This is a genomic window from Amycolatopsis sp. NPDC051045, assembly GCF_040682955.1.
Classification (GTDB): Bacteria; Actinomycetota; Actinomycetes; order Mycobacteriales; family Pseudonocardiaceae; genus Amycolatopsis.
The window spans coordinates 1-186,563 of the sequence record NZ_JBFBCC010000017.1 but is presented as its reverse complement, the minus strand read 5'-3'; the positions used below and the strand labels follow the sequence as shown (position 1 = coordinate 186,563).

Genomic DNA, 186,563 nt, shown 5'->3' with positions numbered 1-186,563 from the left:
CGCCCGGTCCCATTCCGAACCCGGAAGCTAAGCCTGACAGCGCCGATGGTACTGCAACCGAAGGGTTGTGGGAGAGTAGGACACCGCCGAACTTAACCAATGGAAAGGCCCCGGTCGAGAACCCCACAGGTTCTCCCGGGGCCTTTCCCCATGCCCGAAAAACCGGCTTACGGCGCCGGACGGCGAAGCAGGTACGTGTCCATGATCCAGCCGTGGCGTTCCCGGGCCTCCGCGCGGGTCTTGCGGATTTGCGCCGCCAAGGCCGGCGTCAGCGGGCCCGAGATCAGGATCTCGTCGGGCGTACCCACGTAGGCGCCCCAGTAGATCGTCAGGCCGAGGGAAGTGAATCGGTCGAACGTCGCGTGGGCGTCCAGGAGCACGAACACGTCGTCCACCCCGTCGGGCCAGCCCTCGGCGAGCCGGCGGCCCGTCGTCAGCTGGACTGCGCGGCCGATCTGGTTCATCGTCGTCCGGTGGCGGGCCACCAGGGCCGAGATGCTGCTGATCCCCGGCACCACCTCGTATTCGAACTTGACGTTCCCCCGCGCCAGCACCGCCTCGATCAACGCGATCGTGCTGTCGTACAGCGACGGGTCGCCCCACACCAGGAAGGCACCCACCGAGTCCGGAGAGAGCTCGGAAAGGATCAGCTCCTCGTACACCGCGGCCCGCGCCGCGTGCCAGTCGGCCACCGCCGCCCGGTAGTCCGCCGGCGTGCGCGCCCGGTAGTCCGCCGGCGTGCGGTCGCGTGGCGGGTCCGCCGCCAGGACCACCCGGTAGTCCCGCGTGACGAACCGGTCGAGGATCTCCTGCCGCAACCGGACCAGGTCGGCCTTCGTGTCGCCCTTGTCGAGCACGAAGAAGACGTCGACGCGGTTGAGGCGGTCGATCGCCTGCACCGTGAGGTGTTCCGGGTCGCCGGCGCCGATCCCGATCGCGTAGAGCTTCCGCATGCCGCGAGTCTGACGTCCCCCGGTGGGTAACCCCTACCCCCGATGGGTATAAAGGGAGACGACGAAAGGAACGGGAAATGGCCGAAACGACCTACACCGTCGAGGGCATGACCTGCGGGCACTGCGCCACCTCGGTCCGCGAGGAGGTCTCCGAGCTCGACGGCGTCCGGCAGGTGGACGTCGACGTCGAAAGCGGCCGCGTGACCGTGACCAGCGACACCCCGCTCACCACCGATGCGGTCGCCGCCGCTGTCACCGAGGCCGGCTACCGCCTGGTCGCGTGAGCCGGGCCGAGGTGCCCACCGCGGCCCGGGTCGAGCTCGCCATCGGCGGGATGACGTGCGCGTCCTGCGCCGCGCGCGTCGAGCGCAAGCTCAACAAGGTCGACGGTGTCACCGCGACGGTCAACTACGCCACCGAAAAAGCCCAGGTCAGCTACCCGAGTGCGCTGTCGGTCGACGACCTCGCGGCCGTCGTCGAAGCCGCCGGCTACTCCGCGCGGCTCCCCGAGCCCGAAACGCCCGACGAGACGCCGACGCTGCGCAAACGGTTGCTGGTCTCCGCCGGGCTCACCGTCCCGCTGATCGTCGTCGCGATGGTCCCCGCTGGGCAGTTCGCCGCCTGGCCGTGGGTCTCGCTCGCCCTCGCCGCCCCGGTCGTGACCTGGGGTGCGTGGCCGTTCCACCGCGCCGCCGCGGTCAACCTGCGCCACGCGACCGCCACCATGGACACGCTGATCTCGCTCGGCGTCGTCGCTTCCGTGGCCTGGTCGCTGTACGCGCTGCTCTTCGGCATGGCCGGGCAGCGCCACCTGTACTTCGAGGTGGCCGCCGCGGTCACCACGTTCATCCTGGCCGGCCGCTACTTCGAGACGCGGTCGAAGCGCCGCGCCGGTGCCGCCCTCCGCGCGCTCATGGACCTCGGCGCGAAGGAGGTCACCGTGCTCCGCGACGGCGACGAGCATCTCGTCGCGGTCGAAAACCTGCAGGTCGGCGCCGTTTTCGTGGTCCGGCCCGGCGAGAAGATCGCCACCGACGGCGTGGTCACCGAAGGCGGCTCCGCGGTCGACACCAGCATGCTCACCGGAGAATCCGTGCCGGTCGAGGTCGGGCCCGGGGACGCGGTCACCGGGGCGACCGTCAACGTCGGCGGGCGGCTGCTCGTGCGCGCGACCCGCGTCGGCGCGCACACCCGGCTGGCGCAGATGGCGCGGCTCGTCGAAGCCGCGCAGAACGGCAAGGCCGAGGTCCAGCGGCTGGCCGACCGCGTCTCCGCAGTGTTCGTCCCGGCGGTCGTCCTCGCGGCTTTGGCGACCCTGGTCGGCTGGCTCGCGACCGGCGGCACAGCGGACGCCGCGTTCACCGCGGCCGTCGCCGTCCTGATCATCGCCTGCCCGTGCGCGCTCGGCCTCGCGACGCCGACGGCGCTGCTGGTCGGCACCGGCCGCGGCGCGCAGCTGGGCATCCTCATCAAGGGACCCGAGGTGCTCGAGTCCACTCGCCGGGTCGACACCGTGGTCCTGGACAAGACGGGCACGGTCACCACCGGCCGGATGGCGCTCGTCGAGGGTGACGGCGAGGTGCTCCGGCTCGCGGGCGCCGTGGAGGCCGCCTCCGAGCACCCGATCGCCCGCGCCATCGCGGACGCGGCCCGGGAGCGTTTCGGCGCCCTGCCCGCCGTCACGGAGTTCCGCAGCACCGCGGGCCTCGGCGTGACCGGGGTGGTGGAAGGGCGCGAGGTCGCCGTCGGGCGGGCGGCGTTCGTCGGCGGCGAACTGGCCCGGACGGAAGGTGCCACCACGGTCGGCGTGGCCTGGGACGGCGAGGTCCGTGGACGGCTGGTCGTCGCCGACACGATCAAGCCGACGTCCGCGCGGGCGGTCGCCGAGCTGCGCGAACTCGGCCTGATGCCGGTCCTGCTGACCGGTGACAACGCCGGCGCGGCGCGGGCGATCGCCGCTCAGGCGGGGATCGCCGAGGTCATCGCCGAGGTGCTGCCCGAGGAGAAGGTCGCCGTCGTCAAGCGGCTGCAGGCCGAGGGCCGCGTGGTCGCGATGGTCGGCGACGGTGTCAACGACGCGGCCGCGCTCGCGCAGGCCGACCTGGGCCTGGCGATGGGCACCGGCACCGACGCGGCGATCGAGGCGAGCGACCTGACGTTGGTGCGCGGCGACCTGCGGGTGGCGGCCGACGCGATCCGGCTGGCCCGGCGGACCCTGTCGACGATCAAGGGCAACTTGTTCTGGGCGTTCGCGTACAACGTGGCGGCGCTGCCGCTGGCCGCGGTCGGCCTGCTCGATCCGATGATCGCGGGGGCGGCGATGGCGTGCTCGTCGGCGTTCGTGGTGAGCAACAGCCTCCGCTTGCGCCGGTTCCGCTGACACCCCGGGAGGGTATAGTCGCGGTGAGGGATGCCGACGATGGGGACAGGTGGGCGATGACGGGTTACGGCACTGAGCGGGACGCCTATCTCAAGCGGCTGCGCCGGATCGAGGGGCAGATCCGCGGCTTGCAGCGCATGGTCGAGCAGGACAAGTACTGCATCGACATCCTGACCCAGGTCTCGGCGGCGACGAAGGCCCTGCAGTCGTTCTCGCTGGAGCTGCTGGACGAGCACCTGGCGACGTGTGTGGTCCAGGCGGCCGCCGCGGGCGGCGAGGAGGCGGATTTGAAGGTCCGGGAAGCCTCGGACGCGATCGCGCGGCTGGTTCGCTCGTAGGTCGGCAGCAGCGGGCGCACGTCGTCGACCGCCGTCAGCGGACCAGCACAGCCAGGGTGAGGCCGCCCGCGTTGGTCGTGAAGTGCACGATCACCGACGCCAGCACGCCCCGGCCTGTGTGGCGCCACCAGTGCAGGAAGATCCCCGCGATGGCCGCCGCCGCCATGGCCAGAACCTGCAGCACCACCGCCGGCGTCGAGCCGAACACCGCGTGCACCGCGGCGTTCCGGCCGATCGCCAGCGCCGGGAGCGCGTGCCACAGCCCGAACAACGCCGCCGCGGCCAGGATCGGCCGCCAGCGCCACTGCTCGTCCCCTGCCCCGAACAAGGCCGGGAGGACTCCGCGGAACGCCACCTCCTCGATCAGCACCGTCCCGAACAGGATGCGGCCGCACGTCAGCCACAGCAGCTGGCCGAAGTCCGGGTCGCCGACCCGGCCGTCCTGGTACACCGTGCGCAACGCGGGCACCGCCAGCGCGATGCCGAACACCGCTGCCACCAGACCCGCTCCGGCCAGGCCGACCAGCGCCGGACGGCGGACCGTGCGCAAGCCCAGGTCGTGCCACGAGCAGCCGGCCGCGCGCCCCAGCAGGACCAGGACCGCCGTCGCCACCAGGCCGCACAGCGGGTACGCCCAGCCGGGCAGCACGCGGTTGGCCAGCGTGGTCGACGCCGCCAGCGTCAGCACCGCCGCGACCACGGCCGGCACTCGCCGGGTGAGGGCCGGCGCGGCTTCCGTCAACGCGTGCTCAACCGACCGCGTCGGTGAGGTCGTCCGCGGGTGAACGGCGCTGGATCGGCACTCTCTTCGACATCGGGAGCGTGGCCTCGGGGTCGAACGGCGCCGGGCGGTCGTCGAGGGCGATCGCCGCGTCCGCCAGGAGGGTGCGGCAGCCCGTCAGGCTCGCGTGGAGCTTGTCGCGGACTTCGGCCAGCGCCGCGACTTCGCGTTCGGCCGCCTCGATCAGCGTTTCGCCGTGGCGGGTCGCGTCGGTGACCAGCTGCGCCGCCTGCTTCCGGGCCGCGATCAGCTCGCCTTCGGCCGTCGTGACCAGCTGATCCGCCTTCGCCCGGGCGGCCGCTTCCTGCTCGGCCAGTTCGCGCATCGCGTCGGCGCGCCGGACCGTCATGGCCCGCGTGTGGTCCTCTTCCAGCTGGGCCCGGCGGTGCGCCGCGGCCTCGTCGAGATCACGGCGACGCTGCTCGGCCGCGCGCACGAATTCCTCGTGCTCGGCGCGCTGCCGCTCGCGCTCGGCCTCGGCTTCGGCGACCAGCCGGCGTTCCTTCTCGGTGAGCCGGACGGCCTCCGCCTCGGCCTCGCGGCGGATCCGCTCCGCCGTTTCCGTTGCCTGCGTGGTGATTTCCGCCGCTTCTTCGCGGGTCAGCTCGATCATCCGGCGGGAGCGCTCCTGCAGCGCGTCCGCGGGGATCGGAGTCAGGCTGATCCGATCGATCTTCACGCGGAGCTCACGGTTCTCCTCGGCGAGCGCGGTTCCGCGCCGCTGTGCCGCGTCGCGTTCGGCGGTGAGCCTGCGGATCTCGGCCTCGGCCCACGCGACGTACTCGGTGACCTGTGCGCGCTGGAAACCGCGCCACGCCAGGTCGAATTCGGGCAACGCGAGTGCCACGTCCTCGCCACCGCCGGGGGCCATGCCTCACCTCCGAATTGGATGGTTTCTCCCCGGCCGCGTGATTTCGTTGCGGTACCGGGGAATTTCACGTGCACCCCAGTGTGCCGCAAACTCACCGCCGCGCGCTCCCCGGGCGGCCGATCATTCGTCGAACGGTTCCCCGCGGCCGGTGGACGTGCTCCGCACACCGGGCAGTTCGGCCAGTTCCCCGGCGAGGTCGTAGAGATCACCACGCCCGTCGAGGCGCAGGGTGACGACCGCGATCCGTTGGCCCTCTTCGGAAAGGGGCTCGTGGTCGACGTCGACGTGGTGCACGGACCAGCCGCGTCCGGTGCAGACGGCGAGGGCCGCACGCAGGACGCCGTGACCGTCGAGATAGCTCAACCGGATCACCGGTGGCTCACGCCGGTGCCGCGCGACGAACCGCTGCAGCGGCGGCAAGCCGCGGGTCACCACGAAGTGACCGATCGTCGTGCCCGCCGCGAGCACCGGCAGTCCGGCGCCGCACGCGGTGCCGACGGCGGCGGTGAGCCAGATCGTCGCCGCCGTCGTCAGCCCGCGCACCGCGTCGCGGCGGACGAAGATCAGGCCGCCGCCGATGAAGCCGATCCCGGACACGATCTGCGCGGCGATCCGCGACGGGTCGAGCGAGACCTGGGCGAGGCCGAGCAGGTCGGCGAAGCCGTACTTCGACACCAGCATGAACACGGCCGAGCCGACGCCGACCAGGCTGTGCGTGCGCAGCCCGGCGGCCTTCATGCCGGCCTCGCGCTCGAGCCCGATGGCGACGCTCAGCACGAGCGCCAGCAGGACCGGCGGCAGCAGCTCCCACTGCGCCGAGGTGGACCACAGTGTGGGCAAGGACACGACCTCCAAGGGATTCGGGTGGCGGCACGCGAGAAGAACTGCCGACGCCGTCACCAGGGCATACTGGGCCCCGAGCACCGATCGTGCCAGGGTGAGGTGGAACGCGTTGACAGCGACTCGGCCGGTCCCGGCACCGGACTTCGTGGGCTACCCGGAAGTGCGGCGCAGCGTCCGCGCCCTGCTCGATGGGCGCCCCGGCACCGGCGGCCACCCGGTCCCGGCGTGTCCGGAGTGGACCGTCGCCGACCTGCTCGGTCACCTCACCGGCATCGCCGAGCGCGTGCTCGCCCGCCACGGCGGCACCCCGCCGCCCGTCCCGGACGAGCCGCTCGGCGTCCCCGCCCTGCTCGACCGCTGGGACGACGTCGGCGCCGAGGTCGACCGGCGGCTCGCGGCCGCGGGCGGGCACAGCGGCGAGATCATGGTCATGGACGCCTACACCCACGAACTCGACCTGTGCGCCGCGCTCGGCGTCCCGCCGGCCGTCGAGCACGCGGCCTGGGCGCCGAGCTTCGACGTGCTGGTCCGCGGCTTTTCCGGCTCGCTCGCCGGGCGCGGGCTCCGGCCGCTGCGCCTGCGCACGACCGGCGGATCGGCGTGGACGGCGGGTACGGGACGGCCGAAGGCAGCGATGACGGCCCCGGCCCACGACCTCTACCGCGCACTCGCCGGGCGGCGCTCGCACGTCCAGCTGGCGGCGCTGGACTGGAGCGAGGCGCCGGGACCGTGGCTGCCCGCGTTCAGCTGGGGGCCGTTCGTTCCGCCGCGGCAGCCGGGGCTGTGAGCTCGGCTCCCGGCCCGTGAATGCCGCCTTCACGGACCTGAAGGCCGGCTGCCGCTCAGCCGGCAGGCGGGGTGACCGTGAGCACTGCGGCGAGCGCCAGCACCACGGTGCTGAGCAGGACTTCCACGGCCACCGCCTGCCGCAACCGGCGTAGGTCCGCCGTGATGGTCGTCGTGCCGGGGCCCGGCCCGGACAGGCTTCGCTGCACCGCCCGGCGCGAGCGGCTCGCCACCGCCAGCAGCAGCGCGAAGCCGGCGATCTTCAGCAGCACCAGCAACCCGAACTCGGTGGTCCACAGGGTGGACAGGGACGGCATGATGCGCAGGGCCAGCACCGCGCCGCTGAGCGCGATGGCCCCCACGCACCCCGACGCGATGCGGGAGAACCGCGCCGCGACCGGGACCAGGTCCTCGCCGTCGGCCGGGCGGTACAGGGCCGGCGCCAGCTGGGTCAGGCCGCCCGCCCAGAGGGCGATGGCGCCGAAGTGCACCAGGTCGGCCGTGACCGACACGAACATGATCGGGTCGGTGACCGGGTGGCCGGTGGCCGAGAACGTCAGCAGCACGACGAAGCCGCTCACGATGGCCAGGTTCTCGTAGCGGGAGCGCAGCCGGTCCGGGAGCCGGGGTCGCAGCAGGCCGGGCAGGAGCACGGCCAGCGCCCCCACCCCCGCCAGCCGCAGGAGCAGGAGTTTCCCGTAGGCGACGCGCCAGGTGTCCGCGAGCAGGCCGGTGTCGAACACCGCTTCGAGGTTCCGGCCGGCCGCGTACGGGCCCTGCAGCACGAAAGTGGCGACGGTGGTCGCCGCGACCAGCCCGGCGCCCCAGTTCAGGAGCCGCCGGGCGCGGGGGTCGGTGCGGGCCGCCGGGCGGCACAGCACCACGAACGCCAGCCCGCCGAGCAGCACCACCCCCAGGTAGGCGAGCCAGCGCACCACCGTCGACAGCGTGCCGACGGCCGCGTCGGTCCCGGTGGCCGCGGACACCGCGCCCGCCGACGTCACCAGCGGCCCGGTGCCGACCACGAAGGCGAAGGTGCCGCGCACGGGGTGCGAGTCGGCCGAGACGAAGGCGTATTCGGCGAGGTAGCTGCCGTCCGGCAGGCCGGGCCGCAGCCGCACCGCGACCTGCTCGGCGACGTCGCCGGGCTGGAACACCGGCCCGGAGTCCACCTGCCGGCCTTCGAGGTCGACGACCTTGATCGACCCGGGCTGGATCCCGACGTTCTCCGACAGGGTGACCGACACCTCCGGCGGCGCCGCGCTCAGGCGGGCGCCGTCCCCGGGGGTCGACGAGATGATCTCGACGTGGGCCGAAGCCGGTGTGGCGCTGAACAGCAGCCAGCCGGCGAGGAGCGCCAGCAGCGCCAGCGCCCGCTTCACGAGGCGGCGAGCACAGGCCGCCTGGGCACACCGCAGGAGCAGCCGGTCAGCTTGCGCTCGGCGGCCGAGGCCCGCCGGTGCAGGACCACCGCGACGATCATCGGGATGGTGACGATCGTGTTGTAGAACAGGTGCAGCTCCACGCGGGGCACGAGCAGCTGGATGATGCTGGTGGGCACCTTCTGCCCGGCCAGCCGCCAGCCGGACTGCGCCTGGATGAACAGCAGCAGGTGCTCGATGTGGTGCCAGAACTGGATGCCCAGCGCGAGGTTCCACCACTGCCGCGACCGGCCCGCGAAGCCGTGGCGCAGGACCCACAGGAAGACCAGCATCACCAGCGCGTAGCCGTAGTGCAGCCACTCCTGCGAGATCAGCCACGGGAACGGCATCCCGAGCACGCCGCGCGCCCGCGAGGTGGGCCAGCCGAAGCCGTAGATCTGGACGGCCTGGACGATGTGCTCGGCCCAGTGCGCGACCACGATGACCATGAACACGGTGAGTGCGCGGTGGTGGTGGCGGCTGTTGAGCTCGCCGAGGAACCCGCCCGGCCGGACGACTTCGGACGTCGACATGTTCACCCCAGGGTTCGCGAATGCGGCATTTCGATGGTGTCGACGATATCGGTCCGCGGACGGCCGCCGATTACTCCAGAGTGCTGATTCCGGAACGGAAATTGCGGCACCCGGCGGATTGCGCCGGGAACCGCGGCGCCGGAGCTCCGGACAGGCGGCGGGTCAGTGGAGCGAGAGGCCGGTCGAGCGCTCCGGTGCCGGCGGGATGTGGAACAGCCGGGTGAACACGTCGAGGTGGGCGGGGTCGCCCTCCAGCCGGACCTTGCCGCCGTCGATGGCCTCCTGCGCCGACAGGCTGCCGGTGAGCAGGTCGAACAGCGCCGGTCCCTGCGGTTCGATCACCAGGTCGGCGTCGGGCAGCGCGCCGGCGGACGCCTTGAGCGCGCCGTCGTCGACCATCGCGTGCACGATCATCTCGCCGCCGAGGTGGTGCAGCTCGTAGTTGAGGTGGACGCCCGCGGCGGCCTCCTCCTGGAAGGTCGCGTACAGCGAGATGATCGCCGTGTCCAGCGTGAACGCGTCGTCCGGCTTCGGGTAGCTCAGCGAGCGCGCGCCCCACAGGCCGAGGTCGAGCACGATCTGGTCGAGCTCGGCGCCGTACTCGGTGAGTTCGTAGACGACGCCGGCGTCCAGCTGCGACAGGACGCGGCGGCGGAGGACACCCGCCTCCTCGAGCTCGTTGAGGCGCGAGGTCAGGATGCTCACCGGGATGCGCGGGAGCGTGCGCTGCAGGTCGTTGAACCGCTTCGGGCCGAGCACGAGGTCACGCACGACGAGCAGCGACCACCGTTCTCCGACGATTTCGAGTGCCCGGGCGAGGCCGCAGAACTGTCCGTAGGTGCGAGCAGAGGTAGGCATACTCGGGTCCTCACTTGTCTCGGAGTGCCGGCCCGGGAGCGGTCCGATTCGCGCAGGGCCGCGACTTCGGTTACGGTGCGCCGTGCCGCTATGGGCGTCGCTGTCTACGGTGACGGTTGCCTACCCCGCGCGGCCAGTGAGCCGTGCACTCCCACCCCATGCGTTTCCCATGTTCAAACGTGGAAAACGCACGTCTTCGCCCGTGCTCGCGGCACTGGCCGCGCGGTCACCAGGTGGAGCAGGATTCTGATTCCTCGTCCCGCCCACCCGACGACCGGCAGGAGAGCGCATGCGCAACGCAGCGGTGGACGCGCGGGTTCCGGCAGGCGACGGCGAGCCCGCGCCCGCGCCGGCCGCCACCCCGGCTCCCGCGTTCCGACGGCACCTGCGGGCGGAAGTGCGGGCAGGCAAAGGGGCCTACCTGTTCTCCGAACAGGGCGTCATCGCGATGCGCGGCGCCAAGATCGAGTCGCTGGCCGCACTGCTGGACGGCACGCACGACCTCGAACGGCTGCTGCGCGGCCGTCCCGGAGGGATGGCGCCGGAGGAGGTCGCCGCGGTGCTGACGCAGCTGGTCGACGCCGGCCTGGTGACGTTGCGCAGCAGGCCCGCCGAACCCCGCCCCGGCGACGAAGGCGTGCTGGCCTACTGGGACGCGTGCGGCGTCGACGCCGACCTCGCGGCCGCGCGGCAGGGCACCGTGCGGCTGACCGCGGTGGGCGACGACGCCGACGGCGTCGACCCGGGCGCGGTCGAGCGGGCCCTGGCCGGCGCCGGGCTCGGCGTGCGCACCGACAGCGGCCCCGCCGACCTGTCGGTCGTGCTGTGCGCCGACTACCTCGACCCCCGGCTGGCCCGGATCGACGCGGAGCACCGGCGGGCCGGGCGGCCGTGGCTGCTGGCGCGCCCGTGGGGCGCCCACGTGTGGATCGGTCCCGTGCTGCAGCCGGGCGGCGCGTGCTGGCACTGCCTGACCCACCGGCTGTGGGGCCACCGGCACGCCGAGGCGTGCGTGCAGGAGGAACTCGGCCACGACGGCCCGGCGCGCCATCCGGTGGCCGCCCTGCCGCCGCTGACCGCGGCCGCGGCGCACCTCGTCGCGCTGGAGGCGGCCAAGTGGATGGCGGGGTACCGGTACCCGGGCCAGCAGTGCGTGTGGACGCTCGACACGCTCGACCTGCAGGGCCGGCTGCACCAGCTGCGCCGCCGCCCGCAGTGCCCCCGCTGCGGCGACCCGTGGCTGGTGGCCTGGCGCTCGGCCCGCCCGGTTGTGCTGCAGCCGGCCAAGAAGGCGACCACCGGGGGCGGCGGGCACCGCACGGCGACGCCGGCGCAGATGCTCGACCGGCACCGGCACCTGGTCAGCCCGATCACCGGGATCGTCAAGGAGATCCAGCCCGACCCGGCCGCGCCGTGGTTCGCCAACGCCTACCGCTCCGGGCCCAACATCGCCCGGGGCGTCACCGGCATGGCGGCGCTGCGGGCCGGGCTGCGCTGCGAGAACGGCGGCAAGGGCGTCAGCCCGCTCGACGCCGAGGTCAGCGCGCTCTGCGAGGCCGCCGAACGGTTCTCCGGCAACTTCCAGGGTGACGAACTGCGGATCCACGGGTCCTGCGACGAGCTGGGCGAGCAGGCCGTCCACCCCAACGAGTGCATGCTGTTCGCGGACCGGCAGTACGCCGAGCGCGCGGCCTGGAACCCCGAGCACGCGGACTTCCAGCGCGTCGGCGAGCCGTTCGACACCACCGCCCGGATCGACTGGACGCCGGTGTGGTCGATCTCCGGGCGCCGCCGCCTGCTGCCGACGTCCTACCTGTACTACGGCACCCCGCGGGAGAGCGCGGCGCGCGGGGTGCGTGCCGACTCGAACGGCGCCGCGGCGGGCAGCAGCCTGGAGGACGCGATCCTGCAGGGCGCCCTGGAGCTAGTCGAGCGCGACGCCGTCGCGCTGTGGTGGTACAACCGCACGCCGGTGCCGGGCGTCGACCTCGCGTCCTTCGCCGACCCGTGGCTGGCGGAGATGTCCGCGAACTACGCGGCGATCGGCCGCGAGCTGTGGGTCCTCGACGTGACCGCGGACCTGGGGATCCCGGTGACCGTCGCGCTGTCCCGGCGGACCGACGGCCCGCACGAAGACATCATGCTCGGCTTCGGTGCGCACCTCGACCCGCGGATCGCGGTGCGCCGCGCGGTGACCGAGCTCAACCAGATGCTGCCCATCGTGCGGGCCGCCGGCGAGGGTCTCGACGACCCGGACGCGCGGCGCTGGCTCGCCCACGCCACCGTCGCGAACCAGCCGTACCTGCGGCCCGCGGCGGGCCGGCGGATGCGGACCGCCGCGGACTTCCCGTTCGTCAACCGGACCGACGTCCGCGACGACGTCGAGGCGCTGGACCGGTTGTTCGGCCGCGCCGGGCTGGAGCTGCTGGTGCTCGACCAGACCCGGCCCGACGTCGGGATCCCGGTGGTCAAGGTGGTCGTGCCGGGGCTCCGCCCGTTCTGGGCCCGGTTCGCGCCCGGCCGGCTCTTCGACGTCCCGGTCCGGCTGGGCCGGCTCGACGCGCCGACCCCGTACGAGCGGCTCAACCCGTTCCCGATGTTCCTGTGAGGGCGGCTCCCGGCCGTCCGTGTTCGTTGGCTCGCCTGAGGAGTTGGCCTTGCCTGCTGACCGCCCGGAGGGGATCCCGGAGACCGTCCGGCTCTGGTCCCTCACCGAAGACACCTTGCTGGAGGCGGGGGACGACGACACGGTCGTCGCGATCACCTGGTGGGGCGAGTACGAGCTGCCGGGCATACCCGGGCCGGTCCGCGAGTCGCTGAGCCGGATGGTGCTCGGGCCGGTGTCGATGGGCAACCTCGCGTCGTCGGTGAGCGGCGGCGCGGAAGCCTGGGCGGGTCCGCTGCGCAAGGTCCTCAACCGGCTGTCCGGCTCGGTCGTGCACTCGCTGGCGCTCAACGACGGCCGCGGGCCGGTCCTGTCGGCGATCCCGGTGACCCAGTCCCCGGTCTTCCCGGCCGATCCGGTGCCACCCGGACGGCTGATCAAGCTGTCGCGGTTCTCGGCGATGCGCCCGGACGACGGCGGCCTGCTGCTCGAGTCGCCCCGCGCCCGGTACCGGGTCGCGCTGCTGCGGCCACCCGCGGTGACCGTGGCGTCGTCGCTGGCCGGCCCGGTCACCGTCGCGCAGGTCGCCGAGTCCACCGGGCTGGCCGAGCCGCTGGTGGCGGACGTCGTGGGGTTCCTGGTGGCCGCGGGCGTGGTGCTGGTGGCCGACGACTGGGCGGCGTTCGCCGAAGACACCGACGCCGAACTGGCCGTCTGGTCGCCCGACGACCTGATGTTCCACGCCCGCAGCAGGACGTGGCAGAAGGGCAGGCCGCCGGACCCCGAGGCGCACCGGGCGGGTGCCGAACCGCCGGTGGTCAAGCAGCTCACCGCCGGCCCGACCGTCCCGCTGCACCGGCCCGACCCGGCGGTGATCGAGGCGACCGATCCGGCGTTGACCACGCTGCTCGAACACGACCACACGTGCCCCGAGGTCACCGAGCGCGCGTTGTCCGCCGAGCAGCTCGGCGAGCTGCTCTACCGCGCGGCGCGGGTGCGGTCGGTCGGGCCGGCCCACCTGCCCGGCGGCCCCGGCCACGAGGCGTCGCAGCGGCCGTACTTCAGCGTCGCCTGCCTGTACGAGCTCGAAATCTACGTCGGGATCAACCGCTGCGCGGGCCTGGCGCGGGGGATCTACCACTACGACCCGCTGTGGCACACGCTGACGCTGATCAACGACGACATGGGGGTGCTGGACGGCATGCTCGACGTGGCGATGATCGGCGCCGGCAGCCGCCGCAGGCCCTCGGTGCTGCTGACGATGACGGCGCGGATGTCGCGGATCGCCTGGGTGCTCGGCAGTGCCGCGTACGCGACGACGCTGGTGCACGTGGGGGCCCTGCAGCAGGTCCTCTACCTCGCGGCGAAGGCGATGGGCCTGACCGCGCACGCCGTCCCGGTCGACGCCGGCGACCGCGTCGACCGCTCGCTGAAACTGGAGTGGCCGACGGAGGTGAGCGTCGGCGAGTGCGTCCTGGACTTCCCGTTCTCCCGGTAGCCGATGATCGATCGGCACCGTCCGGCCCTGTTACCTTGGTAGCACTGGGGCACGGGGGGTATGCGGGAGGGGGCCGTCGTTCGGCCGGTGCGCATTCGCGGTAAGGGAGCCCGGCGACGGGCCGCCGGGCAGCCTTCTCCTTCGTGGCGGGAGGAGCGGCCCGGGGTCCGGGCGCTCGTGTTCGGCGTGCAGCCGGTCGCGGTCGCCCTGCTCGCGTTCCTGCTCGTGCTGACCGGCCGGACGTCCTGGCCGGACCGGCTGGCCGCGCTGGCCTGTGCGGCGGCCCTCGCGGCCGGGCACCTGATCTGGTTCGCGCCCGGCCGGGCCGGCCGCCGGATCGTGGTCCTCGCCGTCCAGGCCGCGCTGGGCTTCGTGCCGTTGCTGCAGTTCGGCGTCCAGTGGAGCCCGGCGAGCGGGTTCTTGGCCGGCGGGCTGCTGCTGGCGCTCCCGCCGGCCAAGGCGGTGCCCGCTGCGCTGCTGGCGTGCGTCGTGGCCGGGCTCGGCTCGGTGTGGCCCGGTGCCTCGGTGCACGCGGGCGTGGCCGGTGCGGTGGTCGCCGGGGTCGCCGCCCTGACGCTGTTCGGGCTCGGCACGTCCGCGCGGCTGGTGGCCGAGCGGGACGTGGAGGTGCGCGAGCTGAAGCGCCAGGCCATCGCCGAAGAACGCAAGCGGTTCTCCCGGGACCTCCACGACCTGCTGGGTCTCAGCCTCTCGGCGATCACCCTCAAGGGTGAACTTGTCACCCGCCTGGTGCCCACCCGGCCCGCGCAGGCGACGGAGGAGCTGGCCGAGCTGCTGGTGATGTCGCGGCGCGCGCTGGCCGACGTCCGGACGATCTCGGCGGGCTACCGCGAACTGTCGCTCGAGGAGGAGTGCCGGGCCGCGGCCGACGTGCTGAGCGCGGCCGGGACCCGCGTGACGGTGGCCCGTTCCGGGCTCGACGACCTGCCCCCGCGGGTGGCCACCGCGCTCGGGACGGCGCTGCGCGAAGGCGTGACGAACGTGGTGCGCCACAGCACGGCCAGCTGGTGCGCGTTGTCGGTGAGCACCGAGGACGGGACGGCCTGGCTGGAGATCGTCAACGACGGAGCGGCCGGCGCGGCCGACGGCGGCGTGGACGCCGGGGCGGGCCTGCGCAACCTCCGCGACCGCATCGACGTCCTGAACGGCACGTTGACGGCCGAAGCGGGGCCCGACGGCACCCACCGGCTGCTGGTGGCGATCCCCTTGGGACGCGCCACGCCCTAGCCGGCGGCGGATCTCGGTAAGCGTTTTCCGCGGAGCTTTCTCTGCCGGTGCCCGAGTGTTCGCGGGCGCGGCGGGACGGGAATCAGAGCCACTCGGCTTCGATGGCGATGCGGATGGCGTGGACCCTGTTGCGGGCGTTCAGCTTCGTCACGACGGAGGCCAGGTAGTTGCGGACCGTGCCGGCCGAAAGGAACAGCTCGGAGGCGATGTCGGAGACCGTGCGCCCCTTCGCGGCCAGGCCCAGGATTTCGACCTCGCGCGGGGTCAGCGGGCAGTCGTCGGTCTCCCAGGCGGCCAGGGCCAGTTCGCTGTCGATGACCCGGCGGCCGATGGCTACCGACCGCACGGCGTTCGCCAGCTTGTCCGACGGCGCGTCCTTCAGCAGGAAGCCGTTCACCTTGGCGTCCAGCGCCCGGCGCACCGTGCCCGGGCGGCCGAGGCTGGTGAGGATGAGCGTGTGGCAGTCGGGCAGGCTTTCGTGGATCTCGATCGCCGCGGACAGCCCGTCCTTGCCCGGCAGGTCGATGTCGATGACCGCGACGTCGGGGTGGGACGCCTTCGCGGCGGGGAGGATCTGGTCGCCCGAGGACACCTCGGCCACCACTTCGATGTCGGATTCCAGGTTCAGCAGGGCGACCAGGGCGCCGCGGACCATGTGCATGTCCTCGGCCAGCAACACCTTGATCACGTCGGTACCTCGCACCCCAGTCCGGCGACTCCGAACCGCAATTGTACGCCATTGCGCGGCTCCGCCGGTGTTTCTCGCGATGGGACCGGCGGAAAACCGAATTCGTCCGTCACCTACCCGATCCCGGCCGGTGCGGGCAATCCGGCTGCCGATGCCGGCTGCTGGGCCGAATGGCTGTGCATCCCCCGAACAGGTGAGTCCGCCGCCCGCGGATTAACGGACGGCGGATTCGGTGTCCCGCAATTGCACGCTCAGCTCGCGAGCGGGCGGGAGACCGCCGCCTGGCGCAGGTCCGGCAGGGCCAGCAGGACGGGCGGGTCGAAACCGTGCCGCGGGCGCAGCCGGACGTCGGCGAGGCTCGCCGTGACGCCGCGGTGGATGGTCACCGGCCCGGTCAGGCCGGTGAACGGCCGCAGCCCGTGGTTGTCGAGCGGGGTGGTCCCGTAGGCGTGCGTCAGGACGTACCAGGACCCCAGCGGGACGTCGGTCAGCGCGTACGGCCCCGGTCCGGGCAGGATCGCGTACCGGGCGGGCGCGCCTTCGGCGATCCGGGCGGCGAAGAGCCCGACGAACACCGGCCCGACCTCGGCGGCGGCGACGCGCAGCTGACCGCGCACGGTCGCCCCGGAACCCGGCTGGGCCTGCCGGTCGGCGATCCGCGGCGCCATGCCGTGCAGCTGGCGGTAGCCGGACGGCGAAACGCCGACGCTGCCGCTGAACCGCGCGCTGAACGTGCCGACGCTGTTGTACCCGACCTGGTGGCTGATGTCGGCCACCGAGATCACGGTCGTGGCCAGCAGGCGCTTGGCCTCCGCCAGCCGCAGGGCCGACAGGAACCGGCCCGGCGACAGCCCGGTGACCCGCAGGAACACCCGGGTGAAGTGGAACTTGCTGAACATGGCCGCGCGGGCGAGGTCGTCGATCGTGAGCCGCTCACCCAGGTTGTCTCGCATGGTCACGATGGCACGTGCCACGGCTTGCCGGACGATCTCATCCATGGTGGGCCGTCCCCTCCGGTCGACGGTGCCGCGTCCGGGCCTTCCGGCGAAGGCGTCCGGGTGCGGGAAAAACGATTCCGACCAAAACTGTAGGACGGCGGCCGTCTACTTCTTAAGTGCTCTGTGCACCGGTGCGGATGGATTTCACCGATGGTCGACATGCGTTTTGCACATGCCGGGTTTGGTGCCGCCGAAGCGGGGTATCCCCGCCATGACGGATGCACATCGGAACCTGTCGATGACAGCACCGCGCATCCGGTCGATCGCGCATGGTGACGAAATCAGCGTGATTCGACCTTCATTCGGCGGCTGGTTACGCCGTTCGGCCTCCTTTCCGAAACCGCACGGACCATGTGTAAGCCACGGCGGCCCGATGACGCGGGCACTGGCTGTGGCCGCACCACTGGGCGACGATTTATGTCACGTGAAGCATTCATCTTCGCCACTGGGAGCACACAATGTCCGCACAGGTTTCTGTCAACGTCCGCGCACTTTTCGCCGATCTGGGCATTGAGGTCGAGAAGACCGTCACCGACCTGTCGATCGACCGGTTCGAGCAGTGGAGCGACGGCACCGCCGACGTCCGGCCGATCCTGGGTAGCATCTGCCGGCTCGACGTCCTCGAAGCGGCCTGAGTGTAATTTCCGCTGCTCTCGTGTCTGCCGAGCCGGTCACACCGGGCGCGCACCGCGCGCCGGCGGTGGCCGGCTCGTCGCATGTGGAGCGCGGCAGCGTCCACAAACGACGTGACGGGAAAATTTCCAACAGTCGTCCGATCATGGCGAAAACCGTTACGGGTGGTAGTCGCGCGATCGCGCCAAGGCATTTCCGGCCGGGCATTTGCCTGTGCCCGTGCATTTCGCGGCAGTGACCTCGGAGGATGCCCGAACGGTGCAACCGATTCGTCGAGCAGAATGGTTGACTTGTCTTCTGGGGAATCGTGAGTGCGGAGGCACCCGTGATCAGAGTGCTGGTTGCCGAGGACATGCACATCGTGCGGGGCGCGCTGGTCGCCCTGCTGCGGCTGGAACCCGACATCGACGTGGTCGCGGAGGTCGCGTCCGGCCTGGAGATCCTGCCCGCGGCCCGCGCCAACCGGGCGCAGGTGGCGGTCATCGACATCGACCTGCCGGGCAAGGACGGCCTCACCGCCGCCGGTGAGCTGCACGAACAGCTGCCCGGCTGCCGGACCCTCATCCTGACCAGCCTGGGCCGGCCGGGGACGCTGCGGCGGGCGCTGGACGCCAAGGTCAGCGGGTTCCTGCTGAAGGACGCACCGCCCGACAAGCTGGCCAACGCCGTCCGCGGGGTCCTCGCCGGTCGCCGGATGGTGGACGGCGACCTCGCTTTGGCCGCGTGGGACAGCGTCGACTGCCCGCTCACCGGCCGCGAACTGGACGTGCTCCGGATGACCGCGCAGGGCTACGGGACGGTGGAGGTCGCCGCGCGGCTCTACCTGTCCGCCGGCACGGTCCGGAACTATCTGACGACGGTGGTCGCGAAGCTCAACGCGCGCAACCGGGTCGACGCCATCCGCATCGCCGAGGAGTCCGGCTGGCTCTGAGCTCCGAACAGGTATAGACCAGTAAGGATCAGACCGGGACCACGGCCCGCAGCCGGAACCGGCCGTCCGGCTCGACCCCCGCGGTCAGTTCGCCGCCGAGGTCGGCGACCCGGTGCGAGAGGTTGCCGATCCCGCTGCCGGGAGACGAATCGCGGGGCACGGCGCGTGGCGCGGGCACCACCGGCTCCGCCGGCTCCCCCGGGTCTCCGGGGTTCCCGGGGTCTTCGGACCGCGCGTCCCCGACGCCGTCCCCGACGCCGTCGTTGACGATGTCGAGGCTGATCCCGCCGTCCGTACGGTGCATGGCGATCTCGCAGCTCTCCACCTTGCTGTGCCGCAACACGTTCGTGACGCCTTCGCGCAGCACCACGGCCAGCACCGTGCGCACCGGCGTGGGCAGCTCGTCTTCGAGCATCTCCATGCGCACCCGGACGTCGGCGGAGGTCAGCACCGACTTCGCGGTGCGCGACTCGCTGTCCAGTGACAGTTCGCGGTAGCCGCTGGCCACCGACCGCACGTCGGACAGGGCCTGCCGGGTCAGGCCGAGGACCTCGGCGAGCTCGTCGGCGGCGCGGTGGCGGTCCAGCGGCAGGATCCGGGCCGTCAGCTCGCTCTTGAGCGCGATCGCCGACAGGCTCATGCCGAGCAGGTCGTGCAGGTCGCGGGCGAAGCGCAGCCGCTCCTCGGCGAGGGCCATCTCGGCCAGCCGCCGCCGCGTGTTGTCGAGCTCGGTGACCAGCCGGACCAGCCACAACAGCCCGAACACGGCCAGCCCGGTCATCACCGTCGCGGCGGTGTAGAAGACCGTCGACGTGATGTCCGCGCCCGAGATCCGCTGGATCTCCGCGTAGGCGGCGATGTTGAGCGCGAAGAACACCCAGCCCGCGACCGGCGGCAGGACCAGCAGCGCGCTGCCGATCAGCAGCCCGGGCAGGCTGACCCAGTTCGGGCCCAGCGGGAGCAGCGGGAGGTAGATCAGGCAGGCCTGCACGAACAACATGCCGTAGCTCTGCGCCGTGCGCAGGTGGGTGGCCGGCCGGTTGAAGTAGGAGAACTGCAGCGCCAGCAACGCCACGATCGAGCCGATGACCAGGATCACCTGCCACGGCCGGGTGGTCAGCTCGAGCACGTGCAGCGTGGCGCCGCACGCCATCAGGGACATCACCACCGGCAGCAGCCGGCGGATCCGCTTGGACTCGGTCTCGGCCTGCCGCTCGGCCTCGTGCGCGCCCCCGCCGGCCAAGGGTTCCGGGACCGGGAGCTCGACCCGCAGCCGGAAGCGGCCGTCCGCATCGGACTTCGAGGTCGCCGTGCCGCCGAGCGCGGCGACCTCGCCGGGCAGGGCCGCCAGCGTGGTCGCCGGGTCCTCCGCCGTCACGCCGTCGTTGACGATCTCCAGGGTGACCTTGCCGTCGTGGTGCCGGACGTCGATCTCGCAGTGTTCGACGTCGCTGTAGCGCAGGACGTTCGTGACCCCTTCGCGCAGCACCTTGGCCAGCAGTGTGCGCGCCTGGACCGGCAGGTCGCCCTGGTCGAGGTGGACCTGGACGGCGATCTCGGACGCCGACAGCAGCGTTTCGGCCGTCCGCGACTCCTTCTCCAGCGAAAGCTCGCGGTAGCCGTGCGAGACCGCGCGGACGTCGGACAGGGCGCGCTGGGCGGTCGCGGTGATCTCGCCGAGTTCGGCCTTGGCCGCGTCGACGGACTTCCGCATCAGCCGCTGCGCGAGCTCGCCCTTGAGCGCGATCGCGGACAGGCTCAGCCCGAGCAGGTCGTGCAGGTCGCGGGCGAAGGCGAGCCGCTGCTCGGAGACCGCGCGCTGGGCGAGTTCGGTGCGGGCCCGGTGGAGCTCGTGGACCATCCGCGCGAGCCGGGCCAGCAGGTAGTACAGGATGCTGTAGAAGCAGGCCGAAAAGCCGATGTAGATCGTGTCCAGCGGCGATGCGCCGAATATGTGGTAGACCCACACCTCGCTGAGGGCGACCACGCCCAGCGTCGGCCACGCGTACCGCGGCGGCAGCACCAGCAGCGCCGCGCCGCCGACGAAGTCCGGCATGTCCGCCCACAGGATGCCGAAGGTCGGCAACGGGACGTAGGCCAGCACGACCACCACGGCGAGCAGCACCCGGCTGGTGACCGAGTCGAGCCGGGCGGACGGGCGGCTGAACCACAGCAGCTGGATCCCGAGCAGGCCGACGAGGGTGGCGACGGCGTACAGGGCGTGGAGGCCGTCGACCGAAGCCGGCAGGAGGCCGACGACGCCGATCACGCTGAACCCGGCGATGACCACGACGATGATGGCCGAGGCCAGGTAGGTGGCCAGCCGCGGGCGCCGGTCCGCCGCGGTGGTGCCGCGGGGTTCGGCGGTCGCCGAGCGCCCGGTGGAGGGTTCGAGTGCGGAGACCGGAGACATCAATGCGGACCCTCCGGGATCTGCGCGGCGACCGGGCCGCCCAGGAGGCCGGGTCTGGGCGCTGTGTGTGCGTGCTGACGGCTGAGCATAACTCAAGGGAGCGCCCCGGAAGCGGTGCGAAAAACGCGTGATCGGGCAGGGGACAGCGGACGATCGGGCAGGGGACAGTGGGAACGCGGTCCGGTCGCGTCCGATCGGGTCAGGGCCGGTCCGGTGTGGGCGGGAGCCCGCCGGTGTTCGCGAGCAGGCCCAGGAAGTCCAGGTGCGGCACCGCGACCGAGCCGGTGTGCAGCACGGAACCGTCCACCAGCCGGAAGAAGCTGAGCCCGGACTCGTCGTCGTCCCAGGAGTCGCCGCCCGCGGCGCCGGGCACGTGCCGGGTCGCCCGGAAGTCGTCGGTGAACGCCGTGCCCGCGGCCGAGTACGCGGCCACGTCCCAGCCGAGGTGGCGCCGGTACTGCTCGAGCTTGGCGTAGGGCGCGCGGGAGACGAGCACCAGCCGCAGGCCGGGGTCGCGCAGCGCGGCGGTGACCTCGGCGATCGGGATGACGTCCGCGGGTCCGCTGTGGTCGGCCATCGGGTGGTGCACGGCGAGCCGCCGGTGCCCCCGGAACAGCTCGGTCAGCGAAACCCGGCCACCCGGGCCTTCGAGCAGGTACCTTGCCCCGGCGACGACACGGGGACGGTCGAGTTCCGGCACGGTCAGCTCCGTCATGACTCGCCCTCCCTGGCTGTGGTCCACTGCGGATTGTGGGCCGCAGCCCACGGGCGGGCCCAGCGTTCGGCCCGGGTACCGCAACGTGGGAGACGCGCGGGGCCCGCCGTGCCGCGGCCGGCCGCCGACCCTAGGCTCTGCCCATGGCACGCTATTTCGACCTCCACCCGGAGAACCCCCAGAAGCGGGCGCTCGGCCAGGTCGTCGAGATCCTCCGGAACGACGGGCTGATCGCCTACCCGACCGACTCGTGCTTCGCCCTCGGGTGCCGTCCGGGCAACCGCGACGGGCTCGACCGGATCCGCTCCATCCGCAAGCTGGACCACCGGCACCACTTCACCCTGGTCTGCCAGAACTTCGCCCAGCTCGGCCAGTTCGTGCACATCGACAACGCGGTGTTCCGCGCGATCAAGGCGGCGACCCCGGGCAGCTACACGTTCATCCTGCCCGCCACCAGGGAGGTGCCGCGGCGGCTGATGCACGAGAAGAAGAAGACCGTCGGTGTGCGCATCCCCGACCACCGCGTCACCCAGGCGTTGCTGGCCGAGCTCGGCGAACCGCTGCTGTCGAGCACGCTGCTGCTGCCCGGCGAGGGCGAGCCGATGACGCAGGGCTGGGAGATCAAGGAAGAGCTGGACAACGCGCTGGAAGCGGTCCTCGACTCCGGCGACTGCGGGGTCGAACCGACGACCGTCGTCGACTTCTCCTCCGGCGAGGCGGAAATCCTGCGCGTCGGCGCGGGCGACCCGGCGCCGTTCGAGTAGGGCTCGGCGGTGGCGTCCGTGGTGCCGGCCGGCGGGTTCGAGAACGGTGGCGCGCGTCCGCCACAAGGGCGCAGCCGGCCGTGCGGCGGGTTGCCGGTCCCGGCGGCGTGGCGGGCCCGATCGGCCGTTTGCCGTCCGGAGCGCGAACCCGCCGACGCCGCCAGGAACCGCACGGACCGCCGCAGCTGCGGCGCCGATCGGCAGAAAACCCCGTAGGGCTCAGCGCTCCAGCAGTTCCAGCCAGTCGGCGGTGTGCCCGCCGGTGAAGGCCAGCGAGAGGTCCTCGGCGAAGCGGCGGCCGGTCACCAGCAGGCAGAAGTCCTCGGCGGGGCCGGTGATGCGGTCGCGGGCGTCCTCCGGTCCGAAGAGCCAGAGCTCGCCCGACGGGGCGCCCAGCTCGAACCGGAACGGGCCGGGCGGCGTTTCCTGGTGCCGGTGGTAGAGGCGGTCGCGCGTCCGGACGCCGTAGTAGGCGACGTGCCCGATGGCGTCGGTGCGCCGCGGGCGGATCCCGAACGCGTCGGCGATGTCCTGGCCGCAGGCGAACAGCTCGGTCAGCACGGCCGCGGCCAGCACCGACGGGCGCAGCGGGCCGTCGCTCCACGGCAGCTCCGGCGACGGCGGGGCCGAGGCGAGCAGGGCCGTGGCCTTCCGCTGCTCGATCAGCCAGCTCACGATCGCCTCGTCGAGCGAGTCGTAGGAGATCTGCGGGGTGACCCCGAACGCGGCCGGGTGCTCGACGCTGAGCCGGACCAGCCGCGCGGTCGACGTCAGCCGGGCGAAGTACCCGGTGAGGTCCGGGCCGGGGCCGTACCCGTGCCGCTCGGCCAGCGCGGCCAGGGCCTCGGTCTCGGTCTGCAGGTCCGTGAACACGTCGGCCATCGGCGCCAACCTCCTGGTCCGGGTAGCCGGGGCTGCCCGGATCAAGCCTGGCAGGCGGCCGCGCGGCGGCTCCACTCCGCGCTTGCGGCGTGGTCGGCTATGTTCGGCCACGGACGCGGCGAGGGTGGCTGAAGGGAGCCCGGACGTGAAGTACCTGCTGGCGATGTACCTGAACCCCGACGTGATGGCGAAGCTGTCCGAGGAGGACATGAACGCCATCATGACCGGGCACCAGGAGTTCATCCGCACCATCCGGGAAACCGGCGAGATGATCAGCACCCAGGCGCTCGGCGCGGTCGCCGACAGCAGCGTCGTGCGGGTGCGCGGGGGCCTGCCGGCCGTCACCGACGGCCCGTTCCTGGAGTCGAAGGAGTTCCTGGCCGGCTACTACCTCGTGGAGTGCGCGAGCAAGGAACGCGCCGTCGAGCTCGCGGGGATGATCCCGGACGCCGCCGTCGAAGGGCTCGGCATCGAGGTCCGCGAGGTGGTCTTCTTCGCCGACGCCGAATCCGAAGTGCCCATGGCGTGACCGCAGTCGCGGAAGTGCTGCGGCCGCTCGTGCCGCAGGTGCTGGGCGTGCTGGTCCGCCGGTACGGCCAGTTCGACGCGTGCGAGGACGCGGTCCAGGAGGCGCTGCTGGCGGCCAGCGAGCAGTGGCCGGCCGACGGCGTCCCGGACAACCCGCGCAGCTGGCTGATCACGGTCGCGACCCGGCGGCTCACCGACCACTGGCGCAGCGAGAGCGCGCGACGGCGGCGTGAGGAGTCGGTCGCCGTGCGGGAGCCGGTGACGGTCGTCGCCGGGCCGGGCGAGGAGCAGCCCGCCGCCGAAGACGACACGCTGTCGCTGCTGTTCCTGTGCTGCCACCCGGCGGTTTCGCCGCCGTCGCAGGTCGCACTGACGCTGCGCGCGGTCGGCGGCCTGACCACGGCCCAGATCGCGAGCGCCTTCCTGGTGCCCGAGGCGACCATGACGCGGCGCATCACGCGCGCGAAGGAGAGCATCGCCGCCGCGGGGTCGGCCTTCAGCGAGCCGTCGCCGGACGACTTCCCGGCGCGGCTGCGGGTGGTGCTCCAGGTGCTGTACCTGATCTTCAACGAGGGGTACACGGCGACGTCGGGGGAGAACCTGCTGCGCGTCGAGCTGGCCACGGAGGCGATCCGGCTGACCCGCGCGGTGCACGCGCTGATCCCCGGCGAGGGCGAGGTCGCGGGCCTGCTGGCGCTGATGCTCCTGACCGACGCCCGCCGGGAGGCCCGCACCGGCCCGGACGGCGAGCTGGTGCCGCTCCCGGAGCAGGACCGCGGCCGCTGGGACGCGGCGATGATCGAGGAGGGCGTCTCGCTGGTGCGCTCGACGCTGGGCCGGGGCCCGGTGGGGCCGTACCAGGTCCAGGCGGCGATCGCGGCCCTGCACGACGAGGCACCCGGCACCGACGAGACCGACTGGCCGCAGATCGTCGAGCTGTACGGCGTGCTCGGCGAGCTCATGCCGGGTCCGGTGGTGACGGTGAACCTGGCCGTGGCTCTCGCCCAGGTGGCGGGCCCCGACGCCGGGCTGGCGGTGCTGGACGGGATCGACGCCAAGCTGGACGTCGGCCGCCGGGCGGACGCGGTCCGGGCGCACCTGCTGGAGCGCGCGGGCCGCCCGGCGGACGCGCGCGAGCACTACCTGCGGGCGGCGAAGCGGACGGAGAGCGGCCCCGAACGGCGGTATCTCGAGGCGCGGGCGGCGCGGGTCGGGGTGGCGCAGGCGGAGTCCTGACCGGGCCGGACCTGCCGGAGGGGCAGGCCCGGCACCGGTTCAGTGGACCGCGATGCCGCTCGCCGGCTCCGGGGCCGCCGGGACGTGGAACAGCTGCGCGAACAGCTCCAGGTCCGCCGCTTCGCCTTCGATGGCGAGCTTGCCCGAGCGGATCGCCGCCGCCGCGCTGAGCTGGCCGCTCATCAGGTCCAGCAGCGCGGCGTTGTGGCCGGTCCGGATCACCAGCTCCGCCCCGGGGAACCGACCTTCGCCGACCTTGACCGCGCCGTCCTCGACGAGGGCGTGCACCGTCATGCGGTCGTCGTAGCGGATCTCGAAGTTGATCTGCACGCCTTCGGCGCTCTCGGGGCGGAACGTCGTGTACAGGGACAGGATGGCCGCGTCGAGGGTGACCACGTCGTCGGCCGCCGGCTTGTTCAGCGAGCGGGCGCCCCACAGGCCGAGGTCGAGCACGATGTGGTCGAGCTCGCTGCCGTACTGGGTCAGCTCGTAGACCAGGCCCGCGTCGAGCTCGGCGCGGACGCGGCGGCGGATCACGCCGGTGGCCTCCAGGTCGTTGAGCCGGGCGGACAGGATGGACGGCGGGATCTTCGGCAGGCCGGCCTGCAGCTCGTCGTACCGCTTGGCGCCGAGCACCAGGTCACGGATGATCAGCAGCGACCAGCGCTCACCGATGAGCTCGAGCGCGCGGGCGACGCCGCAGAACTGGCCGTAGGCACGGGTGTGCGGAGTGGGCATCGAACGTTCCTCACTTCTTCTCGGGCGATGCGACGGCCCGGCGGGAGCCGGGGACGTGGTCGGGGCGGCTCACCGGTGGTCGCCTTCGGAAATCAGCTCTCGGTGCAGGGACTGCAGGTCGTCACAGGGTTCGACACCCAGCTCGCCGGCCAGCCGCGTGCGGAGCTTGCGGTAGACGGCCATCGCGTCGGACCGCCTGCCGCTGCGGCCGAGCGCCCGCATCAGCTGTCCGTGCAGGGTTTCGTCCAGGGGACTGCCGGTGGTCAGCGAACGCAGCTCGCCGATCAGCTCGCGGTGCCGCCCGCTGACGATCTCCGCTTCGATCCGCAGGTGCAGGACGCTGCGCCGCAGTTCGAGCAGCTCGGTCCGGTACGCGGACAGCACCGGTCCACAGTGGATGTTCGCCAGCGGCGGCCCGGACCAGAGGTCGAGCGCGGCGCGGCAGGCGTCGGCGGCCCCGGCGTGGTCGCCGGCTCCCTGGCGCTCGTGGCTCAGCTGCTGCAGCCGGACGAACCGGTGGATGTCCACTTGGGACGGATCGATGTTGAAGGTGTAGCCGGACTGCCTGGTGACCAGCAGTTTCTCGGCGTCTTCCGCGAGGTCGTTCTGCATGATGCAGCGACGCAGGTGGTAGACGTAGGTGTGCAAAGTGGTCCGCACCGTGCGGGGTGGGTTGTCGGACCACAGCTCCCGGATCAGGGTGTCGATGTGTACCATCTTGCCCGGACGCATCACGAGCACGGCGAGCAGCGCCAGCACCTTCGGCGCGCTCGGGGCGTAGTCGACGCCGTCGCGCAGCACTTCCAGCGGCCCCAGCACGCTGAAGTGGACGCCGCCGTCGGCCGGCTCGTCGGTTCGCTGCTGTTCGGAGTACATGGCTGGCCTCCAGCATCGTCAAGGCGTCCTCGCGCTCCCCAGGTCGTGCCGCGCGGGTCGGTGGACGGCCGAACTCCGGGCTTCTATCCGAATGTGACAGAGCGTCGTCCCGGCGGCCAGTGAACGGCCCACCGGACCCGGCGTGCGTTCGTCCTGCCCCCGCATGCGTTTCGCAGGTCTCGGGGGTGCGCGGCGCACCCGCCGCCGTCGAGTGGAACCCGTCGCCCACCGGGCGGCGGTCTCCCCGGATCGGACCAAACGCGCGTCCCGCGGGACCGCTGCCGATCATGGTGGCGGGCGTCCGGCACACCGAACCCGGGCGTTCCGCACGCGGCGGTCCGGGTGGACCACCCGCCCACGACCGGGTGTCCCGCGGACGGGTGAACCGGGCCGCCGGTGTCCTCCATCGCTCGTCAATCGATCTCCGAGACACGGCGTCTTCCCTGGCACGAGGAGAAGGAGAACTTCCACCAGGGGATTTGAGGTTGGACTGATGATGTTGCGATCGATTGCGGCTGTCGGACACGGCAGCGAGTTCGACGCTCCAGCCCGCGAGCCGGCGCTCGAGAGAGTGGACAAGTCGGTCCGGCCCGCGGTGCTGCAGGCCATTTCGTCGATCCGGGAGCGGTACTTCGAACCGATCACGCTCGCCGACCTGGCGTCCGAGGTGTTCGTCAGCCGGTTCCACTTCTCCCGGATGTTCGCCGACGCCACCGGGGTGACGCCTGGCCGCTTCCTCACCGCCGTGCGGCTCTTCGAGGCGAAGCGGCTGCTGCTGACGACGTCGCTGAACGTCTCCGACATCGTGTGCAGCGTCGGCTACAGCAGTGTCGGCACGTTCACCAGCCGGTTCTCGCGGGCGGTCGGGATGACGCCGACGCAGTACCGGGAACCGCAGGTCGCCGAGTTGCTCGTGGCGATCTCCCCGACGCTGCGGCGGCTTCCGCCGTTGCGGACGCTGCGCGCGGCCGGCCGCAACTGCGCGTCGCTGCAGGTGGGTACCGGCGAGCTGGCGATCCAGCTGGACCTGCCCGGTGGCGCGGCCCCCGCGGACACGCTGGTCGGGCTGTTCGCCGACCCGGTGCCCCAGTGTGGCCCGGTCGCCTTCACCGGCATGGCGAACATGAACTCGGGCGAGCTGACCATCCACGGCGCGCCGTCCGGCCAGTGGACGGCGATCGCGGTCGCGCAGCACCAGCCGGGCGCCGCCGGGCCGCAGTTCTCGATCGCCTATTCGACCGTGCACGTGGCGCCGCACGGCCGGTCCGCCACCCGGATCGGGCTGCGCGCGCCGGCACCGACCGACGCACCGATCGCGATCACGCTCGCGTCGAAGCAGTCGCCGTTCACCCAGCGCATGCTCGCCGCGGCGCGGCCGCACCTGCGCGCTGTCGCCTGATCCGCCGCCGAACAAGGGACCAAGACACGATGTCCACCGTAATCGGAGTTCTGCGCAAGCGGCTTCTCGCTCCTTCGCTCGCTTCGGTCGGCTTCGCCGAACGCGGCTTCCCGGTCACCCACACCGACGCGACGGCCCGGCTGGAGGCGGTGCCGCAGGCGGTCATCTGCGGGTTCGAATGGGCCATCGAAGGCGCGTCGCTGTGGGAGGTCGAGCGCCGGCTCGCCCTGATCGAGCCGGAGCAGCGCGGGTTCGCCTACGAGGGCGCGACGATGGGCTACACCATCCTCGACGCGATGCCCGGCGGCGGCCGCGACCGCACGCGGGAACTGCTGGAGGGGCCGGCGCGCCCGTACATCTTCCTGACCTACATCGGGATCGGCTTCGCGATGGCGCGGCTGCCGCGGCCGCTGTGGAAGAACATCCTGCCGGAGCTGACCGACGTGGCCTACCACCCGACGATGAGCTGGCTCGCCGTCGACGGCTACGGCTTCGACCGGGCCTACTTCGACACGGAGAAGTGGGTCGGTGAGCAGGCCGAGCCGGTGCCCTACCCGTGGGCCGGCCGCCCGGAGTACTTCGCCCGCGCCTTCGACCAGGGGGTCGGCCGGGCGCTCTGGTTCATCCACGGCGGGAACCCCACCGCGGCGGCCGCCGCGGTGGGGCGGTTCGCCGAACACCGCCGGGCGGACCTGTGGAGCGGGGTCGGGCTCGCCTCGACCTTCGCCGGTGGAGCCGACCAGCGCGGGCTGGGGATCCTGCGCCGCGCGGCGGGTGAGTACTACGACGAACTGGCCCTGGGCGTGGTCTTCGCGGTCAAGGCGCGGACCTACGCCGCCTACGTACCCACGCACACCCACCTCGCGGCCGAGGTCCTCACCGGCCTGTCCGTGCAGGCGCTGCGGGAGATCTCCGACCGGACCGAAGCCGCCGGTGGCGACGACGGATCGCTGCCGCTGTACGAGGTCTGGCGCGAGCGGATCCGGGCGGAATTCCGGCCCGAAGCGCGCCGGGCAGCGAGCTGAACCGCCAGGTCCGCCGGCTCGCCGGCAAACGTGGAGTAGAGCTTCCGGTGCGGAATCTGTGACCGTGGAACCATTCGGCAAAGAAATATGCTACCCGTAAGGGGGAAGTGCGTTGGGCGACGGCTGGCGCGCGCTGAGGCGCCGCATCCTGACACCGGACGTCTCCGAGACGTCGCTGGACAAGCGTGGTTTCCACAAGAAGAGCCCGCAGGCTCAGGAATTGCTGGAGACGGTGGGGGAGAAGTTCCTGCTCGGCTACGCACACGCCGTCGAAGCGCGAACCCCCGCCCAGTGCGAGGAATGGCTCGGTCGCATTCCGGAACAGTTCCGCGGATTCGCCTACGAAGGCGCGGGAATGGGCTACGCGATGCTCGACGGGCTGCCGTTCGGCGGCCGCCGGCACATCGAGGACTTCGTCGCGGGCCCGGGCGGCACGCAGCAGCACTACATCATCCTGGTCGGCGTCGGCTGGGCGATGGCGCGGCTGCCGCGGTTCGCCTGGCCGAAGGCGGAGCGGTTCGACCCGCTGCTGCGCTGGCTGGTGCTCGACGGCTACGGCTTCCACCAGGCGTACTTCAAGACCGAGAAGTACGTGCGGCAGCAGTACCAGGAGCGGGACTTCCCGTGGCCGTCCCGGCAGTACAGGGGCTACTCGCTGCGGGCCATGGACCAGGGCATCGGCCGCGCGCTGTGGTTCATCTGCGGCACGGACGTCGACCTGGTGACGAAGACCATCGCCGGGTTCGACCCGTCCCGTCACGGTGACCTGTACGCCGGCGTCGGCCTGGCGTCGACGTACGCGTGCGGTGTCGACGAAGCCGAGCTGACCGAGCTCGCCCGCCGCGCGGGCAAGCACCGCGGGCAGCTCGCGCAGGGCAGCGCCTTCGCGGCCGACGCCCGGGTGCGTGCCGGCTTGCTGATCCCCCAGACCGAGGTCGCCACGCGGGCGATCTGCGGGCTGCCCGCCGAGCGCGCGGCGGCGATCACCCAGGAAGTGCGCCCGGCGGAGGTCGTCGACGGCGAGCTCCCGGCATTCGAGGCCTGGCGGCAGCGGATCGCCGGTGAAGTGCTGACCCACGGAGGAGTGAACAAATGACCGCGACCACACGCTGGCTGCGTCGGCAGCTCGCGGGCCTCGTGGCGATCGCGCTGGTGCTGACGTTGTTCTTCGTCGCGCGCCTGCCGAGCGTCTCGGCCGCCGAGCAGGACCAGCTGGCAGGCAAGTTCCAGTTCACCCCGATGACCATCGCGTTGCCGGCGGCGGCGAAGTCGCAGTACGTCCGGACGCTGAACAAGCAGTACGAGCACATCTCGGCGTGGATGTCCTCGACCGGCGCCGCCATCGCGATGAACGACCTCGACGGCGACGGCCTGGCCAACGACCTCTGCCTCGTCGACCCGCGCAGCGACCAGGTCGTCGTCACGCCGGCGCCGGGGAAGGGCCAGGAGCGCTACGCCCCGTTCGCCCTCGACCCGGCGCCGCTGCCGACGTGGCAGTACATGGCCCCGATGGGCTGCATCCCCGGTGACTTCAACGAAGACGGCCGGATGGACATCCTGGCCTACTACTGGGGCCGCACCCCGGTGGTGTTCCTGCAGAAGGCCGGCGCCACCAAGCTCGCCCCCGCCGCCTACGAGCCGGCCGAACTCGTGCCGGGCAGCAAGCGCGGCCCGGACGGGAAGTACAACGGCCCGCTGTGGAACAGCAACGCGGCCACCATCGGCGACTTCGACGGCGACGGGCACGTGGACGTCTTCGTCGGCAACTACTTCCCGGACAGCAAGGTCCTCGACCCGAACGCCGACGGCGGCATCACGATGAACCAGTCGATGTCGCACGCGAAGAACGGCGGCGGGAAGTACATCTTCCGCTGGACCGGGGCCACCGCGGGCACCCACCCGACGGCGTCGTTCGTGGACGCGTCGACGGGCATCCCCGAGGCCGCGCGCAGCGGGTGGACGCTGGGCGCGAGCGCCACCGACATCGACGCCGACGGCCTGCCCGAGCTCTACATCGCCAACGACTTCGGGCACGACCACCTGCTCTACAACAAGTCGCGGCCGGGGAGCGTGGAGTTCGGCGAGGTCACCGGGATCCGCGGGGTCACCGAACCGAAGTCGAAGGTGCTCGGCAACGACTCGTTCAAGGGCATGGGCGTCGACTTCGGCGACTTCAACCACGACGGGCTCTACGACATCTTCGTCAGCAACATCACGACCTCGTGGGGTGTCGAAGAATCGAACCTCCAGTTCGTCAACACCGCCAAGGACCTGACGGACCTGCGCAACCAGCTGAAGGACGGCGTGGCCCCCTTCCACGACGAAAGCGGCGACACGCGGACGGCGTGGTCGGGCTGGGGCTGGGACCCCAAGATCGAGGACTTCAACAACAGTGGTGACGTCCAGATCGCCCAGGCGACCGGGTTCATCAAGGGCCAGGTCAACCGCTGGCCGCAGCTGCAGGAGCTGGCGGTGGCCAACGACGGCATGACGTCCAACCCGTTCTGGTGGCCGAACGCCCGCCCGGGCGACGACCTCGCCGGCGACCAGACCCTGCACTTCTTCGTGAAGCGCTCGGACGGCACCTACGTCGATCTCGCGCCGAAGCTCGGCCTGGCCGTTCCGGTGCCCACCCGCGGCATCGGGGTCGGCGACGCGGACGGTGACGGCCTGCCGGAGTTCGCCGTCGCGCGGCAGTGGGAGCAGCCCGTCTTCTACCACAACGACAGCCCCAAGACCGGCAAGTTCCTGCAGCTGAAGCTGAGCACCGATGCCCCCGTGGCGCCGGGCCCCCTGCCGTCGGCCGGTTCGCCGGCGATCGGCGCCGAGGTCACGGTGACCACCGCGGACGGCAAGAAGTACGTGGGTCGCGTCGACGGCAGCAGCGGGCACGCCGGCCGCCGCAGCTTCGACGTCCAGATCGGGCTGGGCGAGCACGTCTCCGGCCCGCTGGCGGTGCACCTGCAGTGGCGGGACCGCACCGGGCAGCTGCGCACTCAGGACCTGAAGCTCGCACCGGGCTGCCACATGTACCAGCTCGGTACCCAGGCGAAGGAAGAGATGTGACGTCATGGCGACGCCCATAACGACCAAATTGGACACTGCACCGCCGAAGCGGACCAACAAGGTCATCACGGCCCTGCGCCGCTTCGCCATCTCGATCACGATCTTCAACATCCTCGGCTACACCGTGCTCGGCTTCGAGCAGCCGTGGCTGTACCCCTTCATCGCTGTGGGCACCGCGTACACCACGGAGATCCTGCTGGAGATCATCAACGCCAAGGTCACCAAGCGGGAGGTCCGCTTCCGCGGCAACGGGTTCCGGGGCCTGGTGGAGTTCCTGTTCCCCGCGCACATCAGCGGCCTGGCGCTGAACATGCTGACCTACGTCAACGACCACGTCTGGGCGATGATCTTCGGGGTCGTCGTCGCGGTCGGCGCCAAGTGGGTGCTGCAGGCGCCGGTGTACGGCCGGCTGCGGCACTACATGAACCCGTCGAACTTCGGCATCACCGTGATGCTGCTGGTGTTCCCGTGGGTCAACATGACGCCGCCGTACCACTTCTCGGAGAAGGTCGACACCTGGGTCGGCTGGCTGATCGTGGCGGTCATCCTGATCTCGGGCACGGTGCTCAACTCGCTGCTGACCGGCCGGATGTGGCTGATCGCGGGCTGGCTGTCGTTCTTCGTCGTCCAGGCGGTCCTGCGCGGCGTGCTCTTCGACACGGCCATCCCCGGCGCGCTGGCGATGGGCACGGGGATCGCGTTCGTGCTCTACACGAACTACATGGTGACCGACCCGGGCACGTCGCCGTCGAAGCCGGTTTCGCAGTTCGCCTTCGGGGCCGGGATCGCGATGATGTACGGGTTCTTCACCGCCGCGCACATCGCCTACGGGCTGTTCTTCGCCACCGCTTCGGTGTGCCTGATCCGCGGGATGTACCTGTGGGGCCTGCACTTCTCGAACAAGGCGCGGATCAAGTTCGAGGCCGAGCAGGCCGCGCAGACGGTGAAACTCGCCGCGGCGCCGCCCGCACCGGCCGGCGACGAAAAGCCCCTCGCGGCGTGAGTGCGGAGAGCGCCGACGGCGCTCTGCTTTGGACAGTCTGGTGAGGAGGTAGGCCGGTGGCAAGCGAAGAAGAGGTCCAGGTGCTGACCCTGGAGGCGTACGCCGACACGATCGTGCCGGGGGAGAAGCGGTTCCCCGAGGACCGCGCGGTGGCGGGTGCCGCACCGGGGCCCGGTGCGGTGGAGGCGGGCGCGCTGGATCTGCTCAACTACGACGCCACCGGCATCACCGCCGGCTTGCCGTACCTGGTGCAGTCGCTCAACGACCACGCGAAGTCGTACGCCGGTGAGGTCGAGCTGGAGATCGACACCGACGTCCCGCCGTTCGTCGCGTTGCCGTACGAGCACCGCCGGGCGCTGGTGACCCGGCTGACCAAGCCGGGGCACCCGGAGAAGGAGGGGTGGGTGAGCCTGGCCCTGTTCTGCAACATGGCCTACGACACCGCCCCCCACCGGCACACCGCGGAGGCGCTGGCGGCCGGGCACCCCGGTCTGCTCGCACTCGGCTACCGGCCCCCGGACGCCGACGGGCTGTGGCGGTTCCCGAAGTTCTCCTACGGCCGCAAGCTGGCCGATCTCCATCCCGACACCACACCTTCGGGGAGCCCCGCATGAGCGCGATCGAGAAGACCGACGTCGTCATCGTCGGGAGCGGCTTCGGCGGTTCGATCCCGGCGTACCACCTCGCGGCGGGTGGTGCGAAGGTGGTCGTGCTCGAACGCGGGCCGTGGCTGGCCGCGGAGGACTTCGACCACGACTACCTGCTGGGTTCGTCGTACACGCGGGTGTTCGACTTCGTCGCCGGTGAAGGGATGAGCGTGCTCGGCGGCAACTGCGTCGGGGGCGGCAGCGTCGTGTACTTCGCCGCGATGCCGCGGGCGCCGAAGTTCGTCTTCGACCGCCACGGCAGCATCGGCCGCCGCATGTGGCCGGCGGAGATCAGCCGGGACTCACTCGAGCCGTGGTACGACCGGGTGGACGAGTCGATCCCGGTGTCCAAGCAGGACTGGACGGACGTCTCGTACGCGGGCGGGCTGTGGGCCGCGGCCTGCAACCACTCGGGCCGCACGGCGAACCCGGCCCCGGTGGCGGTGGACAACGACCGGTGCACCAACTGCAACTTCCAGATGGCGGGCTGCCGGTTCGACGCGAAGCGGTCGATGCTGACGAACTACCTCCCGGCCGCGCTGGCGCACGGCGCGCAGATCCGGCCGCTGCACGAGGTGGAGCGGCTGGAGCGGACGGAGGACGGCGGCTACCGCGTCCACTTCGACCTGATCGACGAAGAGGACTACCGGATCCACACCGGCTCCGGTGTGATCGAGGCGAAGATCGTCATCATCGCCGCGGGGGCCGGCGCGACGCCGGTGATCCTGCAGCGCTCCGAGGCGGCGCTGGGCACGATGCCGCACGGCGTCGGCCGGTACTTCTCCGGCAACGGCGAGCGGCTGAACACCGCGATCATCGACGAGGACCGCGTGCGCGAGGTGCTCGGGCTGTCCCGTGAGGACGGTGCCGTCTACGCGGCCAACCACATCGGCAAGGGCCCGACGGTGGCGAACTGGGACAAGCTCGACGGCTCGCTGCCCGAGTACGAGCGGTACTCGCTGGAGCAGCTGTACTTCCCGCCCGGCCTCGGCACGATCCTCGCCCAGGCCCCCGGCGGCGAGGAGCCCCGGTGGTTCGGCGCGGAGAAGAAGGAAATCCTCAAGCAGTGGTCCAACTGGCTGACGATCTTCCTGATGACCGAGGACGACAACGAGGGCGTCTTCGGGACCCCGCCGCCCACCGGCAACGCGTACCGCATCTCGCAGCAGATGCTGGGCCGCGGGCCGTTGCGCTACGAGCCGACGGCGAACACCCTGCGCGGGTGGGCACTGGCGGACGCGGACTGCAAGGCGATCATCGAGAAGGACGGCCTGGCGAAGGTCGCGCCGTGGACCAACGACGTCGTCGGCGCGTACACCGTGCACCCGCTGGCGTCCTGCCGCATCGGTGACGATCCGGCGACGTCCGCCCTGCACCCCAGCCACGAGCTGCGCGACCACGAGGGCATCTTCGTGACCGACAGCGCGTCGGTGCCCGGGGCGCTGACGGTGAACCCGGCCATGACGATCGCCGCGCTGGCCGAGCGGGCCGTGCCCGGCATCGTCCGGGCGCTGCAGGACCGCGGCGTCGACGTCAAGTACGGCGCCCCGGCCCCCGACGGATCCATCACCGGCCGCCGCGCGGTGTCCAAACTGGACCTGGTGGCCGGCAACTGAGCACCTGGACGACCGGCCTGGCGCCATTGCCAGGCAAGAGAAGGCTCCGATCGCCGCGGCACGTGACGATCGGAAGGCAGATCGGGCGCCGGAACTTCGCAGCCCCGGGACAACCGACCCCGAGTCCGGGTTTGGCCGTCGCTCCGGCGCACCCGATCCGCCGTCCCGCGATGGCCGCGGTGGCGGTACCCCCGCCCCGCGGCCATCGCGGGCGCACCCCAGGACTTATCCGATGTTCGAAAGGACGGCAAGGTGACTGACACGACGGGCGTGATCGCCGACTTGACCGCCGAGGCCGACGTGGTCGACGAGCTCGTGGCGCGCCTCGCCGAAGCGGAGTGGGAGACCCCGACCCCCGCGCCGGGCTGGCGGATCCGGGAGCAGATCGCCCACCTCACGTTCATCCTCCGCATCGCCGGGCTGGCCGCAGCCCAGCCGGAAACCTTCGTCGCGATGACGAAGTCGCTGACCGGCGGGCTCGACGCTGCCGTCAACGCGGCGCTGAAGGAGTTCGAGCACGACCCGGCCGAGGTGCTGCTGAACCGGTGGCGGGCCGAGCGGGACACCGCCATCAAGGCGCTCGCCGCGGTGCCGGGCGACCAGCTCGTGCCGTGGCTGGTGAACCCGCTGCCGCCCTACGTCCTCGCCTGCGCCGGGATGATGGAGCTGTTCGGGCACGGCCAGGACATCGCCGACGCGCTCGGCGTCCGGCCCACCCGCACCGACCGGTTGCGCCACCTCGTCGGGTTCGCCGTCCGCGTCCGCGACTTCGGCTACCAGGCGCGGAACCTCACGCCGCCGGACGTCGAGTTCCGGTTCGAGATCACCGGTCCGTCGGGGGCGCGGTGGACGTTCGGGCCGGAGGACTCGCCGGAGCGGGTCACCGGCAGCGCCGAAGACTTCTGCCTGCTGGTCACCCGGCGCCGGCACCGCGACGACCTCGACCTGCGGGCCGAGGGTGCGCTGGCCGACGGGTGGCTCGACATCGCGCAGGCCTATCGCGGCCCGGCCGGCGAAGGCCGGGCGCCGGGGCAGTTCGCCGACTGAGCGGCGTCTGTCCACTGTGGAATCAAGGTTGTCGCTGCGTGCGGAGAAAGTGGCCGCAGGCATGGAGAAAGAAGACGTGACCGGCAAGTGGAGCCATGCTGGAACCGGATCGGTTACTGGGGCACAAGAGCCAGTGGGAGTGCGTTGGCATGAGCGGTGAGCGGATTTCGATCGTGGGTATCGGCCTCCGGTACCCGGACGCAAGTTCCCCGGAGGAGCTCTGGGAGAACGTGCTGGCCGGTCGCCGGGCCTTCCGCCGGCTGCCCGACGAGCGGATGAACCGGGCGGACTACTACTCGCCCGACCCGAAGGCGCCGGACCGGTTCTACGCGCAGAACGCGGCGGTGCTGCGCGACTACGAGTTCGACCGCGTCGCCCACAAGGTCGCGGGCAGCACCTTCCGCGCCACCGACACGACGCACTGGCTCGCCCTCGAAGTCGCCCAGCAGGCGCTCGCCGACGCCGGGTTCCCCGAGGGTGACGGGGCACCGAAGACGGCCACCGGCGTGGTCATCGGCAACAGCCTCACCGGCGAGTTCTCCCGCGCCAACGTGCTGCGGCTGCGCTGGCCCTACGTCCGGCGCACGGTCGCCGCGGCGCTGGCCGAGCGCGGCTGGGCCGACGACGAGACCGCGGACTTCCTGCGTGAGCTGGAGGTCCAGTACAAGGAGCCGTTCCCGGAGATCAACGAGGACACCCTCGCCGGCGGCCTCGCGAACACCATCGCCGGGCGGGTCTGCAACTACTTCGACTTCGCCGGTGGCGGCTACACCGTGGACGGCGCGTGCTCGTCCTCGCTGCTGTCCGTGGTCAGCGCCGCGAACGCGCTGGCGCAGGGCGACCTCGACGTCGCCATCGCCGGTGGTGTCGACCTCTCGATCGACCCGTTCGAGGTGATCGGCTTCGCCAAGACCGGTGCGCTCGCCAAGCGCGAGATGAAGGTCTACGACGCCGACTCGAACGGCTTCTGGCCGGGTGAAGGCTCGGGCATGCTCGTCCTGATGCGCGAAGCCGACGCGATCGAGCAGGGCAAGCGGATCTACGCCACCGTCGCCGGCTGGGGCATCTCGTCCGACGGCAAGGGCGGCATCACGCGGCCGGAAGCCGCCGGCCACCAGCTCGCCCTGAAGCGCGCCTACACCCGCGCCGGCTACGGGGTCGAGACCGTCTCCTACTTCGAGGGCCACGGCACCGGCACCGCGCTCGGGGACGCCACGGAGATCGAGGCGCTCTCCACCGCGCGCCGGGAGGCCGACCCGCTGGCCAAGCCGGCCGCGCTGTCCACGATCAAGGGCAACATCGGGCACACCAAGGCCGCGGCCGGCGTCGCCGGGCTGATCAAGGCCACGCTGTCGGTGTACCACCAGGTCATTCCGCCCGCCACCGGGCACTTCGTCCCGCACGAGTCGCTGACCGGCGACTCCGCCCGGATGTACGTGCCGCGCGACGCGACGCTGTGGCCGTCGGACCAGCCGGTGCGCGCCGGCGTGTCCGCGATGGGCTTCGGCGGGATCAACTCGCACGTCACGGTGGCCGAGGCGCCGAACGCGGCGCGCCGCGCCGACCTCGACGACCGCTCGCGCACCCTCGTCGCCGGCCGCCAGGACGCCGAACTCCTGCTGCTCGACGCCGACGACGTCGCCACCCTGCGCGGCCGGATCGCCGCGCTGCTCGAACTGGTGCCCAAGCTGTCCTTCGCCGAGCTGACCGACCTGGCCGGCGGGCTGGCCGGGGAGCTGTCGGGCAAGCCGGTCCGGGCCGCGGTCGTCGCGGCGAACCCCGAACAGGCCGAGCGGAAGCTGACCAGGCTGCTCGAACTGCTCGAGGAGGGCGCCTCGGTCTTCGACGCCGCCGACGGCATCTTCGCGAGCTCGCGCCCGTCCGCGCCGAAGATCGGGTTCCTGTTCCCCGGCCAGGGGTCGGGGCGCGGCGGGGACAGCGCGCTGCGCCGCCGGTTCGCCGTGGCCGCCGAGATCCACGACGCGGCGGGGCTGCCGGTGACCGGCGACCAGGTCGCCACCGAGGTGGCGCAGCCGCGGATCGTCACCGGATCGCTGGCCGGGCTGCGCGTGCTGCGCGCGTTCGGCATCGAAGCGAACACCGCCACCGGGCACAGCCTCGGCGAACTGACCGCCCTGCACTGGGCGGGCGCGGTCGGCGAGCGGGACGTGCTGAAGCTGGCGAAGATCCGCGGCAAGGTGATGGCGACCGAGGTCGGCCCGGGCACCGGCGCGATGGCCAGCGTCGCGGCCTCGCCCGGCCGGACGGAAGAACTCGGGCTGGGTTCGGACGTCGTCATCGCCGGCTACAACGCACCCCAGCAGACGGTGATCTCCGGGCCGGCCGCCGCGGTCGACCGGGTGATCGACCGGGCGAAGGCCCAGGGGGTCGGCGCCGGCCGGATCAAGGTGTCGCACGCCTTCCACTCCCCGGAGGTCGAGCCCGCGGCGACCGCGATGATCGAGCGGCTCTCCGAGTTCTCCTTCGCGCGGCTCGAGCGTCCGGTCGTCTCCACGGTGACCGGCGACGTCCTGCACGCCGCGGAGAACCTGTCGGAGCTGCTGCGCGACCAGATCGTGCTGCCGGTCCGGTTCCGCGAAGCGGCCGCGAAGGTCGCCGAGCGCAGCGACCTGGTGATCGAGGTCGGCCCCGGCCGGGTGCTCACCGGGCTGTTCGAGGAGATCGCGCCGGGCACACCGGTGCTCGCCCTGGACACGGACAACGGTTCCCTCGCCGGGGTGCTGCGGGTGCTGGGCGCGGCGTTCGCGCTGGGCGCACCGGTCACGCCGGAACGGCTGTTCGCCGGCCGGGTGGTCCGGGAACTGCCCGCCGACGGGGTGTTCCGGTTCCTGGCCAGCCCGTGCGAGGCCGCGCCGGCGATCGACGCCGACCTCGCCGCCGAGCTGGCCGCGGAGCGTTCCCAGGCCACCGAGGCCGAGGCCGACGCCACCGCGGACAGCGGCAGCACCCTCGACCTGCTCCGCAGGCTCGCCGCCGAGCGCGTCGAGCTGCCGCTGGAGTCCGTCACCGCCGACACCCACCCGCTCGACGACCTGCACCTGTCGTCGATCACCGTGGGGCAGCTGGTCAACGACGTCACCCGCGCACTGGGCCGGCCGGCGCTGGAGGGCATGCCGAACTTCGCCACGGTCTGCCTCGGCGAGCTCGCCGAGATGATCGACGAGCTGGCGCAGACCGCGAAGCCGGACGACGCCGCCGGCAAGGGCGAGGCGCCCGGGATCGGGCCGTGGGTCCGCCCGTTCGCGGTCGAGTACCTGCCCGCGGCACGCCCGGCCGCGGACCTCACCTCGGGCACCGGTTCGGCGGAGTGGCAGGTGTTCGCCACGCCGAGGAACCCGCTCGCCGAGCCGCTGCGGACGGCGCTGGCCCGCAGCGGGGCCGGCGACGGCGTGCTGCTGTGCCTGCCCGCCGACTGCGACTCGAGCCACGTCGGGCTGTTCCTCGACGCGGCCCGGACCCTGCTGGCCGCGCCCAACGGCACGCGGTTCGTCGTCGTGCACCACGGGTACGGCGCTTCCGGCCTGGCGAAGACGCTGCGGCTGGAGGACCCGTCGGCGAAGACCACGATCGTCGACCTGGCCGACCCGACCCCGGCGGAGCCCGCGGCGATCGAGGCGGCGGTGGCCGCGGTGGTCGCCGAGGTCGCCGCGACCACGGACTTCACCGAAGCCCGCTACGACAGCGAGGGCGGCCGCACGGTGCCGCGCCTGGTCGGGCTGCCGGCCGCGCCGGCCGGGCCCATCCCGGAAACCCTCGACCGCACCGACGTCCTGCTGGTCACCGGCGGTGGCAAGGGCATCACCGCGGAAAGCGCGCTGGCGCTGGCGAAGGACTCCGGGGCGAAGCTCGCCCTCCTCGGCCGCAGCGACCCGGAGCAGGACGCCGAACTGGCGGAGAACCTCGACCGCATGGAAGCGGCCGGCGTCCGGTACCGCTACGAGCGAGCCGACGTCACCAACGCCGCGCAGGTCGCCGAGGCCGTCGCCCGGATGCAGGCCGACCTCGGCCCGGTCACCGCGGTGATGCACGGCGCGGGCCGCAACGAGCCGGCCGCCTTGTTCAGCCTGACCGAAGACACCTTCCGCAAGACGCTCGCGCCGAAGATCGGCGGCCTGAACGCCGTGCTCGACGCGGTCGACAAGAACCGCATCAAGCTGCTGGTCACCTTCGGCAGCATCATCGGCCGCGCCGGCCTGCGCGGTGAGGCGCACTACTCCACGGCGAACGACTGGCTGACCGAGGCGACCCTGCGCTTCGGCCGCGAGTACCCGCAGGCGCGGGCGATCGCGCTGGAGTGGTCGGTCTGGTCCGGTGCCGGCATGGGCGAGAAGCTCGGCGTGGTCACCGCCCTGCAGCGCGACGGCATCACGCCGATCCCGCTCGACGACGGCATCGCCATCCTGCGGCGGCTGCTCTCCGACCCGGCCACCCCGCCGGTGCTGGTGATCTGCGGCCGGATGAACGGCCTGCCCACGCTGCCGATCCAGCGGCGCGAGCTGCCGCTGACCCGGTTCATCGACCGGGCGGTCGTGCACTACCCCGGCGTCGAGCTGATCACCGAGGCCGAGCTGTCCGCGGGCAGCGACCCGTACCTGGTCGACCACCTGCTCGACGGCCAGCTGCTCTTCCCGGCCGTGCTCGGCATGGAGGCGATGACCCAGGCCGCGACGGCCACGCTCGGCCGCGGCGGTACCCCGGTGCTCGAGAACGTCGAGTTCCTCCGGCCGATCATCGTCTCGCCCGGCCGGTCGACGACGATCCGGCTGGCCACGCTGGCCCGGGACGCCGACACCGTGGACGTCGTCCTCCGCAGTGACGAGACCGGCTTCAGCGCCGACCACTTCCGCGCCCGGCTGAACTTCGCCCGCCCGGCGGAGCTCGGGGAAGCCGTGCGCCGGGACGTCCCGCTGCCGCCGGTCCCGGTGGAGCCGATCAGCGAGCTCTACGGCACGGTCCTGTTCCAGGGCAAGCGGTTCCAGCGCGTCGTCGGCTACCGCCGGGCCAGTGCCCGGCACGCCGTCGCCGAGATCGCGACGACCGCGAACGTCTCCTGGTTCGCGCCGTTCCTGCCGCAGGAGCAGCTGCTCGCCGACCCGGGGACCCGCGACGCGATGATGCACGCGATCCAGTGCTGCATCCCCGACGCGACCCTGCTGCCGCAGAGCATCGAGAAGCTGTACCTGGCCGAGCCGGGCGCGCAGCACGACGAGTACGTCCTGCTCGACGCCCGCGAACGGTTCCAGGACGACGACAGCTACGTCTACGACCTCGACGTCCGCAACCCGGACGGCACCCTGGTCGAACGCTGGGAAGGGCTGATGCTGCGCGCGGTGCGCAAGCGCGACGGCGCGGGCCCCTGGGTCCCGTCGATGCTCGGCTCCCACGTGGAGCGGGCGTGTGAGCGCCTGCTCGGCGGGACCCGGTCCGTGGTCGTCGAGCCGGACCCGGTGGGCAGCCCGGCCGAAGGCATCGTCGAGCGGCGGGCCCAGACGGCGCTGGCCGCGAGCCGGAGCCTCGACCGGCAGCTCGAGATCCGCTACCGCCCCGACGGCAAGCCGGAGGCGGACGGGGTCGAGGTGAGCGCGTCCCACACGGCACAGCTGACCCTGGCCGTCACCGGAACGGGGCAGCTCACGTGCGACATCGAGAGCGCGATCGAGCGGACCGACGAGGACTGGGCCGGGCTGCTGGGCGAAGAACTCGTCGCCGTCGGCCGGCTCCTGGCCGCGGACACCGGCGAGCCGCTCGCGGTGGCCAACACCCGGGTGTGGAGCGCACTGGAATGCGTGCGCAAGACCGGCCTGATGACCCAGGCGCTCACCGTCCGCCGGGTCGAGCCCGACGGGTGGGCCCTGCTCGCCTGCGGCGAGGCCCTGATCGCGACCTGGTCCACGACGGTCAACGACCGGCCGGACCCCGTGGTCTTCGCCGTGCTCCAGGCAGAGGGGAACTGAGATGACCGACTACTACGAGCTCCGCCACACGGTCGGCTTCGAAGAGACCAACATGGTGGGCAACGTCTACTACGTCAACTACGTCCGGTGGCAGGGGCGCTGCCGCGAGATGTTCCTCCTGGAGAAGGCACCGGCGGTCCTGGAGGACATCCGCGGCGACCTCAAGCTCTACACGCTGCGGGTGGAGTGCGAGTACTTCGCCGAGATCACCGGGTTCGACGAGCTGTCCATCCGGATGCGCCTGGAGCAGCTGACCCAGACGCAGCTGCAGTTCACGTTCGACTACGTGCACCTGCACCCGGACGGCGAGCGGCTGGTGGCGCGCGGGCGGCAGCGGATCGCGTGCATGCGCGGGCCGAACAACGCGACCGTGCCGTCCCGGGTGCCCGAGGCGCTGCTGGAGGCGCTGAAGCCGTACACGGTGGCTTCGGCGCTCAACGGCAAGGGAGTGTGAAGTGGCCCAGGCAGGAGGGAACTCCGTCGAACGGCGGCCGCTGAAGCGGCTGCCGAAGTCACCAGGCCGGCGGGACCTGTCGCCGCAACCGGCGCTGCGGCAGGTGATGGCGCGCTTCGCGACGGGTGTCACGGTCCTCACCGTCGGCGGCGAGGGCGCCCACGCCATGACGGCGAACGCGTTCACGTCGGTGTCGCTGGACCCGCCGCTCGTGCTCTGCTGCGTGTCGAAGGCGGCCCGGATGCACGCTTCGATCGTCGCCGCGGGCTCGTTCGCGGTGAACATCCTCGCGTCCGACCAGCAGGGCCTGTCGAAGTACTTCGCCGACTGGCGGCGGCCGGACGGGATGGCCCAGTTCGACTCGGTGGCCTGCACCCTCGGCGCGAACACCGGCGCGCCACTGCTCACCGGCGCGCTGGCCTGGCTCGAGTGCGAAGTGGCGCAGGTCGTCCAGGGCGGTGACCACTCGATCTTCCTCGGCCGCGTGCTCGCGGCCAACTCGGGCACCGGCGAGCACGCGCTCGTCTTCTACGGCGGCGGCTACCACAACGTCGACGCCCGGGCCCGCGCGGCGTGAGGACGTCACGCACCAAGGATGCCGGTCCCGGACGAGCCGGGACCGCGTTGATGGAGGAGGTCTACCCGTGACCGCCAGTGAGGCAGGGCGCCCGGAGTCCGGCGCGGCACCGGTGCGGCTCGTTCCCGAGGCGCCGGCCGAGGTGATCACCCACCCGATGCCGCGGCTCGGCCGGGGCATCGTGTGGTCGGACATCGTCGCCGAGATCGAACGTGACCGGGAAGAGCGGATGAGGGATGCCGCGTGAGCGGTCCCTCCGACAGCGGCGCCCAGCGCGCGGACGAGACGGACGTGGTGCCCGTCCCGGCCGAACTCCGCGCCGGGCGCCGCCGGCTCGGCCGGAGCGCGGAACCCGGCGACGCCCAGGTGATCGCGCTCGCCACGACCGCCGACTCGGTGCCCGCGCCGCCGCCCGGCATGCCGTTGCTGCGGCAGCGGCGGCGCGAGCTGCGCGGGCACATCGTCGACGGGAAGCTCGACGCGGTGCGGCGCCAGCATTCGCTGGGCAAGCTGACCGCCCGTGAACGGCTCGCGCTCCTGCTGGACGAGGACTCGTTCCTGGAGCTCGAGCCGTACCGCCGTCACCAGGCCACCGGGCCGGGGCTGGCCGCGAACCGGCCGCACACCGACGGCGTCGTCACCGGCTCCGGCACGATCGACGGCCGTCGCGTATTCGTTTACGCCCAGGACTTCACGCTCTTCGGCGGGTCACTGGGGGAGGCGCACGCGGCGAAGATCCAGAAGGTGCTGGACCTCGCGGTGGCGAACGGCGCCCCGGTGATCGCGCTGAACGACAGCGGGGGCGCGCGGATCCAGGAAGGCGTGCTCGCGCTCGACGGCTACGGCGGCATCTTCCGCCGTCAGGTCGACGCTTCCGGTGTGGTGCCGCAGATCAGCGTGATCCTCGGGCCGTGCGCCGGCGGCGCCGCCTACTCGCCGGCGTTGGCGGACTTCACCTTCATGGTCCGCGACACCGCGCGGATGTACCTGACCGGCCCCGACGTCGTCGAGGCCGTGACCGGCCGGCGCGTCAGCCACGAGGAACTCGGCGGGGCCGACGTGCACGGGTCGCATTCCGGCGTCGCCACCGTCGTGCACGACGACGAGCAGGAGTGCCTCGCCGACGTCCGCCACCTGATTTCCCTGCTGCCGTCGAACTACCTGGAGCAGCCGCCGGTGACCGCGTCGACCGGGGCGGCGGAGGACTACCGGCCGAAACTGGCGGAGATCGTCCCGTCGGAGCCGAACCAGCCGTACGACATGCGCGACGTGTTCGCGGAGATCGCCGACGACGAAGAGTTCTTCGAGCTGCACGCGGGCTGGGCCCGCAACGTGCTGTGCGCGCTCGCGCGCGTCGACGGCCGGGTCGTCGGGCTCGTCGGCAACCAGCCCGTGGTGTTCGCGGGGGTGCTCGACGGGCCGGCGTCGCAGAAGGCCGCGCGGTTCGTGCGGTTCTGCGACGCCTTCGGCATCCCCCTGGTCAGCCTGGTCGACGTCCCCGGCTTCCTGCCCGGCGTCGAGCAGGAGCGCGGCGGGATCATCCGCCAGGGCGCCCAGCTGCTGCACGCCTACTGCGAAGCCACCGTGCCGCGGATCCAGGTGATCCTGCGCAAGGCTTACGGCGGCGCGTACATCGTGATGGACTCGCGGTCCATCGGGTGCGATCTGTCGCTGGCCTGGCCGACGAACGAGATCGCGGTGATGGGGGCCGAGGGCGCGGTGAACGTGCTGTACCGCCGGGACCTCGCGGCCGCGGCGGACCCGGCGGCGCTGCGCGCCCGGCTCGTCGCGGAGTACACCGAGGAGTACCTCAACCCGCAGTACGCCGCCGAGCGCGGCCTGGTCGACGACATCATCGACCCGGCCGAAACCCGGGCCGCGATCGCGCGCGGGCTGGCGATGCTGCAGGACAAGCGCAAGCCCGGACCCGCCCGCAAACACGGCAACCTGCCGATCTGACGGGGCGGCGATGTCGGTGACGAAGCAGCTGGTCCTGGTCGTGCGCGGCGAAGCGGACGACGCGAGCCTGGCGGCGCTGGTGACGGTGCTCGCCGGGCTCGCCGCCGCGTCCGGAGAACCCCCGCCGCCCGCGCGTTCGGCCTGGGCCGGCGAGTCCTGGGGGCGCGGCCCCGGCGCGTGGCGCCGCTCGGGCCTGCCGCGCTGAACCCGAACGGACGACACGCGTACCTGCGCGGACGACACGCGTACCCCGCCGGACGACACGAACAGCTCGTCGTGTCGTCCAGTCAGGTACGCGTGTCGTCCGTTCAAGCACGCGTGTCGTCCGGCTGGGTACGCGGGGCTGGGGGGGGTTGTGTGGCTGGAAGGCGAACTCGCGTGCCTGGGCGGACGACGCTGTCCGCCCGGGCACGCGAGTTCGCCCGGTTCCGCCGCTCAGGCGGGGTCCAGGCTGCCGGCCAGCCAGGTGCTGACCCGGCGGGCCGCGGCCATGCTCGCCCACGCGGCCAGCTCGACCAGCGTGCCGTCGCCGGGGGCCGTGGCGCGGAACGCGTCCACCAGGCCCTCGTCGACCTGGTAGGACGCCAGCGCGACGGCCAGGGCGAGCCGGCCGGCCGGGCGGTCGGCCTCGGCGAGCCCGGCCACCGCTTCCTCGAGCCAGGACCGGCTGAGCCCCGGCGGCTGTCCGTCCCAGGTGGACAGCCGGTCGTGCAGGAGCGTGCGGACGGCGGGGGGCACCGACCGGGCGCCCGCGGCCTCCGTCGCCGCGTAGGCGCGGGCGAACGCGTCGGCCACGACCGCGTTCGAGCTCGCCCAGCCCAGGTCCTCCGAGACCGGTGCCTCCGGCAGCAGCTTCAGCGAGTCACCCGCCCGCGGGCCCGGGCCCGCCGGCGGCCGCAGCACGCCGCCGAGCACGCGCCGCGCCTGCGGCTTGGCCGACTCCGGCACGTGCGCCGGGAACGGCGACTCGCGGAGGAACACGTTGACCATGCGGTTGTAGTACTGGAAAGCCACGGCGACGCCGATCAGCTCGGGCGCCTGCGCCGGCGGGAACGGCGGTGCGTCCGCCGCTCCCGTCGCGGACGCGCGCGCCCAGTCCTCGAGCGCGTCGCGGTCGGCCCCGTCCGGGCCGGCCGGGATCGCGGCCAGCGTCATGCCGTGGACGTCCACGCAGTACGGGCAGCTGTTCGCCGCCGACACCCCGGTGGCCACCGCCTCCTTGGCGGCCCGGCCGGCGACACCCTGCGCCAGCAGGGTTTCCCGCAGGACCGCCCACGCGGCGGCCATCGCTTCCGGCGCCGCCGAGTGCAGCGCGACCGGTGGCGCGAGCATGCTGAAGTCCCGCTCCACCTGCCGGTACACCTCGGCGACCAGACCCGTGGCCCGGCGCCGTGGCACGACCCGGACGTACCGGGTGTCCCGCAGGGACCGGCGCACGGCGAGCCGGACCAGACCGGCGACCATCGCGCGCCCCCCTACCGTGCCGCGCGGGCGATCACGGCGCCCACCACGAAGTCGGGGTACTCCTCGGCGATGGCGTCCACGTCCGGGAGGATCGTCACGTCGCCGAGCCCGGCCGCCTCGAACGTGGCGCGCCAGGCCGCGGGGGTCAGGAAGCCGTGCGTCGGCCGCTTCACCGGGTCGGTGATGACGTCGGTGAAGCTGTCCAGGAAGTCGAAGATGATCTCGGCGTGGATGGGCCGGGCGAGCTTCGTGGGACGCACGCACTCGGACACCACGACCGCTCCGCCCGGCTTCAGCGCCTTCGCCGCCTCGGCGACGACGAAGTCGAGGTCGGGCGCCACGTGGAAGCAGTTGACCGCGTACACCGCGTCGAACGTGCCGGGCTCGACGCCCTGCGCCGCCCAGGGCAGCGTCATGTCGATGCGGGCCGACTCGACCGTCGTCGACGGCGACGCCGCGGCCGCCGCCGCCTTCTCGCCGTGCCGGGCGAACGTCTCGGCGACCTCGGTGAACCGGTAGCGCTTGACGTCGGACCCGAGCGTGCGGAGCACCTGCTCGGCGCCGCTGCCGCAGCCGCCGCCGATCTCGAGGATCTCGATCCCGCCGTCCGCGGGCACGAGGCGGGACAGCGCTTCCGCACCCACCTTGTTGTTGATCGAGTACAGCAGGTTGTCGTTGGAGAAGTACTTCAGCCACAGCGGAAGCTGGGCCGGCGCGAAGAGGATCTCGTCGCCCGTCGCCTCGCCGGCGAAGAACTTCTTCGCCTCGTCGATCAAGGTCTGCAGGATCTCGACGGCGACGGCGGCACCCGGCTCCCGCGCGGCGAGCTCGGCTGCGACGTCGTCGAACACCGGGACGGCCACCGGACCGGGGACGAAGCGGCCGCCGTCGCGGGCGAGGATCCCCGAGTCCGACAGCTTCTCGTAGAGGAAGTGCAGCGGGATCGTCCGGCGCCACGGGATCGACAGCTCCTGTTTCGCCTGCTGGACCGAAATCCCGTCGGTGGACGGCAGGGCGCCGATCGACGCCAGGATCCGGTGCGCCGTCGCGTCGACCAGGCGGGCGAAGGTCTCGTTGGCCGCCAGGAACCGGAACGGGAAGTGCTCGCGGACGCGTTCGTCGGCGATGGCGGCCCGCAGCTTCGCGAACTCCGCCGCCTTCGGGTGCTGTTCGGGCTGACCGTAGGGGCTCTCCGCCTGGTCACTCATGTATTTCACTCACTTTCGCGACGTCGGACGCCGATCAGGCCGCGGAACGGCCGGCGTCCGGGAACGAGCGGACGGTCAGGGGGAGCCCGCCGCCGAGGCGCAGCGACATCATCGGCTCCGGCACGACCGTTCGGCCGGGCACTGTCTCGAAGCGCAGATCGCGCAGCAGCGTGGAGATGATGAAGGTGGCCTCCATCATCCCCAGGTGGTTGCCGACGCAGAACCGGGGACCGGCGCCGAACGGGATGTGGGCGTAGCGCGGCCGGTCCGCCGGCACGTCGGGGTCGAACCGCTCCGGGTCGAACCGGTCCGGCTCCGGCCAGTACCTCGGGTGCCGGTGCAGGGTGTACGGGCAGATCAGCACTTCGGCGCCGGCCGGCACGTGGTAGCCGCCGACCTCGTCGTCGGCGACCGCCCGGCGCGGCAGGATCCACACCGGCGGGTTCAGCCGCATGGCCTCCTGCAGCACCATGTGCGTGTAGCGCAGCCGGGTCAGGTCCGCGTACTCCGGGCGGCGATCGCCGTAGACCGCCACCGCCTCCTCGTGCAGCCGCTCCCGGACCTCCGGGTGCCTGCTCACGTGGTCCAGCGTCCAGCCGACGGTGCTGGCGGTCGTCTCGTGGCCGGCCAGCAGCAGCGTCACCAGCTCGTCGCGCATGCGGCGGTCGGCGACGCGCCGGTCGGTCTCCTTGGCGGTGGAGGCGATGAGCCGGGTCAGCACGTCGTCGCCGGCGGCCGACGGCTGCGCCTTCCGCCGCTCGACGAGGACCCCGACGACCTCCTGGAGGTGGTCGCGCGCCGACCGGAACGCCCGCTGCCCCTTCAGCGGCAGCCACCGTGGCACCAGGCCCAGGGTCTCCATCTCGAACATGGCCTGGTCCTGGACGGCCTCGAAGGAGTGCTCGACGCCGTCGAACTCGCCGAGGTCGATGTCCAGCAGGGTGCTGCCGAGCACGCCGAGGGTGAGGGCGGTGACCTCGGTCAGCACGTCCACCGGCCGGCCGGTGTCCCGGTGCGCCGTGAGCCGTTCGACCAGGCGCAGCGCCTCGTCGATGATCACGTCGGCCTGCGCGGCGATCCGCTTGTGCTGGAACACCGGCTGGATGGTGCGCCGCTGTTCCTTCCACAGCGCGCCCTCCGACGTCAGCAGCCCGTCGCCCAGCGCGCGTTTGGCCTCGGTGTAGCCGATGCCCTTGTGGTAGTTGGCCGCGTTGTCCGCGAGCACGTGCTTGGCGTGGTCGGGGTGGTTGAAGATGTAGAGGGTCTTCGGGCCGATCGCCACCCGCACCGCGTCGCCGTACTCGCGGACCGCCTCGCTCATCAGGCCCAGCCGGTCCGCGCGCAGCTTGCGCAGGATCCCCGGGGCCGCCCGGCGCGGGGGTCCCGGGGGGACGCGGCGGATGGCGCCGGTCATGCCGAGGTGGCGTTCGTGCCGGGGACGGGCAGGCCGTGCTTCGCCGGGGTGTTCTGGTACGCGGCGAGCTTCCACTGGCCGTCGGTGCGCACGGCGAACCAGGAGGCCCGGATGGCCTGGGCGTCGGACACCTCGGTCTCGCCGGCCGCCACGACGCCGCCCGAGGACAGCAGCAGGGCGACGTCGGCGCCGAGGAACCGCAGGCCGATCGGCTTGCCGACGACCTGGGTGCCGGCGTACTGGTTGTCGAAGGCGTCCTTGAAGAAGGCCTGGATCTCCGGCCGGCCCTGCTTGAAGATGCCGGGCAGGATCAGGGTGCCGTCGTCGGTGAACAGATCGGCGATCGACGCGGCGTCCTGGTGGACCCAGGCGGCGAGAAGCCGCTGGGTGAGCACTGCGACGGCCGCCTGGTCGGCGGGCGACACCTCGGTCGTGGTCATGGTGCTTCCTTTCGGCGCGAGCGAGAAGAAACCGCGGGCGGAGGAAGGAAACTGGCCCCGAACGCGGGCGCTCGTCTCCCAGCCGGCCCCTCCACATTCGCACCGGCGCTGCGCCGGCCACGTCTCCCGCAGTGCGGAGTGCCGCGGTCAGGCCGCCGATCCGTGGGCCCGGGCCGCGGGCAGCCGGGACGTGAACAGCCGCTCCCGGGCCGGCGCGTGGGTGCTGTGCCCGGAATGCACCGCGACGTACCGGATTGCGCCGTCGATCAGCACCTCGAGCTCGGTCCGCCGGCCCGGCTCGAACGGCGCGCCGCACGCCGCGCAGGTGCGCTGGCGCGCGGCCGCGCCGGCCGGGGCCAGGCCGCGGGGCGTGGTGGGCTGCTCGGTCATGGGGCACCTCCTGTGCGGACGCCGGTGTCGTCACCGGGCGGTGTGCGGAACTCCGGTCCGGCCAGTGCACACCGCACGGCTTCGGCGGGACGTCTTGTGCACTGCGCAAACCCGCGGTATGGCGGATCGCCCCGGCGCGCCAGCGCACGGTCGGAGATGCCCTCGCCGCCGTGCCCCGGCCAGACTGGAGGCTGTGTGGGCCGGAGTGTCACCGAGCCCGGCGCGGACCAGGCCCGCGACCCGTCCCGGGTTCCCGACGGACGTTGATGGGGAGGCCGGCTGATGGCGATGCGCCTCCAGCTCACCGATGGGTTCGAGTTGCTGGAAGAGTGGGCCGAATCGGCGTCGCAGGCCGAGCGGAATGTCATGTACGACGCATTGTTCGCGGTCGGCGACGGATCCGCTTTCCTGATTTACGACATTTTCGGTGACCCGCGTGACCGGAGCAATTTCATTGTCGCGGTGAAACCGGGTCTGGTGCTGAAGGTTTTTCTGCGGCGCGCGGATTCGTCGTTCGCGATCCGCTACCTCGGTGCCCCGGACGGCGACCGCGGCGACGCGGCCGGGACCACCGCGCCGGCCCGCGAGGAACCGAGCAGCCCGGAAGGTGCCTAGGCCGAACGGGCTAATTCAGGCGTCCGCCGCGGCCACGCCGATCACGGGTCGTCGATCGTGCATTCCTCACCTTGACAGCCTCTCATTGCGTGTGGAAGCCTTTTTGTGTTGCTGGTCAGCCCGCATAACTGGGGTCTTCAACATAGGAGGCTGCACCATGTCATCACCTGATTTGCCGGGGCTGGATGTCTCCGGCCGAGTGCGGGCCCGTGATATCCAGATGACCGGCGTGGCCGATCTCGGCCGCCGGGTGTTGATGATCACCGGCGCGATCGACACCACCGACCACGACGTCGCGGTGAACGTGACCTTGCCGGAGCCGGGGCGCTGGCAGGTCATCAAGGCCGAGACGAACCTCACCGACCGGACCTGGGTGGCCATGCAGGCGGTGCTGGACGAGGATTCGACGTTCGTCGACGACCCCGGCACGGCGGTGATGTCCCCGCAGTTCGCCAAGAGCTTCATGACGCCGGACCAGCGGCGGCTCACCTTCTACGACGGCGAAGTGCGCCCGGGTGAGTCCGTGCTGAAGATGTATTCGATGGAGACGAGCGGCCGCAAGCCGGGGTACTTCTACTCCCGCTACAGCCCGATCGCCACCGACAGTGCCGAACAGTCGCAGGCGACACTGGAACAGCTGGTCAGCGACGGGATGCAGCAACGCCCGGTGATCGAGCTGATCGTGCCGATCTCCGTCGTCGACTGAGCCCGGCAGGGGCCTCGTGATCACGTTCGTGCCGGAGCCGCACCTGCTCGACTCACCCCGCGGGCGTGACTGGCCGCGCCTGACCGCGCCCGCCTTGCCGGGCCCCGGCAGCAGCCCGGGGAACGCCGCCGACGTCGTCATCGTCGGGGCCGGCCCGGCGGGGCTCGCGGTCGCTTCCGCGCTGTGGCACCACGGCGTCCGCGACGTCGTGGTGCTCGACCGGACCGGCCGTCCCTGCGGGCGGTTCTTCGGCCGGATCGACCGCCTCGGCCAGCGGGTGCTGCGTTCGCCGTACGAGCACCACCCCGGCGTGGAGGGGTTCCGCGACTGCGAGCTGCTGGACTTCGCCCGGCTGCACTGGTCGCGGCTGACCCGCACCGAGCGGCGGGAGATCCGGATGGCGCAGGCCGGGCACCGCTCGGTCGTGCCGGTCGACGTCTTCGAGGCCTACTGCGACCACCTGGTGACGAGCCACCACGTCGCGGAGAAGACGTGGCAGGCGTCCGTCCGCGAGGTGCTGCCGACGTCCGAGGCGGTGACGGTGCGCGCCAACCGGTTCACCGTGACCGCGCAACACGCCGTGCTCTGCCTCGGCGAGGAGCGCCGCCCGGCGCCCGACGCCTGGTGGGGCGGCGGCCGGCCGCCGGCCGGAGTGTCCTATTGGGACGAACCGGTGCCCGCGGCCGGGCGCCAGATCGTGGTCGGCGCCGGGCTCACCGCGGCGCACCTGATCACCGGCGCGCTCGAGGCGGGCCGCCAGGTGCACTGGGTGGTCCGGGAGACGGCCGAGCGCTACCAGTGCGCCGACGTCAACTCGTCCTTCTTCCGCCCGGAGGGCCGGGCCCGCTTCGACGGCGTCGACCGGGCCGGCCGGCTGGAGCTGATGCGCCGCCACCGGCGGGCGTCGGTCATGTTCGAGTTCCGGCCGCTGCTGCAGCAGGCTGAAGCCGACGGGCGGCTGGTCGTCCACCGCGGCGAGGCGGTGAAGGAGATCGGCGACGGCGTGGTCTGCCGGCTGGAGAGCGGGCGCCTGGTCGAGGCGGACACCGCCGTGCTGGCCCTCGGCACCACGCCGGCCAGCGGCGCCGGGCTGCTGCCCCCGGACCTCGTGGGCGAGCGGGACGGCTGGCCGGACCTGGACGAGCGGACGCTGCACTACACCCGCGCACCCCGGGTTTCGGTGGTCGGCGCGGCGGCCGGGCTGATGCTCGGCCCGGCGGCGCGCAACATCGACGGGCACCGCGTGGCGACCGCGCGGGTGGCCGCGTCGATCGCGCACAGCCTGCGGCAGGAGCGCGTCCCGGTGGTGACCGGTGCCTGACACGCGGTTCGCCCTCCCCGCGATCGACGACCCGGGCTCGACCGAGGTGGGCATCATCCTGCTCGGCCTCGACGCGGAGCGTCTGCTGGCCGGGGTCGGGTTCGCCCGGCTCGCGGACGATCCGGCGCTGGTGACGCAGGCGGTCGACCAGGCCCGGCACGGCGTGGCCGGGTTCGGGTTCCCCGGCCTGGTCGCGGGCGGGTGCGCGCGCTGGCGCGGGGTCCGGGACGCCGTCGGCGACCCGCCCGGGACCTCGTCTCCCGCCGCGTTGCGGGGGGCGTGGGTCGAGGCCATCGAGCGCGTCGCCGCCGCCGTGCCCGAGGCCGGCCCGGCCTCGATCGCCTACCTGACCGCCTGTTCCCTGCGCCGCGGGGAAGTCGACCGGCTGGCCGACGGAGACGGAGAACCCGATGTCGTACTTGAAGTCCCTGCCGGCTGAAACCCGCCTGCTGCACGTGTTCGAGGCCTATCCCGGTCCGGCCCGGCCGCTGCTGGACCTGCACGAGCAGGTGATGCGCGCCGACTCCCCGTTCACCCCGGGCGAGCGCGAGCTGATCGCGGCGTACGTGTCGGGGGTGAACAGCTGCGGCTACTGCCACGGGATCCACACGATCACCGCGGAAGCGTTCGGCGTGCCCGAAGGGCTGCTCGCCGCCGCGGTGCGCGACCTGGACACCGCGCCGGTGGACGAGAAGATCCGGCCGGTGCTGGCGTACGTCGGCAAGCTGACCCGGACGCCGTCCCGGATGACCGAGGCCGACGCCGAAGCCGTGTTCGCCGCGGGCTGGGACGACCGCGCCCTGCACGACGCGATCCAGGTCTGCGCCCTGTTCAACTTCATGAACCGCGTGGTGGAGGGCGTGGGCCTGCGTGCCGACGACGCCTACGCGACGACGTCCGGCCTGCGGCTGCGCGAGATCGGTTACGCGGGCCTGGCCGGGTTGCTCCCCGCGGAGAATTGAACCGCGCCACCTTGCCGCACCGGGTGGGTGCGCAACCGTGGAGACGCAGGTATCCGCCGTCCGGCCGGATGCTCGATCCGGCAGCAGACCCGCCGGCGCCCGCCGGCGGCGGCCGTAGGGCTGGAGGGTGCGGAAATCATGGTCATCGTCATGGCTGTCGATGCCACGGCCGGGGACGTCGAAGCGATCGTCGACCGGGTGACGGCGGCGGGCGGCGAAGCCTTCGTCAGCCGCGGGGTGAGCCGCACGGTCGTCGGGCTGGTCGGCGAGGTCGACCGGTTCGAGGCCCTCAACCTCGGCGGGATGCGGGGGGTGCGCAGCGTCACCCGGATTTCCGCCAAGTACAAGCTGGTGAGCCTGGAGCACCACCCGGAACGGTCCACGGTGCACGTCCGCGGCGTGCCGATCGGCCCGGACACGGTCACCCTGATCGCCGGCCCGTGCGCGGTGGAGACGCCGGAGCAGACCCTGGAGGCGGCGCGGATGGCCCAGGCCGCCGGCGCGACCCTGCTGCGCGGCGGGGCGTTCAAGCCGCGCTCGTCGCCCTACGCGTTCCAGGGGCTCGGCGAACTCGGCCTGCGGATCCTGGCCGACGTCCGGGCCGAGACCGGCCTGCCGGTGGTCACCGAGGTGGTCACGGCGCACGACGTCGAAATGGTCGCCCAGTACGCCGACATGCTCCAGATCGGCACGCGGAACATGCAGAACTTCGCGCTGCTGCAGGCCGTGGGGGAGGCCGGCAAGCCGGTGCTGCTCAAGCGCGGCATGAGCGCCACCATCGACGAGTGGCTGATGGCCGCCGAGTACATCGCCCAGCGCGGCAACCTCGACATCGTGCTGTGCGAGCGGGGAATCCGCACGTTCGAGACCGCCACCCGCAACACCCTCGACATCTCCGCCGTGCCGGTGGTCCAGCGGCTTTCGCACCTGCCGGTGATGATCGACCCGTCCCACTCCGGCGGGCGGCGCGACCTCGTGCTGCCGCTCTCGCGCGCGGCGGTCGCGGTCGGCGCCGACGGCGTGCTCGTCGACGTCCACCCGCACCCCGAAGAGGCCCGGTGCGACGGCCCGCAGGCGCTGGTCGCCGACGACCTGCGCGTCCTGCAGCGCTCCCTGGAGGACCTCGCCGCGGTGCTCGGCCGGAAGCCGCCGACGTGGTGGAACCGGCGCCTCCTGGCCGGCTGACCAGCCGGCCGGCGCCAGGTTGGCACGCTCGAATGTTCCGTGCAGCAAGCAATTCCGGCTAACTTGCGATGACGGTTCCCATCGATCCCGCGGAGATCTCGTGACAATCAAGCCGAAGCACACGATGTACCAGACCACCGTGCTCGACGCCGATCCGGACACGGTGTGGGCCGAGGTCCGTGACGTCCTGAAACTGGTGAAGATCCTGTTCGGGGACACGGTGGGGGACACGCACTGGGTCGACGGCGGAACGCCGGAACTGGTGCCCTCGCGGTACGAGTTCACGATGCTGCAGAACCAGGGTCTGGTGCAGCAGGAGGTCGCCGGCCGCAACGAGGTGGACCGGTCCCTCACCTACCGCACGGTGGCCCCGGTGCTGTGCCTCTACGACTACGTCGCCACCTACCGCGTCCTGCCGGTGACCAACGAACCCGGCCGCAGTTTCTTCGAGTACCGCCGTGAGTTCATGGTCACCGACGACGCCGCGCCGGAGATCGTGGAGGGGCTGATGGCCATGATGGAGAACCAGATCAGCGTTGTGCGGGACTACTTCGCGACTCCCCAGCAGTAATCCTCGAGGGGCACGAGAATGTCGACCACAGTGGACAGTGGGCCGTCGTCCGGCGACGTGCCCTTCCTGGACGTCACCGCACCCGGCTTCGGCTTCGGCACGCCGGAGGTGGCCGAGGCCCAGGCGAAGAACTGGTACGCGGAAAGCCCGGTCGGCCTTCTCGTGCTGCGCTACGCCGAGGGGCACGCGCTGCTGCGCGACCAGCGCCTCGACCACAACGGCAAGCGCTTCATGGAGATGAACGGCGTCACCGGCGGCCCGATCCACGACTGGTTCGTCCCGATGATCATGAACCACGACGGGGCGCACCACCGCCGGCTGCGCGGCCTGGTGAGCAAGGCTTTCACGCCGAAGATGATCGCCGGGCTGCGCCCGTTCGTCCAGGCCAGGGCGAAGGAGCTGGCCGAGGAACTGGCCGCGGCGGCGGAGTGCGAGTTCATCGGGGACTTCGCCAACCCGCTGCCGCTCGCGGTCATGAGCGAGATGCTCGGCGTGCCGTCCGAAGACCACGACGTCTTCCACACGTGGACGACCGACGTCGGGCTGGTCTTCAGCATCGCGCTCGGGGGTGACGTCGTGGCGCGCGTCGAGTCCGCGCTCGTCGGGCTCGGCGAGTACATCGACGCGCTGATGGCGCGGAAGAAGGCCGCCCCGGCCGGCGACCTCATCTCCGCGCTGGTCGCCGCCCAGCAGGACGACCCGCTGATCAGCACGGAAGAACTGCGCAACCTCATCATCACCACGGTGTTCGCCGCGCACGACACGACCCGCCACCAGCTCGCCAACGCGATGGTGGCGTTCGCCGGGCATCCTGACCAATGGCGGCTGCTGGGCAGCAGGCCGGACCTGGCGGACCAGGCGGTCGACGAGGTGATGCGCTGGCTCCCCTCCTCGCCGACGATCTACCGGTTCGCCGCGCAGGACTTCGAGTACCAGGGCCTGCAGATCACCAAGGACACCTTCCTCACCGTGTGCGTGACGGCCGCCCAGCGTGACCCCCGGGTCTTCCGCGACGGCGCGAAGTTCGACATCACGGTCCCCCGCGAGGCCCCGCTCCTGCAGTTCGGCGCGGGACCGCACCACTGCCTCGGCATCGCGCTCGCCAAGGCCGAGCTGGCCGAGGCGCTGCCCGCGCTCGCCACCCGGCTGGGCCCGCCGTCCGTCGCCGGCCCGTTCACCTGGCGCCCGCCGATCGGCATCTACGGCCCGAACACGCTGCCGTTGCGCTTCGGGTGAAAGCGGGGCTGGCGAACAGAACCGCCTGCCCCGCTTGGTGACGACGCCCGGCAGCCGAGGCCCGGCATGGGTGTCGGCGGTGACCGGGCCGGGCTCGGCCTCCGCCCGCCGGGCCCGGGCTGTTTCGCCGGTGACCCACTCGCGCAGCCCGGCTCCCGCAACCCCGTACACCTCACCGTCTGCGGCGGGCCACGACGAAAAACGGGTTGCCGGCTGATGGCCGGCAACCCGTTTTCACGCTCCCCGTCAGGCGGCCCGGGGCAGCTCGTCCTCCAGCTGATGGACCTCCGTCCGCAGCCGCGCCTCCCGGCGGCCCGCCCGCTTGTCCAGGTACAGCGCCATCGGGGCCGTCATCGCCGTGGAGATCAGGGCCATCAGCACCAGCATGGTGAACATCTCCGGCGACAGCACCCCGAGGTCCAGGCCCACGTTCAGCACGATGAGCTCGGTGAGGCCCCGGCAGTTCATCAGGACGCCGATCTGCAGCGCCCGGCAGAAGCTTTCCCCGACGCTGCGGGCCGCCACCGTCGCGCTGACGAGCTTCCCGGTCACCGCGACCACGAGGATCGCGGCGCACCACAGCCACAGCGTGGGGTCACCGAGGAGCCCGATGTTCGTGCGGAGGCCGCTGTAGGCGAAGAACAGCGGCAGCATCAACGCCGTGGTGAGCCCGCTGGCGTTCTGGTGCAGCCACTTCTCGACCACGTTGCCGCGCGGGAAGACCAGGCCGAACATGAAGGCCCCGAACATCGCGTGCACGCCGATCCACTCGGTGGCCATCGCGCACAGCAGCACGCCGACGAGGGCCAGCGGGGCGAGGCGGCGCAGCACCGGCTCGGCGGTCCGGGTGAAGAACTTCGCCAGCAGCGGGCGGACGACGAAGTACAGCAGACCGGCGAAGGCCACGGCCAGGCCGAGGGTCAGGAGCACGCCGAGGAGCGAGGACGCGGTGACCAGCGCGACCACCAGCGCGAGCAGGGACCAGGCGGTGACGTCGTCGACCACCGCGCAGGTGAGCGCGACGACCCCGATGCGGCTGTGGAACATGCCGGTGTCCTGGAGGATCCGGACGAGCACCGGCAGCGCCGTGATGCTCATCGAGACGCCGATGAACAGGGCGAAGGCCAGCGAGCCGACGCCCTGCGGCGCGAACTTGGCGTAGGCGAAGACGGCGAGCAGGACGCCCAGCACGAACGGCACCGCGATGCTGACGTGGCTGACCACCAGGGCCAGGTGCCCGCGCCCGCGCATCAGCCGCGTGTTCAGCTCGAGCCCGGTCAGGAACACGAACAGGACGATGCCCACCTGGGCCAGCACGTTCAGCTGGGGCATGATCACGGCCGGCAGCAACGCCGACGCGCCCGCCGGCCAGACCGCCCCGAGCACCGACGGGCCGAGCACGATGCCCGCGGCGATCTCCCCGACCACCGGCGGCTGGCCGATCCGCCGCATCACCCAGCCGGCCGCCTTGCACGCGGCGATGACGACCGCGATCGCCAGCAGCAGCTGGGCCACCGGGTGCCCGGGGGCCGCCGACGACTTGGTCGCGACCCCGGTCCCGGTGTCCTCCCGGGTGAGCAGGACGATGCTGGCCAGCACCGGTATCACGACGAGCAGGCCGTAGACCGCCAGCGCCCGCCGGCCGTACCTCTGCTTGCTTTCCGCCATGGGTGATCTCCTGTTTCGTCAGAGCGTGTACGGGCCGACCGTGACCGGTACGCCGTTGAACACCGCATTGCCGGACGGGACGTCCACGACCAGCTCGTCGGTCAGCGCGTTCGCGTTGACCCCGGGGTGCTGGGCGGCGACGCGCTGGGAGCTGCCCGCGTGTCCCCAGCCGTGGGGCAGGCTCACGACCCCCGGCATGATCGTGTCGGTCGGCTCGACGTCGACGACCACCTCGCCCGCCGAGGAGCGCACGATCGCCCGGTCGCCCAGCCCGAGCCTGCTGACGTCGGCCGGGTTGACGTGCAGGGTGCAGCGGTTGCTGCCGCCGACGAGCGACGGGACGTTGTGCAGCCAGCTGTTGTTGGACCGCAGCTGGCGCCGTCCGATCAGCAGCATCTCCGGGACCGGCGCGGCCAGCCGGGCCCGCAGCCGCGCGAAGTCGGCGACGATCGGCTCCGGGGTGAGCTCGATCTTGCCGGACGGCGTGCACACCAGTTCCTTCAGGCGCGGCTCGAGCGGGCCGAGGTCGATGCCGTTCGGCTTTTCCTTCAGCTTCGCCAGGGAAAGCCCGTAGGGGCCGAACTTCAGCAGGGTGTCCAGGATCTGCTCGGGTCCGTCGTCGCCCTCGATCGTGGCGCGCAGCGTGGCGACGTCCATGCCCTCGACCGGCGAGCCGGGCATCTGCGTGGCGCCGGTCAGCAGCTGCTCGATGAAGCCCTCGTCCACGGCGGACGCCGGCACCTGCAGGGGCGCGCCGCCCGCGATCAGCGTCAGCCGGGCGAGGATCTCCGCCTCCGACCGCTGGTCCGCCTCGAGCGGCAGCACCGCCGGGGAGTAGCGGGTGTAGTTGCGCACCATGACGATCTGCATCAGGAAGTCGTAGTGCGGCATCTGCAGGATGCGCGGCGGCGGCAGGATCACGTGGGCGCGCCGGGTGGTCTCGGTGAGGTACGGGTCGACGCAGACCATGAAGTCCAGCGAGTCGAACGCCCGCCCGAACCGCGGCCCGTTGGGCGCGGCCACCACCTGGTTGGCGGCGATGTTGATCAGGGCCCGGACCTGGCCCTCACCCGGTGTCTCGATCTCGTCCGGCAGCGTGGCCGTCGGCAGTTCGCCGAGCACCTCCGGGAAGCCCTTCACGCGGCTGTGCCAGCGGCCGTACTCGAACGGCTGCCCGGTGCGGAACACCTCGAGCGCGGCGGTCCGCGTGAACATCGGGCCGCCGGGCCGGTCCAGGTTGCCGGTGAGGATGTTGATCACGTCGACGAGCCACTGCGTGATCGTCCCGAACTCCACCACCGACCCGCCCATGCGCGAGTACACGACCGCCGTCGGCGCCGCGGCCAGCTCGCGGGCGAGCCGCGCGATGTCGGCCGCGGGCACGCCGCACAACAGCTCGGCCGCCGCCGGCGAAAACTCCTCCGTCAGCGCGCGGAGCTCGTCGAGCCCCGCGACGTCGAGGCTGACCTCGGCGAGGTTCTCCTGCAGCAGAGTGTGGACGATCCCCAGCAGCAGCACGGAATCCGTGCCCGGCCGGACGAAGAAGTGCTCGTCGCAGTTCTTCGCGGTACGGGTGCGGCGCGGGTCCACCACGACCAGCTTGCCGCCGCGCTCGCGCAGCGCCCGCAGCCGCGCGGGCATGTCGGGGGCGCAGAACAGGGAACCGTGCGACTCCATCGGGTTCGCGCCGAGGACGAGGAGGTAGTCGGTCCGGTCGATGTCCGGCACGGCGATGGCGAACGGGTCGCCGTAGAGGTGTGCGCAGGCGACGTGCTTGGGCATGTGGTCGATGGTGCCGGAGGAGTAGACGTTCTTCGTCGCTAGCGATTGGATCAGCGGCACGCGGTACAGGAAACCGGCCATCGTGTGGTAGGTCGGGTTGCCGAAGTAGACGGCGACCGCGTCCCGGCCGTACTTCTCGATGACGCCGGCGATTCCGCGCTCGACGGCCTCGAACGCCTCCTCCCAGGAGGCTTCCCGCCATTCGTCCCCCTCGCGGATCATGGGGTGGCGCAGGCGGTCGGGGTCTTCGTCGAGCTGGCCGAGGCTGGCGCCCTTCGGGCAGATGTAGCCGGCGGTGAACGGGTCGTCGGAGTCACCGCGCACCTTCGTGACGCGGCCGGCGGGGTCGAGGTCGATCTTCAGTCCGCAGACGGCGTCGCAGATGGGACACGTCCGGTGGGCGGTGGTCATCGGTACTCCAGGGGTGGGATCGCCCATACGGGCACGGCCACGGCAGTCCCGCCGGGACTGCCGTGGCCGTGGTGAACAGGGAGAACGGTCATGCCGCCTTCGGCAGCTCGGCGGTTCCGCCGAACGCGGGTTCGACGCCGTCGGCCACCGGGAACGTGAACGGCTCCCGGCTTTCCTTCGCCGGTCCGAACAGCGACTTCCACAGCACCTTCAGGGCGAAGCCCGGCCGCATCAGCGCCTCCGGCTTCTGGACGAGCCCCGCGGTCTTGAAGTACTCGGCGGTGATCGCGCCGTCGTGGGTGGCGGCGATCTGCACCCGCTTCAGGAACCAGTTGCCCATCCGGACCTTGAACGGGCGCTCGCCTTCGACGCCCGGCAGGCTCAGGTCGATCTGGTTGGTCATCTCCCACGCCTGGTCGATGGCGTCCGTGGCCAGGTCGCGGAAGTAGTCCTGCGGCACCGGCGCGGCCCCGCTGTGCAGGTGCTGGCGCAGGACGAGGGCGCACAGCGCGGCGACGCTCATGCCCTGCGCGTACACGGGGTTGAAGGTGGTGACGGCGTCCCCGGTGACGAGCAGGCCCTCGGGGAAGCGGCGCAGCTTGTGGTAGTGGCGGCGCAGGGTCGTCGGGAACTTGAACGGCATCGCCTTGTCGACCGGGTCCGCGTACCGCAGCGTGTTGTACACGTCCTTGGCGGGCAACGACTTCAGCCACGCCATCAGGTCGTCGTAGTCGGTGGGCGGGTGGTCGCCGAGGATGCCGTAGGTGGTCAGCTCGACCTTGCCGTCCTCGACCAGGAAGAAGACGTTGCCCCGGGGCACGGCGGCGTGCGCGATCTGGTTGATCGCCACGTCGTTCTGGAACCCGTTGGCGCCCTCGCGCAGCCGGAAGTGCTGCGTCACGTAGCCGAGGTCGATCTTCTTGCGCTCCTCGAACGGCTTCTCGTAGCCGAGCTGCTCCAGCCAGACCGGGGTCCGCGAGCCGCGGCCGGTGGCGTCGACCACCAGGTCGGCCTCGATGACCTCGTCGGTGTCCGTGCCGCGCTTCTGCACCCGGGCCCCGGTGACCTGGCTCTTGTCGGCCGTCGTGGTGAGGCCGAGGATGTCGTGCTCCTCGACGAAGGTCACGTTGGCGAACTGCTGCACGCGCTCGCGGATGAAGTACTCGAACAACGGCCGCACCACCCCGAGGGTGGTCAGCCCGGCGTGCTGCTGCTTGAGGCGGTTGCCCCGGGCGTACCAGCGGCACGAGCCGGACAGGTCGCCGGTCGGCACGCCGTAGTCGACCATCTCCTGGGTGAGCCCCGGGAAGAGCTCCTCCATCACCTGCACGCCGCGGGCGAGCAGACCGTTGGCCTGGTGGCTCTGCGGGCAGAACCGCCGCACGCCCTTGACACCGACGAGCTTGTCGCGGTCCACGATCAGGACCTCGTCGTAGGCGTCCGCGAGCACCCTGGCCGCAAACAGGCCGGCAATGCTGCCGCCCAGCACCACCGCGCGAGTCCCAGCTCCCTGGCCCATCGCGGTCACCTCCTTGATTCCGTGGTTGACATTCCGGGCGGGCGAGCAGATCGCCCCGCCGGTGATCCAGCCGTGTTGCCAGCCTCACACCCGCCGCCCGCGTCCGGCATCTCTGCCGTTGCGGGGTCGGCGGCCGATCGGCTCACCGCAACACGAAACCTTCGTAGCCGTTGCCGGCGACTTCGTCGCACTTCGCCCGGTACGGCCCGACGCCGCCGACGTAGGGCATGAAGACCCGTGGCTTCCCGGGGACGTTGGCGCCCAGGTAGAACGAGTCCGCGCGCGGGAGGAGCGTCGCGTCGCTGACCGCGCGGACGTGCTCGGTCCACTCCTTCTCGGCGGTGTCCACCGCCTCGACGACGGACCGGTCGTGCCGGGCCATGTGGTCGACCAGGTCGCCGATCCACTCGACGTGCTGTTCGATCGAGACGATCATGTTGCCGAACACCGAGGGGCTGCCCGGGCCGGTGATCGTGAACAGGTTCGGGAAGCCGGCCACGGCGACGCCGAGGTAGGTCTCCGGGCCGTCGCGCCACTTGTCCCGCAGCGCGACGCCGTCGCGGCCGCGGATGTCCACGGCGAGCAGCGCGCCGGTCATGGCGTCGAAGCCGGTCGCGATGACCAGGCTGTCGAACTCGTACTCGCGCTCGGTGGTCAGCACACCCTTCGCGGTGATTTCGACGAGGTCCTCCTCGCGCAGGTCCACCAGGTGGACGTGCTCGCGGTTGTAGGTCTCGTAGTAGCCGGTGTCGAGGCAGGGGCGCTTGGTCGCGAACGGGTAGCCGCGCGGTTCGAGCTTGCGCGCGAGCTCGGGGTCGTCGACCCGGTCGCGCACCTTCTCCCGGAGGAACTCGGCGGCGGTCTCGTTGGACCCGGCGTCGAAGATGAGATCGGTGAACGACTGCACGAGGGCGAAGACGTGCCCGCGGTCCCAGCACTCCTGGTAGACCGCGCGGCGCTCGTCGTCGCTCACCTCGAGGGCGGACTGCGTCGGCATGTCCATCGCGACGCCGAAGAGCGAGTGGCGGGCCGCGGTGCGGGCTTCCCGGTAGTGCGCCTTGGTTTCGGCGACGACCGACCGGTCGATGGGCCCGTTGAACGCGGGGAAGACGAAGTTCGGGGTGCGCTGGAAGACCGTCAGCTCACTCGCCTGCCCGGCGAGGAAGGGGATGGCCTGCACACCGGAGGACCCGGTGCCGATCACGCCCAGCCGCTGCCCCCGGAAGCCCGGGTCGTCCTCCGGCCACCGCGCGGTGTGGTACCAGGGACCGGAAAACCGTTCCAGCCCGGGCACTTCCGGGAACTTCGGCGTCGAGAGGCAGCCGGTGGCCATGATGCAGAACCGCGCCGAAACCTCGTGCCCGCCGTCGGTGCGGACGGTCCACCGGGCGGTGTCCTCGTCGAACACCGCCGCCGTCACCCGCGTCCGCAGGACGATGTCCCGGCGCAGGTCGTGGCGGTCGGCCACGTGCCGCAGGTAAGCGTGGATCTCCGGCTGGCTCGCGTACTTCTCCGTCCACTCCCAGTCCTGCTCGAGGTCCGGGTCGAAGGAGTACGAGTAGTTCAGGCTGTCCACGTCGCACCGGGCGCCCGGGTACCGGTTCCAGTACCAGGTCCCGCCGACGTCGGCACCGGCTTCGAAGACCTTGACGGACAGCCCCTGGCCGCGGAGGCGGTGAAGCATGTAGAGCCCGGCGAAGCCGGCACCCACGACGACAGCATCGAGTTCTTCGGCCGCACTGGCCATGGGGTCATCCTCTCTACCGCGGGCGGTACCGGGACGCGCCGGCCACCGGGAACGGGCGAGATCGCCGTGGCCACCACGTTAGCCGCGGCCGCGGCCCGTGACTCTCTTCCCTTGCGGCGCTGGGCCGACCGCGCAGCGGCGGAGAAGACGCGTCGATCGGGAGCGGGAAAGTCTGGGGCACCACGATCCCCGGGAGGTCACGATGGGCCGCGACTACTACACGGCGGCGGTGCAGGGACCGCACGAACACTTCGCACTCGGAGCGTGCACAGTGGACAGCGGGGTGACCCTGCCGGACGCGCGGCTGGCCTACCGCACGCACGGGCGCCTGAACGCCGCACGCGACAACGCCGTGCTCGTGCCGCACATGTACTCGGGCACGTCGGCCGCGATGGAGGGCCTGATCGGCGAGGGCCGCGCGCTCGACCCGTCGCGGTACTTCATCATCCTGCCCGACCAGCTCGGCAGCGGCCTGTCCTCCTCGCCGAGCAACACCCCGGCGCCGTTCGACGGGCCCCGGTTCCCGGCCGTCACCGTCGCCGACGACGTGCGGGCCCAGTACCGGCTGGTCACCGAGCAGTTCGGGCTCACCAGCCTGCACGCGGTGATCGGCTGGTCGATGGGCGGGCTGCAGACCTACGAGTGGGCGGTCCGCTACCCGGAAACGGTTCAGCGCGCCGGGGTGTTCGCGGCGACCGCGAAGACCCCGGTGCAGAACCGGCTGTTCATCGACGTGCACACCGAGCTGCTGCGTTCGGACCCGGCCTTCGCGGACGGGTCCTATGCCGACTCCGACGACGTGCACGTCGGTCTCGCCCGGCACGCGATGGCGTTCGCCGCGGCGGCCACCAGCCGCCGTTTCTTCCGCGAGGAGGTCTGGCGCCGGCTCGGGTTCTCGGCGGTCGAGGAGTTCACGCTCGGCTTCATGCGCGGGCACTTCGCGCCGATGGACCCGAACAACCTCCTCTGCCAGGCGGCGAAGTGGCGCGACGCCGACGTGAGCCGGCACACCGGCGGGGACATGGCGGCCGCGCTCGGCCGGATCACCGCCCGGTTCTTCGCCTACCCGTTCGGCGGCGACGAGTTCTTCCCCGCCGAGGACCACGAGCCGGACGTCGCCCTGATCCGCGACGCGCGGCTGCGCGTGATCGACAGCCCGCTCGGGCACTTCACGATGTTCGGCCTGCTGCCCGAAGACGTCGCCGCGATCGACGACGCACTGGCGGAGGTCCTGAAGTCCTGAGCACCACCCCGCGTACCGGATTCGTTGCGGGGCGTAGACATCGGTGACACATCATCCCGTTTTGCGCTCAACCGGTCCGTTTTTCCCACCTATTCGCGCATGTACAGAGATGTCCGCGCCACCCCCGGCAACAGAGGATCGCTCGGTCGGGGGGACGGCGCCGGGCTCGGCGCCGTGGGATGGGACAACGAGATCCGAGGAGCGGTCGATGTTGAATCGAAGAAAGATGCTGGGGTGGATGACGGCGGGCGGCGTCGCGAGCGGGGCGGCACTACTGCCGTCGGCGTTGACCGCCGGAGCCGCGCCCGCCGGGGTGGACCACACCGGACACGGGGCGGCCGCCGGGTCGGAACCCGCGGCGCGGCGGTCCCTGGGGGTCACCCAGTTCACCCAGGTCATGCCGGTGCCGCAGACGCTGACGCCGGTGCGCCGGGCGGACGGCACCGAGACCTACCGGATTCCGATCCAGACGGCCCAGTTCGCGTTCACCCCCGGCAAGCCGACGCCGGTGCGGACGTTCGGTGGCCAGTTCATCGGGCCGCTGATCCGGGCCAAGACGGGCACCCCGGTCGAGGTCACCTTCTGCAACGAGCTGACCGTGGCGTCCAATGTGCACCTGCACGGCGGGCACAACCCACAGGTCAGTGACGGCTACCCGATGGACCTGATCCAGCCGGGCCAGAGCCGCACCTACCGGTACCCGAACCAGCAGCAGGGCGCGACGCTCTGGTACCACGACCACTCGCACGGCACCGAGGCCGAGAACGTCTACAAGGGACTACACGGCTTCTACATCCTCGACGACGACGCGGAAAAGGGCCTGAACCTGCCCAGCGGGCAGTACGACGTGCCGATCATGCTCCGCGACGCCCAGATCGACGCCAACGGCGCGCTCGTCTGGCCGAACTTCGCGCCGGACCGCACCACGGTGCTCACCAACGGGGTGGTCGCGCCGTACTTCCCGGTCGCGGCGCGCAAGTACCGCTTCCGGTTGCTCAACACCGGCAACGAACGCGGGTTCCGCCTCACCCTGGGCGGCCTGGCGATGACGCAGATCGGCTCCGACGGCGGCCTGCTGCCGGCGCCGGTGACGCGTTCGGACATCACGTTCACCTCCGGGGAACGGGTGGACATCGTGGTCGACTTCACCAACCAGCCGATCGGGTCGAAGTTCGTGCTTTCCGACGTGTCGGGCCCGGTGCTCCGGTTCGACGTGACGCGCACGGCGGCCGACACCAGCCGGGTGCCGGCCACCCTGCGGCCGCTGCCCGCGCTGGGGACCCCGACCGTGCGGCGGCAGGTCACGATGAGGTTCGACGACTCGGGGAACGTCGGGCTCGTCAACGACCTGGCCTACGACGTGAACCGGGTCGACTTCCAGGTCAAGCGCGGGGCGACGGAGATCTGGACGGTCACCAACACCGACACGGTCTGGGGTGCGCCGCACACGTTCCACCTGCACCTGGAGCAGTTCCGGGTGCTCGACCGCAACGGCGCGGCACCGGGCCCGGACGACGCGGGCCGCAAGGACACGGTGCTCATCATGCCGGGCGAGTCGATCCGGGTGCAGGCCACGTTCACCGAGTACACCGGCAAGTACGTCTACCACTGCCACTTCCTGGACCACTCGTCCATCGGCATGATGGCGCAGATGGAGATCATCCCCTGACTTCGTCCACACGTGACTGACGTCCGTCCTATGTGGACTTGACTGGGGAAGGCATGCCGGAAGATGCCGGGCGCCGGGCGCGTCCGGGAGGATCCGGGAACGTATGCAGTCAGCCAAGCGGCCGGGGCTCCTCGCGGGGCCCCGGCCCGCTCGACGAGGAGGACGTTATGCCTGACGCATTGCCCGGCGTGACCGCCGGCACCTGGGTGATCGACCCGGCCCACTCGAACGTCGGGTTCGCGGTGCGCCACCTGATGAGCAAGGTGCGCGGCCGGTTCACCGCGTTCGAAGGCCAGCTGGTGATCGACGAGGACCCGGCGCGCTCGTCGGCGTCGGTGTCGATCGACATGGCCTCGGTGGACACCGGCAACGAGATGCGCGACAACCACCTGCGCACCAGGGACTTCTTCGACGTCGAGCAGGCGCCGAAGATGACGTTCACGAGCACCGGCCTCCGCCAGGACGGCTCGCGGTGGCTGCTCACCGGCGACCTGGAGATCCGCGACGTCACCAAGGGCGTGGAGATCGAGCTGGAGTTCCTCGGCGCGGACCCCACGGGTGTCCAGGGCGAGCCGCGGGTCGGCTTCGGCGGCCGCACGTCGATCACCCGCAGCGACTTCGGCATCGACTTCGGCCTGGTCGAAGGCGCGAAGATCGTCGTGGGGGACAAGGTGGAGATCGAGCTCGAGGTCGAGGCGTTCCTCGCCGGCTGAGCTCGGGTGACGGGAAGGGCGGGTCTCCGGGGAGACCCGCCCTTTGTGCGTGGGTGCCGCAGCCGCCTCAACCCGCGTCGCGCTCCTCCAGCAGGTACAACGCATACGCCGCCAGCGTCGAATTGTCCCTGATCCGGCCGTCCCGCATCATCCGCTCGACTTCCTCGCGCGGGAACCAGCGGTGGCGCATGTCCTGCTCCGTCGCTTCCCGCGCGGGCGGGCCCGGGGTGAGGTCCGTCGCCACGAACACGTCGCACGCCTGCGGGCTCGCGCCGTGCCAGCCGAACAGGTGACCCAGGTGGCGCAGCCCGCCCGCGCGCAGGCCCGTCTCCTCGGACAGTTCCGCGTACGCGAGCTCCGTCGGCGTTCCCGTCCGGCCCGCCGGGAAACAGCCCTGGGGGAACTCCCAGAACCGCCCGCCCACCGGGTAGCGGTACTGGTCGACCAGGTGGAACCCGCCGTTCTCGACCGCGATCACCACCGCGAAGTCGGGGCGCTCGATCACCGAGTAGATGCCCTGGGAGCCGTCCTGGCGCTCGATGCGGTCTTCGCGCAACGCGAGCCACTCGTTGCGGTACACCAGGCGCGACGACAACTGGCGGATCACCTACGCGGCCAGGTCGGTGGTGCGGGCCGTCACGCAGTCGCGCACGGCGTCGACCACCCGGCGCACGTCGCCGTCGCTCAGGCCCTGGTGCATGGGCAGCAGCAGGGTCTGCGCCGCGGCCGCCTCCGAGCCCGGCAACGGCGTGTCCCAGCCGTACGCCGGCACCTCGTGCAGCGGCGGGTACCGGAACGTCGTGTAGACGCCGCGGGCGTAGAGGTCGCGGGCGATGACGTCGCGCAACGCCGGGTCGAGCTGCACCCAGTACATGTAGTGGGACGTCCGGTGCCCGGCCGGCAGCCGCGGCGGCCGCCGCAGGCCGGCCAGCCCGGCGAAGCCCTCGTCGTAGCTCGCCGCGACCTCGGCCCGGCGGGCCATGAACTCCGGCAGCCGCTCGAGCTGCACGATGCCGATCGCGCTGAGCACGTCGTTCGTCGTCGAACGGCGGGAGAACGACGTGACGTCGAAGTCCCACCAGCGGGTGCTCGCGCGCATGGCCTGGTCGAAGCCGCTGCGCTGTTCCATGCCGAGGTAGGCCACCTTGGGCGCGCGGGCCGCCAGTTCCGGGTCGCGGACGTACAGCATGCCGCCGTCCACGGTCACCACGATCTTGCCGTGGTCGAAGCTCCACACGGCGATGTCGCCGAACGTGCCGCACGCCTGGCCGTCCACCCGCGAGTCGACGGCGATGGCCGCGTCCTCGACGAGCTTGATGCCGCGGTTCCGGCACAGCGCGGCGATCGCGACGACGTCGCCGGGGTGCCCGCCGTAGTGCAGGATCACGACCGCCTTGGTCCGCGGGCTCAGCACGGCCTCGATGTCCGCCACCCGCGGGTTGAGCGTGTGCGGGTCCACGTCGCAGAACACCGGCCGCGCGCCGCGCGAGGCGATCGCGTTGGCCGCGCCGACAAAGCTGATCGACGGCAGGACGACCTCGTCGCCGGGGCCCACGCCGAGCAGTTCCATGGCGATGAACGTGCCCTCGGTGCAGGAGTTGACCGAAACCACGTGCTCGCGCCCGACACCGAGGTGCTCGGCGAACCGCGTCTCGAACTCGGCGGTACGCCGTCCGCGGCCGATCCAGTTGCTCTCGAAGACTTCCCGCACCGCGGCGAGCTCTCGTTCGCCGAGACAGGGCTGCATCACGTTGATGAGGTCGTCGCTCATGGGCTCCCCTACGGACGGACACTGTTCCCGAACGCTCCCATCGCGCGCCCCCGGCGGGCACCTCCCGGAGTGCGGGCTCGGCCGGACCTCCTCCCGGCGTGCTCTGTTCGCCGCGCCGGCAACCGAGGAGAGGCCGCCGGCGGCGACGGTCCGTGACCCTGGGACCCAGGCGGCCGGCTGTCCGGACCGCGACATTCGATTGGAGACACGGATGCGTTTCCTGTCTGAGAACAAGCCGATCACGGTGGCCGTGATCGGCTTCGGCTACGTCGGCTCGTGCGTCGCCGCGACGCTGGCCGACCGCGGCTTCGACGTCGTTGCCGTCGACAGCGACCCGCAGCTGGTCGAAGAGCTTTCGTGGGGCTACTTCCGGATCGAGGAAGCGGGTCTGCCCGACATGGTCTTCCGCGGCATGGAGGCGGGCCGGCTGCGGGTCACCACCGACTTCGCCGAGACGGCCGCCGCGGACGTGATCCTGATCTGCGTCGGCACGCCGGTCCGCGACGACGGTTCGCTGTCCTCGGAGCAGCTCATCGGCGCCTGCCGCGAGCTTCGCGCCCACCTGCGGACCGGTCAGCTCGTGGTGCTCAAGAGCACCGTCCCGCCCGGCACGACCCGGGAGGTCGTGCTCCCCGAGCTGGAGGGCGGGGGACTGCGCGGCGGCGTCGACTTCGGCCTCGCGTTCACCCCGGAACGGCTGGCGGAGGGCACCGCCCTCGCCGAGCTGCGCGCGTTCCCGATCGTCGCCGGCGGGTACGGGGCCGACTGCGTGCAGGCCGCCGTCGAGTTCTGGCGGCGCGGGCTGGGCGTCGAGGTCATCCAGCGCGACTCGCTGGAGGCGGCGGAGATCATCAAGCTCGCCAGCAACTGGTGGATCGACCTGAACATCGCGCTGGCCAACGAGCTCGCCAAGTTCTGCGCCGTCTACGGCGTGGACGTGCTCGACGTCGTCTCCGCGGCCAACACGATCCCCAAGGGCACCGGCAACGTCAACATCCTGCTGCCGAGCGTCGGCGTCGGCGGCTCCTGCCTGACCAAGGACCCGTGGATGGTCTGGAAGTCCGCCCAGGAGCACGGGGTCGACATCCGCACCGCGCCCACCGGCCGCGAGGTCAACGCGGGCATGCCGGAGTACGCCGCCCAGCTGGCGATCGACGAGCTGGTCCGCCAGGGCAAGGACCCGGCGCGGTCCGTCGTCGGCGTGCTCGGCCTGGCGTTCAAGAACAACACCGGCGACCTGCGGGCGACGCCGACGGAGGCGACCGTGAAGGCGCTGAAGAAGGCGGGTGCGACCGTGCGCGTGTACGACCCGCTCGTGGAAGCGAAACAGATCGAGCCGATGTTCGGCATCGCGCCGTCCGCGTCGGTGGCCGAGACGGTCCGCGACGCCGACTGCATCGCGGTGCTCGCCCTGCACCGGGACTTCGAGGACATCGACTTCGCGGCCCTGCCGGTGGCGCCGAAGTGCGTCCTGCTCGACGGGCGCGCGTACTACTCGAAGGAGCGGATCGCCGAGCTGGTCGCCGCGGGGTACACCTACCGGGGGATCGGCCGGGGGACCGCTCTGCGCGACCTCGAATCCGGCGTCGAGTGGGCGGAGGCCGGCTGATGGCGGGACGCAGCGCACGCCGGGTCCTGGTCACCGGCGGCTCCGGGTTCATCGGTCACCACCTCGTCGAACGCCTGCTGGACCGCGGCGACGAGGTGACCGTGTTCGACGCGGTCGCGCCGCGCGGCGCGGTGCGGGAAGGCGTCCGGGTCGTCGAAGGCGACCTCCGGGACAGCGCGGCGCTCGGCCGGGCCACGGCCGGCGCCGAGGTCGTGTTCCACCTCGCCGCCGTGGTCGGGGTGGACCAGTACCTGGCGCGCCCGCTCGACGTGGTCGACATCAACTTCACCGGCACCCGCAACGTGCTCGAGGCCGCCGACGCCGCGGGGGCGCGGGTGGTGCTCAGCTCGACCAGCGAGGTGTTCGGCAAGAACCCGACCGTGCCGTGGCGCGAGGACGGCGACCGGGTGCTCGGCCCGACGTCGTCGGACCGCTGGTCCTACTCCTCGAGCAAGGCGCTGGCGGAGCACCTGACCTACGCCTACGCGCGCCAGCACGGCATCGAGGCGACGATCGTGCGGTACTTCAACGTGTACGGCCCCCGGCAGCGCCCGGCGTACGTGGTCAGCCGGTCGGTGCACCGCGCGCTCAACGGCAAGCCGCTCGTGATCTACGACCGCGGCGAGCAGACCCGGTGCTTCACCTACATCGACGACGCGGTGGAGGGCACGCTGCGCGCGGCGGACCTGCCCGGGGCGGTCGGCGAGGCGTTCAACATCGGCAGCATGGTCGAGACCACGGTGGGGGAGGTCGTCCGGCTCGTCGCGGAGCTGACCGGTGCCCCCGGCACGGTCGAGGTCGACACCGCGGAGAAGCTCGGCTCGTCCTACGAGGACCTGCTGCGGCGCGTGCCGGACAACGCCAAGGCGGGCCGGATCCTCGGCTGGCGACCGGAAACCTCGTTGCGGGACGGACTGATCAAGACCATCGAGTGGGCACGGGCGAGCGACTGGTGGCTCAACCTGTCCGACAACGGAGCCGTCTGACGGCCGGCCCCGGTCGCGAAAGGACAGTGAGAGAGCAATGGAAGAAACCACTTGCCGGGTCTGCGGTGCAGCGGTGCTCGAGTTCGCCGACCTGGGCGACCAGCCGACGGCCAACGGGTTCCTGCTGCCCGAGGAGGTGGCCGGGGAGTTCCGGTTCCGCCTCGCGGTCGGCGCCTGCACCCGGTGCCGCCTGGTCCAGCTGGTCACCGTGGTGCCGCAGGAACTGCGCTACCACGCGGGCTACCGCTACCACGCGTCCGGCTCCGCCAGCCACCGCGACCACTTCGCGGCCGACGCCCGGCACTTCCTCGAAGCGGAACTGACCGGGCCGGACCCGTTCATCGTCGAGATCGGCTGCAACGACGGCGTCATGCTCGGCACCATCGCCGCCGCGGGCGTCCGCCACCTGGGTGTCGAGCCGTCCGGGAACGTCGCGGACATCGCCCGGGAGAAGGGCATCCGGGTGCTGTCGGCGTTCTTCGACGAGGAGTGCGCGGCCGCGGTGCGGGCCGAGCACGGCCCGGCCGACGTCGTCTTCGGGGCCAACACCATCTGCCACATCGCCCACATCGACTCGGTGTTCCGCGGCCTGGACACGCTGCTCACCCCGGGCGGGGTGTTCGTCTTCGAAGAGCCGTACCTGGAGACGATCGTCAGCGGGATGGCGTTCGACCAGATCTACGACGAGCACGTGTACTACTTCAGCGTCGCTTCGGTGCGGGCGATGGCCGAGCGGTTCGGGTTCGAGCTGGTCGACGCCGAGCGCATCGCCATGCACGGCGGCGAAGTGCGCTACACGATCGCCCGCCCGGGCGCGCGGGTGCCGTCGGCCCGGCTGGCGGGGCTGCTGGCCGAGGAGGAGGCGAGCAAGCTCAACGAGCCGGCCACGCTCGCCGAGTTCGGGCGCAACGTCGCTCGCATCCGCGACGACCTGATGACGCTGCTGCGGCAGCTGCGGGCGGACGGGAAGCGGGTCGTCGGCTACGGCGCACCGGGCAAGAGCTCGACGGTGACCAACTACTGCGGCATCGGCACCGACCTGGTGCCGTTCGTGTGCGACTCGACGCCGGCGAAGCAGGGCCGCCTGCTGCCCGGCTCGCACCTGCCGGTCCGCCCGCCGGCGGACTTCGCCGACCCGTACCCGGACTACGCGCTGCTGTTCGCGTGGAACCACGCCGAGGAGATCATGGCCAAGGAGCAGGCGTTCCGCGAGGCCGGGGGGAAGTGGATCCGCTTCGTGCCCGACGTCGAGGTGATCTGACCCAGGCCGGGAGCAGGGGGCCGCCACCGGAGTGATCCGGTGGCGGCCCCCTTTGTGCTGCCCAGGGACGTTTTGTGGGAAATTCGCGCGACGACCGATGAGTTTCGGCGAGCCCGGCCGTCGTATTGGGCAGAGGCGGCGAACACGCCGGACACCGAAACGAGGGAGATCGTCATGACTCAGCAGAACGTCGCCACCCGCCAGGTCCCGGGCACGACGGCCAAGCGGCCGGGCAAGGCCCTGAACATCGTGCTGTGGGTGCTGCAGATCGGCCTGCTGGCCGAGTTCGCGCTGGCCGGCATCGCCAAGGTCACGGCCAACCCGCAGATGGTCGACATGTTCGCCGAGATCGGCGCCGGGCAGTGGTTCCGCGTGCTGACCGGCGTCCTGGAGCTGGCGGGCGCCATCGGACTGGCGATTCCCGCGCTGTGCGGCCTGGCCGGGCTCGGCCTCGCGGCCCTGAGCGTCGGCGCGACCATCACCAACCTGTTCGTGCTGCACACGAACCCCACCATCACGATCGTGCTGTTCGTGATCGCCGCGGTGGTCGCGTGGGGCCGTCGCGGGCGCACCGCCGAGCTGGTGAACCGGTTCCGGCGATGACCGGCGGCCGCGGCCGTCCCGCCCGCCGCCGTGCGGGACGGCCGCGACGCTTCTCGGAAAGTGCGCTTTCGGCGGGAAAACCGGCAGGCGGGGTCACAGCGTGGTGATCGGCCGTCACGCCAAGCCGTATGGTCGTGGCGGAAACGCGTCGCAGGTCTTTCACGTGAATCGATCACGGAGGATTTCATGAGTACACAGGGAACGGTCGACGAGGACCGCACGCAGGTCGCCGCCGCCCTGGCGGGAGACCGTGAGGCGTTCGGCGGCTTCGTCGAGCGGTACCGGGCGGCGCTGCAGGTGCACTGCTACCGGATGCTCGGTTCGCTCGACGACGCGGAAGACATGGTCCAGGAGACGTTCCTGCGGGCCTGGAACAAGCGGGCGAGCTTCGAGCGCCGCTCGGCGTTCCGCTCGTGGCTGTACCGGATCGCCACCAACGCGTGCCTCGACCACCTCGACCGGCGCGGGCGCCAGGCCGTGCCGGCCGACCTCGGGCCGAGTGCCGAATCGACGGCGTCGCCGGGTGAGGTGCCGTGGCTGCAGCCGGTGCCGGACCGGCTGCTCGACGAGGCGGTCTCCGCCGAGAGCGACCCGCAGGCGGTCGTCATCGCCAAGGAGACGATCGAACTCGCGTTCCTGACCGCTATCCAGTACCTGCCCCCGCGGCAGCGCGCGATCCTGGTGATGCGGGACGTGCTGGGCTGGCCGGCCAAGGACGCGGCCGAGCTGCTCGGGATGACGGTCGCGTCGGCGAACAGCGGGCTGCAGCGGGCCCGCGCCTCGCTCAAGGAGCACCTGCCACCGCAGCGCTCCGAATGGGCGCCGGACACCGACCCGACCACGGCCGAGCGCGCCCTGCTGCAGCAGTACATGGACGCCCACGAGCGCGTCGACCTCGACGCGATCACCGAGCTGCTGTGCGCGGACGCGCGGCTGACGATGCCGCCGCACCCGGCGGCGTTCCTCGGCCGGGACGCGATCGTCGAGTTCGCCGGCCGGACGGTCGGCGAAGGCCGCTACGGCGAGTTCCGCGTGCTGCCGACGCGCGCCAACCGGCAGCCCGCGTGCGCGAAGTACGTGCGCCGGGCCGGGGACGACCAGTTCCGGGCCCAGTCGCTCGACGTGCTCCGCTTCGCCGACGGGAAGGTCGCGGAGATCACCACGTTCATGCCGGACGTGTTCTCCGCGTTCGGCCTGCCGCCGACGTGGGAGCTGGGCGAGCGAGATGCGGCGCGATGAGCATGACCCGCCGGCCCTGCCGCACGGACCGCCGCCGCGGGCGTTCCGCCGCCGGGAGGTGGTCGTCCCCTCCGACCGGCCGCAGGCCATCGGGCCCGGGTGGCCGGACGGGCTGGTCGTGGTCCGGCGCGGCACGCTCGAGGTGCTGACGGCCGACGGCGGGCACGCCCGGTTCGGGCCCGGCTCGGTGCTGGCCTTCTCGAAGGCCCTGGTGCCGGCGATCCGCGGCGGCGACGGGCAACCGGCGGTGCTGGTGGTGGTTTCGCGGCGGTGCCCGGCCCCGCGGACGGCCGAGGACGCGGAGGACGGCGACCGCGTCCCGGGCCGGTGACCCCCCGCCGAACCGGGCTTTCGAGGAGATGCCCCGCCGCACCCGGCCCGGCCATACTCGGCTGGACCGGCGAGGAGCGGAGCGCTGAATGAACGAGCCGCGGTTCGCCACCGGAGCAGGTGGCGGTCCCCGACCATCCACTGTGGACGAACTCGTGGCCGGTCGGCTGCGCGTTCCGGGCGCGAGCCTGTACTACGAGGTGCGCGGAACGGGCCCGGCGCTGCTGCTGATCCCGACCGGCAACGGCGACGGCGGCCCGTACACCCCGCTCGCCGAGGCGCTGGCCGGTCGGCACACCGTGATCACCTACGACAAGCGCGCCTATTCGCGCAGCCCGCTCGACGCCCCGGACGAGGGGGCGGACCGGGTGCGGGCCGATGTCGAGGACGCCCGCGCGCTCATCGAGCACGTGGCGGGCGGCCGGGCCGACGTGCTGGGCGGCAGCTCGGGGGCCATCGTGGCGCTGGAACTGCTCACGCGGCACCCGGAGTGCGTCGGCACCGCGGTCGTGCACGAGCCGCCGCTGGCGTCGGTCCTGCCGGACGCCGCCGGGTGGCTGGCGTTCTACGCGGACCTCTACCGGACCTACCAGGACTCCGGGCCGTCGGTCGCGATGGGCGTCTTCCGCGAGCGGATGGGCATGCGGGGCACGACGAAGCCCCCGGACGACGCGCAGCTCCCGCCGGACGAGCTGGCCGCCATGCTGGCGCGGATCCGGGCCAACCACACGCTGTGGTTCGAGCGGGAGGTCCGTGCCTACCCGGCCCTCGTCCCGGACGTCGAGGCGCTCCGGCCGCTCGCCGGCCGGCTGGTGCTCGGCGGCGGCGACAAGTCCCGCGACGACTTCCCCTACCAGCCGAACCGGGTGCTCTCGGCCCGCCTCGGCGTCCCGATCACCCACTTCCCCGGCGGCCACGTCGGGTTCGTCACCCACCCGGCGGCGTTCGCCGACGCCCTGTCCGAGCTGCTCACCGCCCGCCGCCCGCGATAGCCGCGCCGATGGTTACCCAGCCGACCACGGGTAACGCGCAACCGCGGAGATGCGACGCCGCACGTCCGGGCGCTGAGATGAACTCGCCCGCCGAGCCCCGCCACGAGAAGGAGATCCCCATGCGCGTCCTGTTTGCCTGCTACCCGGCGCACGCGCACTTCTACCCGTTCGCCACCACCGCGTGGGCGCTGCAGAGCGCGGGCCACGACGTGCGCGTCGCGACCTTCCACGGCCTGACGAACATCATCGCGGCCGCGGGGCTCACGCCGGTGCCGCTCGGCGACCCGGATTCGATCGAGGCCCGCTTCCTCGAGGACGCCGGGCTCCCGAGCGCCGGCGACGAGATCGACCGCTACGCCCAGGCGCTGGCGATCGAGCCGCACGAGCGCGACGCGTGGGACGTGTTCTACCAGTACATGCTGCTGCCGTGCGGCGACTACCTGCGCCCGGACCGGCCGGAGGCGGCCCAGCTGGTCGAGTTCACCCGTACGTGGCAACCGGATCTGGTGATCTACGACCCGACGTTCCCGATCGCCGCCATCGCGGCGAAGGCGTGCGGTGCGGCGCAGGCCCGGTTCTTGCTCGGCCCGGACATCTACGCGTGGAGCCTCGACCGGCTCGCGAGGTACCGCGAGCAGGTGCTCGCCGCCGGCCTCGACGAGAACCCGCTCGGCTCGATGATCGCGCCGGTGGCGGAGCGGCTGGGCGTCGAGATGGGCGACGACCTGCTGTACGGACATTGGTCACTGGACGCGGTGTCGCCCGGCCTCCGGATGCCGACGAGCGCCAAGACGGTCCCGGTCCGGTACGTGCCCTTCGCGGGCGCGTCCGAGCTGCCGAGCTGGCTGTACGAGAAGCCGGAACGCCCGCGCGTCGCGGTCTCGCTCGGGGTGTCGACCCGCCAGGCGTACGCCGGCTCGCACGTGCGGGACGAGGCCGAACGCGGCGAGAACGCGTTCGAGTTCGAGGCGAACCCGGAGGTCGTCCGGCTGACCATGCTGATGGAGGCGCTGGGCGAGCTGGACGTCGAGGTGATCGCGACGTTGAGCGAGGGCCAGCTCGCGGGCATCCCGCCGCTGCCGGCCAACGTCCGCGCGGTGCACTACCTCCCGCTGCCCCAGCTCCTGCCGACGTGCACGGCCCTGATCCACCACGGCGGCATCGGCACCCTGGCCGCGGCGACCGGCGCGGAGATCCCCCAGCTGATCTTCGACACCGGCGAAGCGGCCCGCGTGGTGGTGACGGTCCAGGAGGACGGCACCATCGAGTACGCGATGCCGGACAAGAAGGTCGAGGCGACCTGGACGTCCACGTTCGTGATGGACCACGGCGCCGGCGAGCGCCTCAACCACAAGACGCAGTCGGTCGAGGAGATGCGCAAGCTGATCCAGCAGGTCCTGGAGAACCCGTCGTACCGCGACGGCGCCCGCGCCCTGCACGACGAGTGGCTGGCGACCCCGGGCCCCAACGACATCGTCCCGACGCTGGAGGTCCTGACGGCGCACCACCGGTCGCGCTGACCGGTTTCTCCGGCCCCGCACGCGGCTTCGGCCGCGTGCGGGGCCTTCGGCGTTCCGGGTGGTCCTTTGTGGATCAAGTGCCCCGGGGAAGCAAAAAACCGGGGCCCGGCGCGAACGCCGGGCCCCGGTTGCCTTCCGCAGGACTAAAGCAGCTCCCGCAGCACTTTCTTGTCCGCCTTGCCGACCGCGGTGTGCCGGAACGCGTCCAGCACCTCCAGGCGTTCCGGGAGCTTGAACGCCGCCAGCCCGCGGGCCGTCAGCGCGGTGCACAGCTGCTCGAGCGTCAGCGAGTGCCCCGGGTGCAGGCGGACGAACAGGCACACCCGCTCGCCCAGCTCGAGGTCCGGCATCGGCACCGCCGCCGCTTCCGCCACCGCCGGGAGTTCCTGGGCCAGCAGTTCCACCTCCGCCGCCGAGATCTTCTCGCCGCCGCGGTTGATCAGGTCCTTGACCCGGCCGCACACGACGAGGTCGCCCGCCGGGGTGATGCGGACCAGGTCGCCCGTGCGGAACCAGCCGTCCGGGGTGAACGACTGGCGGTTCACCTCCGGGACCCCGAAGTAGCCGCGGGGCGTGTACGGCCCCCGCGTGAGCAGTTCGCCCACCTCGCCCGGGGCCACCGGCTCGCCGTCCGGGTCCACCAGCAGCAGCTCGTCGAACGGGCTGATCGGCTTGCCCTGCGTGCCGTGCGCCTCCTCGTCGGACGCGCCCGGTGCCGTGTAGCAGACCAGGCCCTCCGCCATCCCGTACACCTGCTGCAGCCCGCAGCCCAGCGCCGGCCCGATGCGCGCCGCCACCTCCGGTGCCAGCACCGAACCGCCCACGTGCAGGTGCTGCAGGCTGCCGAGGTCGCGCGTGTTCTCCGCGGCCGCCTCGATCCACCTGAGCGCGACCGCCGGGACGGCCGAGGTGGCCGTGACGCCCTCCGCCTCGATCGCCTCGAACACCGCGTCCGGCCGCGGCGACGGCAGCAGGACCGCCCGGCCGCCGGCGTACAGCGCGCCCAGGATCCCCGGGTTGGCGAGCGGGAAGTTGTGGCCGGCCGGGAGCACCGCCAGGTACACGGTGTCCGGGCCGAACCCGCAGGCCGCCGCGCACCGGCGGATGTTGTACTCGTAGTCGTCGTGGGTGCGGGCGATCACCTTGGGCGTGCCCGTCGTCCCGCCGGAGAGCAGGAAGACGGCGACGTCGGAGCCGGACGGCGCGTGCTCGTCCAGCCACTGCCGCCGGGCGGCCGGGTCGCCGGACTGCTTGATCAGGCCCCGCACGTCGACGTGGCCCGCCCGCACCTCGTCGCCCACCACCAGCACCCGCACCGGGTGCGGCAGCGTGGCCGCGACCCGCTCCGCGAGGTCCTGGTGGTCGTAGCCCTTCCAGCTGTCCGGCACGACGATCGCCTTCGCCCCCACGTGCGCGCCGATCGAGGCCAGCTCGTGCTCGCGGTGCGGCGGCAGCATCATCACCGGCACCAGCCCGAGCCGGAAGCAGGCGAACGTGACGACTACGAACTCCCACTGGTTCGGCAGCTGCACGAGCACCGTGTCGCCCCGGCCGAGCCCGCTCGCGGCCAGCCCGGTGGCCAGGCCGTCGGCGTGCTCGGCGAGGTCGCGGTAGGTGAGCCGGACGTCGCCGTCCACCACCGCGACCCGCTCGGGCCGGCGCGCCGCCCACTCCCACAGGGAGGCGCCCAGCGGCCGGCCGCGCCAGCAGCCGGCCGCCCGGTAGGCGTGCGCGAGGTCGGCGGGCCACGGCACGACCCGCTCGGTGATCCCGTTGTCCGCCAGGAGTTCGCTCACGCCGCCTGCTCCAGTTCCGCCGGGTCGAGCCGCTCGGCGAGCAGCTCGGCCACGGCCTCGACGGTCGGCCGGTCCCAGAACAGCGTCGACGGCAGCTGCAGACCGAACCGCCGCTCGAGGCCGCGGCGGATCCGCACCGTCATCACCGAGTCGAGACCCATCTCGACCAGGGGCCGGCGGGGGTCCACCTCGGCGGCCGGCAGCTTCGTCTCCGCCGACACCTGGTCTCGGATCTCCGCGGTCAGCACCGCCGTGAGCTCCGCCCCGGTCAGCCCGGCCCACGGCTCGTCGTGCTCCGGTTCGCCGTCCTGGCCCGTCGTGTCCTCGGGCAGCGCCGAGAGCAGCGGCAGCCGGCGGTCACCCGGGCCCAGGGGCACCGTGCGCAGCACGGCCGCGTAGCCGAGGTCGTGCCGCTCGATCAGCTCCCACGCGGCGAACGCGTCGGCCGGGGCGATGTCCGCGGTGCCGCGAGCGGCGAGCTCGACGTCGATGATCTCCGACGACGTCGACATGCCGAGCCCGCGCCACGACGTCCAGCCGAAGCTGGTCGTCCCGGTGTCCCCGGCGGCGCGCCGGTGCGCGGCGAGCGCGTCGAGGAACGCGTTGGCCGCCGCGTAGCTGGCCTGCCCGGGCAGGCCGAGCAGGTAGCCGCTGGAGGAGAACAGCGCGAAGAAGTCCACGCTCCCCGGCGGGTACAGCCGGTGCAGCGTGAGCCCGCCGTCCACCTTGGGCCGCAGCACCGTGCGCAGGGACTCCTCGTCGAGCGTGCGCAGCTCGCGGTTGTCGAGCACGCCGGCCGCGTGCACCACCCCGCGGACGGGCGGCAGCCCGAGCGCGGCGGGGGCGAGCAGCCGGGCGGCCTCGGCGTGGTCGGCGATGTCGACCGCGACCGGGACCACGGTGACGCCCAGCCGCTCCAGGGAGCGCACGGCGTCGAGCTTCGCCTTCGCCTCGGGATCCGTGACGGTGTCCCAGGTGTCGCGGGGCGGCAGCCCCTGGCGGCCGGCGAGCACGATGCGCCGCGCCCCCCGGTCGGCCAGCCACTGCGCGACCCGCAGGCCGAGCACGCCCAGCCCGCCGGTGACCAGGTAGGTGCCGTCCGGCTGGCAGCCGCGTGCCCGTCCGGCCGGCTCGCCTTCGAGCGGGAGCAGGCGGGGGACCAGCGGTTCGCCGTCCCGGATCGCGACGACGTCTTCGCCGCGAGCCGTCGTCAGCACGTCGAGCAGGGCCGGGACGTCCTCGGGGGAGTCGCCGACGTCGACGACCCCGCCCCAGATCTCCGGGTGCTCGCCGCCGACGATCCGGCCGACGCCCCACGTGGACGCGTGCGCGAGCGCGGCTTCGTCCGCGCCGGACCGCACGCCCTGCGTGACGCACCAGAGGCGGGCCTGCGTCGAGGCCAGCCGCTGGGCCGTGGCCGAGAGCAGCCACGACGCCTCGGCGGCCGCCGAGGCGACCGTCGCCGGCCGGGCCCGGCCCGGCACGACCAGGATGTCGTACTCGCCGGTCAGTTCGTCCTCGGTCAGCTCGTCCGGCGCGCCGATGACGCGGAACGGCACCGCCGCACCGGCCAGCCGCTCGGTGAGCCGGCCGATCAGCGCGCTGTCCGGCCCGAGGAGCACGGCGGCCCGCCGCGGCTGCGGTTCCCCGCTCTCCAGCGCCACCCAGCCGAGAGGGTGGACCAGCTTGTGCGGGCCGACCCCGGTGCCGGCGTCCGCCGCCGGGGCACCGTCCAGGACGCCGTAGCGCAGCCCGGTGAGCCTGCCCACCACGGCACCTTCGCCGTCGGCGATCTCGACGTCCACGGTGAGCTCGCCGGTCTGCCGCACGGTGATCACGGCCTGCGCGGGCGGCGTGTCCGCCAGCGAGACCCGCGTGATGTGCGCGGGCATGCGCAGGATCGGCTCCCCGGTGAACACGACCGACGCGGTCGACAGGGCGGCGTCGAGGACCGAGGCCCAGGTGTCCGGACGGCGCTGCGGGTCGGGATCCGCGCGGACGGTGGCCACGAGCGTGCCCTCGCCGCGGTGGAGCTGCTCCACGACCCACGGGAACCCCATGGCGGCGACGCCGAGCGAGGCCAGCCGGTCGATCACGAACCCGGCGGGCAGTTCCTCGGTGGTGGCGGCGTCCCCAGCCGGCTCCGCGGCGGGGTCGGTGCGCGGCTCGAGCGTGGCCGTGGTGTGGGTGGCCCAGCCCTGCTCGGCGGTGTCCTCGCCGGGTGTCCCGCGCCCGCTCAGCCGGCTCGACAGCCGGATCGTCCCGTCCTGCAGCACCACCTGCAGGTCCCGCGTGCTGGTGACGCTGACCGGGACGCGCAGGGCGACCTCGGCCAGGTCGGCCCGCGGGCCGACCGCGGCCGCCGCGGTGGCGAAGGTGTTCAGCAGCACGGCCGCCGGGATGATCTCGACGTTGCGCACCGGGTGGTTGCCGGGGTAGGGCCGCGACTCGCGGTCCAGCCGGGTCGACCAGACGTGCGCCGGCGTGGTGCCGCGCACGACGGTCCGCCCGCCGAGCAGCGTGTGCCCGGCGACGTCGTGGTGCTCGGCCGCCGCGGTGGGCGGGTCCGGTTCCTCCGCCCAGTGGGGTTTGTGCTGCCACGCGGTCGTGGGCAGGTCGGCGACGTCGCCTTCGGGCCACAGGGCCCGCCAGTCGACGTCGGCGCCCTGCCCGTGCAGCAGGCCGAGGTTGGTCAGCAGGGTTTCGCGTTCCGGCTTGGCTCGCCGCAGGGTGTGGGTGACGAACCCGTCCGTGATGCCGAGGCCGTCGAAGGTCTCGTTGATCGAGTGCTCGACCACCGGGTGCGGCGAGACCTCGAGGAACAGCCGGTGGCCGTCCTCCAGGGCGGCGGTCAGGGCCTGCACGAAACGCACCGTGTTGCGCAGGTTGGCGGCCCAGTAGGCGCCGTCGCGCGGGCTGTCCGTGCGGGGGTCGGCGAGCGCGGTGCTGTAGAGCGGGACGGTGGCCGGCCGCGGTTCGAGGTCGGCCGCGGCCGCGGCCAGTTCGTCGAGCAGCGGGTCCATCTGCGCGCTGTGGAAGGCGACGTCCGAGTCGACCAGCCGGCCACCGGTGCCTTCGGCGCGCAGCCGCTCGGTGAACTGCTGGATCGCGGTGACGTCCCCGGACACCACGGTCGACGTGGTGGCCGCGGCGACCGCGACCGCGAGGTCGGTGCGGCCGGCCAGCCGCCGTTCCACGTCCTCGGGCGGCAGCGCCACCATGACCATGCCGCCCTGCCCCGCGACCCGGCGCAGCAGCGCCGAGCGCCGGCAGACCAGCCGGGCGCCCTCTTCGAGGGTCAGCACCCCGGCGGTGACCGCCGCGGCGATCTCGCCGACCGAGTGCCCGAGCACCGCGGCCGGGCGCAGGCCCCGCGCGCGCCAGGTCGCGGCCAGCGCCACCTGCATCGCGAAGATCATCGGCTGGATGACGTCCACCGGCTGCCGGGCGTCGGACCGCACGACGGCCTTCGGCGACACCCCGAGCTCCGCGACGAAGACCGGGTCGATTTCGTCGAGCACCGCGGTGAAGGCGGGATCGGTGTCCATCAGCTCGCGGCCCATCCCGACCCACTGCGAACCGTGTCCCGAGAACACCCAGACGGCTCCCGGCCCGGCGGCCGGGCCGGCGACCGATTCCGGTCCCGAGACGGCCAGCTCGCCGAGCCGGTTGATCAGCTCGGTGCGGTCCTCGGCGAAGACCGCGGCCCGGTGCGGCAGGTGCGGGCGGCGCACGGCCAGGGTGTGGCCGACGTCGGCCAGGCTCGTGTCCCGGTGCGCGGTCAGCCAGCCGACGAGCCGGCCCGCGTTCTGCCGCACCGCCTCGGCGCTGGCCCCGGACACCGGGTACAGGGCGGGCCCGGTGTCCTCTGTGGACGGACGCTCCGCGGTCGCGTCCGCCTCTTCGAGGATGACGTGCGCGATCGTGCCGCCGTAGCCGTACCCGGAGACCCCGGCGCGGCGCGGGCCGGCCTGCTCCGGGAACGGCGTCGGCTCGGTCACCACCCGCAGCCGGGCCTCGTCCCAGGGGATGGCCGGGTTGGGCGTGTCGCAGTTGAGGCTCGGCGGGATCTCGGCGTGCTGCAGTGCCAGCACGGCCTTGATGACGCCGGCGACGCCCGCGCCGGCCTCCAGGTGACCGATGTTGGGCTTGACCGAGCCGATCAGGCAGGGCTCTTCGGCGGCCCGGCCCTTGCCGAACACCGAAGCCATCGCCGCGGCCTCGAGCGGGTCGCCCGCGCGGGTCCCGGTGCCGTGCGCCTCGACGTAGCCGACGGTCGCCGGGTCGATGCCCGCGGCCTCGTAGGTGCGGCGCATCAGGTGGGCCTGCGCGTCGCCGCTCGGGGCCATGATGCCGTTCGTGCGGCCGTCCTGGTGCACCGCACTGCCGCGCAGCACGGCGAGCACGGGGTCGCCGTCGCGCCGGGCGTCGGACAGCCGCTTGAGCACGACCATCCCGCCGCCCTCGCCGCGGCCGTAGCCGTCGGCGTCGGCGGCGAACGACTTGCAGCGGCCGTCGGGCGAGGTGGCCCCGGCCGCGTCCAGGACGAGCGAAAGCCCGGGCGCGGCCATCACCAGCACCCCGCCGGCCAGCGCCACCGGGCACTCGCCGGCCCGCAGGGCCTGCGCCGCCAGGTGGATGGACACCAGCGACGACGAGCACGCGGTGTCCACCACCGCGCTCGGCCCGCGCAGGTCCAGCGCGTAGGAAACCCGGTTGGCCACCGCGCAGTACGAGCTGCCGATGCCGGTCCACGCCTCGATCCGCGGCAGGTCCTCCAGCAGCCGGCGGCCGTAGTCGTCGGCGCCGACCCCCATGAAGACGCCGGTGTCGGTGCCGGCGAGCGACCGCGGCGGGATGCCCGCGTGCTCGAGCGCCTCCCAGGCCAGTTCCAGGACGATCCGCTGCTGCGGATCCATCAACGCGGCCTCGCGCGGGGTCAGGTCGAAGAAGTCCGCGTCGAAGCCCTTGATGTCGTCGAGGAAGGCGCCGGAGCGGGTGACATCACGCAGCGCGGCCGCGTGGGCGCCGCTCTGCCGCGCGTACCACGCCCAGCGGTCCTCCGGGACCTCGCCGATCGTGTCCGCACCATCGCGCAGCAGCCGCCAGAACTTCGCCGGCGAGTCGATCCCGCCGGCGAAGCGGCAGGCCATCCCGATCACGGCGATCGGCTCCGGCCGTGCACCGGAGTGCTCGAGCCCCTCGGTCATCGACCCTCCTGGCCGGCGGTTTCCTTGTGGGCGACGACGAGCGCGTGGCTGAAGCCCATGTCCTGGTGCAGGTCGACGCGCGCGAAGCCGGCGTCGAGCGCGGCGCGCTCCATGTCGCCCGGCGCGTAGGTCATGCCCTCGCCCGAAGCGAGCGTGAGGAAGTACGGCGAGACCAGCCCGGCCGCCATCGACCCGGTGCCCTCTTCGTTGCAGACCCAGTTGTAGACCAGGCAGACGCCGCCCTCGGGGAGGGCGTCGTAGCACCGGCGCAGCAGCTCGGTGTTGCGCTCCAGCGACCAGATTTCGAAGATGTGGAACACGAAGATCGCGTCCGCGCCCTCGGGGTAGGCGTCGTGGAGGATGTCGCCGGCGTGGAAGTGCACGCGCTTGCGCACGTCCGGGTCCTCGATGCGGCCGGCGGCCAGCTGCGTCACGCTTTCCTGGTCCATCACCGTGACCTCGAGCTCCGGGTAGCGCTTGGCCAGCTCCACGGAGTTGCTGCCGTCCCCGCCCGCGAGGTCGATGGCGTGGCGGATGCCGGAGAAGTCGTACTTCTCCAGGATCTGCGCGAACGCGCGCCGCGAGGCGTCACCCATGTTGTCGTAGAACACCTTCTGCAGGTCCGGGGTCGCGGTCAGGCGCTCGTAGAGCGTGTCGCCCGGGCCTTCGAGCCGGCGCAGGCCGACGTTGGTGTTCTGCCGGATGGACTCGGCGAAGTCGACCATCGTGGCGTTGATGATCTTCGCCTGGATGTCGACGAGCGGGCCGAGGAACCGCTCGCCCTCGCGCAGCAGCTTGCGCTCGACCATCTTGCTGTTGACGTACTTGTCGCCGCGCTTTTCCAGCAGCAGCAGGGAAGCGAGCCCCAGCAGCAGGATCCGGGCCGGCTGGCGCTCGACGCCGAGCGCGGCCGCCGTCTCGTCGACGTCCATGCCGCCCGCCGCGTCCAGCTTCTCGAACAGCTCGAACTCGAGGGCGGTGCGCAGCACCTCGAACGCGGAGGTGCCGTGGACCAGGATCCGCAGATAGTCGGCCTCAGAGATGGTTACCTTGCGACTGTCCGCCATGGTTCCTCCGTCGGATTGGCTACATCACTTTCGGATGCGACACACCTGGCGTCCATGGTTCTCCGCGGGGCCCGCGCCGCTCGACTCCGTTCATGCGATCCCGCCGGGGAAATTCCCGTTCCGCACGGAAAACGACGAGTGGCCCCGCCTGGGGCGCTGCCGGGGTGGCTGCTTGCGCGCAAGGCGCTGATGGGGGGTGATCGGGAAAACCGTCGCCGCGTCGGGGAAGCCGAGGTCTTCCGGGGCGGGCACGACTTCGATGGCGCGTTGCTCGAGGCGGCCGTGTCCGACGCCGGTGGCGGTGCGCGCGAAGCTGCCTCGCAGCTTGCGGAGATCGGGCAGCCGGCACGGCGGAAACGGGGGAAATACAACGGCAGGCACGGCTCTCGCAGATCATGGGCTTCGACAACCACATGATCACCACCGAGAGCCGTGCCTGCCGTGACGACACGACTTTGCCGGGACCCTGGCCTGGGGGCGGGGTCCCGGCAAAGTCGTGTCGCGGTGCGGGTCAGACCGCGGAGGTCGGCACCTGGCCGTCCTCCTGGCCGGCCGGCGCCGGAATTTCCTCCTCCGGCGGCGGGCCGCCGGGCGCGCCCAGCGGCGCGAGCGACCGCAGGGTGGCGTAGGTCAGCACGGCCAGCGCGGCGAAGGCGACCGCACAGACCGTCGCGGCCAGCGAGACCGAGGAGTTGAACGCCTCGCGGGCGGTCGCCAGCAGGTTGCTCGCGATTTCGCCCGGCACCTTCGACGCCCCGATGAACGCCCCGGCGATGCTTTCGTGCGCCTGGCCGGCCAGGTCGGCCGGCACGTTCGCGGGCACGGTCACCTTGGACTGGTACACGGCCGTGGCGAGACTGCCCAGCGCCGCGATGCCCAGCGCGAGCCCGAGCTCGCCGCCGGTGGAGGCGAGCGAGGCCGCCGAGCCGGCGCGCTCCGGCGGAGCCGCCCGCATGACCAGCTGGCTGACCAGCGGGCCGACCGGGCTCACCCCGAGGAACACGATGCTCAGCCCGAGGATCAGCGTGCCGAGCCCACCCACGCTGACCTGCGTGAGCACCACCATGCCGACGGCGGAGATGAGCGCCCCGCCGATCAGGAGGTAGGCCGGGCGCACCTTCGCCGACAGGTTCGTGACCACCTGGATGCCCATGATCAGCGCGAAGGACGGCACCAGCATCCACAACCCGGCCGCGAGCGGCGACAGGTCGTCGACCAGCTGCATGTGCTGGGTCAGCAGGAAGGCCGCGCCGCCCTGCACCGAGGCCACCAGCAGGCTCAGGATCAGCGCGCCGCTCACCGCGGGGATGGCGAACAGCCGGATGTCCAGCAGCGGGTGGTCCAGGCCGCGCTGCCGCAGCACGAACACGATGCCGAACACCACGCCGACGACCACCGCGATGATCTGGAGGGCACCGGCGCCGGAGCGGGCCAGCTCCTTGAGGCCGTAGATGATGGGCAGGATCGCGACCAGCGACAGCGCGACGCTGAACAGGTCCACGCGGCCCGCGTGCGGGTTCTTCGACTCCGGCAGCAGGAACGGGCCGGCCGCCAGCAGCAGGACCATGACCGGCACGCCGATCAGGAAGACCGAGCCCCACCAGAAGGAGTTCAGCAGCGCGCCACCGATCACCGGGCCGAGGGCCACGCCGGCCATCATGGCCGTGGACCAGATCCCGATCGCCGCGCCCATCTGCTTGGGGTTCGGGAACATGTTCATGATCAACGCGAGGGTCGACGGCATGATCGTCGCCCCCGCCACACCCATCAACGCCCGGGCGACGATGAGCATCTCCGGGCTCGTCGAGTACGCCGCGACGATGGACAGCAGGCCGAAGGCCGCCGCCCCGATGAGGAGCAGCCGGCGCCGGCCGATCCGGTCACCCAACGTGCCCATGGTGACGAGGAAGCCGGCGATGAGGAAGCCGTAGATGTCCGTGATCCACAGCTGTTCCAGGCTGCTCGCACCGAGGCTTTCGCTCAGGTGGGGCACCGCGAGGAACAACACACCGTTGTCGAGCATCGTCAGCATGGTGGGCAGGGCGAGTATCGCCAGCCCGATCCATTCCCGCCGCCCTGCCAGAGGCGGACCCTGTTCGCCAGTCACTTTTCAGTCCTCTCGTCTTGCTCTGCCGATTGTCCGCGTCGGATGCCGCTCGTGCGACGGAGCGCGAACCATTTTCACGGAGACACCCCGTTCGCGGCACCTTCAGGAATGCGCAGTGCGTCCGAGCGGAAGGGCGTGCCGGGGCTGCGCGTCACCGACCATCGCCCCGTACCGGACGGCCCGCATCTCCGCCGTTGCGCCGACACCGCAGCCGCGGAGACGAGCCGGCCCGCGGCCCGGCCCTAGGGTCCGCAGCAAGGCGAACCGGCGCCGGAGACGGGGAGAAGAGCATGCGGGTCCTGTTCACGTCCGCGGCCCTGTGTGGCCATTTCTACCCGCTCGTGCCGCTCGCGTGGGCGTTCCGCGGGCTCGGCCACGAGGTGCTCGTCGCGGTCGCCGACGACTTCGTCCCCGAGGTGCTGCGGGCCGGCCTCCCGTCCGTCTCGTGTGGACCGGCGGCGGACTTCACCGGGTTCGCGGCCGAGGGCGAGCCCGGCCGGCTGGCGGAGCGGCGGTACGGCAACGGGCGGGTGTTCGGCCGCAACGCGGCGCAGAACCTGCCCGGCCTGCTGTCCATCGTGGAGTCGTGGCGGCCGGAACTGGTGCTCAGCGAGCGCGCCGAGGCCGCCGGCCCGGTGGCGGCGTCGGTGTTCGGCGTGCCCTCGGTGGAGCTGCAGTGGGGGATCCCGCTGCTGCGCGAATACCGGGCGGCGGCCGGCGACGAACTCGCGCCGCACCTGGCGGGCCTCGGCCTGCAGTCGGTGCCGCCGCCGGTCACCGTGCTGAACCCGTGGCCGCCCAGCATGCGCCGGTCGCACGCGCTCACCCAGCGCCGGATGCGCAACGTGCCCTACGACGGCCAGGCCCGGGTCCCCGCCTGGGTGTGGCAGCCGCGGAGCCGGCCGAGGATCTGCCTCACGCTGGGCACGGTGCTGCCCCGCCTCGGCCTCGACGGCGGGGCGGGGGTGGTCGTCCCCATGCTGCGTGCGCTCGCCCGCCTCGAGGCGGACGTGGTGGTGGCGGTGGAGGACGAGGTCGCGGCCGGCTGGCCCCCGCTGCCCGCGGTGGCGACGCACGTCGGCCGGCTGCCGCTGTCGCACGTGCTGCGGGCCTGCGACGTCGCCATCCACCACGGCGGACAGGGGACGTCGCTGACCGCGTTGGGCGCGGGCCGGCCGCAGCTGGTCCTGCCGGCCTTCGACGACCAGCTGGACAACGCGGCCGCGGTGGTGACGGCGGGCGCGGGCCTGCAGCTGCCGCCGGGGGAGGCGGACCCGGCCACGGTGGCGGACCACTGCGCGGAACTGCTGGGGCGGCCGGTGTTCCGCCAGGCCGCGGCGGGGATCGCGGCCGAGATCGCCCGGCAGCCGTCGCTGGCTGAGGTGGCCGGCGACCTGACCGCGCTGGCCGTGCAGCGACGGCGGCCGAACGCCGCCTGACCCTGGCGTCCGGAAAAAAGAGCACGTTCGGAGTTGTGCCCGGGACCGTTCCTTTCGAGCCTCCGAAGGTGCGCCATCGAACCGGGGTCATCCAGGCATGACGGTATGCTCGCCCGGATCGGTTGATTCCTACGCGGAAAGGGAGCGGGATCTTGGGAAAGGTCATCGTCGACATCACAGTGTCGCTGGACGGGTTCATCGCCACGCCGGACGATGACGTGGAACGCCTGCACCGGTGGGCTTTCACGAGCATCGGCGCGGCCGACGAGTACACCGCCGAAGCGCGGGAACTGTTCGAGAAGAACGAATTCGGAGCGATTGTCGCCGGGCGGCGAACGTACGAGGTGTCCGGGGCGTGGAGCGGCAACCCCCCTGTTCCGGTGCCGTACGTCATTCTTTCGCACGACGTTCCGGAAAAGGTGAAGTCCGGCGAGTGGTCGCGGTTCGTCTTCGTTTCCGGGGACATCGAAACCGCGATGGCCAAGGCGGGCGAGGTCGCCGGCGGCCGCTCGGTGGGGGTGATGGGTGGCGCCGACGTCATCCAGCAGTGCCTCAAGGCCGGCCTGGTCGACGAGCTTTGGCTGCACGTCGTGCCGGTGCTGCTCGGCTCGGGCATCCGGCTGTTCGACCACCTCGGCGGCCAGCAGGAGCTCGAGCTGCTGCACACGAAGGAGGGGCCGGAGACCTTCCGGATGCTCTACCGCGTCGTCAAGTAGGGAGCGGGTGCGTGGGGCGGACCGCGCACCCACCCCACCCTTCTCACGCGTGCTCGGCGACCAGCCGGGACAGCCGCCGCACGCCCTCCGCGATCTCGGCCGCCTCCAGGTAGCTGCAGGACAGGCGGAGCGCCTCCTGGCCGCCGTCGGCGTAGAAGAAGCTCATCGGCGTCCACAGCACGCCGAACTGCTCCGCGGAGAGTTCGAGCAGCTTTTCGTCAGCGCGGAACGGCACGTCGACGACCGCGAAAAACCCGCCGCTCGGCACGTTCCAGCGCACCCCGCGCTCGGCGCGGCCGGGGAGCGGGAAGTGTTCCTCCAGCGCGGCGAGCAAGGTCCGCAGGTTGTTCCGGTAGAACGCGATCTTGTCCCGGTTGGCCGCGCGCAGGCTGCCGCCCGCCTCGACGAGCACGCCGCCGATGACCGCCTGCGCGATCGGCGAGGTGTTCACGGTCAGCATGCTCTTCACGGCCGACATCTCCTCGGCCAGCAGGGTGCGCCGGCCCTGCTCGTCGACCACGGCCTGGTCGGCGACGAGGAAACCCACGCGCGCGCCGGGGAAAACGGACTTCGCGAACGAGCCGAGGTAGAGCACGCGGCCGTCGGTGTCGAGCGACTTCAGCGTCGGGCGCGGCTCGTCGTCCAGCCCGAACAACCCGTACGGGTCGTCTTCGAGCAGCAGCAGGTCCTGCTCGGCGGCGGTGTCGAGCAGCAGGCGGCGGGTCGGCACGGGCAGCGAAACCCCGGACGGGTTGGAGAAGTTCGGCACCAGGTAGAGCGCGCGCGGCCGCTTGCCCGCCGCGCGGACGCGCTGGGCGACGCCGGCGACGGTCCGCGGATCGAGGCCGCCGGGCCCCTCGGGTACGGGCACCACCTCGACACCGAGGATCCGCGCCGCGCCGGTCAGCCCGACGTAGCAGGGATCGGTCACGAGCACGACGTCGTCCGGCCCCGCGCACAACGCCCGCAGCGCGACCACCATGGCCTCCTGGCAGCCCGACGTGACCATCACCGCCTCCGGCGGCACGACGATGCCCTCGTCGATCTCCAGCATCCGGGCGATCAGCTCGCCGAGCTGGCCGTTGGTGCGCCCGTACTGCAGCAGCAGCCGCCGCACCCCGGCCTCGTCCAGCCCGCCGGCTCGCAGGTGGTCCACATAGGACTGCTGGTAGCGGGCGATGTCGCCGGCCGAGTAGAAGCCGTCGTACGGCCGGCCGGCGGCGAGCGAGATCGCGTCCGGGTACCGGCCGGCGACCTCGTTCAGGAAGTTCATCGACGTCGCCACCGGGTCGGAGACCGAAACGTGCAGGTCGGCGCGGGACAGGTCAGTCATGGTTCCCCAATCCGGCGGCCCGCCGGGTCAGCTCGACCAGCCGGGTGCCGACGTCGATGACGGGCAGGTCGCAGACGGCGGTCACGAACGGCAGGATGGACGTGAAGTGCGTGCAGGCCAGGACGACCGTTTCCAGGCCGAGGCGCTCGGCGAGGCGCAGGGTGGCCGGCAGGTGCGAAGCCTCGAACGCGGCCTCCGGGTCGCCGGCCTCGATCCCGCGGACGAGCGCGGGATCCGAAACCCCCAGCACCCGGTGGTCCGGGTTGGCCAGCCGGACGGTGCGCTCGACGCCGAGCGCGGCGTTCGCGTTCCCGGTGACCGCCAGCGAAGAGCGCAGGACCGGCAGCCGTTCCCGGTAGACGGTGACCGGGGAGACCACGGGGATCGCGGTGTCGTCGTGCTCCACCACCGCGGCCAGCGAGTTGCAGAACAGCATCGCCAGCGGCGTCCCCTGCGTGCGCAGCCGGCCGAGCCGGTCGTGGAACGCCGCCGACAGCGCGCCGGGATCCTTGTACTGCAACGCGTCCTGCTCGTCGGGCGACGCCGCCATGGCGTACGCGACCGCGGGCACGCCCCGCGCCCGGAGCAACGCGGCCCCGAGGCCGGAGTCGTACGGGGTGCCGGCGATCACCGCCACCGGGCCGCCGTCGAACGCCATCGCCGCCTCCGTCCCGCCGAAGATCCGCTCCCTGGATACTCCCAAGGGGAGCCGGCCGCCGCCGTCTCCTCGGTTGCCGTCAGCCCGGCGCGATCACCTTGCCCGGGTTGAGGATCCCCGCCGGGTCGAGCGCGGCCTTGAGCGCCCGGTGGACCCGCACGCCGGCCGGGCCGATCTCGTGCGCGAGCCAGTCCCGCTTGAGCAGGCCGACGCCGTGCTCGCCGGTGCAGGTGCCGCCGAGGCCGAGGCCCAGCCGCATGATCTCGTCGAACACCACCCGCCCGCGGTCCACACTGGACGGATCGGCCCGGTCGACCACGATCACCGGGTGGAGGTTCCCGTCCCCGGCGTGCCCGACCACGCCGACGAGCACGTCGTGCCGGGCGGCGATCGCCTCGACGCCGGTGACGAGGTCGACGATCCGCGACCGCGGCACGGCGACGTCGTCGACCACGAGGCCGCCCCGCCCGGCCGGGAACGCCTGCCGGGCCAGCTGTTCCATCGCCGGGTGGGCGAGCCGGCGAGCTGCGGTCAGCGCCTCGGCCTCGGCCGCGTCACCGGCGACGTACAGTTCGCTCGCCCCGGCTTCCCGGCAGCACGCGGCGATCCGCTCGAGGTCCGCCGCGGCGCGGTCGCCGGTGTCGGCCGCGATCAGCAGCATCGCCGCGGCTTCGGTGTCCAGGCCCATCGGCCGGTACGCCTCGATCGCGCGCAGGTGCGTGCGGTCGAGCAGTTCCAGCATGCTCGGCACGTGGCCCGCGGCGGTCACCGCGGACACCGCCCGGCCGGCGGCCGCCAGGTCCGGGTACACCGCCACCAGGGTGAGGGCCGGCTCGGCCGCGGGACGGAGCCGGACGGTGATCTCGGTGATGATGCCGAGCGTGCCCTCCGCGCCGACGAACAGCCGCGTCAGGTCGTAGCCCGCGACGCCCTTCACCGTGCGGCGGCCGCAGCGCAGGACCTCGCCGTCGGCGAGCACCACCTCCAGGCCGAGCACGTACTCGCCGGTGACGCCGTACTTGACGCAGCACATCCCGCCCGCGTCGGTCGAGACGTTGCCGCCGATGGTCGAGGACTCCCAGGAGCCGGGGTCCGGCGGGTAGGTGAGGTCCTCCTTGGCGGCGGCCCGGCGCAGCTCGGCGTTCACCACGCCCGGCTGCACGACGGCGATCCGCTCCCCGGGGTCGATCTCGAGGATCCGGTTCAGCCCGGTCAGCGACACGACCAGGGCCCCGTCGACGGCGTTGGCCCCGCCGGCGAGCCCGGTCCGCGCCCCCTGGGGGACGACCGGGATCCCGTGCGCGGCGGCCACCCGGACGGTCGCGGCGACCTCCGCGGTGTCCTGCGGGCGCACCACGGCGAGCGGGGTGCCGGCGTCGCACAAATCGGCTTCGTCGCGGCTGTGGGCGGAAAGCAGGTCCGGGTCGGTGAACACCCGGCCGGCGGGCAGCACCGCCAGCAGGTCGTCGACAGGGGAGGCCATACCACCCAAGCTAACGACCTCCCCGGCGGCGCGACAGGCCGCGACGCGAAGTCCGCAGCCCGGAGGAAAGCCCGCCCGGGCCCACGGAAAACGGCCGGTGGCCGGGTGCGCGAACACACCCGGCCACCGGCCGCTGTCGTCGGCTCAGGCCGCCGCCGGGAGCTCCGAAAGCTCCGGGAGCGCCTGCGAAAGCCGGACGGGCAGGTGGCGGTGACCGTTCATGATGAAGCTGGGGTAGGGCACGAGGTCCGCCGGGTCGACGGCGAGCGTCAGGTCGGGGAAGCGCTCGAAAAGCGCGGACAGGCTCGCCTTGGCCAGCATCCGGGCGATGCCGGCGCCGAGGCAGTAGTGCGGCCCGTGCCCGAACGACAGGTGCTCCTTCGACTCCCGCGTGATGTCGAACGCGGCGGCCGACTCGCCGTGCAGAGCGGGGTCCCGGCCGATCGCCGCGTAGTTGACCAGGATCGGGTCGCCCTTCGGGATGGTCACCCCGTCCAGGGGGATGTCCTCCACCGCGAACCGCAGGGGCAGGCTCGCCAGGGGCGACTGCAGCCGCAGCACCTCTTCGATGACCTCGTCCCACGAGACGCGGCCCGTCTTGACCAGTTCGAGCTGCTCGGGGTGGGTGAGCAGCGCGGTGACCGCGTTGTCGATGAAGTTGATCGTGGTCTCGGAGCCGGCGCCGAGGATCGCGAAGACCGTGTCGGTCATCTCCTGCTCGGTCATCCGCGAGCCGTCCTCGTCCCGCGCCGCGATCAGATCGCTCGTGATGTCCGCGCCGGGGTTCTCGCGCTTCTGCGCGATGAGGTTCGCGATGGCGGTGCGCCAGCCCAGGAGCGTGTCCTGGGCCTGCTCCGGGGTCACGTTGGTGGCGACCATCAGGTCGATCATCTTCGCCGCGGCCACCCGGGCCTCGTCCGACATGCCGATCAGCTCGGCCACCAGCATGCCGGGCAGCGGGTAGGCGAACGACGTCTTCAGGTCGACCACCTCGCCGGCGGCCTCGGCGGCCGCGATGCGGTCGAGCAGGGCGTCGATCATCGCCTGCGCCCGGGGCCGCACCTCCTCCGGCCGGCGCGCGTTGAACGCCTTGCTGGTCAGCCTGCGCAGCCGGCGGTGGTCCTTGCCGAAGGTCGTGGAGATGTTGTCCATCGCCACCCAGCTGATCATCTCCCAGTCGGGCGCGACCTCGCCGTTGACGAAGGCCGGCCAGTGCCGGCGGGCGCTTTTGCTGACGTTCGGGTCGCCCAGCACCTTCTTGCTGACCTCGTAGCTGTTGATCGACCAGGCCAGCACGCCACCCGGGAGCTGCACCCGGGTGGCGGGGCCCAGCTCGCGCAGGTGGTCGGCTTCGGCGTGGATGTCCCGGCCCGTGGGGTCCAAGGTGAAGGGGCGTTCTGCGCTCATCGCGGCCTCCGGGTTTTTCGGCGTTGGGACCTGGGTAAATCTGGGGTCTCGGCGTCGACGGGACGATCAAGGGCGACCTGCGGCGGTCAGTGCGCCGCGCCGGTTTCCAGCGCGGCGAGTTCGCGCCGGGCCACCTTGGCCAGGAACAGGCTCACCCCGGCGTGGCTGTGCAGGGTCGAGATGTCGCGCCAGATCCGCTCGATCCGCTCGCCCGCCCGCACGGCGCTCGACCCGGCGGTCGGGAAGAGGTTCTCCGACACCGCGCTCCAGGACAGCCGGACGGCTTCGTGGCTGATCAGCGACAGCCGCACGTCCACGTCGCGGGTGAACGCGGCGGATCCGCGCTCCGCCGTCTCGTGCCAGTGCCGCACCGCGTCCGAGAGCGCGGCGCGCGCGGCGGCGATCCGGCCGGCCGCTTCGCCGTAGTGGAGCTGGAAGTCCGGGTCTTCGCTGCGCGGGACGATCGGCGGGTAGATCGTGGTGCGTTCCCGCATCAGGCGGGCGTATTCGCCGAGGGCGCCGGTGGCCATGCCGACCGCCAGCGCACCGACCTGGAACTGGATCATGCTGAGCACCCCGCCGCCGTACAGCGGGTTGCCGTGCAGCTCGAGCCCGGGCGTGCCGTCGACGACCGAAGTCATGCCCATGTGCGTGCCGGGCAACGCGCGGTGGGCCGGGACGTGCACCTTGTCGAGCTTGACGCTGTGGGAGCCGCTGCCCTTCAGGCCCAGCTGCCCTTCCCAGTCGTCCAGCCGCTCCCACTGGTCGCGGGGGACGGCGAAGAGCATCGGCGCGGGCGGTTCCCCTTCGGCGGCGAAGAAGAGGGTGTGGCCGATGAAGTGCGTGGCGTACGGCGAGCCGGAGCTGTAGCGGTGGACGCCGTCGACGACCCAGCCGCCGTCCTCGGCCGGCTCGGCGAACCCGACCGGCCCGATGGTGGCCGGGGAGATGAAGTCGCCGCCGGCGAACAGTTCGTCCTGCGCCTCTTCGCCGAACAGCGTGGCGGCGGTGTGGGCGTGCGAGTGGCCGAAGGTGTACATCCAGGCCGTGGACGCGCATCCGCGGGCGAGTTCGGACACCACCCGCACGTAGGTGTCGAGACCGAATTCGTAGCCGCCGTAGCGCTTCGGTACCAGGAGGCGGTAGAAGCCGGCCTCGAGGAGTTCGTTGTGGGTGTCGAGCCCGTAGTACCCGCGTTCTTCCGTCTCCTGTTGCCGGTCGGCGAGGCGGTCCGCGATGCGGGCCGCACGGGCCAAGACCTCCTCCGTCGTCAGGCCCGGCTCGGGCGGCGACGGGTGGCCTTCGGCTGGCAGGCTCCTGGCGGCTGTCATGTCGTGGTGTTCCTTCCCCACATGAAGTCCCTCCGAGCGTCGCATTCGTGACCTCGGGCGGACATCCTCCGAAATGCTCTTCATTCAGCCGTTCCCACTACGGAAATCGTATTCCCGGGTGGTGCCGGCTGGGTCTTGTCGTGGTGCCGTACGGCGGGCAGGGGTAACGGCCGGGTGGCGTCCGCCACCCGGCCGTCCGTCGATCTCCGCCGTGCTGCCGCCCACCGGGGGCGGCGTGCTTTGTCAGGGCTTTCTGGCGCAGAGGATCAGGTAGTCCACGTCTTCCGGGCCCAGGTGGAAGGCGGTCTGCATGCCCTTCCGGATGTCCGCGGTGATCTCTTCGCCGAATTCGCCGGCGAGCAGGCCGCTGACCTCGTCGTGCCGGTTGAGGTAGCGCTTGCCGCTGTTGACGTACACGCGGCGGCCGCACCTGACCTGCTCTTCGACCACGAAGCCCGCGGACTCGAACGCCTTGGTCCAGTCGTCGGCCGTCATCGGCTCGCGAGCTTGGGGGAACGGCTTCTTCGCCTGCGAGGCCGCGTTCGTCTTGATCATCTCCGAGAAGGCGACGCGGCCGCCGGGCCGGAGCACCCGGTGGAACTCCAGGAGAGCCTTGTCCAGGTCGAAGGCGTTGAAGAGCGACTCGATCGCGACCACGGCGTCGAAGTGGTTCTCGGCGTGCGGCAGCGAGTGGTAGTCGGCGACCTCGAACCCGACGAGGTCCGACACCCCGCTCTCCTGGGCCCGCGCCTCGGCGCGGGCGGCCTCGACCGGGCTGATCGTGATGCCGGTGACGCGGGCACCGTACTCGTCCGCGATGTGGATCGCCGGCGCGCCGAGGCCGCAGCCGGCGTCCAGCAGGTGCTCACCGCGGCGCAGGCCGAGGGTGTCGACGATCTTGCTGGTCAGGCGCTTGGTGGCGTCCTCCAGCGAGGCGTCGTCGGTTTCGTCGTACCAGTAACCCAGGTGCTGGTAACCGAAGTAGTACTTGTCGGCCATCGGGCTCGAGCCGTCGTAGAACTCAGCGACCTCGGGCGGTGTCCAGTTCAGTTCGCTCACGGAATTCTCCCGTCAGGCATCAGGTCCAGCCCAGCATTCCGGCGCGCCGGTCCGGGAGCGTCTCCCCGCGTGCGCAGGGGGCCCGGCAATCGGAGAGATGCCTTCGCGTGGGCCCGGCTGTCACTGTCGATGGCTGACGGTCTCCGGTTTTCCCGGTCGGTGACGGCTCCTTTGGAGGTTGGGTGACGATGTCGCGAGCGCGAGCATCCGAAAACGTGACCATTGATCATGTCGAGTTCTACGTCGAGGACATCGAAAGAACCATCAAGTGGCTCGTGGACGGGTACGGCTGCGCGGTCCGCGCGACTTCGGGGGACGAGCCGGGGCCGGTCCGCTCGGTCGTGGTCGGGCAGGGCGGCATCGACCTGGTGCTGACCCAGCCGGTCGCGCAGGACCACCCGGTGGCCGCCTACGTCGAGCGCCACGGTGACGGCGTGGCCAACATCGGCCTGCGCGTGCCGGACGCCGCGGCCGCGTTCGAAGAGGCCGTCCGCGGAGGGGCGCGCCCGGTCGCGCCGCCGTCGGAGCGCGACGGCGTGGTGACCGCGTCGATCATCGGGTTCGGCGACGTGACGCACACGTTCGTGCAGCGTCCGGCCGGTTCCGCCGCCCACGAGGTGTACGAGCTGGCCGCGGTCCCCGCCGACGGCACCGGCACCGGCACCGGCCTGCTCGTCGTCGACCACTTCGCGGTCGTCGTGGAGCCGGGCCGGCTCGACGAGACCGTCGAGTTCTACCGGCAGGCGCTGGACTTCGAGCTCACCCTCGCCGAGCGCATCGAGACCGGCGACCAGGCGATGTTCATCAAGGTCGTGCAGAGCAAGTCGCGCGCGGTCACCCTGACCCTGATCGAGTCCGACGCCTCGATGGAATCCGGGCACGTCGACGAGTTCCTGAAGGACCACGGCGGACCGGGTGTGCAGCACATGGCCCTGCGCACCGACGACATCCTCGGCACGGTCGGGCAGCTGCGCGCGCGCAGCGTCGAGCTGCTGTCCACTCCGGACGCCTACTACACGCTGCTGGCCGAGCGCGTGCAGCCGGACCGGCACGACGTCGAGGACCTCCGCGCGCTGAACATCCTGCTCGACGAGGACCACGACGGCCAGCTGTACCAGATCTTCGCGAAGTCGGTGCACCCGCGGAACACGATCTTCCTGGAGATCATCGAGCGGGCGGGCGCGAGCACGTTCGGCAGCTCGAACATCAAGTCCCTGTACGAGGCCGTCGAGACCCAGCGTCACCGGAACGGCGACTGAGCACCCGAAGCTACCTTACGGAGGAAGCACGACCATGACTGGCAAGGAAGACTTCGACGTCGTCGTCATCGGTGGCGGTCCCGGCGGTTCGGCGACGGCCGGGCTGCTGGCCCAGCAGGGCCACAAGGTGCTCGTGCTGGAAAAGGAGAAGTTCCCCCGCTACCACATCGGCGAGTCGCTCATCACCGGCTCGATGCCGACGATCGAGGCGCTCGGCCTGCGCGACAAGCTGGACCGGATGGGCTACGTCCGCAAGTACGGCGGCACCCTGCTGTGGGGGCGCAACCAGGGGGCCTGGGACTTCCGGTTCACCGAGGCGTCGGAGTACGAGTACACCTTCCAGGTTCGGCGGGCCGACTTCGACTCGGTCCTGCTGGGGCGGGCCCGTGAGCTCGGCGCGCTGGTCATCGAGGAGGCCTCCGTCCAGGACGTGCTCTTCGAGGGCGACCGCGCCGTCGGCGTGCGGTTCCAGCGCAAGGGCGACGCGGAGGCGACGACCGTCGGTTCCAAGCTGGTGATCGACGCGTCCGGCCAGCAGCACCTGCTCGCGCGCAAGCTCGACCTCATCGAGTACCACAACGACCTGCGCAACATCGCGGTCTGGGCGTACTTCCAGAACTGCAACCGCTACAGCGGGACGCGGTGGGGCGACACGCTCACCGAGAACCGCCCGCACGGCTGGTTCTGGTTCATCCCGCTTTCGGACAGCACGGTGAGCGTCGGCTACGTGACGCCCATCGACGAGTACAAGAAGGCGGGCAAGTCGCTCGAGGAGCTGCACGCGAGCGAGCTGGCCGCGGCGGACGAGATCACCTCGCTCACCGCGCCGGCCACCCGGGTCAGCGGGTACCGCACGATCAAGGACTGGTCCTACACCTGCAAGAAGTTCTACGGACCCGGCTGGGCGCTGGTCGGCGACGCGGCGGCGTTCATCGACCCGCTGCTGTCCACCGGCGTCGGCCTGACCCTGCGCGGCTCGCTCGGCCTGTTCGAGACGGCCAACCTCGCGCTGCGCAACCCGGACCAGGAGAAGGCCCTCTACGAGCGCTACGAGCGCAACTACCGCGAGTTCCTCAACTCGCTGCTGGAGTTCGTCCGGTTCTTCTACGACCGCACGAAGTCCAAGGAGGACTACTTCGAGGCGGCGCAGCAGAGCATCGACCCGAAGCGCCTGCGGCCGCGCAAGATCGACTTCGCCCGGATGCTGTCCGGTGTCTCCGGCATGCGCGACATCTTCGACGGACCGCTGGCGCTGCGGGCCTTCCGGGACTCCGACGCGCCGCAGACGCCGGACACGCTGGCCGGGTAGGGATGGGGAACACGCAGATGGAAGCATTCACGATCCCCGTCCGGTTCGCGGAGCAGGTCGCGCGGACGCCGGACGCGGTAGCGGTGTCCGCCGGTGCGGTCGAGCTGACCTACCGGGACCTCGACGAGCGGGCCAACCGGCTCGCGCACCGGCTCATCGGGCTCGGCGTCCGCCAGGACGACCGGGTCGCGGTGCTGCTGGAACGGTCGATCGACCTCGTGGTGGCGATCCTCGCGACCCTCAAGGCCGGCGCCGCGTACGTCCCGGTGCACGAGGACTACCCACCCGAGCGCCGTCAGTGGGTCGTGGACCACGCCGAGGTGGCGGTGCTGCTCGCCGACACCGCCCAGCGCGCGGGCGGGCTGCCCACCGGGGTGCCCACCGTGGTCGTCGACGACGACGCGGCCACCCTCGAGCAGCCCGCCACCGATCCCGCCGTGCCCATCCACCCCGACCAGCTGGCCTACGTGATCCACACGTCGGGTTCCACCGGCCACCCCAAGGGTGTCGCGGTCACGCAGCGGGATGTCGTGCGGCTGATCTTCAACCCGCAGTGGACGGTCGAGCGACACGCGCGGGTGCTGATGGTGGCGCCCTACGCGTTCAACGTGTCGACGTACGAGCTCTGGATGCCGTTGCTGCACGGCGGCGAGGTCGTCCTCGCCCCGGCCGGGCACCTGGAGCCGGCGACGCTGCGCCGGTTGATCACCGAGAAGCGGATCACCGGGATCCACCTCACCGCCGGGCTCTTCCGGGTGCTGGCCGAAGAGTCGCCGGAGATGTTCACCGGCGTGCAGGAGATCCTGACCGGCGGTGACGTGATTTCGCCGGGCGCGGTACGCCGGGTGTTCGACGCCTGCCCGGACATCGTGATCCGGGCGATGTACGGCGTCACGGAGACGTCCCTGTTCTCCGCGCACAACCCGCTGTCGGCGACCTACCGGCCGGGCAAGCTGGTGCCGGTGGGCGCGGCGTTCGACGACGTCGAGATCCGCATCCTGGACGACCGCCTCTCACCGGTGCCACCGGGTATCGAAGGCGAGATCTACATCGCCGGCCGCGGCGTGGCGCGGGGCTACTTCGGCCGCACGGACCTGACCGCGGAGCAGTTCGTCGCGGACCCGTACGGCGAGCCGGGCGCCCGCATGTACCGGACCGGGGACCTGGCCCGCCGCGACGACGACGGCCTGATCGAGTTCATCGGCCGGGCCAGCAGCCAGGTGAAGATCCTCGGCTTCCGGATCGAGCTGGCCGAGGTCGAGGCGGCGCTGACCGGTTACCCCGGGCTCGCCCAGGTCGTCGTGGTGGTGCGCGAACTGGAGTCGGGGGAGAAGCGCCTGGTCGCCTACGTCGTGCCCGAGTCCGGTGACCTGGACATCGCCGGCCTGCGCGAACACGTGCGGGAGACGCTGCCCGACTACATGGTCCCGGCGGCCTTCGTCCAGCTGCCGTCGCTTCCGCTGACCGCCAACGGGAAGCTCGACCGCAAGGCGATGCCGGAGCCCGACTTCGACAGCAGCTCGGCCTACCAGCCGCCGGAGACACCGTTGCAGGAGAAGCTGTGCGCGATCTTCGGCTCGGTGCTGGAGGTGGGCGAAGTCGGCATCCACGACAGCTTCTTCGACCTCGGCGGCCAGTCCCTGCAGGCGATGCGGCTGCTCAGCCGGATCCGCACCGACCTCGACGTCGACCTGCTGATCAACGTGCTTTTCGACGTGCCGACCGTGGCCGGGCTGGCCAAGCACATCGAGGGCGAGTCGGCCGCGGCCGCGGCCTGAGCCGAGAGGAGAAGAGCCGATGAGCAACCCGTTCGAAGAGCCGGACGCCCACTACACCGTCCTGCGCAACGAGGAAGGCCAGCACTCCCTGTGGCCGGGCTTCGCCGAGGTGCCGGCCGGCTGGACCGTCGCGCACGGGCCGGCCCGCCGCGAGGAGTGCCTGGCCTACGTCCGAGAGCACTGGACCGACCTGCGCCCCCGCCGCGTCGCCGAGTTCGTCGCGGCGCAGACCAATACGCACTGACCCATTGGAGGATGCCGTGTCGGACGCTGCTGCCCCGGCCGGAACGACGACGCTCGACGTCTGGCTCACCGATCACCCGATCCCGGACTTCAACGCGCCGGTCAAGGCGGCGGCCGAGACGTTCGAACGGGCGCACCCCGGCTACCGGATCCGGATCCGGGAGATCGGCTACCGCGATCTCCCGGCCGCCGTCGCCGAGGCGGTGGCGGCGGGCAACCCGCCGGACATCGCCGAGTACTACTTCCCGGCAGGCCAGGTGGCGCTCGATACGCGTGCCGCCGACGGCTCGGAGCTGTTCGTGCCGCTCGAGCGCGCGATCGGGGACCGCACGAAGATCCTCGGCGAGCCGGTCGTCCTCGACGACATCGTGCCCGTCGTGCGGGACTACTACAGCCGCGGCGGCGAGCTGGTGTCCATGCCGACGATGGTGTCGACCGCCATCCTGTTCGCCAACCAGGGCCTCCTGCGGCGCGCCGGGATCGACCGGCTGCCGTCGACCTGGCGTGAGCTCACGGACGCGTGCGCCGCCGTCGCCGCGCTGCCGGACGGCCCGGCGCACGGGATCGCCTGGCCCAACCACGGCTGGCTGATCCAGATGGAGCTGGCCGCGCAGGGCGGGTTGCTGAGCAACAGCGGCAACGGCCGGTCCGGCCGGTCGACCCGGGTGACCCTCGATTCACCCGAGATCGTCGCCTACGCGCGGTGGTGGCAGAGCCTGCACCAGAGCGGCCACTACCTGTACACCGGTGAGCCGCGTGACTTCTGGGGTGCCATGGAAGCGTTCACGCGCCAGGAGACCGCGTTCGTCATCACGTCTTCGGCGACCGGGCCGTTCCTGACGGACCTGGCCGGCAAGGCCGGGTTCGAGCTCGCGACGGGCGCGCTGCCGCGCAACGAGGATGCGCCCTACGCCGGCCGGAGCCTCGGCGGCCAGTCGATGTTCCTCGCGGCGGGCCTGCCGAAGGAGAAGGAGGACGGCGCGCTCGCGTTCACCCAGCACCTGCTCAACCCGGACCACGCGGTGCGGCGGCTGCACGCCGGTTCCCTGCCGGTGATGCAGCCGGCGTGGGAGCAGGTCCTCGCCGACGGCTGGGCCGACCGGGAACCCGGCTTCCGCGTCGCGGCGGAGCAGGTCATGGCGTCGGACCGGACGCCGGCGGCGACCGGTGCCCTGCTCGGGGACATCAACGGCATCAACGAAGAGCTGACCTCGGCGATGCACGACATCCTGCTCTCCGGGGCGGACCCGGCGGCCCGGCTGCGGACGGCGACCGAGCGCGCGCAGGCCCGGCTCGACCGGTACAACGAGGCGTGCCTGGCCTACCCGCCGGTGACGCCGGAGGCCCTCCAGGCCGGCTGAGCGCACACGGCAGCGAAAAAATCCCGTCCGGCGATCCGCCGGACGGGATTTTCGCGTTCGCCGTCGCTACGCGGCGAGCGGCGTGCCGAACGGGGCGTCCATGTCGGCGACCGCGACCCGCAGCAGCTCGATGTACCTGGTGACCAGGCCCTCCAGCGTCGCGGCGTCGAAGTCGTTGCTGTTGAACCGGACGCTGCCGACGATGTCGCCTTCCGGGTCGAGGTCCAGGGCCCACACGACGCCGTCGGGGATGTCGGACGTGTCCGGGTCGGACAGGAGCCGGCGGCGCAGCTCGACGATCTCGATGTCCCCCACCGGTGCGCCCTCGGCACCGACCGGGAACTGGAAGCACTGGAACGCCTGGACCGCCTGGGTGAAGTCGGCGAACGGGGCGACCACGGCCGGCGCCTCGGCGACGATCTCGCCGAACGGGACCTCGTGCGAGTACATCTCGAGGCAGGTGCCGCGGGTCTTCGTGACCAGGTCCCGGAAGGTGCGGCAGGTGGACAGGTCCGTGCGCAGCGGCATGAAGTTGAAGAACGGGCCGACGGTCTCGGCGAACGCGGGGTTGCTGCGTCCGGAGGTGATGGTCGGCACGGTGAGGTCGGTCGCGCCGGTGATTTCGTGGGTCAGCAGGTTGAACGCGGCCAGCAGCACCATGAACGGCGAGCTGCGCAGCTGCTTCGCGACCGCCTGGGCGGCCGAGGTGATCTCGCGGTCGATGAGGAACCGGTGCACCGAGTACACGCCGGTGGCTTCCGTTCGCGTCCGGTCGGTCGGCAGCGACGCGAACTGCGCGCCGGCCAGCTTGTCGCGCCAGTACGCGCGTGCCTTGGCGACGGGCGCACTGGTCAGGTACTCCTGCTGCCACTCGGCGTATTCCCGGTACTGCGCCAGCTCCGGGAGGTCGGCTTCGCCGGCGCCGCGGCGCGCCGCGTAGAGCTGCGCCAGGTCGCGGATGACGATCTGCAGCGACCAGCTGTCGCTCACCGTGTGGTGGGCGTACAGGACCAGGACGGAGTCCTCGTCGTCGAACCGGCCGAGCGCGGCCCGGATCAGCGGCTGCTCGGTGCTCGGGCACCGGCCGGCCTCGATCCGGTTGAGGAACTCGTGCGCGGCGGTTTCGCGCTCACCGTCCCCGGTACCGGCCAGCCGGTGCTCCGTGAGCTCCGGCGTCGTGGGCGGGTGCACCTGCTGGTACGGCGGCTCCACGTCGCGGATGATGCTGGTGCGCAACGACTCGTGCCGGACGACGAGGTCGCCCAGGGCGGCGCGCAGCGCGGCGGAGTCGACCGCGCCGGTGATCCGCCAGCCGGAGGCCACGATGTGCCGTGGCCCGAACACCCCCTGGTCCGGCCCTTTGTCGAACATGCACAGGAAGTGCTGGTTCGTCGACAGGGGTGCGCCTCGGGGCGCCGGTTCCGAAACGGTCATCGTGGTCTTCCTTCCGTGACTCGCCGAACATTCGATGCTCGGATGTGGGTGGTTCGCACCGGCGGTGGCGCGCGGTCAGCTCAGCAGGTCCCGGCCCGCGGCGCCCAGTTCCTCGAACGAGGCCAGGTCCGGCACCTGCCAGCCGTCGAGGTCGTACTCCGCGAGGCACTGGTCGACGAGCGCCTTGTACGAGTCCAGCTGACCGTCGGCCATCTGGCCGTACAGCAGTTCCATCCGGGTGTTCTCGTGGTTGCCCGCGTAGTTGCGTTCGTACAGGTCGTGCCGGCCGCCGAACTCGGTGCCGATCGCGTCCCACAGGAGTTTCATCACCTTGACCCGCTCGACCGACCCGACGCCGTGCGAGCCGCGCAGGTACTTGTCCAGGTACGGCCGGATCTCCGGGTTCTGGAAGTCCTTCGCGCTCGAGTTCAGGTAGATGAGGCCACTGGCGACGTCCTGCAGGGCGATCTCGCGCAGCCGCGCGTACCCGAGCTGGGAGAACCACCGGTAGGCGAGCCCGTAGCGCGGGTTCGGCAGCACCGCCCCGTTCCGCCACGGCACCGGGTTGCGGGCGGCCGCGTCGGACAGCCCCCAGAACAGGTTGCGCCACGCGAGCACCTCGCCGAGGCGCGTCTGCACGCCGCGGAAGTCGCTGACCCCGGTGAGCTCGAGCGCCTTGGCCAGCAGGCCGGCGAGGAATTCGAACTTCACCGCGAGCCGCGTGCAGCCGTGGAAGGTGAACCGCTCGATGAAGCCGGAGTGCCCGGTGAACATGCCGACCTTGGCGACGTCACCGTAGATGAAGACGTTCTCCCACGGGATGAGGACCTTGTCGAGGACGAGGATGGTGTCGTTCTCGTCGAGCCGGGAGGAGAGCGGGTAGTCGAACGGGCTGCCGGTCAGCGCGGACGCGGCGGTGTAGGACTGGCGGCAGATCAGCTTCATCCCGCGGGCGTTCATCGGCACGGTGGCCACGATGGCGAACTTGCGGTCCTTGATCGGCAGCCCGTAGTGGGCGATGAAGTTGTAGTGGGTCAGCGCCGACCCGGTCGCCACGACCTTGGCCCCGGACACGATCACGCCGCTGTCGGTCTCGCGTTCGACGTGGACGAAGACGTCGGCGACCTCGTCCGGCGGCCGGTCGCGGTCCACCGGCGGGTGCACGATCGCGTGGTTCCAGTACAGGACCTTCTCCTGCGACTCCTTGTACCAGCGGCGAGCGTTGGTGGCGAAGGGGTTGTAGAAGTCGGCGTTCGCGCCGAGGGTCCCGAGGAACGACGCCTTGTAGTCGGGCGAGCGGCCCATCCAGCCGTAGCTCAGCCGCGCCCACGCGGCGATGGCCTGCTGGTCGGCGACGAGGTCGTCGACGCTGTGCGGCGTGGTGAAGAAGCGGTGGGTGTACCCACCGGGGCCGCCCGTGTCGGTGGCGGTGGTGAGGACGTCACGGTGCTGCGGGTCGTGCAGCGCGTCGTACAGCCTGGCCGTCATCCGCACCGGGTTGTGGAACGCGGGGTGCTGGGTCACGTCCTTGACCCGGTCACCGTAGAGGTAGATTTCCCGGTCGTCGCGCAGGCTTTCGATGTATTCGGCCCCGGTCAGCGGCCGGGTCTGCCCGGCCGCCTGATCACCGGCCTCGTCAGCTGGCATGCCTGTCACCCCTTCGGCGAACTTCGCTCGGCTCCGAGCATCACACCGGTGTTCGCGGGCTGACATCCTTGGGAATGCGGTGGTTGCGTCTCCGCGGGAACGGCGGGGCTCACCCGCAAAGGAGGAGATGCGCGACGCGGCCCCCCGGGGGCAGTCTCGAACCCGGAATGTCCGTGGACGCCTCGCGCTTTTCGTCCGTTCCCCCTTTGGAGGATATCTTGGCCACGACGATCCCCACGCGCGAGGAAATCGTGCGCAAGGTGTCGGATCTGATCCCGTCCCTGCGCAAGCAGACGCTGTGGGCCGAGGAAAACCGCCGGCTGCCCGAAGAGACCATCGAGGCACTGGCGGACGCCGGCGTCTTCAAGCTGCGGCGCCCCAAGCACTTCGGTGGCTACGAGGCGGACACCACCACGCTCACCGAGGTCGCGACCGAGCTGGGCCGCGGGTGCGGCTCCACCGCCTGGGTGGCCTCGGTGTACTGGATCCCGACCTGGATGGCGTGCCAGTTCCCGGACGAGGTCCAGGAAGAGGTTTTCGCGACCCCGGACACGCGCATCTGCGGCACGCTGAGCCCGTCCGCGATGGCCACCCCGGTCGACGGCGGCATCGTCGTGAACGGCAAGTGGGGCTTCATCAGCGGTGCCCACCACGCGCACTGGCAGGAGATCATCGCGATCCTGGTCCCGCCGGACGGCGAGCCGTACCCGGTGATGGCGCTCGTGCCGTTGTCGGACCTGCTGGTCATGGACGACTGGGACACCTCGGGCCTGCGCGGCACGGGCAGCGTCAGCACGTTCGCGAAGGACCTGTTCGTCCCGCAGGAGCGGGTGCTGCCGCTCCCGGTGGTGCTGTCCGGCCAGAGCGCGTCCAAGCGCAACGCGAACTCCCCGATCTACCGCGCCCCGCTGATGCCGGTCGCGGCGGCGTCCTCGACGGGCGCGATCGTCGGCATGGCCAGGGGAGCAATGGACGTCTTCCTCGACCGCCTGCCCGAACGCAAGATCACGTACACGAACTACGACAGCCAGCGCGAGGCCCCGATCACGCACTTCCAGGTGGCCGAGGCGGCGTTGAAGACGGATCAGGCCGCGTTCCACGCCTGGCGGGCCGGCAACCTGGTGGACCGCAAGTGCGAAGAAGGCACCGAGTGGAAGCTCGAGGAGCGGGCCAGGACGCGCGCCGACGTCGGCAGCGTGCTCCAGCTGTCCAAGGAGGCGATCGGGGTCCTCGCCAACGCGAGCGGCGGGACGTCCATCTACAAGGGAATCCCGATCCAGCGCATCCACCGCGACATCCTGACGGTCAACCAGCACGCGCTGATGCACCCGAACACGAACTTCGAGCTGTACGGCCGGGTGCTGTGCGGCCTCGAGCCGAACACGCTCTACATCTAGTCTCGCTGCCCGGACCCGCGGGACATCCGTGCCGCGTGGTTCGAGGCGGTCCGGAAGTTCCGCCGCCGCTGCGAAACGCCGCCGAGGCGGCCTGACCCACGAGGGGCCGTTGTCCGTTGCCGCGGACGACGGCCCTTTCCGGTACCGGGAGGTTCGATGCTGGTCAGTGTCACCGGTGGCACGGGGTTCGTCGGCGCGCACTCGGTCGCCGCCGTGCTCCGGGCGGGCCACCGCGTCCGCCTGCTCGTCCGCGACGAGTCCGCAGTGGAGCGCGCGCTCGCACCGCTGGGCGTGGACACCGGCGCGGTGGACGTGGTCACGGGCGACGTGCTCGACCGGTTCTCCGTGAACCGGCTGGTGCGCGGCGCCGACGCGGTCCTGCACGCGGCTTCGATCTACTCCTTCGACAGCCGCGCGCATCGAGAAATGGGCCGGACCAATGTCGCCGGCACCGCGCAGGTGCTGAGGACCGCACGCCGGGCGGGGATCGGCCGGGTCGTGTACGTGTCGAGCTTCGGTGCGTTGCTGCCCGCGCCGGGCCGGGTGCTCAGCCCGGATTCGCCGGTCGGCCGTCCCCGCGAGACGTACCTCGCGGCCAAGGCCGCCGCCGAGTCCGTCGCCCGTTCCCATCAGGCCGCGGGGGTACCGGTGACGATCACCTACCCGCCCGCTTTGCTCGGCCCGCACGACCCCAAGCTGGGCGACCAGGTTGCGCGGCTGCGCAACACGCTGCGCGGCCTGATGCCGGTGTGGCCGTCGGGCGGGCTGCCGGTCGGCGACGTCCGCGACACCGCCGCCCTGCACGCGGCGCTGATCAGCGGGCGAGGGCCGGCCGGGAGCCGCCACTTCGGTCCCGGCCGGTACCTGAGCACCCGCCGGTTCGTGGCGACGCTGCGCGAGGTCACCGGCCGCGCGCTGCCGACGGTGTACCTGCCGGCCCGGACGATGCTCCCGCTCGGCATCCTCACGGGCCTGGTGCAACGGGTGTGGCCGTGGCACATCCCAGCGGAGTACGGCGCGATCTACACGTGCGCGTGCGCCGCTCGGGTGGCGGGCGAGGCAAGCGGCCACCGGAGCAGGCCCTCGGCGGAGACGTTCGCCGATACGGTCCGCTGGCTGCACGAGGAGGGCCTCCTGAAAGCCCGCGCGGCGGGGACCGCGGCGGCGGGGCTGCGCGCGGCGTGACAGCTGGCCGGCTCGGGCCGAGCCGGCAGCCGGTGGGCAGCAAAGCCTCGGGACCAAGCCGAGCCGGAGCGGGTACTCAGTGTCCCGAATTTGTCCATTGCGGACTGATTCACGGTCATTCTTCCGCATCGCCAAGAGGGGCAATACGCACGGCACAAAATGACGAGCGCATTCGTGAAGAGGTGTCCTCCACCTCATGCCGTGCATGATGGGCTGAGGGAACAGACCGTGAAGCACGAAATGTGCCATGCGTGTTCCTATGAGATGGCCCCACGATTTCCGGCTCGCGTCCCGCAAGGAGCACAGAATGGCCGACCGTTTCCGCGTGATAACAGGACCCCCCGATGTCCTGACCCGTCACGGGGACGACCTGCGCAGGGCGCTCACGGTGGCCGGGCAGAGCCGCCCGCCTTCCGTCGGCTTCCAGCCGGAGTTCGCGCTGCCCGACCCGTCGCCACGGCTGCGCGACTTCTTCTCGGTCGTGGACCTGCCGTTCCGCCGGCTCGGGCAGGTGGGCGGCAAGGAACTCGTGTTCTTCGATCTGATGGGCAATCCCGGTACGCGGACGGCAAAGACGCTGGCGTCCACGGTGATCGTGGCGCGCGCGATCCGTCACATCGACCGCACCGGCGAACCGATCGTGATTCTCACGCCGTCCTCGGCGAACAAAGCGACGGCCTTGCGCGACGCCGTTCTGCGCGCCTACCAGACCGGTCTCGCGAACCCGGACAGCCTGCGGATCGTGACCCTGGTGCCCGACGCGGCGCGGCCGAAACTGTGGTCGTCCGAGTTGACCGACGATCCCGCGCTCGCCGCCGCCAACCCGATGTGCGTACTGGCTCCCGGCCACCCCGACCACGTGAAGACCGTGGCGCTGCAGGCGCTCGAGATGTACTCCACCGAGGTGTACGAGCGCACCGGGGCCCGGCTCTGGCACACCCTCGACCTGGCCAACTATCGCTGCGCCGATGCCGTGCGGGCGTTCGTCGAGCAAACCGACCTGCCACTGGAGCCCGGCCGGACGCGGGTGCACGCGCACGCCGTGTCGAGTGCGTTCGGCTTGCTGGGCCACCACTTCGGCACGACGCTGCTGACCGACCCGCCACGGTCGGGCTACTTCCTGGTGCAGCACCTGGACACTCCGGACATGGTGCAGAGCCTGCACGGCATCTCCGCGCCCGATTACCGCTTCGACCCGGCGACCGGTCTGTACCACCAGGACGTCGAGCCCCGCTACCCGGCGACGACGTTCGACCCGGCGGAGAACCTGGAAGCCACCTTCTACACCCGCAATCCTGCGACGTCGCCCGCGATGAACCGGATCATCGAGGCCCAGGGCGGCGGCGGCCTCGTCGTGTCGCTGCACGAGTGCCTTGCCGGCTACGGCCGCGTCAGGGCCCTGCTCGGCGACGCCGGCATCACGCTGCCCGCGGATCCCCGCTCGTTGCGCGAGTGGTCGCTGGTGATGCTGCTGACAGGCGTGCTCAACGCCGTCGACCGCGGACTGGTCGACGCCGACGAGATCGTCATGCACGCCTCCGGTTCCTACGATGCTTCGGACTACACGCCGATTCCGGACCGGTCGCTGCATCCGGTCGGTGGCGTCGCCGATCTGCGGCTGGCGATCCTGGACACGGCAGGCGTGCGATCGCCGCGGCGGGTGGCGTGATCGTCTCGGCGAGAGCCCGATATCGATGGACGACCGGCGGCGGCGCATGGGCGAACCTGCACCAGAAGGCGTCCAGTTTGCCCGGGCGGGCCATGGTCGACCAGCGTCTCGCCGCCGAGGACGGCAGCCTTTCCCTTCGCTACCAAGGGTTCCCCGAGGGTCTCAAGTACATCGTGCCTTATCCCGGGGAACAGGGTGACCTGGTGGCGGAGCCGGCGCGACGCACCGGCTGGCGGACGATCCGCGACGGCGTCGCCGAGCCGGGAGCGGACGTGCTCCTCGTGGGCTGTTCGACATCGCGGATCCGGCGGCTGCCACCACAGCGATCCCTCGTATTGCCGTTCCGGGTCAACCTCCTGCTCGACGTGAGCGACGACATCGACGCGATGTACCGGCGGGTGTCACGCAGGCAACGACGCGAGTTCGCCGCGTCGCGCCGCAAGCACGAGTGGGCCGGCGAGATCTCCCGCGACGAGGCCGATTTCGCTTTCTTCTACGAGCGGATGCACCTGCCGGTCATGGCCGTCAGGCACGGCGGGCAGACCCGGAGCACGGACCGCGACGTCGCGCTGCACTGCCTGCTCCGCAAGGGGTTCCTCTTGTTCGTCACGGAGGGCGAGAAGCGGGTCGCCGGCGTGCTGTGCCGGCTGGACGACCGCGGGCGGACGCTGCGGATGCGCCTGCTCGGCGTGCTGGACGGCGACGAGACGCACTACCGCAGTGGCGCGGTGAAGGCCGTCTACTACCTGACGATGGAATGGGCCGCGGCCAACGGTGTATCGCGGATCGACTTCGCGGGCGCCGATCCCTTTCCCGGCCGGGGGGTCTACCAGTTCAAGGCACGATTCCACCCGATCACGACGTTGCCCACCGACCACTACCGGGAGCGCAGGGTCTACGTACGCATCGAAGCGGACACCCCGCGGGTGCGGGACTTCCTGGTGGCCACCCCGATGATCACGGTGGATGGGTCCGGCCGACTCGTCGCCACCTACTTCCGCGATGCGGTGCGCCGCGAGCGCACCGATATCGCGGCCGAGGGTCCAGGCGTGCACGCGACCCGCGTGCTCGACCTCGACGAGTTCCTGGTCGGCGCGCAGCGGACGCCGACCCGCCGCTGAGAAGGAGACAGTTATGCGCACCCCAGTGTCAGCGTTGGCCGAAGAACTGGCCGACGACCTGCTGGCAGCCGGGTTCGGGCCCTTCCTGAGCACCCCGTGCGGAATCCTCGCCGGGCTGCAGGACGCGATCGCCGAGCGAACCGAACTGATGACGGTCCCGAGGGAGGACAACGCCGTCGGCATCGCGGCGGGCGCGGACCTGGCCGGACGGTTCCCCGTCGTGCTGATGCAGAACTCCGGGCTCGCCCAGTCGGTCAACGCGATCGCGTCCCTCGTCGTGCCCTACCGGCTGGCCATGCTGCTCGTCGTGAGCCTGCGTGGCGTCGATCCAGACCCCACCCAGGAGAACCTGGTGATGGGGCAGTTGACGGTGCCGTTGCTGGACGGCCTCGGCGTCGAGTCGCGGGTCCTGGACCGGGACTCCGAGGGCGTCGTGTCCTGGGCGCACAAGGTCGTCGCCGAGCAGCGGCGGACCGCCGCGCTGCTGGTGCCCCCGACTGCTTTCGGGTGGCGGCCGTGAACAAGACCGCAGCTGTCGGCGCCGTGCTCGACGCGGTCAAGACCGAGCCGATCGTGTTCACCACCGGATACGCCTGCCGCATCGCCAAGGGTATCGCCGATCGGCCCAACCACTTCTACATGACCGGTTCGATGGGGCTCGCCTCGTCGATCGCCATCGGGATCGGCCGGCAGACCAAGCGGCCGACGGTCGTCGTCGACGGCGACGGCAGTTTGCTGATGAATCCCGTCGGCCTGTTCACCGCGGGCTCGATGGGCGACCTGCCACTGGTGCACGTCGTGCTCGACGACGGCAGGTACGCGTCGACCGGTGGGCAGGCGGTGGCGCCCGCCGGTGCCGACTTCGGGGCCATGGCCGTTGCCTGCGGCTACCGCGATGTCCGCCGGGTCACCGACGTGGCCACGCTCGGTGCCATCCTGGGCGCGGCGATGCGCGCCTGCGTGTCGCCGATCTTCGTCCACTGCTTGCTCTCCGACGTGGACGATCCGGTATCCGGTCGAGTGGATCTGGACCTGCACGAGTACACCGAGCGGCTGCGCGGTCACATCCGCGGGCTGCTCGCGGCGTGAGGAGATCTGATGTGCGGCTTCGTCGGGTGGCTCGACTTCGACCGGGACCTGCGCACCCAGCGGGCGGTGATCGACCGGATGACCGACACCATGCGCGATCGGGGCCCGGACGCGCGGGGCACCTGGGTCGGCACGCACGCCGCGCTCGGTCACCGCCGGTTGGCCGTCATCGACGTCGACGGTGGCGCGCAACCGATGGTGGCCGAAGACGGCCCGAACCGCTCACCCGTGGTGCTGACGTACTCCGGGGAGATCTACAACTTCCGGGAACTGCGTGCCGAACTGACGCAACTCGGCCACCGGTTCACCAGCCGGTCGGACACCGAGGTGCTGCTGCGGTCCTACCTGCAGTGGGGCGCCGGCTGCGTGGACCGGTTCAACGGGATGTTCGCGTTCGGCATCTGGGACTCGGTGCGCGAGGAGATGGTACTGGCCAGGGACCGGCTCGGTATCAAACCGCTCTACTACGCCCCGCTCGCGCACGGCGTGCTGTTCGCGTCGGAACCCAAAGGGCTACTGGCGAATCCGCACTTCACGCCGGCCCTCGACACCGACGCACTGCCGATCCTGCTCAACCCGAGGCTGGCCATGCCCGGCGAGACGCCGCTGCGTGGCATGCGGGAGGTCAAGCCGGGGCACCTGGTCCGGGTGGATCGGCGCGGCTGCCACGAGTACCCGTACTGGCGGCTGGTCAGCCGGGAGCACACGCAGAGCCTGCCCGAGACCGTCGCCACGGTCAGGGAACTGCTCACCGACACGGTGCGCCGCCAGCTGGTCGCGGACGTGCCCCGCGCCGCGTTGCTGTCCGGCGGCCTGGATTCCACCGCGATGGCCGCGTTGGCCGCGCGTGAGCTCGCGATGGCCGAGGACGGCCCGTTGCTGACGTACTCCGTCCAGTTCACCGGCGAGGAGCAAGACTTCCGGCCGACCGCGCTGCGCCCGGAACGCGATGCGCCGTACGCCGCCCTGGCCGCCAAGCACCTGGGTACCGAGCACGTCGAGGTGACCCTGGACGCGGCCGATGTCGCCGGGGCGGTGCGCGCCACGCGGAGGGCGCGGGACCTGCCCAGCCTCGGCCAGTTCGACACCTCGATGTACCTGATGTTCGCCGCGCTGCGGGAACGTTCGACCGTCGCGTTGTCCGGTGAGGCCGCCGACGAGGTGTTCGGCGGGTATCCGTGGTTCCACGATCCGGCAACGGTCTGGCGCGACACGTTCCCGTGGCTGGGCAACGCGCCCCGGCTGGCCGACTGCCTGAACCCGGACCTGCGCCGGGCGTTGCGCCCGGCCGAGCTGGAGGCCGACCGGTACGCCACGCTGCGCGGGCAGGTACCCCGGCTGCCCGGAGAGGACAGGCTGAACGCCCGCATGCGGGAGGTGCTGTTCTTCAGCTTGCACGGTCCGTTGGCCGTGTTGCTGGACCGCAAGGACCGGATGAGCATGGCGGTCGGCCTCGAGGTGCGGGTGCCGTTCTGCGACCACCGGCTGCTGGAGTACGTGTGGAACGTGCCGTGGGACATGAAGATCGCCGACGGCAAGGAGAAGAGCCTGCTGCGGATGAGTTCCGCCGACCTGATCCCGGACGAGATCCTCAACCGTCCCAAGAGCGCGTATCCGGCCATGCACAACCCGGCGTACGACCGGATGGTGCACGAAAGGGTGCGCACGCTGCTGGCCGACGCGTCGTCGCCACTGGCGCCCGCACTGGACCCGCAGCGGGTCGTCGACCTGGCGGAGCAGGGGCCGACCATGACCCACGCCAGCGCCGCGCACCTGCTGATCCCGTTCCTCGAGGTCGACGTCTGGATGCGCGAGCACGGGCTCACGCTGGCGTGACGAACGACCCGCGCACGGCGTCGACGGCCAGTTCGAAGGCGTGCTGGTCGCCCTGGAACACGCCGTGTGCACGAGGCCACGCGAGCACGATGTCCGTGAAGCCCAACTCGGCGCAGCGACCGACCAGGTCGACGAGTCGATTCGGCGAGCGGTACGGGTCCTCGGCCACGCGGCTCAGGTTGACCAGTCTGCCCAGGCCGGCCGGCGTCCGACCGGCCTGGACGCACAGTTCGTCCAGCCGGTCGACCTGCCGGCGCAGCCGGTCGAACGCTGCCTGCTCGGGCAGCCCGCCGGGGGTACCGGTGGCGCCGATGGTCACCCAGGTGTCGGCGAACTCGACGGCGACCCGCATTCCCCGGGGACCTGCGGCCGCCACCGCGAACGGCACCCTGGGCCGCTGTAGGCAACCGGGTGCGAGGTACACGTCGACCGCCGAGTACCACGTGCCGGTGACGGTGCAGGGTCGTTCCCGGAGGACGCGGTCGACGACGGCGACGAACTCGGCGAACCGCTCCGCCCGGCGGGCAGGGGGCAGCGGATCGCCGCCCAGCGCGGTCTCGTCCGGGCCGGCCGCACCGGCGCCGACACCGAGTACGAACCGGCCGCCGCTGGCGTGGTCCAGCGCCATGGCCTGGCCGGCGGTGAGCACCGGATGCCGGAAGTTGGGCGAAGCGACCAGGGTGCCGAACCGCAGGGTGCTGGTCGCGGCCGCAGCGGTGGCGAGCGTGGTCATGGCGTCGAACCACGGGCCGCCACGGAGCGACCGCCAGGACAGGTGGTCCAGCGTCCAGGCGTGGTCGAACCCGAGTTGTTCGACTTGGTGCCAGCGGGCCGCCGCCTGCGGCCCGGCCGATTCGGGCAGCACCAACGCACCGAGCCGGATCGACATCAGCTCGCCCTTCCGTTACGAGAGAGGCACTTCGACCCGGTGGTCGACCGATCCCGTTTCCGGGTCGAGGATCCAGCGCCGGGTGATCCTCGCGCGGTAGAGGCGGAACCGGGCCGGTGCCGTGAGCTGGTCCGGTGTCATCGAGCGGACGCCGGGAAAACGCGGGGTGAAGGCCACCTGGACCGCGTCGGCCAGTTCCGCGTCCTGGACCTGCTCGGCCGTCGCGCGCGCATACACCGCCTGCGCGGTCCCGATGACCGCCTGCGAGTCGAAGACGACGATGCTCACCTCGGCCCGCCGGCTGATGTTGTGGGAGTGCGCCGTGTCGGGCGAGGAGATCCAGTAGAAGTCCGCGTACCTGTCGGGCGTGTAGTACAGCGGTGTCAGCCACGGCGTGCCGTCCCGATCGGACGTGCCCAGCGTCAGATAGCGGTTGGCGTCGATGATCGCGTTGGCGATACCGATGTTGTCGGGCTTCGTCACCATGACCCCTTCTTCGATGTCGGCGAGCCGGCGGGCCGCAACCGGCCGACGGGAGGAACAACGGCGGCCTCCAGCATTCCGTTGATCCGGCCGGCGAGCCATTCGACATGCTCGCCGAGGATCGACCAGTGGTCGCCGGGCGCCGCCACGACCCTGGTCGTACCGCGGTAGAGCGGCGCGACCTTGCGCCGCAGCGCTTCGGCCTCACCGGCCCGCCGGACGGTCTTGAACACCACGATGTCGCACGGTACCGGTCGCGGCCGATAGCGCAGCATGGCCGCGAGATTCGCGTTGAACACACGAGCGAAGTCGATACCCGGCACGTCCCGGACCACGGCATCGGCACCGGGCGGACCGTACAGCCGGTTGCTCGCCATCGACCGCAGGGTCCGTGCCAGGAAACCGGGCCGGCTGCGCAGGGCCCGGCCTGCGGTGTCGAACACACAGGCGTCGATGGCGACCAGTCCCGTCACGGTCTCGCCGGCCTCGGTCAGCAGCCGCGTCATCTCATGGGCCACCATGGCGCCGACCGACCAGCCGCCGAGCAGGTAGGGCCCATCGGGCTGAACGCGGCGGACCAACTCGACGTGGTGCGCGGCGATGTCCTCGAACCGGCGCAGCGGCGTGGCACCATCGTGCAGGCCGGGGCTTTCCAAGCCGTAACACGGCTGTTCCGGATCGAGCAGTCCGGCCAGCCGCCGGTACACCAGCGAACTGCCGGCGGCCGGTGCCGCGAGGAACAACGGCGGCCGTTCGCCGTTCGCACGCAGCGTCAGCAGGTTCGCCCGGTCGGCCGGTGCCTCGGGTTGCGCCTGTCCCGCCAGCTCGAGCAGCCGGCCGAAGACGGGCCGCTCGGTGAACGCGGCGAGCGGCACGGCGATGTCCAGCGCGTCCCGGATCCGGCCGAGCAGGTTGATCGACATGATGGACTCGCCGCCCAGCCGGTAGAAGTCGTCCTCATCGGACACTTCGGTCACACCGAGCACCGAACACCAGATGCCGGCCAGGCGCTCGGAAAGGGGACCGCCCGGCCGGTCGCCGGCCCCGACCTCCTCGATGAGCGGTGGCCGAACCGTCGTCGTGCCCCCGGTCGGCTCGAACGAGTAGGCGGGCAGCGTGCAGCGCTGCCCGGACGATTCGCCCACCAGCACGTCGACGTCGAACCCGTGCTCCCACAGCGCCGCCAGAGCGGCGAGCAGGGCGTGTTCCTCGTTCTCGTCCTCGGCCCCGTCGACGGTGATCGCCCGGAACTCCGGCCGCCAGTCCGGATGCCCGGTGAGCGGCCGGGTCATCGACCGGCCGGGGCCGAGTTCGAGGAACACCCGGCACCCGCTCGCGAGCAGCGTGTCCGTGCACGCGCCCAGTTGTACGGTGCTGACGAGGTGATCGACCCAGTAGGACGCCTGCGTCACGCGGTTCGCGTCGGCGGGCCTCCCGGTGAGATTCGACAGGAACGGCAGCGTCGGCTTGGCCGAAGGAACGGCGGCGACGACGGCACCGAGCGCCTCGGCGGCCGGACGGACCAGGGGGCTGTGGAAGGCGCGATCGGTGTCCAGCAGCCGCGCGGTGAGCCCGTCCGCGCGCAACGCTTCGATCGCGCCGGCCGGTCCGGCGAGCACCGAGTGGCGCGATCCGGCGACGGCGAGTGACAGGTCGGGGCGCGCGTCGAGCAGTTCACGTACCTGCTCGGCGGGCGCAGTCACCACGGCCATCCCGCCGGGTGGCGTGTTCCGCATGGCACGGCCGCGCTCGTGGATGAGGGCGAGCGCATCCAGCGGAGTCCACAACCCGGCGACGGTGGCCGCGACGTACTCGCCGATGCTGTGGCCGAGCATTGTGGACGGCGTCACGCCGAACGCCATGAACTGCTGGGCGAACGCGTAGCCGACGGCGAACAGGCTGAGTTGCTGGTGCACGGTGTCGCGCAGCCAGGAGGGATCGGTGGCCGGCTCGAGCGCGGCGCCGAGGTCGACGCCGAACCGCTCCCGCGCCGCCGTCGCCAGGTCGTCGAACGTCCTCCGGAACACCGGCAGCAGCCGGTGCGCGGAGCCACCGAAACCTGAGCGCAGCGCGCCCTGGCCGGGAAACAGGAAGGCGACCCCGGCCTTGGCCGTCGCGGTGACTGCGGGTCTCGTCGTCCGCAGGGCCGCCGCGAGTTCGGCCGGGTCGGAGGCCACGACGGCGCCGCGGTGGCCGAACCGGCGCCGTCCGTTGGCCAAGGTGAGGGCCACGTCCGCGGTATCGACGTCGTGCTCTGCGGAATCGAGGTGGTCGGCGAGGTCGTCGCGCATCCGCCGCAGTGCCGCCGGTGCGTTCGCGGACAGGCAGAACACCCTCGGCCGGCGCGCGGCAACCGGGCGAGTCCGATCGGGTGCCGACTCCAGCACGGCGTGCACGTTCGTGCCTCCCATGCCGAACGAGCTCACCTCGGCCAGCAACGGACCGTCTCCCCGCCACGGCTCGTACCGGTCGGCCACCACGAACGGGCTGCTCTCCAGCTCGAGTTCCGGGTTGGGCCGCCGGTAGTGCAGGGTGGGCACGAACTCGCGGTGCCGCAACATCAACGCGGTCTTGATGACGCCGACGGCACCGGCCGCGGGCCCCGTGTGGCCGATGTTGGTCTTCACCGAGCCGAGCCTGCAGTACCCGACGCGATCGGTCTCCTCGCGGAACGCCTGCGTCAGCGCCGCGACCTCGACGGGGTCGCCGATCCGGGTCCCGGTGCCGTGCGCCTCGACGTAGCCGACGTCACCGGGATCGACGCCGGCCCGCGCGAGCGCGAGCTGGATGACCGCACGCTGGCCGGACACGGACGGCGTGATGTAGCCGACCTTCTCGGCGCCGTCGTTGTTCACCGCCGAACCACGGATGACCGCGACGATCGGGTCGCCGTCGGCGAGCGCATCCGTCAGCCTGCGAACAACCACCGCCGCCACTCCGTTGCCGCCGACGGTCCCGGTGGCGTCCGCGTCGAACGCACGGCAGTGGCCGTCCGCCGAGTTGATGCTGCCCGGTCGGTGCAGATAGCCGATGGCCTGCGGCATCCACAGCGACACGCCGCCCGCGATGGCGGCGTCGCACTCGTAGCTCAGCAGGCTCTGTGCCGCGTAGTGGATCGCGACCAACGCCGTCGAGCATGCTGTCTGCACGGTCAGCGCGGGACCGCGCAAGCCGAGCTTGTACGCGACCTTGGTGGCCAGGAAGTCCTTCTCGTAGCCGATCAACCGGGCGACCTCGTCGGCGTCCACCGCCGGCAGGCCGGGGTTGACCATGTTGCCACCCGCGAAAACGCCGATCCAGCCCGGAAATCGTTGCGGATCGATGGCCGCGGCATCCAGGGCGGCCGCCGAAGTCTCCAGGAACACCCGGTGCTGCGGGTCGAATCCGGCCGCCTCGGCCGGGCTGTAGCCGAACAGCTCACGGTCGAAGCACTCGCCGCGTTCGACGACCCCCCGCGCCGGGACGTAGTCCGGCCTGCGCACCAGGTCCGGGTCGAGGCCTGCGGCGACGAGTTCGTCGACCGTGAAGCGGCTGATGCTCTCCACGCCGCGGCACAGGTTGTGCCAGAACCGCTCGGGCGTGTTCGCGCCGGGCAGGCGGCAGGCCATTCCGGTGATGGCGATCGCGCCGTCGGTCATCGGCTGGTCCCCCTCACGTCACCGGGCGGGCCTGGCCCGGCGTGCCCATGTCTGCCGCGCCTTGCGTGCCCGGTCCGCGACGGACTCCTTGACCTGGGCGCCCGGCGCGGACCCGCCGGGGGCGGCCAGCGCGTTCGCGAGGGTGTACACGGTCGGGTACTCGAAGAGCTGCCGGATCGGCAGTTTCGTGGACAGCACCTCCTGCAACCGGGAGTGCAGCGTGGCCAGCAGCAGCGAGTTGCCACCCAAATCGAAGAAGTTGTCGTGCGCGCCGACCGTCTCGATGCCCAGCACGTCCGACCACACCGCCGCGATACGTTGCTCCAGCTCGTTCCGCGGCGCGGTGAACTCCGCGACTCCCGCCACGTCGGCGCGGCTCGGCTTCGGTAGCGCACCGACGTCGACCTTGCCGCGGGAGTTCAACGGTAGTCCGGGCAGCCACACCACCGCACTGGGAACCATGAACTCGGGCAGCGTCACCTTGAGCCGCGCCAGCACCGAGTGCGTGTCCGCCTGGTCAGGCGTGTGCGCGACCAGGTATGCGACCAGGGGCGCCGGATCGTCCGGGAACGTGTGCACGACGGCTTGGTGCACCAACGGATCGTTGCGCAGCTGCGCCTCGATCTCCTGCGGTTCGATCCGGTAGCCGCGCACCTTGAGCTGGCGGTCCAGGCGGCCCAAGTACTCCAGGGTGCCGTCGGGCAACCAGCGCCCCCGGTCCCCGGTGCGGTACACCGGACCGGGATGGCCGTCGGGGTCGAGGGTGGCGAAGCGTTCCCGGGTGAGGTCGGGCTTGCGCCAGTATCCTTTCGCGACGGACGTGCCGCCGATGTGGATCTCGCCGGGCATTCCGGCGGGACAGCGCCTGCCCGCCTCGTCGAGGACGTACACGCGCGCGCCCGCATTCGGCCTGCCGATGCAGTTGAGCACGGTCGCGGTCGCCGGAACCACTTCGTGCAGCGTGGTGTTGTACGTCTCGGTCGGCCCGTACGAGTCGCAGATCCGATAACTCGTGTCCGCCGGCGGTAGCACGGTCAGCGCCGAACCACCGAAGACGAGCCAGCGCACGGAGGGCAGTTCCGCACCGGTGGCCCACAGCGCCTCGGCCAGCGGCGTCGGCGTGAAGAACAGGGTCACCCGCTGCTCGGTGAGCCAGTCGGCCAGTTCGGGTGCGATCACCTGCCGTTCGTGGACAAGCAACTCCGCGCCGGCGCACAGCGTCTGCCACACCTCCCACTGGGTCATGTCGAACGCGACGCTGTGCAGCCAGCTCGCCCGATCCGACCGGGTCACCTCGAAAGCGTCGATGTGCCACTGCGTCGCGATGGCGAGACTGCGGTGGCTGTACTCGACGCCCTTCGGCGTGCCCGTGGTGCCCGACGTGTACAGCACGTACGCCGTGGCGTCCGGGTCCGGCAGCGCGCTCGGCCCGCCGGTCGCAGCGGGAACGGCCGTGGTCACGTCGACCACGGGCACGGCGTCGCCGGGCACCTCGGCCAGCAGGGACGGATCGTCGGTGACGACGGCGCAGGCGTCGAGATCACCGAGGACGTAACCGATCCGGCCCGGCGGGTAGCCAGGTTCCAGTGGGCAGAACAGGAAACCGGCCTTCCACGAAGCGAGCATGGCGATCACCATGTCCTCGCCTCTGGGCAACAGCAGCGCCAGGGCAGGCTGTTCGCCCTTGGCCAGTGGCCGTAGTACGGCGGCGAGCGCCTCGGCGCGCTCGTCCAGGCCACGGTAGCCGAGCACGCCGCGGGTGGACCGGATGGCAGGAGCGTCCGGCGACTCGGCGCACCACCGGCTCACGAGTTCGGCCACCGACCGGACGTCGGCCGGTGCCACGCCCTGTTCCATCCGCGCGAGTTCGGCGTTCTCCTCAGCGCCGACCAGATCGAGCAGGTGCAGCGGCTGGCCGAGGACGTCGGCGAAGGAGTCGATCAGGTGGCCCAGCCACCGCGCCATCGCCCGCACCTGGCCGGCGGTGAACCGGTCGCCCCGGAACATCAGCGTGCCCGCGAGTGCGCCGTCGGCCTCGTCGAAACCCACGGTGAGACCGAACTTCCCCGCGTAGCCGGCACCGTCGTGGTCGAGCTCGAGCGGCGACAACTCGATGTCGTCGGCCAGGACCAGCCGCTCGCTGCCGTCCGTCGTCACCGCGAGCAGCACCTCGATGTAGGGAGTCCAGCCCGGCCGCCGGGCCGGCTTGAGCCGGTCGACCACCGCGTCGAACGGCACGTCCTGGTGGTCGAACGCGTCCAGCACCGTGTCCCGCATGCGCGTCAACAGATCCGCGACGGTCGCCTGCTCCGGCAGCTGCGACCGCAGCACCAGGGTGTTGAGGCACGGCCCGAGCACGTCGGCGAAGTCGTCGCGGTTGGCCACCGGTGCGCCCAGCGTCACGTCGTCCTCGCCCGTCCACCGGTGCAGCAGCGCGGCGACCGCGGTGGCCGCCACGATGAACCACGAGACACCGTGCTCGGCCTGGACGAGACGCAGCCTGGCCGACGCGTCCGGGCGCAGCGGGATCGGCACCGCGCCCGCCGGTCCGGTGGCCAGTGGCGGGACGATCGCCGGATAGGCAGGCGCGTCGGAAAGCACATCGGCCCAGTGCTCGACACCGGCCGCGTCGTCCCGGCCGGCCTCCGTGGCGAGCACGAAGTCCCGGAACTGGGGGCCGGTCGTGGGCAGCAGTCCGGCCAGCGGCGTGCTCGCGAACTCCGACACGTTGTCCAGCAGCGCACCCAGCCAAGCGGCCATCCGCCGCACGGTCGCTGCCGGGTAGCGGTCACCCCGGTAGGACATGACGGCGCCGATCGCGCCGTCGTCGTCGATGAACGTGACCGTGATGCCGAACTTCCTGTCGTGCTGCCACCGGTCGAACGGGACGGACACCATCCTGGCCGCGCCGAACTCCGTCTCGTCGGCGGAGTTGACCAGCACAGCGAGGGACACGTCGAGGTAGGGGATGCGGCCGTTGGTGCGCGGGGGCGCGAGCCGGTCGAGCACGGCGGGCAAGGGCACGGCCTGGTATTCGAACGCATCCAGGAAGGATTCCCGGACACCGTCGAGCAGATCGGCGAACGTGTCCTGCCGGCCCGTACGGGACCGCAGCACGACCGTGTTGAGGCACGGACCGAGGACGTCGGCGTGGCGCTCGTCCTCCCGGTTCGCGACCGGCAGGCCCACGGTCACATCGTCGGTGCCGGACCACCGGTGCAGCAACGCCGCGACCGCGGCCGCCGCCACCATGTACCACGACGTACGGTGCTCGGTGCACAGGTCGGCGCACCGGCGCGTGAACTCGGGGGAGAACGGCACGGTGACGGCGCCGTGCGGGCCAGGCCGGGACGGCGCGGGGCCCAGGTCGAGCGCGACCGGCGCACCGGCCAGGTAGTCCGACCAGAACGCGACGCCGTCGGTGCCCTCCTCACCGGCCAGCCACGCCGCCTGGTCGGCGACGACTTCGCGGAACTGCAGCGGTTCCGGTCGCGGCGCCGCGGGCACGCCGAGCGCCTCCGCGTAGTGGGAGGCCAGCTCCGCGACGAACACCGGGATCGATCCGCCGTCGAAGACCAGGTGGTGCAGGCACACCAGCAGGACGTGCTCGTCGGCGAACCGCACCAGCCGAACCCGCAGCGGACGGCCGGCGGCCAGGTCGAACGGGGTTTCCGCCTCCTGGTCGACAAGGGCATCCACGTGCGCCCTCCGGTCGGCGCCGCGGACATTCCGCCGGTCGTCGACGGCCACCTCCGGCTGCCACGGCTCCCGGACCACCTGCCGGGGCTTCCCGTCGTACTCGACGAACGCGGTGCGCAGGATCTCGTGCCGGGTGACCAGCGTGCCGAACGCGGCGCCCAGCGCGGTCGCGTCCACGTCTCCGGCGAGCCGCCACACCAACGGCACGTTGTACGCCGAACCGGCAGGATCGAGCAGTTCGGCCAGCCACATCTGCTCCTGGATGCCGGAGACCGGCGATCCCGCCACCTCGGACACCGCTCGAGTGCGCCGGTCGACCCGCTCCAGATCGATGCGGTCGGCCAGCTCCTGCACGCGGGGGTGGCCCAGCAGGTCGCGCAGGGACAGCCGAACCCCGGTCACCGCGGCGAGCTCGCCGACCAGCCGGGTCGCCAGCAGCGAATGCCCGCCCAGGTCGAAGAACGAGTCGTCGGCGCCGGGTTCCGCCACGTCGAGCACCCGCGCGAACACCTCGGCGACGAGACGGCCGGTCGCCGTCGTCGGCGTGCGGCCGGTACTGTCGGGCAACGTCTCGGCGTGCAGGCGCAGGGCCGCGTAGTCGAGCTTTCCGTTGACGTTCAGGGGAATACCGGGTACGGCGAAGTAGCCGGAGGGCACCATGTACGCGGGCAGGGTCGCGCCCACGTGCGCTCGCAGTTCGGCCGGTCGCGGCGGCTCGCCGGCACAGCACAGGTAGGCGACGAGCCGGCCCGTGCTGCCCCCCTCCAACGCGACGTGGGCCTCGGTGATCGCCGGGTGTTCCTGCAACCGGGATTCGATCTCGCCCGGCTCGATCCGGTAGCCACGCAGCTTGATCTGCGTGTCACTGCGGCCGTGGAACTCGAGGGCGCCGTCGTTGCGGTGCCGGACCAGGTCCCCGGTGCGGTACATGCGCTGACCGGGTTCGCCGAACGGACAGGCGACGAACCGCTCCGCGGTCAGGTCGGGCCGGTTGAGATAGCCGCGGGCGACCTGCGTACCGGCCAGGTACAGCTCGCCGACGACGCCGGGTGGTACCGGGCGCAACCGCTCGTCCAGCACGTAGGCCCGCATGTTCGCCACGGGTCTGCCGATGGCGACGGAGCCGGGCGGCAGGGGTGCTCCGGGGTCGAAGAACTCCGCTACACAGCCGACGGTGGTCTCCGTCGGTCCGTATTCGTTGGTCACCCTCACCTGCGGGTTGGCCGCACGCCACGCGGCCAGCGCCTCCCTGGGCAGGGCTTCGCCGCCGACGATCAAGTCGACCGACGGTGCGACCTCGGTGTCGACCATGGGCAGGTGACCGGGTGTGCACTTCAGGAACGTGGCCTTGCCCGCGCGCGCAGCCGGCTCGTCGACCGCGGCGAGCCGTACGACGCCGCCCGAGACGAGCGGGCAGTAGAACCCCGTGATGCTCAGATCGAACGACAGGGGCGACGGCATGAGCGCCTCGTCGCGGAGAGCGGGGTAGGTGCGCAACGCGTAGTCCACGTAGGAGTGGACCTGCCGGTGCTCCGCGACGATGCCCTTGGGGCGGCCGGTCGAGCCGGAGGTGTACACGACGTAGGCGGTAGCCGCCGGGGACAGCGGCGCGAGACGTTCGCTGTCGGTGAGGTCGGCGTCGTCGCCCGCCGCCGGATCCGGCTCGTCCAACGTGAGAACCGTGGCGCCGGCCGGGAGCCGTCCGGTGGTCGCGGCGGTCGCCAGGATGAGGACCGGCTTCGCGTCGGCGATCATGTACGCCATCCGGTCCACCGGGATCTCCAGGTCCAGCGGCAGGTAACCGGCGCCCGACTTGAGCACGGCGAGCGTGGCGACCGCGAGCGTGACACCGCGCGGCAAGGCGATACCGACGAGCGCCTCCGGCCCGGCCGCCAGTCCGACCAGTCGTCTCGCCAGCCGGTTGGCGGCGGCGTTGAGCTGCCGGTAGGTCATCGTGTCGTCGCCGTGGATCACCGCGATCCGGTCCGGCGTCCTGGCCGCCTGCCGCTCGAACAGCGAGTTCAGCGTGGCGGGCTCGAAGGGGTACGCGGTCTCGTTCCACGTGTCCAGGACCAGCTCGCGCTCGGCGTCGCCGATCAGCGGCAGGTCGGCGACGAGAGCGTCCGGATCCGCGACGCACCCGGTCAGCAGGCGCACGAAGCAACGGGTGATCCGGATCGCGGTCCGCTCGTCGAACAAAGCGGTCCGGTAGCGGAGGCCGATGCCCGCGTTGCCGAGCTCGAACGCGAGATCGCCGGTCGTGGCGGCCGGAAGGCGCACGGCCGGTTCGCCGTCGAGGCCGACCTCGAACGAGACCTGGTACGGCGGATGGGGTTCGTCGGCGGCGAGGGGCGTGGCGCCGTGTTCGTCGACCTCGGCCAGCACCTCGTCGACTTGGCTCAGCAGGGCCGCGAACGTCGGCTGACCGGCGACCGCGACCCGCACCGCGGCCGCGTCGGCGAAACCACCCAGGAGGGAAGCCACCTCGGGCAGGTCACGTCCATCGACCGGCACGCCGAACACGACGTCCGCGGTGTTCTCGGTCAACCGGGCCAGCAACGCGGCGCCCGCGGCGATCAGGACCGTCCTCGGCGTCACCGACCGCTCACGCGCCAGCGCGGCGATCCGGTTCACCAAGCCGGCTGGAAGGCCGGCGTCCGTCCGGGCGCCGGTGGGGTCCGCGACGGCCGGACGTGGCCGGTCCGTCGGCGGCAGCGTGATCGGTGGTGCGCCGGCCAGCCGGTCTCGCCAGAAAGCGATCTCGTCCGCGGCGGCGCCCGACGCCGGCAGGTCGCGCTGCCAGACCGCGAAGTCCGCGTACTGCACGGGCAACGAAGGCAGTGCCGCGGGCCGGCCCTCCTGTGCGGCCCGGCACAGTTCGGTCAGTTCCCCGGTGAGCAGGTCGAACGACCGGTCGTCGAACACGGCCTCGTGCGCCGCGAAGAGCAGGGACAGGCCGGTGGCGTGCCGGACCGGCCGGGCGCGCCACAGCGGCGCCGAAGACAGCCCGAACGCCGCGAGTTCGGCGGCCGGCCCGGCGAGCTCGGCGCTGTCGGCGATGTCCACGGTGGAACCAAGCTCGACTCGTTGGTCGGCCGCGACGACTTGCACCACCTGGCCGCCGTCGCGTCGCAGCCGGGTGCGGAGGCTCTCGTGCCGGGCGACCACCGCCGCCAACGCGGCACGGACCTGCTCCTCCGTCGACCCCTCCGGCAACGGGAGCGCCCGGCACAGGGTGTGCGCGGACGAGCCGTTGTCCTCCTCCCACAGCCTTTCCTGTGCGAACGACGCTGGAAACACCCATTCGGTCACTGCGGCCCTCCCGGACGCGGTAGCTTCGGAACAGTCGCTCCGCCGGGCGGAGCGGCCGGGCGGACCGGCCGGTCCTCGGGCGACGGCTCGGGGAGCAGCGCGGGCTGCCGGTACGCCGCCCGCAGTTCGCGCAGGAAGATCGGCAACGACGCCGCGTCGGAGACGAGGTGGTGCAAGCCGAGGAACAGCACCTGACGATCGCCGTCCAATTCCGCGATGCCGAGGCGCAGCAGGCGGTTCGTGCTGATGTCGAACGTTTTCCTGGCCTGCTCGGACAGCCAGCCGGCCAGCAACTGCCGTGCGCCGGGCACGCCCCGCAGGTTCACCACGACGACCGAAGGGATCCACGGCTCGTCGATCCGCTGGTACAGACGCCCGTCGTGCTCGACGAACGTGGTGCGCAGGATCTCGTGCCGCTCGATCACGGTCGCGACCGCGTCGGCGAGCGCCGCGGGCGACAGCCGCCCCTGCACCTCCCAGGCGTACGGCACGTTGTACCGGCCCAGATCCGGTTCCAGCCGCTCCGCCAGCCACATCCGTTCCTGGACGTTCGCCGCGGGCAGCAGGCCGTCGGGGACGGTTCTGGTCATCGGCCGGACTCCTTGATCACGGTGAGCGCTTCGGCGAAGCCCTTGGCGGTGGGGTGGTCGAACAAGGTGCGCACGGTGACCCGCACTCCGGTGCGCCGCCGTAGCCGGCTCACCGCGCGCGTGGCCAGCAGCGAGTCGCCACCGAGGTGGAAGAAGTTGTCGGTGACGCCGATCCGGGAGTGGCCGAGCACCGCCTGCCACTCGGCGCACACGATCTCCTCGATCTCGTTGCGTGGCTCGACCACGGTGGTGGCCGTCGTCAACTCGATGCCGGCGAGCTTGGCCCGGTCGACCTTTCCGTTGGCGGTCAACGGGAAGCTGTCGAGGATGGCGATCCCGGTGGGCACCATGTAGGTGGGCAGCGTCGCAGCCGCTGCTGCCTGGACGTCCGGCACGGACGGGCGATCATCCGGGTCGGCGAGCAGGTAGCCGACCAGGCGCGGCCCGTCCTGCTCCGTGCGGACCGCGACCACCGCGGACCGCACGCCGGGGCAGCCGGCCAGGACCGTCTCGATCTCGCCGAGCTCGATCCGGTAGCCACGGATCTTGACCTGGTCGTCGCGCCGGCCGAGGAACTCCAGCACTTCGTCCGCGCGCCACCGCACGAGGTCCCCCGTGCGGTAGAGGACGGCGTCCCCGTCGCCGTAGGGATCACGCGGAAAACGCTGTGCGGTGAGCTCGGGGGCACTGACGTAGCCGAGCGCCACGCCCAGCCCGGCCACGCACAGCTCACCGGGCGCACCCCGGGGGACCAGCCGCAGCCGGTCGTCGAGCACGTAACAGCGCGTGCCGTTGATCGGCTTGCCGATCGGCACCGACGTGGCGTCCGGCGGCAGGTCGGTGATCAGGTGGGTCGTCGTGAACGTCGTGTTCTCGGTGGGGCCGTAGCCGTTGCGCAGTACGGCAGGCGGATGCCGGAGCACGGTCCGCACGGTCGCCACGTCCAGCGCCTCCCCGCCGACGATCACGGTGCCGACCGTCGCCACCGCGTCCGGTACCGCCCGGATCGTGTGGTTGAACAGCGACGAGGTCATCCACAGGGCGGTGATCTCCCGGTCGCGCAGGCACGCGGCCAGCCGGTCCGGCTCGACCACCACGTCCTGCGGCACGATCACCAGCTCCGCGCCGGTCAGCACCGCGCCCCAGATCTCGAAGGTCGCCGCGTCGAAGGAAAGGCTGCTGGCGTGGGCGATCCGGTCACCCGGCCCGAACCGCACGTAGTCGGTGTCGTGCACCAACCGGACCACGCCACGCTGCGGTACGCGGATCCCCTTGGGCCGCCCGGTCGAACCGGACGTGTACATGACGTACGCCAGGTCCTCCGGTGTCACGTGAACCCGCGGCGTCTCTCCGGCCGCTTCGTCCGAATCGACCAGCACACGTGGTCCGGTCCAGCCGGGAGTCCGGTCGGCGAAGTCCGCGCGCGTCACCATCAGGCCTGCGTCCGCGTCGGCGAGCATGTAGCTCAACCGGTCCGCGGGATAGCCGGGGTCGAGGGGAAGGTAGTGCCCTCCAGCCCGCAGCACCGCGAGCAGAGCCACGAGCAGATCGGCGGAGCGGTCGAGGCACACGCCGACGCACCCCGGCCGGCGGTCCAGCGTCGCGGTCAGCCGCGCCGCCAGCCGGTCGGACGCGTCGGCGAGTTCCCGGTAGCTGAGCACTCGATCGCCGTCCCGGACGGCCGGCATGCCGGGATGCCGCTCGACCTGCTCGTCGAACACCTCGAGCATGGTCAGCTCCGCCTGCGCCGCCGGACCGTCCGCGTTGCCCCACGCCAGCAGTTCGGCGCGTTCCCCCGCGTCGAGCAACGGCAAGGCGGACACCGGGACCGTCGGATCGGCACCGGCCGAGTCGCACAGCCGCTCCAGGTGGACCACCATGCGCCGGATCGTCGCCGCGTCGAACAGGTCGGTGCGGTAGTCGACCTCGACCCGCAGGCCGTCGTCGGCTTCCGACACGTACACGTCCAGGTCGAACTTCACGACACCGGGGTCGAAGCGGAACGGCGAACACGTCGTGCCCGCGAGCCGCAGGCCGTCGCCGGGTGTGTTCAGGTACGACAGCACGACACCGACCAGCGGCGGCCTGCCCGGGGCGCGGCCGGCGCCGAGCGCGTCCACCAGCCGCTCCAGCGGGAGGTCCTGGTGTTCCTGCGCGGTCAGGGTGCACTCGCGCAACGAGTCGACGAGTTCGGTGAAACTCGGCTGCTGCGACAGGTCGGTCCGCAGCACGACGGTGTTGACGAAGAAGCCGACGAGCGTCTCCAGCTCGGCGCGTCCCCGGTCGGCGATGGCGGCGCCGATCGCGACGTCGGACTGCCCGGTGTGGCGGGACAGTACAGCGGTCAGCGCCGCGGCCACGACGGCGAACATCGTCGCGCCCTGGCGCGCTGCCAGGCGGCGCAGCGGCCGAACGATCGCGGCGGGTAGGTGATGCTCGATCCGGGCGCCCGACCAGCCCACTGTGGACGGTCGCGGCCGGTCGGTGGGCACGTCGAGCAGGGGCATCCCGGCCAGTCGCTCCTGCCAGTGCGACACCTGCCCGGCGAGCACGTCGGGGGTGCACCGGCGCCGCTGCCACGCCGCGAAGTCCGCGTACTGCAGGGACGGCTCGGGCAGCAGCGGTGGGATCGCGAGCAGGAACGACGCGTACAACTCGGACAGCTCACGGCTGAGCACCCCCAGCGTCCACTGGTCGGCGACGATGTGGTGCGCGCAGAGCAACAGGACGTGGTCGTCGACGTCGATCCGGAACAGTTCGGCGTCCAGCAGCGGACCGCGGCGCAGGTCGAACGGGGTACGCACGTGTTCGCGCGCGAGTTCGGCCGCCCTGCGCAACCGGTCATCGACGGAGGCACCGTCCACTTCGGTCACCCGAACCGGGAACGGCTCGGCGGCGCCCACCACGGCCACCGGCCGGCCGGTGGCGTCCTGGTCCAAAGTGGACCGCAAGACCTCGTGCCTGCGTACGATCTCGGTGAGCGCGGCACTGAGGCAGACCACGTCGACGTGGCCGCGCACCCGGTGCGCGAACGGGATGTTGTACGCGGCGCTGCCGGGGTCGAGCTCGTGCAGGAACCACAAGCGTTCCTGGACGATGGACAACGGCGCCGGACCCGAACCGTTCGGCCGAGGCGTGATGGGATCCGCCGGCCCGGCCCCGCTCAGCCGCCGCAGTACGGCGGCTTGAAGCGATTCGCCGGTCAGGTCCGTGGTCACGCCGCCTCCCGAGGTGCGCACAGGTCTGCCTCGATCGCGGCGGCCACCCGGTCCGCGATCGCCGCGACGGTGGGTTCGGCGAGCAGGTCGCGGACCCCGATGTGGACGCCGAACTGTCCCGTGATGCGGGCCGTGAGCCGGGCCATGGTCAGCGAATGCGCGCCGAACGTCCGGATGTCGTCGTCGAGGCCGATGTCGGGATGACCGAGCAGTTCGGCGACCAGCGGGTGCACGGCGGCCTCCGCGGGTGTCTTCGGCGCGGTCGGGGCGCTCCCGGCCAGGAGCCACGACGGGGGTGGCAGCGCTGTGCGGTCCACCTTGCCGACCGGCGTCAGCGGCAGCCGCTCGAGCACGAGGATCAGGTCCGGCATCTCGTGCGGCACGAAGCGTTGTGCCAGTTTCTCCCGCAACTCGGCTCGTAGCGCACGATCGACCGATGGCCGGTCGCGCCGTCCGGCCGGCGCGGACGCGGGTACGCCGGACCCGTCCGGCCAGTTCACGGCGACCGGTGCGGGTTCCCGCACCCACGCCGCATCGACCGATCCGTCCTCGTGCCCCGCCCACCAGCTCAGCCGGGTGTGGTAAGGCGTGCCGACGGCGACGCCGAACAAGTCGAGTGGCGTGGCCGTCTGCGGCCGGTCCGGCTCGGCGGCCTGCCGGAGGTCGCCGACCGTGGCGAACGAGGCCCAGCCGGGCGGCGCCCCGGTCGCGATGGGAATGCGCCGCACCGCGACCACCGGCCCCTGGTGGTTCCGCAGCAGTGCCCGGATCGCGCTGAGGTTCAGACCGGCCGACCAGTCCAGCCAGTCAGCCTCGACGCGACCGGCAGGCGGCCCGACGTGCACCACCACGTCGAACGTGGGAGCACCGGACTGGCGGTGGGCGGGCGTCAGATCGACCGCGGCGACCCGGCCCATGTCGCGCAATGCGCCGAACGCGCTCGGGTGCACGGCCAGTCCGGTGTCCGCGCGCACCCGGCCACGCACCCGCCAGCGCAGCTCCTCGATGGTCATCTCGTCCGGAGCGCTCGCCAGTTCCCGCTCCGCGTGTCCCGCGGCCAGCAGCGGCAGGGACCGCACCCCGGACGCGACGACCACGCCGCCGTCCCCGGTCGTCCGGACCGCCTCCCCGATCGCGGCGAGAAGCGTGTCGACGCAGCGATATCCAGCAGACCGGCAGTCGAGCACGGTCGCGTCGAACTGCGCGCTCGCGTCCACGTCCGCGACGGCGTCGACACGGACGTGCCGGGCGGCGACCCGGTCGATCCCGGCGAGACCGCTCCCGACTTCGAGAATCGTGCCTGCCGTGCGCAACTGGGCGAGCGTCACCTCGTCGGCCCTCGTCACGGCTCGGGGAGCCGGCGTTTCGTCCAGGTCGCCGTCGGGCACCCACGCCGGATCCGCCTCCACGTACGCGACCAGCTGGGCCGGCTCGCCGGGTGGCCGGATCGCGCCCACCGCGGCCTGTGCGACGCCCGGGTGGTCGAGCAGCGCGCGCTCGATCTCCTCCGGTTCGATGCGATGTCCGCGCACCTTCACCTGCCGGTCGAGCCGGCCGAGGAACTCGAGACTGCCGTCGGCGCGACGACGGGCCAGGTCACCGGTGTGGTAACGGGTCGCGCCGGGGGCATCGGGATCCGGCCGGAATCGTTGCGCCGTGAGGTCCGGGCGGCCGAGGTAGCCGCGGGCGACACCAGGACCGGACACCACGATCTCGCCCGGCTCGCCGTCCGGCACCGGACGTTCGTTCTTGTCCAGCAGGTGGACCACGACGCCGGCCAACGGGTGACCGATCGGGATCGGGCCGCCGCCGGTGGCGTCGTCGTCGACAACAGCGGACGTGACGTAGACCGTGGTCTCGGTCGGGCCGTAGATGTTGACCAGACGGAAGGGCAGCCCGGCCTTCGGTCGCCTGCGTAGCGCTTCACCCCCGGTCACCAGGTAGCGCAAGGGCAGCTCGGCAAGGCCGGGCTGGACGAGCAACAGCTCGGCGAGTGCGGTGGTCAGGAAGCACACAGTCACGCCGGCGGTCCGCAGCGCGGCCACCAGCCGAAGCGGCTCGGCGCGATCGTCGTCGGCGATGGCGACGAGCCGCGCGCCGACGACCAACATCGGCCACAGGTCGAGGATGGCGGCGTCGAAGCTCAGCGGAGCGGCGAGCGATCCGCGATCCGCGCTGGTCAGGCCCAGTGCCGCGACGTGGCGGTCGCACAGGTGGGCGATGCCGCCGTGGGTCAACCGCACGCCCTTGGGCGGCCCGGTCGAAGCGGACGTGTACATGACGTAGGCGACGTCGTCCGCCCGCACGTCCTCAGGTGGCGGCTCGGCCGGGTACCCGGCCACGAGCCCGGCGTCCCGGTCGAGCCGGATCGTCACCGTCCCCGTGAGCGTTTCCAGCCCGCCGGTCGTGACGAGCACGCCCGCTCCGCTGTCGGTGAGCAGGTACCGCAGGCGCTCGATCGGGTAAGTGGTGTCCAGTGGCAGCACCGCTCCGCCCGCCTTCAACACGGCGAGCTGCGCGACGTAGTGATCGATACCGCGATCCAGGTGCAGCGCGACCACCGAACCCGTGACCACGCCCAGCGTCCGCAGGTGGTGCGCGAGCCGGTTGGCCCGTTCGTCGAACTCGCGGTAGCTCATCGTGTGACCGGCGCAGGAGATCGCGGGCACGTCCGGCGTGTCGGCGGCCCAGCGGGAGACAGCGTGGTGCACCGGGCCGGAGGACCACGGGGAATGGGCAGCTTGCACCGCCTCATGATCTCGCCGGCGGTAGCGGCGCGGCATCTCGCTCGGTGCTCCGCATCGCTCGCCGAACCGGAACGATCCGCACACCGGGAGAAGGCCCGGGCCTTCGAGGCATGACAGGCTCGACCACCAACTGGCTACTGGAGAATTGGTCCGCCGATGGCCGTGAGCCGAACCGTGCAGGAGAGCAGGGTGCCGCTGGTACGCCGGCGGCGAGAAGTTCTGGGGGATCATCCTGGTCACCTGCGTGACGATCGCCTGTGAGCGTTCGGTTCCCGGCATCCGCACCGCGCTCATCGCCGGCCTGTCGAGCGGTCCCGGCAGGATCAGGGCGATCGCCGCGACGAACGCGATGGGCGCCGCCTATCTGCTGACCGGGATCGGCCTGCCTCTGGCAGGGCGCTGGGCACTGACCGACGCGTCGCGGCGGACGTCGGTGGGCGTCGAGACCGCGACGACGAGCTGAGCGGAGTACCGGTGGTCATGCATGCGTCAGCCCGCACCGAACTGTCGCGGTGGGCGAAGGAGTTCTGGGAGTGGCGGCTGGCGACCCAGCCCGACTCCTACGACGACATCACGAGGGTCGAGCGGCCTCCCGGCTGGAAACCGGACTGGTCGCCTGCCGCGATCGCGGCACGGCGCGTGGCGCTGTCCGAGTTCGCCGAACGGTATCGCGCCATCGACGTGTCCACAGAGGACATACCGGTCCAGGTCGACCGGCGCCTGCTCGGCTCGGCGTTGGCTCGCGCACGCTGGGAACTGGACCTGTTGCGCAGTTGGCAACGCAACCCCGGCTTCTACGTCGATCAGGCCCTCGTCCCGGTCTACAACCTGCTGCTCGCGCCGGCGCCGTTCGACGCCGAACGCACCCGCGCGCTCGTCGCGCTGCTGGGCCACGTCCCGCCGGTGCTGGACCAGGCCACGGCCAATCTCGGCGACGAGACGGTCGGGACGTTCGCCGACCATGCCTTGGGCCTGCTCGCGCACGCCGGCCAGGACGTCGCCACCGCGATGACCGCACTGGCGTCGCAGCTGCCGGAGGAGTGCCGCGCCGACCTGGCCGCGGCCACCGAGTCGGCCACGACGGCCGTCGCCGGCTACCGCGACTGGCTCCGTGAGCACCGCCACGAGTTTCGCGGTGCGGTGTCGATCGGCCCCGGTGCGTTCGGCTTCTTCCTGCACCGGGTCGCGTTGCTGCCGTATCCGGCGACACGGTTGCTGGCCATGGGCCGACAGGAGTGGCAGCGGGCGGTCGCCACCGAAACGGTGCTCCGCAACCGGTACCGGCACGAGCAGCCGCCTGACCTACCCGACCTGCCCACGCTCGTCGCCCGGGAGGAAGCGGCCGAACGGGCGGTTCGCCGATTCCTCGTCGGCGAACGGATCCTCGGCCAACCCGCCGGCCTGCGCCACTACCGCTTCGTCCCCATGCCGGAATACCTGGCGCCGCTGACGTGGCTCGGCGTCCCGCACTACGCGGCCGGCGAGAGCCGATCGGGCGAAGACGCGCTGCGTTACGTGACTGATCCCAGCCCGCGCCTGCCGTACTTCCCGCTCGCCGACGCCCGCGATCCTCGCTGCGGCATCATCCACGAAGGCGTGCACGCGCAGCAACTCGCGTTGTCCTGGCGGCATCCCGACCCGATCCGTCGTCACTACTACGACTCCACGCCCAACGAGGGCATCGCGTTCTACAACGAGGAGCTGATGCTCCAGTCCGGATTGCTGGTCGACGAGCCCACCAGCGCCCTGTTCGTGGCCAACGCGATGCGCCTGCGTGCGCTGCGCGTCGAGGTGGACATCGGCCTCGCCGTCGGCGAGCTCACTCTCGCGCAGGCCGCGGACCAGCTGGCCGAGCGGGTACCGATGGACCGCGCGACCGCCGTGGCCGAAGCCGCCTTCTTCGCCGGCAACCCCGGTCAAGGCCTGAGCTACCAGATCGGCAAGCTCCAGATCCTCGAGTTGCTCAACGACTGCGTGCGAGCGCGTGGGGGAGCGTTCGACCTGATGGAGTTCCACGACCGGCTGTGGGTGGAGGGCAACGTGCCCCTTGCTCTCCAGCGCTGGGAGCTGCTCGGGCTGCGTGACCACGTCGACACCGCCGACCGGCTCGCGCCGTAGGCTCACGCAGCCTCCGGCAACTCCTCTGCCTCGACGGCCGGGGGGTACAGGCGAGCCAGCCGGCGGGAGGTCCAGCGCGCTGCCGGTCCGATGAGGACGGCTGCACCCAGGAACAGTCCGCCCAGTGCGCTCCACCCGAGCAGGCCGAACGTGAGCACCAGCCACGTGCCGAACGCGGGGCCCAGGATGGACTGCGCGGCCAGGCTCATCTCCAGCCCGGCGAGGTACTCGCCCTGCGCCTGCTGGGGCGCGAGTCCGTAGAACAACCCCCAGCCGGCCCCGGACTGCACCATTTCGCCCACGGTCAGCAGCACGACCGAGGCGGCGATCAGAAGGACACCAGGGACCATCGCGAGCCCCTGGGACAGGCCGCCGAGCACGCACCCGGCCACCAGCACCACAGCCGACCACCGGGCGAGCCGGATGCTGCCCGCCAGTGACTCGGCTCCTCGGCTCAGCCGGACCTGGAACAACACGACCAGCACGGTGTTGATCATCAGCAGCACGCTGATCAGGGGCGCGGGCGCGCCCATCGGTCCGAGGATCCACAGCGGCACCACGACGTTGACCAGTGTCGTGTGCAGGGTCAGCATCGCGTTGAGCGCCGTGGTCAGCAGGAACGGTATGTTCCGCAGGGCCGTGAACGACCGGTGGGCGGCCACCGCGGCGGTCCTGGCCTCCGGCAGCCCGCGGATCACGAGTGCTTCCAACAGCACGGTCGCCGCGTCGCCGATCGGCAGGGCGTGGTATGCGGGCATCGTGCCGATCGCCAGCGCGAGCCCGGCGAGCGCGGCACCCACGGTGAAGCCGAGGTTGTTGAGCGAACGAACCTGCGCCCGCAACCGGACCCGGCGCTCCGCGGTGGTGATCGTCGAGACGAGCGCGGAGTTGGCCGGCCCCTTGCCGAAGGCGGTCGCCGACGCCAGGCAGGCCACGACGGTGAACGCCGCGAACGAATCGGCCAGCGTGTAGGACAACAGCGCGATCGCGTCCACGAGGCACAGCACCGTCACGACGCGCCGTGGGCCGAACCTGTCGGCGACCCTGCCGAACGTGCTGGCACCGAGGAACCCCGCGATGCCCGCCGCGGACAACGCCAAACCGACCTGCTGGGGCGACAGACCGGCGACGCGCAGCGCGAACACCGTCGTCCCGGTGATGAACAGCCCGTCGCCGATCGAGTCGAGGAAGATCGCCATGGCGTAACGGCGCTCGTTGCCCTTCGCCGGGACCAAGTCCTCGCGCATGCGCCGCAGGGCGCGCTTGAACACCATCGGATCTCCCCTAATCCCTCGTGCTGCGCTTCAGATCCGCGTCGACGACCGGCCCGATCTCGGCGAGCGGCCCGGGACGCATCATGTCCCCGTGATGACAGTCGATCGGGACTTCCGTGAGGCTTCCCGCCAGCGATCGCCAATCGTCCACCGGGGAGGAATCGGTTTCCCGGTCGCGTTGCGCCGTCAAGTAGAGGACCGGCCCGTCGAACGGTTCCGGCCGCGCCGACGTCACGAGCCGCTGCACCCGCAACGCGGCGTCGATCAGTGTTTCCGCGGCGACGCCGGCCACGTCCGCCAGGTCGACGCCGAGATCCCGGCCGATCGTGTCGGCGATCTCCGCTCGCCCAGCCGTTCCGCCGAGGTCCACGTACGAGTCCAGCAGGACCAGCGTGCCGACGGTCTCCCCGATGTCGCGCAGGCGTACAGCGACCGCGTGCGCCAAGTTGCCACCGGCCGACCAGCCGAGGAGGTGGTACGGCCCGGCCGGGCGCACGCGCCGGATCTCGTCGACGTAGTCGTCCACCAGTTCGGCCAGTGTGGTGGGTAACCGGTCGGGCGCATGGATGCCGCGCACCTGAAGGCCGTAAACGGGCCGATCCGGCAGATAGCGGCGCAGCCCGGCGTAGCACCAGCTCAACCCGGCCAGCGGTGGCAGGCAGAACAGTGGTTCTCCGGCCCCTTCCGGCCGGATCGGCAGGAGGGTGTCGAAGGCATCGAGCTCTCTGCCGGCAGTGTGCAGCCGGCTGGCCAGCCCGGCGGGCGTGGGTGCCTCGAAGAGGGCCCGCACGGTCAACGCCACACCGAACTCGGCCCGCACCCGGGCGATCAGCCGCGTGGCGAGCAGCGAATGCCCGCCCAGCTCGAAGAAGTTGTCGTCGGCACCCACGTCCTCGACTCCGAGCACCTCGGCGAACACGTCGGTGATCATGCGCTCGGCGGGATTGCGGGGCGCTCGTCGCGTCGCCGGTTCGAACACGGGCGCGGGCAACGCCGATCGGTCCAGTTTTCCGCTGGTGTTGCAGGGAATCCGGTCGATCACGCTGATCGAGGCGGGCACCATGTAGGAGGGCAGCGACCGCGCGGTGAAGGCACGCAGGCCGGCCACGTCGAGCGTCGCGCCAGGCCGGGCCACCACGTACCCGGCGAGCTGCCGGTCACCTGGCCGGTCCTCCCGGTCGACCGTGGCAGCTGCCGCGACATCCGGGTGCGCGGCCAGCACGGCGTCGATCTCGCCCAGTTCGATGCGGAACCCGCGGATCTTCACCTGCTGGTCCGCGCGCCCGAGGTAGTGGAGCGTGCCGTCATGCTGCCAGCGCGCCAGGTCCCCGGTCGCGTACATCCGGTCACCCTCCTGGCCGAACGCGTCGGGCAGGAACCGTTGCGCGGTCAGTTCGGGCCTGCGGAAGTAGCCCCTCGCCACGTTCGCGCCGGCCAGGTGCAGCTCCCCGACGATGCCGGGGGGCACCGGCCGGAGGTCGGGGCCGAGCACGTAGGCACGGGTGTTGGCGAGGGGCGTGCCGAGGGTGACCGGCCGCCCGGCCGTGATGCGCGCCGACACCGTGTCGACCGTGCATTCCGTGGGCCCGTAGTAGTTGTATGCCGTGGTGCGCGGCGCTGCGGCGAGCTCGTCCCAGAGCTGCTGGTCGATCGCCTCGCCGCCGATCATGAGCATGGCAGGCGGGCGGCGGGCCGGGTCGAGCAGTCCGGCCGCGACGAGAGCCTTGGCGTAGGACGGCGTCAGGTCGAGGAAGTCGATTTCGTTGGCCACGACGTACCCGACCAGCGCGTCCGGATCGGCCCGCACGTCCGCGTCGATCACGTGCAGCTCGTGCCCGGCGATCATCCAGAGCACCTCGTCCCAGGACGTGTCGAACGAGAACGACGCCGTGACGGCGACCTTGATCGGGCCGGCCGCGCGGGAGAACAGCGTCCGCCGGTGTTCGGCGAACAGGTTGACCAGGTTGCGGTGCTCCACGACGACCGCCTTGGGGACGCCGGTCGATCCGGACGTGTAGATCAGGTAGGCGGCGTGACGCGGGTCGATCGCCGTACCGAGGTCGGTCGCGTCCGCCGCCCGCAGGCGTTCGGCGGTCGCCGGATCGTCCAGTACGACGCGCCGGACGTCGCCGAGGCCGCCGGCCAGCGCGGAATTCGTGATCACCAGCGCCGGCTCGGCGTCGGCGAGCATGTGCGCGATCCGGTCCTCCGGCAGGTCCGGGTCGACCGGCAGGTATGCGGCACCGGTCTTGAGGACCGCCAGGATCGACACCACGACGTCGGCTGCCCGGGGCAGGACGACGGCGATCCGATCCTCGGCCCCCGCTCCGGTCATGAGCCGGGCCAGCTGATTGGCTCGCGCGTTCAACTCGGCGAACGTCAACCGCGTGTCCGCACCGACGAGGGCGGTGGCGTCCGGGGTGAGCCGCACCTGCCGCTCGTACGCGTCCACGACGGTCCCGGCGGGCACGTCCAGTGCCGTGTCGTTCCACTCCGCGAGGATCAGTGACCGATCAGCCGCCGACAGCAGGTCGATGTCGCCGATCGGGGTGTCCGGCGCGGCGACGCAGGCGGTCAGCAGGGCTTCGAGGTGGGCGAGGAAACGTCGCGCCGTCGTGGCGTCGAACAGGTCCGTGTTGTATTCCAGCCGGCAGGAAAGCCCAGCGGAGCGGTCGAACACGTCGAGGGCGAGGTCGACCTGCGCCATGGCCATGTCGATGTCCTGGCCCTCCACGTGCAACCCGTCCATCGGAACCACCGCTTCCCCGCTGAGCAGGTTGAACATCACCTGGAACAGGGGGTTGCGGCTGGGATCGCGGGGCCGCCGCAGTCGTTCGACCAGCCGGTCGAACGGAAACTCCTGGTGCGCCAGAGCGCCCCGCGTCGTCTCCCGCACCCGATCCAGCAGCGCCGCGAACGGCAGAGAGGCGTCCAGTTCGTTGCGCAACACCAGGGTGTTGACGAAGAACCCGACGACCCGCTCGAGCTCGACCCGGGTGCGGCCGGCCACCGGTGTGCCGACGCAGATGTCCTCCTGCCCGGTGTAACGGTGCAACACGGTGGTCAACGCGGCGAGCAGCGTCATGTACAGCGTCGCTCGGCGATCAAGCCCGAGCTGACGCACCCGGTCGGACAGGCCGGGCGGGAGGTCGTGGGTGATGACGGCCCCGACGTAGGTCTGGCGCGCGGGCCGGGGGCGGTCCGTGGGCAGGTCGAGGTCCACCGATCCGGCCAGCCGGTGGCGCCAGTACTCGAAATCGGCCGTCGTGTCCCGTTGGGACGCGGCGAAATCGCCGTACTGGAGCGTGGGCTCGGGCAGCGGCGACGAGCCGCCCGCACGGTAGGCGTTGTAGAGCGTGGCCAGTTCGTCGCAGATGATGTCCAGCGACCACCCGTCGGAAATGATGTGGTGCTGACACAGAGACAAGACGTGCGTCGTGGGCGCCACGCGGAACAACGTGGCCCGGAACAGCGGCCCGGCCGCGAGGTCGAAGGGGCGCAGCAGATCGTCGCGCAGCAGCCCCGCGAGCGCAGTCTCTGAAGTATCTATTGTGGACAGTGCGACCGGCTCGGCGGGCAGCACCAGCTGCACCGGTTCACCGTCGCGGACCGGCAGCACCGTGCGCAGGGCCTCGTGCCTGCGCACGAGTTCGGTCAACGCCGTGGTGAGTGCGTCCTCGTCGAGTTCCCCGGTAAGCCGCAGCACGAGGGGAAGGGAATAGGCGGCGGCCGAGTCGAACTGGTCGAGGAACCACAACCGGCGCTGCGAGGGCGCGAGCGGTACCGGATCATGCGGATGCAGCCGGGGTGTCACCGTGTGACCCCTCGTTTCGGCACCGCTGCGCACGGCGGCCGCGAGCTCGGCCACGGTCGGATTGTCCAGCACCAGGTCGATGGGGAGATCGGCGTCGAACAACGCGCGCAAGCGGGCCGCGAGCCGCGTCGTCAGCAGCGAATGCCCACCCAGCTGGAAGAAATCGTCGTGCACTCCGATCCGCTCGACACCCAGCAGTTCCCGCCACACGGCCGCGATCGCCACCTCGGCGTCGGTCCGCGGCGCGGCGAACTCCGCTGTCTCGGCCGCCGGCTCCTCGACCCGTTGTTCGGGTGCTGACCGGGGTGCTTCGTCCAGCAGCCACCACCGGTTCTCGCGCCACGCGTACCACCCGCCCCAGCGGCCCACCGGCGCCGTGTCGGGCGGCGCACCGTCACCGAGATCGAGCACGGTCACGAGATCGGGTGCAGCAGCACGTGACTCGTTCACCGTGACCGGATCGGTCGCGCCGACGAGGACCAGCCGGATCCCGACGGAGCCGCAGTCCCGCGCCAGTGCTTCCCCCACAGCGACATCGGGTCCGACCACGACAACAGGGGACACCGCACCGTCCCGGGACACGGCCGTGACCGCACGGTCCACTTCGGACGGACGAATCGTGCCGAACCAGGCTGAATCCTGGCCGAACGCCCGCACCAGGTCTCGACCGGGCACGTCGCCGATGGTCAGCACCGCATCGTGCCGCCCGGACGGGCTCGTCGGCCGCACGCTCGCCCGCTCGCACCTGACCGGCTCGAACGGATGCGGCGGCAACGCGGTGCGGCGCGGTTCACCGTCTCCGAACAACCCCTCGACACCGGCTTCGAATCCCCGCTCCCACAGGCGGGCCAGCGCGGACAACACGCTGACCTCCTCGGGATCGCCCGAGCGCCCGGCGAACGACACGGCAAGCCGTTCGGGCGTCCAGGCCGGATGTGCGCGGAGCATGCGGGTCATCGTCTGGCCAGGCCCCAGTTCCAGGAATACCTGGCTCGGACCGGCGAGCAACGTCTCGGCGCAGTCCGCGAGGCGGACCGTGCTGGTCAGGTGGTCCATCCAGTAGTCGGCGCCGACGACCCGGGCCGGCTCGGCAAGGCCGCCGGTGAGGTTCGACAGGAACGGCGATGTGGGGACCCCGTGCGGCGTCGCGGCGATCGCCCGACCCAACCGTTGCGCGGCAGGCCGGATCCGCGGGGAGTGGAAGGCCCGGTCCGTGTCCAGCAGCTTGCTCTCGGTCGTCCCGTGGCGTCGCAACGCGGCCATCGCCGCCTCGACAGCCGATGGCGGCCCGGCGAGCACGGTGTGCACCGGACCCGCGACCGCGACGGACAGGTCGGGATGGGTGTCGAGCAGGTCCCGCACGTGCTCGGTCGACGCGGCCGTGCTCAGCATCAATCCCGGCTCGGTGTCTCGCATCGCCAGCCCGCGCTCGTGGATCAGCCCGAGCGCGTCCGAGGGCTGCCACAGCCCGGCCACCGTCGCCGCCACGTACTCGCCGACGCTGTGTCCCAGCATGGCGACGGGCTGGATGCCGAACTGGACGAACTGTCTCGCGAACGCGTAGCCGGTCGCGAACAGCGCCAGCTGCTGGTGGGCCGTGTCGCGCAACCACGCGGTGTCGCAATCGGGTCGCAGGGCTTTGGCCAGGTCGACGCCGAACCGCGCGCCGGCCAGGTCCGCCAGCTCGTCGAAGGTCTCCCGGAACACCGGGAGCAGCCGGTGCGCCGCGGCCCCGAACCCGGCCCGCAGCGTGCCCTGCCCGGGAAACAGGAACGCGCATGGAGTGCCCGAACCGGCGCGGCGAGCCGGTGGAGCGTCCCGCAGGGCGGCCGAGACCTCCGCGCGATCGGTCGCCACCACCGCGATCCGGTGCGGAAAGCGTCGCCGGCCGTGCGCCAGGGTCCACGCCACGTCCTCGGCCGTCTCGCCGTCCTGGGCGGGCTCGGCCAGTGCGTCGGCGACGTCGGACCGCAGCCTGTCCAAAGCCTTCGGCGTGGCCGCCGACAGGCCGAACACGCGTGGCCTGCGCTGCGGGGCCCGGCGCGACACGACCGGCGCCGACTCCAGGATCGCGTGCGCGTTCGTGCCGCCCATGCCGAACGAGCTGACCCCGGCGAGCAGCGAGCCGTCGGCCGGCAACGGCTCGACCGCGGTCGCGATCCTGAACGGGCTGGACTCCAGCTCCAGCTCGGGATTCGGCCTGCGGAAGTTCAGGGTGGGCACCAGCAGCCGGTTCTTCAGCACGAGAGCGGCCTTGATCAGCCCGGCGACGCCGGCGGCGGCGCCGGTGTGCCCGATGTTGCCCTTCACCGACCCCAGCCGGCAGTACCCGACACGGTCGGTGGACTGGCGGAACGCGGACGTGAGCGCGGCCAGTTCGACCGGGTCACCCACCTTCGTGCCGGTGCCGTGCGCCTCGACGTAGTGGATGTCGGCCGGGTCGACCCCGGCGACGGCCTGCGCGAAGCCGATCACCTCACGCTGCCCGGCGACAGAAGGGGCGACGTAGCCGATCTTCTGGCCGCCGTCGTTGTTCACAGCCGAACCACGCAGCAGCGCGATGATCCGGTCGCCGTCGGCGAGCGCGTCCTCCAGTCTGCGCAGCACCACCACACCGACCCCGCTGCTGAACACGGTGCCGGTGGCGTCGGCGTCGAACGGGCGGCAACGGCCGTCCGCGGACACGACGCTGCCCTCCTGGTAGAGGTAGCCGTTGGCCTGGGGCAACCACAACGCGACGCCACCGGCCAGCGCCGCGTCGCACTCGTGGTTGTTGAGGCTGCAGGCCGCCTGGTGCACCGCGACCAGAGCCGTCGAGCAGGCCGTCTGCACGGTGATCGCGGGCCCGCGCAATCCCAGCTTGTAGGCCACCCGGGTGGCCAGGAAATCCTTCTCGTAGCCGACCATCGCGGCCACCTCGTCCGACGGATCCACGAGGTCCTGGTTCACCCGGTCGGACCCGGCGAAGACACCCAGCCAGCCGCCGAACCGCTGCGGGTCGAGGCCGGCGTCGTCCAACGCCGCGGAGCACGCTTCCAGGAACACGCGCTGCTGCGGGTCCATCCCGGCTGCCTCGGCCGGGCTGTAGCCGAAGAACGCGTGGTCAAAGCATTCACCCTGGTCGATCACCCCGCGCACGGGCACGTAGTCGGGATGCCTGGCCACCTCGGCCGGCACGCCCGCGGCGAGCACCTCGTCCAACCGGAACCGGCTGATCCCCTCGACCCCGGTGCGCAGGTTGTGCCAATACTGCCGGGCGCCTCCGGCGCCGGGCAGCCGACACGAAAGCCCGACAATTGCGATGGCCGGCGCGGCAGCCTCCTCGGCCACATCGGAGTGGTCGTCCACGTCGCTCATCCACTCGCCTCTCACGCCGAACGAGATCCGCACGTCCGTCCACACGGGATACGCGGTCGTCCGCCCGATTCCACAGCAGGAACCGGGCATCGTTACCTCGAGTATCCCGCGTGGCCATTCCTGGCTGACATCTCCGAAAATGCCTTTCCGGCAATATGGAGAAAGCACGACCGGAGATACTCAAAATGGCGGAATCGTGGCCGGACGTCCCGATCTGCGACCCACGTCACACCGAACGGCCGCGTGGCCCCGCCCGGCCGCGAGCCGGCTGAGGTCGCCGGATGATCCGCACGTCGCCGCGGTGGCGCCCGGCAGAGGCACGGTCACCAAGGGTGGCCCATGATCGAGAGGCAGTCCGACGGGCGTTTCCGGCCAGACGGCGAGCGGCGAGTTCGGCGCCCGCATCCCGATCCGCCGAAGATCAGCGCGCTCGTCGCCTGCCTGCGGGGCCGGGGGTGGGGCACGCCGTCCGGACCCGTGTCAAGCCGCGTCCGATGTGGAGGGCAGCCTCTCCGGGGGCTCTCCACGCGTGGGGGGCGTGGGTTCCGGAGCGGGCCCGGCACGGTCGGCCAGGTAGCGGAGCTTGGTCAAGTGGCGCTGGACCAGACCTGCTCGGCGGGCTTCGTCGAGGGCCGTCCGGGCGATGGTGTTTTGCCTGCGTCGGCGGTGTCGGCCGCCGGGTGCTTCTTGGTTCACCTCGGGTGTCCCTTCCGTTGAGGTGCTTCACTCGATCGTGTGGGGCTGGACGCGAAGCTCGGGTGCCGGAGCACGCACAAACCGCGGTCGACCGGTCAGGTCACAAGGTTGTTTCGAGGAGAGCTCGTTCGGGGACCGTTGGGCCACCTGGGCGCTTACGCGGTGCGCCTTCCGGAGTCCGGCGCCCGGAGCGGACGAGAGACGGGACCGTCCACAGTGGGAGTACGGCCGACGAGGACGCTGTGGGCACGATCACTGGCCCGGGGTACGCCGTGCGCTGCTGCGCACGGCGTCTTCCCTGGTGGCGCCCCCGGCAGGACTCGAACCTGCGACCTAGAGATTAGAAGGCTCTTGCTCTATCCAGCTGAGCTACGAGGGCCCGCGCCGACGGCCGCTGCCGGTGACCCGGCACTGGCAGCTTAGTCGTCGCCATCCACTCGATCGTTCGACACCGGCGAATCGTTTCAGTTCTCGTTCGACGTAATTCGCGAAAGTGGCGTAGACCCTCTTCCTGTGTCCGGGGAAGCGCTGAGCGTGACCGAGCGGGCTTCTCCCCGCCGCCGGAACCTGTAATCTGACCGTCAGAAGGCTCTTGCTCGTCCAGTCGGAACCCTGCTCGCCCGCGACGGTGGCGGGCAGGCAGCGCTGTGGGCGTCCGCGCGTCGCCGGCTGCCCGCCGCAACGGGCGACAAGCCGGTCTCTGCGCGATTCCGGAAATGGCCGTGCTCAGGACCCTCCTGCCTGCGGAAACATCTGTGGCGACCATCCCGGAGCCCTCACGAGGGGCCCTGGCGCAGCCCTGACGCCCCGAGGACGTGCCGGGCCCCTGGTCCTCTCAGTCACGTCCCGCGCGCAGGACGTTGCTCAGGGGTCGCGGAACGGCTGTCCAGGGGCCCGTGGGCGCGCCCTGCCGCTGGGCGCGCCCACGGGGTGGGGCCGCTTTCGGGGGAGCGGCCCCGGTCGGGCCCGGCCGCCGCCGCGAGCCGGCTCCCCTTGGAGCGGACGGCGTGCGGGCCCGGGTCAGGTGGTCACTCCCAGATCTGGATGCCGCGGACCAGGAAGGGGGCGTCCGGCACGAACGTGCCGCCACCCGGATAGGTGACGAAGTCCCCTTCGGTCGAGCATTCCTCGCTCTGGTACACGGTGACATCACGGGTCATCAGATTCGCGAACGACGACCCGTCGAATCCTTCGGGTAGTGGAAGGCATTCCTCGGTATTGGCCGTGCGCAGGTCGAAACGCTGGATTTCCCCGCCGTAGCCGTCGGACGGCCACAGGCAGAACTCGCCTTTGCGGCAGCCGGGATCCGTGCCGGCGCTGGCGGCTCCGACGCTGGTCAGCAGGCCGACCATGGCCAGGACCACGAGGTGCGGCAGACGGGAACGAAAACGACGTGAAGACATGGTGGATTTCCCCTCCGGAATCGCGGCTTTCGCGGGCCGCGGTGAACGTGTGATTTCAGATTGGCGGGCGGCGGGGGATTTGTCAGCCCGCAATTTTCATTCTGTGGACAACCGGTCGGCGCGGGGATGGTTGTCCACAGGTCCGCGAAGGGGTCTTGCGTACGAGCGGAGACGGTGTTAGGCGGGGCCCGTGCTGCCGCGCACCACGAGCGAAACCGGCACCTCGGCCGACGCCGACGCCGACGACGCCGCCGAACCGCCGTCCAGCAACCCCAGCGCCAGTTCCCCCGCGATCCGGCCCTTGGCCACGAGGTCCTGCCGGACCGTGGTCAGCGGCGGCGAGGACCACGACGCCGGCGGGCTGTCGTCGAAGCCGGCCACCGACAGCTCATCCGGCACGCCGATCCCGAGCTGCCGGGCCGCGGCGAGCACCGCCAGCGCGAGCTGGTCGGACATGCACAGCACCGCTGTCGGCCGCGGTGACGCCCGGAGCAGCGCGAACGCCCCGGCCATCGCGCTCTCCGCGCTCAGCCCGGCGGCCTCCTCGACGACGACTTCGCACGACCCCAGCTCGTCCAGGTAGCCGGCCAGCCGTTCGCGGACGTCGTGGAAGGGCGCGGCCGCGGCTTCCGCCACGGTCAGCCCGCCCCCGCCGGGCGTGAGGTGGCTGCACGCGGCGAAGATCCCGAACCGCCGGTGCCCCAGATCCAGCAGGTGCCGCGCGGCCAGTGCGGCGCCGAGCCGGTCCGCGCAGCCGATCCGCGCCGTGCCGGGCAGCAGCGGCTGGTCGATCACCACGAGCGGCAGCCCCCGCGCGCGCACCGCGTCGAGCGCCGCGGCGCCGTCGGGCAGCGAGTACACGATCGCGATGTCGGCCTGCGCGGCGAGCACGCGGTCGGCGGGCGGCCCGCCGTGCGCCCCGCCGGGCAGGAGCAGCAGGGCGTGCCCGCGCGGGTCGATCACCCGCGCCAGCGCGTCGAGGGTCAGGTACAGCGCGGGGTCGGAGAACGCCATCGACAGCGAGGTGTCCAGCAGGACCGCGATCGCGCCCGTGCGGCTGGTGGCGAGGCTGCGCGCGGTCGGGTCCGGACCGGGGTAGCCCAGCTCGGCCGCCACCCGCAGCACCTGCTCCCGCAGCCGGGCGGACAGCTGGTCGGGCCGGTTGTAGGCGTTCGAGACGGTGGCCCGGGAAACGCCGACGGCCGAGGCGACGTCGTCGAGCGTGGGACGGCGGCGCCGGGTCATCCGCGCAGCTTAGCCGTATCCCGTGGACTTTCTGAAGCGCTTCAGTCAAGCTGGTGACCGGAAGGGGGAAGCCATGCGCGACCGGATCGCGGTGTTCACCGTGTTCGCCCTCAACGGGCTGGCGCTGGGGTCGTGGGCGTCGCGGACGCCCGCGCTGACCGCGCAGGTGCACGCCTCGCCAGGGGTGTTCGGCCTGGCCCTGCTCGGCGCCAGCGTCGGGATGCTCGCCGCCGCCTCGGTGTCCGGGCGGCTGATCGAGCGGATGGGCGCCCGGGTGGTCGTGGCCGGGAGCACCGCGTCGGCCGCCGGTTCACTGGTGCTGATCGGCTTCGCGCCCACCGTCCCGCTGCTGGCCGGGGCGCTGCTGCTGATCGGCGCGAGCGTCGGGATGCTCGACGTCGCGATGAACGTCGCCGGGGTGGCCGTCGAACGCCGCATCCGCAAGCCGGTCATGGCGGTGTTCCACGCCGGGTTCAGCTTCGGCGCGCTCGCCGGTTCGCTGGCCGCGGGCCTCGCTGCCGGCCACGGCTGGTCCCCGGCGCGCCACCTCACCGTGGCCGCCGTCGTCGCGGTGGTGGTGCTGGCGCTCGTGATCCGCGCCGTGCCCGGCATCCGCCCCGGGCACACGGAAGAACCCGTCGTCACGCCGGCGCGGGCGCCGATCCGGCGGCCGGTGCTGTGGCTGCTCGCCGCGGTCGCGCTGTGCTCGGCCATCGCCGAGGGCGCGTCGTCGGACTGGTCCGCGCTGCTGATGACGGTCGAACGCGGGGTGGGCCAGGGAGCCGCGGCCCTGGCGTTCGCGGGGTTCCAGCTGGTCATGGCGCTGGTCCGGCTGGGCGGCCCGTGGGCGCAACGCCGGTTCGGCCCGACTCGCTGTCTCGCCGTGGGGGCGACGCTGGCCGCGGCCGGCCTCCTCGCGGCGGCCACGATCCCGGTCGCCGCCGTGGGCTACCTCGGCTTCGCCCTCGCCGGCGCCGGCCTCGCGGCGTCGTTCCCGCTCGCCCTCAGCCTCGCCGGGGACGCCGGCAAGCGCGGCGACGGCACCGGCGGCGAACGGGAGATCGGCTTCGTCACGGCCATCGCCTACACCGGGTTCCTCGGCGGCCCGCCGATCATCGGCGGCATCGCCCAGGCGACGGACTACGACGTGGCGTTCGTTTTCGTGGCGTTCGTCGCGGTGTTGATCCTGCCCGCCGCGGTCGCCGCCCGGCGGTCGCGAAGGCGCGAGGAAGCGGACGCGATGGTCGGCCGATAGGCGTTCCGGGCCCGAAAGCCGGGCCGCGACCGGCGTTTCCGCCCCGGCCCGGCCGTTGACAGTTTCCTGGTGCGCCAGGCAAGCTGGACCCCGTCGGTAAACTGAAATGAATACGGCGACGTTTCAATTTCAGGTCGGCTGATCAGGGTAGGGGCCCTTGATCCGGGGAGGGACGTCGTGAGGGTTGTGCTGCTCGGCGGCGCGGGGGCGCTCGCCGGCCGGAGCGGGCGGTTCGGCGGGCCGGGACTCACGCTCATGCAGGACGCCGTGCCGCGGCTCGTGCTGGTGCCGGTCGCGTTCCGGCTGGCGCTGTTCCTGCAGGCGGTCTGGTCCGGCGGTCCGCTCGGCGCGCCGGTGCTCTGGCTCGCGGTCGCCCTCTACCTGGTGCCGAATCTCCTCGAAGTGGCCTGGGTCTTCCGCCGGGCCACCGGAATCCGGCCCGTGCTGGCCGCCGATACCGCGTACACGCTCGTCACGAGCCTGGCCGCGGCCGTGTTCGCGGCGCGGTCATCCGAGCTGCTCACCTTGGCCTGGCCGAACATCATGGGCACGGTCATGGTCTGGACCCTGCTGCGCGGCGCGCCGGCCGGCGCGGTCGCGATCGCCGGCGCGCTGCTCCTGCGGTACGTCATGGCCGCGGTGTCGGGCACCTCGGCGCCCGCGACGTGGATCCTGCTCGCCCTGGTCGCGGCCGCGGTCACGGCGCTGGCGATCGTGCTGCTGGTCGCCGGGTCGATGCGGGTCGCGCTCGGGCTGGGCGAGCAGCGCGGCCGGGCCGCGGAACGGGAACGGCACCGCCGCGACGTCCACGACACCGTGCTGCAGGTGATGGAATCCCTCGCGCTGCCGGCGCCCGGGGACGCGCTGGATCCGCGGGGCAGCCTCGACCAGGTCCGCCGCACCGCCCGCGCGCACGCCCTGCGGCTGCGGCTGAGCCTCGACGGCGACGCGCCCGCCGAGCCGGGCGGGCTCGAACACCGCCTCGGCGCGCTGGCGGTCGAGATGACGGCCGACGGCCTTCGCGTCGACCTCGTCGTACTCGCGAAGCCCACTGAGGTCCCCGAAGCCGTCGTCAACGCCCTTCATGACGCAACCCGTGAAGCGCTGCGAAACACGTTGAAGCACGCGAAGACGGCGAAGGCCGTGGTGTGCCTCGAAGCACGCGACGGCGTTGTCACGGTGTCGGTTCGCGACCACGGGACGGGCTTCGACCTCGGCGCAAGCCGTGCCGGGTTCGGCATCGAGAACTCGATCCACGCGCGGATGGCGGAAATCGACGGCGCCGCGCGCATCGACTCGGCGCCCGGCCACGGCACCCGGGTCGTGCTGAGCGCGCCGCTAAAGCTGGGTTTCCCCGTCGGGTGAGTTCCGCCACTGGGCGAACGGGCGGTCCAGCGACCACTTGCCGTCCTGTTCTTCGAGGACGCGGTATTCGCAGGTTCCCGGGTTGGACAGCGACTCGAACAGCTCGATGCTCCAGCCGAAGAGCCGGCGGCACAGCAGCCGCAGCGTGAGCCCGTGCGACACGATCAGCACCGTCTCCGGGTGACGTTCGTCGCGCAGGCGCAGGTCCGACAGGAACGCCGCGACGCGGTCGTCGACGTCCGCGCCCGACTCGCCGAACGGCAGCCGGTAGAAGAAGTGCCCGAACTCGTTGCGGCGCGCTTTCTGGACCGCCTGCTCGGCCGGGTCCTGCAGGTTGCCCCAGTCCTGCTCGCGCAGCCGCGGCTCCTGCACCAGCCGTTCGCAGGAGGCTTCGACGTCGAGCAGCCGCAACGTCTCCCGGGTGCGCAGGTACGGGCTGACGTACACCGCGGGCCGCGCGCCGTCGAGCAGCCGCGCGATCTCCGGCGCCACCGCGAGGGCCTCCTGCCGTCCCTTGGCGGTCAGCGGCAGCGCGTGGTCCGGGATCCGCGTGTAGGCGAGCTCGTCGACGTTACCGAGGGCCTCGGCGTGCCGCAGGAGGATCATCTTCACGGCTCCCATCCTGCCCGTCACGCGGGCCTGACCGGGGCGGGCCTACCCTCAACGACGTGTCCGCGACGAAATCCGACGTCCCCACCCAGCGCCGGGCCAGGGTGTTCCCCCTGCTCGCGGTCGGCGTGCTGCTGGCCGCCGTGGTCGCGATCGGGCTGATCGCGCTCACCGGGGGCGCCGGCTACGTCATCGCCGGCCTGCCCGACCCGGGGCCGGTCACCAAGTACGGCATCACCGTCATGCGCGTGCTGTCCGAATCCGCGTCGGTGATCTGCGTCGGGGCGCTGCTGCTGGCCGCCTTCCTGGTGCCGCCGCAGAAGTCCGGGACGCTCGGGCCCGAGGGCTACGCCGCCTTGCGCGCGGCCGGGATCGCCGCCTGGGTGTGGTTCGCCGCGGCCCTGCTCTCGGTGGCCTTCACCGCCGCCGACACCGCCGGGAAGCCGTTCGGCGACATCCTGGACCCGCAGACGCTGCTCGACCTCGTCGGCGCCATCGAACAGCCCAAGGCCTGGCTGTGGACCGCGCTGATCGCGGTCCTCATCGCACTCGGCTGCCGGCTCGCGCTGTCCTGGGGCTGGACGGCGGTGCTGTTCTTCCTGGCCGTCGGCGGGCTGGTCCCGGTCGCGGTGACCGGGCACTCGGCCAGCGGCGGCTCGCACGACGTCGCCACCAACAGCCTGCTGTTCCACCTGGTCGCCGCGGCGCTGTGGGTCGGCGGCCTGGTCGCGCTGCTGGCGCTCGGCTACCGGCGCGGCAACCACCTCGGCCTGGCCGCGCAGCGGTTCTCGAAGCTGGCCCTGGTCTGCTGGATCGTGATGGCGCTCTCCGGCGCGGTCAACGCGCTGGTCCGGATCGGCCTGAACGACCTGTTCACCACCGACTACGGCCTGCTCGTCGTGGCCAAGACGGTCGCGCTGCTGCTGCTCGGGGTGTTCGGCCACCAGCAGCGCGAAAAGGGTGTCGCGAACCTCGTCGACGGCAAGGGTGGCGGGCAGTTGCTGCGCCTGGCCGCGGTCGAGATCGTGATCATGTTCGTCACGATCGGCATCGCCTCCGGGCTGGCCAGGACACCGCCGCCGGCGGACGCGGTCACCCAGCCGTCCACCACGGAGCTGCTGATCGGCTACGACCTCGACGGCGCGCCGACGGTGTGGCGGCTGCTCTTCGACACCCGCTTCGACCTGGTCTACGGCACGCTCGCGCTCGTCCTCGGCGGCCTGTACCTCGCCGGCGTGCGGCGGCTGCTGCGCCGGGGCGACACGTGGCCGGTGGGCCGCACGGTCGCCTGGATCGCCGGCTGCGTCGTGCTGCTGATCGCGACGTCGTCCGGTGTCGGCCGGTACGCGCCCGCGATGTTCAGCGTCCACATGGGCAACCACATGCTGCTGTCGATGGTTGCGCCGGTGCTGTTCGTGCTCGGCGGGCCGGTGACGCTCGCGCTGCGCGCCCTGCCCGTCGCCGGCAAGGACGCCGCGCCCGGGCCGCGGGAGTGGCTCGTCGCCTTCGTGCATTCCCCGGTGTCGCGGTTCCTCACGCACCCGGTGGTCGCACTGCTGCTGTTCGTCGGCTCGTTCTACGCGCTGTACTTCTCCGGCCTGTTCGACGCCGCGCTGAGCTACCACTGGGCGCACCTGCTGATGAACGGGCACTTCCTGCTCGCCGGGTACGTCTTTTACTGGCCGGTAATCGGCGTCGACCCGTCGCCGCGGCGGATCCCGTACCTCGGCAGGCTCGGCATGATGTTCGCCGCGATGCCGTTCCACGCGTTCTTCGGCGTGATCCTGATGAGCAAGCAGACCATCATCGGGGACGCCTTCTACAGCCAGCTGCACCTGCCGTGGGTCACCGACCTGCTCACCGACCAGCGGCTCGGCGGCGGCATCGCCTGGGCCGCCGGCGAGGTCCCGGTGCTGCTGGTGCTGGTCGCGCTGCTGGTGCAGTGGGCGCGTCAGGACGAGCGCGAGGCGAAGCGGCGTGACCGGCGGGAAGCGGTGACCGGCGACGAGGAGCTGAACGCCTACAACGCGATGCTGAAGGGGCTCGCCGAGGGCAAGCGGGCCGATTGAGTCTCGACTTGTGGTTGAGGCTGAGCCCTCGGCCCGAGTCCCCGGAAAACGGCGGTTTCGGTACGCCCGCGGTGATCTCGGGCTGACATTCGGTAGTCCGACGGTGACCGGCGTCGAGCCGCGATCACGAGCGCTCTACGATCGTGGGTATGGCCGAGTTCATCTACACCATGAAGAAGGTGCGCAAGACCGTCGGGGACAAGGTCATCCTCGACGACGTCAGCACCGCGTTCTACCCCGGCGCCAAGATCGGCGTGGTGGGGCCGAACGGTGCCGGTAAGTCCACCGTTCTCAAGATCATGGCGGGGATCGAGCAGGCCAGCAACGGCGAAGCCTTCCTCCAGCCCGGCGCCTCCGTCGGCATCCTCATGCAGGAGCCGGAGCTCAACGAGGAGAAAACGGTCCGGCAGAACGTCGAGGAAGGCCTCGGCGAGATCAAGACCAAGCTCGACCGCTACAACGAGATCGCCGAGCTGATGGCGACCGACTACAGCGACGAGCTGATGGAGGAGATGGGCAAGCTCCAGGAGGACCTGGACCACGCCGACGCCTGGGAGCTCGACTCGACCGTCGAGCAGGCCATGGACGCGCTGCGCTGCCCGCCGGCGGACGAAGGCGTCTCGCACCTCTCCGGTGGCGAGCGCCGCCGGGTCGCGTTGTGCAAGCTGCTGCTGTCGGCGCCCGACCTGCTGCTGCTCGACGAGCCCACCAACCACCTGGACGCCGAGAGTGTCCTGTGGCTGGAGCAGTTCCTCTCCCGCTACGCCGGCGCCGTCCTCGCCGTCACCCACGACCGGTACTTCCTCGACAACGTGGCCGAGTGGATCATGGAGATCGACCGTGGCCGCGTCGTCGGCTACGAGGGCAACTACTCGACGTACCTGGAGAAGAAGCGCGAGCGCCTCGAGGTCCAGGGCAAGAAGGACCAGAAGCTCGCGAAGCGCCTCAAGACCGAGCTCGAGTGGGTCCGGTCCAACGCCAAGGCCCGCCAGACGAAGTCCCGGTCGCGGCTCGACCGCTACGAGGAGATGGCGGCGGAGGCGGACAAGCACCGCAAGCTCGACTTCGAAGAGATCCAGATCCCGCCGGGCCCGCGGCTGGGCAACGTCGTGGTCGAGGTCGAGAAGCTGCGCAAGGGCTTCGACGACCGCGTTCTCATCGACGGCTTGTCGTTCGACCTGCCGCGCAACGGCATCGTCGGCGTCATCGGCCCGAACGGCGTCGGCAAGACCACGCTGTTCAAGACCATCGTCGGGCTCGAGGAGGCGGACGACGGCGTGGTCAAGATCGGCGAGACGGTCAAGCTGTCCTATGTGGACCAGAACCGCGGTGGGATCGACCCGAAGAAGACCGTCTGGCAGGTCGTCTCCGACGAGCTGGACTACATCCACGTCGGGCAGACCGAAATGCCGTCGCGCGCGTACGTCAGCGCGTTCGGCTTCAAGGGTCCGGACCAGCAGAAGCCGGCGGGCGTGCTCTCCGGTGGTGAGCGCAACCGGCTCAACCTGGCGCTGACGCTCAAGCAGGGCGGGAACCTGATCCTGCTCGACGAGCCGACCAACGACCTGGACGTCGAGACCCTGGGCTCGCTGGAGAACGCGCTGGAGCAGTTCCCCGGCTGCGCCGTCGTGATTTCCCACGACCGGTGGTTCCTCGACCGGGTCGCGACGCACATCCTGGCTTGGGAAGGCACGGACGAGAACCCCGCGCAGTGGTTCTGGTTCGAGGGCAACTTCGAGGGGTACGAGAAGAACAAGGTCGAGCGCCTCGGCGCCGAGGCGGCCCGGCCGCACCGTGTCACCCATCGCAAGCTGACCCGCGACTGAGGGGGCGGGTTTCCCCGTGGAAGCCAGCAAACAGCACCGGACGGGCCCGCTCTCCCGAATGGAGAGCGGGCGCTCCGTCAATGCCGGGGGAACCCTCTCCGCAGTCGGCCGGCTGATCGAACGCGCGGACGCGCTGCACCTGCGGGCACCGGAACTCGCGCTGGTCCTCGGTGAGCGCGCGGCCGCGCTCTCGGAGGCCGCCGGCGCCGACGAGCAGTGGATCCGGGCGGAAAGCCTGGTCGTGTCTTCGCGCGTCCGGCTCGGGATGCGGCCGGGCTCGGCCGGGCGGGCGGTCGCGGCGTTGCGCGCGGCCGAGCACGCCGGCTACGGCGACATCGCCGCCCGGCTGCGCATCGACCTCGCCGTGTGCGCCCGCAGCCTGGGCGTGCCGCTGACCGGCCTCGCCGCGTTGCGCCCGGTGCTCACCGATCCCGTCGTCTCGCCGGTGCACCGCGCGGCCGCGCTGTGCCACCTGGTCGGCTGCCTCGGCCGGCTCGGGCGCAAGTCGGAGCTGGACCGCGTGCTCGTCGAGGCGGACAAGCTCGTCGTCGGCGACGATTCGCTGGGCGCCGACACCCAGCTGCTGGTGCGGGCGCTGCTGCGGGTCGGCACGGCCGCTCACCGGCGGCGCCACGGCGACCTCACCGCGGCGGCCGACGCAGCGCGGACCGGGCTCGGCTTCCTGGAGAAGCTGGACAACCCGGCCGACGACGGCGGCCTCGTCCGGATCCGGCTCGTGCTGCTGCTGGTGAGCACGCTGCTCGACCGCGGCGACACCGAAATGGCGTACGAAATCGCCGAGCCGGTGCTGGCCGAGCCGGTGCGGGCGGCGGGCGTCGCGCCGATGGGCTGGCTGCGGCTGGCCGTCGCGACGCGGATCCACCTGCCCGCGGGGTCCGGCGAAGCGGCGATCGAGCTGGTCCGCGAAGCCGTGGCGAGCACCGATCGGCACGGGCTGCCGGCGATCACCGCGCGGTTGTGGCTGGAGCTGGCGCAGCTGCAGGAGCGGTTCGGGCAGGCCGAGGAGGCCATCGCGTGCCTGTACCGCTCCCGGGCGGCCGAGCAGCTGCACGCACGGGCCCGGCGGCAGGCGTGCAGTGTGCTGGCCGGCGAGTTCGGCACCGGGGAACCGGCTTCGGTCGACCTGGACGAGGTGCTGAAGGCGGTGCCGTCGCGCCCGCTGCCGCTCGTCGCGGCCGAGCCCGCGCCGGTTTCGCAGCCGGCCCCCCAGCAGGCCCCCCAGCACGCTCCTGTGCCCGCCTCGGAACTCGCGCCGCGGACGCCCGCGTGGTCGTTCGGCCGCGAGGAGGCACCGGCGCGGCCGGAACCGCGGCAGCCGGCGCCCGCGTGGTCGTTCGAACGGCCCCGGGTGACGGCCGACGCGGCCGAGACGACGCTGATGCCGGCGGTGCGGGACGAACCCGCGCCGCCCTCGGTCCGGCGGCCGGAGCCCCGGGTCCGCCCGGAGCCGGTCGTCGTGGAGCCGGTCGTCGTGGAGCATCGCCCGGAGGCGCCACCGGCGCGGCCGGAGCCGATCGAGGTGCGGTCGGCGCGGGAGCCGGAGCAGCGACGCGAGCCGCTGGACGTGCGGTCGGCGCGGGAGGTCGAGTACCGGTCCGAGTCTGCCGAGAGGCGGTCGGCGCGGGAGCCGGAGTACCGGTTCGACGCTGCCGAGGCAAGGTTTTCGCGGGAGTCGGAGTTCCGGTCCGCGTCTGCTGAGAAGCGGTCGTCGCGGGAGTCGGAGTACGGGTCCGAGTCTGCCGAGAGGCCGTCGTCTCGGGAGTCGGACTACCGATCCGCGTCCGCCGAGTTGCGTTCGTCGCGGGAGCCGGAGCAGCGACGCGAGTCGCTGGAGGCGAGGTTTTCGCGGGAGCCGGAGTTCCGGTCCGACGCTGCCGAGCCGCGGTCGGCACGCGAGCGTCGCCGGGAGCCGGAACACCGGCCCGAACCGGTCGAGGTGCGGTCCACGCGGGAGCCCGTCGAGACGCCGCTCGAACGCCGTCCCGATGCGGCCGAGGCGCGGTCGCCGGAAGATCGTCCCGAGCCGGTCGCCGAAAGCGGGAAGACCAAGTTCTCCTGGGCCGCGCTCGCCGAATCGCGGCTGCGGGAGACCGCCGCCGAACGGGATTCGGCGCCCACCCGTGTCACACCGGCGTTGCCGCTCGCGCCCGAGCCCGCCGCCGAGCGGGAGCCGGAGCGGCGCCGGCCGGAGCCGCAGCCGTCGACGCGCCACGACGCCGAGCACGGTTCGGAAGCCGCCCGGTCGGTGCTCGACCGCCTGGGCATCTCCGCGTCGGGCGGTGCCGGCGGCCGTCGCCGGGCGGAGGACGCCGAACGGCCCCGCGCCGAGGAACCGGTCCGGCCCGAACCGGAACTCGCCCCGCCGCCGCGGCCGGAGGACGAACCGCCGTCGGTGCCGGACTACCGCGACGAAGCCGAGCCCTGGCTGCCGCGGCTGCGGATGCCACCGTCGCTGGAGCCGATGGAGGACTTCGGCCACTGGACCCCGGCGACGGCACCGTTCCCGGAGAGCTACGCACGCGCCATCGCCGAGGACGAGCCACCGCCGGACGCCGGGCTGGCCGACCTGCTCGCCCGCGCCCTCGCCGAGCACCAGGCGGGCACGGCCAGCGCGGCCGCGCTCGTCAAGCAGCTCGACGCGCAGGACGCGGGCCGTCGCAACGGCCACCGCCGCAACGGCCACGGCGCCGAGGTGCCGGACTCCCGCCGCCACGGCTCCCGCGACTGACGGCCGGACCCGGAAGCCACCGGAGAGCTGCCGGGGTTCACACCGATCGGTGCCGGTCGGTGAGGCACCCGGATTCGTCGCCGACTCGCCGCCGTGGGCTCCGTCGCACTTCGACGTCGCCGACCGGCCGACAGCGTTCGCCGAACGGTGTGACACCCGGTCAGCTGAACCGATCACGTGGCCCCCACCGCACCGACCGCCCGCGGAGCACGGCTGGTCAGCGTCGCGCGGACCCTCGCAACACAACCCGTCAGTAGCTTGACCGATCCCGCGAATTCGCTGGCCCGGAAGGGTTTTCGGGCCTCGGGCAACCCCCGGGTCTTCCTGTGATCCCCGATGGCGGCGCATTAGTGTGGGGTGGCCGGCTCAACGCCGAACCGGCGCGGTGCCACCTCACGCAAACTGGAGAGTTGCCTCAAATGAGCTCGACCGGAGTCTCGTCCCTACCCGGAACCGGAGCCGACGCCGAACCGGAATTCGGCGCTTCGCGCTCCCCGGCCAGCCCGGAGCAGATCAGGGACGACCTGATCGACTCCGCCGCCGGGCTGGCGCCGGAGATCGGTGAGCTCATCCGGCTCTACTACCGGCACATCCCGCCCGAGGAAATCGTCGGCGACGAGCCGGCGAACCTCGTCGGCGCGGTCCGGTCGCACCTGCAGCTGGCCAAGTCCCGGATGCCCGGCCGCCCGGCCGTGCGGCTGCTGAACCCGACCCTCGCCGAGGACGGCTGGGCCCGCGAGGCCACCGTCGTGCAGGTGGTCACCGACGACATGCCGTACCTGGTCGACTCGATCGCCGCGGAGTTCGCCCGCGACGGCGTGCAGGTGCAGCGGATTGTTCACCCGATCGTGGTGGTCAGCCGCGACCTCACCGGCGAGCTGCTGGAAGTGCACCCCGACGCGGACCCGGCCGAGCCGCCCGCGAACTCGGCCGCCGAGTCGTGGATGTACATCGAGATCGACTTCGTCACCGACCGCAACCGCGCCCGCGAGCTCGACAACCGGCTCTCCAGCGTGCTGGGCGACGTCCGCGAGGTCGTCGAGGACGCCGAGAAGATGGCCCAGACGGCCTGCCAGCTGGCGAGCGAGCTGGAGACGGACCCGCCGAAGCTGCCCCAGCCCGAGGTGGCCGAGGGCGCCCGGCTGCTGCGCTGGCTGGCCGACGGCCACTTCACCTTCCTCGGCTACCGCCGCTACGAACTGATCGACAACCCGCACCGGGACTCCGACGAACCGGCCGCGCCGGCCCTGCGCGGGGTATTGGCCTCCGGCTTGGGCGTGCTGCGCCAGGACAGCCTCGCCGCCCGCGGCCTGACCGCCGGCCCGGACACCGCCGCCACGGCGCTGGCGCCGACGCTGCTGGTGCTGACCCAGGCGAGCGCGCCCTCGACCGTGCACCGCCCGGTCTACCCCTACTACGTCGGCGTGAAGACCTTCGACGCCGACGGCAACGTCACCGGCGAGCACCGCTTCCTCGGCATGTTCACCACCACCGCGCTGCACGAGAACGTCCTCGACATCCCGGTGGTGTGCAAGCGGGTCCGCGAGGTCATCCACCGCGCCGGTTTCCCGATCGAGTCGTTCTCCGGCCAGCGGATGCTCGAGATCCTGCAGAACTGGCCGCGGGCGGACCTGTTCTCCGCCGACACCGACTCGCTGTACTCGACGACGACCGGCGCGATCGCGCTGTCGGACCGCCGCCGGCTGCGGCTGTTCCTGCGCCGCGACCCGTACGGCCGCTTCTACTCCTGCCTGGTCTACCTCCCGCGTGACCGCTACACGACGCGCTCGCGGCTGGCGATGCAGGAAGTCCTGCTCGAAGAGCTCGAAGGCACCCAGCTCGAGTACAGCGCGCGGATCGGCGAGACCGTCCTGGCGCAGGTGCACTTCGTCGTGCACACCGACCCCGCGCGCCGGCTCGAGCCGGACACGCTCAAGATCCAGGACCGGCTGAACGACGCCGTCCGCACCTGGGACGACCGGATGGTCGAGGCGGTCCTCGACGAACGCCGGGAGCGCGCCGACGGCGGCGTCGCGGTCGGGATCGTCGGCGAGGAGTCGGCCACCGAGCAGGGCCAGCGCTTCGCGAGCGTCTTCCCGGAGGGCTACAAGGAGGACTTCAGCGCCGAAGAAGCGCTGGCCGACCTCCGCGCGCTCGACTCGCTCACCGACGAAGGCGATCTCGCGCTGTCGTTCTACCAGCCGGCCGACGCCGGGCCGGGGGATCGGCGCTTCAAGCTCTACCTTCGCGGCGAGGGCGTCACCCTTTCGAAGGTGCTCCCGGTGCTGCAGGCGATGGGCGTCGAGGTGGTCGACGAGCGGCCGTACGAGCTGCACCGCGAGGACGGCGGCGCGTGCTGGATCTACGACTTCGGCCTGCACGTCGACCACAAGATGCTCGACGAGTCGGACGAGCACGCCGTCGACGAGCTGCGCGGGCGGTTCCAGGACGCGTTCGAGGCCGCCTGGCGGGGCGACGCCGAGGTCGACGGTCTCAACGGCCTCGTCCTGCGCGGCGGCCTGACCTGGCGCCAGGCCGCCGTGCTGCGCGCGTACTCGCGGTACCTGCGCCAGGCCGGCAGCGCGTTCTCCCAGGACTACATCCAGAACACGCTGCTGAACCACACGCCGGTCGCGACCACGCTGCTGCGGCTGTTCGAGACCCGGTTCGCCCCGCAGCTGTCCGACGCCGACCGCGAGTCCGCGACGGAAGCGCTGGCCGCCGAGCTGAACGCGATGATCGACGAGGTCACCAGCCTCGACGAGGACCGGATCCTGCGCCGGCTGATGGCCGTCATCCGGGCCACGCTGCGGACGAACTACCACGTCACCGGCCCCGACGGGCAGCCACGGCCGTACCTGGCGATCAAGCTCGACCCGGCCGGTGTGCCCGATCTGCCCGAGCCGCGGCCGAAGTTCGAAATCTTCGTGTACTCCCCGCGCGTCGAGGGCGTGCACCTGCGCTTCGGCCAGGTCGCGCGCGGTGGCCTGCGCTGGTCGGACCGCCGCGAGGACTTCCGCACCGAGATCCTGGGGCTGGTCAAGGCGCAGGCGGTGAAGAACGCGGTGATCGTGCCGGTCGGCGCGAAGGGCGGCTTCGTCGTCAAGCGCCCGCCGGCGCCGAGCGGGGACGCGAGCATCGACCGCGACGCCCAGCTCACCGAGGGCATCGCCTGCTACCGCATGTTCATCTCCGGCCTGCTCGACCTGACCGACAACCGCATCGAGGGCAAGACCGTGCCCGCGCCGGGCGTCGTCCGGCACGACGCCGACGACTCCTACCTGGTCGTCGCGGCCGACAAGGGCACCGCGAAGTTCTCCGACATCGCGAACGAGGTTTCGGCGCAGTACGGCTTCTGGCTGGGCGACGCCTTCGCCTCCGGCGGCTCGGTCGGCTACGACCACAAGGCCATGGGCATCACGGCGAAGGGCGCTTGGGAGAGCGTCAAGCGGCACTTCCGCGAGCTGGGCAAGGACACCCAGACCGAGGACTTCACCGTCGTCGGCATCGGCGACATGATGGGTGACGTCTTCGGCAACGGCATGCTGCTTTCCGAGCACATCCGCCTGGTCGCGGCGTTCAACCACATGCACGTCTTCCTCGACCCGAACCCCGACGCGGCGAGCTCCTACGCTGAGCGCCGCCGGCTGTTCGACCTGCCGCGCAGCTCCTGGGACGACTACGACCGCTCGCTGATCAGCGATGGCGGCGGGATCTACCCGCGCACGGCGAAGTCGATCCCGATCAGCCCGCAGGTCCGCGCGGCGCTCGGCCTCGACGACAGCGTCACCGCACTGGCGCCGATGGACCTGATCCAGGCGATCCTGCTGGCGCCGGTCGAGCTGCTGTGGAACGGCGGCATCGGCACCTACGTCAAGGCGGAGACCGAAACCCACCAGGCAGCTGGTGACAAGGCCAACGACGCCATCCGCGTCGACGGCAAGCAGCTGCGCGTCAAGGTCTTCGGCGAGGGCGGCAACCTCGGCCTCACCCAGCTGGGCCGGATCGAGTTCGCCCGGGGCGGCGGCAAGATCAACACCGACGCGCTCGACAACTCGGCCGGGGTCGACTGCTCCGACCACGAGGTCAACATCAAGATCCTGCTCGACCACCTGGTCCAGACCGGCAAGCTGGAGCGCGAACAGCGCAACGAGCTGCTGGAGGAGATGACCGACGAGGTCGGCGCGCTGGTGCTCAAGGACAACTACCGGCAGAACGCCGTCCTCGGCGTCAGCCGGGCGCACGCCGCGCCGATGGTCTCGGTGCACGCGCGGCAGGTGCAGGCGCTGGTGTCCGCGGGTGCCTTCGACCGCAAGCTCGAAGCGCTGCCCGGCAACTCGGAGTTCCGTGAGCTGGAGAAGGCGGGCGAGGGCCTCACCTCGCCGGAGCTGGCGACCTTGCTGGCCCACGTCAAGCTGGACCTGAAGGACAAGCTGCTGGCCAGCGACCTGCCCGACTCGCAGGTGTTCGCCGGCCGGTTGCCCGCGTACTTCCCGAAGCCGCTGCGCGAACGGTTCGCGGACGCGATCGGCGAGCACCCGCTGCGCCGGCAGATCATCACCACGATGATCGCCAACGAGGTGGTCGACGGCGGCGGTATCTCGTTCGTCTACCGGCTGATGGAGGAGATGAACGCGACCGCGACGGACGCCGTGCGCGCGTACGCCGTGGTGACGCGGGTGTTCGACCTCCCCGCCCTGTGGAAGGAGATCGACGCGCTGGACAACGTCGTGCACACCGACGTCGCCGACGCGATGGTGCTGGAGACGCGGCGGCTGCTCGACCGGGCCGCGCGCTGGTTCCTCACCAACCGGCCGCAGCCGCTGGCGCCGCTGTCGGAGATCAAGCGCTTCGGTCGGGTGCTGAACGACCTGGTGCCGAAGATCGGTGACCTGCTCCGCGGCCGCGAGGCCGAGTCGGTGCAGACGCACGCGGAGGAGCTGATGGCCGCCGACGTGCCGCCCGCACTGGCCCGCCGGGTCTCGCTGCTGCTGCACACCTACGGCCTGCTCGACGTCACCGAGGTGGCCGAACTCGCCGAGCAGCAGGTCGGCCTGGACGCCACGCACAGCCCGGCCGAGACCGCGGAGCTGTACTACGCGCTCTCGGCGCACCTGGACATCGATCAGATGCTCACCGAGATCAGCAAGCTCGAACGCGGCAACCGCTGGCACGCGCTCGCCCGGCTTTCGCTGCGCGACGACGTCTACAGCTCGCTGCGGGCCATCACGCTGGACGCGCTGCGGCACAGCGACCCCGGCTCGTCCGGTGACGCCAAGATCGCCCAGTGGGAGAAGACCAACGCGTCCCGCCTGCAGCGGACGCGCGTCTCGCTCGACGAGATCACCAAGTCCGGCCGGCTCGACCTGGCGATGCTGTCGGTGGCGGCCCGCCAGATCAGGAGCACGGTGCGGTGACCTACGTTTCGCTGGTCCGTCCGCGCTGGACGGACATGGACGTCTACGGCCACATCAACCACGCGAAGATGGTGACTCTGCTCGAAGAGGCACGCATCCCGCTGTTGTTCGACAACGCCGTCGAGGCCGGGCTCGAACAGCTGCCGAAGGGCATCGTCGTGGTGCGGCTGGAGGTGGCCTACAAGGCGCCGATCGTGGTGTCCGGGCAGCACCTGCGCGTCGACATCGACCTGACGGAGCTGCGGGCGGCGAGCTTCACACTGGCCTACCGCGTGCACACCGGGCCGGCCGAGTCGGACCCGGTCGCCGTCACCGCGGAGACGGTGCTGGCGCCGTACGACACGGTCGCGCTGCGGCCGCGTAGGCTCACCCCGGCCGAGTCGGAGTTTCTGAAGCAGGGGTTCGCGGATGCCTGAGTTGTTCGTGCCGGATGCAGCCGACCGGGAGACCCTCGGGGCGTTCGTCGCCCGCGCGGTCCGGCTGGACGGCCAGACGGCCGTCCGGCTGCGGCAGCGCGGCGACGGCGTGGTCGAGGCCTGGACGGCCACACCGTTCGAGTGCCTGGCCACCCGCGCGGTGGCCGGGGACGTCACCCCGGGCGACGTCACGGTGTCGGGCAACGAGCTGCTCGCGGCGCTGACCGTGGCGGGCGGCCCCCGGATGGACCCGGGCCCGGCCCGCGACCTGCTGTGGCACGGCGAGCTGCCGCCGCCCGGCCGCTGGCCGCTGGTCGACGAGCTCCCGGCGCGGATGGTGTCGGAACTGGCGGACCGCGGCGTGACGCTGGCCAGGGACAACGCCGGCCCGCACGGCAACCCGCCGTCGTCGCTGATGGACCAAGCGGTGCTGACGGTGAGCGGCGGCTCGGTCGAGGTCAAGGTCCAGATGCGGTGCCTGTTCGCGATGTCCGGCATGGGGTTCGTGGATTCGGACGTTCCCGGCGACGTGGTGCGCGTGACGGCGACGGACTCGTGGCTGCGCCTGGACGCCCGGTACGGGGCGATCGTGCGGCGCCGGCACGCGCTGCTGCCGCTGCTGTTCTGACGAAGTCCTTACGGCGGTCACCGCCCGGCCCGGGCGGTGGCACGCTGGACGGATGAGCGCGGACGAAGACCCGACCGCGGACTTCCTCGCCGGAGTCCGCGCGGAGGAAACGCCCTGGCGGCAGGACCGTCCGGCCGGGGAGCCGGCGCCGGAGCGCACCGAACGACCGTCGAAGTGGAACCGCGTGGCCCAGGCGGCTCCGTACGTCCAGGCCGCGGCGCTGGTGGCGTGGCTGGCGAGCGGCGCCTTCGACGACGGCTCGGGCTCGGGGAACTCGAGCTAGACCAGCCAGACGGCCGAATCCGCCGGGAGCTTCCCGTCCACCAGCGGGCTGCTCGCCAGCAGCACCTCACCCGGCGGCAGCGCGATCGGGCTCGCCGACGTGTTCAACGCGCACACGAGACCGCCGCCTTTCCGGCGGAACGCGAAACACCCCGCGGGCGCGCCGTACCACTCCAGTTCGTCGCCGCCGAACGCCGGATGCGTCTTCCGCAGCTCGATCGCCTGGCGGTACAGCGACAGCGTCGAGTCCGCGTCCTCGATCTGCTTCTCCACCGTCAGCCCGCCCCACTCCGCGGGCATCGGCAGCCACGTGCGCGGATTCCGCGAGAACCCGAACGGCGGCAGGTCGCCCTCCCACGGCAGCGGGACCCGGGAGACGTCCCGTCCGAACTCGGCGCCGCTCGTCTTCGCGCGCGGGTCGGCCATCGCCGAGACCGGCAGGTCCACGTTGGCCAGGCCCAGCTCTTCGCCGTTGTACAGGTACACCGCGCCGGGCAACGCCAGCTCGACCAGCGCCATCGCCCGCGCGCGGCGCACCCCCACCGCACCGCCGCCGTAGCGGCTGACCTGCCGCCAGACGTCGTGGTTGCCCAGCGTCCACGTCGCCGGGGCGCCCGTGCGGGCCGGCACCGTCAGGGAGCGTTCGATGGCCGTCCGCATGGCGTCGGCGTCGAAGTGGGTCAGCACCAGCCGGAAGTTGAACGCCAGGTGCAGCTCGTCGGGCCGCAGGTAGCGCGACAGCCGCTCTTCGTCGGTCACCCAGATCTCGCCGACCGCCATCGCGTCCGGGAACTCGTCGAGCACCTTGCGGATCATCTGGTGGATTTCGTGGACGCTGTCGTGGTCCCACCGCGGGTCGTAGTAGTGGCTCGGCCCCAGCGGGTCCGCGCGCGGGTCCATGTCCGGCAGGCCGGGCGGTTTGGCCATGCCGTGCGCGACGTCGATGCGGAAGCCGTCGACGCCGCGTTCGAGCCAGAACCGCAGCGTCCGCTCCAGGTCGGCGGCGACCTCCGGGTTGGTCCAGTTCAGGTCCGGCTGCTGCGGCGCGAACAGGTGCAGGTACCACTGCCCGTCCGGCACCCGGGTCCAGGCGGGGCCGCCGAACGCGCTGACCCAGTTGTTCGGCGGGTCCTCGCCCTTCGGGCCGACGCCGTCGCGGAAGATGTAGCGGTCGCGTTCCGGGCTGCCCGGCGCGGCCGCCATCGCCGACTTGAACCAGGCGTGCTGGTTGCTGGTGTGGTTGGGGACCACGTCGACGGTGACCTTGATGTTGCGCTTGTGCGCCTCGGTGAGCAGCACGTCGAAGTCGCCGAGGGTGCCGAACATCGGATCGACGTCACGGGGGTCGGCGATGTCGTAGCCGTGGTCGGCCATCGGGGAGCGGTAGAACGGCGTCAGCCACAGCGCGTCGACGCCCAGCAGCTCCAGGTAACCGAGCCGGGAGTGGATGCCCTCCAGGTCCCCGACGCCGTCACCGTCCGAGTCGGCGAACGAGCGTACGTAGACCTGGTAGAAGACGGCGTCCTGCCACCAGGCTCGCTCACCCATCAGACGAAGCTGTTCATCATGCTGTGCGCGGCCATCTCCAGGTAGGCCCAGAGCCGGCCGCGGTACGGCTCTTCGAGGTTCTCCTCGTCGACCGCGATCCGGATGCAGCGCAGCCAGGCGTCCCGCTCCATCGGCCCGATCTTGAACGGCCCGTGCCGCATCCGCAGCCGCGGGTGCCCGCGCTGGTCGGAGTAGGTGTGCGGGCCGCCCCAGTACTGGATGAGGAACAGCCGGAAGCGCTCCTCGGCCGGACCGAGGTCCTCTTCGGGGTAGAGGGGACGGAGGATCTCGTCCCGCGCGACCTCCTCGTAGAACCGCCCGACGATCCGGCGGAACGTCGGTTCGCCGCCGATCGCTTCGTAGAGGTTCGCCGGTTCGCTCACTGCAGACACGCCTTCCATTTTGCCCTTGGGGTGCGGGTTCGCGACGCCCGGTCCTGCTCGTGCCGGATCGTCGCAAATCCGTTTCCCAGCGTAACCGCGCCCGGTCGGACGCCCAGGTGACGCGCTACTTCTTCTCGACCGCCGGCGCCGCGTGCGGGAACAGCCGGCCGAGTGGCGGCTCGAAGCCCGCCTCTTCCAGTGCCGCCAGCAGTTGGGCGCGCAGGGCGCGCTGCACGGCCCACTGCTTGCCCGGCCGCACCTTCACCGTCAGGCGCAGCTGGATGCCCTCCGGTGTGACGCTTTCCACACCCAGCATCTCCGGCGGCTCGAGGATGTTGTCCTTCAGCGCGTCACTCTCGGTGGCCGTGGACGCCGCGGCCGAGAGCACCGCCGTCGCGCGCTCGACGTCGGTCGTGTAGCCGAGCGGGACGTCGACGAGCGCCACCGCGAAGCCCTGGCTCGAGTTGCCGACGCGCAGCACCTCGCCGTTGCGCACGTACCAGACCGTGCCCTTGACGTCACGCAGCGTCGTGATCCGGAGCCCGACGGACTCGACCGTGCCGGACGCCTCGCCGACGTCCACGACGTCGCCGACGCCGTACTGGTCCTCGACCATCATGAAGATCCCGGACAGGAAGTCCTTGACCAGGTTCTGTGCGCCGAACCCGATCGCGACGCCGATGATGCCCGCCGAGGCGATGATCGGCCCGAGGTTGATGCCCAGTTCGCCCAGCACGAGGATGAACGCCAAGCCGTAGATCAGGAACGTGGCCAGCGACTTCAGCACCGAGCCGATGGTCTTCGCGCGCTGATGCCGCCGTTCGATGACGGCGGAGCCGAGGACCTCCGGAGCGCGCTCGCGCAGCGGGCGCAGCATCGACGGCAGCTTGCCGCCCGCCTTGGGCAGGGTCGTCACCCGGTTGATCAGCCGTCTCACGAGCAGCCGCACGACGGACGCGATCACGATGATCATCAGGATCTTGACCGGCTTGGTGATCAGCCAGTTCGCCGAGCCCGCCAGCCACTCGTTGTGCGTGACGTCGTACACCTGGTGACAGAAGGTGCTGAAGTCGTCGATGCACGGTGTCTTGGCGGAGGTGAGCAGGGGGAGCACGGGGGTTCGTTCATCCTTCCGGTCGGGTCGGGCACCCCAACGCCGAGTGGATGTTGGGTCGCGCGGATGTGACACGTCGTGTAACACACGTGCGCTGGGGGCCCGTTCTGTGGTCGACTATGCCTACGCCCCTGGAGGTGGTCGAGTGCCAGACCGACAACCCAGCCCCCGCGGCGCCTCCGGCCGAGCCACGGCCGACGAGGTGCCAGAGGTGGTTCTGCGTGCCTACCCGGGGGGTTCCGCATCCGGCGGAGCCGTCCCGGCCGGGCCGGGGACCCGCCCAGGGGGAGTGACCCGCCCGCCCGGACAGCGTAGTAGAGGCCGGGATCCGGCCGCCCCGGCCTGGGGCCGACGCCGGGTGCTCCTGCTCAACGCCACTTTCGAGCCGTTGACCGCGTTGCCGCTCCGGCGCGCGGTCGTGCTCGTGATGTGCGGCAAGGCCGAAGTGGTGCACGGTGACCCCGGCGGCACCGAACTGCATTCGGCGAAGGTGTCGCTGCCGGTGCCCTCGGTGATCCGTCTCAGCACGTACGTGCGCGTACCGTACCGCGCGAAGGTACCGCTCACCCGCGCCGGGCTGATGCACCGCGACCGGTACCGCTGCGCCTACTGCGGAGGGCGGGCCGAGACGATCGACCACGTCGTCCCGCGCAGCCGGGGCGGGCCCCACGCCTGGACCAACTGCGTCGCCTGCTGCGCCAAGTGCAACCACCGCAAGGCGGACCGGCTGCTCTCGGAGATCGGCTGGCGGCTGCGCGTCGTCCCGCGGGCCCCGCACGGCCCGCACTGGCGGCTGCTCGCGCACTCCAAGGAGGCCGACCCGCTCTGGCGGCCGTACCTGGGCTCCGCCGCCTAGCTCTTCGGGGTTTCCGGGTGGCGAAGCGCCCCCGGACAAGCCGGCGCCCCGGCTGCCTTGCGGCGGCCGGGGCGAGCCGGGTGCTTGCGCGTCTTCAGGTGGTGCGCGGCCCTGGAGGAAGGGGTCAGGCGGCGAGCGCGTAGTCGCTCTGGCAGGTGACGCGGGTGCCCATGGTGACGCGAGTGCCGCGGGTGACCCGCGTGCCACGCGTGACGCGGGTGCCGCAGGTGACGCGGGTGCCGGCCGTCACACGCGTGCCCATCGTGACTCGAGTGCCCCGCGTGACACGGGTCCCTCGCGTGACCCGCGTGCCCGCCGTCACCCGGGTGCCCATGGTGACGCGGGTTCCCGCCGTCACGCGTGTACCGCGAGTGACGCGTGTACCCCGCGTAACCCTTGTGCCCGCCGTCACCCGCGTTCCGGGGACGAATTCGATGTCGCTCGGTGACGAGAAGGTCTCGGTGATCGCCTGTGCGGACGTCTGGATGCTGTTCATGGCGGGGCCTCCTGGGACCGGTGCGTTACCTGCTGGGGCTGAGGCGCGGGGCGCAAGGCCCGTACAGGTGAAAAAGCTACGAGGATTTCAAGGCCCCGACAAGACGACAGCGGCGGGTGCGGCCGCCTGTACGTTGAGTTGCAACCTTTCGGCCCGACGGTCTTCGCCCCAACGTTCCAGTGCCCGCGAGCCAAGCGGCGGACGGCGCTCGCCTTACGACGAACGGTCGAGTGCGCCGCGCGCGGTGCCTTCGGTGTCTTCGGAGGTCATCCGATACGCTCAGCGCCGTGAACGTTGTCGAGACGATCGTGGTCTTCGCCGTGATCCCGCTGGCCATTTACGGCCTCGCCGGGCTGCTGACGCTCCGGCGCAGGTCCGGCGGTGCCCCGCGGCACCGGTCCGGCCAGGCCTGGGAGTACCCGGCCATGTGGTGGAGCGCCAACCCCGAAGGGGTCGGTGCCGGGCACCGGCACGCCGGCGCCGAGAACAGCGCGCCCGAGGGCGCCCCGACCGCGGCAGGAGGCGCTCGTGGCAACTGGTGAGCTGACGAAGCGCGTCGACGAGTCCGAGCTGGGCTACGGCGAGGCGCTGACGAACAGCGGCCGCGTGTCGGCCGCGAAGATGTACGAGCCGGCCGCGCCGTCGGGCCCGTTCAACACCCGCCAGCTGGCCCGCCTCGACGAGGCGCTGACGTTCGCGAGCCGCGAGACCGGCCTGGACTTCAGCCTGTACCTCGGCGAACTGGGCGAGGACAGCCGGACGGCGGCGGAGAAGCTGCACGCGACGACGGCGGACCCGTCGAACTCGGTCCTGATCGCGGTCTCGCCCGGCGAGCGCAAGATCGAGATCGTCACGGGCCGGGCGGCGTACCTGCGCCTGCCCGACCGCGGCGCCAAGCTGGCGGTGGCGAGCATGGTGGCGTCGTTCAAGGAGGGCGACCTGGTCCGCGGACTGGTCAACGGCCTGGTGAACGCGCTGCGCATGCTGTCCGACCAGGCGGGCCCCGCGCCCCGCTGACCCAGCCACCCGAAAGGGCCCCGCACCTGTTCGAGGTGCGGGGCCCTTTCGCGTCCGGCGCTCGGGTCAGGACTGGGCGTCGAAGTCCCGGGCCGCCAAAGCCCGCACGATCCCCGCCCGGCCCTCCGACACCAGCCGGCGCAGGGCCTGCTGGTGGTCGCCGGCCAGCCACTCGTCGGACGCCGTGACCGTCTCCGGGGCCACCGCCCACGACGGGTACAGCCCGATCGCGATCGGCTGCGCGCGCTCGCTCGACCGCCGCTGCCACACCTCGTCGATCACCTCGAAGTACTTGGCGACGTACGAGCCGAGCAGGGCCTTCTGGCCCGGGTGCGAGAAGCCCGAGATCAGCGAGTCGCTGACCGCGTTGGGCAGCTCGTCGTCGTAGACCGCGCGCTGCCACGCGTCGGCCTTGGCCTCCGCCGTCGGACGCAGCGCACGGGCGCGCTCGGCCTGTCGGCGGCCCGTGGCCGTGTTGTCGCGGGCCAGCTCCGCGTCGATCTCCGCTTCGGCCGCCTTGCCGTGCGCGACCAGCGCGTGCAGCAGCCGCCAGCGCAGGTCGGTGTCCACGGTCAGGCCCTCCAGTGGCGCCGAGCCGTCCAGCCAGCCGGTGACGACACCCAACGACGCTTCGTCGAGCACCGACCCGGCCAGGGAGTTCACGAACGCCAGCTGGTGGTCCGAGCCCGGCTCGGCGCCCCGGACCAGCTCCAGCAGCCGCGTGGTGAACGCCGGCCAGCCCGTCGAGGCCGCCCACTCCTGCTCCGCGTAGGAATTCAGCGCGGTCTGGGCCTGCAGCAGCAGCCGCTGGACGACGCCGACCTCGGTTTCGGTGTGGATGCCCCGCTGGACCAGCGTGACGAAGTCGCGGGCCTTCAGCTCGGCCTCGCGGGTCATCTCCCACGCCGCCGACCAGCACAGCGTCCGCGGCAGCGGCTCGGTGATGTCGGCGATGCGGTCGATCAGGGTCGTCAGCGACGCCGGGTCGAGCCGCATCGTGCAGTAGGTCAGGTCGTCGTCGTTGACGAGCACGAGCTTGCCCGCGGGCTGCCCGACCAGGTCCGGCACCTCGGTGCGCTCGCCGTCGACGTCGAGCTCGACTCGGTGCTTCCGGACGATCTTGCCGCCGTCCTCGTCGTAGACGCCGACGGCGACGCGGTGGGTGCGCAGCTCACCGGCGCCCGGCTTCGCGCCGGACTGCACGACGGCGAACGACGTGAACTTGCCGTCCGCGCCGACCTCGTAGCGCGGGCTCAGCGAGTTCAGCCCGGTGGTCTCCAGCCACTGCGCGCTCCACCACGACAGGTCGCGCCCGGACGCCTCCTCCAGCGCGCCCAGCAGGTCGGCCAGCGTCGCGTTGCCCCAGGCGTGCTTGCCGAAGTACACCTTCAGGCCGTCGAGGAAGTGGTCGAGCCCCACGTAGGCGACGAGCTGCTTGAGCACGCTCGCGCCCTTGGCGTAGGTGATGCCGTCGAAGTTCACCTCGACCGCGTGCAGGTCGACGATGTCGGCGGCGATCGGGTGCGTCGAGGGCAGCTGGTCCTGCCGGTAGGCCCACGACTTCTCGATGTTGGCGAAGCTGGTCCACGCGTTCTTGTACTCGGTGGCCTCGGCCTGGGCCAGGACGCTCGCGAAGGTCGCGAACGACTCGTTCAGCCACAGGTCGTCCCACCAGCGCATGGTGACCAGGTCGCCGAACCACATGTGCGCCATCTCGTGCAGCAGCGTCTCGGCGCGCCGCTCGTAGGCGTAGCGGGTGACGCGGCTGCGGAAGACGTAGTCCTCCAGGAACGTCACCGCGCCGGCGTTCTCCATCGCGCCCGCGTTGAACTCCGGCACGAACAGCTGGTCGTACTTGGAGAACGGGTAGGGCGTGCCGAAGTTCCGGTGGTAGAAGCCGAAGCCCTGCTTCGTCTCGGTGAACAGCCGGTCGGCGTCCATGTGCTCGGCCAGCGACGCGCGGCAGTAGATGCCGAGCGGGATGGTCTTGTGGTCGTCGGTGTACTCGTCACGCCATTCGGCGTACGGGCCGGCGATCAGCGCGACGAGGTAGGTCGAGATCCGCTCGGACTCCTTGAACACCGTGCGGACGGCGCCTTCCGGCGTCTCCTCGGCGGACTCGACGACGGCGTTGGAGATGACCTTCCAGTCCTTCGGCGCGACGACGGTCAGCCGGTAGACCGACTTCAGGTCGGGCTGGTCGAAGCAGGCGAACATGCGCTTGGCGTCCGCCGTCTCGAACTGGGTGTACAGGTAGACGCCGTCGTCGACCGGGTCGACGAACCGGTGCAGGCCTTCGCCGGTGTTCATGTACCGGCAGTCGGCGGTCACCGTGAGCTCGTTGGACTCGGCCAGCCCGGCCAGCGCGATGCCCTTGTCCTCGACGTACGCGCTGACGTCGACGTCCGCGCCGTTCAGGGTGGCCGAGTGCACGCGATCGGCGACGAGGTCGACCCACGTCGATTCGCCGGCCCGGGCGCTGGAGAACCGGACGGTCGTCGTCGACGCGAAGGTCTTCTCCCCGGGACCGCCGTGGCCGTCGGTCAGATCGAGCTCGATGTCGTAACCGGTGACGTCGAGCAGATCCGCGCGCAGCTTGGCTTGGTCGCGGGTCAGGTTGGGGGCGGGCACAGGCACCTCTGGTCGTTGGTATCGGTTTTCAACTCCTCGCATCCAATCATGGGGACGGGGTGGCGGGCGATAAGGGAACAACCCCGCGTTTCCCGGTGTTGGCCCGTCGTGTGGGGGTCCGCCCACACCGAGACGTGACTCAGGAGTGCCCGAATGACCGCTGCCGAGCAGCCCACGAAGGTCGATTTCTACTTCGACCCGATCTGCCCGTTCGCGTGGATCACCTCCCGCTGGATCCTGGAGGTGGAGAAGCACCGGAACCTGGACCTGCACTTCCGGATCATGAGCCTTTCGGTGCTCAACGACGGCCGGGACGAGCTGCCCGAGCAGTACAAGGAGCTGCTGGCGAAGGGCTGGGGCCCGGTGCGGGTGGCCGTGGCGCTGTCGCAGCTCAAGGGCGAAGAGGTGCTGCGGGAGTACTACACCGAGTTCGGCACCCGCTACCACAACCAGGGCGTCAAGGACTACGACGCGGTCATCAAGGACGCGCTGGCGGCGATCGGCGCGCCGGCCGAGCTGGCCGAGGCCGCGCACTCGACGGAGTACGACGAGGCGCTGAAGAAGAGCCACCACGAGGGCATGGACCCGGTCGGCCAGGACGTCGGCACCCCGACGATCCACATCGACGGCGTGGCGTTCTTCGGTCCGGTCCTGAGCTCCATCCCGCGCGGCGAAGACGCGCTGAAGGTGTTCGACGGCGCGGTGGCGCTGGCGAGCTACCCGGACTTCTTCGAGCTCAAGCGCACCCGGTCGGGTGAGCTCAACTTCGACTAGGGGGTCGCGAGGGCGGCCGAGGTGACGTCGGCGGGGTAGCGGGAGGCTGCCACGGCGGCCACCTCGGTCGTCTCGCCGCGGCCGAGGCCCGCTTTGAGCGTGATCAGCTCGTGCAGGCCGTCGCGGTGGTAGCGGACGAACGCCGCGTCGACCGGGTCGCCGTGGCCGGGCACGACCACCCCGGGCTCCAGCGCGAGGATCGCGTCGAGCGCGTCCGGCCAGGCGGTGAGGTCGGTTTCGTCGCTGAACGAGGACGCGGTGAACCCGCTCTCGGCGTGCTCGACGACGTCACCGGCGAACACGACCGCCGCGTCCGGGACGTGCACCACGACGTCGTGGCCGGTGTGCGCGCGGCCCGGGTGCAGCAGGACCGCCGTCCGGCCGCCCAGGTCCAGCTCGACGCGGCCGGTGAACGTGTGGTCGGGGGCCGTGATGGTCGTGCGCGAAATCGCCTCGGCGATCTCGGGCTTGCCTTCGCCGCGGTAGTGGGCCATCCACGCGGTGCGGGCGGCCTCGACGTCCCCGGCCAGCTCGGCCGCGCAGAGCTCGTGCGCCCAGATCTCGCAGGGCAGGAACGCCTCGGTGCCCCAGGTGTGGTCGAAGTGCGCGTGCGTGTAGACGACGGCCCACGGCAGCGTCGTGATCTCCCGGACCGCAGCGGCCAGCTCGGCGCCCTGCTCGACGTCGCCCCGGGTGTCGACGACCAGGCAGCGCTCGGTGCCCACGACCAGCCCCACGGTCAGGTCGAGCTCCTCGTAGCGGCGGGCGTGCACGCCGTCGGCGACCTCGATCCAGCGCCCGGTCATGCCAGTACTCCTTCGGTCAGGACGGGAGCAGCGTCGCTCACGTCGGTTTGCGCGGCCAGTGCGACGTCGCCGCCGTGGCCGGCTTCGATCAGCTCGCGCCCGGAGACGCAGTCCGGCAGCGCCGTGACGTCGACGGACCGCACGGCGAGAGCGGCTTCGGCGGACATCGAAAGACCGTATCCGGCCAGTGCTGCGGCGATCGCCCCGGCGCCCACCTGGTCCTCGACGCACGGCCGCAGCGGCCCGAAGGCGTCACCGTCGCCGAAGATGTCCACGCCCCAGCGTTCCCCGGCCGCGATCAACCCGATCGGACCACCCAGCTCGTGGGCCTTCGCGGCGACCGCCGAGGCGTTGCGCAGGCAGTCCGCGAGGACCCGGGCGCCGGTCGTCGCGGCCGCTTCGCACAGGGTCGCGCCGTTGGGCGAGGGGAGCGCGAGCAAGGTCCCCGGAGGGATGTCCGTCACAGAAGACGGCCGCAGGGTGAATTCACCCTCGCCCGCGATGACCGCGCCGGCTGCCCGAGCCCGCGCCACGCCGCGTTCGTCGCGCCACCGCACCGGCAGCACCCGGCCGCCGCGGCCGACCACGAGATCCGTGGTGGTGCTGAAGGAAAGCACGTCGACGACCACCAGGACCGCGCATTCGCGCCCGAGCGCGGCCACACCTTCGCCACCCCAGTCGAGCCGCACGTCGCTGCCGGTCTGCTCCCAGATCCCCACCCCCGGAGCATGCCCGAAACCGGCCGTGGTGGCAGACTCCCAGCCGTGCGCGTCTACTTGGGATCCGACCACGCCGGTTTCGAGCTGAAGAACCACCTGGTGGCTCACCTGCAGAAGCAGGGCCACGAGGTCACCGACATCGGGCCGCACGTCTACGACGCGGCCGACGACTACCCGGCGTTCTGCGTCGAGACGGCGTTGCGCGTGGTGGCCGACGAGGGTAGCCGCGGCATCGTCGTCGGCGGCTCCGGCAACGGCGAGCAGATCGCCGCGAACAAGGTCCCCGGCGCCCGCGCCGGCCTGGCCTGGAGCGTCGAGACCGCCAAGCTGTGCCGGGAGCACAACCACGCCCAGCTGATCGGTGTCGGCGCCCGGATGCACACCGCCGAGGAGGCCGTCGAGATCGTCGAGGCGTTCCTGGCGACCGAGGTCTCGCCCGAGGAGCGGCACGCCCGCCGCGTCCAGCAGCTGCTCGACTACGAGCGCACCGGGACCCCGCCGGCGTTGCCGGAGGCCTGATGCCCGAGGGGCACACGCTCCACCGGCTCGCGCGGCTGCACAAGCGCCGGTTCGCCGGCGCCCCGGTCGCGGTGAGCAGCCCCCAGGGCCGGTTCGCCGCCGAAGCGTCCCGTTTGGACGGTCAGGTGTTCGTCGGCGCCGAGGCGCACGGCAAGCACCTGTTCCACGACTACGGTCCGCACGGCGTCGTGCACATCCACCTCGGGCTCTACGGCACCTTCGGCGAATCCCCGCTGCCCGCGCCGGAACCGGTGGGCCAGGTCCGGCTGCGGCTGGCCGGCCGGACACATTGGACGGACCTGCGCGGGCCCACCCGCTGCGAGCTGCTGGCTCCGGACCAGGCCGACGCGATCAAAGCCCGGCTCGGTCCCGACCCGCTGCGCCGCGACGCGAAGCCCGACCTGGCCTGGGCGAAGATTTCGCGGTCCAGGACGTCGATCGCGGCGCTGCTGATGGACCAGGCGGTGCTCGCGGGCGTCGGCAACGTGTACCGCGCGGAGGTGCTGTTCCGCCACGGCGTCGCGCCGCTCACGCCCGGGCGGGCGCTGGATCGCGCGCTGTGGGAAGCCATCTGGGCGGATCTGGTGACCTTGATGCGCGTCGGCGTCCGCGTCGGCCGCATCGACACCGTCCGCCCGGAGCACCTGCCGGAGGTGATGGGCCGCGCGGCCCGGGTGGACCGCCACGGCGGCGAGGTCTACGTCTACCGCCGCGCCGGCGAGCCGTGCCTGGTGTGCGGGACACCGGTGGCGCACTCGGAACTGGTCGGCCGCAACCTCTACTGGTGCCCCACCTGCCAGCCCGCTTGAAAACGCCGTGAGCGGCCCGTTCGTCCGAACGAGCCGCTCATCGGGTCAGAAGTCGAAGCCGCCCCCGTCGAAGCCTCCGCCGTCGAACCCGCCACCGTCGAAGCCGCCGCCACCCCAGTCGCCGCCGGCGTCGCCACCCATGTCTCCGCCGCCATCGCCGCCCATGTCGCCACCGTCGCCGCCCGTGTCACCGGACTCGAGCGCGTCCTGCTGGCCCGCGTCGTAGCCGGACTCCCAGGCCGAGGCGCTCGCGATGCCGCCCATACCGGAGAACATCGCGCTGAACAGGAACATCGACCCGATGCCCCAGGCGCCGGCGACGAGCGCGGGCTTCCACCACGGCTCGCTGTACCAGCCCTGCGGCACCGGACGGCCCGCGACGCGGCCGCCGGGGTAGTAGTACGGCGTGTCCTGGCCGGCGTCGGGGGAAGCGGCGTAGTGCTGGCCCTCGACGTCGACGTCGCGGCGCTCGGTGACCTTGCCGGCGCGCTCGCGCTCGGCCTCCTCCGGCAGCTGCGGGCCGGGGTCCATGCCCATCGCGGTGCGCGCGGCGCGGACGTAGTAGAGGCCCTCGATGGCGGTCTCCTTGACCAGCCGGGCCTGCTCGATCGTGCGCGCCTGCTCCATCTGCGAGCCGGCCGCGTTGTAGCGCTCGGCGGCGTCGGCCATCGCCTGCTGCGACGCGGTGTCCGTGCCGTTGATGTTGAGGACCTGGCCGCCGAGCCGCTCGAGGAGGCGCCGGGCGTCGGCCTTGGCGTCGTCGAGCTCCCGCTGCCGGGCCGCGGCGCGCTGCCGCGAGAAATAGAGGCCGCCACCGACGATCACGACGACGAGCACGATCAGGAAGATCGCGGTGCCCATGGACCACTCCCAGAAGTTCGCGCACTCGGTGACCGGTGGTCACCTCTGATCCGGACAACGCGGACGCTACGCGATGGGTTCCCGGTGTTCGATCGGGCCCAGCGTGATCAGGCCCACCGCCGGACCTGGCCGAAGAAACTAGAACACGTTATAGTTCGATCCCATGAAGTTCACCCTGTCGATCGCGATGAACCCCCTCGATCAGCTGGGCGAGCTCGCCCGGGCCGCCGAAGAAGCCGGCTTCGCCTCCATTGCCCTGCCCGACTCGCTCTTCTACGCCGAAACGGTGGACACGGACTACCCGTACACCCCCGACGGCAGCCGGTTCTGGACCGCGGAGACCCCCTGGGTGGACCCGCTCGTCGCGACCGCGTCGATGGGCGCGGTCACCAGCCGGATCCGCTTCTACACCTCCGTGCTCAAGCTCGGCTCGCGCAACCCGGTGCTGCTGGCCCGCCAGGTGGGCTCGGCGGCGGTGCTCACCGGCGGCCGGTTCGGCCTGGGCCTGGGCGTCGGCTGGCTGCCGCAGGAGTTCGAATACTGCGGCGTGCCGTTCGAGCGGCGCGGCAAGCGCGTCGACGAAGCCATCGACGTGCTGCGGCTGATCCTCGACGGCGGCATGGTCGAGTACCACGGGGAGTTCTACGACTTCGACAAGATCCAGATGAGCCCGGCGCCGCCCAGCCGGGTGCCGTTCTACATCGGCGGCCACACCGAAGTCGCGCTGAAGCGCGCCGCGCGGGTCGCCGACGGCTGGTCGTCGGCGATGATGAAGCTGGACGAACTGCGCGACACCATCGCCCGGCTCAAGGAGCTGCTGGCCGAGCAGGGCCGCGCCGATGTCCCGTTCGAGTACCAGGCGGTCTGCATCGACCGGTTCGGCCTCGACGGCTACCGGGAGCAGGCCGAAGCCGGCGTCACCGACGTCATCACCATGCCGTGGGTGTTCGACGGCGTCGGGTTCGACGCGCCGGTCGGGCCGAAGCTCGAAGCGATCCGCAAGTTCGGGGCCGAGATCATCGCGAAGTTCGAGGAGTGACTCCCATGGGCGTGCAGGTCAGCTGGGACACGGCGGCGGAGCAGCCGCCGGCACGGCGCGCGGCGTTCGCGTCGATGACCGCGGTGACGGCGGGGGACAAGGAGGCCTGGCTCGCGCTGTTCGCCGCGGACGCCGTCGTCGAGGACCCGGTGGGCCCGTCGATGTTCGACGCGGAGGGCAAGGGCCACCACGGCCGCGAGGGCATCGGCGCGTTCTGGGACATGACGATCGCCAACGTCGAGCGCTTCGAATTCACCATCCGCGACTCCCACGCGGGGGGCGACGAGGTGGCCAACGTCGGGACGATCACGACGTTCCTGCCGGGCGGCTACCGCGTCGACACCGACGGGGTGTTCGTCTACCGCGTCGGCGAGGACGGGCTGATCAGGTCGGTGCGGGCGTTCTGGGAGACCGACCGCGCGATGGCTACCGCGCGGCAGGTGGAGGGCTAGCTCCGGCCGCGCCGGAAGATCGACACATACCGCAACCGTCCCGTTGCGGAAAGAGCGCATTCTGGCGATTGTTTGCTCGATCGTGCTACTTTTTGCTCATGCAAGCAAAAACGTTCACCGAGAACGCCCGCCGGGCGCAGATCGTCCGTGCGGCGATCGAGACCATCGGTGAACTGGGGTATGCGAAGGCTTCGTTCGGGCAGATCGCGAAACGTGCCGGGCTGAGCAGCACCGGCATGATCTCCTACCACTTCGACGGCAAGGCGGACCTGATCGCCGAAGTCGTCAGGGACGTGCTGGCCACGAGCCTCGCCTACATGCGGGAGCGGATCGACGCGGCGGGTGGACCGGCGGCGGAGCTGCGGGCCTACATCGAGTCGAACCTGGCGTTCATCGCCGAGCACCCGGTCGAACTCACCGCGCTGCTCGAGAGCCTGCGGCACGGCGGCGGCGGCGCCGGCGGCGCGGTCACCGCGGGCAACGACGACTGGTACCACGGCGCCGTCGACATCCTGGAAACCTGCCTGCGCGAGGGGCAGCGCACCGGCGACTTCGGCCGGTTCGACCCGCGCGTCATGGCGATCACCGTCCGCCAGGCGATCGACGGCATCCACACCGAACTGATCCGGCGTCCCGACACCGATGTCGACGCCTACGCGGCCGAACTGGTCGCCATTGTCGAACGTGCCACCGCGCACGACTGAACTGGGGAAACCATGGCCACTGCGAACACCTCCGGCCGCGTCCTGCGGCCGGTCATCGCCCTGCTCTACCTGAACCTGCTGATCAGCATCGCGTTCGCGGTGCTCACCTTCCTGCACAAGGACGGCATCCTCGACTACCAGGTGCTGCACTGGGAGTCGACCGGCCAGGCCGACCCGGCCGACCGGGCGGGGACGCGGTCGTCCCTGGAGAGCGTGCTGTGGATCCGCCCGGTCTCCGTGCTGGTCATCGCGATCATCTACGTCCGGCTGGCCGGGCGGCTCAAGCTCGGCCGCCGCCGCACCTACGTCCGGCTGATGGTGATCACGGTCCTCGGCCTGGCGGGCCTGGTGTACCTCGTCGTCGCCGCCGAGTTCCCGGACTGGATGCGGGCGGGTCAGGCCGGGCAGGCGCTGGTGCTGCTCGTGCTGTTCCTGCTGCTGTGCACCAAGAGTGTGCGCGGGTACTTCTCGAAGCAAGGCCGGGTTCCGCAGAACGTGTGACAGCCGGGTGGCCGCGTCCGGTTCGCGGCGCGGCCACCCGACTTGAATTCAGTTCACATTCTGTTTCCCGGGTTTTATTCCACGGTGCAGGAAAAGACCGGAATGCGTCCGTGTTCCCGGGACGTAAACGTTACCCGACGGCCGGACGACCGCACCTCGCTCACTCGAATGCCCGAGCGCGGGAGCGGCGGCTCCGGCCGTGGGTGGAGAACCGGGTTTGCGCTGCTTTCGCCACCCTGTCCGGCACTGGTGCGCCCCTGGGTGGAACGCGACCAACCGGACATTTGGACCTGGGTGAACCCCCTTCGTGGCTCGTTGCGGCACGTAGGGGCAGGTGGTAGCTTCTGATCGTTATCTCCTTGCGGTGAACCGGACGATCGGGGCAGTAATCGTCCAAGCGGGAACCGCGAGGATCTGGGGTCTGGGGAAAGGTTGTCCGATGCACGTTTACCGCGGTCCTTCATAAGGGACGCCGAATAACACTTCGACGCCGGCTCGTGCGCGAGTCGTCGGGACTTTGTCGTCACCGGGCGCCCGTTGGGGAGTGGTGTGCCCGGTTGATCGACCGTGAAGCATTGCGTGTGACGGGCTTTTGTTCGCCGCGCACGCGGCTGTGCTGGTGATTCACGGGAAACCCGCGTTCGGCCCGTCTGGGGCGGCCGCAACGCGGGGCGTGGATCAATCGAATCCAACACGCAACGAATTCCTGGGGGAAGTTCCCGCCATGCTCATCGAACGTGATTTCGAAACGGCGACGCTGAGTCAGATGCTCGCCGACACCCACTCCGGCGCCGGCGGTGTCGGCCTGATCCTCGGCCCGGTCGCCAGCGGCAAGACCGCGCTGCTGGAGGCCTTCGGCCGGCAGGCCGCGGGCACCGGCGCGGTCGTGCTGTCCGCTTCCGGCGCCCGGTCGGAAACCGCCGTCGGGCTCGGCGTCGTTTCGCAGCTGGTCCACACACCGGGCGTCCGGGCGGACATCGCGGACCAGGTTTCGGCGTACGTGGAGGACGCCGAGGCTGATGCGACCCTGCTGGACAGCCGGTTCCTGCACCGCCTCTCCAGCGCGGTGATCAGCTGGTCGGCCGAAAGCCCGCTGGTGATCTGCGTCGACGACGCCCACCACGCCGATCCCGCGTCGCTGCAGTTCCTGCAGCACATGGCCCGGCGCATCCGGCCGGCCCACGTGCTCGTGCTGCTCGCCGAACGGGCGGATCCGGGCGAACGGCGCCCGGTGCGCCACGTCGACCTGATGCGGCGTCCGCACTGCCGCCAGCTGCGCCTGGCCCCGCTGTCCCGCAACGGCGTCGGCGTCCTGCTGGCCGGCAAGCTCGACGAGGGCAAGGCCCGCGCACTGGCCGCGGAGTGCTTCGCGGTCAGCGGCGGTAACCCGCTGCTGGCCACCGCGCTGGTGCAGGACACCCGGGCCGCCGGCACGGGCCAGGTCGTGGCCGGGCCGGCCTACCGGCACGCGGTGCTCAGCTGCCTGCACTCCAGCGAGCCGCGGGCGCTCGAGCTCGCCCGGGCGCTCGCCGTCCTCGGCGACGACGAGCAGTCGCAGATCTCCCTGGCCGGCGGCATGGTCTCCTTCGCGCCGGCCACCACCGAGCCGGTGCGCCGGGCACTGGAGTCGGCCGGTGTCCTCGACGGCCACCGGTTCCGGCACGCCGAAGCCCGGGTCGCGGTGCTCGACGAGCTCGACCCCGGCATCCGGTCCGCCCTGCACGGCCAGGCCGCCCGCCTGCTGTTCGACCAGGGGGCCCGGCCGACCGCCATCGCCACCCACGTCGTGGCGGGGAACCTGGACGAGCCGTGGACCGAGCACCTGCTGTCCGAGGCGTCGGAGGCGGCGCTGCTCGAGGACGACGTCGAGCTGGCCCGCGCCTGCATCGCGATGGCCGGCCGCTGCTGCACCGACGACCGCGACCGGGCGATCGCCAAGGCCTCACTGGCCGACATCGAATGGCGGACCACCCCCGCGAAGGCGATGCGCCGGCTGCCGGAGCTGGTGCACGCGACCCGTGCCGGGCACCTGACGGGTGTCCGGGTCGTCGGCATCTTCGAGTTCCTGCTCTGGTTCGGCCGGGTCGACGAGGCCGTGGAGATCGCGCACGCGTTCGGCGACCTCGTCGACAGCCGGGACCGCCGCACCCGCGGCGAGCTGCTGACGCTCGGCTCGTGGCTGGCCAGTTCGGTGCCGGGGATGCGGCACCTGGTGGAGCCGATGCTCGCCACGATCACCGGCGACCCGCAGTCGTCGCAGTTCGGGCTCGCGGTGAACTCGCAGCTGAAGGCGATCGACGCGCTGACCAGCGCGGTCCGCGAAGGCCCGTCCGAGGCCGCCGTGCTCGACGCCGAGCAGGTGCTGGAAGGCACCCGGATGACCGACATCACCCTGCGGCACCTGGTTTTCGCGGCGACGGTGCTGATCTACGCCGAACGCCTCGACAAGGCCGCCACCTGGTCCGAGCACCTGATGGCGCAGGCCGCCGGCCGCCCGGCCCCGACCTGGCAGGCCTCGCTGGCGGAACTGCGCGCGGAGGTCGCCCTCCGGCAGGGCGACCTGCCGCTCGCGGCCCGCAACGCGAAGGTCGCGCTGACGAAGATGACCCCGGAGGCGTGGGGCATCGGGGTGGGCGCGCCGCTGGCCACCCTGCTGGCCGCGTTGACCGAGATGGGCCGGTTCGACGAGGCGGCGGAGCTGCTCAACCAGCCGGTGCCCGACGCGCTCGGCGAAACCCGGTTCGGCCTGCACTACCTGCACGCGCGGGGCCACTACTACCTCGCGACGGGCCGGCTGCCGACTGCGCTGAACGATTTCCTGGCCTGCGGGGACCAGATGGCCCGCTGGGAGCTGGACCAGCCGTCGCTGGTGCCGTGGCGCTCCAGCGCCGCGGAGGTCTACCTGAAGCTGGGCGACCGCGAGAAGGCCCGGGAGCTGGCCGAGGAGCAGGCGGCGAAGCTGGGCCCGGACTGCGGTGACCGCACCCGCGGCATCACGCTGCGGACGCTGGCGCTCGTGGCCGACCCGGCGCGGCGGCCGGAGCTGATGCAGGAGGCGGTGGACGTGCTCGAGAAGTCCGGCGCCAAGCTGGAGCTGGCCCGGACGCTGGCCGAGCTCAGCCGGGCCTGCCAGGCGAGCGGAGACGCCGTCACCGCGCGCACGGCGGACCGGGACGCCCGGGTGCTGGCCAAGGAGTGCGGGGCGGAGCTGCTGCGGAAGACCTTCCTGGACGGCGGCGGGGAGGACACCGTGGTGGTCTCCCTGCGCGGCGCGGTCGCGCCCGCCGACGTCAAGCTGCTGACCGACGCCGAACAACGGGTCGGCTGGCTCGCCGCGCGGGGGCACACCAACCGGGAGATCGCCAGCCGGCTGTACATCACCGTCAGCACGGTGGAACAGCACCTGACGCGGGTGTACCGGAAGCTCAGCGTCAGCCGGCGCCGCGACCTGGCGTCGGAACCGCAGCTGCGGGTGCCGGAACAGCAGGAGCGCCTGCCGGGCATGGCCCGGCCGCCGGTGGCGGTCAACCACCGGGCGCCGGCGCCTCCGGTGCGCCGTCCACTGAGGCCGGTACCGCCGGCTCGCTGACACCGGATGTGAAGGAGCCGGGACCCCCTGCGGGTCCCGGCTCCTTTCGCTTTGCCGGAGCCCCTAGGCGCGCCCCTAGGTTTCCCCGCCGGGCCACTGACTTGGCGCCGGATTCATTGACAAAGAACCGGCGTCCCGCGAGCGTGGACGTCGTTGCCGGGCACCGCATTCGGCGCCCACAGCGCGATTTTCGCGGCGGCAGGGTTGATCGGAGCTGCTCGCAAGGCGGCCGGACGACGCCACGGCGGGAGCTGCACTCGTGGCAAGGAAGGCACATTCATGGCGAAGCGTGCGTTGATCACCGGTATCACCGGGCAGGACGGGTCGTACCTGGCCGAACACCTGCTGGCCGAGGGCTACCAGGTGTGGGGCCTGGTCCGCGGCCAGGCGAATCCGCGCAAGTCGCGGATCAGCAAGCTGGCCTCCGCTCTCCACTTCGTGGAGGGAGATCTGATGGACCAGGTCAGTCTCGTGTCCGCGGTGGACTTCGTGCAGCCGGACGAGGTCTACAACCTGGCGGCCATCTCGTTCGTGCCGATGTCGTGGCAGCAGCCCGAGCTCACCACCGAGGTGAACGGCATGGGCGTGCTGCGGGTGCTGGAAGCGGTCCGGATGGTGTGCGGCCTCGACAAGTCCCGGCCGACCGGCGGCGGCGGGATCCGGTTCTACCAGGCGTCGTCGTCGGAGATGTACGGCAAGGTCGCCGAAACCCCGCAGAACGAGCAGACCATCTTCCACCCGCGCAGCCCCTACGGGGTCGCGAAGACCTACGGGCACTTCATCACCAAGAACTACCGCGAGTCCTTCGGCATGTTCGGGGTCTCCGGGATCCTGTTCAACCACGAGTCGCCGCGCCGCGGCGCCGAGTTCGTCACCCGCAAGATCACCATGGCGGTGGCGGAGATCAAGCTCGGCCTGCGCGACAAGCTCTACCTCGGCAACCTCGACGCGGTGCGCGACTGGGGCTTCGCCGGCGACTACGTCCGCGCGATGCACCTGATGCTGCAGCAGGACACGGCGACCGACTACGTGGTCGGCACCGGCCGGATGCACTCGGTCCGCGACGCCGTCCGGATCGCCTTCGAGGCGGTGGACCTGAACTGGCGCGACTACGTCGTCGTCGACCCGGCCCTGGTCCGGCCCGCGGAGGTCGAGACCCTCTGCGCCGACCCGGGAAAGGCCCGCGCCGAGCTCGGCTGGAAGCAGTCGGTCGACTTCGAGGAACTCATGCGCATGATGGTCGAGGCCGACCTGCGGAAGGCGTCGAACGAACACAAGTACAGCGAGCTGATGCTCGCCGGGAGCTGGTGACCGCCGTGGGTGGCATCCTGTTCGCCTCGATCGCCGACGCCGGCATGATCAACCCGTTGCTCGTCATCGCCGGGGAACTCGCCCGCCGTGGCGTGCCGGACCTGTCCTTCGCGTCCACTGAGGACCGCCGCGCCGACGTCGAGGCGATCTCCGCCGACAACCCGGTCCGGTTCGTCTCGTTCGGGGAACGGCTCGAACGTCCGCCCGGCGAGTGGAACCCGGACCTCTACGCCGCGGCGACGCGGCCCGCGAAGCCCGGCAGCCTCACCGCGCGGCCGCAGAACGTGCTCGCCTACCTGAGCGGGGTCACCGACGCCGGGATCATGGTGACGATGTACGAGCGGGCGCTGGCCGTCGTCGACGAGGTGCAGCCGGCGCTGATGGTCATCGACTCCTCCAGCGTCTACCCGACCGACGCGGCGATCGCCCGGAACATCCCGTACGTCTACAGCGTGCCGATCTCGGTGAGCGAGGTCTTCGCCGACCGCCTGCCGCTGAGCTACCCGAGCCCGAACACCGGGCTGCCGCGTGAGCTGAGCCCGCGTCAGAAGCTCGCGAACCTCGGGTTCCGGCTGCGGCTGCTGCTCGGCATGCTGACCGAGGTGCCGGCGGTCCAGTTCACCAAGGCCCGCAAGGAAGCCGGGATCCTGAACGCCACCGCGGGCCAGTCCGGCTACGCCGACCGCGCCCAGGCGATCCTGGCCTATTCGGTGTTCGGCATGGAGTACCCGTTCGACGCGGCGCCGTCGCACCTGCGGATGGTCGGCCCGGTCGTGCCACCGCTGCCGGAGGCGGTGGAGCCGGACCCGGCGCTGTCGGCCTGGCTGGACGAGCACGAGTCGGTCGTGTACCTGGCGTTCGGCACCCACATGCGGCTGACGGCACCGCAGGTCGCGGCGATCGCCGAAGCGGCACGCCGGATCGGGCCGGAGCACCACGTGCTGTGGAAGCTGCCGAAGGCCCAGCGCGTCCACCTGCCGGCGGACCTCCCGCCGAACGTGCGGCTCGAACACTGGGTCCCGTCGCAGTTCGACGTCCTGGCCCACCCGCACGTGCGCGTCTACTACAACCACGGCGGCGGCAACAGCGCGTACGAAGGCATCTACTTCGGCAAGCCGGGGCTCGTGCAGCCGTTCTGGATGGACTGCCACGACCACGCGGCGCGGGTGCTCGACAGCGGCTGCGGGCTGGTGCTGTCGTACGAGGAAACGATCTCCGCGGACGCCGTCGTCGCCAAGCTGCGCCGGGTGCTGGAGGAGAAGGAGTTCACCGCGCGCGCCGAGGAATGGGCGGACCGCTTCCGTTCGGCGGGTGGCGCCGGCGCCGCTGCCGACGCCGTGCTGGCCGCACTCTGAAGGGAAACGGCATGTCCGTCAAGTATCCGGTGTCGCAGCCGTACCTGAACGGCGACGAGCTGGCCAACGTCACCGACGCCGTCACGAGCGGCTGGATCTCTTCGCAGGGACCGTACGTGTCCCGGTTCGAGTCGGCCTTCGCGTCCTACAACGGAGTCGCCCACGGGGTGGCGTGTTCGTCCGGCACGACGGCGCTGACGCTCGCGTTGCGGGCGCTGGGGATCGGGCCGGGGGACGAGGTGATCGTCCCGGAGTTCACGATGATCGCATCGGCGTGGGCGGTCACGTACACGGGCGCGACCCCGGTGTTCGTCGACTGCGCGGACGATCTGAACATCGACGTGTCGCTCATCGAGCCGAAGATCACCCCGCGCACCAAGGCGATCATGCCGGTGCACATCTACGGACGCCGTTGTGACATGGACGCCATCATGGAACTGGCGTACGAGTACAACCTGTGCGTGGTGGAGGATTCCGCCGAGGCGCACGGCGTCCGGCCGGTCGGGGACATCGCGTGCTTTTCGCTGTTCGCCAACAAGATCATCGCCTCGGGCGAGGGCGGAATTTGTTTGACGGACGACGCGCGGCTCGCTTCGCAGATGAAGCACCTGCGGGGGATGGCGTTCAATCGCGATCACACATTCCTGCACAAGAAGATCGGCTACAACTTCCGCATGACGAACCTGCAGGCCGCGGTGGCCACGGCGCAGGTGGCTCAGCTGGATTCGATCTTGGATCTGCGTGCTTCGATCGAGGCTCGCTATGACGCTGGGTTGCGGGACGTCCCTGGTGTCACGCTCATGCCCGCCCGGGATGTGCTGTGGATGTACGACATCCGGTGTTCGCGTCGCGACGAGTTGCGCGAATTCCTGGCGTCGGAGGGGATCGAGACCCGGGTGTTCTTCAAGCCGATGAGCCGGCAGCCGATGTACCTCGATCCGGTTTGGCCGTCCCTGAAGGCCAACCGGTTCGCCGAGGACGGGTTGTACCTGCCGACGTATACGTCGTTGACCGAGGCCGATCAGGAGTACATCACTTCTCGGGTGCGGAAGTTCTACGGGTGCTGAGGGGTTCAGGGTTTCGCCTGATCGGTAACTGTTCAGGCCGTTTTCGGGCTGTGAGCGGGCTTGTGGGATGATCTTGTTGTGGGGGAAGGTGTTCGTCCGTCGTATGACGAGCTGGCCGC

Annotated in this window: 141 protein-coding genes, 1 tRNA gene and 1 rRNA gene; 85 read left to right on the top strand and 58 right to left on the bottom strand. The window is 71.7% G+C overall.

The window, feature by feature from the left end:
- Positions 1–92 (top strand): 5S ribosomal RNA (rrf, locus tag AB0M80_RS33300); the annotation flags it as partial.
- Between the two features lie 75 nt (positions 93–167).
- On the opposite strand, the gene cobF is transcribed toward rrf, so the two are convergent.
- Complete coding sequence (cobF, locus tag AB0M80_RS33295) at positions 168–953, bottom strand: precorrin-6A synthase (deacetylating) (protein WP_364572875.1); 786 nt, start codon at positions 951–953, stop codon at positions 168–170.
- Positions 954–1,030: 77 nt separating this feature from the next.
- On the opposite strand from cobF, the gene AB0M80_RS33290 reads away from it, so the two are divergent.
- From AB0M80_RS33290 to AB0M80_RS33280, 3 genes are read left to right on the top strand one after another with little or no spacing between them, the layout of a single operon-like run.
- Positions 1,031–1,237 carry a heavy-metal-associated domain-containing protein gene (locus AB0M80_RS33290; protein WP_013228663.1) on the top strand — a complete coding sequence of 69 codons (207 nt, stop codon included), beginning with the start codon at positions 1,031–1,033 and terminating at the stop codon, positions 1,235–1,237.
- Entirely contained in the window at positions 1,234–3,333 is a 2,100-nt protein-coding gene (locus tag AB0M80_RS33285) for a heavy metal translocating P-type ATPase (protein WP_364572873.1), read from the top strand. The genes AB0M80_RS33290 and AB0M80_RS33285 overlap by 4 nt, the downstream gene beginning before the upstream one ends.
- Positions 3,334–3,389: 56 nt before the next feature.
- Positions 3,390–3,671, top strand: coding sequence for a metal-sensitive transcriptional regulator (locus AB0M80_RS33280; RefSeq protein WP_364572871.1), 282 nt, complete (start codon positions 3,390–3,392; stop codon positions 3,669–3,671).
- A 34-nt stretch (positions 3,672–3,705) separates the two neighbouring features.
- Here the strand turns inward: AB0M80_RS33280 and AB0M80_RS33275 are convergent, their stop codons facing one another.
- The 3 genes from AB0M80_RS33275 to AB0M80_RS33265 all read right to left on the bottom strand — a co-directional run bounded on the left by AB0M80_RS33275 (position 3,706) and on the right by AB0M80_RS33265 (position 6,163).
- Complete coding sequence (locus AB0M80_RS33275; RefSeq protein ID WP_364572869.1) at positions 3,706–4,413, bottom strand: CPBP family intramembrane glutamic endopeptidase; 708 nt, start codon at positions 4,411–4,413, stop codon at positions 3,706–3,708.
- A 7-nt stretch (positions 4,414–4,420) separates the two neighbouring features.
- Positions 4,421–5,323 carry a M protein gene (locus tag AB0M80_RS33270; RefSeq protein WP_364572867.1) on the bottom strand — a complete coding sequence of 301 codons (903 nt, stop codon included), beginning with the start codon at positions 5,321–5,323 and terminating at the stop codon, positions 4,421–4,423.
- A 120-nt stretch (positions 5,324–5,443) separates the two neighbouring features.
- Entirely contained in the window at positions 5,444–6,163 is a 720-nt protein-coding gene (locus AB0M80_RS33265; RefSeq protein ID WP_364572885.1) for an MgtC/SapB family protein, read from the bottom strand.
- Between the two features lie 112 nt (positions 6,164–6,275).
- Here AB0M80_RS33265 and AB0M80_RS33260 point away from each other — a divergent pair, with 112 nt between their 5' ends.
- Positions 6,276–6,953, top strand: a complete 678-nt coding sequence (locus AB0M80_RS33260) for a maleylpyruvate isomerase family mycothiol-dependent enzyme (protein WP_364572865.1) — start codon at positions 6,276–6,278, stop codon at positions 6,951–6,953.
- 55 nt (positions 6,954–7,008) lie between these two features.
- Here AB0M80_RS33260 and AB0M80_RS33255 read toward each other — a convergent pair whose 3' ends face one another.
- From AB0M80_RS33255 to AB0M80_RS33245, 3 genes are all read right to left on the bottom strand, one after another.
- Positions 7,009–8,334 carry a CopD family protein gene (locus AB0M80_RS33255; RefSeq protein ID WP_364572863.1) on the bottom strand — a complete coding sequence of 442 codons (1,326 nt, stop codon included), beginning with the start codon at positions 8,332–8,334 and terminating at the stop codon, positions 7,009–7,011.
- Positions 8,331–8,906, bottom strand: a complete 576-nt coding sequence (locus AB0M80_RS33250; RefSeq protein WP_364572861.1) for a hypothetical protein — start codon at positions 8,904–8,906, stop codon at positions 8,331–8,333. Before AB0M80_RS33250 ends, AB0M80_RS33255 begins: the two co-directional genes overlap by 4 nt.
- A gap of 162 nt (positions 8,907–9,068) precedes the next feature.
- Positions 9,069–9,764 (bottom strand): winged helix-turn-helix transcriptional regulator, encoded by a 696-nt coding sequence (locus AB0M80_RS33245; protein WP_364572859.1) that lies wholly within the window; start codon positions 9,762–9,764, stop codon positions 9,069–9,071.
- A gap of 289 nt (positions 9,765–10,053) precedes the next feature.
- Here AB0M80_RS33245 and AB0M80_RS33240 point away from each other — a divergent pair, with 289 nt between their 5' ends.
- The 3 genes from AB0M80_RS33240 to AB0M80_RS33230 all read left to right on the top strand — a co-directional run bounded on the left by AB0M80_RS33240 (position 10,054) and on the right by AB0M80_RS33230 (position 15,115).
- The gene (locus AB0M80_RS33240; RefSeq protein ID WP_364572857.1) at positions 10,054–12,372 is read left to right on the top strand and encodes a TOMM precursor leader peptide-binding protein; all 2,319 of its coding nucleotides are present in this window, start codon (positions 10,054–10,056) and stop codon (positions 12,370–12,372) included.
- A 49-nt stretch (positions 12,373–12,421) separates the two neighbouring features.
- Positions 12,422–13,867, top strand: a complete 1,446-nt coding sequence (locus AB0M80_RS33235; RefSeq protein WP_364572855.1) for a SagB/ThcOx family dehydrogenase — start codon at positions 12,422–12,424, stop codon at positions 13,865–13,867.
- An 87-nt stretch (positions 13,868–13,954) separates the two neighbouring features.
- Positions 13,955–15,115 (top strand): histidine kinase, encoded by a 1,161-nt coding sequence (locus tag AB0M80_RS33230; protein ID WP_364572853.1) that lies wholly within the window; start codon positions 13,955–13,957, stop codon positions 15,113–15,115.
- Between the two features lie 82 nt (positions 15,116–15,197).
- Here AB0M80_RS33230 and AB0M80_RS33225 read toward each other — a convergent pair whose 3' ends face one another.
- Together AB0M80_RS33225 and AB0M80_RS33220 are read right to left on the bottom strand one after the other, a co-directional pair.
- On the bottom strand, positions 15,198–15,803 hold the full coding sequence (locus tag AB0M80_RS33225; protein ID WP_364572851.1) for a response regulator transcription factor: 606 nt from the start codon (positions 15,801–15,803) through the stop codon (positions 15,198–15,200).
- 251 nt (positions 15,804–16,054) lie between these two features.
- Positions 16,055–16,801 carry an AraC family transcriptional regulator gene (locus AB0M80_RS33220; protein ID WP_364572849.1) on the bottom strand — a complete coding sequence of 249 codons (747 nt, stop codon included), beginning with the start codon at positions 16,799–16,801 and terminating at the stop codon, positions 16,055–16,057.
- A 458-nt stretch (positions 16,802–17,259) separates the two neighbouring features.
- Here AB0M80_RS33220 and AB0M80_RS33215 point away from each other — a divergent pair, with 458 nt between their 5' ends.
- Both AB0M80_RS33215 and AB0M80_RS33210 read left to right on the top strand, forming a co-directional pair.
- Positions 17,260–17,436 carry a hypothetical protein gene (locus AB0M80_RS33215; RefSeq protein WP_364572847.1) on the top strand — a complete coding sequence of 59 codons (177 nt, stop codon included), beginning with the start codon at positions 17,260–17,262 and terminating at the stop codon, positions 17,434–17,436.
- Positions 17,437–17,759: 323 nt separating this feature from the next.
- Entirely contained in the window at positions 17,760–18,365 is a 606-nt protein-coding gene (locus AB0M80_RS33210) for a response regulator transcription factor (RefSeq protein WP_364572845.1), read from the top strand.
- Between the two features lie 28 nt (positions 18,366–18,393).
- Here the strand turns inward: AB0M80_RS33210 and AB0M80_RS33205 are convergent, their stop codons facing one another.
- Together AB0M80_RS33205 and AB0M80_RS33200 are read right to left on the bottom strand one after the other, a co-directional pair.
- Positions 18,394–20,778: a histidine kinase gene (locus tag AB0M80_RS33205; protein ID WP_364572843.1), complete on the bottom strand. Its 2,385-nt coding sequence runs from the start codon at positions 20,776–20,778 to the stop codon at positions 18,394–18,396.
- Between the two features lie 199 nt (positions 20,779–20,977).
- Positions 20,978–21,493 carry a DUF899 family protein gene (locus AB0M80_RS33200; RefSeq protein ID WP_364572841.1) on the bottom strand — a complete coding sequence of 172 codons (516 nt, stop codon included), beginning with the start codon at positions 21,491–21,493 and terminating at the stop codon, positions 20,978–20,980.
- A 143-nt stretch (positions 21,494–21,636) separates the two neighbouring features.
- Between AB0M80_RS33200 and AB0M80_RS33195 the strand changes: the two genes are divergently transcribed.
- Entirely contained in the window at positions 21,637–22,257 is a 621-nt protein-coding gene (locus AB0M80_RS33195) for an L-threonylcarbamoyladenylate synthase (protein ID WP_364572839.1), read from the top strand.
- A gap of 219 nt (positions 22,258–22,476) precedes the next feature.
- Here AB0M80_RS33195 and AB0M80_RS33190 read toward each other — a convergent pair whose 3' ends face one another.
- On the bottom strand, positions 22,477–23,139 hold the full coding sequence (locus tag AB0M80_RS33190) for a maleylpyruvate isomerase family mycothiol-dependent enzyme (RefSeq protein ID WP_364572837.1): 663 nt from the start codon (positions 23,137–23,139) through the stop codon (positions 22,477–22,479).
- Between the two features lie 145 nt (positions 23,140–23,284).
- On the opposite strand from AB0M80_RS33190, the gene AB0M80_RS33185 reads away from it, so the two are divergent.
- Positions 23,285–23,668: a YciI family protein gene (locus tag AB0M80_RS33185; protein ID WP_364572835.1), complete on the top strand. Its 384-nt coding sequence runs from the start codon at positions 23,285–23,287 to the stop codon at positions 23,666–23,668.
- Positions 23,665–24,903, top strand: coding sequence for a DUF6596 domain-containing protein (locus tag AB0M80_RS33180; RefSeq protein WP_364572833.1), 1,239 nt, complete (start codon positions 23,665–23,667; stop codon positions 24,901–24,903). The genes AB0M80_RS33185 and AB0M80_RS33180 overlap by 4 nt, the downstream gene beginning before the upstream one ends.
- A 39-nt stretch (positions 24,904–24,942) precedes the next feature.
- Here the strand turns inward: AB0M80_RS33180 and AB0M80_RS33175 are convergent, their stop codons facing one another.
- Positions 24,943–25,641, bottom strand: coding sequence for a winged helix-turn-helix transcriptional regulator (locus tag AB0M80_RS33175; RefSeq protein WP_364572831.1), 699 nt, complete (start codon positions 25,639–25,641; stop codon positions 24,943–24,945).
- A 69-nt stretch (positions 25,642–25,710) separates the two neighbouring features.
- Complete coding sequence (locus AB0M80_RS33170; RefSeq protein WP_364572829.1) at positions 25,711–26,517, bottom strand: AfsR/SARP family transcriptional regulator; 807 nt, start codon at positions 26,515–26,517, stop codon at positions 25,711–25,713.
- A gap of 493 nt (positions 26,518–27,010) precedes the next feature.
- Here AB0M80_RS33170 and AB0M80_RS33165 point away from each other — a divergent pair, with 493 nt between their 5' ends.
- From AB0M80_RS33165 to AB0M80_RS33100, 14 genes are all read left to right on the top strand, one after another.
- Positions 27,011–27,916 carry an AraC family transcriptional regulator gene (locus tag AB0M80_RS33165; protein ID WP_364572827.1) on the top strand — a complete coding sequence of 302 codons (906 nt, stop codon included), beginning with the start codon at positions 27,011–27,013 and terminating at the stop codon, positions 27,914–27,916.
- A gap of 29 nt (positions 27,917–27,945) precedes the next feature.
- Positions 27,946–28,941, top strand: coding sequence for a DUF1702 family protein (locus AB0M80_RS33160; protein ID WP_364572825.1), 996 nt, complete (start codon positions 27,946–27,948; stop codon positions 28,939–28,941).
- A 112-nt stretch (positions 28,942–29,053) separates the two neighbouring features.
- Positions 29,054–30,037: a DUF1702 family protein gene (locus AB0M80_RS33155; protein WP_364572823.1), complete on the top strand. Its 984-nt coding sequence runs from the start codon at positions 29,054–29,056 to the stop codon at positions 30,035–30,037.
- Complete coding sequence (locus AB0M80_RS33150) at positions 30,034–32,007, top strand: CRTAC1 family protein (RefSeq protein ID WP_364572821.1); 1,974 nt, start codon at positions 30,034–30,036, stop codon at positions 32,005–32,007. The genes AB0M80_RS33155 and AB0M80_RS33150 overlap by 4 nt, the downstream gene beginning before the upstream one ends.
- 4 nt (positions 32,008–32,011) lie before the next feature.
- On the top strand, positions 32,012–33,010 hold the full coding sequence (locus AB0M80_RS33145) for an enediyne biosynthesis protein (RefSeq protein WP_364572819.1): 999 nt from the start codon (positions 32,012–32,014) through the stop codon (positions 33,008–33,010).
- A 56-nt stretch (positions 33,011–33,066) separates the two neighbouring features.
- Complete coding sequence (locus AB0M80_RS33140) at positions 33,067–33,624, top strand: DUF5987 family protein (protein ID WP_364572817.1); 558 nt, start codon at positions 33,067–33,069, stop codon at positions 33,622–33,624.
- Positions 33,621–35,273 (top strand): GMC family oxidoreductase, encoded by a 1,653-nt coding sequence (locus tag AB0M80_RS33135; protein ID WP_364572815.1) that lies wholly within the window; start codon positions 33,621–33,623, stop codon positions 35,271–35,273. The genes AB0M80_RS33140 and AB0M80_RS33135 overlap by 4 nt, the downstream gene beginning before the upstream one ends.
- 252 nt (positions 35,274–35,525) lie before the next feature.
- Positions 35,526–36,320 (top strand): TIGR03084 family metal-binding protein, encoded by a 795-nt coding sequence (locus tag AB0M80_RS33130; protein ID WP_364572813.1) that lies wholly within the window; start codon positions 35,526–35,528, stop codon positions 36,318–36,320.
- Positions 36,321–36,469: 149 nt separating this feature from the next.
- Positions 36,470–42,295, top strand: coding sequence for a type I polyketide synthase (locus tag AB0M80_RS33125; RefSeq protein WP_364572811.1), 5,826 nt, complete (start codon positions 36,470–36,472; stop codon positions 42,293–42,295).
- Position 42,296: 1 nt separating this feature from the next.
- Complete coding sequence (locus tag AB0M80_RS33120; protein WP_364572809.1) at positions 42,297–42,749, top strand: acyl-CoA thioesterase; 453 nt, start codon at positions 42,297–42,299, stop codon at positions 42,747–42,749.
- Position 42,750: 1 nt separating this feature from the next.
- On the top strand, positions 42,751–43,326 hold the full coding sequence (locus AB0M80_RS33115; RefSeq protein WP_364572807.1) for a flavin reductase family protein: 576 nt from the start codon (positions 42,751–42,753) through the stop codon (positions 43,324–43,326).
- A gap of 67 nt (positions 43,327–43,393) precedes the next feature.
- Entirely contained in the window at positions 43,394–43,573 is a 180-nt protein-coding gene (locus AB0M80_RS33110) for a DUF6222 family protein (RefSeq protein WP_364572806.1), read from the top strand.
- Entirely contained in the window at positions 43,570–45,285 is a 1,716-nt protein-coding gene (locus AB0M80_RS33105) for an acyl-CoA carboxylase subunit beta (RefSeq protein ID WP_364572804.1), read from the top strand. Before AB0M80_RS33110 ends, AB0M80_RS33105 begins: the two co-directional genes overlap by 4 nt.
- Before the next feature lie 10 nt (positions 45,286–45,295).
- Positions 45,296–45,490: an acyl-CoA carboxylase subunit epsilon gene (locus AB0M80_RS33100; RefSeq protein ID WP_364572802.1), complete on the top strand. Its 195-nt coding sequence runs from the start codon at positions 45,296–45,298 to the stop codon at positions 45,488–45,490.
- A gap of 230 nt (positions 45,491–45,720) precedes the next feature.
- Here the strand turns inward: AB0M80_RS33100 and AB0M80_RS33095 are convergent, their stop codons facing one another.
- The 5 genes from AB0M80_RS33095 to AB0M80_RS33075 form a co-directional block, all read right to left on the bottom strand.
- The gene (locus tag AB0M80_RS33095) at positions 45,721–46,749 is read right to left on the bottom strand and encodes a carboxymuconolactone decarboxylase family protein (RefSeq protein ID WP_364572800.1); all 1,029 of its coding nucleotides are present in this window, start codon (positions 46,747–46,749) and stop codon (positions 45,721–45,723) included.
- An 11-nt stretch (positions 46,750–46,760) separates the two neighbouring features.
- Positions 46,761–47,957 carry a methyltransferase gene (locus tag AB0M80_RS33090; protein WP_364572798.1) on the bottom strand — a complete coding sequence of 399 codons (1,197 nt, stop codon included), beginning with the start codon at positions 47,955–47,957 and terminating at the stop codon, positions 46,761–46,763.
- 34 nt (positions 47,958–47,991) lie between these two features.
- Positions 47,992–49,371 (bottom strand): cytochrome P450, encoded by a 1,380-nt coding sequence (locus tag AB0M80_RS33085; RefSeq protein WP_364572796.1) that lies wholly within the window; start codon positions 49,369–49,371, stop codon positions 47,992–47,994.
- A complete protein-coding gene (locus AB0M80_RS33080) occupies positions 49,368–49,811 on the bottom strand; it encodes an SgcJ/EcaC family oxidoreductase (protein ID WP_364572794.1) in 444 nt (147 codons plus the stop codon). The genes AB0M80_RS33085 and AB0M80_RS33080 overlap by 4 nt, the downstream gene beginning before the upstream one ends.
- A gap of 147 nt (positions 49,812–49,958) precedes the next feature.
- Entirely contained in the window at positions 49,959–50,201 is a 243-nt protein-coding gene (locus AB0M80_RS33075) for a hypothetical protein (RefSeq protein ID WP_364572792.1), read from the bottom strand.
- Positions 50,202–50,483: 282 nt separating this feature from the next.
- Here AB0M80_RS33075 and AB0M80_RS33070 point away from each other — a divergent pair, with 282 nt between their 5' ends.
- The 8 genes from AB0M80_RS33070 (at position 50,484) to AB0M80_RS33035 (ending at position 56,797) form a co-directional block, all read left to right on the top strand.
- The gene (locus AB0M80_RS33070) at positions 50,484–50,816 is read left to right on the top strand and encodes a DUF6235 family protein (protein ID WP_364572790.1); all 333 of its coding nucleotides are present in this window, start codon (positions 50,484–50,486) and stop codon (positions 50,814–50,816) included.
- A 220-nt stretch (positions 50,817–51,036) separates the two neighbouring features.
- Positions 51,037–51,522: a DUF6423 family protein gene (locus AB0M80_RS33065; RefSeq protein WP_033263413.1), complete on the top strand. Its 486-nt coding sequence runs from the start codon at positions 51,037–51,039 to the stop codon at positions 51,520–51,522.
- Positions 51,523–51,538: 16 nt separating this feature from the next.
- Positions 51,539–52,843, top strand: coding sequence for an FAD-dependent oxidoreductase (locus AB0M80_RS33060; RefSeq protein ID WP_364572788.1), 1,305 nt, complete (start codon positions 51,539–51,541; stop codon positions 52,841–52,843).
- The gene (locus AB0M80_RS33055; RefSeq protein ID WP_364572786.1) at positions 52,836–53,282 is read left to right on the top strand and encodes a DUF6187 family protein; all 447 of its coding nucleotides are present in this window, start codon (positions 52,836–52,838) and stop codon (positions 53,280–53,282) included. Before AB0M80_RS33060 ends, AB0M80_RS33055 begins: the two co-directional genes overlap by 8 nt.
- Positions 53,254–53,805 (top strand): peroxidase-related enzyme, encoded by a 552-nt coding sequence (locus AB0M80_RS33050; protein WP_364572784.1) that lies wholly within the window; start codon positions 53,254–53,256, stop codon positions 53,803–53,805. Before AB0M80_RS33055 ends, AB0M80_RS33050 begins: the two co-directional genes overlap by 29 nt.
- Positions 53,806–53,955: 150 nt before the next feature.
- Positions 53,956–54,990, top strand: coding sequence for a 3-deoxy-7-phosphoheptulonate synthase (gene aroF / locus AB0M80_RS33045; protein ID WP_364572782.1), 1,035 nt, complete (start codon positions 53,956–53,958; stop codon positions 54,988–54,990).
- 100 nt (positions 54,991–55,090) lie between these two features.
- Positions 55,091–55,561 carry an SRPBCC family protein gene (locus AB0M80_RS33040; protein ID WP_364572780.1) on the top strand — a complete coding sequence of 157 codons (471 nt, stop codon included), beginning with the start codon at positions 55,091–55,093 and terminating at the stop codon, positions 55,559–55,561.
- An 18-nt stretch (positions 55,562–55,579) separates the two neighbouring features.
- On the top strand, positions 55,580–56,797 hold the full coding sequence (locus tag AB0M80_RS33035; RefSeq protein ID WP_364572778.1) for a cytochrome P450: 1,218 nt from the start codon (positions 55,580–55,582) through the stop codon (positions 56,795–56,797).
- A gap of 246 nt (positions 56,798–57,043) precedes the next feature.
- On the opposite strand, the gene AB0M80_RS33030 is transcribed toward AB0M80_RS33035, so the two are convergent.
- From AB0M80_RS33030 to AB0M80_RS33015, 4 genes are all read right to left on the bottom strand, one after another.
- Complete coding sequence (locus AB0M80_RS33030; protein ID WP_364572776.1) at positions 57,044–58,465, bottom strand: cation:proton antiporter; 1,422 nt, start codon at positions 58,463–58,465, stop codon at positions 57,044–57,046.
- A gap of 18 nt (positions 58,466–58,483) precedes the next feature.
- Positions 58,484–60,658, bottom strand: a complete 2,175-nt coding sequence (locus tag AB0M80_RS33025; protein ID WP_364572774.1) for a molybdopterin oxidoreductase family protein — start codon at positions 60,656–60,658, stop codon at positions 58,484–58,486.
- A gap of 88 nt (positions 60,659–60,746) precedes the next feature.
- Positions 60,747–62,177: an FAD-dependent monooxygenase gene (locus AB0M80_RS33020; protein WP_364572772.1), complete on the bottom strand. Its 1,431-nt coding sequence runs from the start codon at positions 62,175–62,177 to the stop codon at positions 60,747–60,749.
- A gap of 142 nt (positions 62,178–62,319) precedes the next feature.
- Complete coding sequence (locus tag AB0M80_RS33015; protein ID WP_364572770.1) at positions 62,320–63,924, bottom strand: NAD(P)/FAD-dependent oxidoreductase; 1,605 nt, start codon at positions 63,922–63,924, stop codon at positions 62,320–62,322.
- Positions 63,925–64,126: 202 nt separating this feature from the next.
- On the opposite strand from AB0M80_RS33015, the gene AB0M80_RS33010 reads away from it, so the two are divergent.
- The 3 genes from AB0M80_RS33010 to AB0M80_RS33000 all read left to right on the top strand — a co-directional run bounded on the left by AB0M80_RS33010 (position 64,127) and on the right by AB0M80_RS33000 (position 67,549).
- The gene (locus tag AB0M80_RS33010; RefSeq protein ID WP_364572768.1) at positions 64,127–65,167 is read left to right on the top strand and encodes an alpha/beta fold hydrolase; all 1,041 of its coding nucleotides are present in this window, start codon (positions 64,127–64,129) and stop codon (positions 65,165–65,167) included.
- 208 nt (positions 65,168–65,375) lie between these two features.
- Positions 65,376–66,836 (top strand): multicopper oxidase domain-containing protein, encoded by a 1,461-nt coding sequence (locus AB0M80_RS33005; protein WP_364572766.1) that lies wholly within the window; start codon positions 65,376–65,378, stop codon positions 66,834–66,836.
- Between the two features lie 167 nt (positions 66,837–67,003).
- Positions 67,004–67,549 carry a YceI family protein gene (locus AB0M80_RS33000; protein WP_364572764.1) on the top strand — a complete coding sequence of 182 codons (546 nt, stop codon included), beginning with the start codon at positions 67,004–67,006 and terminating at the stop codon, positions 67,547–67,549.
- 67 nt (positions 67,550–67,616) lie between these two features.
- Here AB0M80_RS33000 and AB0M80_RS32995 read toward each other — a convergent pair whose 3' ends face one another.
- Both AB0M80_RS32995 and AB0M80_RS32990 read right to left on the bottom strand, forming a co-directional pair.
- A complete protein-coding gene (locus AB0M80_RS32995) occupies positions 67,617–68,153 on the bottom strand; it encodes an NUDIX hydrolase (RefSeq protein ID WP_364572883.1) in 537 nt (178 codons plus the stop codon).
- A 3-nt stretch (positions 68,154–68,156) separates the two neighbouring features.
- Positions 68,157–69,320, bottom strand: a complete 1,164-nt coding sequence (locus tag AB0M80_RS32990; protein WP_364572762.1) for a DegT/DnrJ/EryC1/StrS family aminotransferase — start codon at positions 69,318–69,320, stop codon at positions 68,157–68,159.
- Between the two features lie 211 nt (positions 69,321–69,531).
- Between AB0M80_RS32990 and AB0M80_RS32985 the strand changes: the two genes are divergently transcribed.
- From AB0M80_RS32985 to AB0M80_RS32950, 8 genes are all read left to right on the top strand, one after another.
- Positions 69,532–70,929 (top strand): nucleotide sugar dehydrogenase, encoded by a 1,398-nt coding sequence (locus tag AB0M80_RS32985; protein WP_364572760.1) that lies wholly within the window; start codon positions 69,532–69,534, stop codon positions 70,927–70,929.
- Complete coding sequence (locus AB0M80_RS32980) at positions 70,929–71,915, top strand: NAD-dependent epimerase/dehydratase family protein (RefSeq protein ID WP_364572758.1); 987 nt, start codon at positions 70,929–70,931, stop codon at positions 71,913–71,915. The genes AB0M80_RS32985 and AB0M80_RS32980 overlap by 1 nt, the downstream gene beginning before the upstream one ends.
- 37 nt (positions 71,916–71,952) lie before the next feature.
- Positions 71,953–73,176, top strand: coding sequence for a class I SAM-dependent methyltransferase (locus AB0M80_RS32975; RefSeq protein ID WP_364572756.1), 1,224 nt, complete (start codon positions 71,953–71,955; stop codon positions 73,174–73,176).
- A gap of 174 nt (positions 73,177–73,350) precedes the next feature.
- The gene (locus AB0M80_RS32970) at positions 73,351–73,779 is read left to right on the top strand and encodes a DoxX family protein (protein ID WP_364572754.1); all 429 of its coding nucleotides are present in this window, start codon (positions 73,351–73,353) and stop codon (positions 73,777–73,779) included.
- Positions 73,780–73,965: 186 nt separating this feature from the next.
- Positions 73,966–75,018: a sigma-70 family RNA polymerase sigma factor gene (locus AB0M80_RS32965; RefSeq protein ID WP_364572752.1), complete on the top strand. Its 1,053-nt coding sequence runs from the start codon at positions 73,966–73,968 to the stop codon at positions 75,016–75,018.
- Positions 75,005–75,349: a hypothetical protein gene (locus AB0M80_RS32960; protein WP_364572750.1), complete on the top strand. Its 345-nt coding sequence runs from the start codon at positions 75,005–75,007 to the stop codon at positions 75,347–75,349. The genes AB0M80_RS32965 and AB0M80_RS32960 overlap by 14 nt, the downstream gene beginning before the upstream one ends.
- Positions 75,350–75,437: 88 nt before the next feature.
- Positions 75,438–76,340 (top strand): alpha/beta hydrolase, encoded by a 903-nt coding sequence (locus tag AB0M80_RS32955; protein ID WP_364572748.1) that lies wholly within the window; start codon positions 75,438–75,440, stop codon positions 76,338–76,340.
- 119 nt (positions 76,341–76,459) lie between these two features.
- Positions 76,460–77,860 (top strand): nucleotide disphospho-sugar-binding domain-containing protein, encoded by a 1,401-nt coding sequence (locus AB0M80_RS32950; RefSeq protein ID WP_364572747.1) that lies wholly within the window; start codon positions 76,460–76,462, stop codon positions 77,858–77,860.
- Positions 77,861–78,003: 143 nt separating this feature from the next.
- On the opposite strand, the gene AB0M80_RS32945 is transcribed toward AB0M80_RS32950, so the two are convergent.
- From AB0M80_RS32945 to AB0M80_RS32930, 4 genes are all read right to left on the bottom strand, one after another.
- Positions 78,004–79,656, bottom strand: coding sequence for an AMP-binding protein (locus AB0M80_RS32945; protein WP_364572746.1), 1,653 nt, complete (start codon positions 79,654–79,656; stop codon positions 78,004–78,006).
- Positions 79,653–84,866, bottom strand: coding sequence for a type I polyketide synthase (locus AB0M80_RS32940; protein ID WP_364572745.1), 5,214 nt, complete (start codon positions 84,864–84,866; stop codon positions 79,653–79,655). The genes AB0M80_RS32945 and AB0M80_RS32940 overlap by 4 nt, the downstream gene beginning before the upstream one ends.
- Positions 84,863–85,933, bottom strand: coding sequence for a methyltransferase (locus tag AB0M80_RS32935; RefSeq protein WP_364572744.1), 1,071 nt, complete (start codon positions 85,931–85,933; stop codon positions 84,863–84,865). Before AB0M80_RS32935 ends, AB0M80_RS32940 begins: the two co-directional genes overlap by 4 nt.
- Positions 85,934–86,444: 511 nt before the next feature.
- Complete coding sequence (locus AB0M80_RS32930) at positions 86,445–87,956, bottom strand: MFS transporter (RefSeq protein WP_364572742.1); 1,512 nt, start codon at positions 87,954–87,956, stop codon at positions 86,445–86,447.
- A 374-nt stretch (positions 87,957–88,330) separates the two neighbouring features.
- Here AB0M80_RS32930 and AB0M80_RS32925 point away from each other — a divergent pair, with 374 nt between their 5' ends.
- Positions 88,331–89,479 carry a nucleotide disphospho-sugar-binding domain-containing protein gene (locus AB0M80_RS32925; RefSeq protein ID WP_364572740.1) on the top strand — a complete coding sequence of 383 codons (1,149 nt, stop codon included), beginning with the start codon at positions 88,331–88,333 and terminating at the stop codon, positions 89,477–89,479.
- Positions 89,480–89,631: 152 nt separating this feature from the next.
- Entirely contained in the window at positions 89,632–90,195 is a 564-nt protein-coding gene (locus AB0M80_RS32920) for a dihydrofolate reductase family protein (RefSeq protein ID WP_364572738.1), read from the top strand.
- Between the two features lie 43 nt (positions 90,196–90,238).
- Here AB0M80_RS32920 and AB0M80_RS32915 read toward each other — a convergent pair whose 3' ends face one another.
- The 6 genes from AB0M80_RS32915 to AB0M80_RS32890 form a co-directional block, all read right to left on the bottom strand.
- Positions 90,239–91,528, bottom strand: coding sequence for a PLP-dependent aminotransferase family protein (locus tag AB0M80_RS32915; protein ID WP_364572736.1), 1,290 nt, complete (start codon positions 91,526–91,528; stop codon positions 90,239–90,241).
- Positions 91,521–92,186, bottom strand: a complete 666-nt coding sequence (locus AB0M80_RS32910; RefSeq protein ID WP_364572734.1) for a glutamate racemase — start codon at positions 92,184–92,186, stop codon at positions 91,521–91,523. Before AB0M80_RS32910 ends, AB0M80_RS32915 begins: the two co-directional genes overlap by 8 nt.
- Before the next feature lie 79 nt (positions 92,187–92,265).
- Positions 92,266–93,669: an FAD-linked oxidase C-terminal domain-containing protein gene (locus AB0M80_RS32905; protein WP_364572732.1), complete on the bottom strand. Its 1,404-nt coding sequence runs from the start codon at positions 93,667–93,669 to the stop codon at positions 92,266–92,268.
- 144 nt (positions 93,670–93,813) lie between these two features.
- A complete protein-coding gene (locus AB0M80_RS32900) occupies positions 93,814–95,076 on the bottom strand; it encodes a cytochrome P450 (protein WP_364572730.1) in 1,263 nt (420 codons plus the stop codon).
- Positions 95,077–95,162: 86 nt separating this feature from the next.
- On the bottom strand, positions 95,163–96,407 hold the full coding sequence (locus AB0M80_RS32895) for an acyl-CoA dehydrogenase family protein (RefSeq protein ID WP_364572728.1): 1,245 nt from the start codon (positions 96,405–96,407) through the stop codon (positions 95,163–95,165).
- Between the two features lie 243 nt (positions 96,408–96,650).
- Positions 96,651–97,466 (bottom strand): methyltransferase domain-containing protein, encoded by an 816-nt coding sequence (locus AB0M80_RS32890; RefSeq protein WP_364572726.1) that lies wholly within the window; start codon positions 97,464–97,466, stop codon positions 96,651–96,653.
- Positions 97,467–97,681: 215 nt separating this feature from the next.
- On the opposite strand from AB0M80_RS32890, the gene hppD reads away from it, so the two are divergent.
- The 5 genes from hppD to AB0M80_RS32865 are packed head-to-tail and all read left to right on the top strand — an operon-like array spanning position 97,682 to position 103,416.
- Entirely contained in the window at positions 97,682–98,725 is a 1,044-nt protein-coding gene (hppD, locus tag AB0M80_RS32885; RefSeq protein ID WP_364572724.1) for a 4-hydroxyphenylpyruvate dioxygenase, read from the top strand.
- A gap of 34 nt (positions 98,726–98,759) precedes the next feature.
- A complete protein-coding gene (locus AB0M80_RS32880) occupies positions 98,760–100,034 on the top strand; it encodes an NAD(P)/FAD-dependent oxidoreductase (RefSeq protein WP_364572722.1) in 1,275 nt (424 codons plus the stop codon).
- A gap of 17 nt (positions 100,035–100,051) precedes the next feature.
- Positions 100,052–101,812, top strand: coding sequence for a non-ribosomal peptide synthetase (locus tag AB0M80_RS32875; protein WP_364572720.1), 1,761 nt, complete (start codon positions 100,052–100,054; stop codon positions 101,810–101,812).
- 19 nt (positions 101,813–101,831) lie between these two features.
- Positions 101,832–102,056 (top strand): MbtH family protein, encoded by a 225-nt coding sequence (locus AB0M80_RS32870; RefSeq protein WP_364572719.1) that lies wholly within the window; start codon positions 101,832–101,834, stop codon positions 102,054–102,056.
- A gap of 16 nt (positions 102,057–102,072) precedes the next feature.
- Positions 102,073–103,416 carry an extracellular solute-binding protein gene (locus AB0M80_RS32865; RefSeq protein ID WP_364572717.1) on the top strand — a complete coding sequence of 448 codons (1,344 nt, stop codon included), beginning with the start codon at positions 102,073–102,075 and terminating at the stop codon, positions 103,414–103,416.
- Positions 103,417–103,482: 66 nt separating this feature from the next.
- Here the strand turns inward: AB0M80_RS32865 and AB0M80_RS32860 are convergent, their stop codons facing one another.
- Positions 103,483–104,850 carry a condensation domain-containing protein gene (locus AB0M80_RS32860; protein WP_364572715.1) on the bottom strand — a complete coding sequence of 456 codons (1,368 nt, stop codon included), beginning with the start codon at positions 104,848–104,850 and terminating at the stop codon, positions 103,483–103,485.
- A 75-nt stretch (positions 104,851–104,925) separates the two neighbouring features.
- The gene (locus tag AB0M80_RS32855; RefSeq protein ID WP_364572713.1) at positions 104,926–106,497 is read right to left on the bottom strand and encodes a 4-hydroxyphenylacetate 3-hydroxylase N-terminal domain-containing protein; all 1,572 of its coding nucleotides are present in this window, start codon (positions 106,495–106,497) and stop codon (positions 104,926–104,928) included.
- A 215-nt stretch (positions 106,498–106,712) separates the two neighbouring features.
- Between AB0M80_RS32855 and AB0M80_RS32850 the strand changes: the two genes are divergently transcribed.
- The 7 genes from AB0M80_RS32850 (at position 106,713) to asnB (ending at position 114,794) form a co-directional block, all read left to right on the top strand.
- Complete coding sequence (locus tag AB0M80_RS32850; protein WP_364572881.1) at positions 106,713–107,894, top strand: acyl-CoA dehydrogenase family protein; 1,182 nt, start codon at positions 106,713–106,715, stop codon at positions 107,892–107,894.
- A 156-nt stretch (positions 107,895–108,050) separates the two neighbouring features.
- Complete coding sequence (locus tag AB0M80_RS32845) at positions 108,051–109,079, top strand: SDR family NAD(P)-dependent oxidoreductase (protein WP_364572711.1); 1,029 nt, start codon at positions 108,051–108,053, stop codon at positions 109,077–109,079.
- Positions 109,080–109,386: 307 nt separating this feature from the next.
- On the top strand, positions 109,387–110,748 hold the full coding sequence (locus AB0M80_RS32840) for a DUF6002 family protein (protein WP_364572709.1): 1,362 nt from the start codon (positions 109,387–109,389) through the stop codon (positions 110,746–110,748).
- Positions 110,749–110,840: 92 nt separating this feature from the next.
- Entirely contained in the window at positions 110,841–111,869 is a 1,029-nt protein-coding gene (locus AB0M80_RS32835) for a GNAT family N-acetyltransferase (protein ID WP_364572707.1), read from the top strand.
- Between the two features lie 13 nt (positions 111,870–111,882).
- Complete coding sequence (locus AB0M80_RS32830) at positions 111,883–112,389, top strand: hypothetical protein (protein ID WP_364572705.1); 507 nt, start codon at positions 111,883–111,885, stop codon at positions 112,387–112,389.
- Complete coding sequence (locus AB0M80_RS32825; RefSeq protein ID WP_364572703.1) at positions 112,386–112,958, top strand: thiamine pyrophosphate-dependent enzyme; 573 nt, start codon at positions 112,386–112,388, stop codon at positions 112,956–112,958. Before AB0M80_RS32830 ends, AB0M80_RS32825 begins: the two co-directional genes overlap by 4 nt.
- A gap of 9 nt (positions 112,959–112,967) precedes the next feature.
- Positions 112,968–114,794 carry an asparagine synthase (glutamine-hydrolyzing) gene (gene asnB, locus AB0M80_RS32820; protein ID WP_364572701.1) on the top strand — a complete coding sequence of 609 codons (1,827 nt, stop codon included), beginning with the start codon at positions 112,968–112,970 and terminating at the stop codon, positions 114,792–114,794.
- On the opposite strand, the gene AB0M80_RS32815 is transcribed toward asnB, so the two are convergent.
- From AB0M80_RS32815 to AB0M80_RS32785, 7 genes are read right to left on the bottom strand one after another with little or no spacing between them, the layout of a single operon-like run.
- Positions 114,781–115,683, bottom strand: coding sequence for an LLM class flavin-dependent oxidoreductase (locus AB0M80_RS32815; RefSeq protein WP_364572699.1), 903 nt, complete (start codon positions 115,681–115,683; stop codon positions 114,781–114,783). The genes asnB and AB0M80_RS32815 overlap by 14 nt on opposite strands.
- A gap of 15 nt (positions 115,684–115,698) precedes the next feature.
- On the bottom strand, positions 115,699–116,169 hold the full coding sequence (locus AB0M80_RS32810; RefSeq protein WP_364572697.1) for a pyridoxamine 5'-phosphate oxidase family protein: 471 nt from the start codon (positions 116,167–116,169) through the stop codon (positions 115,699–115,701).
- Positions 116,163–119,804 carry a beta-ketoacyl synthase N-terminal-like domain-containing protein gene (locus tag AB0M80_RS32805; protein ID WP_364572695.1) on the bottom strand — a complete coding sequence of 1,214 codons (3,642 nt, stop codon included), beginning with the start codon at positions 119,802–119,804 and terminating at the stop codon, positions 116,163–116,165. The genes AB0M80_RS32810 and AB0M80_RS32805 overlap by 7 nt, the downstream gene beginning before the upstream one ends.
- Positions 119,805–119,822: 18 nt before the next feature.
- Positions 119,823–126,815: an amino acid adenylation domain-containing protein gene (locus tag AB0M80_RS32800; RefSeq protein WP_364572693.1), complete on the bottom strand. Its 6,993-nt coding sequence runs from the start codon at positions 126,813–126,815 to the stop codon at positions 119,823–119,825.
- Complete coding sequence (locus tag AB0M80_RS32795; protein WP_364572692.1) at positions 126,812–127,405, bottom strand: condensation domain-containing protein; 594 nt, start codon at positions 127,403–127,405, stop codon at positions 126,812–126,814. Before AB0M80_RS32795 ends, AB0M80_RS32800 begins: the two co-directional genes overlap by 4 nt.
- Positions 127,402–130,623: an amino acid adenylation domain-containing protein gene (locus AB0M80_RS32790; protein WP_364572690.1), complete on the bottom strand. Its 3,222-nt coding sequence runs from the start codon at positions 130,621–130,623 to the stop codon at positions 127,402–127,404. Before AB0M80_RS32790 ends, AB0M80_RS32795 begins: the two co-directional genes overlap by 4 nt.
- A complete protein-coding gene (locus AB0M80_RS32785) occupies positions 130,620–133,370 on the bottom strand; it encodes an amino acid adenylation domain-containing protein (RefSeq protein ID WP_364572688.1) in 2,751 nt (916 codons plus the stop codon). The genes AB0M80_RS32790 and AB0M80_RS32785 overlap by 4 nt, the downstream gene beginning before the upstream one ends.
- Before the next feature lie 244 nt (positions 133,371–133,614).
- On the opposite strand from AB0M80_RS32785, the gene AB0M80_RS32780 reads away from it, so the two are divergent.
- Both AB0M80_RS32780 and AB0M80_RS32775 read left to right on the top strand, forming a co-directional pair.
- Complete coding sequence (locus tag AB0M80_RS32780) at positions 133,615–133,833, top strand: hypothetical protein (protein WP_364572686.1); 219 nt, start codon at positions 133,615–133,617, stop codon at positions 133,831–133,833.
- A 17-nt stretch (positions 133,834–133,850) separates the two neighbouring features.
- On the top strand, positions 133,851–135,488 hold the full coding sequence (locus AB0M80_RS32775) for a DUF885 family protein (protein WP_364572684.1): 1,638 nt from the start codon (positions 133,851–133,853) through the stop codon (positions 135,486–135,488).
- A gap of 2 nt (positions 135,489–135,490) precedes the next feature.
- On the opposite strand, the gene AB0M80_RS32770 is transcribed toward AB0M80_RS32775, so the two are convergent.
- The 5 genes from AB0M80_RS32770 to AB0M80_RS32750 all read right to left on the bottom strand — a co-directional run bounded on the left by AB0M80_RS32770 (position 135,491) and on the right by AB0M80_RS32750 (position 147,277).
- A complete protein-coding gene (locus AB0M80_RS32770) occupies positions 135,491–136,762 on the bottom strand; it encodes an MFS transporter (RefSeq protein ID WP_364572682.1) in 1,272 nt (423 codons plus the stop codon).
- 10 nt (positions 136,763–136,772) lie between these two features.
- Positions 136,773–143,933 carry an amino acid adenylation domain-containing protein gene (locus AB0M80_RS32765; protein ID WP_364572680.1) on the bottom strand — a complete coding sequence of 2,387 codons (7,161 nt, stop codon included), beginning with the start codon at positions 143,931–143,933 and terminating at the stop codon, positions 136,773–136,775.
- A gap of 998 nt (positions 143,934–144,931) precedes the next feature.
- Positions 144,932–145,008 (bottom strand) — tRNA-Arg (locus tag AB0M80_RS32760).
- A gap of 649 nt (positions 145,009–145,657) precedes the next feature.
- Positions 145,658–146,032, bottom strand: coding sequence for a peptidase inhibitor family I36 protein (locus tag AB0M80_RS32755; RefSeq protein ID WP_364572678.1), 375 nt, complete (start codon positions 146,030–146,032; stop codon positions 145,658–145,660).
- 177 nt (positions 146,033–146,209) lie between these two features.
- A complete protein-coding gene (locus AB0M80_RS32750; RefSeq protein ID WP_364572676.1) occupies positions 146,210–147,277 on the bottom strand; it encodes a LacI family DNA-binding transcriptional regulator in 1,068 nt (355 codons plus the stop codon).
- Positions 147,278–147,350: 73 nt separating this feature from the next.
- Between AB0M80_RS32750 and AB0M80_RS32745 the strand changes: the two genes are divergently transcribed.
- A complete protein-coding gene (locus AB0M80_RS32745; RefSeq protein ID WP_364572674.1) occupies positions 147,351–148,532 on the top strand; it encodes an MFS transporter in 1,182 nt (393 codons plus the stop codon).
- Positions 148,533–148,718: 186 nt separating this feature from the next.
- Positions 148,719–149,897: an ATP-binding protein gene (locus tag AB0M80_RS32740; protein ID WP_364572879.1), complete on the top strand. Its 1,179-nt coding sequence runs from the start codon at positions 148,719–148,721 to the stop codon at positions 149,895–149,897.
- Here the strand turns inward: AB0M80_RS32740 and AB0M80_RS32735 are convergent.
- Positions 149,871–150,509, bottom strand: a complete 639-nt coding sequence (locus AB0M80_RS32735; protein ID WP_364572672.1) for a phosphoglycerate mutase family protein — start codon at positions 150,507–150,509, stop codon at positions 149,871–149,873. The genes AB0M80_RS32740 and AB0M80_RS32735 overlap by 27 nt on opposite strands.
- Before the next feature lie 56 nt (positions 150,510–150,565).
- On the opposite strand from AB0M80_RS32735, the gene AB0M80_RS32730 reads away from it, so the two are divergent.
- The 7 genes from AB0M80_RS32730 to AB0M80_RS32700 all read left to right on the top strand — a co-directional run bounded on the left by AB0M80_RS32730 (position 150,566) and on the right by AB0M80_RS32700 (position 163,894).
- Positions 150,566–152,575, top strand: a complete 2,010-nt coding sequence (locus AB0M80_RS32730; protein WP_364572670.1) for a cytochrome c oxidase assembly protein — start codon at positions 150,566–150,568, stop codon at positions 152,573–152,575.
- 149 nt (positions 152,576–152,724) lie between these two features.
- Positions 152,725–154,401, top strand: coding sequence for an energy-dependent translational throttle protein EttA (ettA, locus tag AB0M80_RS32725; RefSeq protein WP_364572668.1), 1,677 nt, complete (start codon positions 152,725–152,727; stop codon positions 154,399–154,401).
- Between the two features lie 58 nt (positions 154,402–154,459).
- Positions 154,460–157,150: a hypothetical protein gene (locus tag AB0M80_RS32720; protein ID WP_364572666.1), complete on the top strand. Its 2,691-nt coding sequence runs from the start codon at positions 154,460–154,462 to the stop codon at positions 157,148–157,150.
- Between the two features lie 419 nt (positions 157,151–157,569).
- A complete protein-coding gene (locus tag AB0M80_RS32715; RefSeq protein ID WP_364572664.1) occupies positions 157,570–162,567 on the top strand; it encodes an NAD-glutamate dehydrogenase in 4,998 nt (1,665 codons plus the stop codon).
- A complete protein-coding gene (locus tag AB0M80_RS32710; protein WP_364572662.1) occupies positions 162,564–162,983 on the top strand; it encodes a thioesterase family protein in 420 nt (139 codons plus the stop codon). Before AB0M80_RS32715 ends, AB0M80_RS32710 begins: the two co-directional genes overlap by 4 nt.
- Positions 162,976–163,611, top strand: coding sequence for a hypothetical protein (locus tag AB0M80_RS32705; RefSeq protein WP_364572660.1), 636 nt, complete (start codon positions 162,976–162,978; stop codon positions 163,609–163,611). Before AB0M80_RS32710 ends, AB0M80_RS32705 begins: the two co-directional genes overlap by 8 nt.
- Before the next feature lie 52 nt (positions 163,612–163,663).
- The gene (locus AB0M80_RS32700; protein ID WP_364572658.1) at positions 163,664–163,894 is read left to right on the top strand and encodes a hypothetical protein; all 231 of its coding nucleotides are present in this window, start codon (positions 163,664–163,666) and stop codon (positions 163,892–163,894) included.
- On the opposite strand, the gene AB0M80_RS32695 is transcribed toward AB0M80_RS32700, so the two are convergent.
- From AB0M80_RS32695 to AB0M80_RS32685, 3 genes are all read right to left on the bottom strand, one after another.
- Positions 163,891–165,441, bottom strand: coding sequence for a glycoside hydrolase family 13 protein (locus tag AB0M80_RS32695; RefSeq protein WP_364572656.1), 1,551 nt, complete (start codon positions 165,439–165,441; stop codon positions 163,891–163,893). The genes AB0M80_RS32700 and AB0M80_RS32695 overlap by 4 nt on opposite strands.
- A complete protein-coding gene (locus AB0M80_RS32690) occupies positions 165,441–165,842 on the bottom strand; it encodes a globin (RefSeq protein WP_364572654.1) in 402 nt (133 codons plus the stop codon). Before AB0M80_RS32690 ends, AB0M80_RS32695 begins: the two co-directional genes overlap by 1 nt.
- 106 nt (positions 165,843–165,948) lie before the next feature.
- Positions 165,949–166,938 (bottom strand): mechanosensitive ion channel family protein, encoded by a 990-nt coding sequence (locus tag AB0M80_RS32685; RefSeq protein ID WP_364572652.1) that lies wholly within the window; start codon positions 166,936–166,938, stop codon positions 165,949–165,951.
- 358 nt (positions 166,939–167,296) lie between these two features.
- On the opposite strand from AB0M80_RS32685, the gene AB0M80_RS32680 reads away from it, so the two are divergent.
- Positions 167,297–167,794, top strand: a complete 498-nt coding sequence (locus AB0M80_RS32680; protein ID WP_364572650.1) for an HNH endonuclease — start codon at positions 167,297–167,299, stop codon at positions 167,792–167,794.
- A 124-nt stretch (positions 167,795–167,918) separates the two neighbouring features.
- On the opposite strand, the gene AB0M80_RS32675 is transcribed toward AB0M80_RS32680, so the two are convergent.
- On the bottom strand, positions 167,919–168,290 hold the full coding sequence (locus AB0M80_RS32675; protein ID WP_364572648.1) for a hypothetical protein: 372 nt from the start codon (positions 168,288–168,290) through the stop codon (positions 167,919–167,921).
- Positions 168,291–168,577: 287 nt separating this feature from the next.
- Here AB0M80_RS32675 and AB0M80_RS32670 point away from each other — a divergent pair, with 287 nt between their 5' ends.
- On the top strand, positions 168,578–168,832 hold the full coding sequence (locus tag AB0M80_RS32670; protein WP_364572646.1) for a hypothetical protein: 255 nt from the start codon (positions 168,578–168,580) through the stop codon (positions 168,830–168,832).
- On the top strand, positions 168,819–169,307 hold the full coding sequence (locus AB0M80_RS32665; RefSeq protein WP_364572644.1) for a DUF5130 family protein: 489 nt from the start codon (positions 168,819–168,821) through the stop codon (positions 169,305–169,307). The genes AB0M80_RS32670 and AB0M80_RS32665 overlap by 14 nt, the downstream gene beginning before the upstream one ends.
- A 66-nt stretch (positions 169,308–169,373) precedes the next feature.
- On the opposite strand, the gene pepN is transcribed toward AB0M80_RS32665, so the two are convergent.
- Positions 169,374–171,938, bottom strand: a complete 2,565-nt coding sequence (gene pepN / locus AB0M80_RS32660; RefSeq protein WP_364572877.1) for an aminopeptidase N — start codon at positions 171,936–171,938, stop codon at positions 169,374–169,376.
- A gap of 153 nt (positions 171,939–172,091) precedes the next feature.
- Here pepN and AB0M80_RS32655 point away from each other — a divergent pair, with 153 nt between their 5' ends.
- Positions 172,092–172,712 (top strand): DsbA family protein, encoded by a 621-nt coding sequence (locus AB0M80_RS32655; protein WP_364572642.1) that lies wholly within the window; start codon positions 172,092–172,094, stop codon positions 172,710–172,712.
- On the opposite strand, the gene AB0M80_RS32650 is transcribed toward AB0M80_RS32655, so the two are convergent.
- Both AB0M80_RS32650 and AB0M80_RS32645 read right to left on the bottom strand, forming a co-directional pair.
- Positions 172,709–173,518, bottom strand: a complete 810-nt coding sequence (locus AB0M80_RS32650; protein ID WP_364572640.1) for an MBL fold metallo-hydrolase — start codon at positions 173,516–173,518, stop codon at positions 172,709–172,711. The genes AB0M80_RS32655 and AB0M80_RS32650 overlap by 4 nt on opposite strands.
- A complete protein-coding gene (locus tag AB0M80_RS32645) occupies positions 173,515–174,237 on the bottom strand; it encodes a 2-phosphosulfolactate phosphatase (RefSeq protein WP_364572638.1) in 723 nt (240 codons plus the stop codon). Before AB0M80_RS32645 ends, AB0M80_RS32650 begins: the two co-directional genes overlap by 4 nt.
- Positions 174,238–174,282: 45 nt before the next feature.
- Between AB0M80_RS32645 and AB0M80_RS32640 the strand changes: the two genes are divergently transcribed.
- Positions 174,283–174,756 carry a ribose-5-phosphate isomerase gene (locus AB0M80_RS32640; RefSeq protein ID WP_364572636.1) on the top strand — a complete coding sequence of 158 codons (474 nt, stop codon included), beginning with the start codon at positions 174,283–174,285 and terminating at the stop codon, positions 174,754–174,756.
- A complete protein-coding gene (locus AB0M80_RS32635; RefSeq protein ID WP_364572634.1) occupies positions 174,756–175,565 on the top strand; it encodes a DNA-formamidopyrimidine glycosylase family protein in 810 nt (269 codons plus the stop codon). The genes AB0M80_RS32640 and AB0M80_RS32635 overlap by 1 nt, the downstream gene beginning before the upstream one ends.
- 45 nt (positions 175,566–175,610) lie before the next feature.
- Here the strand turns inward: AB0M80_RS32635 and AB0M80_RS32630 are convergent, their stop codons facing one another.
- The gene (locus tag AB0M80_RS32630; protein ID WP_364572632.1) at positions 175,611–176,426 is read right to left on the bottom strand and encodes a hypothetical protein; all 816 of its coding nucleotides are present in this window, start codon (positions 176,424–176,426) and stop codon (positions 175,611–175,613) included.
- Positions 176,427–176,589: 163 nt separating this feature from the next.
- On the opposite strand from AB0M80_RS32630, the gene AB0M80_RS32625 reads away from it, so the two are divergent.
- The 8 genes from AB0M80_RS32625 to AB0M80_RS32590 all read left to right on the top strand — a co-directional run bounded on the left by AB0M80_RS32625 (position 176,590) and on the right by AB0M80_RS32590 (position 186,444).
- The gene (locus AB0M80_RS32625; protein WP_364572630.1) at positions 176,590–177,465 is read left to right on the top strand and encodes a TIGR03619 family F420-dependent LLM class oxidoreductase; all 876 of its coding nucleotides are present in this window, start codon (positions 176,590–176,592) and stop codon (positions 177,463–177,465) included.
- Positions 177,466–177,470: 5 nt separating this feature from the next.
- A complete protein-coding gene (locus AB0M80_RS32620) occupies positions 177,471–177,917 on the top strand; it encodes a nuclear transport factor 2 family protein (protein ID WP_364572628.1) in 447 nt (148 codons plus the stop codon).
- 98 nt (positions 177,918–178,015) lie between these two features.
- Positions 178,016–178,621, top strand: a complete 606-nt coding sequence (locus AB0M80_RS32615; protein ID WP_364572626.1) for a TetR/AcrR family transcriptional regulator — start codon at positions 178,016–178,018, stop codon at positions 178,619–178,621.
- 12 nt (positions 178,622–178,633) lie between these two features.
- Entirely contained in the window at positions 178,634–179,122 is a 489-nt protein-coding gene (locus AB0M80_RS32610; RefSeq protein ID WP_364572624.1) for a hypothetical protein, read from the top strand.
- 724 nt (positions 179,123–179,846) lie between these two features.
- Positions 179,847–182,711, top strand: a complete 2,865-nt coding sequence (locus AB0M80_RS32605; RefSeq protein WP_364572622.1) for an AAA family ATPase — start codon at positions 179,847–179,849, stop codon at positions 182,709–182,711.
- Positions 182,712–182,990: 279 nt separating this feature from the next.
- On the top strand, positions 182,991–184,022 hold the full coding sequence (locus AB0M80_RS32600) for a GDP-mannose 4,6-dehydratase (protein WP_364572620.1): 1,032 nt from the start codon (positions 182,991–182,993) through the stop codon (positions 184,020–184,022).
- On the top strand, positions 184,019–185,377 hold the full coding sequence (locus AB0M80_RS32595; RefSeq protein WP_364572618.1) for a glycosyltransferase: 1,359 nt from the start codon (positions 184,019–184,021) through the stop codon (positions 185,375–185,377). Before AB0M80_RS32600 ends, AB0M80_RS32595 begins: the two co-directional genes overlap by 4 nt.
- Before the next feature lie 11 nt (positions 185,378–185,388).
- Positions 185,389–186,444 (top strand): DegT/DnrJ/EryC1/StrS family aminotransferase, encoded by a 1,056-nt coding sequence (locus AB0M80_RS32590; RefSeq protein WP_364572616.1) that lies wholly within the window; start codon positions 185,389–185,391, stop codon positions 186,442–186,444.
- Positions 186,445–186,563 lie beyond the last annotated feature (119 nt).

Bases quoted from the DNA above. Each gene is read 5' to 3' on its own strand.
- AB0M80_RS33150 (WP_364572821.1), top strand. From the start codon at position 30,034: ATGACCGCGACCACACGCTGGCTGCGTCGGCAGCTCGCGGGCCTCGTG.
- AB0M80_RS32810 (WP_364572697.1), bottom strand. From the start codon at position 116,169: ATGGTGACGAAGCCCGACAACATCGGTATCGCCAACGCGATCATCGAC.
- AB0M80_RS33085 (WP_364572796.1), bottom strand. From the start codon at position 49,371: ATGACCGGCGCCATCCGCCGCGTCCCCCCGGGACCCCCGCGCCGGGCG.
- AB0M80_RS32940 (WP_364572745.1), bottom strand. From the start codon at position 84,866: ATGACCGAGGGGCTCGAGCACTCCGGTGCACGGCCGGAGCCGATCGCC.
- AB0M80_RS33205 (WP_364572843.1), bottom strand. From the start codon at position 20,778: ATGTCTCCGGTCTCCGCACTCGAACCCTCCACCGGGCGCTCGGCGACC.
- AB0M80_RS32875 (WP_364572720.1), top strand. From the start codon at position 100,052: ATGGAAGCATTCACGATCCCCGTCCGGTTCGCGGAGCAGGTCGCGCGG.
- AB0M80_RS32870 (WP_364572719.1), top strand. From the start codon at position 101,832: ATGAGCAACCCGTTCGAAGAGCCGGACGCCCACTACACCGTCCTGCGC.
- AB0M80_RS32815 (WP_364572699.1), bottom strand. From the start codon at position 115,683: ATGTCGATCCGGCTCGGTGCGTTGGTGCTGCCCGAATCGGCCGGGCCG.
- AB0M80_RS32770 (WP_364572682.1), bottom strand. From the start codon at position 136,762: ATGGTGTTCAAGCGCGCCCTGCGGCGCATGCGCGAGGACTTGGTCCCG.
- AB0M80_RS33215 (WP_364572847.1), top strand. From the start codon at position 17,260: ATGTCCGCACAGGTTTCTGTCAACGTCCGCGCACTTTTCGCCGATCTG.
- AB0M80_RS33080 (WP_364572794.1), bottom strand. From the start codon at position 49,811: ATGACCACGACCGAGGTGTCGCCCGCCGACCAGGCGGCCGTCGCAGTG.
- AB0M80_RS33030 (WP_364572776.1), bottom strand. From the start codon at position 58,465: ATGGCGGAAAGCAAGCAGAGGTACGGCCGGCGGGCGCTGGCGGTCTAC.
- AB0M80_RS33270 (WP_364572867.1), bottom strand. From the start codon at position 5,323: ATGGCCCCCGGCGGTGGCGAGGACGTGGCACTCGCGTTGCCCGAATTC.
- AB0M80_RS32950 (WP_364572747.1), top strand. From the start codon at position 76,460: ATGCGCGTCCTGTTTGCCTGCTACCCGGCGCACGCGCACTTCTACCCG.
- aroF (WP_364572782.1), top strand. From the start codon at position 53,956: ATGGCTGTCGATGCCACGGCCGGGGACGTCGAAGCGATCGTCGACCGG.
- AB0M80_RS33200 (WP_364572841.1), bottom strand. From the start codon at position 21,493: ATGACGGAGCTGACCGTGCCGGAACTCGACCGTCCCCGTGTCGTCGCC.
- AB0M80_RS32650 (WP_364572640.1), bottom strand. From the start codon at position 173,518: ATGACCGGGCGCTGGATCGAGGTCGCCGACGGCGTGCACGCCCGCCGC.
- AB0M80_RS33100 (WP_364572802.1), top strand. From the start codon at position 45,296: ATGTCGGTGACGAAGCAGCTGGTCCTGGTCGTGCGCGGCGAAGCGGAC.
- AB0M80_RS32615 (WP_364572626.1), top strand. From the start codon at position 178,016: ATGCAAGCAAAAACGTTCACCGAGAACGCCCGCCGGGCGCAGATCGTC.
- AB0M80_RS33240 (WP_364572857.1), top strand. From the start codon at position 10,054: ATGCGCAACGCAGCGGTGGACGCGCGGGTTCCGGCAGGCGACGGCGAG.
- AB0M80_RS32775 (WP_364572684.1), top strand. From the start codon at position 133,851: ATGCATGCGTCAGCCCGCACCGAACTGTCGCGGTGGGCGAAGGAGTTC.
- AB0M80_RS33170 (WP_364572829.1), bottom strand. From the start codon at position 26,517: ATGTACTCCGAACAGCAGCGAACCGACGAGCCGGCCGACGGCGGCGTC.
- AB0M80_RS32620 (WP_364572628.1), top strand. From the start codon at position 177,471: ATGGGCGTGCAGGTCAGCTGGGACACGGCGGCGGAGCAGCCGCCGGCA.
- AB0M80_RS32970 (WP_364572754.1), top strand. From the start codon at position 73,351: ATGACTCAGCAGAACGTCGCCACCCGCCAGGTCCCGGGCACGACGGCC.
- AB0M80_RS33005 (WP_364572766.1), top strand. From the start codon at position 65,376: ATGTTGAATCGAAGAAAGATGCTGGGGTGGATGACGGCGGGCGGCGTC.
- AB0M80_RS32700 (WP_364572658.1), top strand. From the start codon at position 163,664: ATGAGCGCGGACGAAGACCCGACCGCGGACTTCCTCGCCGGAGTCCGC.
- AB0M80_RS33165 (WP_364572827.1), top strand. From the start codon at position 27,011: ATGATGTTGCGATCGATTGCGGCTGTCGGACACGGCAGCGAGTTCGAC.
- AB0M80_RS33015 (WP_364572770.1), bottom strand. From the start codon at position 63,924: ATGGCCAGTGCGGCCGAAGAACTCGATGCTGTCGTCGTGGGTGCCGGC.
- AB0M80_RS32910 (WP_364572734.1), bottom strand. From the start codon at position 92,186: ATGGCGTTCGACGGCGGCCCGGTGGCGGTGATCGCCGGCACCCCGTAC.
- AB0M80_RS32855 (WP_364572713.1), bottom strand. From the start codon at position 106,497: ATGCCAGCTGACGAGGCCGGTGATCAGGCGGCCGGGCAGACCCGGCCG.
- AB0M80_RS32880 (WP_364572722.1), top strand. From the start codon at position 98,760: ATGACTGGCAAGGAAGACTTCGACGTCGTCGTCATCGGTGGCGGTCCC.
- AB0M80_RS32975 (WP_364572756.1), top strand. From the start codon at position 71,953: ATGGAAGAAACCACTTGCCGGGTCTGCGGTGCAGCGGTGCTCGAGTTC.
- AB0M80_RS33035 (WP_364572778.1), top strand. From the start codon at position 55,580: ATGTCGACCACAGTGGACAGTGGGCCGTCGTCCGGCGACGTGCCCTTC.
- AB0M80_RS33280 (WP_364572871.1), top strand. From the start codon at position 3,390: ATGACGGGTTACGGCACTGAGCGGGACGCCTATCTCAAGCGGCTGCGC.
- AB0M80_RS32805 (WP_364572695.1), bottom strand. From the start codon at position 119,804: ATGACCGACGGCGCGATCGCCATCACCGGAATGGCCTGCCGCCTGCCC.
- AB0M80_RS33195 (WP_364572839.1), top strand. From the start codon at position 21,637: ATGGCACGCTATTTCGACCTCCACCCGGAGAACCCCCAGAAGCGGGCG.
- AB0M80_RS32630 (WP_364572632.1), bottom strand. From the start codon at position 176,426: ATGGGCACCGCGATCTTCCTGATCGTGCTCGTCGTCGTGATCGTCGGT.
- AB0M80_RS32900 (WP_364572730.1), bottom strand. From the start codon at position 95,076: ATGAGCGCAGAACGCCCCTTCACCTTGGACCCCACGGGCCGGGACATC.
- AB0M80_RS32895 (WP_364572728.1), bottom strand. From the start codon at position 96,407: ATGACAGCCGCCAGGAGCCTGCCAGCCGAAGGCCACCCGTCGCCGCCC.
- AB0M80_RS32635 (WP_364572634.1), top strand. From the start codon at position 174,756: ATGCCCGAGGGGCACACGCTCCACCGGCTCGCGCGGCTGCACAAGCGC.
- AB0M80_RS32915 (WP_364572736.1), bottom strand. From the start codon at position 91,528: ATGACTGACCTGTCCCGCGCCGACCTGCACGTTTCGGTCTCCGACCCG.
- AB0M80_RS33175 (WP_364572831.1), bottom strand. From the start codon at position 25,641: ATGCCCACTCCGCACACCCGTGCCTACGGCCAGTTCTGCGGCGTCGCC.
- AB0M80_RS33090 (WP_364572798.1), bottom strand. From the start codon at position 47,957: ATGAGTGACCAGGCGGAGAGCCCCTACGGTCAGCCCGAACAGCACCCG.
- AB0M80_RS33250 (WP_364572861.1), bottom strand. From the start codon at position 8,906: ATGTCGACGTCCGAAGTCGTCCGGCCGGGCGGGTTCCTCGGCGAGCTC.
- AB0M80_RS32990 (WP_364572762.1), bottom strand. From the start codon at position 69,320: ATGAGCGACGACCTCATCAACGTGATGCAGCCCTGTCTCGGCGAACGA.
- AB0M80_RS32610 (WP_364572624.1), top strand. From the start codon at position 178,634: ATGGCCACTGCGAACACCTCCGGCCGCGTCCTGCGGCCGGTCATCGCC.
- AB0M80_RS32965 (WP_364572752.1), top strand. From the start codon at position 73,966: ATGAGTACACAGGGAACGGTCGACGAGGACCGCACGCAGGTCGCCGCC.
- AB0M80_RS33160 (WP_364572825.1), top strand. From the start codon at position 27,946: ATGTCCACCGTAATCGGAGTTCTGCGCAAGCGGCTTCTCGCTCCTTCG.
- AB0M80_RS32930 (WP_364572742.1), bottom strand. From the start codon at position 87,956: ATGCTCGACAACGGTGTGTTGTTCCTCGCGGTGCCCCACCTGAGCGAA.
- AB0M80_RS32745 (WP_364572674.1), top strand. From the start codon at position 147,351: ATGCGCGACCGGATCGCGGTGTTCACCGTGTTCGCCCTCAACGGGCTG.
- AB0M80_RS32845 (WP_364572711.1), top strand. From the start codon at position 108,051: ATGCTGGTCAGTGTCACCGGTGGCACGGGGTTCGTCGGCGCGCACTCG.
- ettA (WP_364572668.1), top strand. From the start codon at position 152,725: ATGGCCGAGTTCATCTACACCATGAAGAAGGTGCGCAAGACCGTCGGG.
- cobF (WP_364572875.1), bottom strand. From the start codon at position 953: ATGCGGAAGCTCTACGCGATCGGGATCGGCGCCGGCGACCCGGAACAC.
- AB0M80_RS32835 (WP_364572707.1), top strand. From the start codon at position 110,841: ATGGTCGACCAGCGTCTCGCCGCCGAGGACGGCAGCCTTTCCCTTCGC.
- AB0M80_RS32925 (WP_364572740.1), top strand. From the start codon at position 88,331: ATGCGGGTCCTGTTCACGTCCGCGGCCCTGTGTGGCCATTTCTACCCG.
- AB0M80_RS32695 (WP_364572656.1), bottom strand. From the start codon at position 165,441: ATGGGTGAGCGAGCCTGGTGGCAGGACGCCGTCTTCTACCAGGTCTAC.
- AB0M80_RS32720 (WP_364572666.1), top strand. From the start codon at position 154,460: ATGGAGAGCGGGCGCTCCGTCAATGCCGGGGGAACCCTCTCCGCAGTC.
- AB0M80_RS32935 (WP_364572744.1), bottom strand. From the start codon at position 85,933: ATGGCGGACAGTCGCAAGGTAACCATCTCTGAGGCCGACTATCTGCGG.
- AB0M80_RS33145 (WP_364572819.1), top strand. From the start codon at position 32,012: ATGGCGACGCCCATAACGACCAAATTGGACACTGCACCGCCGAAGCGG.
- AB0M80_RS33050 (WP_364572784.1), top strand. From the start codon at position 53,254: ATGTCGTACTTGAAGTCCCTGCCGGCTGAAACCCGCCTGCTGCACGTG.
- AB0M80_RS33075 (WP_364572792.1), bottom strand. From the start codon at position 50,201: ATGACCGAGCAGCCCACCACGCCCCGCGGCCTGGCCCCGGCCGGCGCG.
- AB0M80_RS32955 (WP_364572748.1), top strand. From the start codon at position 75,438: ATGAACGAGCCGCGGTTCGCCACCGGAGCAGGTGGCGGTCCCCGACCA.
- AB0M80_RS33220 (WP_364572849.1), bottom strand. From the start codon at position 16,801: ATGGATGAGATCGTCCGGCAAGCCGTGGCACGTGCCATCGTGACCATG.
- AB0M80_RS33065 (WP_033263413.1), top strand. From the start codon at position 51,037: ATGACCGGCGTGGCCGATCTCGGCCGCCGGGTGTTGATGATCACCGGC.
- AB0M80_RS32705 (WP_364572660.1), top strand. From the start codon at position 162,976: ATGCCTGAGTTGTTCGTGCCGGATGCAGCCGACCGGGAGACCCTCGGG.
- AB0M80_RS32590 (WP_364572616.1), top strand. From the start codon at position 185,389: ATGTCCGTCAAGTATCCGGTGTCGCAGCCGTACCTGAACGGCGACGAG.
- AB0M80_RS32675 (WP_364572648.1), bottom strand. From the start codon at position 168,290: ATGAACAGCATCCAGACGTCCGCACAGGCGATCACCGAGACCTTCTCG.
- AB0M80_RS33290 (WP_013228663.1), top strand. From the start codon at position 1,031: ATGGCCGAAACGACCTACACCGTCGAGGGCATGACCTGCGGGCACTGC.
- AB0M80_RS32600 (WP_364572620.1), top strand. From the start codon at position 182,991: ATGGCGAAGCGTGCGTTGATCACCGGTATCACCGGGCAGGACGGGTCG.
- AB0M80_RS32655 (WP_364572642.1), top strand. From the start codon at position 172,092: ATGACCGCTGCCGAGCAGCCCACGAAGGTCGATTTCTACTTCGACCCG.
- AB0M80_RS33135 (WP_364572815.1), top strand. From the start codon at position 33,621: ATGAGCGCGATCGAGAAGACCGACGTCGTCATCGTCGGGAGCGGCTTC.
- AB0M80_RS32985 (WP_364572760.1), top strand. From the start codon at position 69,532: ATGCGTTTCCTGTCTGAGAACAAGCCGATCACGGTGGCCGTGATCGGC.
- AB0M80_RS32690 (WP_364572654.1), bottom strand. From the start codon at position 165,842: ATGGAAGGCGTGTCTGCAGTGAGCGAACCGGCGAACCTCTACGAAGCG.
- AB0M80_RS33010 (WP_364572768.1), top strand. From the start codon at position 64,127: ATGGGCCGCGACTACTACACGGCGGCGGTGCAGGGACCGCACGAACAC.
- AB0M80_RS32605 (WP_364572622.1), top strand. From the start codon at position 179,847: ATGCTCATCGAACGTGATTTCGAAACGGCGACGCTGAGTCAGATGCTC.
- AB0M80_RS32860 (WP_364572715.1), bottom strand. From the start codon at position 104,850: ATGACCGTTTCGGAACCGGCGCCCCGAGGCGCACCCCTGTCGACGAAC.
- AB0M80_RS32625 (WP_364572630.1), top strand. From the start codon at position 176,590: ATGAAGTTCACCCTGTCGATCGCGATGAACCCCCTCGATCAGCTGGGC.
- AB0M80_RS33070 (WP_364572790.1), top strand. From the start codon at position 50,484: ATGGCGATGCGCCTCCAGCTCACCGATGGGTTCGAGTTGCTGGAAGAG.
- AB0M80_RS33020 (WP_364572772.1), bottom strand. From the start codon at position 62,177: ATGGGCCAGGGAGCTGGGACTCGCGCGGTGGTGCTGGGCGGCAGCATT.
- AB0M80_RS33000 (WP_364572764.1), top strand. From the start codon at position 67,004: ATGCCTGACGCATTGCCCGGCGTGACCGCCGGCACCTGGGTGATCGAC.
- AB0M80_RS33095 (WP_364572800.1), bottom strand. From the start codon at position 46,749: ATGGTCGCCGGTCTGGTCCGGCTCGCCGTGCGCCGGTCCCTGCGGGAC.
- AB0M80_RS32715 (WP_364572664.1), top strand. From the start codon at position 157,570: ATGAGCTCGACCGGAGTCTCGTCCCTACCCGGAACCGGAGCCGACGCC.
- AB0M80_RS32905 (WP_364572732.1), bottom strand. From the start codon at position 93,669: ATGGCCTCCCCTGTCGACGACCTGCTGGCGGTGCTGCCCGCCGGCCGG.
- AB0M80_RS32755 (WP_364572678.1), bottom strand. From the start codon at position 146,032: ATGTCTTCACGTCGTTTTCGTTCCCGTCTGCCGCACCTCGTGGTCCTG.
- AB0M80_RS33245 (WP_364572859.1), bottom strand. From the start codon at position 9,764: ATGCCTACCTCTGCTCGCACCTACGGACAGTTCTGCGGCCTCGCCCGG.
- AB0M80_RS33025 (WP_364572774.1), bottom strand. From the start codon at position 60,658: ATGACCACCGCCCACCGGACGTGTCCCATCTGCGACGCCGTCTGCGGA.
- AB0M80_RS32980 (WP_364572758.1), top strand. From the start codon at position 70,929: ATGGCGGGACGCAGCGCACGCCGGGTCCTGGTCACCGGCGGCTCCGGG.
- AB0M80_RS32840 (WP_364572709.1), top strand. From the start codon at position 109,387: ATGGCCGACCGTTTCCGCGTGATAACAGGACCCCCCGATGTCCTGACC.
- AB0M80_RS32795 (WP_364572692.1), bottom strand. From the start codon at position 127,405: ATGACCAGAACCGTCCCCGACGGCCTGCTGCCCGCGGCGAACGTCCAG.
- AB0M80_RS33125 (WP_364572811.1), top strand. From the start codon at position 36,470: ATGAGCGGTGAGCGGATTTCGATCGTGGGTATCGGCCTCCGGTACCCG.
- asnB (WP_364572701.1), top strand. From the start codon at position 112,968: ATGTGCGGCTTCGTCGGGTGGCTCGACTTCGACCGGGACCTGCGCACC.
- AB0M80_RS32960 (WP_364572750.1), top strand. From the start codon at position 75,005: ATGCGGCGCGATGAGCATGACCCGCCGGCCCTGCCGCACGGACCGCCG.
- AB0M80_RS32750 (WP_364572676.1), bottom strand. From the start codon at position 147,277: ATGACCCGGCGCCGCCGTCCCACGCTCGACGACGTCGCCTCGGCCGTC.
- AB0M80_RS32765 (WP_364572680.1), bottom strand. From the start codon at position 143,933: ATGAGCGACGTGGACGACCACTCCGATGTGGCCGAGGAGGCTGCCGCG.
- AB0M80_RS33190 (WP_364572837.1), bottom strand. From the start codon at position 23,139: ATGGCCGACGTGTTCACGGACCTGCAGACCGAGACCGAGGCCCTGGCC.
- AB0M80_RS32830 (WP_364572705.1), top strand. From the start codon at position 111,883: ATGCGCACCCCAGTGTCAGCGTTGGCCGAAGAACTGGCCGACGACCTG.
- AB0M80_RS33120 (WP_364572809.1), top strand. From the start codon at position 42,297: ATGACCGACTACTACGAGCTCCGCCACACGGTCGGCTTCGAAGAGACC.